The organism is Pseudomonas sp. CH61, from assembly GCF_059429415.1.
On the sequence record NZ_CM182098.1, the window covers coordinates 4759446 to 4988909 of the forward strand.

The 229464-nt window shown below is 59.6% G+C and carries 212 protein-coding genes and 4 tRNA genes (2 of these 216 running past the window's edge); 104 read left to right on the plus strand and 112 right to left on the minus strand.

Features of this window, described 5'->3' with window-relative positions; translation table 11 throughout:
- From AC5SEM_RS21270 to AC5SEM_RS21285, 4 genes are all read left to right on the plus strand, one after another.
- On the plus strand, positions 1–12 hold the 3' end of the coding sequence (locus AC5SEM_RS21270; RefSeq protein ID WP_077574573.1) for an oxygenase MpaB family protein. The gene continues 861 nt to the left of window position 1, outside the view; only the last 12 of its 873 coding nucleotides appear in the window; its start codon lies beyond the left edge, outside the window; it ends in the stop codon at positions 10–12.
- Between the two features lie 83 nt (positions 13–95).
- Positions 96–1112 carry a class I SAM-dependent rRNA methyltransferase gene (locus tag AC5SEM_RS21275; RefSeq protein ID WP_495471208.1) on the plus strand — a complete coding sequence of 339 codons (1017 nt, stop codon included), beginning with the start codon at positions 96–98 and terminating at the stop codon, positions 1110–1112.
- A gap of 220 nt (positions 1113–1332) precedes the next feature.
- Positions 1333–4281, plus strand: coding sequence for a DUF748 domain-containing protein (locus AC5SEM_RS21280; protein ID WP_495471209.1), 2949 nt, complete (start codon positions 1333–1335; stop codon positions 4279–4281).
- Positions 4281–4577, plus strand: coding sequence for a DUF2845 domain-containing protein (locus AC5SEM_RS21285; protein ID WP_495471210.1), 297 nt, complete (start codon positions 4281–4283; stop codon positions 4575–4577). Before AC5SEM_RS21280 ends, AC5SEM_RS21285 begins: the two co-directional genes overlap by 1 nt.
- Positions 4578–4848: 271 nt before the next feature.
- Here the strand turns inward: AC5SEM_RS21285 and AC5SEM_RS21290 are convergent, their stop codons facing one another.
- Positions 4849–5205: a BON domain-containing protein gene (locus tag AC5SEM_RS21290; protein ID WP_077574577.1), complete on the minus strand. Its 357-nt coding sequence runs from the start codon at positions 5203–5205 to the stop codon at positions 4849–4851.
- Between the two features lie 296 nt (positions 5206–5501).
- A complete protein-coding gene (locus tag AC5SEM_RS21295; protein ID WP_212621027.1) occupies positions 5502–5939 on the minus strand; it encodes a pilin in 438 nt (145 codons plus the stop codon).
- 225 nt (positions 5940–6164) lie between these two features.
- On the opposite strand from AC5SEM_RS21295, the gene pilB reads away from it, so the two are divergent.
- The 5 genes from pilB to yacG are packed head-to-tail and all read left to right on the plus strand — an operon-like array spanning position 6165 to position 10776.
- Entirely contained in the window at positions 6165–7865 is a 1701-nt protein-coding gene (pilB, locus tag AC5SEM_RS21300; protein WP_495471211.1) for a type IV-A pilus assembly ATPase PilB, read from the plus strand.
- A gap of 2 nt (positions 7866–7867) precedes the next feature.
- Entirely contained in the window at positions 7868–9085 is a 1218-nt protein-coding gene (locus tag AC5SEM_RS21305; RefSeq protein ID WP_495471212.1) for a type II secretion system F family protein, read from the plus strand.
- 1 nt (position 9086) lies between these two features.
- Complete coding sequence (locus AC5SEM_RS21310) at positions 9087–9959, plus strand: prepilin peptidase (protein ID WP_495471213.1); 873 nt, start codon at positions 9087–9089, stop codon at positions 9957–9959.
- Positions 9956–10579 (plus strand): dephospho-CoA kinase, encoded by a 624-nt coding sequence (gene coaE, locus AC5SEM_RS21315; RefSeq protein ID WP_495471214.1) that lies wholly within the window; start codon positions 9956–9958, stop codon positions 10577–10579. The genes AC5SEM_RS21310 and coaE overlap by 4 nt, the downstream gene beginning before the upstream one ends.
- Entirely contained in the window at positions 10576–10776 is a 201-nt protein-coding gene (gene yacG, locus AC5SEM_RS21320) for a DNA gyrase inhibitor YacG (protein ID WP_116029790.1), read from the plus strand. The genes coaE and yacG overlap by 4 nt, the downstream gene beginning before the upstream one ends.
- Positions 10777–10782: 6 nt before the next feature.
- Here the strand turns inward: yacG and AC5SEM_RS21325 are convergent, their stop codons facing one another.
- Both AC5SEM_RS21325 and AC5SEM_RS21330 read right to left on the minus strand, forming a co-directional pair.
- Complete coding sequence (locus AC5SEM_RS21325; RefSeq protein ID WP_007909901.1) at positions 10783–10998, minus strand: hypothetical protein; 216 nt, start codon at positions 10996–10998, stop codon at positions 10783–10785.
- A 65-nt stretch (positions 10999–11063) separates the two neighbouring features.
- Entirely contained in the window at positions 11064–11753 is a 690-nt protein-coding gene (locus tag AC5SEM_RS21330) for an energy-coupling factor ABC transporter permease (protein ID WP_368969195.1), read from the minus strand.
- A gap of 179 nt (positions 11754–11932) precedes the next feature.
- Here AC5SEM_RS21330 and AC5SEM_RS21335 point away from each other — a divergent pair, with 179 nt between their 5' ends.
- The 5 genes from AC5SEM_RS21335 (at position 11933) to AC5SEM_RS21355 (ending at position 15367) form a co-directional block, all read left to right on the plus strand.
- Positions 11933–12559 (plus strand): DUF1780 domain-containing protein, encoded by a 627-nt coding sequence (locus AC5SEM_RS21335; RefSeq protein WP_007909887.1) that lies wholly within the window; start codon positions 11933–11935, stop codon positions 12557–12559.
- Positions 12556–13083 (plus strand): MOSC domain-containing protein, encoded by a 528-nt coding sequence (locus AC5SEM_RS21340; RefSeq protein WP_495471215.1) that lies wholly within the window; start codon positions 12556–12558, stop codon positions 13081–13083. The genes AC5SEM_RS21335 and AC5SEM_RS21340 overlap by 4 nt, the downstream gene beginning before the upstream one ends.
- A 51-nt stretch (positions 13084–13134) precedes the next feature.
- Complete coding sequence (locus AC5SEM_RS21345; RefSeq protein ID WP_007909875.1) at positions 13135–13308, plus strand: DUF3094 domain-containing protein; 174 nt, start codon at positions 13135–13137, stop codon at positions 13306–13308.
- A 63-nt stretch (positions 13309–13371) separates the two neighbouring features.
- Entirely contained in the window at positions 13372–14670 is a 1299-nt protein-coding gene (locus AC5SEM_RS21350; RefSeq protein WP_016986237.1) for an NAD(P)/FAD-dependent oxidoreductase, read from the plus strand.
- A 289-nt stretch (positions 14671–14959) separates the two neighbouring features.
- Entirely contained in the window at positions 14960–15367 is a 408-nt protein-coding gene (locus AC5SEM_RS21355; RefSeq protein WP_016986236.1) for an HvfA family oxazolone/thioamide-modified RiPP metallophore, read from the plus strand.
- Between the two features lie 64 nt (positions 15368–15431).
- Here AC5SEM_RS21355 and AC5SEM_RS21360 read toward each other — a convergent pair whose 3' ends face one another.
- The 8 genes from AC5SEM_RS21360 to rluD form a co-directional block, all read right to left on the minus strand.
- Entirely contained in the window at positions 15432–17057 is a 1626-nt protein-coding gene (locus AC5SEM_RS21360) for a methyl-accepting chemotaxis protein (RefSeq protein WP_495471216.1), read from the minus strand.
- A gap of 164 nt (positions 17058–17221) precedes the next feature.
- Positions 17222–17298, minus strand: a tRNA-Pro gene (locus AC5SEM_RS21365).
- Positions 17299–17395: 97 nt separating this feature from the next.
- Positions 17396–17471, minus strand: a tRNA-Lys gene (locus AC5SEM_RS21370).
- A gap of 5 nt (positions 17472–17476) precedes the next feature.
- Positions 17477–17553 (minus strand) — tRNA-Pro (locus tag AC5SEM_RS21375).
- Between the two features lie 9 nt (positions 17554–17562).
- Positions 17563–17638, minus strand: a tRNA-Asn gene (locus AC5SEM_RS21380).
- 297 nt (positions 17639–17935) lie between these two features.
- On the minus strand, positions 17936–20500 hold the full coding sequence (gene clpB / locus AC5SEM_RS21385) for an ATP-dependent chaperone ClpB (protein ID WP_016986222.1): 2565 nt from the start codon (positions 20498–20500) through the stop codon (positions 17936–17938).
- 130 nt (positions 20501–20630) lie between these two features.
- On the minus strand, positions 20631–21353 hold the full coding sequence (gene pgeF / locus AC5SEM_RS21390) for a peptidoglycan editing factor PgeF (protein WP_495471217.1): 723 nt from the start codon (positions 21351–21353) through the stop codon (positions 20631–20633).
- A complete protein-coding gene (rluD, locus tag AC5SEM_RS21395; RefSeq protein WP_034153865.1) occupies positions 21350–22312 on the minus strand; it encodes a 23S rRNA pseudouridine(1911/1915/1917) synthase RluD in 963 nt (320 codons plus the stop codon). The genes pgeF and rluD overlap by 4 nt, the downstream gene beginning before the upstream one ends.
- 151 nt (positions 22313–22463) lie before the next feature.
- Between rluD and AC5SEM_RS21400 the strand changes: the two genes are divergently transcribed.
- From AC5SEM_RS21400 to AC5SEM_RS21415, 4 genes are all read left to right on the plus strand, one after another.
- Positions 22464–23480, plus strand: coding sequence for an outer membrane protein assembly factor BamD (locus tag AC5SEM_RS21400; RefSeq protein WP_077574589.1), 1017 nt, complete (start codon positions 22464–22466; stop codon positions 23478–23480).
- Between the two features lie 126 nt (positions 23481–23606).
- The gene (locus AC5SEM_RS21405) at positions 23607–23849 is read left to right on the plus strand and encodes a PP0621 family protein (protein ID WP_077574590.1); all 243 of its coding nucleotides are present in this window, start codon (positions 23607–23609) and stop codon (positions 23847–23849) included.
- On the plus strand, positions 23839–25428 hold the full coding sequence (locus tag AC5SEM_RS21410) for a sensor histidine kinase (RefSeq protein WP_495473494.1): 1590 nt from the start codon (positions 23839–23841) through the stop codon (positions 25426–25428). Before AC5SEM_RS21405 ends, AC5SEM_RS21410 begins: the two co-directional genes overlap by 11 nt.
- The gene (locus AC5SEM_RS21415; RefSeq protein WP_495471218.1) at positions 25425–26771 is read left to right on the plus strand and encodes a sigma-54-dependent transcriptional regulator; all 1347 of its coding nucleotides are present in this window, start codon (positions 25425–25427) and stop codon (positions 26769–26771) included. Before AC5SEM_RS21410 ends, AC5SEM_RS21415 begins: the two co-directional genes overlap by 4 nt.
- 115 nt (positions 26772–26886) lie before the next feature.
- On the opposite strand, the gene thiO is transcribed toward AC5SEM_RS21415, so the two are convergent.
- From thiO to AC5SEM_RS21450, 7 genes are read right to left on the minus strand one after another with little or no spacing between them, the layout of a single operon-like run.
- Positions 26887–27987 (minus strand): glycine oxidase ThiO, encoded by a 1101-nt coding sequence (thiO, locus tag AC5SEM_RS21420; RefSeq protein ID WP_116029797.1) that lies wholly within the window; start codon positions 27985–27987, stop codon positions 26887–26889.
- A gap of 57 nt (positions 27988–28044) precedes the next feature.
- Complete coding sequence (locus tag AC5SEM_RS21425; RefSeq protein WP_495471219.1) at positions 28045–28446, minus strand: type IV pilin protein; 402 nt, start codon at positions 28444–28446, stop codon at positions 28045–28047.
- A 15-nt stretch (positions 28447–28461) separates the two neighbouring features.
- Complete coding sequence (locus AC5SEM_RS21430) at positions 28462–31551, minus strand: pilus assembly protein (RefSeq protein WP_495471220.1); 3090 nt, start codon at positions 31549–31551, stop codon at positions 28462–28464.
- Positions 31538–32017, minus strand: coding sequence for a pilus assembly PilX family protein (locus AC5SEM_RS21435; protein WP_077574595.1), 480 nt, complete (start codon positions 32015–32017; stop codon positions 31538–31540). The genes AC5SEM_RS21430 and AC5SEM_RS21435 overlap by 14 nt, the downstream gene beginning before the upstream one ends.
- Positions 32018–32028: 11 nt before the next feature.
- Complete coding sequence (locus AC5SEM_RS21440) at positions 32029–32742, minus strand: PilW family protein (RefSeq protein WP_077574596.1); 714 nt, start codon at positions 32740–32742, stop codon at positions 32029–32031.
- On the minus strand, positions 32739–33188 hold the full coding sequence (gene pilV, locus AC5SEM_RS21445) for a type IV pilus modification protein PilV (RefSeq protein ID WP_495471221.1): 450 nt from the start codon (positions 33186–33188) through the stop codon (positions 32739–32741). The genes AC5SEM_RS21440 and pilV overlap by 4 nt, the downstream gene beginning before the upstream one ends.
- The gene (locus AC5SEM_RS21450) at positions 33185–33658 is read right to left on the minus strand and encodes a GspH/FimT family pseudopilin (RefSeq protein ID WP_077574598.1); all 474 of its coding nucleotides are present in this window, start codon (positions 33656–33658) and stop codon (positions 33185–33187) included. The genes pilV and AC5SEM_RS21450 overlap by 4 nt, the downstream gene beginning before the upstream one ends.
- Before the next feature lie 130 nt (positions 33659–33788).
- On the opposite strand from AC5SEM_RS21450, the gene AC5SEM_RS21455 reads away from it, so the two are divergent.
- Complete coding sequence (locus AC5SEM_RS21455; RefSeq protein WP_495471222.1) at positions 33789–34343, plus strand: GspH/FimT family pseudopilin; 555 nt, start codon at positions 33789–33791, stop codon at positions 34341–34343.
- Here AC5SEM_RS21455 and ispH read toward each other — a convergent pair.
- The 6 genes from ispH to murJ form a co-directional block, all read right to left on the minus strand.
- A complete protein-coding gene (gene ispH / locus AC5SEM_RS21460) occupies positions 34315–35259 on the minus strand; it encodes a 4-hydroxy-3-methylbut-2-enyl diphosphate reductase (RefSeq protein WP_007909838.1) in 945 nt (314 codons plus the stop codon). The two genes, AC5SEM_RS21455 and ispH, sit on opposite strands and share 29 nt — an antisense overlap.
- A gap of 160 nt (positions 35260–35419) precedes the next feature.
- On the minus strand, positions 35420–35857 hold the full coding sequence (gene fkpB, locus AC5SEM_RS21465; protein WP_172828167.1) for an FKBP-type peptidyl-prolyl cis-trans isomerase: 438 nt from the start codon (positions 35855–35857) through the stop codon (positions 35420–35422).
- A gap of 7 nt (positions 35858–35864) precedes the next feature.
- Complete coding sequence (lspA, locus tag AC5SEM_RS21470; protein WP_007963824.1) at positions 35865–36377, minus strand: signal peptidase II; 513 nt, start codon at positions 36375–36377, stop codon at positions 35865–35867.
- Entirely contained in the window at positions 36370–39201 is a 2832-nt protein-coding gene (gene ileS, locus AC5SEM_RS21475) for an isoleucine--tRNA ligase (protein WP_116029802.1), read from the minus strand. The genes lspA and ileS overlap by 8 nt, the downstream gene beginning before the upstream one ends.
- A 13-nt stretch (positions 39202–39214) precedes the next feature.
- Positions 39215–40153, minus strand: a complete 939-nt coding sequence (gene ribF / locus AC5SEM_RS21480; RefSeq protein WP_008078544.1) for a bifunctional riboflavin kinase/FAD synthetase — start codon at positions 40151–40153, stop codon at positions 39215–39217.
- A gap of 129 nt (positions 40154–40282) precedes the next feature.
- Positions 40283–41821, minus strand: coding sequence for a murein biosynthesis integral membrane protein MurJ (murJ, locus tag AC5SEM_RS21485; RefSeq protein ID WP_495471223.1), 1539 nt, complete (start codon positions 41819–41821; stop codon positions 40283–40285).
- Between the two features lie 252 nt (positions 41822–42073).
- On the opposite strand from murJ, the gene rpsT reads away from it, so the two are divergent.
- Positions 42074–42346 (plus strand): 30S ribosomal protein S20, encoded by a 273-nt coding sequence (rpsT, locus tag AC5SEM_RS21490; RefSeq protein ID WP_003228351.1) that lies wholly within the window; start codon positions 42074–42076, stop codon positions 42344–42346.
- Between the two features lie 183 nt (positions 42347–42529).
- Here the strand turns inward: rpsT and AC5SEM_RS21495 are convergent, their stop codons facing one another.
- From AC5SEM_RS21495 to rplU, 5 genes are all read right to left on the minus strand, one after another.
- Positions 42530–42997: a CreA family protein gene (locus AC5SEM_RS21495; RefSeq protein ID WP_007909822.1), complete on the minus strand. Its 468-nt coding sequence runs from the start codon at positions 42995–42997 to the stop codon at positions 42530–42532.
- A 10-nt stretch (positions 42998–43007) separates the two neighbouring features.
- Entirely contained in the window at positions 43008–44126 is a 1119-nt protein-coding gene (gene proB, locus AC5SEM_RS21500; protein WP_026000682.1) for a glutamate 5-kinase, read from the minus strand.
- Positions 44127–44249: 123 nt separating this feature from the next.
- Complete coding sequence (cgtA, locus tag AC5SEM_RS21505; protein WP_495471224.1) at positions 44250–45473, minus strand: Obg family GTPase CgtA; 1224 nt, start codon at positions 45471–45473, stop codon at positions 44250–44252.
- Positions 45474–45666: 193 nt separating this feature from the next.
- Positions 45667–45924, minus strand: a complete 258-nt coding sequence (gene rpmA, locus AC5SEM_RS21510) for a 50S ribosomal protein L27 (protein WP_003176049.1) — start codon at positions 45922–45924, stop codon at positions 45667–45669.
- A 34-nt stretch (positions 45925–45958) separates the two neighbouring features.
- Positions 45959–46273, minus strand: coding sequence for a 50S ribosomal protein L21 (gene rplU, locus AC5SEM_RS21515; RefSeq protein ID WP_003176051.1), 315 nt, complete (start codon positions 46271–46273; stop codon positions 45959–45961).
- A 239-nt stretch (positions 46274–46512) separates the two neighbouring features.
- Here rplU and AC5SEM_RS21520 point away from each other — a divergent pair, with 239 nt between their 5' ends.
- The 3 genes from AC5SEM_RS21520 (at position 46513) to AC5SEM_RS21530 (ending at position 48468) form a co-directional block, all read left to right on the plus strand.
- Entirely contained in the window at positions 46513–47481 is a 969-nt protein-coding gene (locus AC5SEM_RS21520; protein WP_007909817.1) for a polyprenyl synthetase family protein, read from the plus strand.
- Positions 47482–47663: 182 nt separating this feature from the next.
- Positions 47664–48005 (plus strand): zinc ribbon domain-containing protein YjdM, encoded by a 342-nt coding sequence (locus AC5SEM_RS21525; protein WP_016986200.1) that lies wholly within the window; start codon positions 47664–47666, stop codon positions 48003–48005.
- Positions 48006–48210: 205 nt separating this feature from the next.
- Positions 48211–48468: a PA4570 family protein gene (locus AC5SEM_RS21530; RefSeq protein WP_034153845.1), complete on the plus strand. Its 258-nt coding sequence runs from the start codon at positions 48211–48213 to the stop codon at positions 48466–48468.
- Positions 48469–48600: 132 nt separating this feature from the next.
- On the opposite strand, the gene bamJ is transcribed toward AC5SEM_RS21530, so the two are convergent.
- The 3 genes from bamJ to AC5SEM_RS21545 all read right to left on the minus strand — a co-directional run bounded on the left by bamJ (position 48601) and on the right by AC5SEM_RS21545 (position 50270).
- Complete coding sequence (gene bamJ, locus AC5SEM_RS21535) at positions 48601–49218, minus strand: BamJ family beta-barrel-assembly machinery protein (RefSeq protein WP_008078561.1); 618 nt, start codon at positions 49216–49218, stop codon at positions 48601–48603.
- Positions 49219–49340: 122 nt separating this feature from the next.
- Positions 49341–49646, minus strand: coding sequence for a DUF6482 family protein (locus AC5SEM_RS21540; RefSeq protein WP_495471225.1), 306 nt, complete (start codon positions 49644–49646; stop codon positions 49341–49343).
- Between the two features lie 135 nt (positions 49647–49781).
- A complete protein-coding gene (locus AC5SEM_RS21545; protein ID WP_007909801.1) occupies positions 49782–50270 on the minus strand; it encodes a TIGR00645 family protein in 489 nt (162 codons plus the stop codon).
- 160 nt (positions 50271–50430) lie between these two features.
- Here AC5SEM_RS21545 and AC5SEM_RS21550 point away from each other — a divergent pair, with 160 nt between their 5' ends.
- Complete coding sequence (locus AC5SEM_RS21550; protein ID WP_495471226.1) at positions 50431–52260, plus strand: hypothetical protein; 1830 nt, start codon at positions 50431–50433, stop codon at positions 52258–52260.
- A gap of 36 nt (positions 52261–52296) precedes the next feature.
- On the opposite strand, the gene AC5SEM_RS21555 is transcribed toward AC5SEM_RS21550, so the two are convergent.
- Both AC5SEM_RS21555 and AC5SEM_RS21560 read right to left on the minus strand, forming a co-directional pair.
- On the minus strand, positions 52297–52611 hold the full coding sequence (locus AC5SEM_RS21555; RefSeq protein WP_007909799.1) for a PA4575 family protein: 315 nt from the start codon (positions 52609–52611) through the stop codon (positions 52297–52299).
- 310 nt (positions 52612–52921) lie between these two features.
- Positions 52922–55360 carry a Lon protease family protein gene (locus AC5SEM_RS21560; protein WP_123593208.1) on the minus strand — a complete coding sequence of 813 codons (2439 nt, stop codon included), beginning with the start codon at positions 55358–55360 and terminating at the stop codon, positions 52922–52924.
- Positions 55361–55660: 300 nt separating this feature from the next.
- On the opposite strand from AC5SEM_RS21560, the gene AC5SEM_RS21565 reads away from it, so the two are divergent.
- The 4 genes from AC5SEM_RS21565 to AC5SEM_RS21580 all read left to right on the plus strand — a co-directional run bounded on the left by AC5SEM_RS21565 (position 55661) and on the right by AC5SEM_RS21580 (position 59231).
- On the plus strand, positions 55661–56149 hold the full coding sequence (locus AC5SEM_RS21565; protein WP_007909797.1) for a DUF3015 domain-containing protein: 489 nt from the start codon (positions 55661–55663) through the stop codon (positions 56147–56149).
- Positions 56150–56243: 94 nt separating this feature from the next.
- Positions 56244–58097 (plus strand): Lnb N-terminal periplasmic domain-containing protein, encoded by a 1854-nt coding sequence (locus AC5SEM_RS21570; protein WP_495471227.1) that lies wholly within the window; start codon positions 56244–56246, stop codon positions 58095–58097.
- Positions 58098–58309: 212 nt separating this feature from the next.
- Positions 58310–58666: a hypothetical protein gene (locus AC5SEM_RS21575; protein ID WP_034153839.1), complete on the plus strand. Its 357-nt coding sequence runs from the start codon at positions 58310–58312 to the stop codon at positions 58664–58666.
- Positions 58667–58736: 70 nt separating this feature from the next.
- On the plus strand, positions 58737–59231 hold the full coding sequence (locus AC5SEM_RS21580; protein ID WP_495471228.1) for a GreA/GreB family elongation factor: 495 nt from the start codon (positions 58737–58739) through the stop codon (positions 59229–59231).
- Here AC5SEM_RS21580 and gdhA read toward each other — a convergent pair.
- Together gdhA and ettA are read right to left on the minus strand one after the other, a co-directional pair.
- Complete coding sequence (gdhA, locus tag AC5SEM_RS21585) at positions 59228–60565, minus strand: NADP-specific glutamate dehydrogenase (RefSeq protein WP_495471229.1); 1338 nt, start codon at positions 60563–60565, stop codon at positions 59228–59230. The two genes, AC5SEM_RS21580 and gdhA, sit on opposite strands and share 4 nt — an antisense overlap.
- Positions 60566–60916: 351 nt before the next feature.
- On the minus strand, positions 60917–62581 hold the full coding sequence (gene ettA, locus AC5SEM_RS21590; protein ID WP_077574610.1) for an energy-dependent translational throttle protein EttA: 1665 nt from the start codon (positions 62579–62581) through the stop codon (positions 60917–60919).
- A gap of 285 nt (positions 62582–62866) precedes the next feature.
- Here ettA and morA point away from each other — a divergent pair, with 285 nt between their 5' ends.
- The 5 genes from morA to AC5SEM_RS21615 all read left to right on the plus strand — a co-directional run bounded on the left by morA (position 62867) and on the right by AC5SEM_RS21615 (position 71315).
- On the plus strand, positions 62867–66715 hold the full coding sequence (gene morA / locus AC5SEM_RS21595) for a cyclic di-GMP receptor MorA (protein WP_495471230.1): 3849 nt from the start codon (positions 62867–62869) through the stop codon (positions 66713–66715).
- A 240-nt stretch (positions 66716–66955) separates the two neighbouring features.
- Entirely contained in the window at positions 66956–68209 is a 1254-nt protein-coding gene (gene glyA / locus AC5SEM_RS21600; protein WP_077574612.1) for a serine hydroxymethyltransferase, read from the plus strand.
- A gap of 275 nt (positions 68210–68484) precedes the next feature.
- Positions 68485–69798 carry a C4-dicarboxylate transporter DctA gene (locus AC5SEM_RS21605; RefSeq protein ID WP_495471231.1) on the plus strand — a complete coding sequence of 438 codons (1314 nt, stop codon included), beginning with the start codon at positions 68485–68487 and terminating at the stop codon, positions 69796–69798.
- An 82-nt stretch (positions 69799–69880) separates the two neighbouring features.
- Complete coding sequence (locus AC5SEM_RS21610) at positions 69881–70585, plus strand: FadR/GntR family transcriptional regulator (protein WP_495471232.1); 705 nt, start codon at positions 69881–69883, stop codon at positions 70583–70585.
- Positions 70586–70604: 19 nt separating this feature from the next.
- A complete protein-coding gene (locus tag AC5SEM_RS21615; protein ID WP_495471233.1) occupies positions 70605–71315 on the plus strand; it encodes a GntR family transcriptional regulator in 711 nt (236 codons plus the stop codon).
- Positions 71316–71413: 98 nt separating this feature from the next.
- Here the strand turns inward: AC5SEM_RS21615 and yjiA are convergent, their stop codons facing one another.
- The 3 genes from yjiA to AC5SEM_RS21630 form a co-directional block, all read right to left on the minus strand.
- The gene (gene yjiA / locus AC5SEM_RS21620) at positions 71414–72385 is read right to left on the minus strand and encodes a GTPase (RefSeq protein ID WP_331692452.1); all 972 of its coding nucleotides are present in this window, start codon (positions 72383–72385) and stop codon (positions 71414–71416) included.
- A 163-nt stretch (positions 72386–72548) separates the two neighbouring features.
- Complete coding sequence (locus AC5SEM_RS21625; RefSeq protein WP_003228401.1) at positions 72549–72746, minus strand: YbdD/YjiX family protein; 198 nt, start codon at positions 72744–72746, stop codon at positions 72549–72551.
- 15 nt (positions 72747–72761) lie between these two features.
- Positions 72762–74828 (minus strand): carbon starvation CstA family protein, encoded by a 2067-nt coding sequence (locus AC5SEM_RS21630; RefSeq protein WP_007909776.1) that lies wholly within the window; start codon positions 74826–74828, stop codon positions 72762–72764.
- Between the two features lie 159 nt (positions 74829–74987).
- Between AC5SEM_RS21630 and AC5SEM_RS21635 the strand changes: the two genes are divergently transcribed.
- Complete coding sequence (locus tag AC5SEM_RS21635) at positions 74988–75356, plus strand: PilZ domain-containing protein (protein ID WP_495471234.1); 369 nt, start codon at positions 74988–74990, stop codon at positions 75354–75356.
- Positions 75357–75476: 120 nt separating this feature from the next.
- On the opposite strand, the gene radA is transcribed toward AC5SEM_RS21635, so the two are convergent.
- From radA to katB, 3 genes are read right to left on the minus strand one after another with little or no spacing between them, the layout of a single operon-like run.
- A complete protein-coding gene (radA, locus tag AC5SEM_RS21640; protein WP_007909773.1) occupies positions 75477–76844 on the minus strand; it encodes a DNA repair protein RadA in 1368 nt (455 codons plus the stop codon).
- 45 nt (positions 76845–76889) lie between these two features.
- The gene (locus AC5SEM_RS21645) at positions 76890–77435 is read right to left on the minus strand and encodes an ankyrin repeat domain-containing protein (RefSeq protein WP_495471235.1); all 546 of its coding nucleotides are present in this window, start codon (positions 77433–77435) and stop codon (positions 76890–76892) included.
- Positions 77436–77494: 59 nt separating this feature from the next.
- Positions 77495–79036, minus strand: coding sequence for a catalase KatB (gene katB, locus AC5SEM_RS21650; RefSeq protein ID WP_495471236.1), 1542 nt, complete (start codon positions 79034–79036; stop codon positions 77495–77497).
- 286 nt (positions 79037–79322) lie between these two features.
- Between katB and mscL the strand changes: the two genes are divergently transcribed.
- Entirely contained in the window at positions 79323–79736 is a 414-nt protein-coding gene (gene mscL / locus AC5SEM_RS21655) for a large-conductance mechanosensitive channel protein MscL (RefSeq protein ID WP_038361758.1), read from the plus strand.
- Positions 79737–79780: 44 nt separating this feature from the next.
- On the opposite strand, the gene AC5SEM_RS21660 is transcribed toward mscL, so the two are convergent.
- Complete coding sequence (locus AC5SEM_RS21660) at positions 79781–80557, minus strand: ferredoxin--NADP reductase (RefSeq protein ID WP_495471237.1); 777 nt, start codon at positions 80555–80557, stop codon at positions 79781–79783.
- Between the two features lie 281 nt (positions 80558–80838).
- On the opposite strand from AC5SEM_RS21660, the gene AC5SEM_RS21665 reads away from it, so the two are divergent.
- On the plus strand, positions 80839–81552 hold the full coding sequence (locus tag AC5SEM_RS21665) for an autoinducer binding domain-containing protein (protein ID WP_177412561.1): 714 nt from the start codon (positions 80839–80841) through the stop codon (positions 81550–81552).
- A 177-nt stretch (positions 81553–81729) separates the two neighbouring features.
- Positions 81730–82854: a methyltransferase gene (locus AC5SEM_RS21670; protein ID WP_495471238.1), complete on the plus strand. Its 1125-nt coding sequence runs from the start codon at positions 81730–81732 to the stop codon at positions 82852–82854.
- A 71-nt stretch (positions 82855–82925) separates the two neighbouring features.
- Here the strand turns inward: AC5SEM_RS21670 and AC5SEM_RS21675 are convergent, their stop codons facing one another.
- The 3 genes from AC5SEM_RS21675 to AC5SEM_RS21685 form a co-directional block, all read right to left on the minus strand.
- Entirely contained in the window at positions 82926–83093 is a 168-nt protein-coding gene (locus AC5SEM_RS21675; protein ID WP_008084615.1) for a DUF2474 domain-containing protein, read from the minus strand.
- A 77-nt stretch (positions 83094–83170) separates the two neighbouring features.
- Positions 83171–84178 carry a cytochrome d ubiquinol oxidase subunit II gene (gene cydB / locus AC5SEM_RS21680; RefSeq protein WP_007909749.1) on the minus strand — a complete coding sequence of 336 codons (1008 nt, stop codon included), beginning with the start codon at positions 84176–84178 and terminating at the stop codon, positions 83171–83173.
- Between the two features lie 3 nt (positions 84179–84181).
- Positions 84182–85627 carry a cytochrome ubiquinol oxidase subunit I gene (locus AC5SEM_RS21685; protein ID WP_495471239.1) on the minus strand — a complete coding sequence of 482 codons (1446 nt, stop codon included), beginning with the start codon at positions 85625–85627 and terminating at the stop codon, positions 84182–84184.
- 392 nt (positions 85628–86019) lie between these two features.
- Between AC5SEM_RS21685 and AC5SEM_RS21690 the strand changes: the two genes are divergently transcribed.
- The 3 genes from AC5SEM_RS21690 to AC5SEM_RS21700 all read left to right on the plus strand — a co-directional run bounded on the left by AC5SEM_RS21690 (position 86020) and on the right by AC5SEM_RS21700 (position 87923).
- Complete coding sequence (locus tag AC5SEM_RS21690; RefSeq protein WP_495471240.1) at positions 86020–87258, plus strand: MFS transporter; 1239 nt, start codon at positions 86020–86022, stop codon at positions 87256–87258.
- 84 nt (positions 87259–87342) lie between these two features.
- Positions 87343–87621, plus strand: coding sequence for a type II toxin-antitoxin system RelE/ParE family toxin (locus AC5SEM_RS21695; RefSeq protein WP_371043363.1), 279 nt, complete (start codon positions 87343–87345; stop codon positions 87619–87621).
- 14 nt (positions 87622–87635) lie between these two features.
- Complete coding sequence (locus AC5SEM_RS21700) at positions 87636–87923, plus strand: HigA family addiction module antitoxin (RefSeq protein ID WP_095048728.1); 288 nt, start codon at positions 87636–87638, stop codon at positions 87921–87923.
- Positions 87924–87935: 12 nt separating this feature from the next.
- Here the strand turns inward: AC5SEM_RS21700 and AC5SEM_RS21705 are convergent, their stop codons facing one another.
- Positions 87936–88481: a DJ-1 family glyoxalase III gene (locus AC5SEM_RS21705; RefSeq protein ID WP_116029817.1), complete on the minus strand. Its 546-nt coding sequence runs from the start codon at positions 88479–88481 to the stop codon at positions 87936–87938.
- Positions 88482–88547: 66 nt separating this feature from the next.
- Complete coding sequence (locus tag AC5SEM_RS21710) at positions 88548–88997, minus strand: DUF4879 domain-containing protein (protein WP_077574626.1); 450 nt, start codon at positions 88995–88997, stop codon at positions 88548–88550.
- A 222-nt stretch (positions 88998–89219) separates the two neighbouring features.
- On the opposite strand from AC5SEM_RS21710, the gene AC5SEM_RS21715 reads away from it, so the two are divergent.
- Together AC5SEM_RS21715 and trmA are read left to right on the plus strand one after the other, a co-directional pair.
- The gene (locus AC5SEM_RS21715) at positions 89220–90515 is read left to right on the plus strand and encodes an NCS2 family permease (protein WP_077574627.1); all 1296 of its coding nucleotides are present in this window, start codon (positions 89220–89222) and stop codon (positions 90513–90515) included.
- Positions 90512–91591 (plus strand): tRNA (uridine(54)-C5)-methyltransferase TrmA, encoded by a 1080-nt coding sequence (gene trmA / locus AC5SEM_RS21720; RefSeq protein WP_077574628.1) that lies wholly within the window; start codon positions 90512–90514, stop codon positions 91589–91591. Before AC5SEM_RS21715 ends, trmA begins: the two co-directional genes overlap by 4 nt.
- A gap of 58 nt (positions 91592–91649) precedes the next feature.
- On the opposite strand, the gene AC5SEM_RS21725 is transcribed toward trmA, so the two are convergent.
- Complete coding sequence (locus AC5SEM_RS21725) at positions 91650–92093, minus strand: DUF2442 domain-containing protein (protein WP_064392336.1); 444 nt, start codon at positions 92091–92093, stop codon at positions 91650–91652.
- Entirely contained in the window at positions 92090–92518 is a 429-nt protein-coding gene (locus tag AC5SEM_RS21730; protein ID WP_064392335.1) for a hypothetical protein, read from the minus strand. The genes AC5SEM_RS21725 and AC5SEM_RS21730 overlap by 4 nt, the downstream gene beginning before the upstream one ends.
- A gap of 315 nt (positions 92519–92833) precedes the next feature.
- Between AC5SEM_RS21730 and aroQ the strand changes: the two genes are divergently transcribed.
- Positions 92834–93274, plus strand: coding sequence for a type II 3-dehydroquinate dehydratase (gene aroQ / locus AC5SEM_RS21735; RefSeq protein WP_008084592.1), 441 nt, complete (start codon positions 92834–92836; stop codon positions 93272–93274).
- Positions 93275–93279: 5 nt separating this feature from the next.
- Positions 93280–94134, plus strand: a complete 855-nt coding sequence (locus AC5SEM_RS21740) for a shikimate dehydrogenase (RefSeq protein ID WP_123593189.1) — start codon at positions 93280–93282, stop codon at positions 94132–94134.
- 104 nt (positions 94135–94238) lie between these two features.
- Here AC5SEM_RS21740 and AC5SEM_RS21745 read toward each other — a convergent pair whose 3' ends face one another.
- Positions 94239–94916, minus strand: coding sequence for a TetR/AcrR family transcriptional regulator (locus tag AC5SEM_RS21745; RefSeq protein ID WP_016986169.1), 678 nt, complete (start codon positions 94914–94916; stop codon positions 94239–94241).
- Between the two features lie 101 nt (positions 94917–95017).
- Complete coding sequence (gene quiC, locus AC5SEM_RS21750; protein WP_495471241.1) at positions 95018–96919, minus strand: 3-dehydroshikimate dehydratase QuiC; 1902 nt, start codon at positions 96917–96919, stop codon at positions 95018–95020.
- Between the two features lie 357 nt (positions 96920–97276).
- Here quiC and AC5SEM_RS21755 point away from each other — a divergent pair, with 357 nt between their 5' ends.
- Positions 97277–98614: an MFS transporter gene (locus tag AC5SEM_RS21755; protein WP_495471242.1), complete on the plus strand. Its 1338-nt coding sequence runs from the start codon at positions 97277–97279 to the stop codon at positions 98612–98614.
- 128 nt (positions 98615–98742) lie between these two features.
- Here AC5SEM_RS21755 and AC5SEM_RS21760 read toward each other — a convergent pair whose 3' ends face one another.
- From AC5SEM_RS21760 to AC5SEM_RS21775, 4 genes are all read right to left on the minus strand, one after another.
- Complete coding sequence (locus AC5SEM_RS21760) at positions 98743–99621, minus strand: DMT family transporter (protein ID WP_038361795.1); 879 nt, start codon at positions 99619–99621, stop codon at positions 98743–98745.
- Positions 99622–99737: 116 nt separating this feature from the next.
- A complete protein-coding gene (locus tag AC5SEM_RS21765; protein WP_495471243.1) occupies positions 99738–100553 on the minus strand; it encodes a sugar phosphate isomerase/epimerase family protein in 816 nt (271 codons plus the stop codon).
- Positions 100554–100555: 2 nt separating this feature from the next.
- The gene (locus AC5SEM_RS21770) at positions 100556–101617 is read right to left on the minus strand and encodes a Gfo/Idh/MocA family protein (RefSeq protein ID WP_495471244.1); all 1062 of its coding nucleotides are present in this window, start codon (positions 101615–101617) and stop codon (positions 100556–100558) included.
- 244 nt (positions 101618–101861) lie between these two features.
- Positions 101862–102638 carry an IclR family transcriptional regulator gene (locus tag AC5SEM_RS21775; protein WP_495471245.1) on the minus strand — a complete coding sequence of 259 codons (777 nt, stop codon included), beginning with the start codon at positions 102636–102638 and terminating at the stop codon, positions 101862–101864.
- 178 nt (positions 102639–102816) lie between these two features.
- On the opposite strand from AC5SEM_RS21775, the gene AC5SEM_RS21780 reads away from it, so the two are divergent.
- The 5 genes from AC5SEM_RS21780 to AC5SEM_RS21800 all read left to right on the plus strand — a co-directional run bounded on the left by AC5SEM_RS21780 (position 102817) and on the right by AC5SEM_RS21800 (position 108372).
- Positions 102817–104556, plus strand: coding sequence for an FAD-dependent oxidoreductase (locus AC5SEM_RS21780; RefSeq protein WP_495471246.1), 1740 nt, complete (start codon positions 102817–102819; stop codon positions 104554–104556).
- Positions 104540–105373, plus strand: a complete 834-nt coding sequence (locus AC5SEM_RS21785; protein ID WP_495471247.1) for an aldo/keto reductase — start codon at positions 104540–104542, stop codon at positions 105371–105373. Before AC5SEM_RS21780 ends, AC5SEM_RS21785 begins: the two co-directional genes overlap by 17 nt.
- Positions 105374–105512: 139 nt before the next feature.
- Positions 105513–106385, plus strand: coding sequence for a KPN_02809 family neutral zinc metallopeptidase (ypfJ, locus tag AC5SEM_RS21790; protein ID WP_137216676.1), 873 nt, complete (start codon positions 105513–105515; stop codon positions 106383–106385).
- Positions 106386–106533: 148 nt separating this feature from the next.
- Positions 106534–107421 (plus strand): KPN_02809 family neutral zinc metallopeptidase, encoded by an 888-nt coding sequence (gene ypfJ, locus AC5SEM_RS21795; RefSeq protein ID WP_495471248.1) that lies wholly within the window; start codon positions 106534–106536, stop codon positions 107419–107421.
- A complete protein-coding gene (locus AC5SEM_RS21800) occupies positions 107422–108372 on the plus strand; it encodes an alpha/beta fold hydrolase (RefSeq protein WP_495471249.1) in 951 nt (316 codons plus the stop codon). It begins immediately after the preceding gene.
- Between the two features lie 115 nt (positions 108373–108487).
- On the opposite strand, the gene AC5SEM_RS21805 is transcribed toward AC5SEM_RS21800, so the two are convergent.
- From AC5SEM_RS21805 to AC5SEM_RS21815, 3 genes are all read right to left on the minus strand, one after another.
- Positions 108488–109081: an HAD family hydrolase gene (locus AC5SEM_RS21805; protein WP_495471250.1), complete on the minus strand. Its 594-nt coding sequence runs from the start codon at positions 109079–109081 to the stop codon at positions 108488–108490.
- Complete coding sequence (gene tesB / locus AC5SEM_RS21810; RefSeq protein ID WP_495471251.1) at positions 109078–109947, minus strand: acyl-CoA thioesterase II; 870 nt, start codon at positions 109945–109947, stop codon at positions 109078–109080. The genes AC5SEM_RS21805 and tesB overlap by 4 nt, the downstream gene beginning before the upstream one ends.
- 111 nt (positions 109948–110058) lie before the next feature.
- Positions 110059–110628, minus strand: coding sequence for a GNAT family N-acetyltransferase (locus AC5SEM_RS21815; protein WP_077574640.1), 570 nt, complete (start codon positions 110626–110628; stop codon positions 110059–110061).
- Between the two features lie 82 nt (positions 110629–110710).
- Here AC5SEM_RS21815 and AC5SEM_RS21820 point away from each other — a divergent pair, with 82 nt between their 5' ends.
- Positions 110711–111631 carry a histone deacetylase family protein gene (locus AC5SEM_RS21820; protein WP_495471252.1) on the plus strand — a complete coding sequence of 307 codons (921 nt, stop codon included), beginning with the start codon at positions 110711–110713 and terminating at the stop codon, positions 111629–111631.
- 279 nt (positions 111632–111910) lie between these two features.
- Entirely contained in the window at positions 111911–113158 is a 1248-nt protein-coding gene (locus tag AC5SEM_RS21825; protein ID WP_495471253.1) for a TIGR03862 family flavoprotein, read from the plus strand.
- A gap of 411 nt (positions 113159–113569) precedes the next feature.
- Here the strand turns inward: AC5SEM_RS21825 and rhlE1 are convergent, their stop codons facing one another.
- Both rhlE1 and yedA read right to left on the minus strand, forming a co-directional pair.
- Positions 113570–114907 carry an RNA helicase RhlE1 gene (gene rhlE1 / locus AC5SEM_RS21830; protein WP_371043379.1) on the minus strand — a complete coding sequence of 446 codons (1338 nt, stop codon included), beginning with the start codon at positions 114905–114907 and terminating at the stop codon, positions 113570–113572.
- A gap of 52 nt (positions 114908–114959) precedes the next feature.
- Entirely contained in the window at positions 114960–115895 is a 936-nt protein-coding gene (gene yedA / locus AC5SEM_RS21835; protein ID WP_495471254.1) for a drug/metabolite exporter YedA, read from the minus strand.
- A gap of 161 nt (positions 115896–116056) precedes the next feature.
- Here yedA and AC5SEM_RS21840 point away from each other — a divergent pair, with 161 nt between their 5' ends.
- Positions 116057–116509 carry an Lrp/AsnC family transcriptional regulator gene (locus tag AC5SEM_RS21840; RefSeq protein ID WP_038361832.1) on the plus strand — a complete coding sequence of 151 codons (453 nt, stop codon included), beginning with the start codon at positions 116057–116059 and terminating at the stop codon, positions 116507–116509.
- 134 nt (positions 116510–116643) lie between these two features.
- Here the strand turns inward: AC5SEM_RS21840 and AC5SEM_RS21845 are convergent, their stop codons facing one another.
- The 3 genes from AC5SEM_RS21845 to AC5SEM_RS21855 all read right to left on the minus strand — a co-directional run bounded on the left by AC5SEM_RS21845 (position 116644) and on the right by AC5SEM_RS21855 (position 118664).
- On the minus strand, positions 116644–117249 hold the full coding sequence (locus AC5SEM_RS21845) for a 3'-5' exonuclease (RefSeq protein ID WP_034153798.1): 606 nt from the start codon (positions 117247–117249) through the stop codon (positions 116644–116646).
- A 41-nt stretch (positions 117250–117290) separates the two neighbouring features.
- Positions 117291–117770, minus strand: a complete 480-nt coding sequence (locus tag AC5SEM_RS21850) for a LabA-like NYN domain-containing protein (RefSeq protein WP_007949802.1) — start codon at positions 117768–117770, stop codon at positions 117291–117293.
- A gap of 138 nt (positions 117771–117908) precedes the next feature.
- Positions 117909–118664 (minus strand): DUF2076 domain-containing protein, encoded by a 756-nt coding sequence (locus AC5SEM_RS21855; protein WP_495473495.1) that lies wholly within the window; start codon positions 118662–118664, stop codon positions 117909–117911.
- Positions 118665–118842: 178 nt separating this feature from the next.
- On the opposite strand from AC5SEM_RS21855, the gene AC5SEM_RS21860 reads away from it, so the two are divergent.
- Together AC5SEM_RS21860 and AC5SEM_RS21865 are read left to right on the plus strand one after the other, a co-directional pair.
- Positions 118843–119517 (plus strand): YciC family protein, encoded by a 675-nt coding sequence (locus AC5SEM_RS21860; protein WP_223026649.1) that lies wholly within the window; start codon positions 118843–118845, stop codon positions 119515–119517.
- Between the two features lie 75 nt (positions 119518–119592).
- Positions 119593–120672: an endonuclease/exonuclease/phosphatase family protein gene (locus AC5SEM_RS21865; RefSeq protein WP_495471255.1), complete on the plus strand. Its 1080-nt coding sequence runs from the start codon at positions 119593–119595 to the stop codon at positions 120670–120672.
- Positions 120673–120859: 187 nt separating this feature from the next.
- On the opposite strand, the gene hrpB is transcribed toward AC5SEM_RS21865, so the two are convergent.
- Complete coding sequence (gene hrpB / locus AC5SEM_RS21870; protein ID WP_495471256.1) at positions 120860–123379, minus strand: ATP-dependent helicase HrpB; 2520 nt, start codon at positions 123377–123379, stop codon at positions 120860–120862.
- Between the two features lie 364 nt (positions 123380–123743).
- On the opposite strand from hrpB, the gene pmcY reads away from it, so the two are divergent.
- Positions 123744–124163 (plus strand): periplasmic Zn2+ metallochaperone PmcY, encoded by a 420-nt coding sequence (pmcY, locus tag AC5SEM_RS21875; RefSeq protein ID WP_016986146.1) that lies wholly within the window; start codon positions 123744–123746, stop codon positions 124161–124163.
- 12 nt (positions 124164–124175) lie between these two features.
- A complete protein-coding gene (locus tag AC5SEM_RS21880; protein WP_077574648.1) occupies positions 124176–125084 on the plus strand; it encodes a cation diffusion facilitator family transporter in 909 nt (302 codons plus the stop codon).
- On the opposite strand, the gene AC5SEM_RS21885 is transcribed toward AC5SEM_RS21880, so the two are convergent.
- Entirely contained in the window at positions 125078–126151 is a 1074-nt protein-coding gene (locus AC5SEM_RS21885) for a DUF6515 family protein (RefSeq protein ID WP_495471257.1), read from the minus strand. The genes AC5SEM_RS21880 and AC5SEM_RS21885 overlap by 7 nt on opposite strands.
- Positions 126152–126603: 452 nt before the next feature.
- Between AC5SEM_RS21885 and AC5SEM_RS21890 the strand changes: the two genes are divergently transcribed.
- The gene (locus AC5SEM_RS21890) at positions 126604–127083 is read left to right on the plus strand and encodes an Lrp/AsnC family transcriptional regulator (RefSeq protein WP_008081091.1); all 480 of its coding nucleotides are present in this window, start codon (positions 126604–126606) and stop codon (positions 127081–127083) included.
- 430 nt (positions 127084–127513) lie between these two features.
- Positions 127514–127723 (plus strand): DUF2788 domain-containing protein, encoded by a 210-nt coding sequence (locus AC5SEM_RS21895; RefSeq protein ID WP_007909655.1) that lies wholly within the window; start codon positions 127514–127516, stop codon positions 127721–127723.
- On the opposite strand, the gene AC5SEM_RS21900 is transcribed toward AC5SEM_RS21895, so the two are convergent.
- From AC5SEM_RS21900 to AC5SEM_RS21915, 4 genes are all read right to left on the minus strand, one after another.
- Positions 127718–128353 (minus strand): pseudouridine synthase, encoded by a 636-nt coding sequence (locus AC5SEM_RS21900; protein WP_077574650.1) that lies wholly within the window; start codon positions 128351–128353, stop codon positions 127718–127720. The two genes, AC5SEM_RS21895 and AC5SEM_RS21900, sit on opposite strands and share 6 nt — an antisense overlap.
- A gap of 70 nt (positions 128354–128423) precedes the next feature.
- On the minus strand, positions 128424–129923 hold the full coding sequence (gene amn, locus AC5SEM_RS21905) for an AMP nucleosidase (RefSeq protein WP_162130776.1): 1500 nt from the start codon (positions 129921–129923) through the stop codon (positions 128424–128426).
- 180 nt (positions 129924–130103) lie between these two features.
- The gene (locus AC5SEM_RS21910) at positions 130104–131753 is read right to left on the minus strand and encodes an acyl-CoA dehydrogenase family protein (protein ID WP_495471258.1); all 1650 of its coding nucleotides are present in this window, start codon (positions 131751–131753) and stop codon (positions 130104–130106) included.
- 96 nt (positions 131754–131849) lie between these two features.
- Positions 131850–134204, minus strand: a complete 2355-nt coding sequence (locus tag AC5SEM_RS21915) for a 7TM diverse intracellular signaling domain-containing protein (protein WP_495471259.1) — start codon at positions 134202–134204, stop codon at positions 131850–131852.
- A gap of 303 nt (positions 134205–134507) precedes the next feature.
- Between AC5SEM_RS21915 and AC5SEM_RS21920 the strand changes: the two genes are divergently transcribed.
- The 4 genes from AC5SEM_RS21920 to AC5SEM_RS21935 all read left to right on the plus strand — a co-directional run bounded on the left by AC5SEM_RS21920 (position 134508) and on the right by AC5SEM_RS21935 (position 138026).
- Positions 134508–135305 (plus strand): hydroxymethylpyrimidine/phosphomethylpyrimidine kinase, encoded by a 798-nt coding sequence (locus AC5SEM_RS21920; protein ID WP_007909650.1) that lies wholly within the window; start codon positions 134508–134510, stop codon positions 135303–135305.
- Positions 135306–135323: 18 nt separating this feature from the next.
- On the plus strand, positions 135324–135947 hold the full coding sequence (thiE, locus tag AC5SEM_RS21925; RefSeq protein WP_495471260.1) for a thiamine phosphate synthase: 624 nt from the start codon (positions 135324–135326) through the stop codon (positions 135945–135947).
- 15 nt (positions 135948–135962) lie between these two features.
- Positions 135963–137246 carry a glutamate-1-semialdehyde 2,1-aminomutase gene (hemL, locus tag AC5SEM_RS21930; protein WP_077574654.1) on the plus strand — a complete coding sequence of 428 codons (1284 nt, stop codon included), beginning with the start codon at positions 135963–135965 and terminating at the stop codon, positions 137244–137246.
- Positions 137247–137471: 225 nt separating this feature from the next.
- The gene (locus tag AC5SEM_RS21935) at positions 137472–138026 is read left to right on the plus strand and encodes a tetratricopeptide repeat protein (protein WP_003228518.1); all 555 of its coding nucleotides are present in this window, start codon (positions 137472–137474) and stop codon (positions 138024–138026) included.
- A 126-nt stretch (positions 138027–138152) separates the two neighbouring features.
- On the opposite strand, the gene AC5SEM_RS21940 is transcribed toward AC5SEM_RS21935, so the two are convergent.
- A complete protein-coding gene (locus AC5SEM_RS21940) occupies positions 138153–138482 on the minus strand; it encodes a DUF1820 family protein (RefSeq protein WP_003185742.1) in 330 nt (109 codons plus the stop codon).
- A gap of 133 nt (positions 138483–138615) precedes the next feature.
- Here AC5SEM_RS21940 and miaB point away from each other — a divergent pair, with 133 nt between their 5' ends.
- From miaB to lnt, 5 genes are all read left to right on the plus strand, one after another.
- On the plus strand, positions 138616–139944 hold the full coding sequence (miaB, locus tag AC5SEM_RS21945) for a tRNA (N6-isopentenyl adenosine(37)-C2)-methylthiotransferase MiaB (RefSeq protein WP_137216658.1): 1329 nt from the start codon (positions 138616–138618) through the stop codon (positions 139942–139944).
- A 194-nt stretch (positions 139945–140138) separates the two neighbouring features.
- Positions 140139–141137, plus strand: coding sequence for a PhoH family protein (locus AC5SEM_RS21950; RefSeq protein ID WP_038361873.1), 999 nt, complete (start codon positions 140139–140141; stop codon positions 141135–141137).
- Entirely contained in the window at positions 141130–141624 is a 495-nt protein-coding gene (gene ybeY, locus AC5SEM_RS21955) for an rRNA maturation RNase YbeY (protein WP_495471261.1), read from the plus strand. Before AC5SEM_RS21950 ends, ybeY begins: the two co-directional genes overlap by 8 nt.
- 5 nt (positions 141625–141629) lie before the next feature.
- Complete coding sequence (locus tag AC5SEM_RS21960) at positions 141630–142469, plus strand: CorC family transporter (RefSeq protein ID WP_007909641.1); 840 nt, start codon at positions 141630–141632, stop codon at positions 142467–142469.
- Between the two features lie 14 nt (positions 142470–142483).
- Positions 142484–144007, plus strand: coding sequence for an apolipoprotein N-acyltransferase (gene lnt / locus AC5SEM_RS21965; RefSeq protein ID WP_495471262.1), 1524 nt, complete (start codon positions 142484–142486; stop codon positions 144005–144007).
- A gap of 123 nt (positions 144008–144130) precedes the next feature.
- Here the strand turns inward: lnt and AC5SEM_RS21970 are convergent, their stop codons facing one another.
- Positions 144131–144898 (minus strand): YdcF family protein, encoded by a 768-nt coding sequence (locus AC5SEM_RS21970; RefSeq protein ID WP_095048766.1) that lies wholly within the window; start codon positions 144896–144898, stop codon positions 144131–144133.
- 104 nt (positions 144899–145002) lie between these two features.
- The gene (locus AC5SEM_RS21975) at positions 145003–145326 is read right to left on the minus strand and encodes a hypothetical protein (protein ID WP_077574659.1); all 324 of its coding nucleotides are present in this window, start codon (positions 145324–145326) and stop codon (positions 145003–145005) included.
- A 255-nt stretch (positions 145327–145581) separates the two neighbouring features.
- Between AC5SEM_RS21975 and leuS the strand changes: the two genes are divergently transcribed.
- The 5 genes from leuS to AC5SEM_RS22000 all read left to right on the plus strand — a co-directional run bounded on the left by leuS (position 145582) and on the right by AC5SEM_RS22000 (position 151689).
- Entirely contained in the window at positions 145582–148188 is a 2607-nt protein-coding gene (gene leuS / locus AC5SEM_RS21980) for a leucine--tRNA ligase (protein WP_116029850.1), read from the plus strand.
- An 87-nt stretch (positions 148189–148275) separates the two neighbouring features.
- Complete coding sequence (locus AC5SEM_RS21985) at positions 148276–148881, plus strand: LPS-assembly lipoprotein LptE (RefSeq protein ID WP_495471263.1); 606 nt, start codon at positions 148276–148278, stop codon at positions 148879–148881.
- 39 nt (positions 148882–148920) lie between these two features.
- Positions 148921–149958: a DNA polymerase III subunit delta gene (holA, locus tag AC5SEM_RS21990; protein ID WP_495471264.1), complete on the plus strand. Its 1038-nt coding sequence runs from the start codon at positions 148921–148923 to the stop codon at positions 149956–149958.
- Between the two features lie 183 nt (positions 149959–150141).
- On the plus strand, positions 150142–150306 hold the full coding sequence (arfA, locus tag AC5SEM_RS21995; protein ID WP_016986126.1) for an alternative ribosome rescue factor ArfA: 165 nt from the start codon (positions 150142–150144) through the stop codon (positions 150304–150306).
- A 60-nt stretch (positions 150307–150366) separates the two neighbouring features.
- A complete protein-coding gene (locus AC5SEM_RS22000) occupies positions 150367–151689 on the plus strand; it encodes a lytic murein transglycosylase (protein ID WP_495471265.1) in 1323 nt (440 codons plus the stop codon).
- 116 nt (positions 151690–151805) lie between these two features.
- Here the strand turns inward: AC5SEM_RS22000 and AC5SEM_RS22005 are convergent, their stop codons facing one another.
- The 13 genes from AC5SEM_RS22005 to AC5SEM_RS22065 form a co-directional block, all read right to left on the minus strand.
- Positions 151806–152756: a S66 peptidase family protein gene (locus AC5SEM_RS22005; RefSeq protein WP_495471266.1), complete on the minus strand. Its 951-nt coding sequence runs from the start codon at positions 152754–152756 to the stop codon at positions 151806–151808.
- Between the two features lie 173 nt (positions 152757–152929).
- Positions 152930–153928: a lipoyl synthase gene (gene lipA, locus AC5SEM_RS22010; RefSeq protein WP_161986515.1), complete on the minus strand. Its 999-nt coding sequence runs from the start codon at positions 153926–153928 to the stop codon at positions 152930–152932.
- 25 nt (positions 153929–153953) lie between these two features.
- Positions 153954–154601 (minus strand): lipoyl(octanoyl) transferase LipB, encoded by a 648-nt coding sequence (gene lipB / locus AC5SEM_RS22015; RefSeq protein ID WP_008087909.1) that lies wholly within the window; start codon positions 154599–154601, stop codon positions 153954–153956.
- Positions 154601–154876, minus strand: a complete 276-nt coding sequence (locus AC5SEM_RS22020; RefSeq protein WP_077574665.1) for a DUF493 domain-containing protein — start codon at positions 154874–154876, stop codon at positions 154601–154603. Before AC5SEM_RS22020 ends, lipB begins: the two co-directional genes overlap by 1 nt.
- Before the next feature lie 85 nt (positions 154877–154961).
- Positions 154962–156119: a D-alanyl-D-alanine carboxypeptidase family protein gene (locus AC5SEM_RS22025; protein ID WP_038361911.1), complete on the minus strand. Its 1158-nt coding sequence runs from the start codon at positions 156117–156119 to the stop codon at positions 154962–154964.
- A gap of 185 nt (positions 156120–156304) precedes the next feature.
- Positions 156305–157315, minus strand: a complete 1011-nt coding sequence (locus AC5SEM_RS22030) for a septal ring lytic transglycosylase RlpA family protein (RefSeq protein ID WP_007909599.1) — start codon at positions 157313–157315, stop codon at positions 156305–156307.
- Complete coding sequence (gene mltB, locus AC5SEM_RS22035) at positions 157315–158325, minus strand: lytic murein transglycosylase B (protein ID WP_495471267.1); 1011 nt, start codon at positions 158323–158325, stop codon at positions 157315–157317. The genes AC5SEM_RS22030 and mltB overlap by 1 nt, the downstream gene beginning before the upstream one ends.
- 17 nt (positions 158326–158342) lie before the next feature.
- Positions 158343–159446, minus strand: a complete 1104-nt coding sequence (rodA, locus tag AC5SEM_RS22040; protein WP_049802149.1) for a rod shape-determining protein RodA — start codon at positions 159444–159446, stop codon at positions 158343–158345.
- A 31-nt stretch (positions 159447–159477) separates the two neighbouring features.
- Positions 159478–161373, minus strand: a complete 1896-nt coding sequence (gene mrdA / locus AC5SEM_RS22045; protein ID WP_077574667.1) for a penicillin-binding protein 2 — start codon at positions 161371–161373, stop codon at positions 159478–159480.
- Positions 161374–161383: 10 nt separating this feature from the next.
- Positions 161384–161851, minus strand: coding sequence for a 23S rRNA (pseudouridine(1915)-N(3))-methyltransferase RlmH (rlmH, locus tag AC5SEM_RS22050; RefSeq protein ID WP_003185785.1), 468 nt, complete (start codon positions 161849–161851; stop codon positions 161384–161386).
- Positions 161852–161860: 9 nt separating this feature from the next.
- Positions 161861–162355 (minus strand): ribosome silencing factor, encoded by a 495-nt coding sequence (gene rsfS, locus AC5SEM_RS22055; RefSeq protein ID WP_016986117.1) that lies wholly within the window; start codon positions 162353–162355, stop codon positions 161861–161863.
- Between the two features lie 72 nt (positions 162356–162427).
- On the minus strand, positions 162428–163150 hold the full coding sequence (nadD, locus tag AC5SEM_RS22060) for a nicotinate-nucleotide adenylyltransferase (RefSeq protein ID WP_495471268.1): 723 nt from the start codon (positions 163148–163150) through the stop codon (positions 162428–162430).
- Positions 163119–164390: a glutamate-5-semialdehyde dehydrogenase gene (locus AC5SEM_RS22065; RefSeq protein ID WP_495471269.1), complete on the minus strand. Its 1272-nt coding sequence runs from the start codon at positions 164388–164390 to the stop codon at positions 163119–163121. Before AC5SEM_RS22065 ends, nadD begins: the two co-directional genes overlap by 32 nt.
- Positions 164391–164567: 177 nt before the next feature.
- Between AC5SEM_RS22065 and AC5SEM_RS22070 the strand changes: the two genes are divergently transcribed.
- From AC5SEM_RS22070 to AC5SEM_RS22095, 6 genes are all read left to right on the plus strand, one after another.
- Positions 164568–165263, plus strand: a complete 696-nt coding sequence (locus AC5SEM_RS22070; RefSeq protein ID WP_137216649.1) for a DNA-3-methyladenine glycosylase — start codon at positions 164568–164570, stop codon at positions 165261–165263.
- 67 nt (positions 165264–165330) lie between these two features.
- The gene (locus tag AC5SEM_RS22075) at positions 165331–166647 is read left to right on the plus strand and encodes a bifunctional DedA family/phosphatase PAP2 family protein (RefSeq protein WP_495471270.1); all 1317 of its coding nucleotides are present in this window, start codon (positions 165331–165333) and stop codon (positions 166645–166647) included.
- Positions 166648–166974: 327 nt separating this feature from the next.
- Positions 166975–169041, plus strand: a complete 2067-nt coding sequence (locus AC5SEM_RS22080; protein ID WP_495471271.1) for a hypothetical protein — start codon at positions 166975–166977, stop codon at positions 169039–169041.
- Between the two features lie 52 nt (positions 169042–169093).
- On the plus strand, positions 169094–172573 hold the full coding sequence (locus AC5SEM_RS22085) for a calcium-binding protein (protein ID WP_495471272.1): 3480 nt from the start codon (positions 169094–169096) through the stop codon (positions 172571–172573).
- A 308-nt stretch (positions 172574–172881) separates the two neighbouring features.
- Entirely contained in the window at positions 172882–174486 is a 1605-nt protein-coding gene (locus AC5SEM_RS22090) for a hypothetical protein (RefSeq protein WP_495471273.1), read from the plus strand.
- 49 nt (positions 174487–174535) lie between these two features.
- Entirely contained in the window at positions 174536–176512 is a 1977-nt protein-coding gene (locus tag AC5SEM_RS22095) for a hypothetical protein (protein ID WP_495471274.1), read from the plus strand.
- Positions 176513–176691: 179 nt separating this feature from the next.
- Here the strand turns inward: AC5SEM_RS22095 and AC5SEM_RS22100 are convergent, their stop codons facing one another.
- Genes AC5SEM_RS22100 through AC5SEM_RS22110 form a run of 3 tightly spaced genes read right to left on the minus strand, consistent with a single transcriptional unit; the run spans position 176692 to position 178371 of the window.
- On the minus strand, positions 176692–177282 hold the full coding sequence (locus AC5SEM_RS22100) for an LON peptidase substrate-binding domain-containing protein (protein ID WP_495471275.1): 591 nt from the start codon (positions 177280–177282) through the stop codon (positions 176692–176694).
- Between the two features lie 10 nt (positions 177283–177292).
- A complete protein-coding gene (locus tag AC5SEM_RS22105; RefSeq protein ID WP_077574679.1) occupies positions 177293–178009 on the minus strand; it encodes an LrgB family protein in 717 nt (238 codons plus the stop codon).
- Positions 178009–178371 carry a CidA/LrgA family protein gene (locus tag AC5SEM_RS22110; RefSeq protein ID WP_102899886.1) on the minus strand — a complete coding sequence of 121 codons (363 nt, stop codon included), beginning with the start codon at positions 178369–178371 and terminating at the stop codon, positions 178009–178011. Before AC5SEM_RS22110 ends, AC5SEM_RS22105 begins: the two co-directional genes overlap by 1 nt.
- A 181-nt stretch (positions 178372–178552) precedes the next feature.
- Here AC5SEM_RS22110 and AC5SEM_RS22115 point away from each other — a divergent pair, with 181 nt between their 5' ends.
- From AC5SEM_RS22115 to AC5SEM_RS22125, 3 genes are all read left to right on the plus strand, one after another.
- The gene (locus AC5SEM_RS22115) at positions 178553–179008 is read left to right on the plus strand and encodes a MaoC family dehydratase (protein WP_034153755.1); all 456 of its coding nucleotides are present in this window, start codon (positions 178553–178555) and stop codon (positions 179006–179008) included.
- Positions 179009–179120: 112 nt separating this feature from the next.
- The gene (locus AC5SEM_RS22120) at positions 179121–180848 is read left to right on the plus strand and encodes a C13 family peptidase (protein ID WP_495471276.1); all 1728 of its coding nucleotides are present in this window, start codon (positions 179121–179123) and stop codon (positions 180846–180848) included.
- A 27-nt stretch (positions 180849–180875) separates the two neighbouring features.
- Positions 180876–181517, plus strand: a complete 642-nt coding sequence (locus AC5SEM_RS22125; RefSeq protein WP_034153753.1) for an oxidoreductase — start codon at positions 180876–180878, stop codon at positions 181515–181517.
- 107 nt (positions 181518–181624) lie between these two features.
- Here AC5SEM_RS22125 and AC5SEM_RS22130 read toward each other — a convergent pair whose 3' ends face one another.
- From AC5SEM_RS22130 to mpl, 3 genes are read right to left on the minus strand one after another with little or no spacing between them, the layout of a single operon-like run.
- Positions 181625–181909: a YceK/YidQ family lipoprotein gene (locus AC5SEM_RS22130; RefSeq protein ID WP_077574682.1), complete on the minus strand. Its 285-nt coding sequence runs from the start codon at positions 181907–181909 to the stop codon at positions 181625–181627.
- On the minus strand, positions 181902–182549 hold the full coding sequence (ubiX, locus tag AC5SEM_RS22135; protein ID WP_007909567.1) for a flavin prenyltransferase UbiX: 648 nt from the start codon (positions 182547–182549) through the stop codon (positions 181902–181904). Before ubiX ends, AC5SEM_RS22130 begins: the two co-directional genes overlap by 8 nt.
- The gene (mpl, locus tag AC5SEM_RS22140; protein ID WP_077574683.1) at positions 182546–183895 is read right to left on the minus strand and encodes a UDP-N-acetylmuramate:L-alanyl-gamma-D-glutamyl-meso-diaminopimelate ligase; all 1350 of its coding nucleotides are present in this window, start codon (positions 183893–183895) and stop codon (positions 182546–182548) included. Before mpl ends, ubiX begins: the two co-directional genes overlap by 4 nt.
- Positions 183896–184326: 431 nt before the next feature.
- Between mpl and AC5SEM_RS22145 the strand changes: the two genes are divergently transcribed.
- Positions 184327–185469, plus strand: coding sequence for an IS481 family transposase (locus AC5SEM_RS22145; protein WP_495471001.1), 1143 nt, complete (start codon positions 184327–184329; stop codon positions 185467–185469).
- A 77-nt stretch (positions 185470–185546) separates the two neighbouring features.
- On the opposite strand, the gene AC5SEM_RS22150 is transcribed toward AC5SEM_RS22145, so the two are convergent.
- Positions 185547–187460 carry a sigma-54-dependent Fis family transcriptional regulator gene (locus tag AC5SEM_RS22150; RefSeq protein ID WP_495471277.1) on the minus strand — a complete coding sequence of 638 codons (1914 nt, stop codon included), beginning with the start codon at positions 187458–187460 and terminating at the stop codon, positions 185547–185549.
- Positions 187461–187761: 301 nt separating this feature from the next.
- Here AC5SEM_RS22150 and exaC point away from each other — a divergent pair, with 301 nt between their 5' ends.
- The 16 genes from exaC (at position 187762) to AC5SEM_RS22230 (ending at position 203739) form a co-directional block, all read left to right on the plus strand.
- Entirely contained in the window at positions 187762–189282 is a 1521-nt protein-coding gene (gene exaC / locus AC5SEM_RS22155; protein ID WP_034153748.1) for an acetaldehyde dehydrogenase ExaC, read from the plus strand.
- Positions 189283–189590: 308 nt separating this feature from the next.
- The gene (gene eat / locus AC5SEM_RS22160; protein WP_116029869.1) at positions 189591–190961 is read left to right on the plus strand and encodes an ethanolamine permease; all 1371 of its coding nucleotides are present in this window, start codon (positions 189591–189593) and stop codon (positions 190959–190961) included.
- Between the two features lie 190 nt (positions 190962–191151).
- On the plus strand, positions 191152–192546 hold the full coding sequence (locus AC5SEM_RS22165) for an ethanolamine ammonia-lyase subunit EutB (protein WP_495471278.1): 1395 nt from the start codon (positions 191152–191154) through the stop codon (positions 192544–192546).
- Positions 192543–193376: an ethanolamine ammonia-lyase subunit EutC gene (gene eutC / locus AC5SEM_RS22170; protein WP_495471279.1), complete on the plus strand. Its 834-nt coding sequence runs from the start codon at positions 192543–192545 to the stop codon at positions 193374–193376. Before AC5SEM_RS22165 ends, eutC begins: the two co-directional genes overlap by 4 nt.
- 115 nt (positions 193377–193491) lie before the next feature.
- A complete protein-coding gene (locus AC5SEM_RS22175) occupies positions 193492–193953 on the plus strand; it encodes a GNAT family N-acetyltransferase (protein ID WP_007910890.1) in 462 nt (153 codons plus the stop codon).
- 229 nt (positions 193954–194182) lie between these two features.
- Positions 194183–194833 (plus strand): DedA family protein, encoded by a 651-nt coding sequence (locus AC5SEM_RS22180; RefSeq protein ID WP_007910892.1) that lies wholly within the window; start codon positions 194183–194185, stop codon positions 194831–194833.
- A 4-nt stretch (positions 194834–194837) separates the two neighbouring features.
- Positions 194838–195650 (plus strand): M90 family metallopeptidase, encoded by an 813-nt coding sequence (locus AC5SEM_RS22185; RefSeq protein ID WP_495471280.1) that lies wholly within the window; start codon positions 194838–194840, stop codon positions 195648–195650.
- Positions 195651–195762: 112 nt separating this feature from the next.
- Positions 195763–196290: an inorganic diphosphatase gene (ppa, locus tag AC5SEM_RS22190; RefSeq protein ID WP_003205933.1), complete on the plus strand. Its 528-nt coding sequence runs from the start codon at positions 195763–195765 to the stop codon at positions 196288–196290.
- A 223-nt stretch (positions 196291–196513) separates the two neighbouring features.
- Entirely contained in the window at positions 196514–197260 is a 747-nt protein-coding gene (locus tag AC5SEM_RS22195) for a S24 family peptidase (protein ID WP_077574688.1), read from the plus strand.
- Positions 197261–197763: 503 nt separating this feature from the next.
- Positions 197764–198684, plus strand: a complete 921-nt coding sequence (locus tag AC5SEM_RS22200; RefSeq protein WP_495471281.1) for a restriction endonuclease — start codon at positions 197764–197766, stop codon at positions 198682–198684.
- 186 nt (positions 198685–198870) lie between these two features.
- Positions 198871–199452 carry a DarT ssDNA thymidine ADP-ribosyltransferase family protein gene (locus AC5SEM_RS22205; protein WP_495471282.1) on the plus strand — a complete coding sequence of 194 codons (582 nt, stop codon included), beginning with the start codon at positions 198871–198873 and terminating at the stop codon, positions 199450–199452.
- Positions 199449–200093 (plus strand): type II toxin-antitoxin system toxin DNA ADP-ribosyl transferase DarT, encoded by a 645-nt coding sequence (gene darT / locus AC5SEM_RS22210; RefSeq protein WP_495471283.1) that lies wholly within the window; start codon positions 199449–199451, stop codon positions 200091–200093. The genes AC5SEM_RS22205 and darT overlap by 4 nt, the downstream gene beginning before the upstream one ends.
- Positions 200090–201175, plus strand: a complete 1086-nt coding sequence (gene darG, locus AC5SEM_RS22215) for a type II toxin-antitoxin system antitoxin DNA ADP-ribosyl glycohydrolase DarG (RefSeq protein WP_495471284.1) — start codon at positions 200090–200092, stop codon at positions 201173–201175. The genes darT and darG overlap by 4 nt, the downstream gene beginning before the upstream one ends.
- A 206-nt stretch (positions 201176–201381) precedes the next feature.
- On the plus strand, positions 201382–202557 hold the full coding sequence (locus AC5SEM_RS22220; RefSeq protein WP_495471285.1) for a GGDEF domain-containing protein: 1176 nt from the start codon (positions 201382–201384) through the stop codon (positions 202555–202557).
- 127 nt (positions 202558–202684) lie between these two features.
- Positions 202685–203242, plus strand: coding sequence for a hypothetical protein (locus AC5SEM_RS22225; RefSeq protein WP_495471286.1), 558 nt, complete (start codon positions 202685–202687; stop codon positions 203240–203242).
- 62 nt (positions 203243–203304) lie between these two features.
- Positions 203305–203739 (plus strand): hypothetical protein, encoded by a 435-nt coding sequence (locus AC5SEM_RS22230; protein WP_495471287.1) that lies wholly within the window; start codon positions 203305–203307, stop codon positions 203737–203739.
- A gap of 23 nt (positions 203740–203762) precedes the next feature.
- On the opposite strand, the gene AC5SEM_RS22235 is transcribed toward AC5SEM_RS22230, so the two are convergent.
- Genes AC5SEM_RS22235 through AC5SEM_RS22260 form a run of 6 tightly spaced genes read right to left on the minus strand, consistent with a single transcriptional unit; the run spans position 203763 to position 213958 of the window.
- Complete coding sequence (locus tag AC5SEM_RS22235) at positions 203763–204575, minus strand: YfaP family protein (RefSeq protein ID WP_495471288.1); 813 nt, start codon at positions 204573–204575, stop codon at positions 203763–203765.
- Between the two features lie 3 nt (positions 204576–204578).
- Positions 204579–206198, minus strand: a complete 1620-nt coding sequence (locus tag AC5SEM_RS22240) for a DUF2300 domain-containing protein (protein ID WP_495471289.1) — start codon at positions 206196–206198, stop codon at positions 204579–204581.
- Between the two features lies 1 nt (position 206199).
- The gene (locus AC5SEM_RS22245; RefSeq protein ID WP_495471290.1) at positions 206200–210774 is read right to left on the minus strand and encodes an alpha-2-macroglobulin family protein; all 4575 of its coding nucleotides are present in this window, start codon (positions 210772–210774) and stop codon (positions 206200–206202) included.
- The gene (locus AC5SEM_RS22250) at positions 210771–211409 is read right to left on the minus strand and encodes a DUF1175 domain-containing protein (protein ID WP_077574696.1); all 639 of its coding nucleotides are present in this window, start codon (positions 211407–211409) and stop codon (positions 210771–210773) included. Before AC5SEM_RS22250 ends, AC5SEM_RS22245 begins: the two co-directional genes overlap by 4 nt.
- Positions 211406–213118: a DUF2138 domain-containing protein gene (locus tag AC5SEM_RS22255; RefSeq protein ID WP_123593149.1), complete on the minus strand. Its 1713-nt coding sequence runs from the start codon at positions 213116–213118 to the stop codon at positions 211406–211408. The genes AC5SEM_RS22250 and AC5SEM_RS22255 overlap by 4 nt, the downstream gene beginning before the upstream one ends.
- Positions 213119–213166: 48 nt before the next feature.
- Positions 213167–213958 (minus strand): YfaP family protein, encoded by a 792-nt coding sequence (locus AC5SEM_RS22260; protein ID WP_095048805.1) that lies wholly within the window; start codon positions 213956–213958, stop codon positions 213167–213169.
- A gap of 277 nt (positions 213959–214235) precedes the next feature.
- On the opposite strand from AC5SEM_RS22260, the gene AC5SEM_RS22265 reads away from it, so the two are divergent.
- The 5 genes from AC5SEM_RS22265 to AC5SEM_RS22285 all read left to right on the plus strand — a co-directional run bounded on the left by AC5SEM_RS22265 (position 214236) and on the right by AC5SEM_RS22285 (position 220634).
- A complete protein-coding gene (locus AC5SEM_RS22265; RefSeq protein ID WP_495471291.1) occupies positions 214236–215381 on the plus strand; it encodes a Fic family protein in 1146 nt (381 codons plus the stop codon).
- A gap of 113 nt (positions 215382–215494) precedes the next feature.
- Entirely contained in the window at positions 215495–215737 is a 243-nt protein-coding gene (locus AC5SEM_RS22270) for an exodeoxyribonuclease VII small subunit (protein ID WP_003228627.1), read from the plus strand.
- The gene (gene ispA / locus AC5SEM_RS22275) at positions 215734–216621 is read left to right on the plus strand and encodes a (2E,6E)-farnesyl diphosphate synthase (RefSeq protein ID WP_116029881.1); all 888 of its coding nucleotides are present in this window, start codon (positions 215734–215736) and stop codon (positions 216619–216621) included. Before AC5SEM_RS22270 ends, ispA begins: the two co-directional genes overlap by 4 nt.
- Before the next feature lie 91 nt (positions 216622–216712).
- Positions 216713–218611, plus strand: a complete 1899-nt coding sequence (gene dxs, locus AC5SEM_RS22280) for a 1-deoxy-D-xylulose-5-phosphate synthase (protein WP_371042583.1) — start codon at positions 216713–216715, stop codon at positions 218609–218611.
- Between the two features lie 139 nt (positions 218612–218750).
- Positions 218751–220634, plus strand: coding sequence for a TonB-dependent receptor domain-containing protein (locus AC5SEM_RS22285; protein ID WP_495471292.1), 1884 nt, complete (start codon positions 218751–218753; stop codon positions 220632–220634).
- A gap of 137 nt (positions 220635–220771) precedes the next feature.
- Here the strand turns inward: AC5SEM_RS22285 and AC5SEM_RS22290 are convergent, their stop codons facing one another.
- The 12 genes from AC5SEM_RS22290 to nrdR form a co-directional block, all read right to left on the minus strand.
- Positions 220772–221572, minus strand: coding sequence for a cobalamin-binding protein (locus AC5SEM_RS22290; protein WP_495471293.1), 801 nt, complete (start codon positions 221570–221572; stop codon positions 220772–220774).
- Positions 221572–221991, minus strand: coding sequence for an MFS transporter (locus AC5SEM_RS22295; protein WP_116029885.1), 420 nt, complete (start codon positions 221989–221991; stop codon positions 221572–221574). Before AC5SEM_RS22295 ends, AC5SEM_RS22290 begins: the two co-directional genes overlap by 1 nt.
- Positions 221988–222605, minus strand: coding sequence for a GTP cyclohydrolase II (gene ribA, locus AC5SEM_RS22300; RefSeq protein ID WP_016984117.1), 618 nt, complete (start codon positions 222603–222605; stop codon positions 221988–221990). Before ribA ends, AC5SEM_RS22295 begins: the two co-directional genes overlap by 4 nt.
- 245 nt (positions 222606–222850) lie before the next feature.
- Positions 222851–223588, minus strand: a complete 738-nt coding sequence (locus AC5SEM_RS22305) for a substrate-binding periplasmic protein (protein ID WP_077574705.1) — start codon at positions 223586–223588, stop codon at positions 222851–222853.
- 35 nt (positions 223589–223623) lie between these two features.
- Positions 223624–224127, minus strand: a complete 504-nt coding sequence (locus AC5SEM_RS22310) for a phosphatidylglycerophosphatase A family protein (protein WP_007910933.1) — start codon at positions 224125–224127, stop codon at positions 223624–223626.
- Positions 224124–225089 carry a thiamine-phosphate kinase gene (gene thiL / locus AC5SEM_RS22315; RefSeq protein WP_495471294.1) on the minus strand — a complete coding sequence of 322 codons (966 nt, stop codon included), beginning with the start codon at positions 225087–225089 and terminating at the stop codon, positions 224124–224126. The genes AC5SEM_RS22310 and thiL overlap by 4 nt, the downstream gene beginning before the upstream one ends.
- Before the next feature lie 18 nt (positions 225090–225107).
- Positions 225108–225608, minus strand: a complete 501-nt coding sequence (gene nusB, locus AC5SEM_RS22320) for a transcription antitermination factor NusB (protein ID WP_123593139.1) — start codon at positions 225606–225608, stop codon at positions 225108–225110.
- On the minus strand, positions 225605–226081 hold the full coding sequence (gene ribH / locus AC5SEM_RS22325) for a 6,7-dimethyl-8-ribityllumazine synthase (RefSeq protein WP_003228649.1): 477 nt from the start codon (positions 226079–226081) through the stop codon (positions 225605–225607). The genes nusB and ribH overlap by 4 nt, the downstream gene beginning before the upstream one ends.
- A gap of 91 nt (positions 226082–226172) precedes the next feature.
- A complete protein-coding gene (ribBA, locus tag AC5SEM_RS22330; RefSeq protein ID WP_034153727.1) occupies positions 226173–227264 on the minus strand; it encodes a bifunctional 3,4-dihydroxy-2-butanone-4-phosphate synthase/GTP cyclohydrolase II in 1092 nt (363 codons plus the stop codon).
- 16 nt (positions 227265–227280) lie between these two features.
- Entirely contained in the window at positions 227281–227943 is a 663-nt protein-coding gene (locus AC5SEM_RS22335; protein WP_495471295.1) for a riboflavin synthase, read from the minus strand.
- A gap of 47 nt (positions 227944–227990) precedes the next feature.
- Positions 227991–229124 (minus strand): bifunctional diaminohydroxyphosphoribosylaminopyrimidine deaminase/5-amino-6-(5-phosphoribosylamino)uracil reductase RibD, encoded by a 1134-nt coding sequence (ribD, locus tag AC5SEM_RS22340; RefSeq protein ID WP_495471296.1) that lies wholly within the window; start codon positions 229122–229124, stop codon positions 227991–227993.
- Positions 229121–229464: the 3' portion of a transcriptional regulator NrdR gene (nrdR, locus tag AC5SEM_RS22345; protein WP_007910946.1), read on the minus strand. 121 nt of this gene lie beyond the right edge of the window; only the last 344 of its 465 coding nucleotides appear in the window; its start codon lies off the right edge, out of view; it ends in the stop codon at positions 229121–229123. Before nrdR ends, ribD begins: the two co-directional genes overlap by 4 nt.

Sequence of the window (229464 nt, forward strand, 5' to 3'; positions counted from 1 at the left end):
TTGCTGACCTAAAGCCTGCTCGCGAAGGGTGCAACTCGATTGCCCGCCAAGCTGCTAAACTCCCGCGCCCCCATTCTCTCCAGCAAGGCGCCCGCATGTCTTCCTTGAACCAGGCGCTGCGCGCCGCCCTCGATCAACGCCAGGATCTGCTGGCCGAGCTGCACCGCCAGGGCACCGATTGCTATCGGCTGTTCCACGGCAGCCAGGAAGGCGCTGGCGGCCTGACCATCGACCGCTACGGCCCGCAACTGCTGGTGCAAAGCTTCCACCAGACGCTGGAGCGGGAAGACCTGCTGCAACTGCACGCCATGGTTAATCAGAGCCTGGGGATGGAAACCTTGCTGGTTTACAACGACCGTTCCCGTGGCAACTCGCGCATCGACCGGGAAGACAGCGTCTACAAAGCTGAAGACGCGGCACTGGCCGATCTGGTCGGCCACGAATGGGGCCTCAACTACCGGGTGCGCGGACGCCATGCTGGACAGGATCCGCTGCTGTTCCTCGACCTGCGCAACACCCGTGGCTGGGTCAAGGATCACGCCCAAGGCAAATCCGTGCTCAACCTATTCGCCTACACCTGCGGCGTTGGCCTCAGTGCGGCCGCAGGTGGCGCGCGCGAAGTGTGCAACCTGGATTTCGCCGAGGGTAATCTGGCGGTCGGTCGCGAAAACGGTCTGCTCAATCCGCAGTTGCCCGAGATGCAGTTCATTCAGTCCGATTACTTTCCGGCGATCCGGCAACTCGCCGGTCTGCCGATCAGTCAGCGCCGTGGACAGAAACTGCCGAGCTACCAGCGCCTCGATCAGCGCCAATATGATCTGGTCCTGCTCGACCCGCCCGCCTGGGCCAAGAGCGCATTCGGCACCGTCGACCTGCTGCGCGACTATCAGAGCCTGCTCAAACCGGCCCTGCTCACCACTGCCGACAACGGCGTGCTGATCTGCTGCAACAACCTGGCGAAAGTCAGCATGGACGACTGGCGCGAGCAGGTCCTGCGCTGCGCCGAAAAGGCCGGGCGGCCTGTGCGCGAGTGGAGCGTGATGACCCCAGGCGCCGACTTCCCGTCCATGGACCAGCAACCGCCGCTGAAAACCCTGATCCTGCAGCTCTGAATCGCTCGCACGGCTGACAACTGTCCAATGTGGGAGCGAGCCTGCTCGCGAAAGCGGTGTATCAGCCAACAGATAGAGTGACTGATAGAATGCCTTCGCGAGCAGGCTCGCTCCCACATGGAAAGCGTTCCTACAGAAGAATCTGAACAATCCTGCTCCATGCGAGGTACTTCGGAACCAGAATCGCGTGCCATACTCCAAGGCACTCCGATTCAGACAGATGAAGCCGCACATGCCCAAAGGATTGATTCGCGCAATTGGCGCCTTGTTGACTGCTCTGGCCCTCTACAGCCTGCTGGGGTTTCTGATTTTGCCGGGCATCGCCCTGCGTGTGGCCAATCAACAACTGGCCAATTACGCGACAGTGCCTGCGCATATCCAGCGTATCGAGCTCAACCCGTTCAGCCTTGAAGTCACCCTGTGGGGGCTGGTCATTGGCGAGCCGGGCAAGGAGCAGATCGGTTTCGATCGCCTGTACGCCGACCTGCAAATCGACAGCCTGTGGACCAAAGCCCTGCATCTGGCCAACATCGAGCTGGACAAGCCGAAAACCGAAATCCTTTTCGCCAAAGACGGCAAACTCAACCTGCTCGGCCTGTTCAATGTGCCGGCCAGTGAGCCGACACCAGCCGATCCGAACGCCAAGCCCTTCCCGCTGCGCATCGACAACATCAAACTGGCCGGCGGCGTCGTGCACTTTGAAGACGTGCGCCCGAGCGAGCCCATCGAGTTTCTCTACGATGACCTCAGCTTCGAACTGAAAAACCTCAGCACCCTGCCCGAAGACAGCGCCGACATGACCCTGGTCGCCATCGGCCCCGCTGGCGGCCGGATCGACTGGAGTGGCAATTTCAGCCTGATCCCGTTCACCTCCGAAGGCACTCTGAAAGTCACCGACGGCAAGATGAAAGCCTTCTGGCCCTACGTGCGAGACTCAGTGCCGCTGGTCCTCGAAGACGGTGTGATCAGCCTCAGCAGCGAATACAAACTCAATCTGTCGAAAGAAACCGAACTGCAGTTGAACAACGTGGCGGTGAGCATCGCGCCGTTCGCCATCAAGGCTCCGGACGGGCGGCCACTGGCGAAACTCGAACGTCTCGACGTCAGCGAAACCTCGGTGGACCTGGCCAAGCAGCAAGTGGTGGTCGGCAAGATCCGCAGCAACAAACTGGAAACCTGGGCGGCGCTCGAAGCCGACGGCCAACTGGACTGGCAGAAACTGTTCGCCAGCCAACCGTCAAAACCGGCCGCCAAAGCCGCCGCAGAACCGGCCAATACACCGGCCGCTGCCGACTCACCGAAAACACCGCCCGCGCCGAGCAAACCATGGCAGGTGCTGCTCAAAGACGTGCAATTACGTAACTACACCGTGCATCTGGCCGACCGCTCGGCCCAACCGGCCGTTGCCCTGGATATCACCCCGCTGAACGTCGACCTGCAGGATTTCGACAGCCTCAACGGTTCGCCCTTCAAGCTCAAGCTCGACAGCGGCGTGGGCAAGCAAGGCAAGATCACCGCAGACGGCACGGTCAATCTCGCCCCGGTCAATGCCCAGCTCAACGTGAAAACCCAGGACATCGACCTGCGTGTCGCGCAGTCCTACATCAACCCGTTCATTCGCCTGGAACTGCGCAGCGGCATGCTCGCCAGTGACCTGAAGGTCAATCTCAAGAGCACCGAACCGCTTGCGCTCAGCGTGACCGGACGGGCGCAGATCGATCAACTGCACACCCTCGACACCCTGAAAACCCGCGACTTCCTCAAGTGGCAGCAAGTGGTGGTCGAGGGCCTGAATTATCAACATGGCGACAGTCTGTCGATCGACAAGGTCAACCTGTTTCAGCCGTATGTGCGGTTCATGATCAACGACGATCGCACCACCAACATCGACGACCTGCTGATCCCGCAACCGGCCGACAGTGGCGCGAAAACCACGGCAGCCAAACCGGCCAGCAACGAAAAACCGCTGGGCATTCACATCGGTGGCATCGCCATCAATGATGGCTCGGCCAACTTCGCCGACTTCAGCCTGACGCCGAACTTCGCCACCGCGGTGCAGCAACTCAACGGCCAGATCGGCACCATCGACAGCCGTCAGGCGAAACCGGCCAGCGTCGATATCAAAGGCAAGGTCGACCGCTATGCGCCGGTGACCATCAAGGGCGCGGTCAATCCGTTCGATCCGATGGCCAGCCTCGACATTGCCACCAGTTTCAAACGCGTCGAACTGACCACGCTGACGCCCTACTCCGGCAAATTCGCCGGCTACCGTATCCGCAAGGGTCGACTCAACCTTGACCTGCATTACCTGATCACCAAGGGCCAGCTCAAAGCCGAAAACAAAGTGGTGGTCGAGCAATTGCAGCTCGGCGAGAAGGTCGACAGCCCGGATGCCGTGAGCCTGCCGCTGAAACTGGCGATTGCCCTGCTCAAGGACGTCGACGGCAAGATCTCCATCGAGTTGCCGGTGACCGGTGATTTGAACAACCCGCAATTCAGCGTAATGCCGATTGTCTGGCAGACCCTGCGCAACCTGATCGTCAAAGCCGCTGCCGCGCCATTCAAGATGATTGGCGGCCTGATCAGTGGTGGCAGTTCGCAAGACCTTGGCACCGTGTCGTTTGCTCCGGGTTCAAGCGAGTTGAGCAAGGATGCCGAAGCGGCGCTGATCAAACTGTCTCAGGCACTGAAGGAGCGTCCGGCACTGCGTCTGGAGATCGAAGGCACGGCCGCCAAAAGCAGTGACGGCCCGTTGCTCGCCGAGCAGCGTCTGGAACGTGAATACCAGTACAACTACTACAAGATGCTCCAGCGTCGTGGCGATAAAGTCCCGGCTCAGGCGTCGCTGCTGCAAGTGCCAGAGGGCGAGAAAGGTCCACTGCTCGAAGGCATCTACCGTACCCGTCTGAAGACCCAGCCTCCGGCGGAATGGAAGGATCTGGGCAAGGAAGAACGCACAGCGAAGATGCGCGAAGGCGTGATCCAGTTCTGGAGTGGCAGCGATGTGTTGCTGCGTCAGTTGGGTCAGGATCGTGCCAGCAGCATCAAGGATTATCTGGTCGATAAAGGCCAACTGGCGGACGACCGCGTGTACTTCATCGACGCCAATCTCGGTGAAGCCGAGAGCGATGGCCGCGTGGTCACGCAAATGCACCTGGATGCCGAGTGATGAAACTGCAGTGGCTGGCCTTGCTCGCAATGACGTTCGCGGCCAGTCACGCCTCGGCGTCCGATACGCTGCGCTGCGGCAGCCAGTTGATCAGCCTTGGCGACCGCTCCAGCGAAGTCCTGCAAAAGTGCGGTGAGCCGGTCAGCCGCGATGTGCTCGGTTACAAGCGCAGCGCCGATCGCCGCGAGGAGTTTCAGGTCGAGGAATGGACCTACGGCCCGAGCAACGGCATGTATCAATACTTGCGCTTCGAAGGCAATCGCCTGCGGCAGATCAACAGCAAGCGCGGTAACTAAACCAACACCGATTCCCCCTGTAGGAGTGAGCCTGCTCGCGATAGCGGTCTGTCAGCTAATCAAATTGCTGACTGACACACCGCTATCGCGAGCAGGCTCACTCCTACATTTGTTTTGTGTTGCCCCTGAAATAGAACAGGCCCCGACACAAGTGGCGGGGCCTGTAATGGTCACATCCGTGTGACCGTTCGCATGAACTCTAAAGTTGCGGCAGACGTATTGCTCGGCCCGTCTGTCGCGTCTTCTCCCGGTCCAGGCGAGAAGTCATGCCTTACTCGGCTTTCAGGCCGTCAGCGGAGACCGCTTTAACGCCTTTGATTTTCTTGGTGATGTTCACTGCGGTGGTTTTCTGAGCCTCGGTCACTGCAACAGTGGAGGACAGGGAAACCACGCCTTTGTTGGTTTCTACTTTGATGTCGGTGCCCGGAATGCCTTTTTCGGTGACCAGATCGCTTTTGACTTTGGTGGTGATCCAAGTGTCGGAAGTAGCTTCTTTCGCCTTGGTGACTTCACCGGCAGCCAGAGTCATTGGAGCCTGGGTAGCCTGAGTGGATTGTGCGAATGCACCGGAAGCCATGGTCAGGGTCAGCGCGGTAGCAGCAGCGGCAGTGATAGCGAACTTCTTCATACGAGTAACTCCTGTTTTTCTGGAAAGTCTGCTGGTTGTCTTGTCAGCAGGGTTACCAAGGTAGTTGCGAACGCTGTGCCAACTTTTACAACTGGTTAATTTCATTAAAAAACAATGACTTATGAAAATCGCTGATTTTCGGATTCATGCAAAATGCATGACTTGAGCAATATTCACATGCAAGTTGCGGCTTTTTGGAAAGTTCATAAGCTGCTGAAATTATTGAGACTTTTATTTTCACCGCATGAAGAAAAATGCCCTGCGTGGCAGGGCATTTGGTCATCACACGCTAGCAATCACGTACCGCTGGCGGTACAGCCTTTTGGCGAATAATCCGGGTGAACAGTAGTGGCACAGGTCCACAAACCAGAGGTATTACCGGTAGCAGCACCCGCACGAGTGAGCGTGATGGTTTTGCCCAGTACGGGTCCCGGAGCATTGAGCAGTGTGCAGCTGATGCTGCCCGCCCCCGTCGCCGCTGTACCTGTAACCGCCACCGTACAGTTGGAGGTGGTGGTTGTACCGCCGTTCACAGCGGCTATATCCGGAGCGGTACCTTGGTTGATGGTGTCCTCGAACGGCACTTTCATCGCACTGATCTCCGCCAGCCCCGCCGTCACCTTCGACCGCGCCTGATACTTGGAATACTGTGGCAGGGCGATGGTCGCCAGAATCCCGATGATCGCCACCACGATCAGCAGCTCGATCAGAGTAAAACCTTGTTGTTTTTTCATAGACACGCTCCATGCATGAGTCGAAATCTCATGATCTGCAAGGGACGCAGCATAGGCCATGCCAACGCCTCCAAGCCCCGCCCGTTGGCCGCGAACCCTCTACAACGCTATTTCCTACAACGCGCAACCGCACTATCTGACACTTTTTGTCACCTGCACCCGCCGTGTTTGGCGCTGTCACTTGACTAGGCTATAAGTCATGAACTGCAAGTGTGCGGAATCCCCATGAATGACATCGCTCTGAGCGGTCTGGCCAAGCAATTGGTGCAGGCCGAACTGCTGACAGAAAAGAGTGCCCAGCAAGCCTGGCAACAGGCCCAGCGTAATCGTTTGTCGCTGGTCAGCTATCTGGTGCAGAACAAACTGATAAAAAGCTGGCAGGTGGCCGAGGTCGCCAGCGAGCATTTCGGCATGGCGTTCCTCGATCTCAATTGCCTTGACAAGGAAACCCAGCCCAAAGGCCTGGTCAGCGAAAAACTCGTACGCCAGCACCATGCCCTGCCTTTGTGGCGACGCGGCAACAAACTGTTCGTGGGGATTTCTGACCCGAGCAATCATCAAGCGATCAACGACATTCAGTTCAGCACCGGACTGAGCACCGAAGCCATTCTGGTCGAGGACGACAAGCTCAGCGATGCCATCGAGAAGTTCTTCGACACCCACACCAGTGGCCTGGAGGACATGGCCGATGTCGATCTCGACGGGGTCGATGTCGAGTCCATCGACGACAACAAGCAAGACGCTATCGGCGGACTCGATGCCGACGATGCGCCGGTGGTGCGTTTCGTTCACAAGATGCTGCTCGACGCGATCAAAAGCGGCTCATCCGACTTGCACTTCGAACCTTACGAGAAGAACTACCGGGTACGGGTGCGCACCGACGGCATCCTGCGCGAGGTGGCCAAGCCACCGATTCAACTGGCCGGGCGCATCGCCGCACGCCTGAAAGTCATGGCCAGCCTCGATATTTCGGAACGGCGCAAACCGCAGGACGGGCGGATCAAGATGCGCCTGTCGAAAAGCAAGTCGATCGATTTTCGGGTCAACACCCTGCCGACGTTGTGGGGCGAAAAAGTGGTGATCCGAATTCTCGACCCGTCCAGCGCGCAGATCGGCATTGACGCGCTCGGCTACGAGCCGGTGCAGAAAGACCTGTACATGGCCGCGCTCAAGCAGCCACAAGGGATGATTCTGGTCACCGGCCCCACCGGTTCGGGTAAAACCGTGTCGCTCTACACCGGCCTGAATATCCTCAACACCGTCGACATCAACATCTCCACCGCCGAAGACCCGGTGGAAATCAACATGGAAGGCATCAACCAGGTCAACGTCAATCCCAAGCAAGGGCTCGACTTTGCCCAAGCACTGCGCTCGTTTCTACGCCAGGACCCGGACGTGATCATGGTCGGCGAGATCCGCGACCTGGAAACCGCCGAGATCGCGATCAAGGCTGCGCAGACCGGTCACCTGGTGCTCTCGACCCTGCACACCAACAGTGCCGCGGAAACCCTGACGCGCCTGCACAACATGGGCATTCCCGGCTTCAACATTGCCACCTCGGTCAGCCTGATCATCGCTCAGCGTCTGGCGCGCAAGCTCTGCAGCCACTGCAAGAAAGCCATCGAGATCCCGCGTGAAACCTTGATCAAAGAAGGCTTCCCCGAGGAACGCATCGGCCATTTCACGATCTACGAGCCGGTCGGTTGCGATCACTGCAACGGCGGTTACAAGGGACGCGTGGGGATTTATGAAGTGGTGAAAAACACACCGGAGCTGCAACGCTTGATCATGGCCGAAGGCAACTCGCTGGAAATCGACAGCCAAATGCGCCGCGACGGCTTCGACGACCTGCGCACCTCCGGGCTGCACAAGGCCATGCAAGGCATCACCAGCCTTGAAGAAATCAACCGGGTCACCAAGGACTGAACATGGCGGTCAAGGCAGCGAAAATCAGTATTTATGCCTGGGAAGGTACGGACAGGAAAGGCAGTAAAGTCACCGGTGAACTAAGTGGACAGAACCCTGCACTGATCAAGGCACAACTGCGTAAACAGGGGATCAATCCCGGCAAGGTGCGCAAGAAGTCCGCCTCGTTGCTGAGCTTTGGCAAACGCATCAAGGCTCAGGACATCGCTCTGTTCACCCGGCAGATGGCGACCATGATGAAGGCCGGCGTGCCGCTGCTGCAGTCGTTCGACATCATTGGCGAAGGCTTTGAAAACCCGGCCATGCGCAAGCTGGTGGACGAGGTCAAACAGGAGGTCGCGGCCGGTAACAGCTTCGCCACAGCCCTGCGCAAGAAGCCGCAGTATTTCGACGAGCTGTATTGCAATCTGGTCGACGCCGGCGAACAGTCCGGCGCGCTGGACACCTTGCTCGAACGTGTCGCGACTTATAAGGAAAAAAGCGAACGGCTCAAGGCCAAGATCAAGAAAGCCATGACTTACCCCTCCGCCGTGGTGCTGGTGGCGGCAGTCGTGACCGGGATCCTGCTGGTGAAAGTGGTGCCGCAGTTTCAGTCGGTTTTTTCCGGTTTCGGCGCTGAGCTGCCGGCCTTCACCCTGATGATCATCAGCCTCTCGGAATTCATGCAGCAATGGTGGTGGGCGATGCTCGGCGCGCTGGTCGCGGCGATTTTCGGCACCCGTCACGCACTGAAAACCTCCCAGGCGCTACGTGATCGCAAAGACACCGGGCTGTTGAAACTGCCCTTGGTCGGCACGCTGATGTACAAGTCAGCGGTAGCCCGCTTCGCTCGAACCCTGTCGACCACGTTTGCTGCCGGTGTGCCATTGGTGGAAGCGCTCGACTCGGTGGCCGGCGCTACCGGCAACGTGGTGTTCAAGCGTGCCGTGCTGCGCATTCGCCAGGACGTCTCGACCGGCATGCAGCTGAATTTTTCGATGCGCAGCACCGGGGTCTTTCCCAACATGGCCGTGCAGATGACCGCGATCGGCGAAGAGTCCGGCGCGCTGGACGAGATGCTCGACAAGGTCGCGGGGTTTTACGAAGAGGAAGTGGATAACATGGTCGACAACCTCACCAGCCTCATGGAGCCGTTCATCATGGTCGTGCTGGGGGTGATCGTCGGCGGGCTGGTGGTGGCCATGTACCTGCCGATCTTCCAACTCGGCTCAGCGATCTGACATGCCTATCGACGAACTGTTTGCCGTGTATCCGCGGGCCTTTGTTTTCACTGCCCTGCTGCTGGGTCTGGTGGTCGGCAGCTTTCTCAACGTGCTGATCTGGCGTCTGCCGAAAATGCTCGAACGCGATTGGCGCCAGCAGGCCCAAGACGTGCTCGGATTGCCCGGCGAAACGCCACTGCCTACCTACAACCTGATGCTGCCGCACTCCGAATGCCCACATTGTGCCCATCGGATTCGCCCGTGGGAGAACGTTCCCCTGCTCAGTTATCTGTGGCTGCGCGGGCGTTGTTCCGCGTGTGCTGCGCCCATCAGCAAACGTTATCCGCTGACCGAGCTGGCCTGTGGGTTGCTCTCGGCCTTCATCGCCTGGCATTTCGGTTTCGGTTGGCCGGCGTGCCTGCTGATCTTTCTCACCTGGGGTTTGCTGGCGATGAGCCTGATCGACACCGCGCATCAGTTGCTGCCCGATGTGCTGGTGCTGCCGTTGTTGTGGCTGGGGTTGATCGTCAACAGCTTCGGCCTGTTCGTGCCGTTGCACGATGCGCTGTGGGGCGCGGTGGCCGGTTACCTGGCGCTGTGGTCAGTGTTCTGGCTGTTCAAATTGCTGACCGGCAAGGACGGCATCGGTCACGGTGATTTCAAACTGTTGGCGCTGCTCGGCGCCTGGGGCGGCTGGCAGATTCTGCCGCTGACCATTCTGCTGTCATCACTGGTCGGCGCCATTATCGGGGTGATTTTGCTGCGCCTGCGCGAGCAGAAAAGCTCGACGCCAATCCCCTTCGGCCCTTATCTGGCAATTGCCGGCTGGATTGCCTTGCTCTGGGGTGGTCAAATAACCGACTTCTATTGGCAGTTTGTCGGTTTGAAATGAATACCCCTGTGGAAAAACCCTGGATTCTCGGCCTCACCGGCGGCATCGGCAGCGGCAAAAGCGCGGCGGCCCAGCACTTCATTGATCTGGGTGTCCACGTGGTGGATGCCGATCACGCGGCGCGCTGGGTGGTAGAGCCGGGGCGCCCGGCGCTGGCGCAGATTGCCGAACATTTCGGCACTGGTGTTTTGCAGGCCGATGGCACACTGGATCGCGCGGCCCTGCGCAAACTGATTTTCGAAGTGCCGGAGCAACGCCGCTGGCTCGAAGCCCTGCTGCATCCGTTGATCGCCGAGGAAATCGCCCATCATCTGGCGCTGGCAAAATCGCCTTACGCGATTCTGGTGTCGCCGCTGTTGATCGAATCCGGGCAATACGCAATGACCCAGCGCATCCTGGTGATCGACGCCCCGCAACAACTGCAGATCGAACGCACCTTGCAGCGTGACCAGACCAGCGAGCAGCAGGTTCAGGCGATCCTCAAGGCTCAGTCGAGCCGCGAAGACCGTGTGAGCCGTGCCGACGACGTGGTGGTCAATGACCGCGACCTCGCCTGGTTGCACAGCGAAGTCGAGCGCCTGCATCACTTTTACCTGACTTTATCCGGAGGCCAAGCATGAGCCAGATCCCCACCGTTGAATGCCCGACCTGCGGCGCCCCCGTGGAATTCACCCCCGAAAACAAGTTTCGGCCGTTCTGCTCCGATCGCTGCAAACTGATCGACCTCGGCGCCTGGGCATCGGAAGAACACAAGATTCCGCTCGCACCGGACGCCGAAGATGAACTGTTTTCCGGCGATTTCGATCCACGCCACTGATCCCGATCAGGGCCGCATAAAGCCGTAGTCCTGATCGTCGTCGAGGTTTTCCGCGAGAAAACGCAATTCGTCGGCCAGGTCTTCGGCGTTGCGTACGGCCTTGCTCTGCTGCACCACCGCACTGAGCAAGGCGCGCAAACTCAACCCCGGGTCAAAGCCCACCTCCTGCGCCATGTCCAGACTCTGCCGGGTTTCCTGCCTTGCCCACTCGTAAACGCTCATGCCGCTGCTCCTGAAGGGATTTGCGCGAGCATGAAATTTCCCGCGCGTGGCGGATTTGATATGAATCAAGACTTGGGGTCGTCGTCCTTCCACGGCGCCGAAAGGTAGCGCGTGCGATTGAACGTCTCCAGCCATTCCGGGCTGAATACCACCAGCGCACTGATGATCATGCCGTTGATGAACGCCTCGGGAAACAGCAGCAGCCACAGATAACCGACGAAATCTTCCAGCCACTCCGGCATGGCAAAGAGACCGTCGTACCACAGCAGGGTGAGGCTCAGGATCAGGCACAACAACGCTGAAAGCGCGGCGGCAAAAAAACCCGAGCAGAAGATATAAACAAACGGATTACGTGGCTGTGCGCGCTCGACGAGGATCGCCACGCATTCGGTGATCAACACCGGTAACAGAATCAGCAGCGAACCATTGACCCCGATGGCCAGCAGATCCTGTCGGCCCAGTAGTACCAGACCGATCTGCGCGACCAGCCCACCGACAATCGCCAGCGGCCAGTCCAGCAGCAATGTCACCGCGGTCATGCCGATGAAGTGATAAGACACGCCCGTGTCGAAATCCCTGCGCACCAGCCACAACAGAAACAAGGCGAACACGGTGCCAAACAACAGATGCTGACGGCGGCTGTCACTGAACAACTCGACCCACGGCGCACGCACAATCGCCCAGAGCAGCACTGGCACATAAATCAGCCAGCCGAGCGTCAGGCTCGCGGTGGAAAGCAGTTCAGCTCCAATCATTCCCTCACCCTCCATCGACATTCAGCTGTAGGAGCTGCCGAAGGCTGCGATCTTTTGATTTTTTATTTAACAGCAAGATCAAAAGATCGCAGCCTTCGGCAGCTCCTACAAGGGCAAGGTGAACGGACGGTTCAAGCAAAGCTTTCTGCTTGTCGCATTTGAACGCTAAGCTTGGGCCTATGGATGACTCAGATTATTTACGCCTGCTGACCATCGCGGCCGAGCAGGCCAACGCCTTTCTGTCCAATGCCCGCAAATGGGAGCGTGAGCGTTGGGTTTGCCAGCGCCTGCTGCAAGGCCTGAACATTCCCTACCGCGCCGACGAATTCGCACCAGCCGGCGAGCCGCCGGACGTGCTGTTTCGCGATGCCAATTTCGAGGTGTTCTTCGTTCTCGACGAGGGGCGTCGGCTCAACGACGAATGGCGCGATGAATTGCAGCGCCGACGCAGCGCCTTTTCCCTCAGCCAACTGGTGCGCCGCGAAGCCAAGCCGAAACGCATTCCTGCCAATGAATTCCTGCTGCGACTGGCGCCGACCTTGCGCAAGAAGGCGCACAACTACAAAGAACGTGGCATGGATCTGGGCGAACTGGACATCATCGCCTTCGCCAGCCTTAAACGTGAAGTACTGGACTTGAACAGCCATTTTCCGCCACCTACCGAATATCTGCGTCAGGGTTGGCGCTCGCTTTCTCTGGTCGGCCCGACCTTCGCCCGTGTGCTGTTCGCCCATCCGGACGCACCGGACTTTCTGCGTAGCAACCTCGGTCGCAGCATTGTTTTTGATGTGGGAATCAGCCTGTGACACCACTTCAGCAATTGATCGCCGATGTGCCGCAGAGTGGGCGTGTACGCTGGATCGGCGTGCGCCCCGAGTCGCGCGGGCCGATGATCGAACTCGATGCCGTGGAGGCGCGCCTGGAAGCAGGACTGACCGGCGATCACGCCCGCCCCGGTGTGCGTAACGCGCGGCAGGTGACGCTGATTCAGTGGGAACATCTGCCGGTGATCAACGCCTTGATGGGGCGCCCCGATGATCAACCTGTCAGGCCTGAAGATCTGCGGCGTAATCTCGTTATCAGCGGTATCAATTTGTTTAGCCTCAAGGGTCGGCGCTTTCGCATCGGTCAGGCAATATTCGAAACCACGGGCTGGTGTCAGCCCTGCGCACGGCTGCAGAACAACCTCGGCCCCGGCACCTTTCAAGCGGTGCGCGGGCATGGCGGAATTACCGCGCGGGTGTTACAAAGCGGGATCATTCGCCTTGAAGATAGCGTGAGCGTCGAACCGGTTCCGGACAGCGGCTATGCTGCGTTCAACCCCGGATAAAAACCGCTGTAGCTTCTGCCCATTCAGCAACGTCTACCTGACGAGGCAAATATGACCAGCCGCCTGAACCCCGAAGACCAGAAACATGTCGAAGAGTACCTGCAACTGTCCCAACACCGAGTCGAGCGCCGGCCTTTCCGGCCGTGGATGCTCCTGGTGCTGGTGCTGGCAGTGACCATTGGCCTGGGCCTGTTGAGCCGATTTATCAGTTACCTGACGCTATGAGCTGCCTCGCGCTCGCTTGGGTAACCGCACCGATTTCCTTTAAAAACCTTGCGAGTTATCCCTATGTCCCATCGTATTGTTATTGTCGGCGGCGGCGCCGGCGGTCTGGAGTTGGCTACCCGTCTGGGTAAGACTCTGGGCAAGCGCGGCACGGCCAGCGTGATGCTGGTCGACGCCAACCTGACACACATCTGGAAGCCGCTGTTGCACGAAGTGGCCGCCGGATCGCTGAACTCTTCCGAAGACGAACTCAACTATGTTGCCCAGGCGAAATGGAACCACTTCGAGTTCCAGCTGGGGCGCATGAGCGGGCTCGATCGCGCGCAGAAGAAAATCCAGCTGGCGGCGACCTACGACGAAAACGGCGTAGAACTGGTGCCTGCACGTGAAGTGCAATACGACTCGCTGGTGATCAGCGTCGGCAGCACCACCAATGATTTCGGCACTCAGGGCGCGGCGCAGCACTGCCTGTTCCTCGACACGCGCAAACAGGCCGAGCGTTTCCACCAGCAACTGTTGAATCACTATCTGCGTGCGCACGCCGGGCAAACCGATGTGGTCGAGCAGATCAGCGTCGCGATCGTCGGCGCTGGCGCCACGGGTGTTGAACTGGCGGCAGAATTGCACAACGCCGCCCATGAACTGGCGGCCTACGGTCTGGACCGGATCAAACCGGAAAACATGCACATCACCCTGATCGAAGCCGGCCCACGGGTGTTGCCAGCCCTGCCGGAGCGCATCAGCGGGCCAGTGCACAAGACCCTGGAAAAGCTCGGGGTCAATGTGATGACCAATGCGTCAGTCAGCGAAGTGACCGCCGACAGCCTGATCACCGCCGACGGCAACGAGATCAAGGCCAGCCTGAAAGTCTGGGCTGCCGGTATTCGCGCACCGGGTTTCCTCAAGGACATCGACGGCCTGGAAACCAACCGCATCAATCAACTGCAAGTGTTGCCGACCCTGCAAACCACGCGCGATGAAAACATCTTCGCCTTCGGCGATTGCGCCGCGTGCCCGCAACCGGGCACCGATCGCAACGTGCCGCCACGGGCGCAAGCCGCTCACCAACAGGCGTCGCTGCTGGCCAAATCGCTGAAATTGCGCATCGAAGGCAAGACGCTGCCGGAGTACAAGTACACCGACTACGGCTCGCTGATCTCGCTGTCGCGTTTTTCGGCTGTGGGTAACTTGATGGGCAACCTGACCGGCAGCGTGATGCTCGAAGGCTGGCTGGCGCGGATGTTTTACGTGTCGCTGTATCGCATGCACCAGATGGCGCTGTACGGGCCGTTCCGCACGGCGATGCTGATGCTGGGCAGCAAGATTGGCCGAGGCACCGAGCCGCGTCTGAAATTGCATTAAAAAACCTGTGGGAGCGAGCCTGCTCGCGAATGCGTTCTGTCATTCAATGTTAATGCGACTGACCCGACGCTTTCGCGAGCAGGCTCGCTCCCACAATGTTTTGTGTTGATCGAAAGATCTGTTTCTTACTGTATCCCCGCCCCGCTTTTCCCTCCTTCGCTTACAAACTCCCCTGCTGCGCGACACAGTCGCGATACACCGCCACCGCTTAATGGCCACACCCGAGCAACACCTGCTCAGGCAAGCGTCCTTAATGTGTGGTTGCGCAGTGCAGCCCAGGAGAATGTAAATGTCCCGTACTTCGACCCTCGGTAAAAAATCCATTGGCCTGATCGGCGCCGCGCTGGCGGGCGGCCTGATGCTGTCCGGTTCGGTGTTTGCCGCTCAACCACTGGCGCAGGGGTACATGGTCGCCTCGGCAGAAACCTCGGTGAAAGCGCCGGAAGGCAAATGCGGTGAAGGTAAATGTGGCGATGCTTCGATGGCCAAGACTGATAGCGATGGTGACGGCAAGGTTTCCCGCGCCGAATTTCTGAAAGTCGCGCCGAAGTCCGACTTCGACAAGATCGACACCAACCATGACGGTTTCATCGACGAGCAGGAGGCCTACAACAACGTGAAGGCCAACTTTGAAGCCAACGGCAAGAAGATGCCAAAAGGCTTGTTCGAGCACCTGAAAGATCAAGACGGCGCTTGATCGGCAGTAAAAAAACAAGCCGCGCTTCTCCTGAGAGAAACGCGGCTTTTTCATGCCTGCGGTTTTACAACTGGAAGCGCCGCACCATACCCTGCAAGGCGTTGGCCAGTTGCGACAGCTCATGGCTGGAGGCGCTGGTCTGGTTAGCGCCAGCGGCAGAACGTACCGACAAATCACGAATGTTCACCAGGTTACGATCCACTTCCCGCGCGACTTGCGCTTGTTCTTCCGCAGCGCTGGCAATGACCAGATTGCGCTCATGGATCTCATGCACCGACGCGGTAATGGTTTGCAGTGCCTCACCGGCACGCTCAGCCAACGCCAGCGTGGTGGTCGCCCGCGCGGTACTGGCCTGCATCGAATCCAGCGCCAGGCTCGAACCGCTGCGCATGCCCTGGACCATCTGCTCGATCTCCTGCGTCGATTGCTGCGTACGATAAGCCAAAGCCCTTACTTCATCGGCCACTACGGCAAACCCTCGCCCGCTCTCGCCGGCGCGAGCCGCTTCGATTGCTGCGTTGAGCGCCAGCAGGTTGGTCTGCTCGGCAATCGCCCGAATCACGTCCAGCACTTTGCCAATGTCTTGCGACTGGTTGGCCAGTGAGTGCACCAACTCACCGGTCTGTTGCACATCGCTGGCCAGGGCATTGATGGCGGTGGCGGTCTCACTGACGCGCACTTGGCCCAAGTGTGCCGACTCGCTGGACTGGCGAGTCGCGTCAGACGTCGACACCGCATTGCGTGCGACCTCTTCCACTGCGGCCGTCATCTGGTTGACTGCAGTCGCAGCTTGTTCAATTTCGTTGTTCTGCTGCTGCAGCCCCTGTGTGCTGTCGAGTGTCACCGCATTGAGTTCATCGGCAGCGGTCGCCAGTTGTGTGGCCGAACCGCTGATGCCTTGCAGCGTCTCACGCAGGTTCTGCTGCATGGTCGCCAAGGCTTTAAGCAAACGACTGACTTCATCGTTGCCATGGGTTTCGATCGGTCGGGTCAGATCACCCTGCGCGACACTTTCTGCTGCACTCACGGCGCTGCTCAGCGGGCGAACGATACTGCGCGTGAGCATCATCGCCAGTGCTACGGTGGCCAGCGCGGCCAAGGCAATGAACAAGCTGACAATCGTGCGCGAGTTTTCGTAGTGCGCAGCGGACTTCTGACTTTCAGCCGCGACCTGTTTGGCGAACAGGTCCGCCAGGTCGTTGAGTTGCTTTCCGGAGCCATCGACGACGGTTTTCATGTCGACCAGCAACAATTTGGTCAGCTCATCACGCTTGCCTTGCTCGGCGAGGGCGAAGGATTGGGCGATGCCACTGCGATACGCGGCGAAGGTCTTTTTGAACTGGTCGTATAGCTGCTGGCCTTCCGGGGTGTTGACCAGTTTGTCGTAAGCGGCGATTTTCTCGCTCAGCTCCTTGTCGCGGGTGTCCATCTGGCTGCGGTAGGTGGCGATATTGTTCGTGTCCTGATCCAGCGCCATGCGCAACGAGATGGTGCGGATACGCAGCATGATCTCGCGAATCTCGTCGCCGCCACGAATACTCGGCAGCCACTGGTTTTCTACCGCGACCTCGCTGTCGCGAATACTCGACATCTGCCCGAGCGCAAACACGCCGAGCAAAGCCACCAACACCGCGATCAGGGCGAACCCCAGGGCCGCCCGGGGAGCAATATTCAACTGACGAAGCAACATGAGGAACGCCCTTATTCTTGTATTGGCCAGATTCAAGGGGCGAAGCCATGGCAGTCCCCTCGTGTTAGCGGGCTATCGGCAGGTTGTATGATGACTTGAAGGGGAAATGAGTTTTTGTCGGACAAAAAAAATCCCCGTATCTTTCGATACGAGGATTTTTAGTATGGTCGGGGTAAGGGGATTCGAACTCCTGACATCCTGCTCCCAAAGCAGGCGCGCTACCGGACTGCGCTATACCCCGGTAAAAAAAAGGCGACCTTTCAAAGATCGCCTTCTTCGATCAGCGCTTTTGGCCTCTGATCTTAAGATTCGATCCCAGCGTTAACTGGTTTCAAAAATGGTGGGTCGTGTGGGATTCGAACCTACGACCAATTGGTTAAAAGCCAACTGCTCTACCAACTGAGCTAACGACCCAAAAATGGTCGGGGTAAGGGGATTCGAACTCCTGACATCCTGCTCCCAAAGCAGGCGCGCTACCGGACTGCGCTATACCCCGGCTTGAAATTGGCTCCGTGACCAGGACTCGAACCTGGGACCCAATGATTAACAGTCATTTGCTCTACCGACTGAGCTATCACGGAACTACATATTTCAATTTACAACGGTGAAACTTGTTGCATCCAGTCACTCGTTCGCATCGCTGCGTTCGTGTGTCTGAGGCGCGCTATTCTACAACCTAGAACACCTCTGTCAACCCCCTAAATTGCTTTCAAGTTAATGATTTGCAACTTATTTCAGATTTCAGCTCAGTGAGCTGAGACCGTCTTGGCGACTGACTGCGGGGCGCACTTTACAAGCCTTTTCCTTTGAGTTCAACAGCCTAACGAAAAAAAAGGCCCTACGATGTAGGGCCTCCCAATTTTCATTGGCACTTGGACTCAGTTGAAAACGATTTCGTCGTTCTCGACAGCGCCGGTTGCCGTGTCGCCTGGCATGAAGTGCCCCGAAAGGATCAACTGCGCCAACGGGTTTTCGATCCAGCGCTGAATCGCCCGTTTCAAAGGACGTGCGCCATACACCGGGTCGTAACCAACGGCGATCAACTTGTCCATCGCCTCCGGGCTGAGTTCCAGCTTCAGCTCGCGCTCGGCCAGACGACTGCGCAGACGGCCCAACTGGATCTCGGTAATGCCCGCGATCTGATCCCGTGCCAAAGGCTCGAAGATCACCACTTCGTCGACCCGGTTGATGAACTCCGGACGGAAGTGCGACGTCAGCGCATCCATCACCGCAGCACGCTGTGCCTCACGATCACCGACCAGCTCCTGAATCTGCACAGAGCCGAGGTTCGAGGTCATGACGATCACGGTATTGCGGAAATCCACCGTGCGGCCATGGCTGTCGGTCAGGCGACCATCCTCAAGCACTTGCAGCAAGATGTTGAACACATCCGGGTGCGCCTTCTCGACTTCGTCCAGCAGGATCACCGAGTACGGCTTGCGACGCACAGCCTCGGTCAGGTAACCGCCCTCTTCGTAACCGACGTATCCCGGTGGCGCACCGATCAGACGCGCCACGGAATGTTTCTCCATGAACTCGGACATGTCGATCCGCACCATCGCCTCTTCAGTATCAAAGAGGAATTCGGCCAACGCCTTGCACAGCTCGGTTTTACCGACACCGGTAGGACCGAGGAACATGAACGAGCCGCTTGGACGATTCGGGTCAGACAACCCGGCTCGCGAACGCCGTACTGCGTTAGCGACGGCGACCACCGCTTCTTCCTGACCGATCACCCGTTTGTGCAACAGGCTTTCCATCTTCATCAGCTTGTCGCGCTCGCCTTCGAGCATTTTCGACACCGGAATGCCGGTCCACTTCGATACGACTTCGGCGATCTCTTCTTCAGTCACCTTGCTACGCAGCAGCTGGTTTTCGCTCTTGCCGTGCTGATCGACCATTTGCAGGCTGCGCTCCAGATCCGGGATCACCCCGTACTGCAATTCAGCCATGCGATTGAGGTCGCCTTTACGGCGCGCGGCTTCCAGTTCCTGACGCGACTGCTCGATCTTCTGCTGAATCTGTGCAGAACCCTGCACCTCGGCTTTTTCCGAGTTCCAGATTTCTTCCAGATCCGAGTACTCACGTTCGAGACGGACGATTTCTTCCTGGAGTTTTTCCAGACGTTTCATCGCCGCTTCATCGCTTTCTTTCTTCAGCGCCTGAGATTCCACCTTCAACTGAATCAGGCGACGTTCCAGACGATCAAGCACTTCCGGCTTGGAGTCGATCTCCATGCGGATGCGGCTGGCAGCCTCGTCGATCAGGTCGATGGCCTTGTCCGGTAACTGCCGGTCAGTGATGTAGCGATGGCTGAGCTTGGCCGCGGCGATGATCGCGCCGTCGGTGATCGCCACCTTGTGGTGAACCTCGTAGCGCTCTTTGAGGCCACGCAGGATGGCAATGGTGTCTTCTTCGCTCGGCTCATCCACCAGGACTTTCTGGAAGCGTCGCTCGAGCGCCGCGTCCTTCTCTATATATTGGCGGTACTCGTTGAGCGTGGTCGCGCCAACGCAGTGCAACTCGCCGCGCGCCAGTGCTGGCTTGAGCATGTTGCCGGCATCCATCGAGCCTTCGCCTTTACCGGCGCCGACCATGGTGTGCAGTTCGTCGATGAACAGAATGATCTGCCCTTCCTGCTTCGACAGCTCATTGAGCAGCGATTTCAGGCGCTCTTCGAACTCACCGCGATACTTGGCACCGGCAATCAGCGCGCCCATGTCCAGCGAGAGCAGACGCTTGCCTTTGAGGCCGTCCGGCACTTCGCCGTTGATGATGCGCTGGGCCAGACCTTCGGCGATGGCGGTTTTACCCACGCCAGGTTCGCCGATCAGCACCGGGTTGTTCTTGGTGCGGCGTTGCAGAACCTGAATGGTGCGACGAATTTCGTCATCACGACCGATCACCGGATCGAGCTTGCCGTCTTCGGCGCGCTTGGTCAGGTCGACGGTGTATTTATCCAGCGCCTGGCGCGACTCTTCGTGGTTGGCGTCATTTACCGCTTCGCCGCCACGCAGATTGTTGATCGCGTTTTCCAGGGCTTTCTTGCTTACGCCCTGGCCGAGCAGCAATTTGCCGAGCTTGCTGTTCTCGTCCATCGCCGCGAGTAGCACCAGTTCGCTGGAGATGAACTGGTCGCCCTTCTGCTGGGCCAGACGATCGGCTTGGTTAAGCAGGCGCGCCAGATCCTGCGACATGTTGACGTCGCCGGTCGGGTTCTGGATTTTCGGTAATTGGTCGAGCTCCTTGGTCAGCTCTTTGCGCAAGCTGTTGACGTCGAAGCCCACCTGCATCAGCAGAGGTTTGATCGAACCACCCTGCTGTTCGAGCATGGCTTGCATCAAGTGCGCCGGCTCAATCGCCGGATGATCGTGGCCGACTGCCAACGACTGGGCGTCGGACAAGGCCAACTGTAATTTGCTGGTTAAACGGTCTATTCGCATAAGTCACCTTCCTTTTGAGCAGGCCGGACCTAAAAACCATCCTGAATAAAGAAACCTGCCAGATACCCCTATAGATGCGGTCGATTCTGGGAGATTCAAGCGTCAGAGAGTTGATTCAGGTCAGGCAAGTCTAGCGGGTAAGCCAGATAAGAGAGGCAAAGCGACCGGTGCGCGAAGCACGGCGATAGGAGAAGAAGCGCGGATCGGTCACGGTGCAGAAACCGCCGCCATAAACCGCTGTGACACCACGTTCAGCCAGACGCAGGCGCGCCAGCATATAGATGTCCGCCATGAACTTGCCGGCATTGATGCTTGGTACAAAGGCTTCGGCTGCTTCCGGCAGTTGATTGATGAAGACTTCCCGCACTTCCGGGCCGACTTCAAAGGCTTGCGGACCGATGGCCGGGCCAAGCCAGACCAGCACTTCTGCGGCCGGAACATCAAGACTGTCGAGAGTTGCCTCAAGCACGCCCGCCGCCAGACCACGCCAACCGGCATGGGCGGCCGCGACACGCGTGCCGGCACGATCGCAGAACAATGCCGGCAGGCAATCCGCCGTCATCGCCGTGCAGGCAATTCCGGGCGTTGCCGTCCAGCTGGCATCAGCGGTCGCAACAATGCCCGGATCAGCATGAGCCACGGTAATCCCGTGTACTTGCTGCAACCAGGCAGGCTGTATAGAGAAGTGTTCGGTCAGGCGCCGACGGTTCTCGGCAACAGCCTCAGGACGATCATCGACATGATCGCCCAGATTGAGGCTGTCGAACGGCGCCTCGCTGACACCGCCCTCGCGGGTGGTGACGCAGGCTTTGACGCTGGCCGGCGCGGGCCAGTCCGGCGTCAGCCAGTTCATCCGATGAAGGCCTCGCGATCCTGCTTGAGCAAGGTCAGCAGCCAGACGAAATCTTCCGGCAGCGGCGATTCCCAGCTCATGCGCTCACCGGTCGTCGGATGATCCAGCTCCAGGAAGCGCGCGTGCAGTGCCTGACGCGGGAAGTGCTTGAGGGACTCGACCATCGTCGGGTTCGCGGCTGGCGGAATGCGGAAACGACCGCCGTACGCTGGATCGCCGACCAACGGGAAGTTGATGTGCGACATGTGTACGCGGATCTGGTGAGTACGACCGGTTTCCAGTTTCACCCGTACGTGGGTGTGCGAGCGGAAGCGCTCCAGCACGCGGTAGTGGCTGACGGCAGGCTTGCCGCCTTCCATCACCGCCATGCGCTGGCGCTGCTGGCCGTGGCGACCGATCGGGGCGTTGATCTTGCCCCCGGCGGTCACGACACCGATCACGATGCACTCATAGATGCGGCTGACGCTACGACTCTGCAACTGAGTAACCAGTTTGGTCTGCGCCTGAATGGTCTTGGCCACCACCATCAGACCGGTGGTGTCCTTGTCCAGACGATGCACAATGCCGGCGCGCGGGACATTGATGATGTCCGGCACGTGGTGCAGCAAGGCGTTGAGCAGGGTGCCATCGGCGTGACCGGCAGCCGGGTGCACCACCAGGCCCGCAGGCTTGTTGATCACCAGAATGTCGTCGTCTTCATAGACGATGTCGAGTTCGATGTCCTGGGCGATCCACTCGCCCTGGGCTTCCTGCTCGGCGGTCAGCTCAAGGATGGCACCGCCGTGCACGATGTCGCGCGGGCGGATGACCGCCCCGTCCACAGTCAGGCGACCTTCTTTGATCCAGGCGGAAAGGCGCGAGCGAGAGTGCTCAGCGAAGAGTTGGGCAGCGACTTGATCGAGGCGTTGGCCGCCCAATTCGGACGGCACCTCTGCGCGAAGTTCAATTTTATCGGACATGCTCTGACTGTGCGTCGGCACAGCTTTTGGTTTCGGCTGCGCGCTTGTGGTTAAATACGGCGTCTTTTGCCCCGAGGCTTTTCAACGGGGCGCTCATCATAACAGGACGGCCCCGCCCAAGACAGCGGCCGTCATAGGGACGCAAGCCGCCATGCAAGTGAAACACCTGCTGCTGATCGCCATCCTCGCATTGACCGCTGCTTGCTCATCGAAGGAAGTCGTAGACGAAAACCTCAGCGAAGCCGAGCTGTATCAGCAGGCTCAGACTGACCTGGACAACAACAGCTACACCAGCGCCACAGCCAAGCTGAAGGCTCTGGAGTCGCGTTATCCGTTCGGTCGCTACGCCGATCAGGCGCAGCTGGAGCTGATCTACGCCAACTATAAGAACGCCGAGCCGGAAGCTGCAAAGTCTGCCGCCGAGCGTTTCATTCGTTTGCATCCGCAGCACCCGAACGTGGATTACGCGTACTACCTCAAAGGTCTGACCTCGTTCGACCAGGACGTCGGACTGCTGGCGCGCTTCCTGCCGCTGGACATGACCAAGCGTGACCCGGGCGCCGCGCGCGACTCGTACAACGAGTTCGCCCAGCTGACCAGCCGCTACCCGAACAGCCGCTACGCGCCGGACGCCAAGCAGCGCATGATCTACCTGCGCAACCTGCTGGCGGCCTACGAAATTCACGTGGCCGACTACTACCTGACCCGTCAGGCTTATGTAGCCGCAGCCAACCGTGGTCGTTACGTCGTAGAAAACTTCCAGGAAACCCCATCGGTCGGTGACGGCCTGGCGGTGATGACTGAAGCCTACCAGCGTCTGCACCTGGACGAATTGGCCAACACCAGCCTGGAAACCCTGAAGCTCAACTACCCGAACCACCCAAGCCTGCAGGACGGTCAGTTCGTGCCACGGGTTGCCGAAGCCGACAACCGCTCGTTCCTGAGCAAGGCGACTTTGGGCCTGATCGAGTCGCGTCCACCGCTGCCGCCGGGCGAAACCCGCGCCAACCAGGACGTGCAGAAGCAGTTCCAGGACGCGAAAGACGCGATCCCGAACGAGCTCAAGCCTAAAGACGAAAACGGTGACGTGATCGAAGAGCCAGAGCCTGAGTCGAGCAACACCGACCGCTCGTGGTTCAGCTACATGACTTTCGGCGTGTTCGACTGATCACACCGGATGTACAGAAAAGGGAGATCTGCGGATCTCCCTTTTTTATTGCCGCGCATTAATAGGCTGTGCGCTTGTCGGGAGCTTGGCTAAACTGGCGGATCATCAGTCGGAAAGCCGCTCATCATGCTTCGTTTATTGTTCTGGATCGTCGTGATTTTCGCCGCGATATGGTTGTGGCGTAAATTCAAGGCGCCCGCCGCGTCCAATCAATCCCATCGCGCCCCGCGCGAGCAGGACGCGCCACCGATGGTGCGCTGCGCCCATTGCGGCGTGCATCTGCCGCGCGACCGCGCGCTAAGCGTGCAACAACAGTGGTATTGCAGCCAGGCTCACCTTGAGCAAGGCCCGGGTACCAGTGATCGCTGAGGCCACCAGCGCCGACAGCAAACAGGCGCAGCGCCTGCTGCGCCTTTATCATCTCTACCGTTTAAGTGTCGGCATCACTCTGGTGCTGCTGATCTCCAGCAACATGGACAACCGCCTGCTGACGTCGGCCAACGATGAATTGCTGCGCGGCGGCAGTTGGCTGTACCTGATTCTCAACATTCTGTTGGTGGTATTCCTCGAGAACACCCGACGGCCGGCGCAACTGTTCAGTCTGGCCCTCGTTGATGTCCTGCTTTTATGCGTTCTGTTCTTTGCGGCGGGCGGCGTCGGCAGTGCGCTGGGCAATCTGCTGATTGTCTCGGTGGCGATCAGCAACACTTTGCTACGGCGACGCATCGGCCTGTTGATCGCCGCCATCGGTGCGCTGGGCATCGTCGGTTCGAGTTTCCTGCTGGGTTTCAACCACCCCCTCAGCGCCAATGAATACCTGCAAGCCGGCACTCTCGGCGCCCTGTGTTTTGCCGCATCGTTGCTGGTGCAGGGGTTGATTCGGCGCCTCGAAGTCAGCGAAACACTGGCCGAGCAACGCGCCAGCGAAGTGGTCAGCCTCGAAGCCCTCAATGCGCTGATCCTGCAACGCATGCGTACCGGCATTCTGGTGCTCGACGAGGAGCGTCGGGTGCAACTGGCCAACCACAGCGCGCAAACCCTGCTCGCGCAATCGCATCTTCAGGGACATCCGATCGATAACTATTCGCCGGCGCTGGTTGATCGCCTGCAACTGTGGATGAACAACCCGACCCTGCGCCCGCAGAGCCTGAAAGTCCCCGGTAATGGCCTGGAACTGCAACCGAGCTTCATCGCCCTCGAACAAAGCCCCAACCAGCAAACCCTGGTATTTCTCGAAGACCTGGCGCAGATCGCGCAACAAGCCCAGCAATTGAAACTTGCCGCACTTGGGCGCTTGACCGCCGGTATCTCCCACGAGATCCGCAATCCGCTGGGTGCCATCAGTCACGCCGCGCAGCTATTGGCTGAATCCGAGGAACTCGACAGCGCCGATCGGCGTCTGACGCAGATTATTCAAGACCACTCCCAGCGCATGAACCGAGTCATCGAAAACGTCCTGCAACTGTCCCGCCGCCAGCAGAGCGCGCCACAACGGCTGGATCTCAAGCCGTGGCTGGAAAACTTCGTCGCCGAAAGCCGCGAACAAGCCAGCGAGCGCCAGCAGATTCATCTGCGAATCAATTCGGGGGATTTCACCACGCTGATGGACCCCAACCAGCTCACGCAAATTCTCGATAATCTGTTACGCAACGGCTGGCGCCACAGCGCCCTGCTGCATGATCAAGCCGAAGTCTGGCTGGCCCTGTTCAGCGATCCCGACAGCCAATTGGCGGTGCTCGAAGTGCAGGACAACGGCCCCGGCGTACCAGCCGATGAACAGACACATCTATTCGAACCGTTCTTCACCACCAGCAGCCAAGGCACCGGCCTTGGGCTTTATCTGTCCCGTGAGCTGTGCGAAAGCAACCAAGCGCGCCTAGACTTTCAATCACGCCAAGGCGGCGGCTGCTTTCGCATCACCTTTGCTCACGGACGGAAACAAAGTTGAACACGAGCCCACGGCAAAAAATCCTCATCGTCGACGACGAACCGGATATCCGCGAACTCCTGGAAATCACCCTGGGACGGATGAAACTCGACACCTACAGCGCGCGCAATCTGGCTGAAGCCCAGGCGCTGTTGAACCGCGAGAACTTCGACCTGTGCCTGACCGACATGCGGTTGCCCGACGGCACGGGGCTGGAGCTGGTGCAGCATATTCAACACCGTTATCCACAACTGCCGGTGGCGATGATCACCGCCTATGGCAGTCTGGAAACCGCGATCAACGCCTTGAAAGCCGGGGCTTTCGACTTCCTGACCAAACCGGTCGACCTCACCCGCTTGCGCGAACTGGTCGGCACCGCCCTGCGCATGCCGGCGGCAGGCGGCAGCTTTACATCGATTGATCGACGCTTGCTGGGCGACTCGCCGCCGATGCGCAGTCTGCGCAAGCAAATCGACAAACTCGCCCGCAGCCAGGCACCGGTCTACATCAGCGGCGAATCGGGCAGCGGCAAGGAACTGGTCGCACGGCTGATTCATGAACAAGGTCCACGCGCCAGCCAACCCTTTGTGCCGGTCAACTGCGGAGCGATCCCGTCGGAGCTGATGGAAAGCGAGTTTTTCGGTCATCGCAAAGGCAGTTTCACTGGCGCGCTCGCAGACAAGCCCGGGCTGTTTCAGGCGGCCAATGGCGGCACGCTGTTTCTCGATGAAGTGGCGGACTTGCCGTTGTCGATGCAAGTCAAACTGCTGCGGGCGATTCAGGAAAAAGCCGTACGCAGTGTCGGTGGCCAGCAAGAGAACGTGGTGGATGTGCGGATTCTCTGCGCCACGCACAAGGATCTTGATGCAGAGGTCGCGACCGAACGCTTTCGTCAGGACCTTTATTACCGCTTGAACGTGATTGAACTGCGCGTGCCGTCACTGCGCGAAAGGCGTGATGACATTGAAGTGCTGGCGGCCAATATGCTCAAGCGTCTGGCCAAGGACACCGGCCAACCGCCAGCACGACTACATCCGCAGGCGCTGGAAGCATTGAAGAACTACCGGTTTCCGGGAAATGTTCGGGAGTTGGAGAACGTTCTCGAACGGGCGCACACCTTGTGTGAAAACCGTACGATTGAGGCCGAAGACTTGCGCCTGAGTGACGGCAATTGCGCGGCGGAGGGCGGGATTGCCGATCTGACGCAGATCGATAATCTGGAGGATTATCTGGAGAACGTTGAGCGGAAGCTGATCTTGCAGGCGCTGGAGGAGACACGCTGGAATCGCACGGCGGCGGCGCAGCGGTTGAGCCTTTCGTTCAGGTCGATGCGGTACAGGCTGAAAAAATTAGGCCTGGATTGAGGGCCCCTTCGCGAGCAGGCTCGCTCCCACATTGGATTGTGTGACCGACAAAGATCAACTGTGGGAGCGAGCCTGCTCGCGAAAGCGATCTACCAAGCTACAGAGAAATACCTGACTAAATACGGCCTTCCGGCGCATACGGCGCCGGATCAATAATCGGCGCCCTTCCCAGCATCACATCGGCAAACAACTGACACGACGCCGGCGCCAGCACCAGCCCATTACGGTAATGCCCGCAGTTCAGCCACAACCCGTCAAACCCCGGCACCCGGCCAATGTACGGAATGCCCTCCGGCGAACCTGGACGCAACCCGGCCCAATGTCCCACCACTTCGGCATCGGCCAACGCCGGTAGCAATTCAACCGCCGAAGCCTTGAGACTTTCCAGCGCCACATCGGTCGGCGTCTTGTCGTAACCCTCGTGCTCCAGTGTACTGCCTATCAGGATATGCCCGTCGCGACGCGGGATCGCATAACGCCCCTTGGCCAGCACCATGCTCGGCAGGAAATCCGCCGCACACTTGTAGAGAATCATCTGGCCTTTGACTGGCTCGACCGGCAGTGTCAGATCCAGCGTCTTGAGCAGATCGCCGCTCCACGCCCCCGCAGTCAATACGACCTGATCGCCCTTGATCACACCCTTCGACGTCTCGACGCCAACAACCTGCTCACCCTCGCGGACAAACCCGCTGACTGCGCATTGTTCGTGAATGGTTACGTTCGGCAATGCCAGCAGTGCCGCTTTCAGTGATTTCACCAGACGCGGATTGCGTACGTTGGCGACATCCGCCATGTAGATCGCCCGCGAGAAGCCGCCACCGAGCACCGGTACCGCATCATGCGCCGCCGAGATATCCACAGCCCGCAACGGGCGATTTTCCCGCTTGGCCCAGGCCAGCGCTTCGGCTTCATCGTCCAGGTCCAGCCAGTACAGGCCCGTGGTGTGCACTTCAGGATCAACGCCAGTGTCGGCAAACAGACGCGCGCCGAGCTGTGGATAAAAATCCTGCGACCAGTGCGCCAGTGCGGTGACTGCCGGGCTATAGCGCCACGGATACAGCGGCGAAACGATACCGCCGCCCGCCCAGGACGATTCCTGGCCGAGGTTCGAGCGATCGAGCAGCACCACGCTGCGTACTTCGGAGGCGAGGTTGTAGGCGGTCAGCAGGCCAATCACCCCGCCACCGACAATCACCACTTGCTGTTGCCTGGTCATGTTTGTTCCAACCGTAAAAAAGACAGTGGGCGCAAAAGGCACCCGAAAGAAAGCGCCTCAGCGGCCCCAGCAATCCTTGGTGGTCAGCCCGGTGGTCGCGTTGTTCATGCTGCGGACACCAGTGTTGGTCAGGGTAAAATCCCCGCACTTGTCGGTGGCCATTGACGTACCCGTTTTGCGGGTAGCGGTCAGCAGGAAAGTCTGGTCAGCGATGGTCGGGGTGATGGTGTAGAAATCATTGCCCGTGCTCAGACCGGTGATGCCGGTATAGACATTGTTCTTGGTGTAGAAGCGTTCGAGGCTCTGTGCCTGCTCGGAGAGCAGCGACACCACTTCAGCGCGGCGGCCCTTTTTCAGGTACTCGGTATAGCTCGGTGCGGCGATGGTGATGACGATCCCGATGATCGCAATCACGATCATGATTTCGATCAGGGTAAAGCCTCGGTTGAATCTGCGCATGCCTCAAACTCTCACTTACTGTATTTGTCGCCACATGATACGACGGCTGCCGCCACCGCCCTTTTCCACCAAGGTAGTGATGTTACCGCTGGAATCGTTAAAAATTTTGCGTGTTGCGCCGTTGACGATGGCGTTCAAGGTCGGAATGCCACCGGTAAATATCACACCACTGGAAATCGTGTCGCTGCTGTCAACCACTCCATCCCCGTTGGTATCGAACACCGCATAGTTGAGCATCTTACCGCTGAACGCATCGAGCTCGGCCACTTTGCCGGTTCCGAAACTGGAACAGGGATCGGTGGTATCGACGCTGGCGGTGGTGAAGACGATTCGCCCAAGCACCAGACTGGCCTGATTGATCACGCGCTCACCGATCAGCGCGTTGTTATACACCAAGGGCAAGTACCAGCCCTTCTCTCCCGGATAGGTCGTGTCGTTCTGCGTCGTTGTCACAAACTGCCCGGTACTGCCGGAGAACACGCCAGTCACCGCCTGCGCCTGCAAACTGCCAACAGTGATGTTCCCTGAGCTGCCATCGGCATCCCACACCGAATAGAACGCCTGCAAATCCTTGTTGGTCTTGTCAGCCGTCTCGTTGAATTTACCGGTACCGACGAAAATCTGTTTGCCGCCAAGCGAGTTGTCCGCCAGCAGCGGTTGCGCGGTGATCGGTTGAGTCGCCCCACCCGCCGTCGTGAACAGCGGCTTGCCGGAAAATGCCACGCCCCAGCTATCCGTCGATGTCGCGCTCAGATCGAATTTCCACAGGCGCCCTTTCAAGTCGCCGCCATAAGCGGCCTGCACCACGTTCGAAGAATTGACCTTGAGTTTTACCGACGACAAGCCATTGGTGGTTTCGGTGCTGTCGATGACGATTTTCTTGATCAGCGAACCATCACGTACGTCCAGCACATACAACGCCGCCACGCCGGAGTTGCTGCCGTAACCGTTGGCAATGAAAGCCGCCCAGCGACCATCGGCCAAGCGTGCCACTTCCGGGCGTGCGTAGGCATAACCCAGATCATTGAAAGCGTTGGCGGTGCTTGCAGTCGCCGGCGCACTGACCTCCCACAACGCACGCAAAACGTTACCCGCCGAAGCGTCGAACAGTTGCAGCGCGTAGAACGTCTTGCCTCCGGCACCGGTTCCGCCTATGGCCAGGGTTTTCCATGCGCTATTGAGCTGGGCGTCATACACGCCGACCTGGCCGTCGACCATAAACTTGTGGCTGACACCGTTGATGTAGTTCGGATCGGCAATCAGCCGCAGCGACGGCAATACGCTGGACGGCATGTAGGCGTAGCGTCGAGTGCCGTTGGCCGAGTTGATGACGTTGACGAAACCGTCGTTGGCGTTCACCACCAGACTGGCACTCATGTTTGCCGCTTTGGTGGTCAGGTAAGCGGTGTACGTGGTGTCGCCCGACAGATCGGAGGCTGTCTTGTCCGTCGGTGAGGCCAGCACCAACGGCGAGTTGATGATGTCGCCGAGCAGCACGCTACGCACTTTGAGCCCGGTCTTGTTGGTGCCTTTGCTCCACTCCAGCAGATCACTGCCGGAGATGCCGGTGGGCAGGCCTTGGCTGAGTGTCGTCTGCTGGGGCGCGGAGAAATTACCGTAGGCCAGCGCAACGGCGGTGTTGCTTGTAGTGTTCCACGACTGATAGGTCGGTGCGGTCGCACTCGGTACGATAGTGGTGTCAGTGGTCCAGAGCACCGCAGAGGTATTCACCGCTCCGGATGCATTGAAGCCGAAGGACTTGATCGTGCCGCGCCAATCCTTGGGGTCGTAACTGGTCTGAAAGTAACTGGTGCCGCTCGCCAGTGTGGTGCCGCTGGTGACACCACTACCGCCGGAACCGGCCTTGGAAGTGATATCACTTAGGGCCGACGACAACGCGGCGTTGAGCCCGGTGCTGTCAGTCGCCTGGTAATACCGGCCCTGTCCGTAACTGGCCGCGTCCGACAGCATGTCATTGTCGGCGGTGAAGCCCACGGTATAGGTGTTCATATTCTGCTTGGGAAAATCCACCGCGTTCCAACTCTTGCCCGCCGCGTCGGTACCGGTCGAGCGCATGTCGATATCGAAGGCGAACTTGGCGATGTCATCCAGATACAACGTATCCCCTTCTTTGTCGCCGAAGAGGTTGTTACCGTCATTGCTGACACCGTCCCAGTTCGGTAACCGGCTGCCGCCCAATGGGTCGTTGCTCGGAAAGGTTCGGTCGAAGGTCGGCAAGCCATCGGTTATCACCACGCCATAATTTTTCTGGCAGCGGTACTGGATCGGACTGGTGTAGGTCGCGGGCGTGCTGTTGTAGTACGGCGCCATGCCGCGCATGTAGCGGGTGATTTCATAGTAGGTTTCTGCCAACGGCGTGTTGGCCACGGCACTCAAACCATTGATCGATGAGATCAGCGCGTTGTAGTTGGTGTCTGCCTGCGCCTGCGTGACGCTTCCGGACACCGGCGCCAAGTCGCTGATCGAGCGGGCGATATAACCGCCATTACCAGAGTCGTTGTTGGTGACCGGGTTGAAAGTCGACAGGCCAATACGCAAAGTGCGATTGCTGGTGACCAGCGCCGTCGACACGTTACGCGCGACGTTGATTCGGTAGTCGTTGGGAATCGCCCCTGTGGTGAAATCGCGCGTGCCATTGTTGATGGCCAGACTGACGACGTAGGAAATGTAATCGCCTGTATATCGCGTGTTGCCGCCACCCACAGGGTCCGGCAGTTTCAGACACAGTGGCGCGACACTGTTGTTGTAAAACGCGTACGCGCCTCCCGAACACCCGGAGGTCGGAAGGCTTGATAAAAACACAGGATCGCCAGTGATCGTTGGCGCGTTCAGAGGGGTGCATAACCCGAGAAACGCGTTGCACTGCCGCGCCGGCGTGCGATCAGCCGTCGGGTCGAATCCAGCCGCATAAATGATGCTGTTCATACTCCCCGAATCGTCGATCAGCAGCATGACGTTGGGTGGTACCGCCGCCGCACTCAACAGCGGTGAATCGGAAGGCGTAAATGCGTAGGCCGGCGACGCCAGATACAAGGTCAACAACAGGCCGAGCAACAGCGATCCACACCGCTCAATACTTCGCATAGACACTCTCCACCACACTGCGCGAAGTGCCGGCGATTCCAACGGCGGTGACCCTGTACAACGTCGCCGAAGTGTTACTCGGCACGTTCACTGCCGTGAGCGTGGTGCCGATATTCTGCACACCATAGAAACCATTACCGGAAGCGATCCACGTCACACCCGAAGTTGAATTCAGCCCCGCCGCACTGACCACCGATGATTCCGCCGGCGGTGCGCATTGCGTCGTGCCGCTGCACACCGCCAAGGTGTAGGTATCAAGCTGAACCGCACTCTCCCCCACCCGCAACGCCGCCTCGGCCGTTTGAAACGACTGATTACGCAAACTCACGCTGCCGGCCATTTTTTCCTGCAGGTTGGCGCTTTGCATCGACGACAGACCAATCAACGTCAGCAACAACAGAAACACCAGACTGACCAGCAACGCCATGCCGCGTTGCGTTTGCCGGTCATGAAGAGAAATCCGCATCGCCACGGTCCTCACTGCAAGCGGTTGCGCAAAGCGGCAACCACGTTGAAGGTTTGCGTGGCGACCCGGCTGTTGGGGTCGGTGAGGGTCAGGCTCAGGCGCACACTGCGAATGCGCGCCGGGTCGCTGGGGTTGGCGCTGTAGGTCGAGGCCGCCACATCTGTCGCCGAACTGGCCAGACCAAACGTCACGTTAAAGGCACTGACGTTGTTCACCAACACCTGCTGGGTCGGCGTGCCGCTGCCGGTGCCCATGAGAATCTGGTTGTTGCTGAAGCTGTAGATCAGACGCCGGATCGGGAAGGCGATCTGCCCGCTCGCCGCCGCTCGCAACCCGGTATACGCCGTGGCGCTGTTGCGGCAATCGGAAACCACTGTCCAGGTCGGCGTGCCGCCACCGCTGCCGATATCGGCGGTGACCAGTGTCAGTTTCAGGTTGGCGTTGTCCCAGTTGATCGGCGCTATCTGCGACGCATTGAAATCCCCCGCCGAACTGGAGTCCGTAATGGTGCCGAGACATCCGAACATCCCGACCATGCGAATTTCCTGAATCATTTTGCTCAGCACAAAACGCGCGTCTTCCTGCATCGCCGCGGCGCTGTTCTGGCTGACGTAGGTGTTTTTCGCCGCGATGAAAATCTGCACAACCCCCAGCACGATGATCAAGCCCAGTGCGAGGGCAATCAGCAGCTCGATCAGGCCGAAACCACGCTGATGGCGCGTCATGGTGTCGCCACCGGGTCGACGGCAGTGCGGCTGGTCAGGACAAAACTGCGCTGAGCGCTGGCGGTGTTGGCTGCCCGCGCGTCACTCCAGTTGATGGTGATGGTGTAGACCCGCTGATTGAGGGTGATGCTGCCAGTCGCGGTCGGTCCACCGAAGTTGATGATGTTGGTGGTGAAGTCGTAGAGGTCCTGATCGCGAGCAACGCTCAGATTGCCCGAGGTCGGCGGTGTAACCGTGTAGTCGGCGCCGGAGTTGGCGCGGATGCGGTCCATCATGTCGTAGGCGATGAAACTGGCCTGGCTGGTCATCCGTGAACTGTCGGTGTACTTAAGCGCATTCAGTTGCACGGCCGCCGCCCCCAGCAGCCCGACCGTCAGAATCAGCAACGCGACCAGTACCTCGATCAGCGTCATGCCCTGCTGTGCGTGTTCACTCCCTGCCCTCATCCGCAAGTTCCACCCAATTGAATTCGTCCGTTCAAACACACGTTCAGCGTCCTGCTTTGCGTTCCCAACGTGTAACTGATGGTCACCGCCGTCGACGGCGCTGCCAGACCACCAAGATTGTTGAAATCCAGTGCAGTCACTCCTGAGGGTAGCGTCAGAGTCGCGCCGCTGCTCATCGCGGGAACAACCCGCAACACATTGGCCGGATTGCCAGTACTGTCGTAGACCGACAACTCACCGGTCCAGACGCTGCCACCAGCGGTCGGGCGCAGGCGCAGGGTAGTGCCACGGTCGATGGCCTCGAGCCTGGCGTAATTGATTGCCCGTTGCAGGTCGCCCATCTCGGTATCGGCCTTGCTGCCCTGTACCGAACGGGTGAACGCCGGCACCGCCAGAGTGATCAGAACCACGAAAATCGCGACCGCGACCAACAACTCGATCAGCGTGAAACCTTTTGTACGAAGATCCATCAATGCCCTCCGTTGCCGTCGGCTATACCTGCTTCTACACGCTAGAACATTCAACCGGCCCGCGTCGGTTGATTTACCCTGCCCGGCGCACGGAGCGCGCCGTTCATCACACTCCATGGAGGGAGTTTTCATGCCGCAACAGGGTTTCAGCCTGATCGAACTGCTTATGGGACTGGCGATTGGCGCAATTGTTCTGCTGTTGGTCAGTCCGGCGTTTGCCACGCTCAGAGAATCGAACCATCGGGATCAGGCAGCGCAATCCTTGCTCGATGGCCTGCGCAACGCTCGCACCCAGGCCATCACGCGCAATCAGAGCGTGGTGATTCATGGCATCAACGGCGACTGGAGTCAGGGCTGGCGGATCATTCTGGATATCAGCGGCAAGGGGTCGAAAGACAACAGCAATCCGCTGCTGCAAGAAAGTGTGAGCGACACACAGGTGCCAATTGTCGGCAATTGGTCAGTAAGTCGTTACGTACGCTTCAGCAGTCTGGGGCAACCGCTGATGCCCGGGCGGGCGTTTCAGGCAGGGACATTACATGTCTGCTCGGCTCGCGAGCCGGTCAGCCAGCGCCAGATAGTGCTGGCGGCGACCGGTCGCGTGCGCCTGAGCAGTCAAGAGACTGAGCAGGCGCTGTGTCAAAAAACCGAAAACGTCAGATCGAACGTACGCGCAGCTCTTTAGGCATCGAGAACGTGATGTTCTCTTCACGCCCGGCCAGTTCATCGGCACCGGTGGCGCCCCAGGCCTGCAATTGCTGAATCACGCCACGCACCAGCACTTCCGGCGCGGAGGCACCGGCGGTAATGCCGATACGCTCAACGCCATCGAACCAGCTCTTTTGCAGGTCTTCGGCGCCGTCGATCAGGTAGGCCGGCGTGGCCATGCGCTCGGCGAGCTCACGCAGACGGTTGGAGTTGGAGCTGTTCGGGCTGCCGACTACCAGCACGACGTCACACTCGTCGGCCAATTGCTTGACCGCGTCCTGGCGGTTTTGCGTGGCGTAGCAGATGTCGTCCTTGCGCGGACCACCGATGGCCGGGAAGCGCGTGCGCAAGGCATCGATGACGCGACTGGTGTCGTCCATCGACAGCGTGGTCTGGGTAACGAAAGCCAGTTTGTCCGGGTTATGCACCTGCAATTCGGCGACGTCTTTCTCGTCTTCAACGAGGTAGATCGCACCGCCATTGCTGCCGTCGTACTGGCCCATGGTGCCTTCGACTTCCGGGTGACCGGCATGGCCGATCAGGATGCACTCACGACCGTCGCGGCTGTATTTCGCCACTTCGATGTGCACCTTGGTCACCAGCGGGCAGGTGGCATCGAACACCTTCAGGCCACGGCCGGCGGCTTCGGTGCGCACGGCTTGAGAGACGCCGTGGGCACTGAAGATCACGATGACGTCGTCCGGCACCTGATCCAGCTCTTCGACGAAGATCGCTCCGCGGCTGCGCAGGTCTTCAACGACGAACTTGTTGTGCACCACTTCATGGCGCACGTAGATCGGCGGCCCGAAGACTTCCAGGGCACGGTTGACGATTTCGATCGCCCGGTCCACGCCGGCGCAGAAGCCACGGGGGTTGGCGAGTTTGATTTGCATGCTGTGCCTCGTGTCTTGCGCGCAAGAAATAGCGAAAACGATTGAAAACATTGTGGGAGCGAGCCTGCTCGCGAAAGCGGTGTGTCAGACAACATCTATGTTGAATGTCAGTCAGCATTCGCGAGCAGGCTCGCTCCCACATTTGACTCCATAGAGTCAGTTAGATCGCTTTGACGTTGATGATCTCGACGTCAAAGGTCAGCGTCTTGCCTGCCAGCGGATGGTTGAAGTCGATGGTCACTTGCGTGTCGTCGAACTCTTTCACCACACCCGGCAGCTCAGTATTGGCCGCATCGTTGAAGATAACCAGCAAACCCGGCGACAACTCCATGTCGACGAACTGCGAACGCGGGATGATCTGCACGTTCTGCGGGTTCGGCTGGCCGAAAGCGTTTTCCGGCTCGACGGTCAGCGTACGCTTGTCGCCGGCCTTGAAACCGAACAGCGCCGCTTCAAAACCCGGCAGCAGATTGCCGTCGCCGACCTTGAAGGTCGCCGGGGCTTTATCGAACGTGCTGTCGACGGTGTCGCCGTTCTCCAGGCGCAATGCAAAGTGCAAAGTGACTTCCGTGTTCTGGCCGATGCGTTGCTCAGCCAATACCTGTTCAGTCATGAACGGCTTCTCCGGTCTTTTTACTTTTGAACATATCCAGTGCCAGCATCACCGCGCCAACGGTAATAGCGCTGTCGGCGAAGTTAAACGCCGGGAAGTACCAGCGGTTCTGCCAGTGCACCAGAATGAAATCGATCACATGGCCCAAGGCAATGCGGTCATACAGATTGCCCAGCGCGCCGCCCAGCACCAGCGCCAGAGCGACGGCCAGCCAGGTGTCATTGCGGCCCAGGCGCTTGAGCCAGACCACCAGCACCGCACTGACCACAATCGCGATCAGGGCGAACAGCCAGCGCTGCCAGCCGGAGCTGTCAGCCAAAAAGCTGAAGGCAGCGCCGGTGTTATAAGCCAGGGTCCAGCTGAAGTAATCGGGAATGATCACGATCTGCTGGAACATTTCGAGCTTGCCTTCGAAGTAGAACTTGCTGGCCTGGTCGATGACCAGCACCAGCAAACTCAACCACAGCCAGCTCAACCGTCCAAAACGGCCAACGGCATTAGGCATAGTGACGAACCTCGCCAGCGCCGCTGATGTTGTCGACGCAACGACCGCAGATTTCCGGATGCTCCGGGTTCACGCCAACGTCTTCACGGCAGTGCCAGCAACGGGCGCACTTCGGGAAGGCCGATTTGACGATCTTCAGCTTCAGGCCGCTGACTTCAGTCACTACCGCATCGGCTGGAGCCTGGACGAACGGCGCAACACTGGCAGTCGAGGTGATCAATACAAAGCGCAGTTCGTTGCTCAGCTTGGCCAGGTCGGCGCTCAGGGCGTCTTCGGCGTACAGCGTCACTTCGGCTTGCAGGTTGCCACCGACGGCTTTCGCTGCGCGCTGGATTTCCATTTCTTTGTTGACCGCTACTTTGACCGCCATGACGCGTTCCCAGTAGTCGCGGCCCAGTTCAACGTCGGCTGGAAGTTCGGTCAGACCTTCGTACCAGGTGTTGAGCATCACCGATTCGTTACGCTCGCCCGGCAGGTATTCCCACAGCTCATCGGCAGTGAAGGCGAGGATCGGCGCGATCCAGCGCACCAGCGCTTCGGAGATGTGGAACAGCGCGGTTTGCGCCGAACGGCGGGCCTTGCTGTTGGCGCCAGTGGTGTACTGACGGTCCTTGATGATGTCGAGGTAGAAACCGCCCAGCTCCTGCACGCAGAAGTTGTGGATCTTCGAGTAGACGTTCCAGAAACGGTATTCGCCGTAGTGCTCTTGCAGCTCGCGCTGCAGCAGCAGAGTGCGGTCGACCGCCCAACGATCCAGCGCGAGCATTTCTTCCGCCGGCAGGATATCGGTGGCCGGGTTGAAACCGCTCAGGTTCGAAAGCAGGAAGCGCGCGGTGTTACGGATACGACGATAGGCGTCCGCACTGCGTTGCAGGATCTGATCGGAAACCGCCATTTCACCGGAGTAGTCGGTCGATGCAACCCACAGACGCATGATGTCGGCGCCCAGGGTGTCGTTGACTTTCTGCGGCGCAATCACGTTGCCCAGCGACTTGGACATCTTGCGCCCGGCTTCGTCGACGGTGAAACCGTGGGTCAGCAGTTCGCGGTATGGCGCGTGGTTGTCGATGGCGCAACCGGTCAGCAGCGACGAGTGGAACCAGCCACGGTGCTGGTCGGAACCTTCCAGGTACAGATCGGCACGCGGGCCGCTCTCGTGACCCATCGGGTGCGAACCGCGCAGGACGTGCCAGTGCGTGGTGCCCGAATCGAACCAGACGTCGAGGGTGTCGCTGATCTTGTCGTACAGCGGCGCTTCGTCACCGAGCAGTTCGGCGGCGTCCATCTTGAACCAGGCTTCGATGCCTTCGACTTCAACGCGCTTGGCGACTTCTTCCATCAGCTCAACGGTGCGTGGGTGCAGCTCGCCGCTTTCCTTGTTGAGGAAGAACGGGATCGGCACGCCCCAGTTGCGCTGACGCGAGATGCACCAGTCCGGACGGTTGGCGATCATCGAGTGCAGACGCGCCTGGCCCCAGGCCGGGACGAACTTGGTGTCTTCGATGGCTTTGAGCGAGCGCACACGCAGGGTGTCGCCGCTGGTTGGCTCTTTGTCCATGCCAATGAACCACTGCGCGGTGGCGCGGTAGATCAGCGGGGTCTTGTGACGCCAGCAGTGCATGTAGCTGTGTTCGATGACGGTGGTGTGCAGCAGCGCACCGACTTCGGTCAGCTTGTCGACGATGGCCGGGTTGGCCTTCCAGATGAACTGGCCGCCGAAGAATTCCAGCGACGGCGCGTAAACGCCGTTGCTCTGCACCGGGTTGAGGATGTCGTCGTTGACCATGCCGTATTTCTTGCAGGTCACGAAGTCGTCCACGCCGTAGGCCGGAGCGGAGTGAACCACACCGGTGCCAGCGCCCAGTTCGACGTAGTCAGCCAGGTACACCGGCGACAGACGGTCGTAGAACGGGTGACGGAAGTTGATCAGCTCGAGTTCTTTACCAGTGGTGGTGGCGATGACCGAACCTTCCAGGCTGTAGCGCGCCAGGCAGGCTTCGACCAGCTCTTCAGCCAGCACCAGCAGCTTGTCGCCGACATCAACCAGCGCGTAGTTGAATTCCGGGTGGACGTTCAGCGCCTGGTTGGCCGGGATGGTCCACGGGGTGGTGGTCCAGATCACGATCGAGGCAGGTTTGCCCAGCGACGGCAGGCCGAATGCGGCAGCCAGTTGGGCTTCGTCAGCGATCGGGAAAGCAACGTCGATGGTCGAGGACTTTTTGGTCTCGTACTCGACTTCCGCTTCAGCCAGGGCCGAACCGCAGTCGAAGCACCAGTTCACAGGCTTCAAGCCCTTGAACACGAAACCGCCCTTGACGATTTCAGCGAGCGCGCGGATTTCACCGGCCTCGTTCTTGAAATCCATGGTCTTGTACGGGTTGGCCCAATCGCCCAGCACGCCGAGACGGATGAATTCGGACTTCTGGCCTTCGATCTGCTCGGTGGCGTAGGCACGGCACAGCTCGCGAGTCTTGTCCGCGCCCAGATTTTTGCCGTGGGTCACTTCAACCTTGTGCTCGATCGGCAGGCCGTGGCAGTCCCAACCCGGAACGTACGGCGCGTCGAAACCCGACAGGGTCTTCGAGCGGATGATCATGTCCTTGAGAATCTTGTTCAGTGCGTGACCGATGTGGATCGTGCCGTTGGCATACGGAGGGCCGTCATGCAGAACGAACTTCGGACGATCCTTGCCAATCTCGCGCAACTTTCCGTACAGGCCAATACTGTCCCAGCGCTGCAGGATCTGCGGTTCGCGCTGTGGCAGGCCGGCCTTCATTGGGAAGGCGGTGTCCGGAAGGTTAAGCGTGGCTTTATAGTCGGTCATTTAAGGCTCTTCATTAGCGATGGGCGCTAGGTGCGGCTAGTGCACGGGCGGTGGCGACATCCGCATTGATCGCCGTTTTCAATGCCTCCAGGGAGGCGAAGCGCTGCTCTTCACGCAGCTTTTGGTGGAAAACCACCGTCAAACGCCGGTCATACAGATCGCCGGCAAAATCTAGAAGATGGACTTCAAGGTGGGCCTTGCCATCACCTTGTACCGTGGGCCGCACGCCGATATTGGCGACGCCGGGCCAGGTTTTGCCGTCGATATCGACATCCACCAGATACACCCCGGTGAACGGCACGCGACGACGCTTGAGTTGAATGTTGGCAGTGGGCGTACCCAGTTGCCGGGCCAGTTTCTGGCCATGCAGCACGCGACCGGCAATCCGGTACGGGCGACCGAGCAAACGTTCGGCCAGAGCAAAATCGGCGGCGGCCAACGCGTTGCGCACTTGCGTGCTGCTGACGCGAATCCCGTCCAGCTCGACGGTTTGTGCAGCTTCAACAGTGAAACCGTGCATCTGCCCGGCCTGCAGCAGGAAGTCGAAATCGCCGAGGCGGTCGCAACCGAAGCGGAAATCGTCACCGACCTCCAGATGCTGCACGCCGAGGCCATCAACGAGGATGGTGTCGACGAACTCACTGGCGCTGAGTTTGCTCAGACGCTGGTTGAAGGCCAGGCACAACACCCGGTCAACGCCTTCGGCGGCCAGCAATTGCAGCTTGTCGCGCAACCGTGCCAGACGCGCTGGCGCAGTCTCAGGGGCAAAGAATTCCCGTGGCTGCGGCTCGAAAATCACCACGCAGCTGGGTACGCCCAACTCGAGCGCACGCTCACGCAGTCGGGCCAGGATAGCCTGGTGACCACGGTGAACACCGTCAAAGTTGCCAATAGTGGCGACGCAGCCCCGATGCTGGGGGCGCAAGTTGTGGAGGCCTCGAACCAGCTGCATAACGCGCTTCTTGCTCATAAAGTGGTCGATTATAACCACACCCGACGGCCGACGACAGGCAACACCGTAACGCAAAGTGAACGAGCCGACAAAACTGCCGGCCCGCGCCTGTTTATAAAGGGTAAAACCTCAGCTCAAGGCCTTCCGATTGAAGTCACGCAAGCGGAAACCGAGCAGTAGCAACATACCGAAATAGGACACCACACCCGCCGCGACCAATGCGCCCAGACGCAGGAAGCGCTCAAGCATGTGCCCTTGATCCCACGCTGGCATGAAGTGCATGCCCAGCAACAACACTGCCGACATCACGGCCACGGCGACAACCAGTTTGAAACCGAACCTGGCCCAGCCCGGCTGCGGCTGATACATCTGTTGTTTGCGCAGTTGATAGAACAGCAACCCAGCGTTGAGACAGGCACCGGCACTGATCGCCAGGGCTAGACCGGCGTGAGCCAGAGGGCCAATCAGCACCAGGTTGAACAACTGAGTGACCACAAGGGTGAAGATTGCGATTTTCACCGGGGTACGGATGTTCTGTTGCGCATAGAAGCCCGGCGCCAACACTTTGATCACGATTATCCCGAGCAGACCGACAGAATAAGCAATCAGTGCGCGCTGGGTCATTTCGGCGTCGAAGCCACTGAATTGACCGTACTGGAACAGCGAAACAGTCAGTGGCTCAGCGAGAATTCCCAGCGCCAGCGAACACGGCAGCACCAGCACAAAGCACAGACGCAGACCCCAATCGAGAATCCGCGAGTATTCGTGGCGATCCTTGCTGGCGTAGGTTTTGGCCAGCGTCGGCAGCAGAATCGTACCCAACGCCACACCCAGTACACCCGAAGGCAATTCCATCAGGCGATCGGCGTAATACATCCACGACACCGAGCCCGCGACCAGAAACGAGGCGAAGATGGTGTTGATGATCAGCGAAATCTGGCTGACCGAGACGCCGAGAATCGCCGGCAGCATCTGTTTCATCACGCGCCAGACGCCGGTGTCGCGCAGGTTCAGGCGCGGCAGCACCAGCATGCCGATCTTTTTCAGGTGCGGCAGCTGATAGAGCAATTGCGCCAGACCGCCGACCAATACTGCCCAACCTAGCGCCATTACCGGCGGATCGAAATACGGCGTGAGGAACAGAGAGAACACGATCATGCTGACGTTGAGCAAGGTCGGCACAAAGGCCGGCACCGAGAAACGGTTCCAGGTATTGAGAATCGCGCCCGCCAGTGAGGACAGGGAGATCAGCAATATATAGGGGAACGTCACCCGCAACAGATCGGAGGTGAGCTGGAATTTTTCCGGCGTGTCGGTAAAACCCGGGGCCGTGGCCCAGATCACCCAAGGCGCGGCGATTATGCCCAGCGCCGTCACTACCGCCAACACCAGCGTCAGCAGACCCGACACATAGGCAATAAAGGTTCGGGTCGCCTCTTCACCCTGCTGGCTTTTGTATTCGGCCAGAATCGGCACGAATGCCTGCGAGAAAGCGCCCTCGGCAAAGATCCGCCGCAACAGATTGGGCAATTTAAAGGCAATAAAGAAGGCATCCGTCGCCATCCCGGCGCCGAATGTACGGGCAATCAGCGTGTCACGAACAAAGCCCAGAATCCGGGAAAGCATCGTGATAGAGCTGACGGCGGCCAACGATTTGAGCAGATTCATTGAGGGAATTTGTGCCTGTCGATAAACAGCAGGCGAACAAAGCGCCTACTTGTGCGATACTCCGCGCCGCAGCAGCACAGAGCCAAAGCTCGCGAGTTTACAGGTCAAGCGCCGGAAATAAATATCCCGCCTCTTTATACCTACCACTTAGCGGAACGTTTCAAGTGCCCTTGACAAGACTTCTCTTCATCGGCATGATTCGCGGCCTATTTTGTTTGCTATTTCCTAAAAAGTCTTTCGAGGAGCTCGACGGTGGCCAACTCACCTTCCGCCAAAAAACGTGCAAAACAGGCTGAGAAGCGTCGCAGCCACAACGCCAGCCTGCGTTCCATGGTTCGCACCTACATCAAGAATGTAGTTAAAGCCATTGACGCAAAAGACGCTGAAAAAGCTCAAGCTGCATACGTTCTGGCTGTGCCAGTTATCGACCGTATGGCCGATAAAGGCATCATCCACAAGAACAAGGCTGCTCGTCATAAGAGCCGTCTGAATGGCCACGTCAAAGCGCTGAAAGAAGCTGCTTAATCGACGTAGTCATTAAAAAAACCGACCTTAGGGTCGGTTTTTTTATGCCTGAAATCTGGTGAATCCAGCGCAAAAAAATGTAGGAGTGAGCCTGCTCGCGATGGCGTTGTATCAGTCGATGCATATATTGACTGATACAACGCCATCGCGAGCAGGCTCACTCCTACAGTTGGATTTGCGGTGTTATTGCTGGACCGGCACCCACGGCAGAATCGGGATGGCGGTCACGGCATTCTGCGGACTGCCTTCGATCAAGCGATCGCTGTAGACCAGATACACCAGCGTATTGCGCTTTTTGTCCAGGAATCGCACCACCTGCATGGTCTTGAACACCAGCGAAGTGCGCTCCTTGAACACCTCATCCCCATCCTTCAGATCACCCTTGAACTTGATCGGCCCCACCTGACGGCAGGCGATCGAAGCTTCGGCGCGATCTTCAGCCAGACCCAGACCACCCTTCACACCGCCAGTCTTGGCGCGCGACAGGTAGCAGGTAACCCCCTCGACTTTCGGATCGTCGAAAGCCTCGACCACAATGCGGTCGTTAGGGCCGACAAACTTGAACACCGTCGACACTTGACCGATTTCCTCGGCCGAGGCCAGCAATGGCATCGCCATCAGCAAGCCCAACAATCCTTTCGCTAAACGCATCGAGTTTTCCTTAAACCAGAATCAGGTTGTCACGGTGAACCAGTTCCGGCTCCGCCATGTAACCGAGCAAACCGACAATCGCATCCGACGACTGACCGATGATTTTTTGTGCTTCCAGCGCACTGTAGTTGGCCAGGCCTCGAGCAATCTCACGACCATCCGGCGCCACACAGACGACCATCTCGCCGCGACGGAAACTGCCCTGCACCAACTTCACACCGACGGGCAGCAGGCTTTTGTTGCCCTTCGACAACGCCGACACCGCCCCCTCGTCCAGCACCAAGGTGCCGCGAGTTTGCAGATGACCCGCCAGCCATTGTTTGCGTGCCGCGAGCATGCCGCGCTCAGGCGACAGCAACGTGCCGATGCGCTCACCCGCCTTCAGGCGATCGAGCACGCGCTCAAGACGCCCACCGACGATAATAGTGTGCGCGCCGGAACGCGCCGCCAGTCGAGCCGCACGCAACTTGGTCTGCATGCCGCCACGACCCAGCGCACCACCCGTGCCGCCCGCCACCGCATCGAGACTCGGATCATCAGCGCGCGCCTCGTAAATCAGCTGCGCGTCAGGGTTGTTGCGCGGATCGGCGTCGAACATGCCGTCGCGATCGGTAAGGATCACCAGCAGATCCGCTTCGACCAGATTCGCCACCAGCGCCGCCAGCGTGTCGTTGTCGCCGAAACGGATTTCGTCGGTGACCACGGTGTCGTTTTCATTGATCACCGGGATGACTTTCAGCTCGACCAATGCGCGCAGGGTGCTACGGGCGTTCAGGTAACGCTTGCGGTCGGACAGGTCGTCGTGCGTCAGGAGAATCTGTGCAGTGTGCCGGCCATGCTCAGCGAAGCTCGACTCCCACGCCTGCACCAGACCCATCTGACCAATTGCAGCGGCCGCTTGGAGCTCGTGCATCGCACTGGGTCGCGCGGTCCAGCCCAAACGACTCATGCCGGCCGCCACTGCCCCGGAGGACACCAGCACCAACTCGACGCCAGCCTCATGCAAGGCCACCATCTGCTCGACCCAGACACTCATTGCCGCGCGATCCAGCCCCTTGCCATCAGCTGTCAGCAAAGCGCTGCCGATCTTCACGACCCAACGCTGCGCACCTGTCACCTTGCTCCGCATCATCTTCAACCTTAGCTTGAGGGCAACGCGACCCAGCGCCGCCCATGACGTTATTTGTGACTTGCGATTTCCAGATACTAAAACGCCGCTCGATTGAGCGGCGCTTAAGTTTACTGCAACGAATCAGTCACGCACGTAAATGATTTCCGGACCGTCTTCGTCATCTACATCTTCTTCATCCCAATCATCGTCACCGATGTCATGGACCGACTTCACGCCGCTGCGACGCAGGGCACGCTTGTCATCCAGCGCCTGCAGTTGCGCGCGGGCTTCGTCTTCGATGCGCTGATCGAGATCGGCCAGCTCTTCCTTGTAAGCCGGGTCATTGGCCAGGCGATCAGCACGGTCTTCCATGTAACGCATGATGTCGTGGCACAGACGCTCGGTACCGATCTTGGCGATGGCCGAGATCACGTAAACCGGACCGATCCACTCAAGGCGATCAACGATTTCCTTGACGCGCTCATCGTGCTCTTCTTCAAGGATCTGGTCGCACTTGTTCAGCACCAGCCAGCGATCACGCTCAGCCAGGGACGGGCTGAACTTGATCAGTTCGTTGACGATCACTTCAGCGGCATCCGGTGCGCTGCTGTCATCCAGCGGCGCCATGTCGACGAGGTGCAGCAACAGACGCGTACGCGCCAAGTGCTTGAGGAAGCGAATACCCAGACCGGCACCGTCGGAAGCGCCTTCGATCAAACCCGGAATGTCGGCAATGACGAAGCTCTTCCAGCGATCGACGCTGACCACACCGAGGTTCGGCACCAGCGTGGTGAACGGGTAATCGGCAACTTTCGGCTTGGCCGCCGAAACGGAGCGGATAAAGGTACTTTTACCGGCGTTCGGCAAGCCCAGCAGACCGACGTCGGCCAGTACTTTCATTTCCAGTTTCAGGTCGCGCTGCTCACCCGGCTTGCCCGGCGTGGTCTGACGCGGCGCACGGTTGGTACTGGATTTGAAACGGGTGTTACCCAGACCGTGCCAGCCGCCCTGCACTACCATCAACTTCTGGCCAGCCTTGGTCAGGTCGCCGATGACTTCCTGAGTAGCGGAGTCGATCACCGTGGTGCCGACCGGCACGCGCAGGATCAGGTCTTCACCTTTTTTACCGGTGCAGTCGGTGCTGCCGCCGTTGGAGCCACGCTCGGCATCGAAGTGCCGGGTGTAACGGTAGTCGACCAGGGTGTTGAGGTTTTCGTCAGCCATCATGTAGATGGAACCGCCGTCACCGCCATCACCGCCGTTCGGGCCACCGTTTTCGATGAATTTTTCCCGACGGAAACTCATGGCGCCATTGCCGCCGTCACCAGCCTTTACGCGAATCGATACTTCATCAACAAACTTCATAACCAACGCCTCTCGCCATACGGACGAGCCGAAAAACAATCAAGACATAAGACTCTTGCAAAAATGAGCGCAGCGACCCCAAAACACGACCTGCATCGCACGCCGACAGCCCATACAAACAGTTTTGCAAGAGACTCACCCCACAAACGAAAAAGCCCCGTCGCGAGACAGGGCTTTTCCAGCGATCGCGCAATTAAGCTGCGACAACGCTCACGTAACGGCGGTTGAACGCGCCTTTTACTTCAAACTTGATCACGCCTTCGATTTTCGCGAAGAGGGTGTGATCCTTACCCATGCCAACGCCGTAGCCAGCGTGGAATTGGGTGCCGCGCTGACGCACGATGATGTTGCCCGGAATGATTTTCTGGCCGCCATACATCTTAACGCCAAGGCGTTTGGCTTCTGAGTCGCGACCGTTACGGGTACTACCACCAGCTTTTTTGTGTGCCATGAGTCAATTCTCCTAGTGAGGAATTAGGCTGAAATTAAGCCTGAATACCGGTGATTTTGATCTCGGTGTACCACTGGCGGTGGCCCATACGCTTCATGTGATGCTTACGGCGACGGAACTTGATGATGCGGACTTTATCGTGACGACCTTGGGAGATCACTTCAGCCACCACGGTAGCGCCAGCAACAACTGGAGCGCCGATATTCACGTCGTCGCCATTGGCAACCAACAGAACGCGATCAAAGGTAACGGATTCGCCGGTAGCGATTTCCAGTTTTTCGATCTTCAGGTATTCACCTGGGGCGACTTTGTACTGCTTGCCGCCAGTAACGATTACTGCATAAGACATGGTATTTCTCCGATAATCCTGCTCACCCAGCTCTTTATAGGAAGAGGTATTGGCTGGCATGGCTGCATAAGGCTGGAAGGCCCGTTGCAATTGCGTAAGGCAGGTGCTGCCCAGGAAGTTCAGGGTGCGCGATTGTACGCAAGGCGCGGCAGGCTTGCAAGTAGCCGTCTATCGCGCCTTGACAGGTCCGGATGGGGGTCCTAGCATGCCGCGCAACCCTTCTGGAGCGACTCTCGCTGATGCAACCCCAAGCTTTCTACCGCGCGGTGGCGGACGATTTTAGCGCCGTCGACGGCATCATCAAGAAGCAGCTGACTTCCCGAGTACCGCTGGTATCGAAAATCGGCGATTACATTACCTCGGCCGGCGGCAAACGTCTGCGTCCTTTATTAGTGTTGCTGTGTGGCAAGGCCCTGGGTCGCGAAGGCGACGACATGCGTCTGCTGGCCGCCACCATCGAATTCCTGCACACCGCCACTCTGCTGCATGACGACGTGGTCGACATGTCCGGCATGCGCCGTGGCCGCTCGACCGCCAACGCCATGTGGGGCAACGCTCCGAGCGTGCTGGTCGGCGACTTCCTGTATTCGCGCTCGTTCGAAATGATGGTCGAACTGGGCTCGATGCCGGTGATGAAGATCCTCTCCCAGGCCACGCGCATCATCGCCGAAGGCGAAGTGTTGCAGTTGTCCAAGGTGCGCGACGCCAGCACCACCGAAGAAACCTACATGGAAGTCATCCGCGGCAAAACCGCGATGCTCTTCGAAGCCTCGACCCACAGTGCCGCCGCACTGGCCGGCGCTACCGCCGAACAGAGCGAAGCCCTGCGTACCTTCGGTGATCACCTGGGTGTTGCGTTCCAGTTGGTCGACGACCTGCTCGACTACAAGGGCGACGCCGAGACCTTGGGCAAGAACGTCGGTGACGATCTGGCCGAAGGCAAGCCGACCCTGCCGCTGATCTACACCATGCGCGAAGGCACACCGGAACAGGCTGCACTGGTGCGTCAGGCGATCCAGAAAGGCGGGATCGAAGACCTGGAAAGCATCCGTATTGCCGTAGAAGCTTCCGGCTCGCTGGAGTACACCGCGCAACTGGCCCGTGATTACGTGGCCCGTGCGATCAAGTGCCTTGAGGCGCTGCCGGCCAGTGAATATCGCGATGCGCTGGTGGAACTGAGCGAGTTTGCTGTCGCGCGTACGCACTGATTCTGCCCACTGTGGGAGCGAGCCTGCTCGCGAAAGCATTCTGCCAGTCGATACCAATGCTGACTGACAAAACGCCTTCGCGAGCAAGCTCGCTCCCACAGTTGTTTCTGCGCTATGCCCTCCCTCGCGTAAAACCCTATACAATGTGCGACTTTTAGCGATCCACACCCCAAGGAGCCTTAGTGAGCACGTTGCCACCCTGCCCGAAATGCAATTCCGAATACACCTACGAAGACGGTACCCAACTGGTGTGCCCGGAGTGCGCCCACGAGTGGTCCGCCAGTGGCGAAGCCGAAGTGGCGTCCGATGATGCCGTGAAGAAAGATTCGGTCGGCAACGTCCTGCAGGACGGCGACACCATCACCGTGATCAAGGATCTGAAGGTCAAGGGCACCTCGCTGGTGGTCAAGGTCGGCACCAAGGTCAAGAACATCCGTCTATGCGATGGCGACCACGACATCGACTGCAAGATCGACGGTATCGGCCCGATGAAACTCAAATCCGAATTCGTCAGAAAGGTCTGATTCCGCTGTCATCCATCCCGCGCCTGCCGTGGGATGGAGCTTCGCCCTCCCCGCTCCGCCCCAGCAAAACCAAGCAATAGCCAAACGCCAGCCGTTTTGACCTTACGCAATCTTTACCCGGAAAATTTCACAATCCGCCAATAGATGCTTGCTATTTGACGAATAAGAATTATTCTCATTGAAACCCTTCAAGGAGATGAGAACCATGACTTATTTGATCGACGCGTGGCTGGATCGCCCACACCCTTACCTCAGAATCCTCCATCGGGAAACCGGTGAAGTCTGTGCGGTGCTTGAAGAAGAAGCTCTGCATGAACTGCAGGATCAAGGGGATCTGGACGTCAGCAGCCTCAATTCCAGCGAGCCGCTGGTGCTCAAGGAGCTGGTGCGCAATCTGTTCCTGTTCTGCTATGCCCGGGCGTTGCGCCCGACCAGTGAGCTGCATCACAAGATAGAACTATGAAACGCGGAAAAAACTGTAGGAGTGAGCCTGCTCGCGATGGCGGTGTATCAGGCAACGAATTCGTCGACTGAAGAGACGCCATCGCGAGCAGGCTCACTCCTACATTAGCCCGCCATCAAGGCAGGCCCGGTCTTACAGAACGTCCAGCAGCTCGACGTCGAATACCAGAACGCTGTGCGGCGGGATGCTGCCAACGCCTTGAGCGCCGTAAGCCAGTTCGCTCGGCACGTACAGACGCCATTTGCTGCCGGCATTCATCAGTTGCAGGGCTTCGGTCCAGCCAGCGATCACGCCGCCAACCGGGAACTCTGCAGGCTGGCCGCGCTCGTAGGAGCTGTCGAACACAGTGCCGTCGATCAGGGTGCCGTGGTAGTGAGTACGCACTTGATCTTCACGGGTCGGCTTGGCGCCTTCGCCCTGAGTCAGCACTTCGAATTGCAGGCCGGAAGCCAGGGTGGTGATGCCATCACGCTTGGCGTTTTCAGCCAGGAAGGCCAGGCCTTCGCCAGCAGCGGCTTCAGCTTTGGCAGCCGCTTCGGCTTGCATGATTTCGCGGATCACCTTGAAGCTGGCGGACATTTCTTCCTGGCCAACACGGCTTTCCTTACCGGCGAACGCGTCGGTCAGGCCAGCCAGGATGGCGTCCAGGCTAACGCCCGGTGGCGGGTTGTCGCGCAGCTGGTCACCCAGCTGACGGCCGATGCCGTAGCTGACGCGGGTTTCGTCGGTGGACAGATTTACTTCGGACATGACACTGCTCCGCTGTGCGGACGGCCACAGGACTTGCCGTGCGTGCACAGCGCGTCCCGGCGCGCCCGGAACCAAAAGGGCGAGCAGACTAGCACAGATGCTCCGGCGATGGCGCGCAACGCCTACAGGGCTGAACGCCACGCGAGCGGCACTTTCAGGCTTTCCTCGCCACTGGCGCCCAGGCCACACATTTCATCGTGTACCGAGGTGTGCACGAGATTGAACGGCAGTACCGGAAAGGCATGCAGCAATTCCCGCGCATGCTCCACCGAACGCAGCGTCAGCATATCGCCCTTGGGATCTCTCAGTGGATACGCCGCCCCGTGCATCCGCGCTTCGAGCAGATAAATCCCGCCTTCCATGGAAATCAGATTCAGCTCATCAACCTTCTTGGCGATGGCAAACGCATTCAGCTCTTGCAGGTTCATGAACGCACCTCACACAGTGGCGAATCAGGACCTCTACAGGGATATGCCCGCACGCACCAAAGCACAAGCCACAAACGACACCGCCCGTCTGTTTCGCAACAGACGGGCGGTGTTTTAGCAGCGATCAACGGTTGATCAGTGCTTGGTGACCTTGTCCAAGTAACCCATGGCGAACGCCGAAACGACGAAGGTCATGTGGATGATCACGTACCACATCAAGTGCTCGGGATCGACGTTCTTGGCGTCCATGAAGATGCGCAGCAGGTGGATCGAGGAGATCGCCACGATCGAAGCGGCGACTTTCATCTTCAGCGACGAAGAGTCCATGGTGCCGAGCCAGCTGAGTTTTTCCTTGCCTTCATCGATGTTCAGTTCAGAGACGAAGTTCTCGTAGCCGGAAATCATCACCATGACCAGCAGGCCGCCGACCAGCGCCATATCGATCAGCGACAGCAGCACCAGAATCAGTTCCGACTCGGCCATTGAGAAGACATTGGGCAGGATGTGAAAAACTTCCTGGAAAAATTTCAGTGCCAGCGCCAACAGCCCAAGAGACAGCCCGATATAGATCGGCGCCAGCAGCCAGCGCGAGGCGTACATTGCATTTTCGATAAAGCGTTCCATTGAATCTCACACAGGGGGGCTGGAAATGGCGGCGAGTATACCAGCCCCCTGTGACAGCCAGAAACTGCCGGAAAATCCGCCACCTGCGCGTATGTGTGATTTTTTTCTGCTAGTGTCCAAGCCATTGACAGCCCAGTGACTGCAGACAGGACGTGTGGAAATGGATGTGCGATTGCCGATAACGACCGCCGGAATATGCCTTGCTCTGTTGATCAGCGGTTGCTCGCCCGGCGACGAGAAACACGCCGCCAGCCTTGAAGAAAAAACCGCAAAGTTCGAACAGTCACTGGACGCCATCACCGATCCAAAACTCAAGGACGCCATCACCGAACTCGGCGGCTCACTGCTACTGCTCGAACGTGCGCAGATCAAACTCGACGACAATCCACCGCGCACCGAGTACGGCGAAGACGCCCTCGCCGTGCTCAAGCACTACCCCGCCCCGCAGACGCTGGTCGACACTTTTATCAATGGACTGTTCGTGCTGCACAAGGACGCCAGCTCCGATTACCTCACCGACCTGCAACCGGTGTTCCCGTTCAACCTGAACATTCCCGGCGGTTTCCTGTTCCCCCATGGCGTGGAATGGCAGTCGGTGACGTTGAGCAACAAACGCGTGATCGCTTATCAGCCGGAATGGTCGGAAACCGATCCGGGCATTCAGCTCAGCCCTTCCAGTTCCAATGTCACCAACCCCGATGACCTGACCGTGACCTACCCGTTCATTGACGGGCTGGATGTGGACAAGAAGACCCTGCCGCAACCGGTCAGCCTGCAAGGCCAGATCGAAGTCATCGCGCCGCGCCGCCTGTACAGCTTCGACCTGACGCAAAAGGACGTCGGCCAGACCCGCAGCAACGACAACCTCAGCGTCAAACTGCTGAAGCTCGAAAACAACTATGCCGAAGTCGAATTCAGCAACAACTTGCCACTGGCTGCGGAAGTCGCCGATGCCCAGCTCAATCCGCTGATCGTCCAGGCCCGCGATAAAACCGGGCAATATCTGGTGCGCGCCGGCTCGATCAATGAAAGCCCGGAGCAAGTGGCCTTCTACCAGAAACAACTGGCGTACCTGCAACAGCAGAAAGGCTGGAGCGATACGCTGGAAAAACAGCTCACCCAGGAACAGCAGGATTTCGAGCAGAAACACCCGCGTCGCTACAACAAGGTGTATTTCAATGGCCCGATCGAAACGCTGGAAGTCAGCGTGCTCGACTTCTCCTCGGCGACGGTGACGCGTAAACCGCTGGATCTGCCGATTCGCACGTTCAATCAGCACACCACGGAGAAAACCATCCAGCCGCTGGATCCGTCGGTGACGGTTTACGACGACCTGGCGGTCAACTGGCTCAAGGGTGCGAGCCTCACCGAAGAACAACTGAAGGCCGGGATTCGCATCCATCAATCCGTGGAAGAACCGAGCGCCGCGCGCATCGAGTTCTCTCATCGCCGTACCTTCAACGATGAATTGCTTGGCGATGACTTCAGTCCGGGTGTCAGCCCTGTAACGTTTTTCACCGAAAAGCGCAGCGGCAAGCTCGATGAACCGATCGAACTGCCGCCCGAGGCGTATCAAGTCGATCCGCTGCGCGCGACGATTACTTATGATCTGAATCTGTTCCCGGAAACCCCGGCGATTGCCGTCGGCTCGATGCCGCTGTTTCTCGCCACGGTGGCCAAACAGACGTACGACGCCAAGTCCCTGCCCAAAGGCCTGGAGATCAAGAACAACCAACTGGTGGTGGACCTGAAACTGTTCCCGCCCAACGAGTGGCGCTTCTTCGTCAAGGACGACAGCGGCAACTATCTCAAACAGATTCTCTCAGTCAGCCACGATGCGAGCGCAGAAGGCCCGGCGTTGTTTGGCGTGCATTACTTTTATGGCCGCCCGACCCACGTGGAAACCTATCAGCGAACTGACCTCGCCACTGTGCAATACGGCTTTGAGGTCAAACTCGACAAGGCGCAGGTGCCTGAGACTGCGCCTTGAAGGGCAAGATCAAAAGATCGCAGCCTGCGACAGCTCCTACAGGGCGCGGCCACGGCCACCATTGATCTGCCGCAGTTGAGCTTGCAGGTGCAGGCTCCAGATCTGCGGATCGTCGGCCAGTTCGTAGCCATGCAAGGTCAGACTTTCGACAATGGTGTCGAGTATCGATTCGGCGGCGACCGGCCCATGAAACGGGCCCTGGGCCTTGATGGCGGAAGGTTGTTCACCGGCCATGCCGGCGGCGAAGAGCAGCGTCCACATGCCGTTATCGCCGGCCAACGGCTTGATGGCGCATTCGATACGGGTCACCAGACCCAGGCACTGACGGGTGAGACAGAGGTTGCGCGACATGGCGGCGACCCTCGGTGAAGCCGGTATTCAGCCCCCACGGGAGGACTGGCTCGATCCAGTGATACTGTCGATATCCTTGAGCTGAGAATAGAAGAAAAGTCCGCTGCGCAAGCCGAATGGAACCAGAAGGCGCCGAATGGTCATAGTGTGAATATTGGCGTCAGAGTTGTGGCGAATTCCCTGAAGATCAACACAAAACAAATGTAGGAGTGAGCCTGCTCGCGATAGCGGTGTGCCAGGCAACTTTTTCGCTGACTGACACTCCGCTATCGCGAGCAGGCTCACTCCTACAGTTTGACCGCGTTTAGGCTCAGGCCGGTTTTGCTTCGGCTAATGCCTCTTGGGCCAACTCCTTCTCGGCTTCCTTGAGGTCTTCTTCACTGATCATCTCGGCGATGTCGCGCAAGCGCTCGACCACCCGTGCGTTGATGCTGCCTTCGGGGAATTCGCCATCGGCATTCGGCTCACCGGCCGGCTCGCCCACTAGCAGACTTAGCGCCTCGTCAGCCTGACGCACCGCGTATACATGGAACTGCCCGGCACGCACCGCCGCCAGCACTTTCTCATCGAGCATCAGCGTGGCAACGTTGGCCTGGGGAATGATCGCGCCCTGCTCGCCGGTCAAGCCGCGTGCTTCACAGAGACGGAAGAAGCCTTCGATCTTCTCGTTGACCCCGCCGACCGCCTGCACTTCGCCAAACTGGTTGATCGAACCGGTAATCGCGAAGCACTGCTTCAACGGTGTTTTCGACAGCGCCGAAATCAGCGTGCACGCCTCGCCCAGCGACGCACTGTCGCCATCAACGTAACCGTAGGATTGCTCCAGGGCGATGCTCGCGGAAATCGCCAGCGGGAATTCCTGAGCGTAACGGCTGCCCAGATACCCGGTGAGGATCATCACGCCTTTGGAGTGAATCGGCTGCCCAAGGTTGACCTCACGTTCGATGTCGACGATGCCGCTGCCACCCGGATACACCGTGGCGGAAATCCGCGCCGGCACACCGAACGCCGAGTCGCCGACTTCAAGCACGGTCAGACCGTTGCACTTACCGACCGCCGCGCCATCGGTGTCGATCAGGATGATCCCGGCGAGCATATCGTCGAGAATCCGCGCCGAGACACGCCCGGTGCGCGTGGCTTTGGCTTTCAGCGCACGTTCGATGTGCCCGGCATCGGTCATTTCATCGCCGGCCAGGTGACGGATGAAATCCGCTTCGCTGACCAACTGGAACAGATCGCCAATTCGCGCCGACAAACGCCCTTGGTGTTCGGCCAGTCGTGCGCTGTAAGTCGCCAGACGCGCTACTGCGTCGGCAGTCAGCGGCGCCATGCCTTCTTCCGAAGTCCGTGTTTTCAACAGCTGGGCGAACTGCTCCAGGCTCTCGTCGACCATCGGGATGTCTTCGTCGAAATCCACGAGGACGCGGAACATCTCCTGGAAGTCCGGATCGAGGTCTTGCAGCGTGTAATACAGCGACCGCGCACCGATGATGATGACTTTGACCTGCAACGGAATGTGCTGCGGGTTGAGGGTCACGGTGGCGAAACGGCCCATCTCGCCCAGCGGCGATTCCATTTTCAGTTTGCGCGATTGCAGGGCGCGTTTCAGCGCGTCCCACACGAACGGCTCGCTGAGCATTTTTTCCGCTTCAAGAATCAGGAAACCGCCGTTGGCACGGTGCAAGGCACCCGGACGCAACTGGCGATAGGTGGTGTAAAGCGCGCCCTGATCGGTGGTGTATTCGATGCGGCCGAAGAGGTTTTCGTAAGTCGGGTGCGGTTCGAACACCACCGGCGCACCACCGCTGATTGGATGGCCGACCACCAGGCTTGGCGCGTATTGCTCTTCCAGCAATTTGCGCGCGACGGCGTCGGTCTTGCTGTCATCGACCAGTTGCTCGACCACGGTTTTCAGCAGGTAAACCTGCATCGCTTGCAGATAACCGCAGACCGCAGCGTTCTCGGCGTACTTCTCCGACAACGGCGACAGCAACGGCTGCAAGGCCAGGGTGATGGTTTCTTCGTTGAGCGAACGCAGTTGATTGTTCGACTCACGCTTCCACTGCGGCAGGCTGGCGAGTTCTTCGTTCAGGCGCTCTTCGAGGCCGGAAATGTCATCGTGGAAACGCTCACGATCGGCTTCCGGCAACTGGGCGAATTCGGCCTCGTCCAGCGCTTTGCCATCGAGCATCGGCGTGAAGGCGATGTTGCTGGCGTCGCGGTACAGGGCGACGTCTTTTTCCAGGGCCAGACGCTCGATGATGTCGAGAGCCTTGTCATAGCGCTGGTTGAAGGCGCGGTCGATGGCGCTTTTCTTCTGCTGGTAGGACGGGTGCTCGAAGACTGCCGGAAACGTCGCCAGCAGGTTGTCGATCAAACCGTTGATGTCACCGATGAAAGCGCCAGCAGTGCCCGAAGGCAGTTCCAGGGCGCGCGGTTCGCGTGGCTCGTCGAAATTGTTGACGTAGACCCAGTCCGCCGGGGTCTGCAGGCGTTTGCCTTCGGCCTTCAGGTAGCGTTTGACGAACGAGAAACGGCCGGTGCCGGGCTCGCCCATGACAAAGACGTTGTAACCGGGGCGTGGCATGGCCACACCGAACTGCAAGGCTTCGACCGCGCGTTCCTGGCCGAGCACACCGCGAAAGGGCTCCAGATCATTGGTGGTAGTGAAGCTGAACTGTTCAGCGGAAAACGGACGGGTCAGCGCTTCGGGCGCGAGACGCAAGCTGGCAGCAACAGGATCAGGCATCGGGCTTCCTTAACAATCAGGCGGGGCAGATAGCGGCATTCTGGCGCTGCCCGTGCCCCACTGGCAAGGCGCGCCACACCACAAAGCATAGACAACCGGCCAAGCCTGCGGCCCGCCCCCGGAAACCGGGGTTTATTCCAAATATTTTGCAAAAAACCACGGAACCCCTGGAACGTGCCTAAACTCCAAACTGCGCGGCTGGAACTAATACCGGCCCACTGGCTTCGTTTGGGTCTGTCTTGTACAGAGCTTGGGGGCCAGAACCCTGTCCATTGGTATGCACACAAAGAGAAAAAAGCTATGAAACGGATTCTTCTCGGTACTCTCTTCACCGCTGTATCCATCAACGCAATGGCGCAAGCTCCAGGCGGCCCGGATTGCGGTTGGGGCAACATGCTGTTCGAAGGTCAGCGTGGCACCCCGGCGCACTTCCTCGCTTCCACCACCAACGGCACTTCCGGCAACGCCACCTTCGGCATGACGTCCGGCACCAACGGTTGCTCGACCAACGCATCGCTGACCTACGGCGGCAAATCCTGGTTTGCCATGAATGGCATGATGAACGAGCTGTCCGAAGACATGGCCAAAGGCAACGGCGAAGCGCTGACGACTTATGCCGTGGTACTGGGCGTGGCGCCGGAAGATCGTGCGCACTTCGCTGCTGTGACTCACGAGCACTTCCAGCAGATCTTCAGCAAGGCTGACGTGACCGCTGAAGACGTGCATACCAACACCCTGGCCGTACTGAAATCGGATCCTCGTCTGGCCAAGTACGCAACTCAGGCTTAAGCTCGACCCCACCCGCTTCCTTCGGGAAGCGGGTTTTATTTTTTCGGCCCGCCCTCCTTGGGTCTTTATTTCTTTCCTGTTCAAGTTGCCGACTATGCTCAAACGCCTTGCCTGGCTGGCGCTCTGTGTCTGCGCCCCGCTGTCCGCCGCGCCACATATCGACCCTCAACGTTTGCAGCAACTGGCCAACGACCGCTTCTGGATTTCCCTCGGTCACTACGAAACCGCCAAGCTTGGTGGCTGGCGCAGCTATGTCAGCGACAAGAAATTCTTTCTCGCGCCCGATGGCAACGAACATCCCGATCGTGAACTGGCGGCCACCGTGCAAGCGCTGTACGCCCCGGCCAGTCTCGGCGAGCAACATGCGCAATGCGTTTATCCAGCGCGCACTCGCTGGCTGAAAGCGCAACTCAATCTCAGCGATCTGCCGACACCGGCATGCGCCGAGTACAAGAAATGGTTCAAGGATGTCTCGCCGCACAGCGCGGTGATGATCTTCCCGGCGGCGTACTTGAACAGTCCGTCATCGATGTTCGGCCACACCCTGCTGCGCATCGACCAGGCCGACGTGCAGGCCGACAAAACGTCGCTGCTGAGTTACGCGATCAACTTCGGCGCCTACATCGAAGGCTCGGACAACAGCATTCTCTACGCTTGGAAAGGTTTGATGGGCGGTTATCCGGGATTGTTCGCGCTGGTGCCGTATCAGGAAAAACTCTCGGAATACCGCAGTCTGGAAAACCGCGACCTGTGGGAGTACCGACTGAATCTGACCCAGGAAGAAACCGCGCGCATGGTCGAGCATGTGTGGGAGCTGAAGCAGATCCAGTTCGACTATTTCTTCTTCGATGAAAACTGCTCGTATCGTCTGCTTGAGTTGCTGCAGGTGGCGCGGCCGAGTCTGCGCCTGACCGAACAATTCCCGCTGACCGCGATTCCCACCGACACCGTCAAAGCGGTGAAAGAAGCCGGGCTGGTGGAAAGCATTGAATATCGTCCGTCCCGTGAGCGTGAATTGCTTAGCCGTGCCGAGCCGCTCAGCGGTGAAGAACAGGATTGGGTGCTGAAAGTCAGCGCCGATCAGCAGCAGTTGCAGGATCCGGCGTTCAAAGCCCTGCCCCGTGACCGTCAAGCGTTGATCATCGACGCTGCATATCGTCTTGAACGCTACCGCGCCAACGGCCAGGAACGTGATCCGCAACGGGCGCAGCGCAGTTTTGAATTGCTGCGGGCGATCAACAAGAACCCGGCGCCTGAGTTGGACATTCCGCAGCCAGGCTTGCCGGAAGACGGCCACGAATCGCGTACCTGGCAGGCCGGTCTTGGCACCCGTGGTGATCGTGCGTTCGGCGAGTACGGCTTGCGCATGGCCTATCACGATCTCAACGATAATGCCGAAAGCTTCCCGCTCGGCGCGCAGATTGAAATCCTGCAGATGAAGCTGCGTCAGTACGAGGGCAATCACTGGCAGTTCCAGCAACTGGATCTGGCGACGATTCGCTCGCTGACACCGCGTAACGAGCTATTGCAGCCGCTGTCGTGGCAAGTCACTGGCGGTCTTGAGCGCGTACCGGGCAAGCATGATGACGAAACGCTGGTCAGCCATGTGAATGGTGGCGGTGGCGGCACCTGGGCGCTGGGTGATGATGTGCTGGGTTTTGCCCTCGGCACGGTGCGGGTTGAACACAACAATGACTTCGCCGAATTCGTCTCCCCAGCCGGCGGTTTCAATACCGGCGTGTTGTGGAAAAACCCGTTGGGGAATATGAGCCTGGAGGCCAAGGGCGATTACTTTTTCAATGGCGAAGTACGCCGCAGCCTGAGTTTGAATCAGCAGTGGGAGTTGTCGCGCAACCTCGGTTTGCGCCTGAGTGCGCAGCGTGAGTTCAGCCACCTTGCCACCCCGGAGACTGAAGTCATGCTCGAAGTGAAGTGGTATCACTATTGATCCCGAGCCTGGCCCCTGTAGGAGTGAGCCTGCTCGCGATAGCAATTCATCAGTCACTGTTGCGGTGACTGATACACCGCTATCGCGAGCAGGCTCACTCCTACAGGGGATTTGTGGTGTTCAACGAATTACTCACATGCCTTTCACCAACGCCCGACGAATCCCCTTCTAGACTTTCCCCATAAGCCGGACAACCGGCGCGGGAGAGTGCGATGTGGCGGTGTGCGGGTTTGTTGGGTGTTGTGTTGTTGCTGGGCGGTTGCCAGACCACCCATGAAGACTTGATCGCCAAGGGTTACCCACCGGCCTTCGCCGACGGCTTCGATGACGGCTGCATCAGCGGTCGTCAGGCCGCCGGTTCGATCAGCGGCGAATTCCGTAAAAACGTGCCGCGCTATCTCAAGGACAAGCAATACGCCGAAGGCTGGACCGACGGCTTTCGCCAATGTCAGGCGATGCTGGAAAACAAGGATCGCGAACAGTATCGCAACGAGCACTGGGACGAACGCGAACGCGCCTGGCAGCAGCAGAAAGATCAGGACGCCGGGCGGGCTTATCGCTCGCCATAGGTCGCTCCCAGACATCCAGTGAAACCAAATGCCTGCGAGCATGGCCCAAACCTCATACGAGGAGGACACCATGAGTCGCGCATTCGTCAACGAAGACAACGCCGCCGCGCAAGCCGATCAGCCGGTCGAACGGCAGGTCAGCGCGCAGCCCAATTACGTCACCGCGCAGGGCCTGGTGCAGTTGCAGGCGAAAGTCGCCGAGCTGCAAACCCTGCATGCCGAACAATCAGCCAGAGGTGAGCAGGCCGACAAGCAACGGCTGGCGGATCTGCAACGTGATTTGCGTTATTTCAATCAGCGCCTGAGCAGCGCACAAGTCGCGGTTGCCGCGACGTCCACCGCCAAAGTGCAGATCGGCAGTTGGGTGACCTACGCCGATGAGCACGACACCGAAAGCCGCGTGCAACTGGTCGGCGAAGATCAGGCCGATGCGAGCAAGGGCCTGATCAATTGGGGTTCACCGCTGGGCCGGGCGCTGCTTGGCGCCCGACTCAACGACGAGGTGCTGTGGCAGCGCCCCGCCGGCGATCAAGTGATTGAAGTGATCCGAATCGAACCGGCTTAAACCACGCCCTGCGCGAGCATTGCGTCGGCGACTTTGACGAAGCCGGCGATGTTCGCGCCTTTGACGTAGTTGATCCGGCCGTTCTCTTCGCCGTAATGCACGCAAGCGTGATGGATCGACTGCATGATCGCGTGCAGCTTGCTGTCGACCTCACCCGCCGTCCACAGCAGACGCATGGCGTTCTGCGACATCTCCAGACCGCTCACCGCCACGCCGCCGGCGTTGGACGCCTTGCCCGGGGCAAACAGAATGCCGGCCTCGATAAAGATATCCACAGCCTCCAGCGTGGTCGGCATGTTCGCGCCCTCGGCCACGCACACGCAGCCATTGCGCAGCAGCGTGCGGGCAGATTCGGCATCGAGTTCGTTCTGCGTGGCGCACGGCAGCGCGATGTCGCACGGCAAAGACCACGGCAACTGAGCGGCGCGGAATTCCAGACCGAATGCTGCGGCCAATTCGCTGATGCGTCCGCGTTTGACGTTTTTCAGTTCCAACAGCGCCAGCCACTGCTCTTCGCTGAGCCCGGCTTCGCAGTACAGCGTGCCCTCGGAGTCGGACAAGGAAATCACCTTGCCGCCGAGATCCATGACTTTGCGCGCGGCGTATTGCGCCACGTTGCCGGAACCGGAGATCGCCACACACTTGCCTTCAACGGTCTGCTCGCGGCGCTTGAGCATTTCTTCCGCGAAGTACACGCAGCCGAAACCGGTGGCTTCCGGACGAATCAGGCTGCCGCCGTAGGTCATGCCTTTACCGGTCAAAACGCTGGTGAACTGGTTGCTCAGGCGTTTGTACTGGCCGAAGAGGAAACCGATCTCGCGCGCACCAACGCCGATATCACCGGCCGGCACGTCAACGTCGGCGCCGATGTGGCGGTACAACTCGCTCATGAAGGCCTGGCAGAACCGCATGACTTCAGCGTCGCTCTTGCCCTTCGGATCGAAGTCCGAGCCGCCCTTGCCGCCGCCCATGGGTAGCGAGGTCAGGGAGTTTTTGAAGGTCTGTTCGAAGGCGAGGAATTTCAGCACACCCAAGTTCACCGACGGATGGAAGCGCAAGCCGCCCTTGTAAGGGCCGATGGCGCTGTTCATCTGGATGCGGAAACCGCGATTGACCTGGACCTTGCCCTGATCGTCGACCCATGACACGCGGAACACCACGGCACGCTCCGGTTCGCAGATGCGCTCCAGAATCCCCGAGGTCAGGTAATGCGGATTGGCCTCTAGAAACGGCCACAGACTGCGCAAGACTTCTTCGACGGCCTGGTGGAATTCGGGTTGATCCGGGTCGCGTTTTTTCAGGTGGGCGAGGAAGGATTCGACGGATTCGATCATGGGAAAAGTCTCGGCAAATTTATTGTCGTTGGAGGAGATTGGGCCGGACTGTAACAAACGAAATGCGCACAGGAACAGAGCAAAATGTCGCAGTTATGAAATTAAATGGTGCACAGGATATAAATCAGGCGATTTTTTGAGCTTGTTTTGCACCTGAATGGGGAGTCTGGTTTCAAGAAATGCACCACCAGTTATACAGCTATCGCGAGCAGGCTCACTCCTACAGGGGGGACGCATTTCAAATGTAGGAGTGAGCCTGCTCGCGATGGCCGCACCTCGGTCCCGCTGACAAAAACCAGGCAAAAAAAACGGAGCCCGAAGGCTCCGCTTTTTTATGCAACCAACCCGATATCAGGCCAGTTTCTTGTGACGTACCCGGTGTGGCTGGGCAGCCGCTTCGCCGAGGCGTTTCTTGCGATCCGCTTCGTACTCGGTGTAGTTACCTTCGAAGAAGATCGCTTGCGAGTCGTCTTCGTACGCCAGGATGTGCGTCGCCACACGGTCAAGGAACCACCGATCGTGAGAGATCACAATGGCGGCGCCCGGGAAGTCCAGCAGGGCTTCTTCCAGGGAACGCAGGGTTTCAACGTCGAGGTCGTTGGACGGTTCGTCGAGCAGCAGGACGTTACCGCCCTCCTTCAGGGTCAGCGCCAGGTGCAAACGACCGCGCTCACCACCGGACAGGTCCTTGACGAACTTCTGCTGATCGCCGCCCTTGAAGTTGAAGCGACCGACGTAGGTACGCGACGGGATCTCGTAGTTGCCGATGCGAATCTGGTCGGAACCATCGGAGATTTGCTGGAACACAGTCTTGCTGCCATCCAGGTCATCGCGGCTCTGGTCGACGCAGGCCAGCTGCACGGTTTCGCCGACTTCGATGCTGCCCGAATCCGGTGTTTCCTTGCCCATCAGCATGCGGAACAGGGTCGATTTACCGGCACCGTTACCGCCGATCACGCCGACAATGGCGCCTTTCGGCATCGCGAACGACAGGTTGTCGATCAGCACACGATCGCCGTAGCCCTTGGTGACGTTCTTGAATTCGATGACCTTGTCGCCCAGGCGTGGACCAGCCGGGATGTAGATCTCGTTGGTTTCGCTGCGCTTCTGGAATTCCTGCGATTGCATTTCTTCGAAGCGTTGCAGACGAGCCTTGGATTTCGACTGGCGGGCTTTCGCGCCTTTGCGCACCCACTCCAGTTCTTCCTTCATGGCTTTTTCGTGGGCCGACTGCTGCTTGGATTCGGCGGCCAGACGATCGGACTTGGCTTCGAGCCAACCCGAGTAGTTGCCTTCGTACGGGATGCCCGCGCCGCGGTCGAGTTCCAGAATCCAGCCAGCGACGTTGTCGAGGAAGTAACGGTCGTGCGTGATCGCTACCACGGTGCCCGGGAAGTCGTGCAGGAAGTGCTCCAGCCACGCCACGGAGTCGGCGTCCAAGTGGTTGGTTGGTTCGTCGAGCAGCAGCATGTCCGGGGCGGACAGCAGCAGACGGCACAGGGCCACACGACGTTTTTCACCACCAGAGAGGAATTCGACCTTGGCGTCCCAGGCCGGCAGACGCAGTGCGTCGGCGGCGACTTCCAGTTGACGATCGAGGTTGTGACCGTCGCTGGCTTGCAGGATCGCTTCGAGCTTGGCTTGCTCGGCTGCCAGTTTGTCGAAGTCGGCGTCTTCTTCAGCGTAAGCCGCGTAGACCTCGTCCAGGCGAGCCTGGGCGTTCTTGATCACGCTGACCGCTTCCTCGACCACTTCACGCACGGTCTTGGTCGGATCAAGTTGTGGCTCTTGCGGCAGATAACCGATGTTCAGCTCCGGCATCGGACGGGCTTCGCCCTCGAACTCGGTGTCGACGCCGGCCATGATTTTCAGCAGCGTGGACTTACCCGAACCGTTGAGGCCGAGTACGCCGATCTTGGCGCCGGGGAAGAAGGACAGCGAAATGTTTTTGAGAATTTCCCGCTTCGGCGGAACAACTTTGCCCAGCCGATGCATGGTGAAGACGTATTGAGCCATGGAGAACCTTGGGTCAGTGACAGATGAATGATTGCAGCGCAGGCGATGCCCGGCCAGACCATGCGCGTCGTTCACTTGATGGTTATCAATGCGTGCGCGCTGAAAAAGTCTGAGTCTAGGAGCTGGAACGCTCCCGCGTAACCGGCAAAGCTACCTGATTGATGAAAGGCAGTCCAGCCGCGCGGGGCTGGCACTTCGCCACGACTCAAGGCATGCTAGCCGCCCTTTGGGCGTCCGGCTTATAGTGCACGTCGCGCCAGTCCAGCCAAACCGCAGGATTACAGCTTGTCCAATGTCACTCCGCCAGCTTCTGTGAGCAGCACCCCACCGGCGCCCGGCTCGTCCCTGCGCGGTACATTAAAGGGTGCGCTGGCGACACTCGTGCTTTTGTTGCTCGCGTTGCTGTTCTGGCAACTGCTCGACCAATTGCGCGAAACCCAGAAAAACCAGCGTCAATACACCATCGATTACACCGCCGACCTCGCCTCGCAGGTCAGCCTGAACATGGCGCTGAACGCGCAAATCGCCCTCAATCTGCTACCGATCGTCGAACAACCGCAATCACCCGACGAACAGCAGGCGTTGCTGCGCAAGCTCCAGCAATCCTTGCCTGACCTGCGCAGCCTGGCCCTGCTCACCCCTTCCGGCAAGATCATCAGCGACAGTGCCGACAACAGCCACGACGCCGATTACCTGAGCGAACTGGTGCGCCGCAGCCGTGCACAGGCGCATTACTTCAGCAACGCCGATGACGGTTCTGTGGTGCATCTGTTGCTACATCAGGCCAGCGGCAGCACGCGCGGTTATTGGGCGTTACGCCTGACCCCGACCTTCTTCGACTCGCTGACCAAACAGGGCGAAACCGGCATCCGCCCGTTGTGGCTGGTAGAAAACCGCGTCAATCATCAGATCATCAGCCGCGACGAAGCGCAGCCTTCGGCCAGGCCCGGCGTTTTGAGTCCGGAAGACATGGCCAACACCGTGCTGACCGTGCCGCTAAGCAGCAGCGACTGGCAGTTGCGTGGCCTGTTCGACCGTCAGCGCGTGCTCGAAGAACTGCTGCCGGCGTTTATCGGCAAGTGCCTGTTGGGTCTGGCGTTCTCGCTGCTGCCGGTGATTGCGCTGTTGAACATGCGCCGCCGCCAGCGCCAGTTGCACGAAGGTCGTCGACGCTATCAGGACATTTTCGAAGGCACCGGCGTGGCCCTCTGTGTGCTTGATCTATCCGGTTTGAAGCAGGTCTTCGACAAGGCGCAGATCCAGACCAGCGACCAGCTCAAGGCCTGGCTCGACCAACCGCAGCAACGCCAGCAACTGCTGCAGGAACTGCGCGTCACCGAGGTCAATCAGGTCGCGTTGCAACTGCTTAACGTCAATTCCTGCGAGCACGCCTGGCAACTGTTGATCGACGGCCATCCACACCGCCAGTGCGCGATCGGCAATCAAGTGCTTGACGCCGTCCTGCAGCAACAAAAGCAGCTGGAACTGGAAATCAAACTGCCGGACATCAATGGCCGCGACCAACACCTGTGGATGGTGTTGCGCCTGCCGACCGAGCAGCACGACTACAAAGCGGTGATCCTCAGCATCAACGACATCACCAGTCGCAAGCTGATCGAACTGTCGCTGCTCGAGCGCGAAGGCTTCTGGTCGGACGTGGTGCGCACCGTGCCGGATCATCTGTACGTGCAGGACGTGATCAGCCAGCGGATGATTTTCAGCAACCACCACCTCGGCCAGACCCTCGGCTACAACCGCACCGAACTGCACCAGATGGGCGAGTATTTCTGGGAAATCCTCCTGCACCCGGAAGACGCCGACTATTACCATCGTTCGCGCCAGTTGCAGCGTCACGCCGGTTACAGTCAGTTGCTGCAATGTCAGTTGCGCTTCCGCCATCGCGACGGCAAGTGGCGGCGTTTCGATATTCGCGAACAGGCGCTGGCCCGCGACAAACACGATCAGGTCACGCGGATCATCGGCGTGGCCAAGGACATCACCGAACAGATCGAGGCCAGCGAATCCCTGCGTGACAGCGAGCAGCGCTACCGCATGCTCGCTGAAAGCATCAGCGACGTGATTTTCTCCACCGACAGCAAACTCTCGCTGAACTACGTCAGCCCGTCGGTGCAGGCTGTGCTGGGTTATGACGCCGAGTGGATTTTCCAGAACGGCTGGCAATCGACCATCGCCAACCCGCAGCAACTGAGCGGCATCTACACGCTGATGGATCGGGTCAGCAAGGCGCTGGACAAACCCGAGCAACTGGCGGTGTTGCGCAATCAGGTGCAGACGCAAATGTTCCTGTTCGACTGCCTGCGCGCCGATGGCCGCAAGATCCCGATCGAGCTGCGTCTGGTGCTGGTATGGGACGAACATGGCGCGTTTGAAGGCGTACTCGGTGTCGGTCGCGACATCAGTCAGCAACGCCGCGCCGAGAAAGACCTGCGCATGGCCGCCACGGTTTTCGAGCACTCGACCTCGGCGATCCTGATCACCGACCCGGCCGGCTACATCGTGCAAGCCAACGAAGCCTTCAGCCGCGTCAGCGGTTACGCCGTGAGCGAAGTGCTCGACCAGTTGCCGAACATGCTCACCGTTGATGAGCAGCAGGACGCACACCTGCGTTACGTGATCAAGCAATTGCACGAGCACAACACGTGGGAAGGCGAAGTCTGGATGAAGCGCCGCAACGGCGAGCATTACCCGGCGTGGGTCGGCATCACCGCGGTGCTCGACGACGAGGGTGATCTGGCCAGTTACGTGTGCTTCTTCAGCGACATCAGCGAGCGCAAGGCCAGCGAGCAACGGATTCACCGCCTCGCCTACTACGACGCCCTGACACACCTGCCGAACCGCACGCTGTTCCAGGATCGTCTGCACACTGCGCTGCAATCGGCCGAACGGCAGAAGTCGTGGGTGGTGCTGATGTTCCTCGACCTCGACCGTTTCAAACCGATCAACGACTCCCTCGGCCACGCCGCCGGCGACCGCATGTTGAAAGACATGGCCACGCGCCTGCTGGCCTGCGTCGATGATGACGACACCGTGGCGCGCATGGGCGGTGACGAATTCACGCTGCTGCTGCAACACCGCTCCAGCCGCGAAATGGCGTTGAACCGGGCGATTCATGTCGCCGAACAGATTCTCGGCAGCCTCGTCCGACCGTTCGTGCTTGAAGGTCGCGAGTTCTTCGTCACCGCGAGTATCGGCATCGCCCTGAGTCCGCAGGACGGCAACGAACTCAGCCAGTTGATGAAGAACGCCGACACCGCGATGTACCACGCCAAGGAACGCGGCAAGAACAACTTCCAGTTCTATCAGGCCGACATGAACGCCAGTGCGCTGGAGCGTCTGGAGCTGGAAAGCGACTTGCGCCATGCCTTGGAACAGAACGAATTCGTCCTGTATTACCAGCCGCAGTTCAGTGGCGACGGCAAGCGTCTGACCGGTGCCGAAGCGCTGTTGCGCTGGCGTCATCCACGCCGTGGACTGGTGCCGCCGGGGGATTTCATCCCGGTGCTGGAAGAGCTCGGGCTGGTAGTGGACGTGGGCGACTGGGTGATCAGCGAGGCGTGCCGTCAGTTGAAGACCTGGCACCAGAACCGCGTGCGTGTACCGAAGGTCTCGGTGAACATCTCCGCACGGCAGTTCTCCGACGGCCAGCTCGGCACACGTATCGCGACGATCCTGCGCGAAACCGGCCTGCCGCCGGCGTGCCTGGAGCTGGAACTGACCGAAAGTATCCTGATGCGTGAAGTCAGCGAAGCGATGCAGATTCTTGCCGGGCTGAAAAACCTTGGCCTGAGCATCGCGGTCGATGACTTCGGCACCGGTTACTCATCGCTGAACTACCTCAAACAATTCCCGATCGACGTGCTGAAGATCGACCGCACGTTTGTCGACGGTCTGCCGTCGGGTGAGCAGGATGCGCAGATCGCCCGGGCGATCATCGCCATGGCGCACAGCCTGAATCTGGCGGTGATCGCCGAGGGTGTGGAAACCCATGAGCAGTTGGACTTCTTGCGCGAACATGGTTGCGATGAGGTTCAGGGCTATCTGTTCGGGCGGCCGATGCCGGCGGGGCGGTTCGAGGCGCAGTTCAGTAATGACGCGCTGTTCATGTTCGACTGAAGTCCTACGGCGCGGCATTCGCGAGCAGGCTCGCTCCCACAAGGGATTGATGTCGGTCAGGAAATCGCAAGAGCACCCCGGTTACTGTGGGAGCGAGCCTGCTCGCGAAGAGGCCTTCAAAAGCACCGCACATCTGTCATGAACGCCACTTGTCTGCGACATGATGTCGTTTCATATGCCTTCCAAAACCCATTGGGTTAGAATGCCCCCCTTTTCTGCCCCCGATCCTTGAGGACCGCCATGTTCAGCCGTGATTTGACTATTGCCAAGTACGACGCCGACCTTTTTGCCGCCATGGAGCAAGAAGCTCAGCGCCAGGAAGAACACATTGAGCTGATCGCTTCGGAAAACTACACCAGCCCAGCGGTGATGGAAGCTCAAGGCTCGGTCCTGACCAACAAGTACGCCGAAGGTTACCCGGGCAAGCGTTACTACGGTGGTTGCGAGTACGTCGACATCGTTGAACAACTGGCCATCGACCGCGCCAAAGAGCTGTTCGGCGCCGATTACGCCAACGTTCAGCCGCACGCCGGCTCGCAAGCCAACGCCGCTGTTTACCTGGCCCTGCTGCAAGGTGGCGACACCATTCTGGGCATGAGCCTGGCCCACGGTGGTCACCTGACTCACGGCGCCAGCGTTTCCTCCTCCGGCAAACTGTACAACGCTGTGCAGTACGGCATCGACGCCAACGGCCTGATCGACTACGACGAAGTCGAGCGTCTGGCGGTTGAGCACAAGCCGAAAATGATCGTCGCCGGTTTCTCTGCCTACTCGCAGATTCTCGACTTCCCGCGCTTCCGCGCCATCGCTGACAAAGTCGGTGCTTACCTGTTCGTCGACATGGCTCACGTCGCCGGTCTGGTTGCCGCGGGTGTTTACCCGAACCCGGTACCTTTCGCTGACGTCGTGACCACCACCACGCACAAGACCCTGCGCGGTCCACGTGGCGGCCTGATCCTGGCGCGCGCCAACGCCGACATCGAGAAAAAGCTGAACTCCGCGGTATTCCCGGGCGCCCAAGGTGGCCCGCTGGAGCACGTGATTGCTGCCAAGGCGATCTGCTTCAAGGAAGCGCTGCAGCCTGAGTTCAAGGCCTACCAGGAACAAGTGGTGCTGAACGCCCAAGCCATGGCCGAAGTGTTCATCGAGCGCGGTTTCGACGTAGTTTCCGGTGGTACCAAGAACCACCTGTTCCTGCTGTCGCTGATCAAGCAGGACATCTCCGGTAAAGACGCTGACGCAGCTCTGGGCAAAGCGTTCATCACCGTGAACAAGAACTCCGTGCCAAACGACCCACGCTCGCCGTTCGTCACTTCCGGCCTGCGCTTCGGTACTCCGGCTGTGACCACTCGTGGCTTCAAGGTTGCAGAGTGCAAAGAGCTGGCCGGCTGGATCTGCGACATCCTGGCTGACCTGAACAACGAAGCGGTGATCGACGCCGTTCGTGAGAAAGTCAAAGCTATCTGCAAGAAACTGCCGGTGTACGGCGCTTGATGCGACGGTAAACCCGCAGCATGAAAAACCGGCCAAGTGATTGGCCGGTTTTTTTTCGCCTGAATTTTTTCAAACGCCTGAACCGCTCAAGAATGGGACTCACCGCACAACTGGTCAGACCGGTCATGCCAATTCATCAATTTTCACTTGCGATGTCTAAAAAACAGCGCCTAGACTGCACCCGCACTGGACATACCGGTAAGACCACAATAATTAAGTCCTGAATCTGATGCGCCCCGCGCACGGCAGCCAGGACACCGACCAGGATTCCTCCCATGCTCAGATGGTGCTCGCGTTCAATCTTCCTCCAAGTGGTTCTCGGACTGATGCTCGGCATCGTCTGCGGGCTGACCCTTCCTGAATATTCGGCCCAGCTCAAACCTCTCGGCGACGGCTTCATCAAACTGATCAAGATGCTCATCGGCCTCATCGTGTTCTGCGTAGTGGTCAGCGGCATCAGCGGCGCGGGCGATCTGAAGAAGGTCGGGCGCATCGGCCTGAAATCGGTGATCTACTTCGAAGTGTTGACCACCATCGCCCTGATCATCGGCCTGGTCTTCGCCTTCAGCACCGGTATTGGCAGCGGCGCGAATATTCATCTGGAGCAGCTGTCGACCGCCGACATGGGCGATCTCGCCGAACGCAGCCAGCACATGCACACCACCACGCAGTTCCTCATGGACCTGATCCCGACCTCGGTAATAGGTGCCTTTGCCGACAACAACATTCTGCAAGTGCTGCTGTTTTCAGTGCTGTTCGGCAGCGCCTTGAATCTGGTCGGCGAAGCGGCCTCCGGGATCTCCCGACTGATCAACGAACTGAGCCATGTGATCTTCCGGATCATGGGCATGATCGTGCGTCTGGCGCCGATCGGCGTGTTCGGCGCGATTGCCTTCACCACCAGCAAATATGGCCTGGATTCGCTGCAGCATCTGGGCAGTCTGGTCGGTTTGTTCTACCTGACCTGCATCGCTTTCGTCAGCGTGATTCTCGGTCTGGTGATGCGCGCCTCCGGCCTGCGCATGTGGCCGCTGTTGAAGTATCTGCGTGAAGAACTGCTGATCGTCATGGGCACCGCCTCGTCCGACGCTGTGCTGCCGCAAATCATGCGCAAACTCGAACACCTCGGCATAGGCAGCTCGACCGTAGGGCTGGTGATTCCGACCGGGTACTCGTTCAACCTCGACGGTTTTTCGATCTACCTGACCCTGGCCATCGTGTTCATCGCCAACGCCACCGGCACGCCATTGGCGATGACTGACTTGCTGACGATTCTGCTGGTGTCGCTGATCACTTCCAAAGGCGCTCACGGTATTCCCGGTTCAGCGCTGGTGATTTTGGCGGCCACGCTGACAGCGATTCCGGCGATCCCGGTGGTCGGTCTGGTGCTGGTGTTGGCGGTGGACTGGTTCATGGGCATCGGCCGCGCACTGACCAACCTGATCGGCAACTGCGTCGCCACGGTTGCGATCGCCCGTTGGGAAAAAGACATCGACGTCCAACGCGCCAACAAAGTACTCAGCGGTCAGCAGGGCTACACCTTTCAGCCGCGTAAACCAGCAACTCCGGCGCACCAGCAGGAGTTCTGATTTAAACCCTGGAGGCGCTGCCGCAATCTGCGATCTTTGATCCTGATTTGCGGCGCCCCGACAGGCACATGGAGCAAGACAAGTGATTACCACATCAACCGTCGTCAACTCAGTCGTAGAAAAACTGCGCGCCGCATTGGCCCGTGGTCAGTGGCGCTCCGGCGACATGCTGCCGGGCCAGCGCGAACTGGCCGAACAACTGGGCATCAGCCGCCCGAGCCTGCGCGAAGCGGTGATCGTCCTGGAAACCCTGGGTCTGGTGCGCTCGATGCCGGGCAAAGGCGTGGTCGTGCTCGACGCGCAAATCGGCGACAGCCAGAGCCACGACAGCGCAGTCGCCGGCGCCAGCCTGGAAGACGTGCTGCAACTGCGTTACACCCTGGAGCCGTTCATTGTCGGTCTGGTGGCGCAGTCGATCAGCAGCAAGGAAGTCGGCCAGTTGCGCCTGACCCTGATGGACATGCGCGAAGCCCTCGAGGCTGGTGACAGCGAAGCCGGGGTCAGCGCTTACATCGCCTTCCACGAAGAGCTGTTCACCCTGACCTCGAATCCGATCTTCCAGAGCGTGGTGCAGCAAACCAGCAACGCCCTCAAGCAGAGCGCCGAGGTGCTGCGCAATTCGCCGGAGCATCTGGCCGAGCGGCTGGAAGAAAACGAAGCGGTGGTCCGCGCGATCCGCAGCAAGAACAGCGCCCAGGCCAGCGCCGAAATGCGTCGGCACATTTTGCGCGAAGGTCAGCGCATGGGGATTGAGCTGAACATTCCGGATGACAACTTGAGTCGCTGATTTCTATTGGAGACAGGCCATGAACAGTTTCGCTTCACCGTCGCAAACCCACCCGACCACTGCGCCCCTGCCCTTCTCCCGCGTAAGAGTGCCAGCGGAGGATCTGTACCCGCGACTGTTCGACGCGATTCTCGAGCAGCGCATCGATCCGGCCAGCCGTTTCACCGAAGACAGTTTGAAGGAGATGTTCTGCGCCAGTCGTGCCGATGTGCGGCGGGTACTGACGCAGTTGTCGCTTGAGCAGGTCATTGTGCTGCGCGCCAATCATCGGCCGCGTGTGGCAGCACCTGATCGGGAGCAGACGCGGCAGGCTCTGCATGCGCGGCGACTGGCCGAAAACACCTTGGTACGTCTGGCCTGCCAGCGCCCGCAAACATCAGGCTTGAAACGGCTGCGCGGGTTGATCGAGCGCGAGCGTCAGGCGGTCGAGCAGGATCGGCGCGGGACGGCGATTCGCTTGTCGGGGGAGTTTCATCTGCACTTGGCGCAGATGGCGGGGAATGCACCGTTGGCGCATTTTCTCGGCAGTTTGGTGCCGCTGACGTCATTGGCGATTGCGCGAAGTAAGGGTTCTACGCACAGTTGTTGCGCTTGGCAGGAGCATTTGGCGTTGATTGAAGCGGTGGAAAATCGGGATGCTTCCAAGGCCGGGATGCTGATGAATCAGCATCTGGATCATCTTGAGCAGACCCTGCTGGGTTCAGACCTTGAGCATTGTGTTGCAGGTTAGATTGCTATCGCGAGCAGGCTCACTCCTACATTTGAAACGCGTTCTACTGTAGGAGTGAGCCTGCTCGCGATGGCGTCATCATTGACACTACAAACCCATCAGGCAGAAGCCACCCTGGCAAACCCCGCCCGAATCTTCTCTTCCGGCAACTCATCAGCAATAAACACAATCACACTCTCCCGCGCCTCACCCTCGGCCCACTCGGTGTCCCAGTCGAAACCATAGAGTTTCAGCACGCCCTGAAACACCAAACGCCGATCCTCACCGGCAATGTTCAGCACGCCCTTGTACCGCAGCAATTGTTTGCCGTGCTCTTCCAGCAGTTCATTCATGAACTCGCTGAGCTGATCGATATCCAGCGGCTGATCGGTGCGCAATACCAGACTGGAAATACGATCAATCGACGGCGCCTTGCTCACCGGGCGCAAGCTCAAACCACCGCCGAGATCAGCGTTGAGGTTGAAGCCGCGCACATCGAGCAATTCACCCAGATCGATGTTGCCGTGATCAACCACACGGACTGGCGCGCGACGGTTGATCCGCGTCAGGCGTTCGCTCAACGCGTTGAAAGTCGCCTCGTCCACCAAGTCGGTCTTGCTCACCAGCAGGCGATCGGCAAAACCGATCTGCGCCTGAGCGATGGTCTGGGTCAGGTGCACGTCCGCGTGCGCGGCATCGACCAAGGTGATGATGCCATCGAGCAGATAACGCTCGCGCAATTCCTCATCGATGAAAAAGGTCTGCGCCACGGGTGCTGGATCGGCCAGGCCGGTGCACTCGATGACCAGACGATCGAACGCAATCTCACCGCTGTCCAGCCGTTCAAGCAGCAAGTACAGCGCCTTGGTCAGGTCGGTGTGAATGGTGCAGCAGACGCAGCCGTTGGCCAGGGTCATGACTTGCACCGGCTCATCACCCAGTAACTGAGTGTCGATGCCGGCGTCGCTGAATTCGTTTTCGATCACGGCGATTTTCAGGCCGTGCTCGGCTTTCAGAATATGGCGCAGCAAGGTGGTCTTGCCGGCGCCGAGAAAACCGCTGAGTACCGTTACAGGTATGGGAGAAGACAAAACAGATCCCCTTCACAAAATGAATGAACAACACAAAAACAAATGTGGGAGCGAGCCTGCTCGCGAAAGCGGTGTGTCAGTCAAATCATTCATCAACTGACACTCCGTATTCGCGAGCAGGCTCGCTCCCACAGGGGGACTACCTCAACCTTGCGCTGTCAGCTCAACAGCACTTCGGCCCACCCTTGCCACCGTAACGGGCTTCCTGACGTTCGCGAAAGAACATCTCGTAGCTCATCACCGGTTTGTCCGGGTGCTTGGTTTGCATATGCTCGACGTAGGTGTCGTAGTCGGGCATGCCGACCATCAGGCGCGCGGCCTGACCGAGGTATTTACCGAGGCGACTCAGGTCATTGAACATGCTGCAATCCTCTGGTTACGCATCCGGCAGAGCCTGGAATGGCGATTCTTTATCCGTGCGCTCTTTTTTGCCCCAGGCGGCGATGCCGACCTTGAGCGCATAGAACAGGATGCTGAAGACCACGAACAGGAACAGCGCGGTGAGCGTTGCGTTGGTGTAAGCGTTGAAGATCACGTGCTGCATCTGCTCGACGCTTTTTGCCGGGGCCAGCACCTGACCATTGGCCAGCGCATCGCTGTACTTCTTGGCCAGCGACAGGAAGCCGATCGCCGGGTTGGCATCGAACAGTTTGATGAAGCCCGCGGTCGTGGTGCAGATCAGTAGCCAAGTGGCTGGCAGCAGCGTGACCCAGATGTAGCGCTGGCGCTTCATTTTGATCAGGACCACGGTGCCGAGCATCAGCGCAATACCGGCCAGCATCTGGTTAGAGATACCGAACAGTGGCCACAAGGTGTTGATGCCGCCCAGTGGATCGATCACGCCTTGGTAGAGCAACCAGCCCCACATCGCCACACAACCAGCGGTGGCGATCAGGTTGGCCGTCCACGATTCGGTACGCTTCAGCGCTGGCACGAAAGAGCCGAGCAGATCCTGCAGCATGAAACGTCCGGCACGGGTACCGGCGTCGACAGCGGTGAGGATGAACAGCGCTTCGAACAGGATCGCGAAGTGGTACCAGAACGCCATGGTGTTTTCACCCGGCAGGACACTGTGCAGGATCTGCGCGATACCGACCGCCAGGGTCGGCGCACCGCCGGCACGGGCCAGGATGGTGGTTTCACCAATGTCATGCGCCACGGCTTGCAGCGCTTCCGGCGTGATCGCGAAGCCCCAGCTGGAAACCACTTGCGCAACCGAAGCGACATCACTGCCGACCACGGCGGCCGGGCTGTTCATGGCGAAGTACACGCCAGGCTCGATCACCGAAGCAGCAACCATGGCCATGATCGCCACGAACGACTCCATCAGCATGCCGCCGTAACCGATGTAACGGGCGTTGGTTTCGTTATCCAGCAGCTTCGGCGTGGTGCCCGAAGAAATCAGCGCGTGGAAACCGGAAACCGCACCGCAAGCGATGGTGATGAACAGGAATGGGAACAGACCGCCCTTCCACACCGGACCGGTGCCGTCGACGAACTGGGTCAGCGCCGGCATTTTCAGCTCGGGCATGGTGATCAGAATACCGATCGCCAGAGCGACGATGGTGCCGATCTTGAGGAACGTCGACAGATAGTCACGCGGTGCCAGAATCAGCCACACCGGCAGCGAGGCCGCGACGAAACCGTAACCGACCAGCATCCAGGTAATCTGCACGCCGGTGAAGGTGAACGCCTTGGCCCACACCGGATCAGCGGCAATCTGCCCGCCCAGCCAGATCGAACCGAGCAGCAGCAACACGCCGACCACGGAGATTTCGCCAATACGACCCGGGCGGATGTAGCGCATGTAAATGCCCATGAACATCGCGATCGGGATGGTCGCCATCACGGTGAAGATGCCCCACGGGCTTTCGGCCAGCGCTTTAACCACGATCAATGCCAGCACCGCGAGGATGATGATCATGATCAGGAAGCAGCCGAACAGTGCGATGGTGCCGGGAATGCGGCCCATTTCTTCACGCACCATGTCGCCCAAGGAACGGCCATTGCGCCGGGTCGACATGAACAGAACCATGAAGTCCTGCACCGCGCCCGCCAGCACCACACCGGCAATCAGCCACAGCGTGCCGGGCAAGTAGCCCATCTGCGCCGCCAATACCGGGCCGACCAGAGGCCCCGCGCCAGCGATGGCAGCGAAGTGGTGACCGAAAAGAATGTGTTTGTTGGTCGGCACATAGTCCAGACCATCGTTGTTGAGCACGGCGGGGGTGGCCCGACGTGGATCAAGTTGCATCACATTGTTAGCGATGAACAGGCTGTAGTAACGGTACGCAACCAGATAAATGGCCACTGCTGCGACCACGATCCACAAGGCGTTGATCGCCTCGCCGCGGCGCAATGCCACTACGCCCAGGGCGCACGCTCCTACGATTGCCAGCACTAGCCAGGGTAAGTGGCGTAGCAGGCTATTATTATTTTTCATTTTATTATTCCAGCCAGGGTGGACAAGAAAGACAGCCACCCCGAGTTTAGCGCTTACGGCGCCAAAGGCCATACCCCGACGTTGGTCTAGACGCTTTAGCGATTGGCTGGCGCCCGCATTCGCGGTCTATAGTCAGCGAACCTTCATGAGGATTGCGCCATGAGCGAGCACCCAGCCAACCGTCGTCGCTTCAAACGTATTGCGTTCGATGCCAGAACCGAGCTGAGTCAGGGGCAGTTTATCTGGCCGGTGAAGCTGATTGATCTGTCGCTCAAGGGGCTGCTGATCGAACGGCCTGAGCCGTGGCTGGGGGATGCGGAGAAGGATTTTTTCGTCGACATTCACCTGAGCGATGACGTCGATATCGAGATGGATGTGCATCTGGCCCACGAAGAAAATGGCCAGCTGGGCTTTGTCTGCCGACATATCAGCCTGGAATCGATCCAGCGCTTGAGACGGGTGATCGAGCTGAACCTGGCTGATCCGCAAGAACTTGAGCGCGAACTGGGCGCCCTGATCGAAATCTAGAATCCACCACAGATCAAATGTAGGAGTGAGCCTGCTCGCGATAGCGATTTGTCATTCAACATTTGCGTTGACTGGTTCACCGCTATCGCGAGCAGGCTCACTCCTACAGGGGTCGGTGGTTTATTCGAAGAGGGCGTCGAGGGCCTGTTCGAGGCGGGTCACGGCGATGATCTGCAAACCCGGCGGGGATTCTTTCGGCGCATTGCCCTTCGGCACGATCGCCCGTTTGAAGCCATGCTTCGCCGCTTCCTTCAATCGCTCCTGCCCGCTCGGCACCGGACGCACCTCACCGGACAGCCCCACTTCACCAAATACCAACAGATCATGCGGCAACGGCCGATTGCGCAGACTCGACATGACAGCCGCCATCAGCGCCAGGTCAGACGCCGTCTCCAGCACCTTCACCCCGCCCACCACGTTGAGGAACACGTCCTGATCATGGGTCGGGATGCCGCCATGACGATGCAAAACCGCGAGCAACATCGCCAAACGGTTCTGATCAAGCCCCAATGTCACCCGACGCGGGTTGGCCAGATGACTGTCATCCACCAGCGCCTGCACTTCTACCAGCATCGGTCGAGTGCCCTCCCACGTCGCCATGACCACACTGCCCGGGACTTCTTCCTGCGCACGAGTAAGAAAAATCGCCGACGGGTTGGAGACTTCTTTCAAACCCTTGTCAGTCATGCCGAACACGCCCAATTCGTTGACCGCACCAAAACGGTTTTTCACCGCGCGCAGCAAACGCAAACGCCCATCGGACTCACCTTCGAAATACAGCACAGTGTCGACCATGTGCTCCAAGACGCGAGGACCGGCCAGCGCGCCCTCCTTGGTGACGTGGCCGACGAGGAAAATCGCCGTGCCGCTCTGCTTGGCATACCGCACCAGCAACGCCGCGCTTTCACGTACCTGGGAAACACCGCCGGGTGCCGACTGCAGTTGTTCGGTGAAGATCGTCTGGATCGAGTCGATCACCATCACCTTGGGCTTTTCCTGACGGGCCGTGGCGATGATGGTTTCGATGCAGGTTTCAGTCATCACCCGCAGTTGATCCTGGGGCAAACCGAGACGCCGGGCGCGCATGGCCACTTGCTGCTGGGATTCTTCGCCGGTGACATAGAGGGCCGGCATGCTTTTGGCGAGGTTGCACAGGGTCTGCAACAGGATCGTCGATTTGCCGATGCCAGGATCACCGCCGATCAACACCACCGAGCCGTCGACCAGACCGCCACCGAGAACCCGGTCCAGTTCACCAGACGCAGTGGAGAAGCGCGGTATCTCTTCGATGCTGACTTCGGCCAGGGTCTTGATCTGCGCCTGTTGCCCGGCCCAACCGGTGCGTCCGGTCGGTGCCGTGGCACCGCCGCTTTCGATCATGGTCTCGGTCAGGGTGTTCCAGGCACCGCACTCACCGCACTGCCCGGCCCACTTGGGAAAGGTTGCGCCGCACTCGGTGCAGCCGTACATGCGCTTGGCCTTGGCCATCAGAACCCCCGACAAAAACCGTGATGATAACGCACGGGCCGTCGATCAGCGCGGCGCAGCATTGCGGATTTCGCCGCTGGCCAGACGCGCGGCGCTATTGCCCAACGGATCTTCGGCATTCAGGTCAGCGCCCTTGGCCTTCAGTGCATCGAGCAGTTCCAGACGCTTGAACAACCCGGCGTACATGGCCGCAGTCTGTCCGGCGCCGTTGCGCTGATCGGGGCTGCAATCGGTGGCCATCAGGCGCCGGGCGATCTGTAATTCACCTTTGAAAATCGCCCCCATCAGCGCTGTGTTGCCGCGTTGATCTTGTGCACAGGCATCGGCGCCGGCCGCGAGTAACCGCTCCACCGCCGGCGCTTGACCGTGATAAGCCGCCAGAATCAGCGCGGTGTAGCCTTTGCTGTCGCGGGTATCGAGGGAATAGCCGGACTCGATAAAGGTGTCGAGCATCGGTACATCACCGCGCCGGGCCGCGTCGAAGTAGTAGTCCTGCAGTTGGGCCTTGATCGCTTCGGGACTCTGCTCGACCGGTGCCGCCCACGCCGCGAACGACAGGCAACCGGCCAACAGTAAAAGACAGATTCGCATCAGCAGTCTCCTTGAACGGAACGGGGCCTGACTCAGGCCCCGCGTGCGCTACGTCGGTATCAGTCGGCCAGTTTGGCTGCCAACGCCTTGACCCGGCTCAGGTCCCCCTTGGCCACTTTGGTCACACCGGTCCCGTATTCCGGGTCGGCCTTATAAAGGAAGGACAGGATGATGTGCTTGCTCTCGACATCGGTGGTCGCCAGCGAGCCGCCGAAGCTGTCGATCAGGTCCTGACGCTCCTGCGGGCTGAACGAGCGATACAGATCGCCGGCCTGCTTGAAGTTCTGCTCACGCTGGATTTTCGCCTGCTGAGTGCTGCCCGACAGCGCCGACTGGCTGTAACGCGCGCTCTGGGTCTCCTCACGCGGTTGCAGTCGGCTCGGCTGATAGTTCACTCCAGTGTTACTGGCACCGAAGTTCATTGCACCGTCCTGATTGCCATTGTTCACGGTAACTTTCGGCGCATTGATCGGCAATTGCAGCGCATTGGCACCCAGGCGATACATTTGCGTATCGGCATAAGAGAACACTCGACCTTGCAACAAACGGTCTTCGGAAGGCTCGATACCCGGAACAATATTCGCTGGCGCCATGGCCACTTGTTCGGTTTCCTGGAAGACATTCGCCGGATTACGGTTCAACACCATTTGTCCAACTTTTCGTTCAGGAATACCTGGCCAGATCTTGGTGGCGTCTAATGGATCAAAATCAAACTTGGACAAGTCTTGTGGTTTCAGCACTTGAATGTACAAGTCCCATTTCGGAAAATTGCCTTTATTGATGTTACTCACCAGATCATTGGTCATGTGACTGTAGTCTTGACCCTGAACATTGGCGACTTGTTTTGGCGTCAGGTTATTAATTCCCTGCAGGCTCTTCCAGTGAAACTTTACATAGTTAACTTCGCCTTTGGCGTTGATCAACTTGTACGCATGTACGCCGTTGCCGTCCATTTCTCGATAACTGGCGGGAGTGCCCGAGTTCGAATACAACTCGGTCAGCGTACGAGTAGCTTCTGGAACATGGGAGAAGAAGTCGAATCGACGCGAGTCGTCATCGAGGTTAGTCCGTGGGTCCGGTTTAAACGCGTGCACCATGTCGGGAAACTTGATTGCGTCGCGAATGAAAAAGGTCGGGAAATTGTTGCCGACCAGATCCCAGTTACCGTCAGCCGTGTAGAACTTGGTGGCGAAACCTCGTGGATCGCGCAGGGTTTCCGGCGAGTGATTACCGTGCACCACGGCAGAGAAGCGCACAAATACAGGGGTGCTCTGGCCGGCGGCAAACACCTTGGCCTTGCTCAGGTCGCTGAGGTCGTTGGTCACCGTGAAGGTGCCATGGGCACCGGTGCCGCGTGCGTGAACCACGCGCTCGGGGATGCGCTCGCGATCGAAGCGTTGCAGCTTCTGAATCAGTTGCACGTCCTGCAGCAGCACCGGGCCGTTGGCGCCGGCGGTCTGCGAGTTCTGATTGTCGCCGACGGCGGCGCCGTTATCGCGGGTCAGCGGAGCGGCGTTGACGGAGAAGGTCAACAGGCTGGCGGTGAGTACACCGAGGGTGCGGCGACGGGGAAAAGCCCCCAGTCCAAGTGCGGAATTCATATCAGGATCCTCTGGTTGTTTTGGGGCGCATCCAGATGCGCCAACCCAAGGCTAGAGGCCTGCGACGTCGAACATAAATAGAAAGAACGCAACGCCATGATTGAGAAAATTGGCTTTCCGATCAGCGAGTTACCGTATATTTCGCGCGCGATTGATGGCACTTTGCAAACTAATCGTCGATTGATGTGTCGATAAAAACGGGCATTGTAAGAAGGTGTTTCGCGCAGGACGCGTTTTGCTGATTTACACTGCGTACACCAAACTCATCTGTAACAAGGAAATAACTATGGGCGTGCTAAGTGAGTTCAAGGCCTTCGCGGTCAAAGGCAATGTGGTCGACATGGCCGTCGGTATCATCATCGGGGCCGCGTTCGGCAAGATTGTTTCGTCGTTTGTCGGTGACGTCATCATGCCGCCAATCGGCCTGCTGATCGGTGGGGTGGACTTCAGTGATCTGGCCATCACGCTCAAGGCCGCCGATGGCGCTGCACCTGCGGTGGTAATGGCCTACGGCAAGTTCCTGCAGACCATTCTGGACTTCGTGATCGTCGCTTTCGCGATCTTCATGGGCGTCAAAGCCATCAACCGCCTCAAGCGCGAAGAAGCCGTGGCCCCTACGCTGCCACCGGTTCCGACCAAGGAAGAAGAGTTGCTGGGCGAGATCCGCGACTTGCTCAAGGCCCAGAACACCCGGCCCTGAACCTTGCACGATAGAAACAACGGCGCCTTCGAGGCGCCGTTTGTTTACCAGTAGTTTTCCACCGCCACCTGGCCAGGCCGGCGGGTGAGGCTGAGGCTCATGTGGCGTTTTTTCAGCAACGCGCGCGTGTCATCGATCATCTGCGGATTGCCGCACAGCATGACACGCGAGTGCTCAGCCGACAGTTCCACGCCCGCTGCGTGCTCCAGCTCACCATTTTCGATCAAGGTGGTGATGCGCCCGTGGAGAGCACCTGGATGTGTTTCACGCGTCACCGTCGCGATGAACTGCAATTTGTGGGCATGTTCGCTGAGATAGTCGCGCTGCCTGAGTCCGGCAATCAAATCCTGATAGGCCAGCTCCCGCGCCTCGCGCACGCTGTACACCAGAATGATGCGCTCGAATTTTTCCCAGACTTCGAAGTCCTGCAGAATCGACAGAAACGGCGCCACCCCGGTGCCTGTGGATAACAACCATAGATCGCGCCCGTCGACGAAGCGATCAAGGGTCAGGTAGCCGAACGCCTGGCGATCCACCAGCAGTTTGTCGCCGACCTGCAGCCGACTCAGCTCACTGGTGAACTCCCCGCCCGGCACCACAATGGAAAAGAATTCGAGATAGTCGTCAAACGGCGACGACACCATCGAATAAGCCCGCCAGACAATGCTGCCGTCAGCTTTGACCACACCCAGCCGAGCGAACTGCCCGGCGCGGAAACGAAAACCGGCATCCCGGCTGGTGCGCAAGGTAAACAGGCTCGGGGTCAGGGGTTGGACATCGAGTAACGTCTGTGTGGTGTATTGCTTTGCGCTGGCGGTCATGGGGTACTCCATTGAACGATTGCCGTCAGTGTCGCGCAAATTAACTGGTCTAAACACCGATAATTGGTAATGGCATTCGAACACTTAATCAATCCGGCAGTATTTATCAGATGACAATATAAATATAAACATCGTCAACCCTAAGAACGCTTTATGGATATTTCGCTATCCGCAATCTCGAAAAAATTTAAAGCCCATTGTAAGAAACATCCTACACTTCGTTGCGTGCCGGATCCTTTGGATCCATTCGGCGCCCCCGCAACGTCTATGGAGTGTTCAAGATGGAAACGTGGAAGGAGTCACAGTTAAAAAGACTGACTTTTGCCAAAGGAGTAGAGACTGCTTATCCGATATTGTTGCAATTCGCGGAAAATCTCGGCTTCAACTTTTGCGCGATTTCGGTTGTTTCACTTCATCGCGACATACCGCTTAAACCCTTGCAAATCAATAACTACCCTGACGAATGGAATTCACAATACGAGAAAAACAACTACAGTAAAGTTGACCCACTGATAGCACACTGCAATCATTCAATGACGCCTATTGTCTGGTGCGAATCGGTATTCGCAGATACCCCCCCGTTCTGGCAAGGATTACAACAGTACGGTCTGCAACATGGCTGGTCACAGGCGTTCCATCATGAGCCAAGTGGCTTGTGCAGCATCATCAGCCTGGCGCGCAGGCACTGCGCGATCAGTCCTCTGGAGCTGTATGAACATTTTGGTTATATGTTCTACGCCACCAGTCACTTGAGTGAACTATTTGCCCGGACGCTGCCGCGAGAGTCTCTCAAACCTCGCCAGCCACACCTGTCGCCACGAGAACTTGAGGTTCTGCAATTATCTGCTGCCGGCAAAACGGCCTATGAAATCTCGAAGATTCTCAACCTGAGCGAGCGCACCGTGAATTATCACGTGCAAAACCTCATCGTGAAGCTCGGGGCCTGCAACAAGATGTCCGCTGTTACCAAGGCCACCAAAGCCGGCATCATCTAGTCGATCGGTCGTGCCTCCTTTACAAAACGTGCGGGTAATAACAAAGAAAAAAACGTACCATTTGTGGCCCTACTGAGTGATGACGCGAACATTCTGCGTTGCCTTACACTCGGTCGGTTCCGCCGCACACTGTCAGAACTGCGGAACACCCTGTTGATTACCCTGAGTCCCCGCCCCATGCCTTTGCTTGATACGCCCTTCGCCCAACTCGATCTGATCCGCCAGCCAGAACAGCAGAACGAACCGCTGCAAGCCTTCGATGCCGCCGACGAATACCTGCTCAACCATTTGGCTGCGCAGCAACCGACGGCCGACACGCGCGTATTGGTGCTCAACGACAGCTTTGGTGCGCTGGCGGCCAGCCTGCTCGGCAAGGTCAAGGTCAGCAGCAGCGGCGACTCGTTTCTGGGGTTTCAGGGGCTGGAAAAAAACCTGCTGCGCAATGGCCAGGCGTTCGACGCCATTCGCGGGATCCCCGCCAGCGAGCCATTGGTCGGACCGTTCGACCGGGTACTGATCCGTGTGCCGAAAACCCTCGCGCTGCTGGAAGAACAACTGATCCGCTTGCAAGGGCAACTCGCGCCCGGCGCCGAAGTGATCGCAGCGGCGATGGTCAAACACCTGCCACGCGCTGCCGGTGATCTGCTTGAGCGCTACATCGGCCCCGTGCAAGCCTCACTGGCGGTGAAGAAGGCGCGGCTGTTGATCGCTACGCCAGAAGCAAAAGCCCCGGTCGTCTCGCCCTACCCTTCGCGGTATCGCCTCGACGAGCCGTCGATCGAATTGCTTAACCACGCCAACGTGTTCTGCCGCGAAGGCCTGGACATCGGCACACGCGCCTTCCTCCCGCATCTGCCGAAAAACCTGGGCAATGCCCGAGTCGCCGATCTGGGCTGTGGCAATGGTGTTCTGGCCATCGCGAGTGCGCTGCAAAACCCCGATGCGCATTACACGCTGGTCGACGAGTCGTTCATGGCGGTGCAATCGGCTGCCGAGAACTGGCGCGCAGCGCTGGGCGATCGCGAGGTGATTGTGCGTGCCGGCGATGGTCTGGCCGTGCAGGAACCACAATCACTGGACGTGGTGCTGTGCAATCCGCCGTTCCATCAGCAGCAAGTGATCGGTGACTTTCTGGCCTGGCGCATGTTCCAGCAGGCACGTGAAGCGCTGGTGGTGGGTGGCGCGCTGTACATTGTCGGCAACCGCCATCTGGGTTACCACAGCAAACTGGCGCGGCTGTTCCGCGGCGTCGAACAAGTGGCCGCCACACCGAAATTCGTGATTCTCAAGGCCCGCAAGTAATCCCGAGGCAAAAAAAACCCTCCGTGAGGAGGGTTGCAAAGCCGTACCCGAAGGCGCCGGGACGGGATGATTCAGTGTGTAGTCAGGCCTGCGGCATTCATGAACATGCGCATCAGGCTGGCGACGATGAACAGCGCGCCGACACTGCCGACCCAGATCAGGGCCAACCAGCCGAGCCGCTGCCACAGCGGTTTTTTTTCGGCTTGTTCAATGTCGTGCAGGGAATGTTTTCCAGTCATTTTCTTCAAACCTCTTCAAGATTGATGGCGCCATCGCCGACGCCATCGCGAGCAGGCTCGCTCCCACAGGTTTTTGCTTAGTGATAGCCGTCTTCGTGGGTGACCTTGCCGCGGAACACGTAGTAGCTCCAGAAGGTGTAACCCAGGATGAACGGGATGATGAACAGCGTGCCTACCAGCATGAAACCCTGACTTTGCGGCGGTGCGGCGGCGTCCCAGATCGAGATCGACGGCGGCACGATGTTCGGCCACAGGCTGATACCGAGGCCGCTATAGCCGAGGAAGATCAGCACCAAGGTCAGCAGGAACGGCATGTAGTTGGCATTGCGCGCCACCGCGCGGATCAGACCGTACATGGTCACCAGCACCAGAATTGGCACCGGCATGAACCAGAACAGGTTCGGCATGCTGAACCAGCGGGTGGCAATATCCGGATGAGCCAGCGGCGTCCAGATACTGACAATACCGATCACGGCCAGCAGTACGAAAGCCAATGGCCGTGCCAGGTCATGCATCTGTTCCTGCAGCTTGCCTTCGGTTTTCATGATCAGCCAGGTGCAGCCGAGCAAGGCATAGGCCACCACCAGCGCGGCGCCGCAGAACATTGTGAACGGCGTCAGCCAGTCCAGTGATCCACCGGCGAACTGCCGATTGACCACCGGCAAGCCATCGATGAATGCGCCCAGCGCCACACCCTGGAAGAACGTCGCCGCGACCGAGCCGCCGATGAACGCCTTGTCCCACAGGTGGCGCTTGTCATCCTTGGCCTTGAAGCGGAACTCGAACGCTACGCCACGAAAGATCAAGCCGATCAGCATGAAGATCAGCGGCAGGTACAGCGCCGACAACACTACCGAATAGGCCAGCGGGAACGCGCCGAACAACGCCGCACCGCCCAATACCAGCCAGGTTTCGTTGCCGTCCCAGACCGGGGCCACAGTGTTCATCATCACGTCGCGGTCGACTTTGCCCGGGATGAACGGGAAGAGAATCCCGATGCCCAGGTCGAAGCCGTCCATGACCACGTACATCATGATGCCGAAGATGATGATCACGGCCCAGATCAGCGGAAGATCAATACCCATGGCTCAAATCTCCTTGGTCAGGCTGGGGGTGTCGTCGTGATCGGCATCGGCCGAATCGTCGGCGGCGGACAACGGACGCGCCGGTGTGCGCGGTTTGCCTGGACCACCCTGCGGCGTTTCGGCACCCTCGCTGATCTTCGGCCCTTTGCGCACCAGACGCATCATGTAACCGAGACCTGCGCCGAACAGCGCGAAGTACACCACCACAAACATGATCAGGGTGATGCTCATCTGCATGAAGCTGTGGTTCGAAGAGGCGTCCGCCGTGCGCATCAGTCCGTAAACCACCCACGGCTGGCGGCCGATTTCGGTGGTGAACCAGCCAGCGAGAATCGCGATCAAACCGGACGGCCCCATCCACAACGCCAGATAGAGGAACGGCCGTGAGGTGTAGAGCGTGTCGCGCTTACGCAGCCACAGGCTCCACAAACCAGTGAAGATCATCAGGAAACCAAGGCCGACCATGACCCGGAACGACCAGAACACAATGGTCGAATTCGGTCGGTCTTCCGGCGGAAACTCCTTGAGCGCCGGCACCTGTTTGTCCAGCGAGTGCGTGAGGATCAGGCTGCCGAGATACGGGATCTCCACGGCGAATTTGGTTTTCTCTTCTTTCATGTCCGGCCAGCCGAACAGAATCAGCGGCGTGGCTTCGTCGCCTTTGTTTTCCCAGTGACCTTCGATCGCGGCGATTTTTGCCGGCTGATGCTTGAGCGTATTCAGACCATGGAAGTCGCCGATGACCGCCTGGATCGGCGCGACAATCAGCGCCATCCACATCGCCATCGACAGCATCGTGCGGATCGCCGGATTGTCCTTGCCGCGCAGCAAGTGCCAGGCCGCCGAGGAGCCGACGAAGAATGCCGTGGCGACAAACGCAGCCGTTGCCATGTGCATCAGGCGATAGGGGAACGATGGGTTGAAGATGATCGCCAGCCAGTCGGTAGGAATTACCTGACCGTTGATGATTTCAAAGCCCTGCGGGGTCTGCATCCAGCTGTTGGAGGCGAGAATCCAGAAGGTCGAAATCAGCGTGCCGATTGCCACCATGACGGTGGAAAAGAAGTGCAGCCCGCGCCCGACCTTGTTCCAGCCGAACAACATCACCCCAAGGAAACCGGCCTCGAGAAAGAATGCCGTGAGCACTTCATAGGTCAGCAATGGTCCGGTGACGGCGCCGGCGAAGTCCGAGAAGCGGCTCCAGTTGGTGCCGAACTGATAGGCCATGACCAGCCCCGAGACCACGCCCATGCCGAAGTTGACGGCGAAGATCTTCGACCAGAAATGGTAGAGGTCACGATAGGTGTCGTTACGGGTTTTCAGCCACAGGCCTTCGAGTACCGCGAGGTAACTCGCCAGGCCAATGGTGATGGCCGGGAACAGTATGTGGAACGAGATGGTGAACGCGAACTGAATTCGGGCGAGATCCAGTGCCTCTAAACCGAACATATGGCTTCCTCTGTCAGGTAATACCGGCTGCGGACCCGGAGGCCTGCACCCACTGCCCCCACGGATATGGAGTGCGGCGAATTCTGATTCGTTCTTTTTAAACAACCATCGCAACGCAGGGAGTCTGGCCAACTGGCCACCGGATCAATTCCTTGTGGGTCTTGATCTGGATCAAGCAACGTTGAAAGAGTAGTCCCATTTTTGCCGATGAACTGCGTGGTCGTTTGCCGCGTGACAAGTTGCCTCATTGCAGCCGCGATGCTCTGCCAGACATTTCCTGCGGCAAGCTTGAGGAAATCGATGTCTGGCTAACTAAATTTTTTGCCATAGCAACTTCCTGTTACAGACTGGTGATAACCTCGGCATTCCCCTCGAGCCAGACCTGCCTTCAGATGCCCAGCCAAGAGCCCCTGCTGTTACGTCATCACCGCCCGTTTCTCGCTTTCTGGTTCGCGCGGATCTTTACCGCCAGCGGTTTCCAGATGCTCACCGTGGCGATTGGCTGGAACCTCTACCAATTGACCGGCAACGTCCTCGATCTGGGTCTGGTCGGGCTGGTCGAATTCGCGCCGCGCGTGCTGTTTATGCTGCACACCGGGCATGTCGCCGACCGTTATGACCGGCGCAAAGTCGCGGCGATCTGCCAGTCGTTACAGGCGTTGATCGCTCTGGCACTGGCCATCGGCAGCGCCACCGACCACGTGACCCGCGAGATGATCTTCATCCTCGCCTTCCTGCTCGGCGCGGCGCGCTCGTTCGAGATGCCGACCACACAGGCGTTGCTGCCAAGTATTGTGCCCAGCGCGCTATTCCCTCGGGCCGTAGCGGCGGCGCAGTCGGCGCAACAGTCAGCAACGATCGTCGCCCCGGCGCTGGGTGGTTTGCTTTACGCATTTGGCAGCGTCTGGGTCTATGGCCCGACCGTGCTGCTCTACGTCATTGCCTGCACGCTGATGCTCAACCTGCCCGCGCGGCAAACGCCGTTGAACAAAGGCAAAGCCACGCTGGATTCATTGCTGGCGGGGATTCGCTTCATTCGCAGCCGCCCGGACATTCTCGGAGCGATTTCGCTGGATCTGTTTGCGGTGTTGCTCGGCGGCGCCACGGCGCTGCTGCCGGTATTTGCCAAAGACATTCTGCTGACCGGGCCGTGGGGCCTCGGCCTGCTGCGTTCGGCGCCGGCAGTCGGCGCACTGGGCATGTCGCTGTTCCTCGCGCGGTTTGCCGTGGAGCGCAATGTCGGCCGGGTGATGTTCACCGCGGTCGGGGTGTTTGGCGTCGCGACCATTGCCTTTGGCCTGTCGACCTCATTCTGGTTCTCCTTGGCGGTGCTGGTGGTGCTCGGCGCGGCGGACATGATCAGCATGGTCATCCGCGCGTCTTTCGTGCAGTTGGAAACCCCGGACGAAATGCGCGGCCGGGTCAGCGCGGCGAACGGGTTGTTTATCGGTGCTTCGAATCAGTTGGGCGAATTCGAATCCGGCGTCACCGCCCACTGGTTCGGCACGGTGCCGGCGGTGGTCATGGGCGGAATCGGCACGCTGGTGGTGACCGGGACGTGGATCAAGTTGTTCCCGACGCTGGCGAACCGGGACCGGATGCATGTGCCGGTGGAAGAGGTGAAGGTCTGACAACCTCCAAAACACAAAATAACTGAAAAGGTGCGGTACATAGTTACCGCACCGAGTGTAATGTATCGCCTTACACTCGAGCCCATGATCAAATCCTTTCAGCACAAAGGCCTTCGAGGCTTCTATGAAACAGGTTCGACTCGCGGGATTCGTGCCGACCACGCAAAACGGCTGTCGCGCATACTGCAGTTCATGGATCGCGCTACGATTCCCGCAGATCTGGACCTTCCGGGTTGGCGCCTGCATCGATTGAAAGGTGAACTGACGGAGTACTGGTCGCTGAGCGTTTCAGGCAACTGGCGAGTGATCTTTCGTTTTGTCGGTTCGGATATCGAACTGGTCGATTATCTGGACTACCACTGACAGGAGGCAGGCTCATGCCCATGCACAACCCGCCACACCCCGGCGAAACACTGCTGATGGATGTTTTGCCCGAGCTTGGCATCAGCGTGACCGAATTGGCCCGACACTTGGGCTTCGCGCGCCCACATCTTTCCCGTGTATTACACGGACATGCGCCAATCAGTCCGGATCTGGCTGTGCGTCTTGAGCGTGCCGGCATTGGCAAGGCGCGTGTGTGGCTAGGCGTACAAACCGACTACGATCTGTGGCAAGCGGAGCATCGGGAGCAACCGGTTATCGAACTGATCGCTGTCCACGCCTGACACCTCCAGCCACTACAACTCCCCCGCCACTTTCACCCGCAAGGCCTTGCCGCCGATTTGCTCGACCAGCGTCAAGGCAAACTCCAGCGCAGCGCTGGAGCCTTGCGCGGTGACGCAGTTGCCATCGACCAGCACCGGTTGATCAACAAACGTACAGCCCGAGAGTTGATGACTGGCACTGGGCAGGCAGGTCATGCGTCGTTGACGCAGCACACCGAAGCTTTGCAGGGCGACGGCCGGGGATTCGGCGATGGCGGCGAACAGGCGTCCGGCGCTGGCCTGATCCTTGAGCAACTGTTGCAGCGGTTGATGCGCCGCCAGGTGCTGTGCGCCGACGGCGCCGCCGGGCAGGACGATCAGGTCGAAGGTTTGCGCCAGCACATCGACCAGCATGCCGTCGGCGGTCAGGCGCGTGCCACGCGCGCAAGTCAGCATGCGTCGTCCTTCAATACTGGCGGCGACCACTTCGATGCCGGCGCGGCGCAGCACGTCGATCAGGGTCACACTTTGCAGATCATCGATGCCCTCGGCGAGGGTAATCAGGGCTCTAAAGGTCATGGGCGCTATCCGCTGGGTGATACGTGAAGCGTAGTCAGCTTCACCCGGATCGCGCTGCAACAGCCGTTACTTGATGTAAATCTGGGTCGACATTGTATTGCGTGGCGCGTTGATCGAGGTGTTGCTGAAGGTGAAAGTGCCTTCCTGCTTGCCCGCCAGATCGAAGGTATAAAGAGAACCGACGGTTTTGTTGCCGGGAGTGCATTCGGTGAGGTTGCCGTTATCAAAGGCACACACCGGGGCTCGGGTGCCGTTCACTTCAAAACCGTCCAGTGCGACCTGGGGCTGGCTCTTGCCGTAGCCGACTTCGAGCACGTAAACCTTGATATTCGGTCCGCTGTGATTGCACTGGGTTTGCGTCTGCCCATCGCCGATGTCTTCAAGGCCGCAGGCAGGCGATTGCACCTTGATCACCTTCACTTGCGTCAACGGCGGTGCCGATGCCGCCCAGGCCGTCGACATCCCGGCCATCAGTGCGGCAATCAAACCCAAAACCTTTATCCAGCAACTGCTCATGCGCTTCCCGCCCCGAAAAAATCAGCGCGCAGTATGGCGCAGTTGGCTTCAAGGCAAAACTTCGCCGACGATCGACACCAACAACCGCCATATTCCTCACGCTGCTGGTATGATGCGCGGCTTTTTCCGGCCCACCACAATTTTTCAGGCGCTAGCGACGGTCTGTGCTTTGCTGTTGAGGTCGATACATTCACGGCGCCACGCGCGCCACGGGGAGCAGACATGCTGGAAAGGCTGTTTCAACTCAAGGCACACAACACCAACGTGCGCACCGAGATTCTGGCGGGCATCACGACTTTCTTGGCCATGGCCTACATTCTGTTCGTCAACCCGAGCATTCTCGGTGAGACCGGCATGGACAAGGGTGCGGTGTTTGTCGCCACCTGTCTGGCCGCCGCGATCGGTTCGACGATCATGGGCCTGATCGCCAATTACCCGATTGCCCTCGCTCCGGGCATGGGCCTGAACGCCTTCTTCACCTACACCGTGGTCTTGCACATGGGCCACACCTGGCAAGTGGCGCTGGGCGCGGTATTCATCTCGGCGGTGTGCTTCTTTCTGCTGTCGATCTTCCGCATCCGTGAATGGATCATCAACAGCATCCCGCTGCCACTGCGCTCGGCCATTGCCGCCGGTATCGGCCTGTTCCTGGCACTGATCGCCCTGCACAACGCTGGCATCGTGGTCAGCAACCCGGCGACCATGGTCGGCCTCGGTGACCTGAAACAACCGGCACCGATCCTCGCCACCCTCGGTTTCGCCCTGATCGTTGCCCTCGAAGCGCTGAAAGTGCGCGGTGCGGTACTGATCGGCATTCTGGCCGTGACCATCACTTCCATCGCGATGGGCTTCACCCCGTTCAACGGCGTAACCTCGATGCCACCTTCGCTGGCGCCGACCTTTATGCAGCTGGACATCAAAGGCGCACTGGACATCGGTCTGGTCAGCGTGATTTTCGCCTTCCTGTTCGTCGACCTTTTTGACAACTCCGGCACCCTGATCGGCGTTGCCAAGCGTGCCGGCCTGATGGGCAAGGACGGCCACATGCCGAAAATGGGCCGCGCACTGATCGCCGACAGCACCGCGGCCATGGCCGGTTCGTTGCTGGGTACGTCGACCACCACCAGTTACATCGAATCTGCTGCCGGCGTGAGTGCGGGCGGGCGTACCGGTTTGACCGCCATCGTCGTGGCGATTCTGTTCCTGCTGGCACTGTTCTTCTCGCCACTGGCGGCCAGCGTTCCGGCCTTCGCCACTGCACCAGCGCTGCTGTTCGTCGCCGTGTTGATGACGTCGGGCCTGGCGGAAATAGACTGGGACGACATCACTGTCGCCGCGCCGGTCGTGGTGACCGCGCTGGCCATGCCGTTCACTTACTCGATTGCCAACGGCATCGCGTTCGGCTTCATCGCCTGGACCGTGATCAAGTTGCTGTCCGGCCGCGCTCGTGAGCTGAACCCGGCGCTGGTGATTCTGTCGATTCTGTTTGTGATCAAGTTGGGTTGGTTCAACGCATGACTTTCGATTCCCAGGCTTACGCCGAGCAACTTGAAGCCAAGGTCACGCGTTTGCGTGACCTGCTGGCGCCGTTCGATGCCCCCGAGCCGACCGTTTTCGACTCGCCGCTACAGAACTTCCGTCTGCGCGCCGAATTCCGCCTGTGGCGCGAGGGCGGCGATCGGCATTACGCGATGTTCGCTCAAGACGACAAGCGCACACCGATCCTCATTGAAGAGTTCCCGATTGCCAGCCTGCGCATCAACCAGTTGATGCCGCAGTTGAAGGCCGCGTGGCAAGCCAGCTCGGCGCTGAGCCACAAGCTGTTTCAGGTGGAATTTCTGACCACGCTGTCCGGCGATGCGATGATCACCCTGTGCTATCACCGTCCGCTGGACGAACACTGGCACGCGGCAGCCACCAAGCTATCTGCGGATCTCGGCGTCAGCATCATCGGTCGCTCGAAGGGCAAACGCGAAGTGCTTGGCCTCGATTACGTGGTCGAGAAACTCGAAGTCGGCGGTCGCACCTTCAGCTATCGCCAGCCGGAAGGCGCGTTCACCCAGCCAAACGGCACGGTGAACCAGAAGATGCTGAACTGGGCGTACGAGGCATTGGGCGATCGCAGCGACGATCTGCTCGAGCTGTACTGCGGCAACGGCAACTTCACCCTGCCGCTCGCTACCCGCGTGCGCAAAGTGCTGGCCACCGAAATCAGCAAGACCTCGGTCAACGCTGCATTGAGCAACCTCAGCGAAAACGCTGTGGATAACGTCACTCTGGTGCGTTTGTCTGCCGAAGAACTGACCGAAGCGCTCAACGAAGTGCGCCCGTTCCGTCGCCTGCAAGGCATCGACCTGAAGAGCTATGAGTTCGGCAGCGTCTTCGTCGACCCGCCGCGCGCCGGCATGGACCCGGACACCTGCGAGCTGACCCGGCGTTTCGACAACATCCTGTACATCTCCTGCAACCCGGAAACCCTGGCGGCCAACATCGCCCAGTTGCACGACACGCACCGCATTACGAAATGCGCGTTGTTCGACCAGTTCCCGTGGACGCATCACATGGAATCGGGTGTGTTGCTGACCCGGCGCTAAGTGCAGAGGCCGGATACGAAAAAGCCGTCGTGATTGACGGCTTTTTTGTGCGCGTTCACTAAGCGGGATCGACCTTACGCGGACGCCCGCCCTTTTTGCCATTCGCCCGCGCGGCTGCAGACTTTGCCGCGCTGCTCTGGCGGCCGTTGCGCGAAGCAACGGCAGAAGCGGCCATGGCTAATAGTGATGGGCTCGCCGAAATCATCCCGGAAATGGAAACGTCGAGGTCTTTACCCTCGTGACAAAGCGCAGTACCCGCGAAGCCGACTGTCAGGTTTTCATAATCCTCTGCATTGAATCCGTCGAACTCTGGATAACGATCCACCGGTAGCAACACACCGCTGCCGTCTTCAAAACGGATGATCAGGGATGGTTTCTCAAAGGTTACGGAGACAGCCTGCAAGCTATTCGTTCGGCGTGCTTGCCCTTGCTGGATGGCGACGTCGATCATCTCCTCCGTGAGGGGACGACGTGCGGATGGCTTAGCTTTGATGACTTTCATAAATCGATTTCCACTCCTTCCAATGCGTCTATCAATGTCAGAAGAGTTTTGCCCTCGTCTGGCAGATAACGCGCCGATCCCACTCTGTATGTCGTGTCAGTGACGAGTTTCATCCCCAACACTTCGTTTGAATGGCTGTCCCACAATTGATTGTCGAGACAGACAGTTTGCAATTTCGACCACCAGATCCCGCGTGCTCGTCGCAGATGAGCAGGCTGCTCAAGGGATCGACACAAGCCTTCCAGCACGGCCAAGGGTGGTCGACGAGAAAGCGGCACGACGTCCCAAAGCTCAATATCGTTGTGCCAGAAACTGAACTGTAATCGGGCACTCCAACTGCCCGCATTCACGTGAACGTGTGGTGGGCAATGTTCATCTCGCAGCATGATGACAATCGACAATCCTTTGTAGCTGCACACCTTCATGCTAACCCATCCGTTAGGTTAAAAAGTTTCAGGATTCGAGATTCCTTTCAAATCCGACGACTGGTGATCAAGCACGTGACGTTTCACCGCTTTTGAGGCTAGCGTCGGAACGGGTCATGAGTCGGTCAATCTCCGGTAAAAAACGTAAGCAAAGCTGTCGTCATATCTCGATCAATATTGCTTCTGTGCGATCACCGAACATAAAAAGCCACGTCCATTTTTGATCAATTGACCATGGTAACCATCTAGTACATTTTATCTCCACAGGCTGAAACCCTCGGCCAAAGCCAAAAACAATAAGTGGAGTTACCCCTCATGCCCCCTATCGTTCTGGTGCTCAACGGCCCGAACCTGAACCTGCTTGGCACTCGCGAGCCGGCGACTTACGGTCACGAAACCCTGGCGGACATCTCGGCTCTGTGCGGTCGTGCGGCTGAAGAATTCGGCCTGGCCGTGGAGTTTCGCCAGACCAACCACGAAGGCGAACTGCTCGACTGGATTCACGCCGCCCGTGGCCGTTGCGCCGGAATCGTGATCAACCCGGCGGCGTGGACGCACACTTCGGTGGCGATTCGCGATGCGCTGGTAGCCAGTGAATTGCCGGTGATCGAAGTGCACCTGTCCAATGTCCACGCCCGCGAACCATTTCGTCATCACTCGTTTGTCTCGGCGATTGCCACAGCGGTAATGGCCGGGTTTGGCAGTCATGGCTATCGCCTGGCGTTGGAACATTTCAGCCAGCGGTTGAAGGGGTAACGCGCATGTCTCGCTCAAACGTAATACTCGCCGGGCTGATCGGCGCCGGCATTCAGGCCTCGCGCACTCCCGCGCTGCATGAGCACGAAGGTGATGCCCAAGGCCTGCGCTACCTCTATCGATTGATCGATCTCGATCAACTGAAAATGGACAACACCGCCCTGCCCGACCTGCTGCTGGCGGCCGAGCGGATGAACTACACCGGGCTTAACATTACCTTCCCGTGCAAGCAGGCGATCATCCCGCTGCTCGATGAACTGTCGCCGGAAGCCAAAGGCATCGGCGCGGTGAACACGGTGGTACTGAAGGACGGCAAGCGTGTCGGTCACAACACCGACTGCCTCGGTTTCGCTGAGGGTTTTCGCCGTGGCCTGAAGGACGCTGCCCGTGAGCGAGTAGTCCAGATGGGTGCCGGCGGCGCGGGTGCAGCAGTGGCCCACGCCCTGTTGAGCGAAGGCGTACAGCAACTGAGTATTTTCGACGTCGACCGTGAGCGCGCCGAAAGCCTGGCGAACAATCTCAATGAGCATTTCGGCTTTGGCCGCGCGGTGGCCGGGCATGATCTGCCGAGCACGCTGAATGAAGCGGACGGGCTGGTGAATACCACGCCGATGGGCATGGCCAAACTGCCGGGCATGCCGGTGCCGGTCGAACTGTTGCGCAAGGAATTGTGGGTGGCGGAGATTGTGTACTTCCCGCTGGAAACCGAACTCCTGCGCAATGCCCGCGCGCTGGGTTGCCGGACGCTGGATGGCGGCAATATGGCGGTGTTTCAGGCGGTGAAGGCGTTTGAGTTGTTCAGTGGCGTGGTGCCGGATGCGCAGCGGATGCTGGCGCATTTTCAAAGCATGAATGGCTAAAAACCTGTGGGAGCGAGCCTGCTCGCGAAGGCGTACCTTCAGTCAACCTATTTACTGACTGACACACCGCTTTCGCGAGCAGGCTTGCTCCCACAGGGACGGTGTCAGGCTTGCAGGTAGCGCAACACCGATTCGCAGATCATCTCGCGATGCCGCTGCTTGATGCTTTCATCCGGCAGATCGATCTGAAAAATCTCGCCAAATGTGTGCCGGTTCGACACGCGATAGAAGCAGAACGAACTGATCAACAAATGCACATCCAGCGCATCCAGACCCGCGCGGAACACACCCTCTTCAGCACCCCGACGCAGAATCTCGCCGAGTGAATCAAGAATGGTGTTGTTCATCGCCTTGATCGCATCGGAACGCTTCACGTATTCAGCGTTGTGGATGTTTTCGATGCTGACGATGCGCACGAAATCGACGTTGCGGTCGTGGTGATCGAAAGTGAACTCAACCAGTCGCCGAATCGCCTCCACCGGCGCCAATTCGGCCAGGTGCAGACGGTTTTCGGTGCTGCGGATGTCGCCGTAAAGCTTTTCCAGCACCTCGACGTACAACTGCTCCTTACTGCCGAAGTAGTAATAGATCATGCGTTTGGAGGTGTGGATGCGCTCGGCGATCGCGTCGACGCGGGCACCGGACAAGCCTTGCTGGACGAACTCGACGATCGCCTCCTGCAGGATGTTCTCGCGGGTCTTTTCCGGGTTGTTCTTGCGACTCTTGCGCGGCTCTACAGCGGACACTTCAGGAGCTGCGGAAAGTTCTGTATTCATCGTCATTGCGGGCTCACGGCCATCACTGCACAGGCGGCGATTATGGGCCGCGCAGCACAGTGAAGGAAGCCGCGCGGCCCGTGTTTAATCCCGCGTTTACGAATTTCCTACAACTTCGCCTGGCGCACCGCGCCACTGCGTGATTTGGCCATCGCCGCCAGACGCACCGCGACGTTCGCCGCGCCGTAACCGGCATAGCCATTCTTGCGCTGGATGATCTCGAAGAAGAAACGCCCTTCGAACGGCTCGGTGTAGACGTGGAACAGCTCGCCGCCCTGCGCGTCACGGTCGTAAAGGACGTTGTAATACGCCAGCTCGCTGAGGAACTCATCATCGAAATCGAAGCGCGCGGCGAGGTCGTCGTAATAGTTCAGCGGGATATCCAGCAACGGCACACCGGCCTCTTTGGCGCGACTGACTTCGGCGAAGATGTCATCACAATCGAAGGCGATGTGATGCACACCGGAGCCGCGATAACTCGACAGCGCGTGGGAGATGGCGGTGTTGCGGTTCTCGGAGATGTTCAACGGCAAGCGGATCGAACTGTCGCGGCTGCGCAGTGCGCGGCTCTTCACCAGACCGTAAGGGTCCGGCAGTACCACTTCATCGTCCGCTTCGAAATCCAGCAGGCTCTTATAGAACAGCACCCAACTGTCGAGGCTGTCGGCCGGCAGCGCCATGGCCATGTGGTCGATGCGCTTGAGACCGCCGCGTGCCGGCGCATCTGCCAGCAGATTGAAATCGGTGCCGTAGACATCAGCCTGTTCATCCACCAGATAAATCAGGCTGCCGTCCGGCGCGCGCACCGCCGCCAGTTCCAGTTCGTTGGGGCCGACCAGTCCACGATAGGGCTGACCTTTGTAAGCGACGGCGCGGGCCAAGGCACTGGCGCTGTCCTTGACTCGCACGGCGGTGGCGCACAGCGACGGGCCGTGAGCCTCGAAAAAGCTGTGAGCAAACGAATACGGTTCGGAGTTGAGGATCAGGTTGATATCGCCCTGACGCAGCAAGCTCACGCTCTTGGAACGATGCTGCCCGGCCTTGACGAACCCGAGGCGCTCCAGCCAGTTCGACAGCTTGGCGCCGAGGCTTTCATCGACGGCGAACTCAAGAAACTCGATGCCGTTGTACTCACTGGCCTTCGGTGTTTCGAAAAGGATTTCGCGATTGGCCACAGGTTTGGTTTCCTGCTCCAGACGCTGGCGGGTCTTCTCTTCCAGATACAGCAGCGAGCGCAAACCGTCGGCGGCATTGGCCCGTGGTGGCGCGGCGCGGAAGCCGTCGTTGAAGATTTCCAGCGACAGCGGCCCGGTGTAACCGCTCTGGATAATCGGCGCGAGGAACCCCGGCAAATCGAACTCGCCCTGCCCAGGGAAGCAGCGGAAATGCCGGCTCCACTCCAGCACATCCATCTGCAGAATCGGCGCGTCGGCCATCTGCACAAAGAAGATCTTGTCGCCGGGAATATCGGCGATGGCGCTTGGATCACCCTTCAGCGACAAGGTGTGAAAGCTGTCGAGCAACACACCGAGGCTTGGGTGATCGGCCTGACGCACGATGTCCCAGACCTGTTGATAAGTATTCACGTGACGGCCCCACGCCAGCGCCTCATAACCAATGCGCAAGCCGCGCGCACCGGCACGCTCGGCCAGCACGCGCAGGTCATCGACTAGAATTTGTTGATCGCCGACGCTGTCGGCCGAGGCATTGCTGCAGACCAGCACCAGATCGGTGCCCAGTTCCTGCATCAGGTCGAACTTGCGTTCGGCCCGCTCCAGATTGCGCGCCAGGCGATCGCGGCGGCAGCCTTCGAAATCGCGGAACGGCTGAAACAGCGTGATGGCGATGCCGAGATCGGCGCACATCTGTTTAATTTCCCGCGGACTGCCGTCGTAGTACAGGAGGTCGTTTTCAAAAATCTCCACCCCGTCGAACCCGGCGGCGGCAATGGCTTCGAGTTTTTCCGGCAGGGTGCCGCTCAAGGAAACGGTGGCAATGGAACGCTGCATGTTTCAACTCCCGGACTGCGCCGCTTTATCTTTACTGTAGGAGCTGCCGAAGGCTGCGATCGTTTGATCTTTATTCGTGAAAACAGAATCAAAAGATCGCAGCCTGCGGCAGCTCCTACATGGGATGGTTTTTATAGTAGGGAAATTATTGGCTGCATCGATCGCGGCAGCAATTTAAAGTGTACTACCCGGTTAGTTTTGCGTGCGATTATCGAACACAATGGCGGTTTGGCGAATTGACGATTTTTCGTCCACTGCCCAACATCGACCGCACATTGAGTCCGGATCTGAACCACCGGTCGCAGCGTGCAAAGTAAAAAGCACACCAAATAACAAATCCAAAAACGGGTGGAACACATGATTCCTTCACAGACTTCCCGCATCGCTCCGGCCATGAGCACTGCCACGGGTGGCATTGGCGACAAGATCCGCGGCGCCATGGCCGTCGGCAAGACCCGTTGGGGCATGCTGGCGCTGGTGTTTTTCGCCACGACCCTGAACTACATCGACCGCGCCGCCCTCGGCGTCATGCAGCCAATCCTTGCCAAGGAAATGAGCTGGACGGCGATGGATTACGCCAACATCAACTTCTGGTTTCAGGTCGGCTACGCGATCGGTTTCGTCCTGCAGGGACGCTTGATCGACCGGGTCGGCGTCAAACGCGTGTTCTTCTGCGCCGTACTGCTCTGGAGCCTGGCCACTGGTGCCCACGGCCTGGCGACTTCGGCTGTTGGTTTCATGGTCTGCCGGTTCATCCTCGGTCTGACTGAAGCGGCGAACTACCCGGCCTGCGTGAAAACCACGCGCCTGTGGTTCCCGGCCGGCGAACGTGCGGTTGCCACCGGCATCTTCAACGCCGGCACCAACGTCGGTGCGATGTTCACGCCAATGCTGCTGCCACTGGTCCTGCACGTCTGGGGCTGGCAAGCGGCGTTCCTGTGCATGTCGGCACTGGGCGGCATCTGGCTGTTGTTCTGGGGTTTGAAGTACTTCAACCCGGAAGATCACCCGAGTGTTAAGCAGTCCGAGCTGGACTACATCCAGCAAGAAGTCGAACCGGAACAGGCCCGCGTACCGTTCTCGAAGATTCTGCGGATGCGCGGTACCTGGGCCTTCGCCCTCGCCTACTCGCTGACCGCGCCGGTGTTCTGGTTCTACCTGTATTGGCTGCCGCCGTTTCTCAATCAGCAATACAACCTGGGCATCAACGTCACCCAGATGGGCATTCCGCTGATCATCATCTACGTCACGGCTGACTTCGGTAGCGTCGGCGGCGGGATTCTGTCTTCGTTCCTGATCGGTCGCGGCATGAACTCGATCAAGGCGCGGCTGCTGTCGATGTTCCTGTTTGCCTGCTGCATCATCGGTGTGGTCATGGCGGCCGGTTCAGCCAATCTGTGGGTGGCGGTGGCGGCGATTTCCCTGGCGATCGGCGCGCATCAGGCCTGGACGGCGAACATCTGGAGCCTGGTGATGGACTACACGCCCAAGCACATGATGAGCACGGTGTTTGGTTTCGGCGGCATGTGCGCGGCGATTGGCGGGATGTTCATGACCCAGATCGTCGGCCACATCCTCACCGTCACCAACAACAACTACACCGTGTTGTTCACGCTGATTCCGGCGATGTACTTCATTGCGCTGACCTGGATGTACTTCATGGCACCGCGCAAGATTCCTACCCTCACCGAATAACCTGCCTACACAACGCTACCTGTAGGAGTGAGCCTGCTCGCGATGGCGGTGTGTCAGTCAATAACTTCATCGACTGACACACCGCCATCGCGAGCAGGCTCACTCCTACAAGGTTTTGCGTAACCTACTCAGCGGCGGCTCTGCTGCCACGCTGCCGCCAGTCCGCTGCAACAGATCACCGCAATGCCGATCACCGTCAACAGACTCGGCGTGTGATTGAACAGCAGCCAACCCAACAACCCCGCAAACACGATCTGGCAATAACCGAACGGCGCCAGCAGCGCCGGTGCGGCATGGCGGAACGCCTGGGTCAGAAACAGATGCGCAGTCATCCCGCAACTGCCCAGCGCCAGCATCAGCCCGGCGTGGGTCAGCGTCGGCACCTGCCAGAAGAACGGCACCAGCGCACTCATCACCAGCGTGTTGCACAACCCGGCGAAGAAGTTGCTGGTGGTCGGGCTATCGACTTCAGCAAGCTTGCGCGTGAGCAATTGATAGAAGCAGAAAAACAGCGCCGAACAGAACGGCAGCAACACCGCCGGTGTGAACAACTCACCGCCGGGATGGACGATGATCAGCACACCGATAAAGCCGCAGATCACCGCGATCCATTGTCCGCGTGTCACTCGTTCCTTGAGCAGTGGCACTGATAATGCCGTCACCAAAACCGGCGCGAGAAAGTTGACTGCGGTGGCCTCCGCCAACGGGATGTACAGCAGCGCCGTGGTGAAAAACAGGCTGGTGCCGAGCAGGCAAAGTGCTCGGGTCAACTGCCACAAAGGCTTCTTGGTCCGCAGGACGCGCAACCCGGATTGCGGCAGAAAAATCCCCGCCATCAGCAGTGTGTGCACCAGATAACGTGCCCAGACCACCATCACGATCGGATAGAAACCGGACAGGTATTTCGACAACGCGTCGTGACTGGAAAACAGGAAGGTTGCCACGACAATCAGCAAGATCCCCTTGAAGGGTTGGTTGACTCCGGAGAGCGGGGTGCTGACGGTCATTGGATTTCCTTGTGTTGCCAAAAAGATCAAAAACCTTCGCAGGAAAGTCTCGCCGCCACAGGAACAACACGGTCACTGTGGCAGCGGGCTTGCCCACGATAGGTGCGCAGCACCGCTTAAAGCCGCGCCAATAATTCCCGGGTTCTGTCGATCGCCATCTGCGCTCGCTCTAATCCGCTTACGCCCTGCTCGAGCAGTTTCACCGTGGGAATTTCCAGACTCAGTGGAATATTAGTCGGCAGCGCTTTCAACAACCCGAGCAGATCGCAATCGCCCTCGCCGGGAAACCGCCGCTCGTTGCGCGCCTGACGCAAGATCTCGGCCATGTCTGACGGTCTCGGCCCCGCCACATCACATAATTGTGCATAGCGCAGCCTCGACGGCGACACTGTTTGCAGATCCTCAAGCCGTGAAGCCGAACGATCAAAGTGGAATGCATCAACCAGCACCGCAGCGTTTTCCCGATCAGCGTTTTCGACAATTCGCAGCGCTTGTTCGAAGTTGCGCGCATCGGTCCAGGGCATGAACTCCAGATGCGGGTGCAACCCGTAAGGCTTGGCCAGATCGCAAAGCGCCGAAAAGTTATCGGTAAGCCGCGGCTCGTCAGGATCGTTACCGGCGACGAGTAATTCCGTGGCGCCAAATTCCGCGCCCACTGTCAGAAGTTTCTCGAAATCGGCGACGACGGTCTGCGGTTTCAAACGCAGGATTTCCACGTCGAGCACACGGATGCCGGTATCGCGCAGGCGCTGCAAAGTCTGACGGCGCAATTCAGCATCAGCGACCAACGGGAAATGATGCTCCTCGGGCGTCGCCGGCTCCAGACGCACGCCGACATGACTGTAACCGGCGCGCGCGGCCACTTCGACCATTTGCGGCGGCGACAACTCCAGTACCGTAAGGCTGGCCAAGGAGAGGATTCTTTCGCTCATGTTCAAGCCTCGATCAATGCAGGGGCGCAGGCACGGCCGGTAGCGGCAGCCTCGCGAATGGCTTCAATCAGCGCAAGGGTGCGGGCGGCATCGGCAGCGCTGACCTGCGGCTCGACTTCACGCCGCGCCACACGTACGAAATGCTGTAACTGCAAGCGTAAAGCGTCGTCACCGCTGTAGGACTCTTCGACCATCAACAAGGGTTCATGCCAACCGGCGTCGACCTGATCAGCGGCGTAATGCCAACGCTTGAGTTGCGGAATGCTCAAAGCGCCAGCGGTCCCGGCCAGCAGATAACAGGGCTGATCGGCCTGGCGCGGATACACCGGGTTCTCACCGGAACCCAGCTCCCAACTCCACGGCGCCGCCACTGCATCGGACCCGCTCAGGGTTCCCAAGGTGCCACCTTCGAATTGCAGCAACACCGCCGCGCTGTCTTGATTGGCGAAACCGCGTACGGCGTTGTCGGTAATCGCTTGCACCGAGCGCACTTCACCGCACAGATGCCGTAGCAGATCGAGGTCGTGAATCAGATTGGTCAGCAACATCCCGGCGCCCGGTTCGCGGCGCCACGGGATCTCGAAGTAACTGTCGGGTTTGCGCAACTGGAACAGTGCGGTCACCGTGGTCAGCCGCCCGAGCGCCCCGCGCTGCACTAATTCATGAGCGCGAACGATCAGCGGATTGTGGCGCCGATGATGGCCGACCAGCACCGGCACCCCGCTGCGTTTGACCGCTGCCACCAGTTCGCGCACTTCATCCAGATGCACGCCTACCGGTTTTTCCAGCAACACCGGCACACCCGCCGCCAGGCAATCGAGCGCTGTGCTGACGTGTTGATTATTCGGATTGGCGACGATGACCGCGTCTGGCCGGATGAGCTCAAGCATCTGACGATGATCGGCGAAATGCCTGACGCCCCATTCAGCCGCAAGCGCTGCGGCTTGCGGCCCGGGATCAGCCACTGCGCACAGCGTCGCTTCGCTGAGGGTTTGCAGATGCCGATAATGTTGCTGGCCCATATTGCCGGCGCCGATCAGGGCGATTCGAAGGGGCGAATTCAAGGTGCGGTCCTTTTGTGATTGTTCTCGGAATAACACTCCGCAAACAATTTAGAACCGTGTTCCAGAATCAAACACCCATCCATCCTGAAACCGTGCGAACACCGCACAACTTCGTGGACAACAAAAAATCCCCTGTAGAAGTGAGCCTGCTCGCGATCACGGTGTGTCAGCCAACATTAATGCCAACTGATACACCGCGATCGCGAGCAGGCTCACTCCTACAAGGGCACTGTGTGAATTCGGATTAGATAAACAGCTCTGAGGCCAGGCTTGCCGCAGATAACTCTTCGGTGAATGTCAGCAACAACGGCGCCAGTTCATGCAAGCGCGCCCCCGGCATCCGCGCACTGGGCCCGGCGATACTGAGCACGCCGATCACCCGCCCATCCGTTGGATGCCTCACCACCGCCGCAATCGCCGAAGTCCCCACTGCCGAACTCTCTTCGACACAGGCATAGCCCTGTTCACGGGCCAGGCGCAGCCGTTCCAGCAACTCGATATTGGAGCGCGGCGCATTCGGCCCGATCCCCACCGGCACCTCCGCCGCCTGCCGCTCGACCAGTGACAACGCCTCGGCGTCACTCATGCACGCCAGCCACGCATGCCCGGACGCGGTGTAGAACAGCGGCGCATCGCGGCCCATGTCCGGGTCGTAACGCAGACCCGTGCGCGCGCCCTGTGCCTTGGCAATCCAGGTCTGGCGCTCGCCATCGATCACGCCCAAACGCACCAGTTCACCGGTTTCCTGCGCCAGTCGGTCGAGTACCGGCTGGACGATGTCGGCACCGCTGCTCGACAAGTATTGAAAGCCCATCGCCACCAGTTTGGTCGACAAGTGATAACGCAAGGTTTCCGGATTCTGCCGCACGTAGCCCAAACGGATCAGCTCGGCGAGCAGACGGTGTGTCGCGCTTTTTGGAATATCCAGTTGCTCGGCCAGCGTCTGCATCGGCAGCCCGCGCGAATCACTGGTAAGGCTTTCCAGCACGCTGAAAACCCGTTCGATTTGACTGCCGGCCATGGGGATATCCAAAGGAAATTTTGCCGATTCTAGAAGACATCCGCGGTAAAGCGAAATCTGGAACCGTCTGTTCGATAAACGCCCGCTTTGTTGAATCAAGGCTTGTCGATCGACTTCCGCACTGGGTATTTTCTGGAATCAAATTCCAAAAATAATTAACCGCTGGAGCGTTGCTTTCATGTCTGCCGAACTCCCTGATATCGACTGCGACGTATTGGTCGTCGGTTCTGGCGCCGCCGGGTTGTCGGCCGCCGTCACCGCCGCGTGGCATGGCTTGAAAGTCATCGTCGTCGAAAAGGATCCGGTGTTCGGTGGCGCCACCGCATGGTCGGGTGGCTGGGCGTGGGTGCCGTGCAATCCGCTGGCCCGTCGGGCCGGCATCGTCGAAGACATCGAACAACCGCGCACCTATTTGCGCCATGAACTGGGCGAGCACTTTGACCCGGCGATGATCGACGCCTTCCTTGAAGCGGGGCCGCGCATGGTCGCGTTTTTCGAGCAGCACACCGCCCTGCAATTTGCTGACGGCAACGCCATTGCCGACATTCATGGCGACACGCCAGGGGCCGGCACCGGTGGTCGCTCGGTTATCGCAGCGCCTTACGACGGACGCAAAGTCGGACGCTTGCTCAGGCGCCTTCGTACCACCCTGCGCGAAACGTCCTTCATGGGCATGCCGATCATGGCCGGGGCGGATCTGTCAGCATTCCTCAATCTGACGCGGTCGCTGAAAGCGGCATGGCATGTGACCTGGCGCTTTACTCGACACCTGTTCGACCTCGCCGTGCATGGCCGGGCGATGCAACTGGTCAACGGCGTGGCGCTGGTGGCAAGGCTGGCGAAGTCCGCCGAAGACCTTGGCGTTCTGCTCTGGGAATCGGCGCCTGTGACGGAACTGCTGCGTGATGGCTCGCGCGTCTCGGGGGCTGTGGTCAACACAGGCAAAGGCCCGATCCGCATTCATGCACGCAAAGCCGTGGTGCTCGCCGCTGGTGGTTTTGCCAATGACATCGAGCGGCGCAAAGCCCTGTTTCCGCGCACGCCGACCGGTCACGAGCATTGGGCGCTACCACCGCTGGCCGTCAACGGCGATGGTTTGCGCCTGGGCGAAAGCGTCGGTGCACGGGTCAATACCGATGTAGCTTCGCCCGTCGCGTGGGCGCCGGTATCGCAAGTGCCACATTCCGACGGCAGCACCGGCCACTTCCCACACATCATCGAGCGCGGCAAACCCGGGATCATCGGCGTGCTGCGCAACGGCCAGCGTTTCGTCAACGAAGCCAACGGTTATTACGACTACGTCAGCGCCATGGTCGCTGCTGCGCCGGAAGGTGAAGAAGTCGCCTCGTGGCTGATCTGCACGCGCGCCTTTCAACGGCGTTATGGACTGGGCATATCGCGGCCGTTTCCGCTGCCAGTGTCAGAATTTATCCGCAGCGGCTATCTGAAAACCGGTAACACCGTCGAAGAATTGGCCCTCGCCTGCGGCATCGACCCGAGCGGCTTGCGCCAGACTGTGGATAACTACAATCGCCATGCCCGTCACGGCGAAGACCCGCTGTTCGGTCGCGGCGCAACACCCTACAACCGCAAACAGGGTGATCCGGCGAACCTTCCCAACCCCTGCGTTGCCCCAATAGACAGCGGCCCGTTTTATGCCGTGAAAGTCCAACCCGGATGCTTCGGCACCTTCGCCGGACTCAAGGTCAACCGCCACGCGCAAGTGCTGGACGCCCACCAACAGCCCATCGCCGGCCTCTACGCAGCCGGTGGCGACATGGCCAGCATCATGGGCGGCCACTACCCGGCGGGCGGTATCAACATCGGCCCCGCGCTGACTTTCGGTTACATCGCCGCCCGGCACATTGCCGGCATGACTGCTTTCGAACAGGAGATCGACCATGCAGCACATCGTTAATGCCCAAGGTTTGAACATGCCGAAACTCGGCCTCGGTACCTGGCCAATGCTCGGCGACGAATGCACTCGCGCCGTGGAGCAAGCACTGGAACTGGGTTATCGACACATCGACACGGCAGCGGCCTACAACAACGAAGACGCGGTCGGACAAGCACTGGCGAATACCCCGACACCGCGCGAGCAGATTCACGTCACCACCAAGGTCTGGTGGGATCAGCTGCAACCCGACGCGATGCGCCATTCCATGGACCGCAGCCTTACCGCTTTGCGCAGCGACTACGTCGACCTGTTCATGATCCACTGGCCGACCACCGACTGGGATTTGCCAAGCACCCTCGCCACGTTGGCCTCGTTCAAGGAGCAAGGCCTGGCGCGCAACATCGGCGTAGCGAATTTTCCGCTGCCGTTGCTGCGCAAAGTCGTCGAGGAATACGGCATCGGTCTGTCAGCGATTCAGGTCGAGTACCACGTCCTGCTCGGCCAAAACGCCCTGCTCGACTACGCCCGGCAACACGATATGACGCTGACGGCCTACACCCCGCTGGCGCGTAACAAGGTGTCGGACATCCCGCAGATCCAACAGATCGCCGAAAAACATAACGTGTTACCAACGCAAGTCGCACTCAAGTGGCTGCTCGAGCAGGCCAGCGTCGCAGCGATTCCCAAGGCCAGCAGTCGGGCCAATCAACTGGCCAACCTACAGGCGTTGAATGTCGACCTGGACCCGGCAGACCGGGCGCTTATCGCCGGTTTGTCGAAACGCGAACGCCAGGTCAATCCGGCGTTTGCCCCCGTGTGGGACGAATTCGATAACTGACGAGGAAAATGGTCGACTTCTCTCATTTCCGGGCAAACGTCTTACGTGTTCTTACAGATCTGTCCTGCACGCTTTTTCCGCTGCGGTTATTCATAGGGCCGGCGATAAACGCCCAATCAACCTATGAGAGAAATCGATCATGTTATGGAACAAGGCAAAACGCAGCGAAAACGTAAACGACCAACGAAAGGACAAGGATGTCCGTAGCCCGACAGGGAAAATCCTTGCCGCCGGCCTGGTTGCCTCCGTGCTGGGCGTTTCGGCGACATTTTGGGCCGACATTGAAAAAGCATTCGGCCCGGAAGCCGCAGTGATCGCCAAGGTACAAACGGAGGCGGCCATCCAGCTCCAGCTTCAGATCCATGATGACCCGCATCGCGTCTTCGTCGAGTCCATCCTGGGAAGCAGCGAAGAAGTCTGGACTGAACTGTTTGCGCAACTGGGCAAACAGTATCAGCCGCCAGCACTGGTTCTGTTTGATGAAAAAGTCGCGACGGGCTGCGGGCCACAGCGCCCGAATGAAATGGGCTTGTTTTACTGCCCTGAGGACAAAACGATCTACATCAATCTCGAAACACTGGGAGAAGTGGCCGTCCAGTCCTCAACCGTCAGCGACTTTGCTCAGGCCTATGCGATCATTCACGAGGTCGGGCACCATATTCAGAACGAAACCGGGGTGCTCACACGCCTTGAGCAAGCCCAGGCGCAGGGTCAAAAATATCCCGGAGCGGACGGGCTGAGTGTTCGTCTGGAGTTGCAAGCCGATTGTCTGGCAGGCGTCTGGGCGCGGCACGCGCAAGAGCGCTTCAAATGGCTGGAACCCGGAGACATTGATGAAGCGCTGACGGCCGCGTCCATGGCCGGTGATGACTACTTGATGCGCAAGGCGAATAGCACCGTCAACCCGAAGGAGTTCGCTCACGGCACCTCCGAGCAACGCATCAAATGGTTCAATACCGGTTTCAATGACGCTGAGGGCGACTGCAGGACCTTTGACGGCGCGCAGTTATAGTCCGTGACAACAGCGTGAATCAATGCCACACCAGTGATCGAACTGTCAGTCCAATCCCAATGTCTGACGACCGGACTGGCGCCACTCTCGCACAGCAGCAACACTCATCACCACGTTACTCTCCACCGGATAAGAAGAGGATTCCCACATGCTATGGAAAAAAGGCCGACGCAGTGACAACGTCGTCGATGCCCGTGGTGATGATGCCGGCGGCGGTGGCGGCATGCGCTTCGGCGGTGGCAAAGGTCTGAGCCTGGGCGCGATTCTGCTGATCGTCGGGATTGGCTGGATCACCGGGCAAGACCCGTTGCAGATTCTCGGTCAGCTCGCCGGGCAATCAGGCCAGCAAGCCGCGCCCACCTCACAAACCCGTCAGGCGCCGCCGGCCAACGATGAGCAAGCCGAATTCGTCCGCTCGATCCTCGGCGATACCGAAGATACCTGGGGCTCGATTTTCCAACAGGCTGGTCGCCAATATAAGGACCCGACCCTGGTGCTGTTCAGCAATCGGGTCAATTCCGCCTGCGGTCTGGCCACCTCGGCCACCGGCCCTTTCTATTGCCCCGCCGACCAGAAGGTCTATCTGGACATGGCGTTCTTCCAGGAAATGTCGCAACGCTTCAAAGCCGCCGGAGACTTCGCTCAGGCCTACGTGATCGCGCATGAAGTCGGACACCATGTGCAGACGCTTCTTGGCGTCTCGGCGAAAATTCAGACAGCCCGCCAGCAAGGCCGGCAGATGGAAGGCGACGGCGGTTTGCTGGTGCGTCAGGAACTGCAGGCCGACTGCCTCGCTGGCGTCTGGGCCTACAGTGCGCAGAAGCGTTTGAACTGGCTGGAACCGGGCGACATCGAAGAAGCCTTGAACGCGGCCAACGCCATCGGTGATGATCGTCTGCAGCAACAGGGTCAGGGCCGTGTGGTGCCGGACTCGTTTACCCACGGTACGTCGGCGCAAAGGGTGCGCTGGTTCAAAACCGGATTCGCGCAGGGCCAGGTCGGCCAGTGCGACACCTTCGCGGCGAAAAACCTGTAAATGCATAAATGGCTATTGGCGTTACTGATCGTTGGCAGCACCGCGCAAGCTGCCGGTGTCGATGCGATCAGCCCCGGTCGTTTGCAACTCAAGGCCGGGGAAATGGCGGTGGGCATCGGCCCCGCACCGGAGAAAATCGAGCGCGTGCTGATCGTCATTCATGGCCGCTTGCGCAACGCCGAGACCTACCGCAAAAGCGCCGAGAGTGCGGCCGAACTGGCAGGACAAAGTGCTCACACCCTGGTGATTGCGCCGCAGTTTCTCAATGAAAGCGATGTGGCCTTATATTCGCTGCCGCCGACACTGCTGCGCTGGCAAGGCAACGAGTGGATGGGCGGCGGTTTATCCACAGGGCCGAACCCGTTGAGTTCCTACGCCGCGCTCGATGAGATCGTCGGACGGATCAGCGATCGCAAACAGTTTCCGGACGTGAAGCAGATCGTGATCTTCGGCCACTCTGGCGGCGGCCAGGTGGTGCAGCGCTATGCCCTGCTCGCCAAGGACCAGCCGGCGCTGAAAGCCAACGGTATTCGCTTGCGCTATGTCGTGGCCAATCCGTCTTCTTATGCCTACTTCAATGAACAACGGCCGGTGGCGTTCGATCACGCCAAATGCGCGGGTTTCAATCGCTGGAAGTACGGTCTGTCAGACATGCCGGTCTATGCCGGTGGGCAAACGCCGTTGCAGCTTGAGAGCAGTTACATCAAACGCGAGGTGATTTATCTGCTTGGGCAGCAGGACACCGACCCCAAGCATCCGGCGCTGGACAAGGGTTGTGAAGCCGAGGCGCAGGGTGCGTATCGCCTGGAGCGTGGGAAGTTGTACTTCGGCTATTTGCTGCGTCGGCACCCGGAAGGGGTGAATCAGCGGTTGGTGGAAGTGCCCGGGGTTGGGCATAACGGCGATGGGATGCTGACCTCGCCGGAGGGGCAAAAGGCGTTGTTCGAATAAGTTTTGTGCTGATTGATCTGACGCCATCGCGAGCAGGCTCACTCCTACAGGGGAACGCATTCCAATTGTAGGAGTGAGCCTGCTCGCGATGAGGCCCGCTAAAGCACCCAAGATTTCAGGCCAGCAGCATCCGCCGCAACTCGACACAATCCTTCGCATGCCAATCGGTCAACTCGGGCCACGGGTTATCCGGCAAATTCACCAACACCGTCCGCGCCCCCGCCGCCCGCCCGCAATCCAGATCAAAGCGGTAATCACCGACCATCACCATCTCGCTCGCCGGTACTTCCCAAGCGTCTGCCAGCTTCAGCAAACCACCCGGATGCGGCTTCGGCGGTGCTTCATCGCGGCCCAGCACATCGTCCACCGCGAAACAGTCGGCCAGGCCGATCGCCTCCAGCGTCACATGCGCCAGCTCCCGCGCATTGCGGGTCAAGATGCCGAGGCGATAACCGCGCGCATGCAGATCACGCACCAACTCCACCGCACCGGTCGCCGGGGTCGAACCCAGCGCCAGATCGCGCTCGTGCTCCAGCAACCAAGCATGTTTCGCCGCTGCCTCATCCGCCGGCAGCGCCGCAAGATGAGTGAGGATGTCGTCCTCCGGCGGAATCGCCAGCGCCACGCGAATCGCCGCAAAATCATGCACGGCGACGGTCAGCGTGCCGTCCATGTCGAACACCCAGTGCTTCACCTCTTTCAGGCTCATGCCCAATCCTTGCGATGGCGGATCAAGCCTTCCTGCGTCACCGAAGCGACCAGTTGCCCGGCGCGGTTGTATACGCTGCCACGGGAGAAACCACGGGAATTGCCGGCCCACGGGCTGTCCATCGCGTAGAGCAACCAGTCATCGGCGCGCAGATCGTTGTGGAACCACAGCGCGTGATCAAGGCTGGCGACCTGCATATCTTTCTGCCACACCGATTTGCCGTGGGGCAGCATCGAGGTCGTCAGCAAACCGAAGTCCGAGGCGTATGCCAGCAGGTATTTGTGCAGCGCCGGGATGTCGGCCAATGCGCCGTCGGCGCGGAACCACACGTATTTCACCGGATCGGCCGGTTGCGGGTTGTACGGGTCTTTTTCGGTGACCGGGCGCACTTCGATCGGTTTCGGGCACAGCAGCTTTTCACGCATGTGCTCGGGGATCAGGTGTGCGCGTTGCTGGGTCAATTCCAGCTCCGACGGCAGGTTTTCCGGGCCGACCACCTGGGGCATCTGGCTCTGGTGTTCAAACCCTGCCTCGTCGTATTGAAACGATGCGCTGCAGGTGAAGATCGGATGGCCCTTCTGGATCGCCGTCACCCGGCGGGTACTGAAGCTGCCGCCATCGCGCACGCGATCAACCGAATAAACCACCGGCAACTTGGCATCGCCCGGACGCAGGAAGTAGCCGTGCATCGAATGCACATGGCGCGCCTCTTCAACCGTCTGACTGGCCGCCGACAGCGACTGGCCGAGTACCTGACCACCAAACAACTGACGAAAACCCAGATCCTGGCTACGGCCACGGAACAGGTTTTCTTCGATCGGTTCCAGGGTCAGCAAGTCGACCAGATCTTCCAACACTTGGCTCATTCAGACTCTCCTCACACAAAGCACTATGCCGCGCAGTCTTGGCTGCGGCGGCCGATTCAGATTCTGGCGCGGGCCAATGATATGGCGGCCATTGTAAACGTCCGTGTCGGCTTATCCATGCAAGGTTTGCAGCCATTGTTCCCGGGTGATGCGGTACAGCACATGCCGGCGTAACGGATGATCGACGGCAAGCTTGGGATGATCGAAATCATCTTGCGGGGCGTGATGCATGCCAATCGCCTGCATGACTTTCTCCGACGGCAGATTGGATTGCGCAGTGAAGGAGACGATTTCCTTCAAGGCCAATCGATCAAAGCCGCAACGCAGAGCAGTCCACGCCGCCTCACTGGCGTAGCCAAGGCCCCAATGCTCCTTGGCCAGGCGCCAGCCGATTTCCACTGCCGGAGTGAACGGCGCATCGAAACCGACCACGCCGAGCCCGGTGAAACCGATGAATTCACCGCTGTCCTTGCGCTCCAGCGCCCACAGGCCAAAACCGTGCTCAGCAAAATGCCCGCGAATCCGACCGATCAGCGACGCGCTTTCCAGACGGCTCAACGCTGCCGGAAAATAGCGCATCACCTGAGGATCGGCGCACATCGCGGCAAATGCCGGCAAATCCTCGTCCTGCCACTGACGCATCAGCAAGCGCGCGCTTTCGAGTTCCAGTATCGGCTCCATCGTGCCCCTCCGTTTCCATGCCGCAAGTCTACATCGCTGGTAGGATCCTTCACTCTTTCCTACGTTCCTACATGAAACCGCCATGCCACTGCCGCTGATCTACCACGAAGACTACAGCCCCGAGTTTCCGGCGGATCACCGCTTCCCGATGGACAAGTTTCGTTTGCTGCGCGATCACCTGGTCGGCAGCGGTCTGACCCGCGATGCCGACCTGCTGCGCCCGGAGATCTGCCCCAACGACATCCTCGCCCTCGCCCATGACCGTGCGTATATCGAACGCTACATGAGCGGCGAGTTGTCCCGCGAAGACCAGCGGCGTCTTGGCCTGCCATGGAACGAAGCCTTGGCGCGGCGCACGGTGCGCGCGGTCGGCGGATCGATTCTGGCGGCGGAAAAAGCCTTGGAACACGGCTTGGCCTGCCACTTGGCCGGCGGCACTCACCATGCGCATTACGACTATCCGGCAGGATTCTGCATCTTCAATGACCTGGCGATCATCAGCCATTACCTGCTGCAAAGCGGTCGGGTCAATCGCGTGTTGATCTTCGATTGCGATGTGCATCAGGGCGACGGCACCGCGCGGATCCTGCATGACACGCCGGAGGCGATTACCGTTTCCCTGCACTGCGAGAAGAATTTTCCTGCACGCAAAGCGCAAAGTGACTGGGACATTCCACTGCCAAAAGGCATGGGCGATGCTGATTATTTGAAAGTGGTCGACGATACGCTCAACTACTTGCTGCCGCTGTACCAACCGGATCTGGTGCTGTACGACGCCGGTGTCGATGTGCACAAGGACGATGCCCTCGGCTATCTGCAACTGACCGACGAAGGCGTCTCCGCCCGCGATGAAAGCGTGATGCGCCATTGCCTGGGCCGCGACATTCCGGTGATGGGCGTGATCGGCGGCGGCTACAGCAAGGACCGCCACGCCCTCGCCCGCCGCCACGGCATCCTCCATCACAGCGCGCAGCGGGTCTGGCGTTCACACGGTTGTCATTGAGTTGTGCTGCGTTACCCACAATGGCTGTGGAACTGCCTGTGGATAACCTGAGTGAAAGGGACTACAGGCCATACCGCTTATGGCCTGCAGCGCACTGATCATTTTTCAACCAACATTCTGAGCCAACACAAATCCTGTAGGAGTGAGCCTGCTCGCGATAGCGTCAGCACCTTCAACATTAACTTGGCTGACACACCGCTATCGCGAGCAGGCTCACTCCTACAAAGGAACTCGGCTGTTAGAATGCGCGCCTTATCCCGCCATACCGCAGCGCACGCCATGACCCAGAATTCCGCCTCCTCCCCCGCTCACGTCGCCATCATCGGCGGTGGCCCCGCCGGCCTGATGGCCGCTGAAGTGCTGAGCCAGGCCGGAATCCGCGTTGATCTGTACGACGGCATGCCCTCGGTGGGCCGCAAATTCCTGCTGGCCGGTGTCGGCGGCATGAACATCACCCACTCTGAAGCCTACCCGGCGTTCCTTTCGCGCTACGCCGAACGCGCACCGCAGATCGCACCGTTGCTGCGCAGCTTCGACGCCGATGCGTTGTGCCAATGGATTCATGATCTGGGCATCGAAACCTTTATCGGCAGCTCCGGCCGCGTATTCCCCACCGACATGAAAGCCGCCCCCCTGCTGCGCGCCTGGCTCAAACGCTTGCGTGATAGCGGCGTAGTTATCCACACCCGCCATCGCTGGCTCGGCTGGGATGAACACGGCGCGCTGCGCATCGACAGCCCGGAAGGTGAAATAACCGTCAAACCCGACGCCAGCCTGCTCGCCCTCGGCGGTGGCAGCTGGGCGCGCCTCGGTTCCGACGGTGCGTGGATGTTGCCGCTGGAGCAACACGGTGTAGGACTGGCGCCGTTGCAGCCGAGTAATTGTGGCTTTGAAGTGCAGGCCTGGAGCGAATTGATGGTCAGCAAGTTCGCCGGCGCGCCGCTGAAAAACATCGCCATCGGTTTGAACGACGACGTTCCGCGTTTGGGCGAATGCGTGATTACCGCGAGCGGGATTGAGGGCAGTCTGATTTATGCACTGTCGGCGCCGATTCGTGAGGCAATCAATCAACATGGCGCGGCGGTTATTCACATTGATCTGTTGCCCGGCCGACCTGTGGATAAAGTGCAGGCGACGTTGAGCAAGCCACGTGGCTCGCGGTCGATGGCCAAGCATCTGCACAGTCAGGTCGGGATTGATGGGGTGAAAGCGGCGTTGTTGCGTGAACTGACTGATGCAGCAACTTTCTCCGACCCAGCGCTATTGGCCCGGGCGATCAAGGCACTGCCGCTGACGTTAGTGAAAACGCGGCCATTGGACGAGGCGATCAGCAGCGCTGGGGGCGTGACGTTCGAGGCGATGGATGAGCGCTTGATGCTCAAGGCGTTGCCGGGGGTGTTCTGCGCGGGCGAGATGCTTGACTGGGAAGCGCCGACGGGCGGCTATTTGCTGACGGGATGTTTTGCCAGTGGGCGGGCGGCGGGGTTAGGGATTATGCAGTGGCTCAAGTCCGAGGCGTCTGCCTGAACCCTCACCCCAGCCCTCTCCCAGAGGGAGAGGGGGCCGACCGAGGTGTCTGACGTCATCCATCGACCTGAAAAACCGAGTCGATTATGGATTTGGTCAATCGACCGAGGTGTCTGGCGAAAGCTCTGTAGATTATGGATTCACAACACAAAAATCAGGTCGGCGTATTTCGCGCCCCCTCAATCAGCCCCCTCTGCCTCGGGGAGAGGGGGCTGATCGAGGTGTCTGGCGCCATACATCGACCTGAAACACCGAGTCGATTATGGATTTGGTCAGACGACCTAGGTGTCAGGCGAAAGCTTTTTCGATTATGGATTCACAGCCATAGGATCAGGTCGGCGTACTTCGCGAGCATCCCCCAATCAGTCCCCTCTCCCTCCGGGAGAGGGTTAGGGTGAGGGGCTTTTGACCTTAAGGCTTACGCTTACGCGGCCCGGTATTGAACACCGGCACCTTACGCACAGGCTTGATCGATGGCTCCGGCGCCTGGGTCTCGCCGCTGTCGACCCACTTGCCCAGATTGCGCTTGCCACCACCACCCGAAGCTTTCGGCTTCTTCGGTTTTTTCGGCTTCTTGATCACCTGACCGCTGGCATCGGTGTCCGGCACGCGGTGTTCCGGTTCGAAATCCGGCTCGTTCTGACGCTTCAAGGTCTGCCGCGTCAGCATCTCGATCGCCGACAACATGTTCACTTCATCCGCGCATACCAGCGAGATCGCCTCACCCGTCGCGCCTGCACGGCCAGTACGACCGATACGATGAATGTAATCCTCGGCCACGATCGGCAGATCGAAGTTGATCACCAACGGCAGATCTTCAATATCCAGGCCCCGCGCCGCAACGTCAGTCGCGACCAGAATCTGCACTTCACTCAATTTGAAACGATCCAGCGCACGCTGACGTGTCGCCTGCGGTTTATCACCATGGATACCGTCAGCATTCACACCCAGGCCCTGAAGTTTTTCCACCAGCGCATCGACGCCGTTACGGGTCTTGGCGAACACCAGCACCTGCTTCCACTTGTTCTTGCGCATCAGGTGCACGAACAGTTCAGCCTTGCGCTTCTTGTCCACCGTGACGATCCACTGCTTGACGGTGTTGGCCGCAACGTTGCGCGGGCTGACTTCGACGGTCAGCGGATCTTTGAGCATCTGCCCGGCCAGCAGGCGAATATCATCGGAGAACGTCGCGGAGAACAGCAGGGTCTGGCGCTTTTTCGGCAACATGCGGTAAATGTTCGCCAGTTCTTCGGAGAAGCCCAGGTCGAGCATACGATCGGCTTCATCCAGCACCAGAGTCTGCAACTGATCGAGTTTCAGCGCGTTCTGGCGGAACAGGTCGATCAGGCGACCTGGCGTGGCGACCAGCACATCGACGCCGCCGCGCAGCTTCATCATTTGCGGGTTGATGCTGACACCGCCGTAAACCGCATAAGTGCGCAGTGGCAGGTTTTCGGCGTACTGGCGCACAGACTCATGAACCTGCTCGGCCAGCTCGCGGGTCGGCACCAGAATCAGCGCACGCGCCGAGTTGGCAGCGACTTTCGGCCCTTCCATGGCCAGCAACTGCAACAGTGGCAAGGCGAAACCGGCGGTTTTGCCGGTACCGGTCTGGGCCGCTGCCATCAGGTCACGACCGGCCAGTACGGCCGGAATGGCTTGCGCCTGAACCGGCGTCGGGGTCTGGTAGCCGAGCGTCTCGAGAGAGCGCAGCAAGGGTTCGATCAGGCCAAGGGTGGCGAAAGTCATGGGAGTACCGTAGGAAAAAATGACGCGGGCATGCAATGCCGCGCAGTTTACCCTAATTCGTACGTTGTTCTGCGGGAACGGCTGTCGGCGCCACGACTGGCGGCTGTGCCGGACGACGCCACTGCGGCAAGCCAATCAACACCACGGCGCTGATGATCACCAGCATCGCCAGCGCTTCTTCGATGCCGATGGTCTCGCCGACAAACACAATCCCCAGCAACACCGCGACTGCCGGGTTGACGTAGGCATAACTGGTCGCCGCCGCCGGACGCACGTGCTTGAGCAGGTACATGTAGGAATTGAAGGCGATGATCGAGCCGAAAAAGATCAGGTACGCCAGCGCCAGCCAGCCTTCAACTGGCGGCATTGCTTGCAGACGCTCGCCACTGACAGCGCTACCAATCAGCAGCACCACACCGCCAACGAGCATTTCCACCGCACTGGCCATCGCGCCCTGCGGCAACGGCAAATGTCTGCTCCACACCGAACCGAACGCCCAGGTCGCCGCCGCAAAAATCAGCAGCGCCGCGCCCAGCGGGCTCGATTGCAGGTTGGAGCCCATGTTGAGCATGGCAATACCAACAATCCCCAACGCCACCCCGGCCCACTCCAGCCGAGTGTTACGCGCGCCCCAGAAATATCCACAGAGCAAAGTAAACAACGGCACCGTCGCCACCGCCAATGCCGCCACACCCGAAGCCACGCCCGTGTGCTCGGCCACACTCACCGCGCCGTTACCGAAACTGAGCAGCAAAATCCCGATGATCCCCGCCGCTTTCCACTGCGCCCAGGTCGGCGCCGGAGCCCCGCGCCAGCGCAGGAAGGCGTACATCAGGCTGCCGGCGATCACGAAGCGCACACCGCCGAGCATCAGCGGCGGCCAGTACTCAACGCCGATGCGGATCACCAGATAGGTCGATCCCCAAATCACATACAGCGCAAAAAACGCGGCGATCAGCGGCAAGGAAAAACGGCGCACGGCAGACATGGGCAGCTCGACAGTCAGATTCGGGGACTGCTTATTCTAGAAAGGCCAGAGAGCAAAAATAAGTTACAAAACCTGTTTATCAGGGCAGTACACTTTTGAAATCACGGAGATCGGCGGTATAAGCCGAGATTTCGAAAGTCAGACATTTTCAGGAGTCGATCTTGGACAAATACGACCGCATGCTGCTCAGCGCCCTGCTCGAAAACGGCCGTGCGTCCTACGCCGACCTCGCGCGCAAAGTGAACCTCTCCGCCCCGGCCGTTGCCGAGCGCGTGGCCAAGCTCGAGGCATCCGGGGTAATCACAGGGTATGAGGCAAAAATCGACCTGTCGAAAATCGGCCTGCCGATCCAGTGCATGATCGAATTGCGCCTGCACCAGAATGGCAGTCAGAAGGTCTACGACGAACTGGTGAAAATCCCGCAACTGACCGAGTGCTTCCGAGTGACAGGCGACCCGTGCGTGATGATGAAGGCCGCGGTGGGATCGATGACGGAGCTGGAGGAGTTGATCAATCGGGTGGCGAAGTTTGGTTTCAGCAAGACCTCGATTGTGCTGTCGAGTGCCATCGAAAAGCGCGTGCCGCTCGGCCACATCGAAAGCAACGGCAAATAGTCCGGATCACCACAAATCCAATGTAGGAGTGAGCCTGCTCGCGATAGCGGAGTATCAGTCGAAACAAATATTGACTGACACACCGCTATCGCGAGCAGGCTCACTCCTACAGGGGTTGTGTGCTGGATTGGGGATCAGCGATAGCGCTGCAGGTGTTCGCTGACTTTCGCGGCCGGGACTTTCTGCAACTTGCACAGCAGGTCATGCGATAGCTCGCTGACGCCGTGCTTGTGCCGCAGCTCATCCGCCAGATGCGCCATCAGATTCGCCGCCATCTCGGCATCGGCCATGGCCCGGTGAGCCTGGCCGGTGTGCGGCAGGCGCGCGAAGGTGGTGAGGGTGCCGAGTTTGTGATTCGGCGCGGCGGGCATCAGTCGGCGAGCCAAAAGTAGAGAGCAGGCAAAGTTCTGCAACCGCGTACGCTTGATCCGCCCCAGTTCAAAGTCCCAGAACTTCTGGTCAAACGAGGCGTTGTGCGCCACGAGCGGCGTGCAGCCGACAAACTCGTTGACCTCGTTCATCACCTGCTCTGCCGACGGTGCAGTGCGCAGCATGGCGTTGCTGATGCCGGTCAGTTGTTCGATGAACGCGGGGACGCGGACGCCAGCGTTCATCAGGCTCTGGTAACGCTCGACGATGCGGCCGTTTTCCAGCATGACCACGGCGATTTCCGTGGCGCGACAGCTGCTGTTAGGCGAGAGGCCAGTGGTTTCAAAGTCGATGACTGCAATGCGTTCCAAACCGGGTTCAACTCCGTACAAATCAATTCTTCAGTAACAGCTCAATTCTTCAACAACAGCGCGCCTTCGATCGGCACATAACGGCTGGCGGCGCGGATCAGCGAGTTGGCGGTCAGGCCGGGCACGCCGTAGGCGACCGCTTGCACGCCGTGCTTGCTGATGATGCGTTCGAGCAGCATGTCGAAATCGCCGTCACCGGAAGCCAGGACGATTTCGTCGACGTGGTCGGCGGCGTCCATGATGTCGAGGGTGATGCCGACGTCCCAGTCGCCCTTGGCCGAGCCGTCGCTGCGCTGGATGTAGGGTTTGAGTTTCACGGTGAAACCGAGGTTGCGCAGGATCTGCTGAAACTGCTGCTGCTTGCTGTCGCCACGGTCGATGGCGTAGGCGTAGGCCTCGACGATCTGCCCGTCCTTGCTGATGTCGGCCCACAATGCGGCGTAGTTGAAGTGACAACCATAGGCCTGACGCACGGTGTAGTAGAGGTTCTGCACGTCGGCGAACACTGCGATTTTTTTCACCGGAGTTCCTGTGGGCGCGCAAGCGCACGAAGCGGGATCAGGCGCCAGGCCCGAAAAAGGCGCTCAGTATGCCAGCCATCAGAAGGGTTCCGCGAATAATCGGCCCGAAGCCCCAAGGGGCTCCGGACGAATGGTGAGTCAGACGAAGGAATCGTCGTCATCAAAGAAGGAAGAATTGTCGTTGCCGTAGTCGGTGTCGGTGAACCCGCTCTGGTCATTGCCAGAGAAGCCGTTATCGGCCACACGCTGGTCATCGCCCCAACCGTTATTGCTCTGATCGGCGACCTGCGCCGGCTCTTCCTTGATCACTTCAACGATTTCTTCCGGCTGTTGATTGTGATGAAAGAGGCTGCTGATGCCTTGCGCCAGCATCACGCCACCGGCCACACCGGCCGCGGTTTTCAGGGCGCCGCCGAGAAAGCTGCTGCCCGCCCCTGGAGCGGCTTGTTGCGCATAGTTAGGCGGTGCTGCACCGAAGTTCTGTTGTGGTGCCGGGGCCGCGTAATTCTGCTGCGGCGCCGGTTCACGCCAGCCGCCAGTCGAGGCTGGGGCGCTCTGGGTCGGCGCCGGACGTGGGCTGCCACCAAAAATGCTCGACAGGAAACCGCCACCACCGCTCGGCGCCGGTGCGGCACTCTGCGCCTTGGCCGCTTGCAACTCGGCCTGCAACTGCTGGACCTGTTGAGTCAGTTGCTTGTTCTGCTCGTCGAGGCTCTTGAGCGCCGCCTCTTGCACCAGAATCGCCTGGGTCATGAAATAACCTGCCGCTGGCTGGCGGGTCAGGTGTTCCTTGATCCGCGCCTCAGCCTGGGCGTCGCGCGGGGCTGCCTCCGTTTCGGCCTGTTGCAGCCGGGAAAACAGTCCATCGATCAGGGTTTGCTCTTCGCTGTTCATGGCGACCTCGTAGATTGCCGGGGATAACATTGCCCTCGTCCACGTTGGCCGAGGTGCTCTCCTGTAATGGAGACGGTGACAAAACGTTTCAATGACCTTTACCGAATGTTTACGTTTGTGTCGCGCCAGCCATCATCGGTTAAAGTGAGCCACTGTTTTCCACCTGCGATACCGACTGATGAATGCCCTCGAAGTACTGCGTGACTCTCTGTATTTTTTCAAACGCCATTTGGGCAGCATCGTGCGGTTGTGCCTGCCGTTGGTGATTTTCGAAGCGTTCCTGCAACAAATTGTCGATCACGCCAGCGGACCGGAAAACATCTCGGCGATCAGTATTGTCGTCGGTCTGCTGGTGTATCCGCTGTACACCGCGGCGCTGATCCTCTTTCTCGATGCCCGCAGCCGTGGCGAGGCGCCGCGCAACCGTGATCTGCTGGCGATGGCTGCCACTCTGTGGCCACGCTTCGCCCTGCTCACGGCGCTGAACACCTTGCTGATTCTGTTGGGCCTGTCGCTGTACTTCCTGCCGGGCCTGATGCTGATGGTGATGCTCGCGTTCGGCGAATACCTGCTGGTGCTGCGCGGCATGGGCCCCTTGCAGGCCATGAAAGAAAGCCTGCGCCTGACCCGTGGGCATTTCTGGCGAATCCTGTTGTGCATTCTCTGCGTGATGACGCCGCTGTGGTTGCTCAAGGGCGCGACGCTGGCGGTGTACCCGGAGCCGCAGAACCCGGTGATCGCCATACTGATCGACAGCGCTCACAGCTTCCTGCAACTGTTCACCAGTGTGGTGTTGTTCCGCCTGTTCATGCTGATCAGCGAATTGCCTGACAAACGTGACAGAGTGGTCTGACAGCACTGCGCTTGGGCTTCGAGACGGCCGTCAGGTATGCTCGGGGCCACTTTCTGTAACGCTATAAGCCGAGCCATGACCCGTCTACTGCGCTACACCCTGTTACTTGCCGTGCTCGCCCTCGTCCTGATCGGCGCGCTCATGTTCAGCCTGACCTGGCGCCCCGATGCCCGCGAAACCCTGCCGGTCAGTTGCTCGGGGACGCCACCGACGCTGGTGCCGGGCCAGGCGCTGAAAGTCATGACCTGGAACGTGCAGTACCTCGCTGGCAAGCGTTACGTGTTCTGGAATGATCTGGCCCAGGGCAACGATGAAGCGCCGACCCAGGAAGACATGGCCTTCAGCCTCGATGAGGTGGCGCGGGTGATCCGAGATGAGCAGCCTGATGTGGTGCTGTTGCAGGAACTGGATGACGGCGCCAAGGCCAGCGACTACCAGGATCAGCTGAAGTTATTGCAGGAACGCGTTGCCGACCTGTATCCGTGCAGCGCCAGCGCGTTTGACTGGAAAGCCGAATTCGTCCCCGACGCTCATGTTTTCGGCAGTGTCGGGCGACAACTGGCGACCCTGAGCCGCTACCGCATCGAACACGCCGAGCGCCTGCAACTGCCGGTCGCCTCAGCCAACTTTATCAGCCGTCAATTCCAGCCAAAAGATGCGCTGCTCGCGACCAAACTGCCGCTGAGCGATGGCGGGCAACTGACCGTTTTCAATACCCATCTGGAGCGTGCCAGGCAACCCGACGACACCTTGCAGGCGCAAGTGAGCGCCGTGGCCAAAGTGCTCGACAAGTACGAAAGTCAGGGCCTGCCGTGGTTGATCGGTGGCGACTTCAATCTGTTACCGCTCGGCCAGTATCGCCGTTTGTCTGCCGAACAGCGCACGCCCTACTCCGCCGACAGCGAACTGCATCTGCTGTGGGACAAGTACCCAATGATCCCGACCAACAATGAGGCCAGCGGTATCGACCGTGCGCAGTGGCTGACCCACTACCCCAACGACCCCGGTCTGAATGGCCCGGATCGCACGGTCGACTATCTGTTCTATAGCCCGCGGATCAAACGGGTTGAAGCGCTGGTTCGGCAGGACGATACCTTGCGCATTTCCGATCACCTGCCGGTGATTGCGCGGTTCCTGCTCCCCGCCACTCCGTAGTTCACAACTTCGGCACACCACCGATCACTGTGGGAGCGAGCCTGCTCGCGAAAGCGCTGTATCAGGCAACGAATGCGTCGACTGAAACGACGCCTTCGCGAGCAGGCTCGCTCCCACAGTAGATTGATGTCGTAGCGTTATTCTGTGGCCGACTTCAATTTTGTAGGCGCTGCCGATCTCTTGATCTTCAGGTCCCGCGCGGTTTTGCCCGTGCGGTCGCCTCGGCCACCAACGGATCATCCGGCCAATAGTGCTTCGGATAACGCCCCTTCAAATCCTTCTTCACCTCGGCATAGGTGCTGCGCCAGAAGTTCGCCAGATCCTGCGTCACCTGCACCGGTCGCCGCGCTGGCGATAGCAGATGCAATTTGACCACTTGCCGCCCACCGGCAATGCGCGGCGTATCGGCCAGCCCGAACAATTCCTGCAAACGCACCGCGAGAATTGGTGGAAACTCGCTGTAGTCCAAACGAATCGATGAACCCGACGGCACGCTCAAATGATGCGGCGCCAGCTCATCGAGCTTTTGCGGCAACGGCCATGGCAGCAGGTTTCGCACGATGCTCGACAGATCCAGATTGGCAAAATGACTGAGCCGCGAGACCTTGCCCAGATAGGGCATCAGCCAATCTTCGAGGGTGTTCAGCAACGTCGCGTCGCTGACATCCGGCCACTGACTGTCATCCTGATTGTTCAATTCCAACTGCCGTAACAGCGCCACCCGCGCCTGCCACTGACGCAGCTCCGGCGTCCATGGCAGCAGCTCCAGACCTTTGCGCCGCACCAGATTGACCAGCGCCTGACTGCGCGCATTTTCGTCGAGACCGGTCAGCGGCTCGCGGCTGAGAATCAGCTCGCCGACCTTGCGTTGACGCTCGGCGCGCAGCACGCCTTCGCGCTCATCCCAATCCAGTTGATCGACGTTGCGCACCTGTTCGGCCAGCACCGAATCGAACAGCGCCGGATCGAAATCCGCTGCCAGATAAATCCGTTCTTCGCGCTGGCCCTGGCGGCTGCCAAGATCAGCGATGACGATCCACGGCTCTTTCATCAGGCTGTCGGCCTCGGCGAACAATGCCGCACGACCGTTGGCCAGACGATATTCAGCGCCACCGGCACGCCGCTGTTGCGCGACGCGATCCGGATAGGCCAGCGCCAGCAAGGCACCGAGCCAGCGCGGATGATCAGGATCGCTGACCGGCTCGCTGGCCTTGCCGCGCAGGTAACCGCGATATTGCCGGGCGAGTTGCTTAGCCCGTTGTACGCCGCCCTGCGCACCTCGGGCGGCACGTTCTTCACCCGAGAGCAGCACCAGACGACTGTGCAGATCCGCCCCGGCTCCACGCAAGATATCGCGCTCACCAAGCAATGCGGCGACGTCGCAGGCCATGTTCGCCAGACCCAACGCCTGACCGCGCAGGAGCAAATGGCCGATGCGCGGATGCGCAGGCAACTCGGCCATGACCTGACCATGAGTCGTCAGAGACTCGCCTTCCAGCGCGCCAAGTCGCTGCAACAAGTCCTGCGCCTGGGCATAAGCCGCCGCTGGGGGGACATCGAGCCAGACCAGTTCGCCCGGCGTCACGCCCCAACGACCCAGTTGCAGCGCGAGGCTGGCGAGATCCGCAGAGAGAATTTCCGCACTGCCATAAGCGGCGAGCTGTTCGTGCTGATCCTGCGACCACAAGCGATAACAAACACCCGGCTCCAGTCGCCCTGCCCGGCCCGCACGCTGAGTAGCGCTGGCCTTGGAAATCCGCTGAGTATCGAGACGCGTCATGCCACTGCCCGGATCGAAACGCGGCACCCGCGCCAGCCCGGCATCGATCACCACGCGCACGCCGTTGATGGTCAGACTGGTCTCGGCGATGTTGGTCGCCAGCACCACTTTGCGCTGACCGGCCGGCGCCGGATCAATTGCAGCACGCTGGGCATTGAGATCGAGTTCACCGTGCAACGGGCAGAGCAACACATCGCTGCGCTCACCAATGGCGTCGGCCAATTGTTGATGGACGCGACGGATTTCCGCCTGCCCCGGCAGAAACACCAACAGACTGCCGGTTTCGTCATGCAGTGCTTCAAGCACGGTTTGCGTGACGCGTTGATCAATGTATTCGCCGGGCTGAAACGGCCGGCCCCAGCGCATCGTCACCGGATACATGCGCCCTTCGCTGCGCAGGATCGGCGCATCATCGAGCAACCCGGCCAGACGCTCGCCTTCGAGCGTGGCCGACATCAGCAAAATCTTCAGCGGCTGTTCAGCTCGGAACAGCTCGCGACCGTTCAGACTCAAGGCCAGCGCCAGATCGGCATCGAGGCTGCGTTCGTGGAATTCGTCGAAGATCAACAAGCCGACGCCTTCCAGCGCCGGGTCGTCCTGCAAGCGCCGGGTGAGAATGCCTTCGGTGACCACTTCGATGCGTGTGTTGGGGCCGACCTTGCTGTCGAGACGAATGCGATAACCAACGGTTTCCCCGACCTTCTCGCCCAACTCGCTGGCCAATCTTTCTGCGGCTGCACGCGCGGCGAGACGGCGCGGTTCAAGCATCAGAATGGTCTGCCCGGCCAGCCACGCTTCATTGAGCAAGGCCAACGGCACGCGGGTGGTTTTACCGGCGCCGGGCGGTGCTTCGAGCACGGCTTCGTGGCGCGTCGCCAAGGCTTCACGCAGGGCGGGTAAAACTTCATCGATTGGCAAAGAATTCATGCTGGCTCCCCAGGGCGTGCCCACAGTAAATTGCGAGTCGCGTTAAAGCTGTGAGCGTGCCAGGCAAGGCGCGGGACGCAGGTAAGGGTCGTTTCCTTGCCAAGTCCCGCAACGCAGCATGGCGCGCTCACAGCTTTAGCCCGGAGGGCCGAACCCCGATAGGATTCATTAGCCTTCACGCGGTGTCGATCTGGAGAAAACAACTTCAATCCTCAACGTATTTCGGTAGGGGTGAGACGAGGCCGCAATTTACTGTGGGCACGCCCTGCCAGCCGCGAGTATAACGGCGAACTGCTTGGCGTTCGTCAGGGTCTTAACTTCACAAGACGAAGCTTCGTTATCAGATGACTCAGGAGATTTTCCCATGCGCTTACCTTTTCGCCTGATCGGCGGTGTACTGGTCGCCACCCTGCTCACGCAAATCACCGCGTGCGGTTCGATTTTCTACCCGGACCGGCGCGGTCAGATCGACGGCAAGATCGACCCGGCGATTGCAGTACTCGACGCCGTAGGCCTGCTCTTCTACATAATCCCCGGCCTGATCGCGTTCGCCGTCGACTTCGCCACCGGCGCGATCTACTTCGAACCCGGCCACACCGCGCAGATCGACCCTGCCAAGCTCAAACAAGCCATCGGCCCGGACGGTCAGGTCGATAATCACAAGCTGCAGGCTATTCTCGAAAGCGAGTTGGGCAGAGATTTCCCACTGGATGATCCGCGCCTGATTCAACACAAGGGCAGCACTCAACAATTGGCGATGTTCGGCCTGCAACCCGCCGCTTAAAAAGGACGTTCAATGACATCCAGCCCCGAACACGCCCGCCTGCTACGGCTGGCGACCCGCGCCTCGGTGGCGGTCGCGTGCACGCTGATCGTCGCCAAAGCCATCGCCTGGTGGCTGAGCGGTTCGGTGAGCATGCTCGCCGGCCTCACCGACTCGGCGCTGGATGGCGTCACTTCGATGCTCAATCTGCTGGCGGTGCATTACGCGCTGCGCCCGGCCGATGACGATCACCGTTATGGCCACGGCAAGGCGGAATCGCTGGCGGGCATGGCGCAGGCCTTGTTCATTGGCGGCAGTGCGGTATTGATCGCGTTTCAGGCGTTCGAACGGTTGAAGACGCCAGAGCCGATCGGCGCACCGTGGCTGAGCATCGGTGTGATTGTGTTTTCGTTGCTGCTGACGGCGGCGCTGCTGGTGTTGCAGCATCGGGTGATCAAGCAGACCGGCTCCAACGCCGTGCGCGCGGACTCGCTGCACTATCGCTCGGACATGCTGCTCAACGGCAGCATTCTGCTTGCGCTGATCCTCGCCGGGTTTGGTTTTGAGCAACTGGATGCGTGGTTCGGTCTGGGCATTGCTGCGTACATTTTGTGGAGCGCAATCCAGATCGCCCGGGAAAGTTTTTCGGTGCTGATGGATGAAGAGCTGCCGATGAATGTCAGTCAGCACATGCTCGAACTGGCCTGCAGTGTGCCGGGCGTGTTGGGCGCGCATGACTTGCGCACGCGGATCTCCGGCAACCACTGGTTCGTGCAGTTGCACCTGGAATTGCCGGGGGAGTTGACCTTGTCAGTGGCGCACGGCATCAGCGATCAAGCCGCCGATGCCATTCACAAAGCCTACCCGCGAGCCGAAGTGCTGGTGCACGCCGACCCGCAGGAAGTGGTCAAGTCAGAACGGGCGCAAACCCGGCTTCAGTAACTGACCTGATAACCGCGACTGCTCAGGCAATTGCCCTGAGCCTGTCGATAGGCCTGAACCACTTCGGGCGCGGGTTGATAGGTCGCGGTGCGCGGGTCAAAACCGCTTTGCTGCACAGCGTACTGGTAGCACTGATAACCGTCCTGCTGCACCTGCTCCGGCGACTGACCGTTGGCTGGATACGCTTCGACCTCATAGCCTTGGGATTGCGGCTGCTGCTGTTGCTGCACCGGCGGCTCGACCACCACGTAATCTTGCGTCGCTTCCTGATACGCGTAGTAGGAACCGGCGGCGAGGAACAGCAGCGAACCACCGATCCACACTTCACGGGCGTAATCGGGCAGATACTGAATGCGGATCCCGCGCGGCGGTTGCACGACGATGTAGCGCGGGCCTTGTGGGCGATACCAGTAACCGCCGGAAAAGAAGTAATCCTGCCCGCGATACGGCACGCGGTAATCGCGATCCGGGAAACGGTCGATCACATGCCCCGGCCGATATTGCGGACCCGGGCCCCAACCGTTGCCGTGTCCGTCGGGACGTCCCGGCCAGCGATTGTCGTTGGGCCGGTTGCCGGTCTGCCATTGCTGGTTGTGGTAACCGTTCTGCGGACGCTCGTCGCGGTAGTAACCCTGACGCGGCTCCTGGGTCTGACGCACAGTGTCGGGCCGCGACTGGATCGGCAGGCTATTGGCCGGCAGTTGCGGTGGCGGTGGTGGCTGGCGCACCGGGTTGGGATTGTAGGCCGGGCGGTTCTGGTCGTGGTTTTGCCACTGGCCATTGTTGTTGTGCTGCTGGCCGTTGTGCTCGAACTGGCGGCTGTTGTCGCCACGAATGATCTCGTTGTTCTGCGGACGCGGCTGATTCTGTTGCGGCTGATTCTGCGATGGATTGCTCTGCGGGCGCGGCTGATTGTTGCCGCCATGGCCCTGATTGTTGCCCTGATGATCCTGGCCGTGGCCGCCGCCATCCGGGCCGCGATTCTGCGGCTCGTCGGCAAGCGCTTGCACACTGACACTCACACACAGCAAACCAACACCGGCCAGACGCCAGATGCGCGACTTCATGCTTTTTCTCACTGCGGGGCCTGCAAATGTAAGAGGACTTGTCACTAAGACCGGGAATACACACACCGGGTTCTGCAACAGGTTATCAGTCGCGCAACTTATTTATTGAGCGCTAGGGCATGAAATCGCAGGCAAGAAAAAAGGGAGACCCGTCGGCCTCCCTTCTAGAGAACTTCGTCCTGGCTCGACGCTTTTGACGTCGGCTCACCTCACGCCGTCTTCTGGACAGTGTGCAGCTCGGGGGCCGGCACAACCCCGGTGAGGGTGGCGGCCGCGGCAGGCCGGATAGGGCGGGCCGCGTGGACTGTGTTACCGAGCAGTGATTCTGGTGATAAGAATAGGCCTGAGGCGGCGACATAGGATTGCGAAGATTGCTGAAATAAACACCACTTGCGCAATTTTTAACCCTGGATAGATAATCTGCCGCAATAGTTACAACCAAGGACAGATTGATGAGCAAACTCGACCGTTACGACCTGAGCATTTTGGCGGAATTGCAGCGCGACGCCCGCATCTCCAACCAGGAATTGGCCGAGCGCATCGGTCTGTCGCCCTCCCCGTGCTCGCGCCGGGTCAAGCAGTTGGAAGACGACGGCTACATTTCGCGTCAGGTGGCGTTGCTCGATCGCAAGATGCTTGGGCTGAGCCTGACGGCGTATGTGCTGATCGGCATGGACCGGCACACGCCGGAGCGCTTCGAAAACTTCGAGGCGGCGATTCGTACGTTGCCGCAGGTGCTGGAGTGCAGTCTGGTGACGGGGGTGGATGCGGATTACCAGTTGAAGGTGGTGGTGCCGGATATGGATCACTATCAGAAGCTGTTGCTTGGGCACCTCACCCGGATTGAGGGCGTGACCAGCGTTCGTTCAAGCTTCGTACTGAATCAGGTGCTCAACAGCACTGAACTGCCCTTGACCCACCTGCGCAACTGATCAAAGGCACCCTCACCCCAGCCCTCTCCCGGAGGGAGAGGGGGCCGACCGTGAGATGCTGAAGAAGTACGCCGACCTGAACGTTCTGCTGTGAATCCATAATCGACTCGATTTTTCAGGTCGATGTATGGCGCCAGACACCCCGGTCAGTCCCCTCTCCTCACGGAGGGAGAGGGGGCCGACCGTGAGATGCTGAAGAAGTACGCTGACCTGAGCGTTCTGCTGTGCATCCATAATCGACTCGATCTTTCAGGTCGATGTATGGCGCCAGACACCCCGGTCAGTCCCCTCTCCCTCTGGGCGGTCCGACGTTTCGGGAGGGCTAGGGTGAGGGCAACAGTTCCGGATCAGACCCAGATCAATGCCACCCCACAAACCTTGGCGTATACTCGCCGCGCCCTTTTAGCCGCATGCGCGCCGGAGAAATCCAATGGATCCAGCATTATTAGAAGAGTGGATGATGACCGGCCTGGTCAGCATCCTGATCATTTTCATGGGTTTCATCGTCTGGGATCTGGCGAAGAAGTCCAAGGCCGGGCGCTTTGGCTCGTTCATTCTGTTCTTCGTGCTGGGCCTGGGCGTGGCCGCGTTCATCATCAAGAGTGTGGTGATCGGCCTGATCGAATCCGGCGCGTTATAAGCGCGCCGGCACTTCCTTCCACTGGCCTTGATCGAGCCCTTCGATCGTCCAGTCACCAATCCTGACCCGCACCAGCCGCAACGTCGGCAGACCGACCGCCGCGGTCATGCGCCGCACCTGACGGTTGCGCCCCTCGCGAATCACCAGCTCCAGCCACGAAGTCGGTATGGTCGCGCGAAAGCGCACCGGCGGATTGCGCGGCCACAACTCAGGCTCATCCAGTTGCCGCGCCTCGGCAGGCAAGGTCATACCGTCATTCAACTCGACGCCATCACGCAAGCGCTGCAACTGCTCAGCGGTCGGCACGCCCTCGACCTGCACCCAATAGGTCTTCGCCAATTTGTGTTTCGGATCGGCGATACGCGCCTGCAACTGCCCGTCGTTGGTCAGCAGCAACAAGCCTTCGCTGTCGCGATCAAGGCGTCCGGCCGGATAAATGCCGGGCACATCGATGAAATCCTTGAGCGTCGCCCGCCCTTCACCGTCGCTGAATTGCGTCAGCACATCGAACGGTTTATTGAACAGGATCAGTTTCGGCTCGGCCGGTGGTGCCTTGGCAACACGACGCGGGGAAGCAGACTGAGGCTTCGCGCCAGGACGGCGGGAAGGTGGACGTGGAGGACGGGACATGGCGAAAAGAACATCTAACGGTCAGGGCTGCCAATGCTAGTAGCCTGACCGTTAAATGACCATCAACAAATCAGCGGAACGGCGGTTCGTCGAAGCTGCGCAGTTTGCGCGAGTGCAGCGAGTTGAGCTCGGTGCGCAGCAGATCCACCGCTTCGATGCCGATTTTCAAGTGTTGGCTGACTGCGCGTTCATAGAAGGCGTTGGCCGAACCCGGCAGTTTGATTTCACTGTGCAGCGGTTTGTCCGAAACGCACAGCAACGTGCCGTACGGCACCCGCAGGCGATAACCCTGCGCGGCAATCGTGCCGCTTTCCATGTCCACCGCCACAGCGCGGGACAGGTTGATCAACGGCCGTTCCTGCGCCCAACGCAATTCCCAGTTACGGTCGTCGTAGGTCAGCACGGTGCCGGTGCGCAGGCGTTTTTTCAGATCGTCGCCCTTTTCGCCGGTGACATTCGCCGCCGCCTGCTGCAACGCCATTTGCACTTCGGCCAGGGCCGGGATTGGAATGTTCGGCGGCACCACGCGGTCGAGAATGCCGTCGCGACGCATATAAGCGTGAGCCAGCACATAGTCGCCGATGGTCTGCGACTGACGCAGGCCACCGCAGTGGCCGATCATCAGCCAGCAATGCGGACGCAGCACCGCCAAGTGGTCGGTGATGTTCTTGGCGTTGGACGGGCCGACACCGATGTTGACCAGCGTCACGCCATGGCCATCGTTGGCGATCAGGTGATAGGCCGGCATCTGGTAACGGTGCCAGACCACACCGGCGGCAATCGCCGAAGCTTCGCCGTGATCCATGCTCTTTTCGATGATCACGTTGCCCGGCAGAACCATGCGCACGAAACGCGGATCGCTGCGCAACTGTTCCAGACCATGAACGATGAACTGGTCGACGTAGCGGTGATAGTTGGTCAGCAGAATCCACGGCTGCACATGACGCCAGTCGCTGCCGGTGTAATGCACCAGACGCCGCAGCGAGAAATCCACACGCGCGGCGTCGAACAAGGCCAGCGGCAGCGGATCGGTGTTTTCCCAGTCGTAGAGACCGTCGGCGATGCCATCGGTGGCCGCGGACAGATCGGTACTCGGGAACACCCGCGCCAGCACCGCAGCGGTGACGCCGGAGCCGGCCAGTTCATCACCCTGCTCGACCACGTACGGATACGGAATGTTCTGCTGGCTGACGCCGACTTCCACGGTCACCGTGAAGTCGTGCATCAACGGCACCAGTTGTTCGAGCAGGTATTTGCGGAATGCCGCCGGGTGGGTGACGGTGACGCTGTAAGTGCCCGGCAATTGCACCTTGGCGTAAGCGCGGGTGGTCTGCGGGACTTCGCCCTGGCAGTGATAGGTCAGACGCAGTTCGGGATAACGAAACAGAGCACGCTGCGCAGCGTCGGGTTCGACGCGATCCTTGAGGTAACGCTTGAGCGCCGAGTTCAGCGCAGTGGTGGCCCGCTCATGCAGCTCGGCCAGACGATCCACGGCTTGTTCGGCGGTTTGAACAACAATAAACGCTTCGGTCACGATCAGCTTCCTGTGTTCTGACTTGCAGAGCTTCATCTTGCCTGCATCGTGGCGTCACGGGAACAGTGGCATGTTGGCAACCGCACAATATGTCAGGCAGACCCGATCCCTGTAGGAGTGAGCCTGCTCGCGATAGCGGTCTATCCGTCGACATTTGCATTGACTGATACACCGCTATCGCGAGCAGGCTCACTCCTACAGGGGATGTGTGGTGGGTCAGAGAATCTGTGGGGTTGAGCGGGCGACGAGGGCTTCGACGTCCAGCCCACGCGGCAAGGCGCCGTAGACGCGGCCGCCGGCGCTCAATCGGCTGGCAATGAAGGCATCGCTGACGGCTGAATTCCCCGCCTCCAACAGAAGCTTGGCCTGCAAACCAAGCGCAATATCTTCAGTCAATTGCCGCGCCCGATACTGAATGTCGCTCGTATCCTTGAACTGCGCCTGCAACTGCTGAATATGCGCAGCCAGTCGCTTGTCGCCATGCCCGTCGCCCAACTCGCTGAACAACACATCCAGCACGCCCGGCTCTTTCGACAAGGCCCGCAGCACGTCCAGACACTGCACATTCCCCGAGCCTTCCCACGTCGAGTTCACCGGCGCCTCGCGGTACAGACGCGGCAGAATACTGTCCTCGACATAACCGGCGCCGCCCATGCACTCGGCGGCTTCATTGATCATCCCCGGCGCGCGCTTGCAGATCCAATACTTGCCCACCGCTGTCACCAAGCGCGCAAATTGCGCTTCATGGCGATCATCCAGATGATCCAGCGCCTTGCCCATGCGCAGGCTGAGCGCCAGAGCGGCTTCGCTTTCCAGCGCCAGATCGGCCAGCACGTTTTGCATCAATGGCTGTTCGCTGAGCAGTTTGCCGCCGACCTTGCGATGCGCGCAGTGGTGGCTGGCCTGGGTCAGCGCCTGGCGCATCAACGAACTGGAACCGACCATGCAATCGAATCGGGTCATCGCCACCATCTCGATGATGGTTGGCACGCCGCGCCCTTCCTCACCGACCATCCACGCCAGCGCGCCACGAAACTCCACTTCACTGGAGGCGTTGGACTGGTTGCCGAGTTTGTTTTTCAGGCGCTGGATATAGAACTGATTACGCGTGTCGTCCGGGCGATGGCGTGGCAGCAGGAAGCAGCTCAAGCCCTTGTCGGTCTGCGCCAGCGTCAGGAAGGCATCGCACATCGGCGCCGAGCAGAACCACTTGTGCCCGACCAGCTCATAAGCCTGACCCGGACCACTGGCGCCGACCGGATACGCCTTGGTGGTGTTGGCGCGCACGTCGGTGCCGCCCTGTTTCTCGGTCATGGCCATGCCGATGGTCACGCCGGCCTTGTGCGCCATGCCAACGTTGCGCGGGTCGTATTCAGTAGAGAGGACTTTCGGCAGCCATTGCTCAGCGATGTTCGGCTGCAAGCGCAGGGCCGGCACGCTGGCAAAGGTCATGGTCAACGGGCAACCGCTGCCGGCCTCGGCTTGGCTGTGCAGATAAGTCATCGAGGCGCGAGCGACGTGGGCCCCATCCTGTGGATGCGCCCACGGCAGCGAAGTCAGGCCGTGCTCGATCGCCGTGCGCATCAGCTCGTGATAGGCCGGGTGAAATTCCACCAGATCAATGCGATGACCATAGCGGTCATGGCTGGCAAACACAGGTTTGTTCTGATTGGCGAGGAACCCGGCTTCCATCAACGGCCCGCCGGCGAGCGCGCCGTAGGCATCGATCCGCGACTCGGCCCAACCAGCGCCAAAGCGCCGCGACCACTCCTGCAACGGCAGGTCGATGCGGTACAGGTTGGTGCCGTCCAGCGACGGTGGCTGGTTGGTGACTTCGTGGGTTTCGGCGAACTGATGCAGGTTCATGACGGGCTCCTTTGGGCAACCAAGGAACTCAGTTAAGCACCGCACCGCGACCGGTCAAAGTGTCATATCAGCCGAATTTGCGGCGCTTTTACCCTGTCAGCAGCACAGCACCCGACGCTCCAGAGCCGACTGCAAATCTTCGAATTTAACCGGTTTATTCAAGTAATCGACCGGCGCCCCCGTGGCGCAAAGCTCTCGGTCAGCGGTTAGCGCCAGCATGAATACCGGCAAGTTCGCGCAGCCCGGCAACGCATGAATCCGGCAGCACAATGACGCGCCGTCGTGAGCCGGCAACTGGCAATCGATCAGCACCGCATCGAAGGCTTCTCGCTGCAGGCAGTCCAATGCCGCCGCACCGTTATCGGCGGTACGCACGCGGAAGCCGAGCTTGAGCAACATGCCACGCATCACCAGTTGGTTGACGCTGTTGTCGTCCACCAGCAACACCGTGCAGTCCTGCGGTGCGCGCACGCAATCGTGTGAAGGAATCGGCGTCGATGCTGCCTCAACCACCGGCAACTCAAACTCGACATCCAGCTGGAAACGGCTGCCACGCCCGGGCTCCGAGCGATGAGTGAGCTTGCCGCCGAGCAACTCGACCAATTGTCGGCAGATCGCCAGACCGACGCCCAGCCCGCCGTATTCGCGGGTCATCGAACCGTCGAGCTGGAAGAAACGCTGGTACATCGTCGCTTCGCCCAGATCAGTGAACCCGATGCCGGTGTCGATCACCGCAAATGACAGCGCCAGACGATTGCCCGTCGACGGTTTGCCCGTCACGCGCAACGCCAACCCACCGACACGGGTGAACTTGATCGCATTGTCGAGCAGGCATTCCAGGCATTGCGCGAGTTTGGCGCTGTCGCCGTGCAAGCGATCCGGCAGGGTCGGCAGCACCTCGACTTTGAAGTCCAGCGACTTGCTCGCCGCGTTGCCATCGAACTGCACGCGCAACGCTTCAACTACTGCGCGCAGACTGAAGCTGCCCGGCGCAGCCTTGAGCTTGCCGGCCTGCAATTCGGTGAGGGTGAGGATGCCGTTGACCATGCGCATCATGTCCCGCGCGGAACCGGCGGCGGTCTGCTGATATTGCTCAAGCTCCGGATCCAGATCGACGGTCTGCATCAGTTCCAGCGAACCGATCACGCCGTTCATTGGCGTGCGCAGTTCGTGGGTCAGGGTCGCCAAGAACTCATCTTTGAGCTTATTGCTATGGGCCAGTTGCTGGTTGAGCACTTCGAGTTTCTGCCCGGCGTCGTACAGGGTCTGCGCCTGTTGCTCACGCATCGCGTTGATGCGGTCGGCCAGTGCCAGCGACAGCAATGCCACTTCGATGGCCGAGCCGATCTGGCTGGCGTACATGGTCAGGAACACGTTCGGCAGCAAGCCCAACACCATCAGGGTGTTGACGACGCCGCCGAGCAAAAACGCCGACCAGGCGATGATGAAATAGCGCGCTACGCGCAAGCCGCGCCACCAGGCCAGAATCCCGGCGGCAAAAATCACCACAGTGAAGGTCAGCGCCAGCGTCGTTGCAAGGCGCAGGGCCAGGGCGTAACTGGTCATCAGCGACAAACCGATGACCAATGCTCCGAAGGCAATCAGCCCGATCAACAAGCGGTCGAGCCAGCGACTGTGGGTTTTGGTCTGCAGGAAGCTGCGGGCGAACTGGCTGCCGAACAACCCGGCGCAACCGATGAAGAATGGCGTCGCGGCGTTGGCCCACCACGGATTGTCCGGCCAGAAATATTCGACCGCCGCACCGTTCACCGACAACTGATAAAGGCCAAACGAAGCGATATAGAAGATGTAGTAGAGATAGCTGGTGTCACGCACGCTGAGGAAGATGAACAGGTTGTAGACCACCATCCCTAACAGCACGCCATAAATGATGCCGAGCACATACAGGCGCACTGGCTGGTCTTCGAGGTACGCCGTGCTTGACCATAACGTCACCGGCGCCTGAATCGAGCCTTCGCTGGCCAGTCGCAGATATACGGTTTGCGTTTGATCCGGCTTGAATGAAAGGTCGAACAGATAGTTGTTCTGGCGAATCTCGCGGCTGGCGAACGGCAAGGCATCGCCGGTTTGCCGGACGAGGCGGTAGTCGCCAGCGGCATCGGGCATGTACAGGTCGAGATGGTCGAGCGGTGGATACGCCAGTTCCAGCAGCCAGGTGCGCTGGGCGGCGGGATTGCTCGGACGATAATGCAGGTCGATCTTCAGCCAGAACGCCGAACGTGAATAACCGGCATTGAGCGTGGCTTTATCGTGGGGTTTGAAATTGCCGGCGGCAGCTTGCGCACGAACATCGGCAATGCTCGCCAGACCACTCGGGTCTTCGAACACTTGCAGCGACCGGCCCAGAGGGAGGCTCTGGGTAAATTCGTCGAATTCGACGGCGCTCGCCATAAGGGGCAAGCAGAACAGCAACATCAGCAGATAGCGCATTGAAGCCCCAGCGTGGCTCGTCCGGTTGTGTCAGGAAGCCCCCCATTCCCTTTGAGTAGACGTAAAACCGGTATTACCTGTTATTGGTTTGGATCCAGACTAGCATAGCCGTTGATGGCCATTGAGCACCATTGAAATTTTTCCTACAAAGGCTCTAGAACGGGCGTTCCAGAGCAAAGCAGCGAGCTAGAGCTGTTGAGTTGGTCAGCTTGTGACAGAGCGGTCGGATTCTCCTGCCAGGTTATCGGCCCGGGACAACGGCACTGAACCCGAAAATCAGCTTTGGTGGTAAGCTCGCGCACCATGAATATCTACAGCTCCCGCCCCGTTGTCCTCTGTCTCTCCGGCCACGACCCAAGTGGTGGCGCCGGCTTGCAGGCAGATATCGAAGCTCTGCTCGCGCAGGGTTGCCACGCGGCTCCGGCCGTCACCGCCCTGACCGTGCAAGACACCGTCAACGTCACTGACTTCCGCGTCCTCGACCGTGAGTGGGTACTGGCTCAAGCCAATGCCGTGCTCAACGATTCCGAAGTCGCTGCGGTCAAACTGGGCATGCTCGGTTCGCTGGAAATGGTCGACACCGTTGTCGAACTGCTTTCGGCGCACCCGCACTTGCCAGTGGTCTGCGACCCGGTGCTGCGCGCCGGCGGCGGCGGACGTCTGGGCAAGGACGAGGTCGGCTATGCGATGCGTGAGCGTCTGCTGCCGCTATCGATCATTGCCACCCCCAACCTTCCTGAAGCGCGCATCCTCGCCGAACTGCCCGAAGGCACCGCCGACGAGTGCGCTGAAAAACTCCTGCCGTTCGTCAAAAACCTGCTGATCACCGGCGGTCACGGCGACGAAACTGAAATCCACAACCGCGTGTACAGCCGCGACGGTCTGCGTGAAACCTTTATCTGCCAGCGTCTGCCGGGCAGCTATCACGGTTCCGGTTGCACGTTGGCCAGTGCTTTGGCCGGTCGCCTGGCGCAGGGCGAACACCTCGCCAGCGCCGTGCGCAGTGCACTGGATTACACCTGGCGCACCCTGCGCGATGCCGAACAACTGGGCAAAGGCCAGTTCGTTCCGCGTCGCCTGCCGCTGGATTTCTGCTCGTAACGTCGTGAGGTCTGCCCGATGAAACTACGTGGCCTGTATGCCATTACCGACAGCCAATTGCTGGCGGGCAAGTTTCTGTCTTACGTGGAGGCGGCGCTGGAAGGCGGCGTCACCCTGCTGCAATACCGCGACAAAAGCAGTGACGAGGCCCGCCGTTTACGCGAGGCCGAAGCGCTACGTGATCTGTGCGAGCGCTACAAGACGCAACTGATCATCAACGATGACGCTGAGCTGGCGGCGCGCCTCAACGTCGGCGTGCACCTCGGTCAGACCGATGGCCCGCTGTCGCCGACCCGCGCCCTGCTCGGTTCCAAAGCGATCATCGGTTCGACCTGCCACGCGCAAATCGCGCTGGCCGAACAAGCGGCCAAAGAAGGCGCGAGCTATGTCGCCTTCGGCCGCTTCTTCAATTCCAACACCAAACCCGGCGCGCCGACCTGCAGCCTCGATCTGCTCAACGAGGCCAAACGCACGCTGCACCTGCCCGTCTGCGCGATTGGCGGCATCACCCTCGACAACGCTGCACCGCTAGTGGCCCATGGCGTCGACCTGCTCGCCGTGGTCCACGGTCTGTTTGGTGCCGAGAGCAGCGCCGAAGTGACCCGCCGCGCCCGCGCGTTCAATGAATTACTGAAAGTCTGATTTGAGAGCCCGATCATGTCTCGTTCCGAAACCCTGTTTGCCAATGCCCAGAAACACATTCCCGGTGGCGTGAACTCGCCCGTTCGTGCGTTCAAGAGCGTTGGCGGCACGCCGTTGTTCTTCAAACACGCCGAAGGCGCTTACGTAACCGACGAAGACGATAAGCGTTATGTCGATTACGTCGGTTCGTGGGGTCCGATGATCCTCGGCCACAGCCACCCGGACGTGCTCGATGCGGTGCGTAATCAGCTGCAACACGGCTTGTCGTACGGCGCGCCGACCGCGATGGAAACCGAGATGGCCGATCTGGTCTGCTCGCTGGTGCCATCGATGGACATGGTGCGCATGGTCAGCTCCGGCACCGAAGCGACGATGAGCGCGATCCGTCTGGCCCGTGGTTACACCGGTCGCGACAGCATTATCAAGTTCGAAGGCTGCTACCACGGTCATTCCGACAGCCTGCTGGTCAAGGCCGGTTCCGGCGCACTGACCCAAGGCGTGCCGAGCTCGGCCGGTGTGCCGGCGGCATTCGCCAAACACACCCTGACCCTGCCGTTCAACGACATCGACGCGGTGGAAAAGATGCTCGCTGAAGTTGGCGAAGAAGTGGCGTGCATCATCGTCGAGCCGGTGGCCGGCAACATGAACTGCGTACCACCGGCGCCGGGTTTCCTCGAAGGCTTGCGTTCGCTGTGCGACAAACATGGTGTGGTACTGATTTTCGACGAAGTGATGACCGGTTTCCGCGTTGCCCTCGGTGGTGCTCAAGCGTACTACGGGGTCAATCCTGACCTGACCACCTTCGGCAAGATCATCGGCGGCGGCATGCCGGTTGGCTGCTTCGGCGGCAAGCGTGAAATCATGCAGCGCATCGCGCCGCTGGGCCCGGTGTATCAGGCCGGTACGCTGTCGGGTAACCCACTGGCGATGGCCGCTGGTTTGACCACGCTGCGTCTGATCAGCCGTCCGGGCTTCCACGCTGAGCTGACCGACTACACCACGCGTCTGCTCGACGGTCTGCAACAACGCGCCGATGCTGCTGGCATTCCGTTCGTGACCACCCAGGCTGGCGGCATGTTCGGCCTGTACTTCAGCGGCGCCGATGACATCGTCACCTTTGAAGACGTGATGGCCAGCGACGCTGCGTTGTTCGGGCGCTTCTTCCACCTGATGCTGGAAGGTGGCGTGTACCTCGCACCGAGCGCTTTCGAAGCTGGTTTCACCTCGATCGCTCACGGCGAAGCCGAGTTGCAACTGACGCTGGACGCTGCCGAGCGTGCCTTCGCTGCACTGAAGTAATCGCCGTACCGCTGACGTTGGCTATCGCCAGCGTCAGCATTCACCTACATCCGCGCTGTTTTTCCGATGCCCCTGCTAAAAATCTCCCCTAAAGTGGGCGATATATTCCCCGCGCAGCAGAAAAACGAGTAAAGACTTTGTAAGGTTGGCCCTGCTTATTTCATAATGCGCGCTTATTGGATCCCTCGATGGGTCCGCGTGCCCTTCAGAGGTAAGTCGATTCCCATGAACCGCACCGGCCGCACCCTTGCCTTGGGCTGCCTGTTGCTCCTTCAGCCCCTGCTCGCGCATGCACAAGCAGGCGGCAACTCGTTGTTGATCCCGGCGATGGGTCGTTGCACCCTCAATACTCAGCCGCAAGACGTCACGCAGGCACTGGCCGCCTGCCAGAAAGCGGCGGACGAAGGGGATGCGCAAGCGCAATACGAGTTGGGTGAGTTCTACTACGACGGCAAGAATGCGCCGCGCGACCTCAATCAAGCTCTGAGCTATTTCGAAAAAGCCTCGTTGCAAGGCCACGCTCAGGCTCAGTTCAAGCTCGGCACGATGTTCTTCCACGGTGAAGGCGTGCAGGCCAACAACATTCAGGCGTATATCGTGCTGAAGATGGCCGCGGTCAACGGCGCTGAAGATGCGCTGGACACGGCCGACGAAGTTTCCGAAAAAATGTCCCGCGAAGACCTCGAAACCGCGACCCAGGTGCTTGGGCAAATTTTCCGTAAATACCTGATGGAACTGCAGAGCGCCGATGGGCGTACGCCTTTCTCACCGCTTCCCTGATTTCTCTATAGACTTTTCTGGCCTCTTCGCGAGCAGGCTCGCTCCCACATTGGAATGCATTCCCCTGTGGGAGCGACGGTGCGACGATTCGACCTGCTCGCGAATGAGGCGACTCGGTGTTACGGCTTACTTCTCAGGCATCGGCATCGGGAACGGCATCACATTGCCGACCGCGCCACGGGCTTCGCTGATTTTCGGGGTGCCCAGACGTTCCACTTCGTCGATGCGCACGATCGAATGCATCGGCACAAAGCTGCGCACCACGCCTTCAAACTGCGCCTTGAGCTTTTCTTCGCTCGGGTCGACGACCACTTGCGTGCGCTCGCCAAAGACGAACTCTTCCACTTCCAGAAAGCCCCACAGATCACTTTGATAGATCTGCTTGGCGTACATTTCGAACACCTGGCCCTGGTTGAGGAAAATCACCTTATAGATTGGAGCTTCGCGTTTGGTCATGGCGGGGGGATAACATCGGGGATAAAAATGAGGGCGCAAACTATAGCATAGCCTCCGGACGCACAGCGGTAGGAACCTGCGGGCTTGTTCCCTATAATGCCGGGTTCTTTGAATCAGGTGACGACACTAATCCATGGCCAAGAAGCTTTACATCGAAACCCACGGTTGCCAGATGAACGAGTACGACAGCTCGCGCATGGTCGATCTGCTGGGTGAACATCAGGCCCTGGAAGTCACCGCCCGTGCGGAAGACGCCGACGTGATTCTGCTCAACACTTGCTCGATCCGCGAGCGCGCCCAGGATCGCGTGTATTCGCAACTCGGCCGCTGGCGCGAACTGAAACTGGCCAACCCCGACATGGTCATCGCCGTCGGCGGTTGCGTGGCCAGCCAGGAAGGCGCGGCGATCCGCGATCGCGCGCCGTACGTCGATGTGGTCTTTGGCCCGCAGACCCTGCACCGCCTGCCGGAAATGATCGACGCCGCGCGCATCACCAAGTTACCGCAGGTCGACGTCTCGTTCCCGGAAATCGAAAAATTCGACCATTTGCCCGAGCCGCGCATCGATGGCCCGAGCGCTTATGTGTCGGTGATGGAAGGCTGCAGCAAATACTGCACGTTCTGCGTCGTGCCTTATACCCGCGGTGAAGAAGTCAGCCGGCCGTTCGATGACGTGATCGCCGAAGTCATCCACCTCGCCGAAAACGGCGTGCGTGAAGTGACCCTGCTGGGGCAGAACGTCAATGGCTATCGCGGCACCACCCATGATGGTCGTCTGGCCGATCTGGCCGAGCTGATCCGCGTTGTCGCCGCGATCGATGGCATTGACCGCATTCGCTACACCACTTCGCACCCGCTGGAATTCTCCGACAGCCTGATCCAGGCCCACGCCGATGTGCCGGAACTGGTCAAGCACCTGCACTTGCCGGTGCAATCGGGCTCCGACCGGATTCTCGCGGCGATGAAGCGCAATCACACCGCGCTGGAGTACAAATCCAAACTGCGCAAACTGCGCGCCGCGGTGCCGGGAATCTGCATCAGTTCGGACTTCATCGTCGGCTTCCCTGGCGAGACCGAGAAAGATTTCGAACAGACCATGAAGCTGATTGCCGACGTCGGTTTCGACTTTTCTTATTCCTTCGTCTATAGCCAGCGCCCGGGCACCCCGGCTGCCGATCTGGCCGACGACACCCCGGAAGAGCTGAAGAAGGAGCGCCTGAACGCGCTGCAACATCGCTTGAACCAGCAAGGTTTCGAGATCAGCCGACAAATGGTCGGCTCGACCCAACGGATTCTGGTGACCGATTATTCGAAGAAAGACCCGGGCGAGCTGCAAGGGCGCACCGAGAATAATCGTATCGTCAACTTCCGCTGCGACAATCCAACCCTGATCGGTCAGTTCGCCGACGTGCATATCGATGCGGCGCAGCCGCACTCGCTGCGAGGCTCGCTGATCCAATAATCAACACAGGGCACTGTGGGAGCGAGCCTGCTCGCGAAGGCGGCGACACATTCAACAACAATGTGTCTGACACACCGCTTTCGCGAGCAGGCTCGCTCCCACAGGAACAGCGATGATTTAAGAGCTTTCGCACCCAGGCCTCTGGCGTTATCCTTGATTTCATCTTAATTGCCCCAGGGCGGCTAAATACGACCTTGAACGCACCCATAGAACCACATCGTTTTATCCTCGAGCCCTTTGAGGCTCGCCGCTTCGCCAATCTGTGCGGGCAATTCGACGAGCATTTGCGCTTGATCGAACAGCGCCTGACCATCGAGATCCGCAACCGCGGAAACCAGTTCGAGCTGATCGGCGACCCCAAACACACCACGTCTGCGGAAAATCTGATTCGTCGCCTGTACCGGGAAACCAAAGGTTCAGAGCTGTCGCCAGATACGGTGCACCTGTTCCTGCAGGAATCGGCCGTGGTCGAGCTGGACAATCACGCCCCCGCCGAAGCCTCCGTCGCCCTGCGCACCAAGAAAGGCATGATTCGCCCACGTGGCTTGAATCAGTTGCGCTACGTGAAGGAAATCCTCGGCAACGACATCAACTTCGGCATTGGCCCGGCCGGTACCGGCAAGACCTATCTGGCCGTGGCGTGCGCTGTCGATGCACTCGAGCGCGAGCAGATCCGGCGCATCCTGCTGGTGCGTCCGGCGGTTGAAGCGGGTGAAAAACTCGGCTTCCTGCCCGGCGACCTGTCGCAGAAGATCGACCCATACCTGCGCCCGCTCTACGACGCACTCTACGAAATGCTCGGCTTCGAATACGTGGCCAAGCTGATCGAGCGTCAGGTGATCGAAGTTGCGCCGCTGGCCTACATGCGTGGCCGTACGCTGAACAACAGCTTCATCATTCTCGATGAAAGCCAGAACACCACCGTCGAACAGATGAAGATGTTCCTGACCCGGATCGGCTTCGGTTCCACCGCTGTCATCACCGGTGACATTACCCAGGTCGACCTGCCGAAAGGCACCAAGTCGGGTCTGCACCATGTGATCGAAGTGCTCAAAGACGTGCCGGGCATCAGCTTCACCCACTTCCAGCCCAAAGACGTCGTGCGCCATCCTTTGGTACAGCGGATCGTCGAAGCCTACGAGCGCTTCGAAAACCGTGACGAAGCCCCCAAGGACACCTCGCGAAATGCTTGAGCTAGACCTGCAAATCGCGACTGAAGCGAGCGCCCCGAGTGAAGCCGATTTCCGCCTGTGGTGCGAACTGGCCCTGCGCCAGCGCACCGCCGACTCGGAAATGACCATTCGTCTGGTCGACGAGGAAGAAGGCCGCGAGCTCAATCACACCTGGCGCCACAAGGATTACGCGACCAACGTCCTGTCGTTCCCGGCTGAAGTGCCCGACGAGTTTCTCGACATCCCATTGCTCGGCGATCTGGTGATCTGCGTGGTCGTGGTCGAACGCGAAGCCGCCGAACAAGGCAAGGAACTAAAGGCCCACTGGGCACATCTGGTCATTCACGGCTGCTTGCATCTGCTTGGTTACGACCATATAGATGACGAAGAAGCCGAAGAAATGGAAGCACTGGAACGCGAGTTGCTTGCCGAATTGGGCTATCCCGATCCGTACGCGGACGACGAACCCGAAACATCCCCTATCGTTACAACAAAGGATTCAGAGTAATCGCTATGAGCGAAGATCGATCGAGCAACGGGCAGAAGTCATGGCTGGGTAAACTGACCCAGGCTTTTGCCCACGAGCCGAAGAACCGTCAGGAGCTCCTCGAGCTGCTGCGTGATGCACATCAGAACAAACTCCTGGACAGCGAAGCGCTGGCCATCGTCGAAGGCGCCATTCAGGTGGCTGACCTGCAAGTACGCGACATCATGGTGCCGCGTTCGCAGATGATCAGCATCAAGGCGACCCAGACACCCCGTGAATTCCTCCCGGCCGTGGTCGATTCGGCCCACTCGCGCTATCCGGTGATCGGCGAAAGCCATGACGACGTGATGGGCGTGCTGCTGGCCAAGGATCTGCTACCGCTGATCCTCAAGGAAAACGGCGACAGCTTCAACATCAAGGATCTGCTGCGCCCGGCCACCTTCGTGCCGGAGTCCAAGCGCCTGAACGTGTTGCTGCGTGAATTCCGCGCCAACCACAACCACATGGCCATCGTCATCGACGAATACGGCGGTGTGGCCGGCCTGGTAACGATTGAAGACGTGCTGGAACAGATCGTTGGCGACATCGAAGACGAGCACGACGTCGAGGAAGATAGCTACATCAAGCCGCTGCCTAGCGGTGACTTCCTGATCAAGGCCCTGACGCCGATCGAGAACTTCAACGAGTTCTTCGACAGCGAATTCTCTGATGACGAGTTCGACACCGTCGGTGGTCTGGTGATGAGTGCTTTCGGGCACTTGCCAAAACGCAACGAAATCACTGAAATCGGCGCCTATCGTTTCCGCATCCTGAACGCCGACAGCCGTCGGATTCATTTGCTGCGACTGACGCCAATTGCTCGTTAATTCTAAGGACTGAAATGCGCTGGACAACCCGCCCCGGCTGGCCCGGTAACCTGCTGGCCGTGGCGGCCGGTGCAATCACCACCTTCGCTCTGGCACCGTTCAACATCTGGCCGCTGGCTTTGCTCGCGGTCGGCTTGTTCTATGCCGGTCTGCGCGAACTGAGCCCGCGTCAGGCGCTGGGCCGCGGCTGGTGCTTCGGTTTCGGCCTGTTCGGCGCCGGTACCAGCTGGATCTATTACAGCATCCACCATTTCGGCGGTGCTTCGGTGCTGCTGGCCGGGTTCTTGATGCTGTTGTTCACGGCGGCGATTGCCTGGTTCTTCGCCCTGCCCGCCTGGATTTGGGCGCGTTGGTTGCGCCGTAATGAAGCGCCGCTGGCCGATGCCCTCGCGTTTGCTGCGCTGTGGGTCGCTCAGGAAATGTTTCGCGGCTGGTTCCTGACTGGTTTCCCGTGGTTGTACTCGGGTTACAGCCAGCTCGACGGCCCGCTGGCCGGGCTCGCGCCGGTCGGCGGCATGTGGTTGGTCTCGTTCACTCTGGCGCTGACCGCAGCGCTGGTCTACAACGCTCCACGGTTGCTGCAGACCGGGCGCAAAGGTTTTGCGGTGGCGGGTTTGGTACTGCTGATCGGGCCGTGGATCGTCGGTATTACGCTTAAGGGTTACGCCTGGACCAGTCCGTCGGGCGCGCCGTTGAGCGTTGCTGCGATTCAGGGCAACGTCGCGCAAAGCATGAAATGGGATCCGGCCGAGCTCAACGCGCAGTTGGCGTTGTACCGCGATCTGAGCTTCCGATCGAAACCGGTGGATCTGCTGATCTGGCCGGAAACCGCTGTGCCGGTGCTCAAGGAATCTGCCGAAGGCTACCTGAGCATGATGGGTAACTTCGCCGCCGAGCGAAAATCCGCCCTGATTACCGGCGTGCCGATTCGCGAAATGGTTCGTCACGAAAAACGCTTCTTCAACGGCATCACCGTGGTCGGCGAAGGCGATGGCACTTACCTTAAGCAGAAACTGGTGCCGTTCGGCGAGTACGTGCCATTGCAGGACGTCCTGCGTGGCTTGATCGCGTTCTTCGATTTGCCGATGTCCGACTTCGCCCGAGGCCCGGCTGATCAGGCGCTGCTGCAAGCCAAGGGTTATCAGATTGCGCCGTTCATCTGCTACGAAGTGGTGTACCCGGACTTCGCTGCCGGACTTTCGGCACGCAGTGATTTGCTGCTGACGATCAGTAACGACACGTGGTTCGGCACCTCGATTGGCCCGCTGCAACATTTGCAGATGGCGCAAATGCGTGCCCTGGAAGCCGGGCGCTGGATGATCCGCGCAACCAACAACGGCGTGACCGGGTTGATCAACCCGTTCGGGCAGATCACCGAGCAGATTCCGCAGTTCGAACAAGGGATTTTGTACGGTGAAGTGGTGCCGATGCACAACCTGACGCCCTACCTGCAATGGCGCTCGTGGCCGTTGATCATCGTGTGCTTGCTGTTGTTTGGCTGGGCACTGATGGCCAGCCGGATGTCGAAAACCCTTTAAAGTCCCCCGACAATGATCATTCCCACGCTCCGCGTGGGAATGCCGCCGGGGACGCTCCGCGTTCCGCTTCGGATGTGGCGCAGAGCGCCACGGGATGCATTCCCACGCAGAGCGTGGGAACGATCAGTCAGCCCGGTAAAACAGTGAATACCCCACCTGCCCCACCGCTTCATTGAGCAACTGCCCGCTCTGCCAGATCGATTTGAACTCCGGCAGCCAGCCACCAAACGGTCTTGCGTTATCGGTACCGAGAAAACCGACCGGCGCCGGCACCACTTCAAACCCTGCTTGCTGAAAACTCCACACCGAGCGCGGCATATGCCAGGCCTGCGTCACCACGACCACACGTTTGATCCCCTGCGGCAACAAGATATCGGCGGTAAATTTGGCGTTTTCCCACGTGGTACGGCTTTCACCTTCCTGCCAACGCACCGTCACGCCAAAATCGTCGCGCAATGAATCCGCCATCAATTTCGCCTCAGTCGGCGGCGTACCGTAATGCAAGCCACCCGTGGTCAGAATCGGCAAACCGGATGCCTTCGCCAGCCGCGCCGCATAACGCTGACGCTCGAGCCCCACGCCAGTCGGCTGATCCTCACCCCACGCCAGATCACCGCGCTCTCGCCCGGAACCCAGCACCACAATAGCGTCAGCCCGTTGCGCCAACGTTGCCCACTCTTCGCGGGCCAGCGGTGGCTCGCGCTCCAGCGCTTTTGCGCCCCACTGCACGACCACCGGCAGGCTCATCAGCCACATTCCGCCAAAGCCAATGGCAAAGCACAATCCAGCCAGGCGCGGCCGAGAGCGGCGCAGCCACCACGCAGCCAGCAACAGCAGCAAGAGAATGCCGGGCGGCAATAAAAGTTGTTTGATGAAATAACGAAAAGGCATCGAGCATCTCCAGAGATGCCCGAAGCCTAAGAGTGTTAATAAAGCGTTACAACCAATAGGTGGGATCCTGTTGAAAAAGATCCGGTTCTTGACCTGCCATGCGCTTACTTGGCCTGCACAGAGCGAACCTTGACGGTGTCTCTGCCGGGCGCCTTGTCCTTGAGCCAGATGACCTTGGCCGAATGTGCTGCATCGAGCTGCTTCACTGCCTGTGACAAGCATCCGTGCGTTTCACGTTCACTGCGATCCAGATAGGCCTTGACCAGTTTGAACTCGGCGGGGCTCAAGCCACGCAATTCCAGTTCCAGGGGGCGCTCGTCGCGCAGCCGGTCAGCGGTTTTTACTGCGTCCAGGGCCATACCCAGACGGTCGATCAATCTTTCGTACAACTCGGGTTTAGTCACGTTTTTTTGCCGTTGCTCCACCATCCCTCACCTCATTGAAGATAAGACTCACTCCCCAGTTAGAGCTTAGCTTCGCTGCACAAACCGGCTGCACGCCGCGACCAACGGCCCTCGCCACGAATTTGCCGGGACAAACAGCTGTAATCAGGGTTTCCCTAGGCCAAGCACGGTCATGTATGCTACGGCGCTTCCTGTAATTCCACTTCCAGCTCGTCCGGGCCAACCCCGGAACCTGCGTTGAAGAGGATTAGGCCACCCCTATCCAGTACAAAAGTAGCCATGCACGAACAATATCAGCCCCGTGAAATAGAAGCCGCCGCCCAATCGTTCTGGGACGAGCAAAAGTCCTTTGAAGTCAGTGAACAGCCAGGCAAGGAAACCTACTACTGCCTGTCGATGTTCCCTTACCCCAGCGGCAAGCTACACATGGGGCACGTGCGCAACTACACCATCGGCGACGTGATCTCCCGCTACCAGCGCATGCTCGGCAAGAACGTTCTGCAACCGATGGGTTGGGACGCGTTCGGCATGCCGGCGGAAAACGCCGCGATGAAGAACAACGTCGCGCCGGCCAAGTGGACCTACGAAAACATCGCCTACATGAAAACCCAGCTGCGCAGCCTGGGTCTGGCGGTCGACTGGTCGCGCGAAGTGACTACCTGCAAACCGGATTACTACCGCTGGGAACAATGGCTGTTCACTCGCCTGTTCGAAAAAGGTGTCATCTACCGTAAAAACGGCACCGTGAACTGGGACCCGATCGACCAGACCGTTCTGGCTAACGAACAGGTGATCGACGGTCGCGGCTGGCGTTCCGGCGCGCTGATCGAAAAGCGCGAAATCCCGATGTACTACTTCAAGATCACCGCCTACGCGGATGAGCTGCTGGAGAGCCTCGACGAGCTGACGGGCTGGCCTGAACAGGTCAAGACCATGCAGCGTAACTGGATCGGCAAATCCCGCGGCATGGAAGTGCAGTTCCCGTACAACGTCGACTCGATCGGCGAAGCCGGCACCCTGAAAGTCTTCACTACCCGTCCGGACACCCTGATGGGCGCGACCTATGTCGCCGTGGCTGCCGAGCACCCGTTGGCCACCCTGGCCGCGAAAAACAACGCCGAGCTGCAAGCGTTCATCGCTGAATGCAAGGGCGGCAGCGTTGCTGAAGCCGACGTCGCCACGCAAGAGAAAAAAGGCCTGCCGACCGGCCTGTTCGTCGAGCACCCGCTGACCGGTGAGAAACTGCCTGTCTGGGTCGCCAACTACGTGCTGATGCACTACGGCGACGGCGCTGTAATGGCCGTACCGGCGCACGACGAGCGTGATTTCGAATTCGCCCACAAGTACAACCTGCCGGTTAAATCCGTGGTGCGTACCAGCTCCGGCGACAGCAACCCGGCGCCGTGGCAAGACGCCTACGGCGAGCACGGCACGCTGATCAACTCCGGCGAATTCGACGGTCTCGACTTCGCTGGCGCATTCGACGCCATGGAAGTGGCCCTGATCAAGAAAGAACTGGGCGCCTCGCGTACTCAGTTCCGCCTGCGCGACTGGGGCATCAGCCGTCAGCGCTACTGGGGCTGCCCGATCCCGATCATCCACTGCGACACTTGCGGTGACGTGCCGGTGCCGGAAGATCAATTGCCTGTGGTCCTGCCGGAAGACGTGGTGCCGGACGGCGCCGGTTCGCCGCTGGCGCGCATGCCTGAATTTTACGAATGCAGCTGCCCGAAATGCGGCCAGCCTGCCAAGCGTGAAACCGACACCATGGACACCTTCGTCGAGTCGTCGTGGTACTACGCCCGCTACGCCTCGCCGCACTTTGAAGGTGGCCTGGTGGAAAAATCCGCAGCCGATCACTGGCTGCCGGTCGATCAGTACATCGGTGGTATCGAACACGCGATTCTTCACCTGCTCTACGCGCGCTTCTTCCACAAACTGATGCGTGACGAAGGCCTGGTCAGCTCCAACGAGCCGTTCAAGAACCTGCTGACCCAAGGCATGGTGATCGCCGAGACTTACTACCGTCGCGAAGCCAACGGTGCTTACACCTGGTTCAACCCGGCGGACGTAGAACTCGAGCGTGACAGCAAAGCCAAGGTCATCAGCGCCAAACTGATTGCCGACGGTCTGCCGGTGGAAATCGGTGGCACCGAGAAAATGGCCAAGTCGAAAAACAACGGCGTCGACCCACAGTCGATGATCGATCAGTTCGGCGCCGACACCTGCCGCCTGTTCATGATGTTCGCTTCGCCACCTGACATGAGCGCAGAGTGGTCCGACTCCGGCGTCGAAGGTTCGCACCGCTTCCTCAAACGCGTCTGGCGCTTGGCGCAAGCCCACGTTACTCAGGGACTGCCGGGCAAACTGGACATCGCCAGCCTGAACGACGAGCAGAAAGCCGTGCGCCGCGCGATCCATCTGGCCATCAAACAGGCCAGCCATGACGTCGGCCAGAACCACAAATTCAACACCGCCATCGCCCAGGTGATGACGCTGATGAACGTACTGGAAAAAGCCGCACAAGCTACCGAGCAGGATCGTGCGCTGATTCACGAAGGTCTGGAAGCCGTGACACTGTTGCTGGCGCCAATCACCCCGCACATCAGCCACGAACTGTGGAACAAGCTGGGTCACGCTGACGCAGTCATCGACGCTGGCTGGCCGGCTGTGGACGAAAGTGCGCTGGTTCAGGACAGCCTGACGCTGGTCATTCAGGTCAACGGCAAGCTGCGTGGCCAGATCGAAATGCCGGCCAGCGCGACTCGCGAAGAAGTCGAAGCCGCCGCACGTGCCAACGAAAACGTCCTGCGTTTCGTCGATGGCCTGACTATTCGTAAAGTGATCGTAGTGCCCGGGAAACTGGTCAATATCGTCGCCAGCTAATTGGATTGTGCGTCAGGCTCGCCTGACGCCGGATAAAACCTTTCGGGCCGCACGGTCGGCCCACCTGGTTTCAAGGGGAGCAACACAATGATCAAACGCAATCTGCTGGTGATGGGCCTCGCCGTTCTCTTGAGCGCCTGCGGTTTCCAGCTGCGCGGCACCGGCACCAACGAACTGACGATCAAGGAGCTTGATCTGAGCGCCCGTAATGCCTACGGCGAGACGGTCACGCAACTGCGTCAGGTACTGGAGTCGAGCGGCGTCAAGGTTTACAGCGGCGCGCCGTACAAATTGTTCCTGGCTGACGAGCAGGAAAGCCAGCGCATCCTCAGCTACGCAGGTGCCGGTCGTACCGGTGAGTATCAGGTCACCACCGTCCTGAGCTACGACATCCGTGGCGAAAAAAACCTTTCTCTGCTGAGCGACAAGCTTGAAGTACAGAAAGTGTTTATCCACGACGGCAACAACCTCGTCGGCTCCGACCAGGAAGCCAGCGACGCCCGTCGCGATATCCGTCGCGAGCTGGTTCAACGCATGATGCTGCGCCTGCAACAGCTGACCCCAGTTCAACTGGAGCAATTGCAGCAAGCTGCGAACAACCGCGCCAAGGCAGAAGCCGACGCGTTGGAAGCGGCGCAGAAAGCTGAAGCGGAAACTCCGCGTCAGTCGCCGCTCGAAATCCCGCAGCAGTAAGACGTTCGGGGCGCTCAGGCGCCCCGTTCGACCTTTCTTATGAAGCTCGCTCCCGCCCAACTCGGTAAACACCTGCAAGGTACTTTGGCGCCTGTCTACATCATCAGCGGCGATGACCCGCTGCTGTGTCAGGAAGCCGCCGACGCCATCCGCAGTGCTGCGCGCCAGCAAGGTTTTGATGAACGCCAGGTCTTCGCCGCCGACGCCAATTTCGATTGGGGCACGTTGTTGCAGGCCGGCGCCAGCATGTCGTTGTTCTCGGAAAAACGCCTGCTGGAACTACGCCTGCCTTCGGGCAAGCCCGGTGACAAAGGCGCCGCTGCATTCATCGAATATTGCTCGCGTCCCGCCGAAGACACGGTGCTGCTGATCAGCCTGCCCAAGATGGATGGCAGCGCGCAGAAAACCAAGTGGGGCAAGGCGCTGGTCGAAGGTCAGCAAACCCAGTTCATCCAGATATGGCCGGTGGATGCCAATCAGTTGCCTAGCTGGATTCGTCAGCGCTTGTCGCAGGCCGGTTTGTCGGCCAGCCAAGACGCGGTCGAATTGATTGCTGCGCGTGTCGAGGGCAACCTGCTCGCCGCCGCGCAGGAAATCGAAAAGCTCAAGTTGATGGCCGAAGGTGGCCAGATCACCGTCGAAACCGTGCAGGCCGCTGTGGCCGACAGTGCGCGGTTTGACGTGTTCGGCCTGACCGATGCCGTGCTCAACGGCGAGCCGGCCCACGCACTGCGCATGCTTGAAGGGCTGCGCGGCGAAGGCGTCGAACCACCGGTGATTCTCTGGGCGCTTGCTCGCGAGCTACGTCAGCTGGCCAATATCTCGTTGCAATACAGTCAGGGCACGCCGCTGGACAAGTGTTTCAGCCAAGCGAAACCGCCGGTCTGGGACAAGCGCAAACCGTTGATGAGCAAAGCCCTGCAACGCTACTCGGCGCAACGCTGGGCGCAGTTGCTGCTCGAAGCACAGCGCATCGACGCGCAGATCAAAGGCCAGGCGGCCGGTTCGCCGTGGATGAGCCTGAGTCGCTTGGCATTGTTGATGTCCGGCCAGCGTCTGACACTCCCCGCCGAATAACCTGTTCTACCGCATAACGGCCATTCGCGAGCAGGCTCGCTCCCACATTGAAATGCATTCCAGATGTGGCGGCGAGCCTGCTCGCGAAAGCGCCAGAACATTCCTACACAACAGGGACTGGACAGACGCCCGACATCGGCAGATTATTTCCCCCGCAAAACCCACTCAATCGAGAGAACCCTCATGAGCAAAAAGCCATCGAAACATGGCCCCAACAAGGCCAAATCCATCGTCGCCCAGCCCCTGTTCCGCAGTCGCCAGGAACGACCAACCAAGGGTAAAGGCAGCTACCGCCGCGAAGCCTTCCAGTCTGACAGCTGGGAGGCTTCTTACTTTCTGGCCGCTTGAAGCGCAGTACCCCCCGGTCATGTTAAGGTCTGCACCTGATTCGTTTTCCTGGAACTGTGCATGCCCCTAAGTCTTTCCCGTCGTTGGCCTGTTCGCCAATTGATCGCTGCCTCCAGCTTCATTCTGCTTGTCGCCTGCGCGGAAAAACCGACCGCCGCCGATGCGCAACCCCTTCAAGCCGCGCCTGTCGCCACGGCCCCAGCGATTATCCCGCCGGTAGTGCCGTCCGCCGACCCTCTTGATCTCCAGCCGACCCAAACCTTTGCCGAATGGCAGGCAGGCTTTCGCAAAGATGCACTGGCCGCCGGGATTAGCCCAGAGCTGTTCGATCGCGCCTTTGCCAATGTCAGCTTCGACGCCAGTGTGATTCGGGCCGACCGCAGCCAACCAGAGTTCTCGCGCCCGGTGTGGGAATACCTCGACGGTGCACTGTCGCCGCTGCGCGTGCGCAAAGGTCAGGCGCTGATCAGCCAGTACACCGACATTCTGCAAAGCATCGAACAGCGTTATGGCGTTGATCGTCAGGCGCTGGTGTCGGTGTGGGGCATGGAAAGCAACTTCGGTCAGTTCCAGGGCAGCAAGTCGGTGATCAACTCGCTGGCCACCCTTGCCTACGAAGGCCGTCGCCCGGGCTTCGCTCACGCACAGCTGATCGCCGCCCTGCAGATCCTGCAACAGGGCGATATCACGCCGGAGAAGATGCTCGGCTCGTGGGCCGGCGCCATGGGTCAGACCCAGTTCATTCCGACCACCTACAACACCCATGCTGTGGACTTTGACGGCGATGGCCGCCGCGATATCTGGGGCAGCCCTGCTGACGCACTGGCCTCGACCGCGCATTACCTGCAAAGCTCCGGCTGGCAGCGTGGCCAGCCGTGGGGGTTTGAAGTGCAGCTGCCGAGCAGCTTCAACTACACCCTGGCTGATGGCGCGACTCGCAAGAGTGTCGCCGAATGGCGTCAGTTGGGCGTGACTCTGCCGAATGGCGGTCAGGTGCCAGCAGGCTCTGAACAGCTGTCTGCCGCCCTGCTGCTGCCGGCTGGTTATCGTGGGCCGGCGTTCCTGATCCTCGACAACTTCCGCGCGATTCTCAAGTACAACAACTCCTCGTCGTATGCGCTGGCAGTGAGCCTGTTGTCCGAGCGTTTCAGCGGTGGCGGCTTGATCAACGGCAGTTGGCCGAAAGATGACCTGCCGCTGAGCCGCACCGAGCGTATCGAATTGCAGACCCTGTTGAGCGCGCGCAATTACGATGCCGGCACCGCGGACGGGATTATCGGCGCCAATACGCGTAAAGCGATTCGCAGTGCCCAGCAGTCATTTGGCTGGCCGGCGGATGGTTATCCGACGCATAAACTGCTGGAAAGCCTGCGTCCCCAATAGAACGAATGCCGTATGGCTGATATCGCTTTCGCGAGCAGGCTCGCTCCCACATTGAAATGCATTGCAAATGTGGGAGCGAGCCTGCTCGCGAAGACTGACTATCAGGCAATAAACCTTCAGGCCTTGATCACCACATCCTGCTCCAGCATCAATTCCTGCTTCCCGGCATCCAGTCGCACCAGTGCGCCCAGCGGCAGCATCAGGTTCGGATCGCAATGCCCGCTGCGCCAGCCAGACAAAACCGGAATTCGTAAAGGCTCGAAGGTCTGCTTGAGCAAGCGGTTCAGCGCTGCGACATCCACGCCGGCAATATCCCCGACCAACACCCCGCGCAACTTGGCCAACTTGCCGGCCAGACGCATCTGGGTCAGCAAGCGATCAATGCGATACAGCGGCTCGTTGATGTCTTCGATCAGCAGAATCACCCCCTCGACATCGATTTCGTAAGGCGTACCCAACGTCGAAGCGATCATCGCCAGATTACCGCCGAGCAAGCGTCCGTGCGCGATGCCAGGTTCGACGGTAGTCAACGGATAAGCCACCGGATGGCTCAGCACACTCCCCGCCTTCAATTGCCCGCGCAGCATGGCGAAGAACGAAATCACCGTCGGTGGCTCCTTGTCACCCAACAGGTCGGCATTGAGCAGCGGACCGTGAAAAGTCACGAATCCTGCGTATCGACTGATGGCCAGGTGCAGCGCGGTGATATCGCTGTAGCCAACGAAGGGCTTGGCGTTGCGGCTCAGCAGGTCGTAGTCGATGCGGTCGAGCAATCGCGGCGTGCCGTAGCCACCGCGCAGGCAAATGATCGCATCGACCTCGGGATCAGCGAACGCCGCGTGCAGGTCACGCAGGCGCACATCGTCACTGCCGGCCAGATAGCCGTCCTTTTCATAGACACCGGGAAACACCTTCAGCCCATAGCCACGGGCGCGCATCCATTGCACCGCCTTGTCGGTGTCCAGAGTACCGGGACCGGCAGGTGCAATAACGCCGATCAGTCCCTCTGAAGGCAGTGCGGGCACGGCTCTGTGCGGACAAAGTGTGTGGGTCGGTCGAACGGTCATCCTTGGATCTCCCTGTGAAGTCATGCACACACAGTAGTCAGGAACGGCGGCAAACAGAAGGGGGTCAGCCACGCCGTGGATTGAAGGAAAAATCAGCAGCGAAGGTAATCCGGGCAAAAAAATGCCCGCCGGGCGTTGAAGCCTCGGCGGGCACTTTTTCATTCGGCGCGGGATCAGGAACCCAGCAGCTCAGCCTTGACCAGCTTCGCTTGCTCGTCGGCGTGGTAAGAAGAACGCACCAGCGGGCCCGAGGCAACGTTTTTGAAGCCCATCTTGTAACCTTCTTCGGCGAACCAGGCGAAGGTGTCCGGGTGCACAAAACGCTGCACCGGCAAGTGGCTGCGCGACGGCTGCAGATACTGACCGAGGGTCAGCATGTCGATGTCGTGTTCGCGCATGCGCTTCATGACTTCGATGACTTCTTCGTCGGTCTCGCCCAGACCCAGCATCAGGCCGGATTTGGTCGGAATGTGCGGCATCATCTGCTTGAAGCGTTGCAGCAGGGTCAGCGACCACTGGTAATCCGAGCCCGGACGCGCAGCCTTGTACAGGCGTGGCACGGTTTCCAGGTTGTGGTTGAACACATCCGGCGGCTCGGCCGCGGTGATTTCCAGCGCGACGTCCATGCGACCACGGTAGTCCGGAACCAGAGTTTCCAGCTGCACGTTCGGCGACAGTTTGCGGATTTCGCGGATGCAGTCGGCAAAGTGCTGGGCACCGCCGTCGCGCAGGTCGTCGCGGTCAACCGAAGTGATCACCACGTACTTGAGCTTGAGGTCGGCAATGGCGATGGCCAGGCTTTCCGGCTCATTGACGTCCAGTGGCTTCGGTCGGCCGTGACCAACGTCGCAGAACGGGCAGCGACGGGTGCAGATGTCGCCCATGATCATGAACGTCGCGGTGCCACCGGAGAAGCACTCGCCGAGGTTCGGGCAGGACGCTTCTTCGCAGACGCTGTGCAGCTTGTGCTTGCGCAGCAGGCTCTTGATACGGTCGACTTCCGGCGAAACCGGGATGCGTACACGAATCCAGTCAGGTTTCTTCGGCAGTTCGGTAGTCGGAATGATCTTTACCGGAATGCGTGCAACCTTCTCGGCGCCGCGCAGCTTGACGCCGGCTTCTACCTTGGGACGCGGGGCCGGGCGCTCGGTCACGTCGAGCGTCGGGATCATGGTTTGCACTGCATCAGTAGTCATATCAGTCGATTCCGCCCGTCAGGGTCGTCTGCTCAGCATAGTCGAGGTGTTTGACGAGCTGCGCACGCAGCCGGGCACTTACCTCGGCAAATTCAATCGATCCTGCGTGGTCGCTCAGCTGGGTCATCGCCAGCCCGGCATAGCCGCAGGGATTAATCCGTCGAAACGGTTCCAGGTTCATATCCACGTTCAGGGCCAGGCCATGAAAGGAACAACCGTGGCGAATCCGCAAACCCAGAGAAGCGATTTTCGCTCCATCGACATAGACGCCGGGAGCATCTGGCTTGGCTGCAGCGGTTACGCCGTAGCTGGCCAGCAGTTCAATCAGGCAAAGCTCCATGCGGCTGACCAGATCACGCACGCCGAAACCCAGCTTGCGTACATCCAGCAACAGATAGGCCACCAACTGGCCGGGACCATGATAAGTCACCTGCCCACCGCGATCGACCTGCACTACCGGGATATCACCCGGCAGCAACAGATGTTCGGCTTTGCCGGCCTGGCCCTGAGTGAACACCGGCGGGTGTTCGACGAGCCAGATTTCGTCGGCGGCATCGCTGCCGCGTTCGTTGGTAAAGCGTTGCATGGCATGCCAGACCGGCTCGTAAGCCATCTGGCCGAGCTCACGAAAGCCCAGCGTGCCCGGCATCACAGCACCATGTGCACGAAGCCGGTCGCCCGCAGTTCGCTGTTGATGTTGTACAGCTGATCCTGATCGGTCGCGACGATGTGCAACTGAATCGTGGTGTATTTGCCGTTGGTGCTTTGACGCTCGTCGATGCGCTCATCGTTGATGGTCGCGTGTTTCAGGACGATCTCGATGATCTTGTCCTTGTTGCCAACACCCGTATCGCTGATCACCTTAATCGGATAATCAGTCTGCGGGAATTCGATCTTTGGCGCCTTTACTTCGGTATCGGTCATGGCGTAACGGCCTCTTGAGCGCAAGCCGTGATAACGCGCATGGCCCCGCACCGGATCGGGGCGGGGCCATGCAGGTCAACACAAATCAGTTGAACAAGCCGTAGAAGAATAGACGGATGCTATCCCACATGCGGCGGAAGATACCACCCTCCTCGACGCCATCCAGAGCGATCAGGTCAGCGCTGTGCACGACCTTGTCTTCCAGTTTGACTTCGACTTTACCGATCACGTCGCCCTTGGCGATTGGCGCGGTCAGCTGCGGGTTCATGGTCATGCTCGCAGCAAGCTTCTTCAGCTGGCCTTTTGGCAGGGTCATGGTCAGGTCTTCAGCCAGGCCGGCCTTGACTTGATTGGTGGTGCCTTTCCACACCGGAGCCTGAGCCAGTTCGGTGCCCTTCTGATAGAAGGTCTGGGTTTCGAAGAAGCGGAAGCCGTAGGTCAGCAGCTTCTGGGTTTCAGCGGCGCGCGCCACTTCGCTGTTGGTGCCGAACACCACGGCGATCAGACGCTGACCATCACGTACTGCCGAAGACACCATGCAGTAGCCGGCTTCGTCGGTGTGACCGGTTTTCAGACCGTCAACGGTCTTGTCGCGCCACAGCAGCAGGTTGCGGTTAGGCTGCTTGATGCCGTTCCAGAAGAACTCTTTCTGCGAGTAGATCGCATAGTGAGCCGGGTCTTCGTGGATGATTGCGCGAGCCAGAATCGCCATGTCGTGAGCCGACGAGTAGTGCTCAGGATTTGGCAGACCGGTCGGGTTCATGAAGTGGGAGTTGGTCATGCCCAGATCGGTGACAGTCTTGTTCATCAGATCGGCGAACGCATCTTCGCTACCGGCGATGTGCTCGGACAGCGCCACGCTGGCGTCGTTGCCGGACTGGATGATGATGCCGTGCAGCAGGTCGCTGACAGTCACCTGCGAGCCGACTTTGATGAACATCCGCGAGCCGCCGGTGCGCCAGGCGTTTTCGCTGACGGTCACCGGATCGTTTTCACCGATCTGGCCACGACGGATTTCCAGGGTCGCGATGTACGCGGTCATCAGCTTGGTCAGGCTGGCCGGTGGCAGACGCTGGTCGCCATTGTTCTCGACCAGCACGTTGCCGCTGCTGGCATCCATCAGAACGTAGGCTTTGGCGGCCAGTTGCGGTGGCGACGGCATCATCTCGGCCGCGAAGGCGGCTGGCGAGAGGAGCAGCGGGACTAGCAGACACAGGCGTTTGGCAAAGGTGGTGATGTTCATCCGTCTCTCGAAATCGCTAATGGAAACTGTCCTTGCGGACAAAATTTAATCAGATGACTTTCTAACGAGCCATCGCGTGTTCAGTTGCTCACTCCAGTCACCCTTGCCGGGCTTTTGTTCTTCGACGAGCCAACAACCTGATTCACCCCCCAATCGCTGGCGAATCGTCAATCAAGTTCTACGTATTACTCGGTGACCACACTTGGCGAACCAAGGTTGGCCAGGCGCACACTGTTCTGCACCTGGGCAATTTCACCCGGCGAGCCGATCGGCCCCAGGCGAACCCGGTGCAGGGTCTGCTGATTGCGCACGATCGAGCTGATGAACACCGGAGCGCTCACCATCCCGCTGAGCTTCGACCTCAGGAGTTCTGCAGCGTCCGGGTTGGCGAACGCGCCCACCTGCAGATACTGGCCAGTTGCTGTTGCAGAAGCGTTTTTTTTTGCACTCATCGGCACAGGGACGGTGTCGGAGGCATGTTGCTGCGGCGGTGGCGTCCATTGCTCGACGGTGCCGGCCGACGCCGTGATCACCGGAGCGCTGTTCTGCGCGACCTGCGGCTCGTTGAGCATCAACGGTGCCGGACGGCCCTTGGCTGCCCAGTATTGCTGCGGATCGATGCCTTCAACCTTGACGCGCGCGGTGCCGGTTTCGGCGTAGCCGAGTTTTTTCGCGGCGGCGTAGGACAAGTCGATGATGCGATCGGAATAGAACGGCCCACGGTCGTTGACACGCAGGATCACCGTGCGGTTGTTGTCCAGGTTGGTCACCCGAACGTAACTTGGCAGTGGCAATGTCTTGTGGGCGGCACTCATGCCGTACAGGTCGTAGACCTCGCCGTTGGCGGTGTTCTGACCGTGAAACTTGGTGCCGTACCAGGACGCTGTGCCGGAAGCGACGTAAGTCTTGGATTCCTGCAACGGGAAATAGGTTTTGCCCAGTACGGTGTACGGGTTGGCCTTGTAAGGACCAGTGTGCAGGGTCGGCGTGGCATCGGGGATGCGCGAAACATCGACATCCCACCACGGCGCGCCGTCTTTGTGCGCGCGGTTGATGTCCAGACCCGGCTGCGCTCGCACAGCGGTATTGGAGGTTTTCGGCGTCGGCGAACGGCTGGTCGTGCAACTGGCGACCAATACCGCCAACGCAGCGAATGCCACCAGCTTCAGGGGTTTATTGTTAGGCAATGCCCGCATTACTTGACGCCCCGTGCTTGTACCAGCTGTTCAGACAGTTGATGTACGGCCATGGCGTACATCACGCTGCGGTTATAACGCGTGATCGCGTAGAAATTCTTCAGGCCCATCCAGTATTCAGGGCCGTTCTCGCCTTCGAGGCGAAATGCAGTAACCGGCATATCATCGCGCAGCGCATCATGACTTGACCAGCCCAGCGCCCGCAACTCTCCAACGGTTTTCGTCGGCTCGATGCCGGTGGTCAGGCCTTCATCGACCTGCTCGCCACGGACATCGGCGCGGCTGACCACCGGCTCACCGGCGACCCAGCCGTGACGCTTGAAATAACTGGCGACGCTGCCGATCGCATCATCCGGGTTGTTCCAGATGTTGATATGGCCGTCGCCGTCGAAGTCCACCGCATACGCGCGAAAGCTGCTCGGCATGAACTGCGGCAGGCCCATGGCCCCGGCGTAAGAGCCTTTGAGGGTCAGTGGGTCGACCTGTTCTTCGCGCGCCAGCAGCAGGAACTCACGCAGTTCCTTGCGGAAAAATTCGGCACGGGGAGGATAGTCGAAACCGAGCGTCGACAAGGCATCGATCACCCGGTAATTACCGGTATTACGTCCGAAAAAGGTTTCAACACCGATGATCGACACGATGACTTGTGCCGGTACGCCGTATTCCTGCTCGGCACGGGCCAGTGTCGCCTCGTGCTGACGCCAGAAATCCACACCACGGGCGATACGCGCGTCGGTGATGAACATCGGGCGATATTCTTTCCACTGCTTGACGCGCTCGGCAGGTCTGGAAATGGCGTCGAGAATCGCCTGTTTGCGCTGAGCCTCGCGGAACACCGCCATCAATTGCTCACCGGCAAAACCGTAGTCGCGGGTCATTTCACCGACGAACTCGGCCACCTGAGGCGAGCCTTCGTATTCGCCGGCCAGCGCTTCCTGGACGCTACCCAGAAGGCCCATCAGGCCTACCAGCGGCGCGCATCGAGTCGCCCAGCCACGCATTACTTGCATTGAACTCTTCACCTTATTCAAACCTGTGCGATCCACTTGCGATGGGTATGGATCGACATCAAAACCCCAAACGCTGACAGCAGCGTCACCAGCGAAGTTCCGCCGTAGCTAATGAACGGCAACGGCACCCCTACGACCGGCAACAGGCCACTGACCATACCGATGTTGACGAAAACGTAAACAAAAAACGTCATGGTCAACGCACCGGCGAGCAATTTGCCGAATAGCGTTTGTGCCTGAGCGGTGATCACCAGCCCCCGGCCAATCAACAATAGATAGATCAGCAGCAGCGCGCAGATGCCCACCAGGCCGAATTCTTCGCCGAGCACGGCAATGATGAAGTCGGTGTGGCTTTCCGGCAGGAAGTCCAGGTGTGACTGGGTGCCGAGCAGCCAGCCCTTGCCGAACACGCCGCCGGAACCGATCGCGGCTTTCGACTGAATGATGTTCCAGCCGGTACCGAGCGGATCGCTTTCCGGGTCGAGGAAGGTCAGGATTCGCTGCTTCTGGTAGTCGTGCATGATGAAAAACCACATCGCCACCGACACCGGAATCGCGGCGGCCAGCACGCTGAGAATCCAGCGCCAGCGCAGCCCGCCCATGAACAAGACGAACGCACCACCGGCGAGAATCAGCAGCGAAGTGCCCAAATCGGGCTGGCGCACGATCAGCGCGAACGGCACGCCGATCAGCATCAGGCTGATGCCGACATGCTTGAGTTGCGGCGGCAACGTACGCTTGGACAGATACCAGGCAATGGTCGCCGGCATCAGGATCTTCATGAATTCCGAGGGCTGAAAGCGGATTACGCCGGGGATGTTGATCCAGCGCGTCGCGCCCATGGCGTTGTGGCCCATGATGTCCACCACCAACAGCAGCACCACGCCGATCACATAGCCGAGCGGCACCCAGCGCGCCATGAAACGCGGCTCGAACTGGGCGATGATGATCATCGACACCAGGCCGATACCGAACGAAGTGGCCTGTTTGGCCAACAGATCCCAGCTCTTGCCGCTCGCCGAATACAGCACGAACAGGCTGCCGGCAGCGAGAATCAGCAGCAGGATCAGCAACGGGCCATCGATATGCAGTCGTTGCAGCAACGTCGCGCGGCGACGCATCACATCCTCACTGGAGAGCATGCGATCAAAGTTATTCATCACGGGCCGTAGCCTCCGCACTGATTGGGCTGGCGTATTCGGCCTTCAAACGTCCGTCCTGATCGAGCAGCCAAGCGTCCATGACCTGACGCACCACGGGCGCGGCGACGCCGGAACCGGACTCACCGTTCTCGACCATCACCGAAACAACAATTTTCGGGTCATCGGCCGGGGCAAAGCCAACGAACAAGGCGTGGTCGCGGTGGCGCTCCTGAACCTTGGAGCGGTCGTACTTCTCACCCTGCTTGATTGCCACGACCTGAGCCGTACCGGACTTGCCGGCGATGCGGTATTGCGCGCCGATAGCGGCTTTACGCGCAGTACCGCGCGCACCGTGCATCACCTGCTGCATGCCGTGGTTGACCTTGTTCCAGTCGGACGGATCGCGCAGGACAATGTCCGGCATCGGATTCTCGTCAACCGGTTTCACCCCTTCGAGGGATTTGGCCAGGTGCGGACGATTCCAGATGCCTTTGTTGGCGACCAGCGCGGTGGCCTGGGCCAGTTGCAGCGGCGTTGATTGCATGTAGCCCTGGCCGATCCCGAGGATCAGGGTTTCGCCCGGGAACCACGCCTGCTTACGCGTCGCCCGTTTCCATTCGCGGGACGGCATCAGGCCGGGGGATTCTTCGAACATGTCCAGCGAGACCTTCTGGCCGATGCCGAACTTGTTCATATAAGTCGACAATCGATCAATGCCGAGCTTGTGCGCCAGGTCGTAGAAGTAGGTGTCGTTGGAACGCATGATCGCCGTGTCGAGGTCGACGAAGCCGTCACCGGTGCGGTTCCAGTTACGGTATTTGTGATCGTAGTTGGGCAGCATGTAGTAGCCCGGGTCGAACACCCGGCTCGAAGCCGTGACTACTCCAGAATCGAGACCGGCAATCGCCACCGCAGGCTTGATCGTCGAACCCGGCGGATACAGACCGCGCAATACGCGGTTGAACAATGGCCGGTCGATCGAATCACGCAACTCGGCATACGCCTTGAAGCTGATCCCGGTGACGAACAGGTTCGGGTCGAAGCTCGGCTGGCTGACCATCGCCAACACTTCGCCGGTCTTCGGGTCCAGCGCAACCACCGCACCACGGCGCCCGCCCAATGCCGCCTCGGCGGCTTCCTGCAATTTGATGTCCAGACTGAGGACGATGTCCTTGCCGGGAATCGGATCGGTGCGCTTGAGCACACGCAGCACGCGGCCACGGGCGTTGGTCTCGACTTCTTCGTAACCGACCTGACCGTGCAATTCCGGCTCGTAGAAACGCTCGATGCCGGTTTTGCCGATGTGGTGGGTGCCGCTGTAGTTGACCGGATCGAGGCTCTTCAGCTCTTTCTCGTTGATCCGCCCCATATAGCCCACCGAGTGCGCGAAATGCGCGCCCTGCGGATAGTGACGAACCAGTTGCGCAACCACTTCCACGCCCGGCAGGCGGAACTGGTTCACCGCGATGCGGGCGATCTGCTCTTCGCTCAGCTCGAACAGGATCGGCACTGGCTCGAACGGCCGGCGCCCCTGACGCATGCGTTTCTCGAAGATCACCCGGTCCTCGGGCGTCAGCTCCAGCACTTCGACGATGACGTCGAGCACTTGCTGCCAGTCGCCGGAGCGCTCACGAGTCATGCTCAGGCTGAAGCTTGGACGGTTATCCGCCACCACCACGCCGTTGCGGTCGAAAATCAGCCCACGGGTCGGCGGAATCGGCTGCACGTGGACACGGTTGTTTTCCGACAGCGTCGAGTGGTACTCGTACTGGATCACCTGCAAGTAATACAGCCGCGCGATCAACACGCCGATCAGCAGCATGATCGCAATGGCCCCGAACACGACGCGGCTACGCACCAGGCGTGCGTCCTTTTCGTGGTCCTTGATGCGGATCGGCTGAGACATGAGGGCTGGATTACTTGTGGTAAGGGTGACCGGACAGCACGGTCCAGGCACGATACAACTGTTCGCCGATCAGGATCCGCACCAGTGGGTGCGGCAACGTCAGCGGCGACAACGACCAGCGCTGATCGGCACGGGCACAGACTTCCGGCGCCAGCCCCTCCGGGCCACCAACCATGAAGTTGACCGTGCGCGAATCCAGCCGCCAGCGATCGAGTTCGACCGCCAGCTGCTCGGTGCTCCAGGGCTTGCCGTGGACTTCCAGCGTGACGATCCGCTCGTTCGGCCCGACCTTGGCCAGCATGGCTTCGCCTTCCTGACGGATGAATCGGGCCACGTCGGCATTCTTGCCACGGGTATTGAGCGGTATTTCCACCAGTTCCAGCGCCAGCTCGGACGGAAGACGCTTGGCATATTCATGCCAGCCTTCTTCCACCCACTTGGGCATGCGTGAACCGACGGCGATCAGGCGCAGTCGCACAGCAATCCCTTACAGCTGGTCTTTGTTGAGCTTGGTGAAGTGCTCGTGGGTGTTTTCCGGGCTGTGGTGCTTGGCGTCGGCCGCACGGCTCTGCTCGGCACCGGCCCACAGGCGCTCCAGGTCATAGAACTGACGTGCCGAGGCGGTCATCATGTGCACGATCACCAGGTCCAGGTCGAGCAGCACCCAGTCGCTGTCGCCCTTGCCTTCTTCGCCCAGCGGCTTGGCGCCCTGCTTTTTGACTTCTTCGCGAACCTTGTCGAGCATCGCGTTGATCTGGCGGTTGGAGGTACCGGTGGCGATGATCATGTAGTCAGTGATGCTCTGCTTGTCGCGAACATCAATGATCTGGATGTCTTGTGCCTTGACGTCTTCCAGCGCAGCTACAGCCAGCTTGACCAGCTCGTCGCCCTTCAGCGGCTCATTGGTGTTGACCGGTTCTGGCAGCGGGGCGCTCTTGAATGTGCCTTTGCGCTTTACTTTGGTTTGGTCTTTGTCAGTCATATAAAACTCGTTTTGCTCATATATTCGGCGGCTTGGCGATACGGTGATTCGTATCAGTGAAGCACGCCTTGTTCAGTTCGACGCACGGTACAGACCGTGCGCATCGATGTAGGCCAGGACCGCGTCGGGCACCAGGAAACGTACCGACTTACCGCTGGCCAGCAGTTGACGGATCTGGGTGGCGGAAACCGCGAGCGGTGTCTGCCAGACGAATGCAATCTGTCCGCTAGGCCCCTTCAGGGCCAGCGGGTCGCTCACCGAACGCGCTGCCAGCAGGTTGCGCAAGGCATCCGGCGGTTCGCTGTCGGCGTCCGGGCGCTGTAGCACCAGGATGTGGCAATGCTGGAGCAACTCTTCCCAGCGGTGCCAAGTGGGCAGGCCGCAAAATGCGTCCCAGCCCAAAAGCAGAAAAACCTGGGTCTCGGCGGGCATTTCAGCGCGTATCGACTCCAGGGTATCAATGGTCCAGGACGGCTTGTCCCGCTGCAATTCGCGGGCGTCCACCACCAGCGGCGGCAATCCGGCCACCGCACACTCGACCATCGCCAAGCGATCCTGCGCCGACACCTGCGGCGTACCGCGATGGGGCGGCCGCGCATTCGGCATCAGGCGCAATTCATCGAGCGCCAGCGCTTCGGCGACTTCCAGCCCACCGCGCAAATGGCCGATGTGCACCGGGTCGAACGTGCCGCCCAGCACGCCAATGCGACGGGGACGCGACTCGCTGCCGGCTTGCGGCGCTGTCAGGTCGAGGTCGGTCAAGTCAGACCGTCGCCTGGCCGCGCAACTGGCCATCACCGACCACGATGTACTTCTCGCAAGTCAGTCCTTCGAGACCCACCGGGCCGCGGGCGTGCAGCTTATCAGTAGAAATGCCGATCTCGGCACCCAATCCGTATTCAAATCCATCGGCGAAGCAGGTCGGGGTGTTGATCATCACCGACGCCGAGTCGACTTCCGCCACAAAGCGCCGGGTGTCAGCGAGGTTTTCGCTGACGATCGAGTCGGTGTGATGGGAGCCGTAATGGTTGATGTGTTCGATGGCCTGATCCAGACCGTCGACCACACGGATCGACAGGATCGGCGCCAGATATTCGGTGTTCCAGTCGTCTTCGCTGGCGGCAACGGCGTCGATGATCGCCCGGGTGCGCTCGCAGCCACGCAGTTCGACGCCTTTTTCGCGGAACTGGGCGGCCATCGACGGCAGGAAATCTTGCGCAACCGTTTGATCGACCAGCAGCGTCTCCATCGCACCGCAGATGCCATAACGATAAGTCTTGGCATTGAAGGCGATGCGCTGGGCTTTCGCCAGATCGGCGTGGGCACTGACGTAGACGTGGCAGATACCGTCCAGATGCTTGATCACCGGCACCCGCGCATCGCGACTGATGCGTTCGATCAGGCCTCGGCCACCACGCGGCACGATCACATCGACGTACTCAGGCATGCTGATCATCGCACCAACAGCGGCACGGTCAGTGGTTTCGACCACTTGCACCACAGCGGCAGGCAATTCGGCCTCGGCCAGACCGCGCTGAATGCACGCGGCAATCGCCCGGTTGGAATGAATCGCTTCGGAGCCACCGCGCAGGATGGTCGCGTTGCCGGACTTCAGGCACAGGCTGGCGGCATCGATGGTCACGTTGGGACGGGATTCGTAGATGATCCCGATCACGCCCAGTGGCACGCGCATTTTGCCGACCTGAATCCCCGACGGACGGAAGCTCATGTCACGGATCGCACCGACCGGGTCCGGCAGTGCCGCGACCTGACGCAAACCGACGATCATGCCGTCGATGCGCGCCGGGGTCAGTTGCAGACGTTCCAGCAATGCCGGTTCCAGACCATTGGCGCGACCGGCAGCCAGATCCTGCTCATTGGCGGCGGCAAGCTCGGCGCGCGCGGCGTCCAAGGCATTGGCAGCAGCCTGCAAGGCGCGGTTTTTCTGCGCGGTGCTGGCACGGCCAATGACCCGGGAGGCTTCGCGGGCGGCGCGACCCAATCGGGTCATGTAGTCAAGAACGGACTCAGTCATGGTCTGCTGGGGTCTTGGCAAAGAGGAAAGCGGCAGATTATAGCTGTCGCGTCCCGGGACTAACAGCGGTGACGGGCGGATGGTCAAAATGAACGCAGATTCACCGGCGTTCAGGCCCAATTAAGCCGTGCGTTGTTATCATCACGACCTCCTGAGTCTGGATAATCGTTGCCTGCCATGTCCAACCTGACCGCTCGCCACCGCGCCGAACGCCTGCCGCTGGGGCTGCCGGACGCCTTTTTCGACCGCGATGCGCAAGTGCTGGCGCAGGATCTGCTCGGCAAAGTCATTCGCCACCGGGTTGGGGATCTGTGGCTGAGCGCGCGAATCATCGAAACCGAAGCCTATTACTGCGCGGAAAAAGGCAGTCACGCGTCCCTCGGCTACACAGAAAAGCGTAAGGCTTTGTTTCTGGATGGCGGGCACATCTATATGTACTACGCCCGTGGCGGTGATTCGCTGAACTTCAGCGCACAAGGTCCGGGCAATGCGGTGTTGATCAAATCCGCTTATCCGTGGGTCGATGAAGTCAGCGGGCCGGCGAGCCTGGCGCAGATGCTGCTGAACAACCCTGATGCTCAGGGACGTGCGCGCCCCTCGCAAAAGCTTTGCGCCGGGCAGACCCTGCTGTGCAAGGCGCTGGGGCTGAAAGTACCAGTGTGGGATGCCAAACGTTTCGATCATCAAGTCCTTCTGGTAGAAGACACCGGGCCTGCGCCCTCGCACATCATTCAGACCACCCGCCTGGGTATCCCCCATGGCCGGGACGAACACTTGATGTACCGTTTCGTCGATGCGACTTACGCGCAATGGTGCACGCGGAACCCGCTGCGACGCGGCCAGGTCGAAGGCCGGGATTATTTTCTGCTGTAAACACACGCCACTGCGGGCTGCCGACGGCTGCGCCTGCCGGGTTAATCAATGATTGGAGTTTTTCTGTATGGGCCCATGGCTCGATAGCGTGACCGGATGGCTGGCGGCCAATCCACAATGGCTGGCTGCTGCGGTGTTCATTGTGGCTATGGTGGAATGCCTGGCGATTGCCGGTTTGATCGTACCGGGCACCGTGCTGCTGTTTGCCATCGCCGTGCTGGCCGGCAGCGGCGCACTGTCGCTTAGCGAAACCCTGCTGCTGGGCTTCCTAGGCGGGATTCTCGGTGATTTGATCTCGTATTTCCTCGGTCGCCACTTCCACCAGAACATCCGGCGCCTGCCGGGCTTGCGCCATCACCCGGAGTGGATGGCCGGCGCAGAAGGCTACTTCCAGCGCTACGGCATTGCCAGCCTGTTGGTCGGACGTTTTATAGGACCGTTGCGGCCGATGCTGCCCATGGTCGCCGGCATGTGCGACATGCCCTTCCCGCGTTTCGCCGCTGTCAGCCTGTTGGCCGCCGCCGGCTGGAGCCTGGCCTATCTGCTGCCGGGCTGGGCCACCGGCGCGGCCTTCCGCCTGCCATTGCCTGAAGGGTTCTGGCTGCAAGCCGGGATTGTCGCCGGCAGTATTGCGGCAATGGTCGGCCTCAGTGTGAACAGCAGTTTGCGTCGTCACCGCCGCGCAACGATCTGGATCAGCAGCATGAGCCTGTTGATTCTGATCGGTCTGTTCATCGGCTATCCGTATTTGACAGCGCTTGATCAAGGCGTGATGACCCTGGTGCAGGAACATCGCCAGCCGGTTCTGGACGAAGTTGCCGTCACGCTGACGCTGATCGGCGAGTTCCGCAACATGTTGATGTTCAGCGCGCTGCTCGTTGCCCTGCTGTTGCTGTGCCGACAATGGCGCCATGCGCTGTTCGCAGTGGGTACGCTGCTGGTCACCGCGCTGGCCAATACCGCGACCAAGTACTTCTTTGCCCGGGTGCGTCCGGAAGTACTGACCGATCCACTGACGACTTTCAGCATGCCCAGTGGTCACGCGTCGGGCTCCTTTGCGCTGTTCCTGACGCTTGCGGTGCTGGCCGGTCGTGGTCAGCCGCCGCGCATGCGCCTGACGTGGCTGCTGATCGGCTGCATGCCTGCCCTGGCCATCGCGCTGTCACGGGTCTATCTCGGAGCGCATTGGCCGACCGATGTATTGGCCGGTGCAATGCTGGCCTGTTGCGTCTGCGCCGCCGTTCTGTGGCTGAGCCAGCGGTCGACGCCACTCAATCCTATGCCATTCAAAGTGTGGTGGTTGATCTTGCCGGCCATGGTGGCGATGTTCGCCTTCTTTGTTCTTCGACACTTGCCACATACATTGCTGCGCTATGCCTACTAATTAACATTTAACAAGACCTATTATTTTGGCGCTGCTCCTTTAGGAAACTTCCGACGAGAGCAGCGCTATTAACTCACTCCAACCTTCCCCTCTCCGGTAACTTTTCTTTAGTAACCAAACGACAACTTCCCGCAAAAAAACCAAACAAAATCCAAGTTACACATTTAACAAACAACCAGACACTAATGACTTCCACGCGTCTGAAAAGCGGTTAGATTGACTCGACCAATTCACCCCCCAACTTAAATATTGATCATTACAACTTCCTCGAAAAACAAGTTTTACAAATATTGAGGGTTCTAAGGATCAATTGATTTCGAGTGAGTCATGAGTCCGAAAATACCGCGCAAACCGCCTCTTTCCGCAGTGCAACAACCCGAGCAGGCCAACCCTGCAACCTCACGCCCCGACACACCGCTGGCGACCGGTACACAGACTGGCTATCGACTGCCCGGTTTTCCCGATTACGCAAACCCGATGCCTGACACTGGCGCCCGCCCCGTGACAGATTTGCCCCGGACGCCCGCCGTGGTCATCCACGAAATGCCGACCACAAGCCAAACCCTCCCCGTCCACGATGGCTCCGCAGCCAAGTACTGGCTGAACGACGATTTTCTGCGCGGCATGAAGCCGGCGGACAGCGACGGTTTTCGCTGGATCGTCGGGCGAAGATTTGTCGACGTCGAATACCAAGGCAACCTGCACACCACCCATGTCGGCTTCGATGAGTCCGGCCTCTTTCGCAGCAAACTGCTGACCGAACGCCAACCTTCCGGCCCACGCCTTTACAAGAATGATGGCCGGCCAACCTGGCGCCTGAGCGAGCAGGCCAGCGAAATAACGGCCGTGGGCAATGAGCGACCGCCGACACCCGGCACATCGCAGAAACGCCCGGCTGCCGTCGCCAGCGAGCCAGAAGCCAAGCACCCTCGCGCTGCGAGCACGCCGACCTTCATTGATCTGCGCCTCTACGCACACTCGTCACGTTCGCCGGATGCCCAGGGTTATTACGTGTTCACGCCGATTCGCAAGACCGACGCCGCTGACACCCGGTTTGCTTTCAAGGATCGATTCGGCAACTGGATCGAAGTCGATCCACCGGTGGCAGGCTTTGGGGCACAACCCACGCATCTGAAGCATTGGACCGATCACGAGATATGGCAGTTGTACGGCATTCAGGGTGAGGATATCCGACGGTTCCGCGCCGAAGCGCAAACTCACGGCAGGGCACCGCAATGGGCAGAGTCCGTCACGACGGATAATCCGGCCAACGACCTGGCGCGTGACGCTTTGCGCTGGCTGCATCCGGGCATGACGTTGAAGCAGCGCGAGGCCTTGCTGCAATCCTACAATTTGCTGCCCAGCCAATTGACGCGTCTGCGGCAAGACCTGAAGGCTGGACACACAATCCCGCAATGGGCTCAGGTGCATAAACGTCTGACTGAAGAGGTCAGCAATCCCCGGCGCCTGGAGAAGTGGAGCCAGGAGGCCGTCAATGAGCTCAACCTCAAACGCGATGCCCGCCATGACTGGTACAGCCCCGAAACCAGCCTGACCCTGGAAGTGCGCGAAGCACTGCTGAAGAAACTCGGCTATCTGCGCAACAAGAACAATTGCCTGTACCGCACCGACGTCCCGGCACTGTTCCGTGGCGATGAGCGCACACCGTTCGAGCTTGCCAATGACGGCTTCATGCTGCCGCGCTATCACCATGAACCCGGCGCCACCACACACAAGCCAATGAGCGCCACTTTCAGCCTCAACGAAGGGCAGATGTACGCTCGCAATCCTTCCGCCGAATACTTGCTTTACAACAGCCAGACTCACAAGTACCCGGGACGCACTGCCGACGACAGCGGCTCGGAAAGTGATAGCAGTGACTCGCACAGCAGCACCTCCTCCGACTGGTCTGAACCGGACAGTCCGATCCATTGGGATCACGACCGTCACTACGAACCAACCCGGACACGGCAGGCAGAAATGTTTCTGTATGCGCTCGACACCCGCCATCTGGAAGTGGTCCCCCATGAAGAAAACATGAGTTTCAACTCGGCAGCCCGCGACACAAAACCGACGTGGTTTCCGTCCGACGACTTTGAAGGGCTGATCTCGGTGACTCGCAGCGGTCTGGATAGCGATCGTATCTGGCTGATCAACTCTGCGTTGACCAAAGCAGTACAGATCGATCACATCAAGGAACAGGCCGGCGCAAGCGCCGAGCGCATCGAAGCGGCCACCCATGCCGGCCACCGCAACAAATTCGAATACGACCAATTGATCGATAAAGCCGAGACCGCCGGCAAACCCGTGCTCAGGCTCTCCGGCAACGGCGACGAATTCGCCGATGACATCCGCTGGCCTGAACCGGAAAAAACACTGACTCAAGACGCGTGACACACCGGTACGGACACCGGCGCGCAAACCTCATCATTAAAGGATTAATGACATGTCAAAAATGATTAGCCCGCCCCTGCAAATGGCCAACTTCAGTCCCGTTCAGGTCACGCCCATCAACGCTTCGGCCAATCCCCATGCGCCCCAGGCCGGGATACTCAACAGCGCAATCACGCCCGATGATGCAGATGCTGCCTGGCGGCGCACGCTAAAATCCCTCGACAAGCATTTCGGCCCGTTGCGCATCGGTGAAGTGATGACCAGCCGTGTCGAACTGCAGGCCATGGGTGCGACAGTCCACGGCGAGGCCATCAGTCCGGCGAATGCCGGCATGCAGCGCGCGGATCAAGGCTTTATCGACGGGCTCAACTTCGACGCAGACAAGGTGCAGGCGCGGGTGAAATCGGCGGACATCGCCGACAGCGGCGTCGCGGCCATGCTGTTCTATGAAATCGCCTGCAAACGTTCCGTCGATGCCGCACCGCTGTTCGTCGCCGACACCGCCATTGACCCCGGCAGCGCAATGGATCGCCTGAATCAGTTGGGCAAGGCCGCGCAGAAACTCGACATTCACCGGGTCGACGCGCTGGAAAACGCGCCGGGCTGGATCAGCAAAAACAAAAGCTATCTGCTCAGCGGCGCTGGCGTGGGCATGCAGGCATTCGGCATCTACAGCGGTTACAAGGCCATGATCGATGCGATCAAGGCTGGCGACACACTAGAGGCGATTTTTCAGGGCGGCTCCATCGCCGCCGAATTCGGCTCGTTGATCATCGAGCGGGGACTGACCAAAACCGGTGAGGCGATGCTGAGAAACGGCGGCACCGCGCTGAAGTATTTCCCGCTGACGTCGATGGGCAAATACATGAGCCGGGGGGCCGGGATGTTCGCCAGCGCAATCACCCTGCCCTTCGACATCGCCGACGCTATCAAATCATTCAATGCCGCCGCCGCAGCACAGGGCAAAGAAGCACAGGATCACTATGTCAGCGGCGGCTTGAGCGTAGCGGGTGCGAGCTTGAGCCTGGTACTGGGTGTCGCCGCACTGGCCGGTTTTGGCAGTATTGCCGGCCCTGTCGGTCTGGTCGCCGCCGGGTTGCTCATCGCAGCCTCGATCATCTACCAGGCAGCCCGGGTGGTGGACGACATCGATGACTACATTGAACTGACCTTTGAAGAACGCATGCGCTCAGGCTGGTTCGCCTTTACCCGCCAGGAACTGGACAAAGAGGTCATGGATCGCTTCAAGCTCTCCAAGGGGTTTCATGATTACCAGAAGCAGCTCGACGTGTCGGCCAGGGACATGCTCGAGGGCGCGTACAAGCACTCCATCGAACACGTGATCAACGGCGCTTTCCAGGTTGAGCTCAAGCCCGTGGAACTCTGGCGCTACCAGTGGGATGAAAGCGCCGGCGAACAACCGTTCAAGCTCGACAGTCAGGCCGCCATTGTCGAGGGCGACGACGAGATCGATGCCGGCAACGGACTGCCCGTCAATCTCAAGGGCAAAGTATCGGGCAGCGCCGGCGACGACAAAGGCGTTTTCTGGCGCCTGGGCAGCGGCAATGACCGGGTCATCGGCGTAAAGAACAAAGCCAATCTGTTCAGCTATCGCGACGATCACAAAGCGCTGACCGGTGGCGACAAAAACGATGCGTTTTATCAGGACGTCACCGAAAAGGAATTGAACCGCCTCCGCAAACCACCCCATCTCAATGTGCTCGATGGCGGTGCCGGTTCCGACACGCTGGCCTTTGAAGGCAGCCGGCCGCTCAGCGATACCCGCCACATCGGCCACGACATCGATCTGCACAGCGGCAGAGTCGCTTTGCGGCGCCTTGATCCGACTGTCGATGCTGTCGACGTCGCGCAACTCACCTCGATCGAGAACGTCTCGACCCTGCGCAAAGGCACCAGCCGCGTCACCGGCAACGACGCGGCCAATCGCATTGCGGCCAACGGCTACGATCGCATCAGCGCGGGCGCGGGCGATGATACGATCGCTATCTACGGGCTGGACTGTCGGGTCGAGGGCGGTACTGGCGCGGACCGCTACTACATCGCCAGCAGCAATGCGCGAACGACCCTCGTCGAGGATGGCGAACAGTCGAGCCTGATCGAATTCGGCTGGCCGGCAGACATCATTCAGCGCTGGCAGATCGTCGGCACATCGCTGGTGGTCAGCTCCCTGCGCGGCAAGGATGGCAACGATCCCGAGCATGTGCTGACGATCGAAAATGTCTACCAGTGGATCGATGGCAAACGCCAACTGAAGAACGATCAGTTCACCTTCAAGACCGCGGATGGCTATGAGCTGCGGGCCCAGCTACCCAAGGAGCCGGGGGATGCACCGACTCTGTCTGTCGAGCCCGCCGTCACCGTCATTGGCCAACCGGCACCGGCTGTACATATCATCAATGGTGGCACTGTCGAAATCGCGGAAGACGGTATGAAGCGGCATTTCGTGTCGCGCACTGATCGTCCGGTGGAGTTTGTCGCCCGGCGCGATACACCCGAAACATCCCGCTCGGTTTTTCTCGCGTTCAACAACGCCGACATTGTCGATGTACTGCTCACTTATGAAGTGCAAGTGCGCAAAGGCGTCTCCGGCAACACTCACTTGTACTACCGCGACATCAACCTGTCCGTCCTGCTGCCATCGAAAGTGCTGACCTTCAAAGGCATCGTTCAGCCCATCCCGGCGGCCACAGGTTACAGCGGCAGAAACAGCCTGAAAGTCACCACGCCCCGTCTGGTGCAAGACGTGGTGTTGATCATGCAGGACGGTATTTCCTACCGGCTTCAAGTTCCCGAACTGGACTATGAAGACGATGTAAAGAATCCCGGAATTCGCGTTCTCAGCACCCGCAGTTTTCTCCAGCGACGCAATGGCAGCTATCGCTTTGTCCGACCGTTGGCGAGCGTAAAACCCGTGCTGACCGCACACCCCAGCCGGATCACCATTGAAGCGCGATCCCACACCGGCATTTATGTACTCGAAGGCCAGAGTTCGTCTTATGACGTACTGCTGGCAAGCAATTCGATCATTCGTATTTCGACGCCTGGCGCCGCGGCAAAAACCGCCGATGCCTCGGCCTGGAACCTCTACACCCGGACGTTGAAAGAACGGGTAGCACGCGCAGATATAAAACTCGAAGGCAACCGCTTGTACATCGCCAGCGTGACCGTCGAACTGCCGGATATCGACGACGATGCCCCGGTGGAGTCAGTCAGCGTAGTGACTTCAGCGGGCAACGTTTATGAGATTTCCCTGCTGTTTGAAGTGCTCCAACTGTACGTCGTCGATGCGCGTGGGTATGCCAGTGTCGAAGCCCTGGTGGCCGACATCGATGCACATCATCAACGCCACGAACTGGCGGCGAAAGTTCATGTCACCCACATCGGTTTCGCCCCCGGGAAATCCGGCACGGTGTTTTACAGCAGCGTAAGAAAGTACTGGGGCCTGGACAGTGATCCCCTTGCGCGAATCAAACCGGAAGATCTTCAGATCCTGCCGCCCGCGCAAACCTGAGTTCCGAGCAACCAAAAAACCGTACGCGGGCGTGAGCAGAGGCCCACACCGGCGCCTATCCAGTTCAGCCAACGGAAGGCTGACTTATCCACAGGGAGTGACTGCCAATGCGACAAAAACCCGGCCCACGCTCAAAGTCCCCACCCGTCGACCGAGCGGCCAGTTCTTCACCGCCGCTAAACCGCTCGACCGACACCCCGACTCTGCAAACACCCAGCAGTGTTTTTTCGCCCGACGAGCCCTCCTCGCCAAAACGACCGCGCCAGGATGAGCCGGGTACGTCCCGGTCAGTCTCCCGGGCAATCGAAGTGAGTGTTTCACCGGCCACCCGCGCCGACACGGGATTCTTTGCGGCGGGTTCACTTGAGGATTACGCGCATCCGTTTTTTGGCGACATGCCGGCACCGAATGCGGCCGGCATCCGCAGTTATCTGGGCAAAGACTGGGTTGACGTGCAGCTTGCGGGCACAGAGGGTCTGCATCACGTGTGTGTTCAATACGATGCGGACCTCAAGGCCTACCGGGTCATTTCGTTCAGACGTCTGGCGCCCGGCCCGCCGGTTTATCGCAGAGCCCAGGACAATCTCTGGAGCCTGGCAAAAAGCCCAATGCCGCCAGCGGCGAAGCTCGCGCACTGGACTGATCAGGACATCCAGCAGATGTACATTCTGCAAGACACGCAGTTGGCGGACTTCCGTGAGCAGGCAGAGAAAAACGGCCAACCACCGCAGTGGGCCCTGCGGGTGCAGAACACCGAGGACTACAGGCACGTCGCCGACTCCTTGAAGTGGCGGCATCCACAGCTCACGCTCGAGCAGCGCCTGCAATTACAGCGCAGCTATAACCTGAGCAAAGTCCAACTGCGCCAGCTTCGAGAAGAGCTCGGTCATGGGCCGATACCGCAGTGGGCCGAACAACATAAACGCCAGACACTCGACGCCAGCAATGAACAGCGTTTCAAACTGATCGGCGAGGAGCTGGACAACTATGTTCAAGACTTGCGATCCCAAGGGTTGGCCCTCAATCATCACTGGCCCGCCACCCGCTATAGCGACAGTTTTTTAGCTGACTACGCGGCCCATCTCGGCTACCTGCGCAGTAAACACAACATGTTGTACCGCACCGACATCCCGGCGATGTTCCGCGGCGAAACACGACTACCGTTCGAATTGGCCAGGGACGGGCGAATGATGTACCGCAAAGGCAATCCCACGGGCACCACCAACAAACGCGCGTTGAGTGCAACCTTCGGGCTGCATGACGCCACTGCCTACGCGGCGACCCGGGGCGGCTTCTATCACGAGCTGCATTACAACTCGCAGGCCAATCTTTTTCCCGGGGTGAATCCGCAGCGTTCGCAAGCACGTACCGGCGAGTCCTCCGATTCGGGCAGCAGTTCAGTCTCGGACGGTAAACGGACCGGCGACGAGGTCGACTCTGACAGCTCGTTCGTTTTCGATGATTCGAAAGGTTATGAATCCACGCGACGTCAGCAAACGACATCCTTTGTGTACGCCATTGATACCCGAGGCATGGAAGTGGTGCCGGGAGCGGAAAACAAGGCGTTCAACCCCGGCAACGGCAAGTTCCTCTTCGACGACATGGAGGGTCATATCTCCACGCCTACACGCGGCATCAGTGCAGAGCGCATCTGGCTGGTGCATTCCGACCTGACCCGCGCCGCCCGGGTCAAGGATGTGCTGCAGCAAGCAGGTGACCGTGTCACGGCAATCGAACAGGCGACCTGGGCGGGAACCGACAACCGCGTCGCTGGTTACTTTGGCAGCAACGCCTATGACAGCCTGATCGACGACATCGCCCGTTCAGGCGGCGTGATACTGGATCTGCCCAAAGGCGACAAGACGTTCGCCGATGATGTCGTCTGGCCGGTCCCCGAGCACGACCGGCCTTGAACCCAATTCAGCCAACGGATGGCTGACTCAACCACATGGAGTGACTTTTATGCGCCAGAAACCCGGGCCGCTGCGCCCATCCCCCTCAGTTGAAACACCGGGAACATCGACATCCCGTCCTGCGCCCTACGATCGGCCAGCCGACCTCGATTCGCGTTTGCCCGGCCGCGTCAGAACGGATGCCTCGAACGAGTTGCCGGGCATTGATTCCGATAGCTCTCCTGGCCGCAACACGAGAACGGAGCCCGCCATAACAATCACGCAGATGCTCGAGACGCAGGCGCCCCGGCAGCCTGCAACGACATCACCTCTGGAGCCCTATTTGCAAAGCGTTGACCAGACACTGGGCCACGATGCCGACGGGCTGAAGAGCTACAAGGGACGACAGTTCGCAGACATCGCCAATGAGGACGGATCAGCCGCCGGGCTGACGGTGATGGTGGCGTTTCACGACTTGATCAAGACACACCGGGCGAAATTGCCCAGTGAGCGGGTTCCCTCCGGCCCGCCGCTTTATCGAGTGGCCGGCAGCAATCTCTGGAGTTTGCACAAGCCCGTCGAGTACTACCCTCCTGAGCGCTACACCCTAAATGACAGGGGTAACTCTTACTCTCGTCCTTTGCCAGATGCCCAAGGCTATTACACGGTCAACGAATGGGCCGACCTACCGTATCAAGGACGGGTGGTCACACGCACAAATGTCGGCTTCGCCCTGCTTGGTGAACATGGCAGGCTGGTTAAAGTTGACCCGAATGAATCTCGCGGAGATGGCTCCGTACCGGCAAAACTTGCGCACTGGACCGATGGCGAAATATGGGACGTATACAGCATCCATGGTGCAGAAGTTGTGGCGTTTCGTGCCGAAGCCCAAGCCAGTGGCAGACCGCCGGAATGGGCAACACGTGCAGATAATGACAATCACCAGAAATTCCTCATGGATTCCATGAAGTGGTCCCACCCGCAGAAAACTCGAAGTGAGTGTGCTGAACTCTTGCGCAGCTACAACTTGAGCAACGCTCAGCAAAAACGCTTGCGACCGGACATGGAAAACGGCTTTCCCGAATGGGCAGAACAGCACAAACAACTCACTCAAAACACGTTGGACGACAAGCGGTTTGAGCTGATTGCGCAAGAGCTGGGCCCTTTCAGTCTCAGACTCAGAGAAGAAGGCGAAAAACATACCTATGACTTGCCTCCCGTTGAACAACGCTACGAAGAAAGCTTCCTGAAAAGCTACCTGGAACATGCAGGCTATAAACGCAACAAGCATGACTACCTGTACCGAACGGACATCCCGGCCATGTTTCGCGCCGACTTGCGCACGCCTTTTGAGCTGGCACGGGACGAGCGGTTGATCAAGCTGAGGGGCAACCCTTCCGACTCCACGACCAAATCGGCTTTCAGCGTGACATTTAGTGCGGGCAATGGTTTGACTTACATGGGCTTTGATTACTACTCCAACCCTCGGCATTACAACAGCCAGGCCAACCGTTATCCGGGGCATTTTTCTGACAGTGATTCGTCGAGCGGAAATCGACACAGTTCAGCAGCGGAGTCTGATACATCGTTTGAAATGGATGACTCCCGCGACTATCCATTGCTGCGGCGCAACCAGACACTTGGCTTCCTGTATGTCATCGACACCCGCGGCATTGAAGTAGTCCCGCGAGTGGAAAACATCTATCTGAACGACAGGGATTTTGACGGCGACAGACTGGAAGGCCGGATATCAATGCCAACGCGAGGCATCAGTGCAGAAAGGATCTGGCTGGTGAGTTCGGACCTGAGCAAGGCCGCCAGAGTCGAGGATATTTTGCGGCAGGCCGGTGACGACGCCGAGGCGATAGAGAAAGCCACGTGGGCGGGTACCGACGGGAACGATGTCTACTGGCATGGCAGCACTGCTTATGACGGTTTGATCAATCAAATAGCCGGCTCCGGCGGTGTTGTCCTGCTATTGCCCAAGGGCAAAAACACGTACTCCAACGACGTGATCTGGCCAGTGGCCGAACATTACCGAGCCTGAAAAAAGGCGCCATTCATCTCACTAATGAACGGCGCCTTTTATTGAACAGTCGTGGCTTTACCTGGACAACTTGATCACGAATGTCGCCGGTTTGTCATTGAAGGCGTAGTGTCCGAAATCAAGACAAAGACAACAGCAAGACAATGCTGGCAACGCCGGCCAGTCAATTCAAAGTACAACTAGGCAAACAACTCGCCTTGCAGCTCATCGAGCAACGCCTGAATCGCATCCAGCCGCTGTTGTGGATCGTCGAGTTGCAGCAGGTTGATCTTGTCTTCTTCGGCGAATGGCAGCAGATAGGCCAACTGATTGGCCAGCGATTGCTGACCGAGCGCCTCGGTGCCCATGTTCAGCGCTTCCACCATCGGGTGCTCGGCCAAGGCCTTGAGCAGCGCCACCAGATCAGCGTCTTCGTCCTGTAGCGGTTGCTCGGGCTCGTCATCCAGCCACTCGACATCGGCGAGGATCAACTGATCGCGCTGCACCTCGGTACGCAACACATTGAACCGGCGTCCGCCCTGCACGCGAATCCCCAACAAACCATTGTCCTGCTGCTGGAAATCAGTAATCCGCGCTTCGCAGCCGACCAGCGCGAAACCCTCAGGCGCGACGCCGACTTCGTGGCCGTCAAGGATGCACACCACGCCGAAACCGCCGCCCTGTTTCATGCAGCGGCCGATCATGTCGAGGTAACGCGCCTCGAAGATCTGCAAGTCGAGGTTGCAGCCGGGAAACAGCACTGTGTTCAACGGAAAAAGCGGCAGACTCATAGACATTTCCTTACACCACCATCGACACCGCCAGCGGCAGGAACACCGCCGTGGCCACGCCCATCAGACTCATCGCCAGCGCCGCGAAGGCGCCGCACTCATCGTTTTCCTGCATGGCCACCGCCGTGCCGACCGCATGCGCGGTCATGCCCAGCGCCATGCCTCGCGCTTCGGGACTGTGCACGCCGAGGCGAGTCAGCAGCGCCGGGCCGAAGATCGCGCCGATCACCCCGGTGATCAGCACGAACACAGCGGCCAGCGCCGCAACGCCGCCAATCTGTTCGGCCACCAGCATGGCAATCGGCGAGGTCACCGACTTCGGCGCCATGGTCATCAGAATCATGTGCTCGGCACCGAACCACCAGCCCAGCAACACGCCCATGCCCGTTGCCACCACCCCGCCTATCACCAGCGTAGTAAAAATCGGCCAGAACAATTGCCGAATACGTCGCAGGTTGAGGTACAGCGGCACCGCCAGTGCCACGGTGGCCGGGCCGAGCAGAATGCTCAGGATCTCGGTGCTCTTGCGGTACTCGGCGTAAGTCAGGCCGCAGCCAACCAGCACACCGATGACCAACAGCATGGAGACCAGCACCGGTTGCAGAAAGATCCAGCGGGTTTTCTCGAACGCCGCCAGCACCAGTTGATAGGCACCGAGGGTGATGCCGATACCGAACAACGGATGATGAATCACCGAAGCCCAGGCGCCTTGCCAGTCGAAAAGCATCAGGACTCCTCCGACGCAGGCGCGTGACGCTTGACCAGGCGCTGCATCAGCACGCCGGCAAAGGCCATCGACAGGATCAGCGACAGCACCAGTGCGCCGACAATCGCCCAGAAATCCGCAGCAATGTCGCTCGCATAAACCATCACGCCCACGGCCGGCGGCACCAGCAGCAGCGGCAGATAACGCAGCAGGCTGCCGGCCGCGAGATTCAGCGGCTCGCCGACTTCACCGCGAATGATCAGAAAGACCAGCAACAGCAGCAGGCCGATGATCGGCCCCGGCAGTACCGGCAACAGCAAATGATTGAGCGCCGTACCGAGCAATTGGAACAGCACCAGCATGGTCAGGCCACGTAGCAACATCAGACATCTCCCCCCACAAGTCGCCCGCATTATAAGCACGCCTGCGCTATGGATCGGCATTCGCCAAAAGCATGGTCGGTTGACCGGAGCAAATCGCCATGATGATCTACAGTGGTTCGCAGGGAGGTCAAATCCCCCCACCTTAAAAACTATAAAACCGATGAACCCAAGGAGAGTCTCAATGCCCTATGTTCCAGTTGCAGAGCTCAAAGATTATGTCGGCAAGGAACTCGGACGTTCCGAATGGCTCACCATCGATCAGGAACGCATCAATCTGTTCGCCGAAGCCACCGGTGATTATCAGTTCATTCACGTCGACCCGGTCAAAGCCGCGCAAACACCTTTCGGCAGCACCATTGCCCACGGTTTCCTGTCGTTGTCGCTGATCCCGAAATTGATGGAAGACATCCTCGTGCTGCCGCAAGGCGTGAAGATGGTCGTCAACTACGGCCTGGACAGCGTGCGTTTCATCCAGCCAGTGAAGGTCAATTCCAAGGTCCGGCTCAAGGTCGATCTGGGCGAAGTGACTGAGAAAAAACCGGGCCAGTGGCTGCTCAAAGCCACCGCGACGCTGGAGATAGAAGGCTCGGACAAACCGGCCTATATCGCCGAACCGCTGTCGCTCTGCTTCGTCTGATGGTTCTGGATGCGAAGCAGCGCACGCTGTTTCGCGTCAACACTGGTTTTACCGGCTGCATTAGTTCACATAGCTGCGGCATACTCGGTCGCCTAATTGCCCGGATCCCGCTATGCGCTCACTTGCACGTCTTGCACCCCTTGCCTTGACCCTGATGCTCACCGCTTGCGGCGACGGCGAATCGCTGTTGCCGCCAGATGCGCGCCTGCCCGATGGCGGACGCTATCGCGGTGAACTGGTCGATGGCTTGCTGCAAGGTCAGGGCCGCGTCGACTACCCCAACGGCAGTTGGTATGCCGGGCAGTTCGACAAGGGCCAGTGGCATGGTCAGGGCGAATGGCATGGCAGCAATGGCGAGATCTATCGCGGCCAGTTCCAGCAAGGCCTGTTCGACGGTCAGGGCAGCCTGACCACCAACGCCAGCAGCTACACCGGCGGCTTCAAGCAGGGCCGCCGCGAAGGCGAAGGCACGCTGAAAGAAAACGCCATGACCTACCGTGGCGAATTCAAGGCTGATCAGTATTCCGGGCTCGGTCGTCTGGAGATGGACGACGGCAGCTCCTATCAAGGCCAGTTCGCCCACGGCAAACCGAACGGCGAAGGCCAGCGCGGCGACGCCAGCGGTAATTCATTCACCGGGCATTTCGTCAACGGTCAGCTGGAAGGCAGCGGTACGTTCAACAGCGCTGACGGCGATATCTACGTCGGCGGCTTCAAGAACAATCAGCTGCACGGCAAAGGTCGTTACGAAAACGCCGACGGCGATGTCTGGCTCGGCCAGTTCAAGGAAGGCGCGCTGACCGGCAAGGGCGAGTTGATCGGTGCCGACGGCAGCCATTACGTCGGCGCGTTCAGCGACTGGCGCTTCAGCGGTCAGGGCCGTTTGAACCTGCCTGATGGCAGCTTCTACATCGGCGGCTTCGACAATGACAGCTACGCCGGACGCGGCACCCTGGTGCTGACCGATGGCAGCGTCATGAGCGGCACCTGGATCAACGGCCAGCGCGTGCGCGACGCCGACGGCAAGTTACTGCCCGACACCCTCGAACTCGGTTTGCTCGCTCAGGGTCGTCTGCTCGAAGACGCATTGGCCGCCATCCCGGCGTCGACCCCGGCGGTCGAGCTGTACACCCTGACTCTCGGTGGCGACGGCAAGCAAAGCGTGTTCCTGCGCGAGTCCGACTACGTCGCCAATATGCTCAACACGCGCTTCGGCGCCTATGGCCAGATCCGTCTGGTCAACCACCGCGACCACCTCGGCGACCGGCCGATGGCCACGCGCGAAAACCTGCGCCGCGCCGCGCAAACCCTCGCTGAACGCAGCGGCCCGGAAGACTTGCTGTTCATCTACCTGACCAGCCACGGCACCGCCGAGCATGAGCTGGTGCTCGACCAACCGCGCATGGAACTGGCCGACCTGCCCGCCGACGAACTCGCCGCCGTGCTGGCGCCGCTGAAAAATCGCGACAAGATCATCGTGATTTCCTCGTGCTACTCCGGCGGCTTTATCCCAGCGTTGAAAGACGAGCGCACGCTGATCATGACCGCCTCGCGTGCGGATCGGGTGTCCTTCGGCTGCTCGGAAGAAGCCAACTTCACCTATTTCGGCGACGCACTGTTCGCCCAAGCGTTGAACCAGACCGATGATCTGGAGCAAGCCTTCAAACTGGCCAAGGCCACCGTCGCCGAGCGTGAACTGGCGGACAATTTCGAAGCCTCGGAGCCGCAGATCTGGGCACCGAAAACCGTGCTGTCGCACTGGCAACTGCTGCGCAAACAGCAAGCAAGAAAAGCTTTGCAAAGTGCTGCATTGAACGACGGAGCGATAAAGAGCAACTAAGCTGAACAGTATCAAGGGAGAGACACTATGTACTTGACGCCTCAGCACGTATTGCTTGCCGGAGCCACCGGTTTGACCGGTGAACATCTACTCGACCGTTTGCTCAACGAGCCAACGATTTCTCGCGTGCTCGCCCCTTCGCGTCGACCCTTGGCAGAACATCCACACCTGGAAAACCCGGTCGGTGATCCGCAGGCGTTTCTGCCGCAGCTCAGCGGCCGCGTCGATATCGCCTATTGCTGCCTCGGCACGACCATCAAACAGGCGGGTTCCGAAGCGGCGTTCCGCGCGGTGGATCTGGACATGGTCGTGGCGTTTGCCAAGCGCGCGCGGGAGATGGGCGCGCGGCACCTGATTGTGATCAGCGCGATTGGCGCCGATCCGAAATCATCGGTTTTCTACAATCGGGTCAAAGGCGAAATGGAGCAGGCCTTGCGTGCGCAGGACTGGCCGCAACTGACCATTTGCCGGCCGTCACTGTTGTTGGGCGAACGCACGGAGCCACGCTTGGCCGAACAGCTGGCCGGGCCGTTGTCGAAACTGATTCCGGGTAAATACCGTGGCATCGAAGCGTGCCAATTGGCGCGGGCGATGTGGCGGTTGGCGCTGGAAGAGCAGGATGGTGTGCGGGTGATCGAATCGGATGAACTGCGCAAGCTAGGCAAATAATCTATAGCGCCTGGAAGAAAGCTTTCGCGAGCAGGCTCGCTCCCACATTGGCACCGCGTCCCTCTGTGGGAGCGAGCCTGCTCGCGAATGGAGTGCGCAGCGCTCCCCTACAATCCGCCAGTCGCCTGAAAACCCACACCTATCACCGTCAGCAATGACAACGGCAACAACAGCGTATCGAGCAAGGCACTCGCCGGCAGATCCACCCCCGGATAGCTCGGCGCCTCAGCCCCGAACCGGTCCATCGCGCAGCACCCGCCATTCAAAGCATACAAATCCAGCCGCGTTCCGGAATACACCACCGGCGCACCCGGCTTGGCCGCATCCAGCGTGCGCGCCGTCGCACACCCGGTCAGCAACAACGCCAGCCCGACCGCCAGCAGCTTATTCATCGCTGCTCAGATGATGCTCACCCCAACGCGGCAGCATGTCCTGGGGAATGCCGAGCAGATTGAGAATCCGCGCCACGACGAAATCGATCAGGTCGTCAATGGTCTGCGGCTGGTGATAGAAACCCGGCGAGGCCGGCAGAATGGTCACGCCCATGTTCGACAGCTTGAGCATGTGCTCCAGATGAATACTCGAATACGGCGCCTCGCGCGGCACCAGAATCAACTGGCGACGCTCTTTCAATGTCACATCAGCCGCGCGTTCGATCAGGTTGTTGCACGCGCCCGTGGCAATTGCCGACAGCGTGCCCGTTGAGCACGGCACCACGACCATTGCCGCCGGAGCGCCCGACCCCGAAGCTACCGGCGACATCCAGTCTTCCTTGCCGTACACGCGGATCTGCCCGGCGGCAGCCCCGGTGTATTCGGTCAGGAAGGCCTGCATCATCTGTGGCTTCGGCGGCAGCGTCACATCGGTCTCGGTGGCCATCACCAGTTGTGCGGCCTTGGAGATCAGGAAGTGCACTTCGCGGTCTTCACGCACCAGGCAATCGAGCAGACGTAGACCGTATTGCGCGCCGGACGCGCCGGTCATTGCCAGCGTGATGCGTTCGGGGCCATTGCTCTCAAAACGAGTGTTCATTGCAGCGCCTCGGCGAGTTTGCCGTGCAGGCCGCCGAAGCCGCCGTTGCTCATGATCACCACGTGCGTGCCTGGCTGCGCCTGGCTCTTCACGCGTTCGATGATGCCTTCCAGCGAGTCGCTGACAATCGACGGCACTTTGCACAGCGCGGCGGTGCCGGCGAGGTCCCAGCCGAGGTTGGCCGGGGCGTACCAGATCACCTGATCGGCATCGACCACACTGTCCGGCAAACCGTCACGGTGCGCGCCGAGTTTCATCGAGTTGGAGCGCGGCTCGATGATCGCGATCAGTGGTGCGTCGCCGATGCGCTTGCGCAAGCCGTCGAGGGTGGTGGCAATCGCAGTCGGGTGGTGGGCGAAGTCGTCATAGATGGTAATGCCGCGTACTTCAGCGACCTTCTCCATGCGGCGTTTGACGTTCTTGAACGCGCTCAGGCCAGCGATACCCATCGACGGCACCACGCCCACATGACGCGCAGCCGCCAAGGCAGCCAAGGCGTTGGCGACGTTGTGCTGACCGGTCAGCTCCCACTCGACGGTGCCTTGCGACACGCCTTCGAACATTACTTCGAAGGCCGAACCGTCTTCGCTGAGCAATTTGACCTGCCACTGACCGCCAGCACCGGTGGTTTGCACCGGGGTCCAGCAGCCCATCTCGATCACACGCTGCAAGGCCGGCTCGGTGGTCGGGTGAATGACCAGGCCTTCACTCGGAATAGTCCGCACCAAGTGGTGGAATTGCCGCTCGATCGCCGGCAGATCCGGGAAGATGTCGGCATGATCGAACTCAAGGTTATTGAGGATCGCGGTGCGCGGACGGTAGTGAACGAATTTCGAGCGTTTGTCGAAGAAGGCGCTGTCGTATTCGTCGGCCTCGATCACGAAGAACGGTGTACCGCCCAAACGCGCCGATACCGAGAAGTTCTGCGGCACACCGCCGATCAGGAAACCCGGGCTCATGCCAGCGTGTTCCAGGACCCAGGCGAGCATGCTGCTGGTGGTGGTTTTGCCGTGCGTACCGGCAACCGCCAGCACCCAGCGACCTTGCAGCACGTGATCAGCCAGCCACTGCGGGCCGGAGACGTACGGCAGGCCTTTGTTCAGGACATATTCCACTGCCGGATTGCCGCGGGACATGGCGTTGCCGATCACCACCAGATCCGGCGCCGGATCGAGCTGCGCCGGGTCATAGCCCTGCGTCAGCTGAATGCCTTGGGCTTCCAGCTGTGTGCTCATCGGTGGATAGACGTTGGCGTCGGAACCGGTCACGTGATGGCCCAGCTCTTTGGCCAACACCGCCATCGAGCCCATGAAAGTCCCGCAGATACCCAGAATATGAATGTGCATAGTCGACCTCGTAAAACATGGCCGCAGGTTAGCGTAGGGAGGGGGAAATCGCACTCTTTAGGTGAGGGGCGGGGTGGGTGGGCCGTAACATCTCGACTCGACTGCAGACTGCGGCCCTCACCCCAGCCCTCTCCCAGAGGGAGAGGGAGCCGATCTGCGTCGTTTTCAAATCCTGAGTTCGGCTCGATATTTCAGGTCGGCGTAAACTGGCAGAACACCGCGGTCGGTCCTCCGGGAGAGGGAGCCGGTCTCGGTCGCTTTCAAATCCTGAGTTCAGCTCTATATTTCAGGTCGGCGTAGATCAGTAGAGCGAATCGGTCAGTCCCCTCTCCCTCTGGGAGTGTATGTACCGGACACATGGTGGACAGGTGTTCGGAGACATGGTGGACACATTTTAATAGACACATTGCTCATCGCGAAGGAGATGGCCTGTGTCTTGGGAAGAGGTGTCCACCGTGCAGCTTCGTACAGAATTCGTGCTTTTGGCTCGGCAAGAAGGGGTCAATGTTCGGCAGCTTTGCCGCCGATTCAACATCAGCCCAAGCACTGCCTACAAATGGCTCAGCAGGTTTGAAACCTCAGGTGCAGAGGGATTGATCAATCAGTCTCGAAGACCAAAGACATCACCCAAACGCTGCGCTGACGAGGTTGAGCAGCAGATACTGACCGTGAGTCAGGAGTACGCAGTTTGGGGCGCTCGTAAGCTCAAGCGCGTGCTGGAAGACAGCGGCGCAGTGATGCCTTCGGTCAGCACCGTGCATGCGGTTTTACAGCGTCATTCGCGCGTTGATCCAAAGACTGCTGAGATTAAACCGTTTATCCGGTTCGAGCATGAAGCGCCCAATGATCTTTGGCAGATGGACTTCAAGGGCCATATCAGCCTGAACCACGGACGTTGCCATCCGCTGACGATACTGGACGATCACTCGCGGTTCTCACTGTGCATCGCCGCGTGTGCCAATGAGCAGCGCCAAACCGTCCAGGAGCAACTAATGCGGGCCTTTCGGCTCTACGGTCTGCCTCTGCGCATGACGATGGACAACGGTTCGCCATGGGGTGACCAAACCGGCGTTTATACCGCGCTGGAGGTCTGGCTGATGAGCCAGGGCATCAAGGTCGGCCACTCCCGACCTTATCATCCGCAAACCCAGGGAAAGCTAGAGCGCTTCCACCGCAGCCTGAAAAGGGAAGTTCTGCAAGGCCAGCTCTTCATCGATCTGGACGACGCACAACGGGCGTTTGATATCTGGCGTGATATTTACAACCAGAAGCGCCCGCATCAAGCACTGGACATGCAGGTTCCTGCGACTCGATACAGCAGCAGCCCACGGGAATATCAGGAACAACCGGCAGCGCCAGAATACGACGATGGGGATGTGGTCAGGAAGGTTCAGGTGAAGGGCGAGATCTACTGGGGTAACCGTGAATACACCGTCGGAAAGGCGTTTTACGGGAGGTCAGTGGCTATCCGGGAGACGACGGAGGACGGCATCCACGATGTCTACTGGAGTAGACATCGTATCGCCCGAATCGACTTGAACTTGCAGATCGTAACGGCAGGTAAGAAGATCTAAAACCGTCCACCATGTCTCCGAACATGTGTCCACCATGTGTCCGGTACATACAGGGAGAGGGCTAGGGTGAGGGCTTTCTAACTGGCTCGCCGCTCAATCCCATGCTTACGCAGCTTTCTATAAAGGGTATTGCGGCTAACCCCAAGCTGCTCAGCCGTATGCGTCATATGCCACCGCGTCTGCTCCAGAGTTTTAAGCAGGGCAATCCGCTCGGCGTCTGCCAGTGGGTGTTCGCCAGACTCGGCTGACGGAAGGACTGGACGCCCCTGCCGAATCATCACCGGCAAATCCTCCACCCCGATCCGCCCCTCATCACACAACGCCGCCAGCGTGCGCAGCACATTGCGTAACTGCCGCACATTGCCCGGCCAATTGAACGCCAGCAACGCCTCACGCGCCGGCTCGTCGATCACTATCGTTTCACCGCCCGCCTCCTCGGCCAGCAGAAAATCCAGCAACTGCGATTTATCACTGCGCGCGCGTAATGCCGGCAACCCCACTTCCAGCCCATTGAGCCGGTAATACAAATCCTCGCGAAAGCTGCCATCCGCTACCCGCTCCAGCAGATTGCGGTGGGTGGCACTGATGATCCGCACGTTGACCGACTCCGGCTCACCGCCGATCGGCACCACTTGGCGATCCTCCAACACGCGCAACAGACGAGTCTGCAAGGCCAGCGGCATATCGCCGATTTCATCGAGGAACAACGTGCCGCCATCGGCCTGCTGCAACTTGCCGCGCATGCCATCCTTGCGTGCGCCGGTGAAACTGCCGCCGCGATAGCCGAACAGTTCGCTCTCGATCAGACTTTCCGGAATCGCCGCGCAGTTGAGCGCAACGAAGGCTTTGTTCGAACGCTGGCTGGCCTGATGCACAGCCTTGGCGAAGGCCTCCTTGCCGGAGCCGGTTTCGCCGTTGATCAACAACGGCACATCACGTTCGAAAACGCGTAAGGCTTTGCGGAAGTCGGCCTGCAACGCCTCGTCACCGAGGCAGATGCCCGACAGGCGCGGCGCCTCAGCGACCACCGGTGTCGATACCCTCGGTACAGGTTTACGCGATTCCCCGCGCAACACCGCAAACAAATGCCTCCCGTCACGAGTGCGCAGCGGCCAACTGGCACTGGCATTGGCACTCGCGCGGCCAAGCAATTCATCCAGCGAACAGTCGAAAAACGCCTCCACCGGTTTCCCCAGCAAGCCGCCACGAATATGCCCGAGCAAATTCAGTGCACTCTGGTTGACCGCGCTGATCCGCCCTTCGCCGTCAAACGCCAGCAGCCCTTCGCTGAACAGCCCGACGGACTCGGCCTGCAGATGAAAGCGCAGCAACCATTGATTATCGAAACAGCGCAGGAAGTAGCAACTCTCGATCATCTTCGCCGAGAGGTTGACCAGCGCCATGGTGTGGAACTGGCTTTGCCGCGAGACGTCATGGCGCGCCGAAGAGACGTCGAGCACCGCCAGCAGTTCGCCATGCGGGTCGAATACCGGGCTCGCCGAACAGGTCAGGCCGGTGTGGCGACCGCGAAAGTGTTCATCCTGATGAATGGTCAGCGCCTGACGTTCGACCAGGCAGGTGCCGATGCCGTTGGTGCCTTCGCAGGCTTCGCTCCAGTCCGCACCGAGCCAGAGGCCGGCGCGCTCGAAGATCTTGCGTTCGGCGGGCGCGGTGACGCAGTTGAGGATCACCCCGCGCGCATCGGTCAGCAGCACCGCGTGGCCGGCGCCGGAGAGTTGTTGATGCAGGCTGCTCATTTCATTGCCGGCGATCTGTAGAACCTGCTGCAGACGTTCGCGGCTTTCCAGTACCCTGCCGTGTTCGAGCACAGTCGGCGCCATGCTCAGCGCCGGGTCGAGGTGGTAGTCCTCCAGACAGCGCAGCCACGAACGGGCAATCGACGGATCGGCACCGGGCCCGTGCAGGTGCGGTTTGCCCTGGGTAGCAGTGAGAACCTGTTGGGCATGGCGACTCAAATGGTTGTCGTGCATTTCTTATTGTTCTCCCCGAGGCTCGACGGCCCAATGCTGAGGTGACGCCCAGCATCCCCCAGCCACCGACGCATTGCAATGCTGGCGAGACTGCCCGGTCACTAGCTGTGCCAAAAGCGGTACAAACTGTCACCCCATCTGTACCGAAACCGTCACAGGCAAAATCCGCTCGTCCGACAAAAACCAGCCAAGCCCTTGATTTACCTGCCCTGCACGGCAGTGGCCCGACCTTTGCTCTACGCTTATAGCAAGCGCACTTGCGCGTTTCTCTAATAAGTACAAAGCCAAGGAGAACATCATCATGCGTTACGCTCACCCCGGTACTGAAGGCGCCAAAGTCTCGTTCAAAGCCAAGTACGGTAACTACATCGGCGGCGAGTTCGTCGCGCCTGTCAAAGGTCAGTACTTCACCAATACCTCGCCAGTGAATGGCCAGCCGATTGCCGAATTCCCCCGCTCCACTGCCGAAGACATCGACAAGGCACTGGACGCCGCCCACGCCGCTGCCGACGCGTGGGGCGCGACCTCCGTGCAGGCGCGCTCGCTGATCCTGCTGAAAATCGCCGACCGCATCGAAGCCAACCTTGAACTGCTGGCGATCACCGAAACCTGGGACAACGGCAAAGCCATCCGCGAAACCCTCAACGCCGACATCCCGCTGGCCGCCGACCATTTCCGCTACTTCGCTGGCTGCCTGCGCGCCCAGGAAGGCAGCGCTGCCGAAATCGACGGCAACACCGTGGCCTATCACATCCATGAACCGCTGGGCGTGGTCGGCCAGATCATCCCGTGGAACTTTCCGATCCTGATGGCCGCGTGGAAACTCGCTCCGGCGCTGGCGGCGGGCAACTGCGTGGTGCTCAAGCCTGCCGAGCAGACCCCGCTGGGCATTACCGTGTTGCTGGAACTGATCGGTGATTTGCTGCCGCCAGGCGTGCTGAACATTGTCCAGGGCTATGGCAAAGAAGCCGGCGAAGCGCTGGCCACCAGCAAACGCATCGCCAAGATCGCCTTCACCGGCTCGACCCCGGTCGGCTCGCACATCATGAAATGCGCGGCCGAGAACATCATTCCGTCGACCGTGGAACTGGGCGGCAAATCGCCGAACATCTTCTTCGAAGACATCATGCAGGCCGAGCCGACCTTCATTGAAAAAGCCGCTGAAGGTCTGGTGCTGGCGTTCTTCAACCAGGGCGAAGTCTGCACCTGCCCATCCCGTGCGCTGGTGCAGGAATCGATCTACGACGAGTTCATGGCCGTCGTCATGAAGAAAGTCCTGCAAATCAAACGTGGTGATCCGCTGGACACCGACACCATGGTCGGCGCGCAGGCGTCCGAGCAGCAATTCGACAAAATCCTTTCGTACCTGGAAATTGCCAAGGGCGAAGGCGCCGAGCTGCTGACCGGTGGCAAGGTGGAAAAACTCGAGGGCAATCTGTCGACCGGTTATTACATCCAGCCGACCCTGCTCAAGGGCACCAACAAGATGCGCGTGTTCCAGGAAGAAATCTTTGGCCCGGTGGTGAGCATCACCACGTTCAAGGACGAAGCCGAAGCACTGGCCATTGCCAACGACACCGAGTTCGGCCTCGGCGCCGGCCTGTGGACCCGCGACATCAACCGCGCCTACCGCATGGGCCGCGCGATCAAGGCTGGCCGTGTGTGGACCAACTGCTACCACCTGTACCCGGCGCATGCCGCGTTTGGCGGGTACAAGAAGTCTGGCGTGGGCCGTGAGACGCACAAGATGATGCTAGATCACTATCAGCAGACGAAAAACCTGCTGGTGAGCTACGACATCAATCCGTTGGGCTTCTTCTAAAACCTTCGGGCGACTCAGATATTTCTGTGTCGCCCGCTCAACCGCTTTCGCGAGCAGGCTCGCTCCCACAAGGGAGTTGTGCCGCACCACATACACAGGCTCGCCACAAATCCACTGTGGGAGCGAGCCTGCTCGCGAAGGCGTCCTGTCTGACACACCATCAATGGCCTGGCCGCTCTGGCACGGCCCTTGCGTACCCGTCATTCAGGTTTTGCGTGAAAACTGCCGCTGCGTGAACAGCATCCATCCACCTCAACCGCGCCACCCGAAAGTCCAACAGATCGAACAATAAAAACCAGAGAGGACTTATGACTTCCACCACACAGCTCAAACCCACACTCGGCACCTTGCACCTGTGGGGCATTGCCGTCGGCCTGGTGATTTCCGGCGAATACTTCGGCTGGAGTTACGGCTGGGGCACCGCCGGCACCCTCGGTTTTCTGGTCACGGCGCTGATGGTCGCGACCATGTACACCTGCTTCATCTTCAGCTTCACGGAATTGACCACCGCCATCCCACACGCTGGCGGGCCGTTTGCCTACAGCCGTCGGGCGTTCGGCGAAAAAGGCGGATTGATCGCCGGCATCGCCACGCTGATCGAGTTCGTCTTTGCGCCACCAGCGATTGCCATGGCCATCGGTGCCTATCTGAATGTGCAATACCCGGAGCTTGATCCGAAGATTGCCGCCGTCGGTGCCTATTTCGTGTTCATGACCCTGAACATCCTTGGTGTCAGCATCGCCGCGACTTTCGAACTGGTGGTCACCGTGCTCGCCGTTGCCGAGTTGCTGGTATTCATGGGCGTGGTTGCCCCGGGCTTCAGCTTCAGCAATTTCGTGCTCAACGGCTGGTCGGGCGCCAACGAATTCACCCTCGGTTCGATTCCGGGGATCTTCGCGGCGATACCGTTTGCGATCTGGTTCTTTCTCGCCATCGAGGGTGCCGCCATGGCCGCCGAAGAGGCGAAAGACCCGAAACGCACGATTCCCAAGGCCTACGTCAGCGGCATTCTGACCCTGGTGTTCCTCGCTATCGGCGTAATGGTCATGGCCGGCGGCGTCGGCGACTGGCGTCAGCTGTCGAACATCAACGATCCGCTGCCGCAAGCAATGAAAGCCGTGGTTGGCAACAACTCGACGTGGATGCACATGCTGGTGTGGATCGGTCTGTTCGGGCTGGTGGCGAGCTTCCACGGGATCATTCTCGGCTACTCGCGTCAGTTCTTCGCCCTCGCCCGTGCCGGTTACTTGCCTAAAGGACTGGCCAAGCTGTCGCGTTTCCAGACCCCGCACCGGGCGATTCTGGCTGGTGGCGTGATCGGTATTGCGGCGATTTACAGCGACGGCCTGGTCAATCTGCAAGGCATGACCCTGACGGCGGCGATGATCACCATGTCGGTGTTCGGCGCGATCGTGATGTACATCATCAGCATGCTCAGCCTGTTCAGACTGCGTAAGACCGAGCCGAACCTGGAGCGCACCTTCCGTGCGCCGGGCTATCCGGTGGTGCCGGCGATTGCGCTGTTTCTGGCGCTGGTGTGTCTGGTGGCGATGGCGTGGTTCAACACGCTGATCGGCTGTGTGTTCCTTGGTTTCATGGCCGCCGGTTACCTGTATTTCCAGCTGACCGCCAAGCAACGCGCCGAAGCGCCGGCAGACGCTATGCTCGAAGGTATCTAGCTGCACCGGCACCGGGCCTTTCGCCCGGTGCCCGCTATATAGAAGTGCATGAAGATCCAATGTGGGAGCGAGCCTGCTCGCGAAAGCGGAGTATCAGTCGACAACTGTTTTGAATGTCGGTCCGCTTTCGCGAGCAGGCTCGCTCCCACAGGGAACTGAGTTATCCACAGAATCAGGAGGACACCGCCCCATGGCCGCATTCGCCCATTCCGTCGGCGCCCAGACCTATCGCTTCGACAGCCTCAAGGACGTCATGGCCAAAGCCAGCCCGGCGCGTTCCGGGGACTTTCTCGCAGGCGTCGCCGCCCTAAACGACGGCGAACGCGTGGCCGCGCAAATGGCGCTGGCCGACATTCCGCTCACGCATTTCCTGCAAGAAGCGCTGATTCCCTATGAGGCCGATGAAGTCACCCGGCTGATCATCGACACCCACGACAAACAAGCCTTTGCCGTGGTCAGCCACCTCACCGTCGGCGGTTTCCGCGACTGGTTACTCAGCGACGCCGCCGATGAAACCAGCCTGCGCAATCTCGCCCCCGGCCTGACGCCGGAAATGGTCGCCGCCGTGTCGAAAATCATGCGCGTGCAGGATCTGGTGCTGGTGGCGCAAAAGATCCGTGTCGTGACGAAATTTCGCGGCACCCTTGGCCTGCCCGGACGCCTGTCGACACGCCTGCAACCCAATCATCCAACCGACGAGCCGTCCGGCATCGCCGCGAGCATTCTCGACGGCCTGCTCTACGGTAATGGCGACGCGATGATCGGCATCAACCCGGCCACCGACAGCCTCGCTTCGATCTGCGCAATGCTGGAAATGCTCGACGCGATCATTCAGCGCTACGACATCCCGACTCAGGCCTGCGTGCTGACCCACGTCACCACCTCCATCGAGGCAATCAACCGTGGCGTGCCGCTGGACCTGGTGTTCCAGTCGATTGCCGGCACCGAAGCGGCCAACGCCAGCTTCGGCATCAACCTGAATATCTTGCAGGAAGGCTATGACGCCGGTCTGAGCCTGAATCGCGGCACTCTTGGGCAAAATCTAATGTATTTCGAAACCGGCCAGGGCAGCGCTCTGTCGGCCAACGCTCATCACGGTGTCGATCAACAAACCTGCGAGACCCGGGCCTACGCCGTAGCACGGCATTTCAAACCGTTTTTGGTGAACACGGTCGTAGGATTTATCGGCCCGGAGTACCTGTACAACGGCAAACAGATCATCCGCGCCGGCCTCGAAGATCACTTCTGCGGCAAGCTGCTCGGCGTGCCGATGGGCTGCGATATCTGCTACACCAACCACGCCGAAGCCGATCAGGACGACATGGACACCCTGCTGACGTTGCTCGGTGTCGCCGGGATCAACTTCATCATGGGCATCCCCGGCTCCGACGACATCATGCTCAATTACCAGACCACGTCGTTCCATGACGCGCTCTATGCCAGGCAGACCCTGGGCCTGAAACCGGCGCCGGAGTTCGAGCAGTGGCTGGCCAACATGGGCATCTTCACCCAAGCGGATGGCAAGGTTCGCTTCGGTAACAACTTGCCGCCGGCCTTCCGCCAAGCGCTGGCGCAACTGGGATGAGTCACATGGAAAAACCACCCATCGACCCGCAGAACCCTTGGCTGCAACTGCGTCGCCTGACCCCTGCACGGATCGCCCTCGGCCGCACCGGCACCAGCCTGCCGACCAACGCGCAGCTGGACTTCCAGTTTGCCCACGCGCAGGCACGTGATGCCGTGCACTTGCCGTTCGATCACGCCGGGCTCAGCGCGCAACTCGGTGAGCACGGGCGCGAAAGCCTGCTGCTGCACAGTGCCGCCGTAGACCGAAACAGCTATCTGCAACGTCCGGATCTGGGGCGCAAGCTCAGCGATGAATCAGCGCAGGCCTTGCGCGAATACGCTGCGGCGCATCCCGGCGGTGTCGATCTGGCAATTGTCGTGGCCGACGGCCTGTCGGCACTGGCGGTGCATCGGCATACCTTGCCGTTTCTCACGCGCTTGGAAGAACAGATGAGCGCCGACGGCTGGTCGATGGCGCCCGTTGTCCTGGTGGAACAGGGCCGCGTCGCGGTCGGTGATGAAATCGGCCAATTGCTCGGCGCGAAAATGCTGGTGATGCTGATTGGCGAACGTCCGGGACTCAGTTCACCGGACAGTCTCGGTTTATATTTCACCTACAATCCAAAGATCGGCCTGACCGATGCCTATCGCAATTGCATCTCCAATGTGCGGCTCGAAGGTTTGAGCTACGGCATGGCGGCGCACCGCTTGCTCTATCTGATGCGCGAAGCCTGTCGGCGGCAGTTGTCGGGGGTCAACCTGAAGGACGAAGCACAGGTTCAAACGCTGGAATCGGACGCTGGTGTAGATATGAAAGGCAATTTCCTACTCGATCCGCCCACAACCTGAACCGTTTCCGCATTGCGTTTCTGCGACGGTTTCAGGCAGGATCGATGCACGGCCGCACGGGTTTCCCATCGCCGTCAGAGCAGTTGAAGACAGCCACTTGAAGACGAGACCTATCATGCGGATTATTCAAGCGACCCTCGAACATCTGGATTTGTTGACTCCGTTGTTCGTCAAATATCGCGAGTTCTACGGTTCCCTGCCTTACCCGGATTCCTCCCGCGCCTTCCTCGAAAAACGCCTGCGCCGCAAGGAATCGGTGATCTATCTGGCGCTGGCCGATGATGATGACAAGAAACTGATGGGCTTCTGCCAGCTCTACCCGAGCTTCTCCTCGTTGTCGCTCAAGCGTGTGTGGATCCTCAACGACATCTATGTCGCTGAAGATGCGCGCCGCCAACTGGTCGCCGACAACCTGATCCGCACCGCGAAGAAAATGGCCAAGGAAACCCAGGCCGTGCGCATGCGCGTCTCCACCAGCAGCAATAACGAAGTGGCGCAGAAAACCTATGAGTCCATCGGGTTCAAGGAAGACACCGAGTTCAAGAACTACGTGCTGCCGATCAGCGAAGAACTCTGACTGCAAATGCAACGTGTGATGAGGGAGCCCGCTCCCTCAGGCACCCCGAATGCTTCCTGACAATTGTTCACACCTCGACATCCCTCGCTACAAAACCAACGCGCTTTTCATCCTTCAGACCGTATAATCCCGATCTTTCCGGCTTGTAAGAAAAACTACACCCCGCTGTAGGCTTACACGAAGTCATCCGCACAGGCCTGCCGAGTCGGGCCGTCAAACAGGTGCCCCCATGGATTTCAACCCGCTCGACCTTATCCTGCATCTCGATGTGTACCTCGATTTGCTGGTGAACAACTATGGGCCATGGATCTACGCCATCCTGTTTCTGGTGATTTTCTGTGAAACCGGTCTGGTGGTGATGCCATTCCTCCCGGGTGACTCGTTGCTGTTCATTGCCGGCGCCGTTGCGGCTGGTGGTGGCATGGACCCGGTGCTGTTGGGCGGCTTGCTGATGCTCGCGGCGATCCTGGGCGACAGCACCAACTACGTGATCGGACGAACGGCCGGAGAAAAACTGTTCAGCAACCCGAACTCGAAAATCTTCCGTCGCGATTACCTGCAAAAAACCCACGATTTCTATGACAAACACGGCGGCAAGACCGTAACGCTGGCGCGCTTCCTGCCGATCATCCGTACCTTCGCGCCGTTCGTCGCCGGTGTGGCGAAGATGCCATACCCGCGCTTCTTCGGTTTCAGCGTGCTGGGCACCATCCTCTGGGTCGGCGGTCTGGTCACGCTGGGCTACTTCTTCGGCAACGTACCGTTCATCAAGAAAAACCTGTCGTTGCTGGTGGTGGCAATCATTCTGTTGTCGCTGGTGCCGATGATCCTCGGTGTGGTTCGCAGCCGTTTCGGCGGCACCAAAGCGCAATCGCACTAAGCCGATGTGGTCGCTGAGCGCCTGGCGTCGTCAGCGTATTCTGGCGAAGCACCCGATTGCTGACGACATGTGGCAACGGGTGCGCCATCACCTGAGCTTTCTTGACGGCATCAGTGCAGCCGAAGACCAGTGGCTGCGCGAAGCCTGCGTACTGTTCCTCGAAGACAAACACCTGAGCGCCCTGCCCGGCGTCGAACTGCATCAGGAACAACGCCTGCTGCTCGCCGCCCAGGCACAATTGCCCCTGCTCAACCTGGGCGATCTGAACTGGTATCAGGGTTTCCACGAAATCGTGCTCTACCCCGACGACTTTCTCAGCCCGCAACGTCATCGTGACGCCAGCGGTGTCGAGCATGAGTGGGACGGCGAACACAGCGGCGAAGCGTGGCAGCAGGGGCCGATCATCCTCGCCTGGCCCGGCGTCATGGCCAGTGGTGGCTGGGAAGGCTACAACCTGGTGATCCACGAACTGGCGCACAAACTCGACATGCTCAACGGCGACGCCAATGGCCTGCCACCGCTGCATGCCGACATGCGCGTCAGCGACTGGGCAATCGTTATGCAAAAGGCTTACGACGATCTCAACCGCCAGCTCGACCATGACCCGGACGCCGAAACTGCCATCGATCCCTACGCCGCCGAGAACCCGGCGGAGTTCTTTGCGGTCACCAGCGAATATTTCTTCAGCGCCCCGGATCTGCTGCATGAGGCCTATCCACAGGTGTATGCGCAGTTGCAGCTTTTCTACCGCCAGGACCCGTTGAGCCGGTTGCGGCAACTTCAGGCCTCAGACCCGGTCTATCAGGCGCACGACTAAGCTCTGCACGACTTTCGGTACATGGCGTCGACGGCAGAATATGCCTATAATCGCCGCCACTTTTTGGTCAATCCGGCCAAGTGTTTTTGGTCAACTACGGGGGCAACGCCCAATGAGCTACAGCAAGATTCCGGCTGGCAAAGACCTGCCGAACGACATCTACGTCGCGATCGAGATCCCGGCCAACCACGCGCCGATCAAATACGAAATCGACAAAGACAGCGATTGCCTGTTCGTTGACCGTTTCATGGCCACCCCAATGTTCTACCCGGCCAACTACGGTTACATCCCGAACACCCTGGCTGACGACGGTGATCCCCTCGACGTGCTGGTTGTGACCCCTTACCCGGTTGCGCCAGGCTCGGTGATCCGCGCCCGCCCAGTCGGCATCCTGAACATGACCGACGACGGCGGCGGCGATGCCAAAGTCATCGCAGTGCCACACGACAAGCTGTCCCAGCTGTACGTCGATGTGAAGGAATACACCGACCTGCCGCCACTGCTGATCCAGCAGATCGAGCACTTCTTCGCGAACTACAAAGATCTCGAAAAAGGCAAATGGGTCAAGATCGAAGGCTGGGCCGGTGCAGACGCCGCTCGCGAAGCGATCACCAAGTCGGTTGCCGCCTACAAAGGCTAAGCACCTGCGCTATGCGTGAGGCTTGAAGAAAACCCCGGTTGATCCGGGGTTTTTTGTGCTCGGGAAAAGCTGTCTTAAACAGAGTGTTTATCGAGGACTACAGAAAAGTTTTAGCCTGTGTAATTTCCCACAAGAACGTCTTACATCCCGTCGCAAAATTCAGCCCGTTTTTGAACGTCCGGTTTATTCAAACCGCTCTGGCACGGCCGTAGACTCCGTGTTTATGAGAAAGAACACTAGCGGTCCAAGATTCAAGGCACTCCTGGAAGCTGCGAACATCTCGACGACGGGTTTCGCAAAGTTCTGGGGCACGGAAGCCCAAAATGTCCACAACTGGTACACCCGGGGCGTCCCGGCGTATCGCATGGAAGAAGTCTCACGCCTGCTGTCCGTCAACAGCGAATGGCTGAAAACCGGCCAAGGCACAAAAGAGCTGCCAAGCCTGACTCCGCCGGCCAGCAACGGCGACAGCTTTGACGCCCACGATCCACAGGGCGCCTACCGATTCATCCATCCCAATGACATCGAGCTGGCCTTCTTCAAAGAAACACCACAGACCAACGGCTCCGACAAAACCCACGTCATTCAGGACCCGGACCTGTCCATCCGCCTGCTGCGTGCACAGGTTGATCAACTGGAGATCCGCCCTGCCGATGCCATCTGCGCGCACATGATCGGCAACAGCATGGCCGAACGCATCGAGGACGGTTCCGTTGTCGCCATCGATCGCGGCCTGACCCAAGTCGTCGACGGCGAGATCTACGCTATCGAACACGACGGCATGCTGCGCATCAAATACCTGCACCGCATGCCCGGCAACGGCCTGCGCCTGCGCAGCCACAACAGCGCCGAATACCCGGACGAAGTGTTCCGCCCGGCGCAGATCGAGGAGCAACGCATACATATATTGGGCTGGGTATTCTGGTGGTCGACGGTGAGCAAGCGGCGGCCGGTGGTGCCGTTTCTCTGACTTGATGCAGTTCTTCGAGTCTGCACTGAACCCTGTGGGAGCGAGCCTGCTCGCGAAGAGGCCCGGACAATCGGTACAAATCGCGGATTTCTAGCGTAGAAGTCGCTCTAAACCGCACTTCAGGCTGGGAATCCCAAGCAAAACTCAGTATCCTGCGCCCCACATTTGCGCATCGACCCGCCCCGCGGCTCAGACAGCGCCCGACGCGGCAGACCAACGTCTGACCAAGTCCCACAGCCGGACGCAGATCCGGATGTACGTTTTGAAGGCTGGCGCGGTTTACCAAAAATAGACCAAGCCAGTCCCCGAGAAGCCGGCCACAAGCCGGCTTTTTAATGCCTGTGAGAAAGTGAACCAGCCAGATATTCGACATATGTGCGAACCGAGACATAGCGACTTACGTTTTCACGCAAACAGTGCTTACTCTCCAAGGCATCCTCAGCGAGCGTTAATTTATACTCGCCCGCCGGTTAGTTAAAAACCTTCAGCAAAGGGATGCGCCTATGTCCGTTCCAACCTACGATCAGTTCATCGAGCCGATCCTTCGTTTTCTCGCCACAAAACCCGAGGGTGCGATTGCTCGGGACGCTCACGAAGCGGCAGCAAAAACACTGCAACTGACCGAAGCACAGCGCGAAGAATTGATCGCCAGTGGTCAGGCTACCTACAAAAACCGTTCAGGTTGGGCGCACGATCGACTCAAACGTGCCGGTCTTTCCAGCAGTGCCAAACGCGGGTACTGGAAATTGACCGATGCAGGCGCTCAGTACACCAAGGAGCATGCATTTCCACTGTCGGCCAAGGACGTGGAGCATTTGGCAATCGGCTACATGAATGTGAAGCTGAAGGTCGCGCCTGATGCTGAACCACTAGACGACCAACCAAACATTGAGCCAGACCTGACCTCCGCCACCGAAAGCCCTGACGACCGACTGGAGCGAGCGCTAAAGGAATTGCGCGATGCCACGGCGGCGGACCTTTTGGACAACTTGCTGCAAGTTAGCCCCAACCGTTTCGAAGTGATCGTGCTGGATGTGCTTCATCGACTGGGGTATGGCGCCAGTCGCAATGATCTGCAACGTGTCGGCGGTTCCGGTGATGCGGGTATCGACGGCATTATCTCGCTCGATAAATTGGGGCTGGAGAAGGTTTATGTTCAGGCCAAACGCTGGCAAAACACGGTTGGCCGGCCTGAACTGCAGGCGTTCTACGGAGCACTCGCCGGGCAAAAAGCCAAGCGCGGCGTATTCATCACCACGTCTGGCTTTACCGCGCACGCTGTTGACTTCGCTAAATCGGTGGATGGCATTGTGTTGGTAGACGGAACGCGACTGGTGCATCTGATGATGGATCATGAGGTTGGCGTGACATCGCGCTTGTTGCGGTTGCCGACGCTGGATCGCGATTACTTTGATGATGAATAAGGTTGAAGTTGCTGCTGTTCGACCCTTCTAGCTAAGTCTCCACACTGGGCTTGTGGTCAAAAGTAGTAGCACACTAGAATCATAGCCACTGTTCTACCAACCCCCACGGATCGAGGGTTACATCAGCACGGGGCGAGGCTGGGACTGAATCCAGTTTAGGTTGATGTGCAGGTCAAGGAGACCACTATGTCGGATGTCAGAAACATCAGGGAACAGAAGCTTCTCTACCATCTCACTTCGGTTGAAAATCTGGATGGCATTTTCAAGGAGGGTCTTAAGCCACGCGCGAGTCTTTCCGGATTCACAGACGTAGCCGATGCTGAAATTTTAAAAAAGCGCCAACTTCAACAACTCGACAACTACGTTCCTTTCCATTGGTTTGCTGGAAACCCTTTTGAAGGGGCCGTCCAACGCCGCGAGCCGAAAGCCCAGTTCGTACTGATCTCGGTGTACAGGTCAACGGCCAAGCAAAACGGTTGGAAAATCGTCCCCCGCCACCCTTTGGCTGGCGACTCTATTCAGTTACTCGATTATGAGCAGGGATTTGAGGCGATCGAGTGGGACGTCATGAGTAGTCGCGAATACCAAGACCCACATTGCAAGAGCATCTGCATGGCGGAATGCCTAGCGCCCGGAATTGTTAAAACCGCTGAGTTCTTCAAAATCTTCACACCGAATGAAGAAGTAGATGCGCTTTGCTTGGCAAAGATGCAGGCGGCCGGTGTTAAGGTGCTCACGGGCGTGAACCAGAGAATGTTTTATCAATGAACTACACCAACCTGAATCCAGAGAAGGCTCTGATTTGGCGTATCGTCCATCGCGATAACCTGCCCTGGATTCTGGATAACGGTCTGCATTGCGCGAACTCGGAAGTACAGGCACCTCAGTACGTGAACATCGGCAACGTCGACTTGATCGACAAACGCCGTTCCCGCCAGGTGCCTATCGCACCCGAAGGCGTGCTGGCCGACTACGTGCCCTTCTACTTCACGCCCTTCTCGGTGATGATGCAGAACATTCATTCTGGCTGGAGCGTTCAGCAGCGCACCAACGACGAGATCGTCATTCTCGTTTCCAGCCTTTATCGCGTTGTAGAGCTGGGGCTACCGTTTGTCTTCACAAACGCACATGCCTACCCAGATTGGACAGACTATTACAGCGACCTGACGGATCTCGACCAGATCGATTGGTCTATCCTTCAACGGCGCGACTTCAAGCGCGATCCTGATGACCCTCGCAAAATGGAGCGTTATCAGGCTGAGGCGCTGATTCACCACCACTTACCGATTACGGGACTACTGGGCATCATGTGCCACACCGATGCAATGAAAGTACGCATAGAAGCAGACGTTGCCGCTAGAGGCCTGACGCTGCCAGTCCATGCGCGCCCCAAATGGTATTTCCAATGATCAGATTCACCCAAGGCAACCTGCTGGAAGCCAAAACCGAAGCCCTCGTCAACACGGTGAACACCGTGGGTGTGATGGGTAAAGGTATCGCGTTGATGTTCAAAGAACGCTTTGCGCAGAATTACCGTCTGTATGCAGCCGCGTGCAAGGCCGGTGAAGTAGAAACCGGCAAAATGCACGTGACGGCCACCGATGAACTCGATGGCCCGCGCTGGATCGTGAACTTCCCTACCAAACGTCATTGGCGCTCTCCGTCGCAAATGGCGTGGATTACCGAGGGTTTGCATGATCTGCGTCGTTTCTTGATAGAAAACGATGTGAAGTCTGTCTCTGTCCCGCCGCTAGGTGCTGGTAACGGTGGGCTGAAGTGGCCTGAAGTGCGTGAGCAAATTGTTGAGGTACTGGACGATCTGGACGTGGATGTATTGGTGTTCGAACCCTCCAATCAGTATCTGAATGTCGCTAAACGCAACGGAGTTGAGCAACTCACTCCGGCACGGGCGCTGATTGCAGAGCTGGTGCGACGTTATTGGGTTCTGGGGATGGAATGCAGCCTGCTCGAGATTCAGAAGCTGGCGTGGTTTCTTGAGCGTGCAATCGAAAAACTTCCTGGTACTGAGAACCCGCTGAATCTTAAATTCGTCGCCCATAAATTCGGACCGTACGCTAATCGATTGGAACATCTGCTCAACAATCTGGATGGCAGCTATCTGCATTGCGACAAGCGCATCAGTGATGCGGGAATCACCGATGTGATTTGGTTTGACCAGGATCGCAAAGCCTTTTTGCAGACCTACCTCAAGACTGAAGCCAAGGAATACTCCCAAGCGTTAGAACGCACGGCTGAGTTGATTGATGGCTTTGAATCACCTTTTGGCATGGAGTTGCTCGCGACTGTCGACTGGTTGCTGATTCAGGACGGCGTTGCGCCAACCGTTCCAGCTTTACGCGAAGCGCTGCTGAAGTGGGATGGTGGTTCCAGCGCTGCAGTGCGAAAAAACAAGCTATTTGACGATCAAGCTCTGGGGATCGCAATTGAGCGCCTTACTTCCAGCAGTTTCAGTCCCAACATAGCGGCCTGACGCCGGAGCGAAACAGGGCAATTGCTGCTGCACAATTGCCCCGCTGCCTGTCGCAATGGCTTAGGCAATCCTCAGGTCAATGCGCCAACACTTGCAAAACCCAACCCCCACAGTGCTAAATCCCGCCTTGTAACCACCCCTCTGTTTTTACCCGCATCCCCGACCCCGGCCGGATTCCGGTATTGAGCCTCACGGGAATCCATGGAATGGCCCTGCATATCCCGACCCTGCTGGTCGTTTCGGTCTTCGTCTTCTTTTTGATGGGGCTTTTGACGCTGCACGCCTGGTATCGCGAAACCCGCGAGCCGCCACTGGCGTACCTCGGCAGCATGATGCTGCTTGGCGCCTTGGGCGTGGTATTGGTCAGTTGGCGTGATCGAGGGGTCGACTTCATTCCCATTGTGTTCGGCAATGTTGTTCTATTGCTCAGTGCGGCGCTGAACTGGACGGCCATGCGCACGCTGGTCGGGCGCAGGCCGTCAGTGTCCGGCATTCTGGCTGGGGCGCTCGCCTGGCTGACCTTGTGCCTGATTCCCGCCTTCTACGAGTCGATGCCAAATCGGGTTTTGATCTACTCCTTGCTGGCATTCGGTTACGGCGTGATGACAACGCTAGAACTCTGGCGCAGCAGAAACACCCTGAACGTCGCGTTTATGCCGGCGCTGGTGCTGACCGTTCTGCACACGGTGTTCTACGCCGTTCGCAGTGCGACCGATGAAGGGCTGCCGGTGACAAAGGCGCTGCTGGGCAGTGGCGAGGGCGTGCCGTTTTTCTCGTTCATGCTGTTCGAGTCGATGCTGTATGTCATCGGCATTGCCTACATCACCCTGGCGATGGTCAAGGAACGTGCAGAGCTCAAGCTCAAAGCGGCGGCGTTCAGCGATCCGCTGACGGGCATTGGCAATCGTCGCGCGTTCATGATGAACGCCGGCCAGTTGCTTGCCGACAGTCAGCAACACGCGGAACCAGCGGCGTTATTGCTTTGTGATCTGGATAACTTCAAGCGTCTGAACGACACCTATGGCCATCCCGTTGGGGATCAGGCGTTGATCGCGTTCGGCCGGATCGTGGTCGAGAGCCTGCGCAAGGAAGATGTTTGCGGACGGATCGGCGGTGAGGAGTTTGCTTGCCTTCTCAGCGACTGCGACGAGCAGACTGCACTGGAGATTGCCGAGCGAATCCGCCGTTCCTTCTCGCAATTGTCGATTGTTGAGCCGGGTTTGCTCAGCGTCAGCATCGGCGTAGTAACCACCCGTGAATCCGGCTACGACTTGTCACGCCTGCTCTCGGAAGCGGATCAGGCGTTGTACGGCGCCAAGGATCAGGGGCGCAATCGTGTACAGACGTTGCGTTCGCTGTACCTGAGCCTTACCGATAATTAGTGCCCAGCCACCGACCATTTCAATAAGCCATTAGCACATCCGCCCTAATTGCCCCAGCCGGCACCCGCCACTAAATTTCCATTCTGTTTTTGTGCACTACAAAAGCGCCAAGGAATGGAGCAGCACCATGTCATCGTTTTTCAAACTGAGTAAATCCCTCGCTCTACTGACTGCCCTCTTGACTGCTACTTCAGTGTCAGCGGAAGAGCCGAACCCCGTCGGCGACTGGTGGATCATTTACGGCAACGGCGTCCCGCACAAGAACATCATGTATGTCGCCGACAGCACATCAGTGGTGCCGTCGACGCGTACCAAGGGCGCGCAAATGCTGGCGGTGACGCTGGTGTATGAAGAGCCGGGCAAGCCGATGATTGATGCCTATAACCTGGAAGTTCAGTGCAAGACAAACAAGCTGCGGTTTGTGAATGGCCAGTCGGTGGATCGAATTGCCTACCTGCTGCGGCACCTGAAAGTGAACGAGCAATGGCAGCAGCCGAAGGAGTTCTGGGTGCAGCGTGCCCTCGCTTTCGTTTGCTCCCCAGAGAAAAAAGACATGATCGCGGTGGGCAAGATGGAGCACTTGCAGATGATTCAGGGCATGCAGCAAATGTTCTTCAAACTGGCACCTATTCAGGAAAAAAGCCAGATGATGGACAACCTCGATTCGATACTGGGCAACAAGTAACAGCCTGACCTCTTAACGCTGCAGCGCGCTATTTCGTCTCGCACATGACACCGGGAGTCATGATGAATCAATGGACTAAGACGCTACTGACGCTGCTGATAACAGCCACAGTATCAATGGTGAATGGCTGCCACCTGATTGCGCAGTCGCGCTGGGAAGGACGGGATGTTCAGGAAGCACTCGATCTGTTCGGCAAACCTGACTCGATGAAAAAACAGACCGGTACCAACGGCGAAAATCTGGCCGTCCTGACCTGGTTCAAATCCTCCAGCTGGACAACTACTGAAGCGGCCGGTACTTCCATGAATAACACCGGCAACGGCATGGTGTACACCGAGTACTACGAGACGGTCGGGCATAGCTCTGACTGCAAACTGGAAGCCACCGTCAATAAAGCCAAAAAGATCGTACTGTTTCGGATCGAGGACGGAAAGATCATTCATGGCAAATGCATCAACGTTCCGTTCGTACCCGGTTACATTCCGCCCGGCTTCTAGTGCAACCCTGAGCAGGTACCTGCTCAGGGATAACTGAATGACTTCACCAGCGTCAGCTCTCCCACCGCGCGCATCGGGATCAGAAACGTCTCCATCTTCTCGCTCGGCGTACCCTCTTCGGTAATCACCGTCACCTGCGCGGTGGTCAGCGCCTGCACCGCTTCATCGCCGCCCTCGTCATCCCCACGATAGCCACCGCCGTAATAATTCACGTACACCAGATACTGGCCCTTGATCGGCGCCGGCATGGCGAAGATTTCCGGGCCATAGCCGGTGGTGACGTCGACGTCGAGCGCGGCGCCGTTGGCGGCGCTGCGGTTGCCGTACCAAATGTGCGCGCCGTCGGGGGTGACGAGGTGCAGGTCGAGGTCGGTGCCGTCGCTGTCCCATGCCAGCAGTACGCGCAGCTTGGCCGGGGTGGCGCCGCCGCTGGTGTTGAGGAATTGTGTGCGGTGGCGTTGCTGGCCGTCAGGGCTGCGCACTTCGACGCTGTTGCTGCCGTTGGGGAACGAGAACGGACGGTCAAAGCGGCCGCTGTCGTCGATTTTCAGCGGCATGCTCACGCCGTTGACGATCAGCCGTCCGGGTTCGTTGCCCTTCTGCGTAGCTTTGATCTCGCCGCTGATGCGCGCGGTATTGGCCTGGCCGACCGGGGTGTTGACCGATGAGGCCGGGTAGTTGACGGTCTGGCGGAAGCTTTCGCCCTCACCTTCGGGTGCGCCACTGCGCCAGCCGCCGACCGGAGTGTCGAGTTTGACGCTGTCGGCAGCAATGACCGGCGAGAGCGCGGTCAACGTGCAGAGCAGCAGCAAGACCTGTGGATAACGGAGTGTCATGGTCTATTCCAGCAAAAGGTGACGGGCGAGCCCTTCGATGTAGGTTTCATCCTGGCCGTTGGGATGTGCTTCAAAGGCAAGGTGCAGATATTCGTGGGTCAGGTCGAGGCGATCCTGCAGGGTCAGCACGCCGCGCACGTAGATGCGTTGGCGTTCGCGGTCGACGAAAGGACGGCCGAAGGCGAGTTTGCACACGGCGAAGGTGCTGACTTCGTTGTAGCCGGTTTCGCTTTCCAGCGTCGGGCGCCAGCCGCGTCGCTGTTTCTGCAGCCAGTCTTGTGCGGCGGGCAGCGCTTCGCAGGAAGCGACCGGGTTGTCCCAACGGCTGAGGCTGGCGCGCGGATAGGCGTGCAGCAGAATCGCGTCATAGCGCTGGCCGGCATTGGCCTGCTCGACTGCTTGTTGCCAGGCAAGTTTGTCCGGACCGGGTTGATTTGAGTGATAGGTGACGGTGCTGCCGGCCAGTACCAGGTCTGCCGTCCAGGCGGCGATGTTGCGGGATTCAGCCGAAGCTGGTCGTGGTGCGACGCGCTGGCGATTGCTGCTGTCGTCGATGCTCAGGCAGTCGCCGTTGCGCGTGGCGTTTTGCAGCAGATAAGTTCGGATTGCCACGGCCAGGGCTTTGGCTGCTTCGGCGGGTTCAGGTTTGGCTTCGCGCTCCAGCACCCGGGCGACGTACTCTTCGCGATCAAGCCTTGCGACGAGTTTGTCGTTGAGCAGAAACAGTTCGCCGTCGCTGTGGATATCCAGCGCGTTGCCGTTGGCGAATTCGACGCGGTAGTCGCCTTGCAACGGGCCGGATGTCGCGAGGCGATCACCCGCTAAAACCTTCGAAACTGGATACTTCGAAAACAGGCTGACTTCGACACAACGCCCCGCCTCCGAGGGCCAGGCTGCCGGCAACACGGTCGCCAATGCTTGGCCGTAATGCCGCAAGACCATCTGACTGGTGCCTCGCCCACCCGCCCAGACCGGCGAGCCATCAGCCGTCCAGCCAGCAAACCCGCCCTGCCGCGATTGCGGGTCCTGATCACCGAGCCAGCTCCAGGTTTTCACCCGCAGGCGCCCGCCCAGTTCGCCGACGACATTGCCATCCGCCGCATTCAGCACTACATCGAGCAGCACTCGACGCGCCTGATCCTGCGCCGGCAAAGTCGCCAGGACCTTCAGCAGCTCAACCACGGAAACCCGTTGAGCCGGCTGCACCGACGGCAAATCCAGCAACCACGACGGCGCCTGCCGCGCCTGCCAATAGGTACGCCAATCCGCCGCCGAAATCCCTAACCGCGCAGGCTCGAAATACAACCCGCAGGATTTCACCAACGCCTGATCACGCTCGATCCTGCCACCCGCCGAGCAGCAATAAACCTCCTCCTTCGACTGCCCGCGACATTCATACGCCGGCTCCCGCGCGCCGGTGTCCACCAGCCATGCGTAGACAAACAACTTCCACAGACTGCCCAGCGGCGTATCCAGCGATGACGGCAACGGTTCACGCTTGATCAGTTGCGTCTGACTCAACGACAACAACTCGCCCTTGTAGGCCACGCGCAACGGCTCGTCCTGCGCCGTCGCCAGCGCAGGCATCACACACATCAACAGCCACAGCAGCGGCCGAGTCATGTCAGTTAACCGTGACCTGACCGAGGGCGGCTTTCGCTTCCTGGGCCTGATGTTGCGGTGCGTAAACCTGCTTGAAACGCACTGGCGGCAGATTGAACTGGCCCTTCTGCGAGAAGCGCACCAGATGACGCAGGCGCAATTCGCCGCTCAGCGCATCGACCGGGACCGCGTAGGCCAACTGACCCGGTTCGAAACGCGCCTTCTCCAGCGCAGTCGGTTCGGTGCCGTCCTTGCCCTGCAACTTGATGCCCCAAGTGGTGCGCTCGACATCGGCGCCCGGTGGCAGCGGCACTTCGAGCATGCCGTAGCGCAGCGGTTTCGCGGCTTTGCTGGTGAGGATCACTTCGTCCAGATACAGACTGTCGCTGGACAGCGGCTTGGTGCCGACCGGCTCCAGTTTGAAGGTGAACGCTTCATCTCCCGGCACCAGTCGCGACAGGCGTCGGGTGATAGTCACGGCCATTGGATCGACTGGCGGTTGCTGAGTCTGGAAGCTCAGCGCCGCGCGCAATGGACGCTCTTGCGTGCCGGACACTGTCAGCACGCTCGGCACCGGCGTGGCGCCTTGCCAAGTCCAGTACATCTCACCAGTTGCACCGTAGTTTTTCTTCCAGCCTTCACCCGGCGTCAAGGCGATGGTCGGCGAAGCCTGGGCGATGCTGCGTTGCAACCAGGTCAGTGCCAGCGCACGTTCGAGGGTCGATTGCTGCGGCAATAGCCGTTGCAGCAACGCTTGCGCACGCGCCTGATCGAACGGTTGCAGTGACAGGTTCAACGCTTCGGCAAATGGCTGCGAGCTGACCGACAGACGCTGTTGCGCAGCGCCCACCTGACGATTGAACGCGTCCGGCAAGGCGACTTTCGACTGTGTGGCCAAAGAGGCGGTCAACACCCGTGCCGCTGCCAGACCGAGCGCCGAATCCGGATCGCTCATCACCAGACTGTCTTCGCCGTCGTCCATCAGCGTTTCGGCGTTGCCTTCCCCGGCCTTGGCCAAATCGTCCATCAAGCCGCTGAGCAGCGTGTTCACCGGCAGATGCATCTGCTTGGCAAACGACAGAATCAACGCTCGCTGCAGCAACGGCGTGTTCGGCGCTTGCTTGGCGTACACCTCCAGCACCCGCTGCCAATGCTCCGGCGGCAAGGTCAGCTCCAGCACCTGGCTGGCGTTGAAGTCGGCGTAATAAGCGTAAGCGGTGAGAAATGCATCCGGCTCACCGTCGTAACCCCACCAGGTGAAGCTCGCCGATGGCCCGGCCATTTGTACCAGACGCAGGCGGCTGTTCTGCATGATCAGGCGCAAGCGATCACGGATCTGCGGATTCGACGCCAGCGACGGATAGGCGATGCTCAGCGGCAGCAAACGACTGGCGGTCTGCTCGACGCCGCCGTACGGATAGCTGAGCAGATCATCGAGTGCCGAGCGGAACAACGCTTGCGGACGGTCATCCAGACGCAGGCGAATATCGGTGGCATCGGTCGGCAGACTCAGCGCAGTGTCACCACTGGCGACATCAAGGCTTTGCGTCTGCGTCACTTGCCAGCCATCACCGGTCGCACTCAGGCGCACAGCGAGGGAATCGGCGGTCTTGCCGTCCTGCACCAGCTCCGCCGTCCACTCGCTGGAAGCCAATGTGAACGCCGGCAGCGGCAGGTAGTTGATGCCGTTGCTCAGGGTCACCGGCAGGCGTTGTTCGGCGCCCGCGTAATGGGTGACCAGTTCAGCCTTGACCGGTTTCTCGGCCTGACTGAACGCGAACACTCCGAGTTGCGGCTGATCACCTTTGCGGAATTTGCTCGGGCCGCTCCACTTCAGGTACAGCGGTTTTTCCGAACGCACGAACTGTTTCTTTTGCCCGACCTGACCGTCATCGGCGATGGCGCGGGCGGTAATGCGCCAGCGGGTCAGCGAGTCCGGCATCTTGAAAGTGAAGCGGGTTTTGCCGTCGGCACCGGTCAACAACTCCGGCTGCCACGCAGCGGTATCGACGTCTTCACGACGCGGCCGCTCCAGCACTTTCACCCCGCGCTCGCTGCGGTTGGCTTTGCCTGGTGCGCCCGGGCTGCCCGGCAACGCGACGTCGTAACTGATGAACGACAGGCTGGCACTGGTGCGCACGTTGTTGCGGCGCGGGTGATAGAAGAACTGGTCGATGGTCGGCGCGACTTCCGGTTGCAGCGCATAAACCATTTCGTCGACGACGCTGACGGTCAGATGCGCCGGAACCGCTTTGCCGGCGAACTGCGTGGTCAGGTCCACCGTGACGGTATCGCCTGGCAGGTACACCGTTTTATCCGTGCTGATCGCCACGTCGATTTGCGGCGCGACCACTTTGATCCCGGCGTTCTGGAAGCTGTACTGACCGCCCTTGGTGTAGAGCACCGAGAACGTCAGGTTCGGTGCGAAGTTGTCTTTTACCGGGATGCGCGCGCGGTATTGGGTGTCGCTGAGTTTTTCCAGTTTCAGCCAGTCGCCGCCCTTGGCCAGCAGCGCCGTGGCTTCGACCTTGTCGCGCTCCAGCGACAGCAACGCATCGCTGACCGGTTCAGGGAACGTAATCAGCGCAAGCGCTTCATCACCGGCCTTGTACTCAGGCTTGTCGAGGACGATTTCCACGGTGCCCGGCACTGCTTTGACGCCGTCGCCAGTGACCGAATGGCCAGTGGCACCGAGTACGCGACCGTGTTGATCTTTCAACGTCAGGTTGTAGGTGCCTGGACGTTCGAAAGCGAGGCTGAAGCCTTTATCCGTCGCCGCAAGTTTGCCTTCGCCAGTGCTCTGGTCTTCCAGACGCACCCAGCCATACGTACTAGGCGTCACCGCTTTGCTTTGTTCAGTGCCGCCCTCGTTGGCGTAGCTGAACGCAACCTTGTCGCCGACCGCGCTGAAGCGTTGCGGTGCACTCAGACGGAAGCTTGCCGCGCCACGGTCGATAAGGATTTCCTTGGTTGTCTTGACCCGATACGCCGCGCCATCGCTGGCGAACACGGTGAGCATGTAGCGGCTCGGTTTGTCGGCGGCAGGCAGGTCGAGGGTTGCATTGCCTTTGCTGTCGGTGGTCAGTTCGGTGCTGGTCAGTTCCACCGGGAATTGCCCGAGGTATTGCAGCTCGTTGTCGACCATCGACAGTTGCTGGGCACGCAGACTCAGGGTCAGTTTGGCGTTGGCCACCGGTTTGCCGTCCGGGTAGAGCAGCACCAGACTGCCTTTGACCGGCTCGCCGGTGCGGTAATCCTGCTTGGCCAGGTTCAGCGAAATTTCAAAATGCGGTTTGATGTACTCGGCTACACGGAAGGCGCTGCTGTAGGCCTGATCCTTGTAGTTGAACCGAATCTCGTAGCCGCCCGCCACCGCGTTGTCCGGCAACTGGAAACGGCCCTGAGTGCCGGCCTTCGAATCGAGTTTCAAATCAAGGCGCTGCAACTCCGTGCCCGTTGCATCCAGCACGCTGACGTTGACATCAGCCGCCCCCGGCAACACCGAATCACGCGCATTCTTGAACTCGCGACCGACGATCTTCAGCGATACCCAATCACCCGGGCGATACAGCGGCCGGTCGGTGAAGGCATAGAGTTTGGTGTCGTAGATTTCGCTGTCGTAATAGAAGTTTTCCGAGACGAATACACCGCCCTCTTCGTCCTCACCGATGACGAAGGAACGCTCCGGACTGACGTGTTTCAGGCGCAGCAAGCCATCGGCATCGGTCGCACCGCTGCTCATCACGCCGAGGCCATCCGTCCACAGCACATTGACCTTCGGTACCGAACTGCCTTCGTGTTTACGCGCGGCCCAGACCAGCAATTCGTCGCCGGCAATCTTGCTCACCGCCACCGTGTTGGAAACGAACACCATGGTGGTCGCGCGGTACTTACCGATCAGCGCTTCGACCAGATACAGACCGGGTTTCAGATTGCCCAGCGGGATATAAACGTTGCCCGGCGCGACGCTGACGAAGTCGCTGGAAGACCCGGCCAGATTGACCCCGGCCGGTGGCTGAATCGGCTTGGCCTGCCACAGCGGATAACGGAACTGGCTGACCACCGGCAGACCCGGGATCAGCGCAAATTGCGGTTGCGCGTCGTACGGTGTGGGTGCGGCGATGGCGTTGCCCATCTTCAGTTCCGGCACTTCCTCGGTGACCTGTTTGCGCGATTCATAGGAGAACGCACGCTGCATCACCCGACGGGATTTGCGGTACCAGTTGTCCCACAGATACGCGAGGGTGTTGGACAGGCCTTCGCCCTTGAACTGGCCGTCACTGACCACGCGGTGCAGGTTCTTCTGACGCTTGAGGAAATCCAGCGGCTTGTCGATGCGGTATACGCGGATGTCGGCGCCGCCGTACGGTTCCATGCGGAAACGACGATAGTCACGACCCGGTGCTTCGAGGCGCACCATTGCCTGTTCATCAGCAGCAAAACTGCTGTCGGCCAGCAGGAAAAAGCTCTCACCGGACACCGGCGTATAGCCGCTCGGCTCAACCGAATCTTCGGCGCTGACGGTAGCCATTGGCAGCAACAGCGCCAGCAGCAAAGGAATTCGCGAGCAGATACGCAACATGCGGGCACCGGTCATTGGGAGAGAAAGTTCAGTCGATAGACGCCGATGAAGTTGGGGTTGGCTGCGTCGGGTATCCATCGGGTGTCCTTCCATGTCATGAGTTGCTGCAGGCTTGCCGAACGCATGCCGTTGTCAGTGGGGGTGGTGGTGCCGGTGTGATAGGCGATGTAGCGGCCCATCCAGATCATCAGGTGCTGGTCGTCGCCCTGATCGAAAAACATCAAATCACCGGGCCGTGCCTGCGAGACGTCGCGGCTGACCAGATGGCTGTTGAACTGAATCAGTTTGATCGCGTTGACGTACGGCCCGACCTTGCCGCCGCCCTGCTGCCATTGCTGGGCGAGCTTGCGTTGCTCATCGCTGAGCGACAGCTCTGGCGGCAGGTAGCGATTGGACAAACCATTGCTGCGCAGCCATTTGTCGTCGTGTACTTTCAGCGCTTCGTTGGCGGCGAAACGCACCAGCCCGGCACAGTCCTGCTGATACCAGCGCGGGCTCGGGCCCTGGCTCAGTTGCTCTTGGGCAATGCGCACGAACCAGGCGCGAAACACCTGGGATTGCGCCGGGTCCAGAGCTGGCGTTTCAACGGCTCGGGCCCCCGCACTCAATAGCAGCGCGAGCAGGCCGAGGCTGCGGATCAGTGCCGTCACAGCGCTTTCCACTCCAGCGGCAACCACTGCCAGTGGCCATCCGGCTCGCTGCCTTCAGGCAAAGTCAGGGCATATTTGCCATAGCCGCCGAGGGTGCGCAGTTTCGGAATCAGGTAGGTTTGTGCAGCGTTATAGAACACCGGCTCCATGTCCTGTGGCAGGCTGTCGAGGGTTTCCTGCTGCATCAGTTGCGCCATCGAATCCGGGCCGAAATAGATCGGCATCAGCACATCTTTGGGCAGCACGTCAGCCATTGGCGGGAAGCGTTTGTCGAGGGTGCCGAGGGCTTTGTCGACGAGTTTGTCGTCGAGGGAAAACAGCAGCGTCGAACCGTGGCGAGCGAGGCTGACTTTCATGAACGCCTTGCCGCTGATTGCGTCCGGGTTCTCGGCAGTCTTCGCCGCATACGGGCCGAAGTTGGAGCTGACCTGGCGCTGCCAGACGTGGCTCTGGCCTTCCTGCTTCTCGACCACCGGGAAGACGTTTTCGTCGACATTAGCCTCGAACGCACCAACCATCGAACCGAACAGCTTGCCGAGGTCGCCATCAAGCTTGCTGCTGTCCTCGTCTTTCAGACTGGCCACCAGCAACGGTGTGTACAAACGCGAATCGGCGTACCAGCACAGGCCTGCCGCGCCAGCCACATGTTCGGTGAGGGTCTGCGCTACCGCTTCTTCAGCGCCGAGTTTAACCAACAGCGGTTTCTGCGGTTCGGCAGCCACCGGCAAAGTCACGCAGGCACTGGCACCCAGCGGCATGGCTTGCCAGACCGGTTTGAAATCGAAGTCGGGCTGGTTTTCCAGCTCGTCCATGGCCAGGTAGCTGTGCCAGCCCTTGTCGTCCATGTCGAAGCGCAGCCCGGCGAAGTTCGGGATGAAGCGCTGATAACCCATGGCGAGAACACTGGAATTGACCGACAGACGCTGCTTGGTCTCCGGGGTTTTCGCTGGCAGGCCGAACGCTTCAGGGAAGAGTTTTTCGCCATTGAGCAGCGCCGCCAGCGCTTGTGGCGAAACGTGCCCCGACTCTTCGGAGACGCCACTTTCCGGGTCGTAATACTTGGCCGGGTTGGACAGCACCACCAACTTGTCACCATGGGAGGCGAACAACAGCGCTTTGCTGGCGTTATAGGTCAGTTGATACAGCGGCACAGTGTCGCCGCCGACCTTGAGTTCGCCCATCTGACTGAGCTGCGTGTCATCCAGCGCGACTTTCGCCAAGGGCTCGAGCAGCTTCGCCAGCCCGCCGCGATCCATCACCAGCAGGAAATCCTTCAACCGCCCATCCGCGCCACGCCACAACGCGACGTCGGCCGGTTGATCGAAAAGCTGTTCGATCAAGCTGTCCTGCAGTTTCAGGTCATGCTCGTAAATGATCCGGCGCAGACTGCCGATCAAACCGAGGCGATCAGCATGGGTCTCGTAATAGAAGACGAAATCTTCGGTGAGCGTGGCCTTGAGGAACGGCACGGTCAGCAAGTCTTTGGGCAACTGGCTCAGCGAGCGGGTTTCCAGCAACGCATCCGGGCGGCTGAGGCCAAGCTTGTCACTGGCCAATTCCGCCGGCGGTGCCTTGGGCTTGAGCAGCAGCCAGCCAAAACCACCCGCCACGCCGGCCACCAGGCACAACCCGGCCAGAAGCAAAGGCCAGCGCCGCGAAGGTTTGGCCGCTGGCGTGTCGGCAGCCGGAGTAACAGTGTTATCGCTCATCTTCTCGCTCATTTCCCAAAGCTCAGGATTTCATCCGTGGCGGAATGCTTAATAGTTGAAAGTCTTGACCAGCAGCAGATCACCGATCGCCCGCAGGGGCACGATGAACGTTTCGCGTTTTTCGTCGACGGTGTTTTCGTTGAGCACCAGCGTGATTTGCGAGGTGATGACCTCGTTCTGGTTGCTGGTCTCCTCGAAGTTATAGCCGCCGTTGCCGAAGTTGCCCCAATAGTTGACGTAAACCAGATAGGTGCCATGCAGCGGCGCGGTCATGGTGAACATTTCCGGGCCCGGGCCATCGACGCCATCAGGGTCCAGACCACCGCCATTGCTCAGCGCCGGTTGTGCCCAGAACGCATGCTGACCGTCGGGCGTGACAATGTGCAGATCCAGCTCGGCTTTCGGATCGTCCCATCCCAAGACAAGACGAATTCGCGCCGGCGTGCGCAAATTGTTTGCTTCATAAAATTGCACGCGCTTGAGCGACTGGCCTTCGGCGCTGATCACTTCGACGCTGTTGGAGCCCGCGCCGAACGCGTACGGCCGGGCGAAACGGCCCTGGTCGTCGGTGTACAGATTCAGTGGATTGCCATTCACGGCGAGACTGTGCGGCGGGCGCATATGGCCGATGGCCTTGAGCTGGCCCTGGATCATCGTGCGATTGCGCTGGATGCCGCGATCGATCGGCGGCGTCGGGTAGGCGACTTGCGGGTTTTCCGTGCGGTCGAGCAAGCCGTGATAGCGCCAGCCGCCCACCGGCTCCGACAGCTCGGCCGTCGGCGCCGCCAGCAGTGCGGGCGCGCAGGCCAGGCCGATCAGCAGCCAAAGAAATGAACGCATGTGATGCCTCCTGCCATGCCTGAACGAAACCTTGCACCCGATCCTCGGTACTTCACAGCGGTGAAACTGCGTTTCGTCTGAAAGACCCGTGACTATGGGGTCGTAGAAGGCGCGAAGATTAGCCATTTGGCAGTTTTTTAACAATCGGATACATGTGCTATTGCTGTAGAAATCCAGCCAATCCAGTGGACGGTGAGCCGAATAGGCGTCATATTCGGCTCACAAAATGAGCCGAATAGCTTTTCTATTCGGCTCACGGACTCAAGGCAGGCAACGAATGGCAACTCACTGGATCTGGCAGCAGCCCGACTGGCCCGACTTCAACTGGCAGGCAGAACGCTTGACACCGTTGTTGCGCGAGTGTGTGCAGGCGCAAGGTCAGTTGATGGGTATGTCCGGTTCAGTAGGCGACTCTTTGGGGGCTCAGACCGAACTGGATGCCCTTTTGCAGAATATCGTGACGTCTTCGGCCATCGAAGGTGAGCAACTGAATGTTGGGTCCGTACGGTCGTCGCTGGCGCGACGATTGGGCCTGGAGTTGATCGACGGCGATAAAGTCAGTCAACGCAGTGAAGGTCTGGCGCAGCTAATGCTGGATGCCACCCGTCGATTTACCGAACCGTTGACGCTGGAACGCCTGCTGGAATGGCACCAGTGGCTGTTTCCTGATCAAGAGGCTGACCTTACTGCGCGCTCAATGCATGTGGGCGCGCTACGCGGTGACGAGCCAATGCAGGTGGTTTCGGGTCGCATTGATCGCCCGACCGTTCATTTCGAAGCACCACCACGCCAAGGTCTTGAACAGCAGCTCGATCAATTTCTCCAATGGTTCGAGGCCAGCGAGCATCAGACAGCACTGGACCCGATGCTTCGCGCGGGCATCGCCCACTTCTGGTTTGTTACCTTGCATCCGTTCGATGATGGCAACGGTCGCCTGACCCGCACCATCACGGATCTGGCGCTGGCACAGGGCGAAGCGCAAGCCATCCGTTTCTACGCCATGTCGGCGAGCATTCTGGATGATCGTGCCGGCTACTATCGGATTCTGGAATCGAGCCAGAAAGCCACGCTGGATATCACTGAGTGGCTCACATGGTTCCTGCAAACCTTGCTACGCAGTCTGCAACAAGCCATCACCCGGATTGAAAGCGTGCTGGGCAAAACGCGTTTCTGGCAGGCACACCGCGAGTCCGAACTTTCGGCGGAGCAGGTCAAGGTACTCAATCGCCTGCTCGACGGCGGCGAGCGGGGCTTTGAGCACGGTATCAGCGCCGGTCAATATCAAGCGGTGGCGAAAGTGTCGAAGGCCACGGCGACCCGACATCTTGCGCAGTTGCTTGAGAAAGGTTGCCTGCAACGCTTGCCGGGGGGCGGTCGGAGCACGCGCTACCAGATCAATTATCCGGACAGAGCAGCCCGTTAAACCCAACCGTCACAGAGTCATGTTTTGCCCTTGAGAGCCGGCCCGCCCATTTGCCCATAAACCCCCTATCTGCTAGTGTCGCGCCGGTTTAACGTCAACCGGAAATCGCCGCCATGGCCCGCAAAAAAGCTGCACTGGATTTCGAACAGTCCCTCGCCGACCTGCAAACACTGGTCGAACGTCTGGAGAACGGTGAATTGTCGCTGGAAGACTCGCTGACCGCTTTCGAGCAGGGCATCGGTCTGACCCGTGATTGCCAGGCAGCGCTGGCGCAGGCCGAGCAGAAGGTGCAAGTGCTGCTGGAGCGCGATGGCGAACTCGCCGAGGAACCCTTCGACGCGGAACAGCCAGAATGATTGCCGCGTACACGGCGAGCAGTCAGACCCGGGTTAACGCAGCGCTGGAAACCCTGTTCAATGCGCCGTTGCCAGAGTTGGCGCGGCTTTACGAAGCCATGCGCTACAGCGTGATGAACGGCGGCAAACGCGTGCGTCCGCTGCTGGCCTACGCCGCGTGCGAGGCGCTCGGTGGCAAAGCTGAGCAAGCCAACGGCGCGGCTTGCGCGGTCGAGCTGATCCACGCTTATTCGCTGGTTCACGATGATTTGCCGGCGATGGACGACGACGATCTGCGTCGCGGCCAGCCGACCACTCACAAGAAATTCGATGAAGCCTGCGCGATTCTCGCCGGTGACGGTTTGCAGAGCCTGGCCTTCAGCGCCCTGCTCGAACCGCGCCTGAGCGACTGCAGCAGCGACATTCGCCTGCAAATGGTCACTGCGCTGGCTAACGCCGCAGGCCCGGCAGGCATGGTCGGCGGTCAAGCCATCGACCTCGGCTCGGTCGGCCTCAAACTCGATCAGAAAGCCCTCGAACAGATGCACCGGCACAAGACCGGCGCGCTGATCGAAGTCAGCGTCAAACTCGGCGCCCTGGCCAGCGGCCGTGCCGAGCCGGATGAACTGCGCGCCCTGCAGACTTATGCACAGGCTATCGGCCTCGCTTTCCAAGTGCAGGACGACATCCTCGACGTCGAAAGCGATACCGAAACACTCGGTAAACGCCAGGGTGCCGATATCGCCCGCGACAAGCCGACCTACCCGGCGCTGCTCGGTCTCGACGCTGCCAAGGCTTACGCGCTGGAACTGCGCGATCAGGCCCTGCACGCCCTGCGACCGTTTGACGCGGCAGCCGAGCCGTTGCGCGAGCTGGCCCGGTATATCGTCGAGCGGCGCAACTGACGGCGTATCCGCCAAAAAAGACCAACGCGTGGGCAGGGGGCGATGCATCAGGTAAACTGCCGCATCTTCTATACCTATAACGATTCGCCTGATGCCCACGACGTTTCATGAGATTCCCCGCAAGCGCCCGACCACGCCCCTGCTCGACCGCGCGAATACGCCGGACGGCCTGCGCCGGTTAGGCGAAGCCGAGCTGGAAACCCTGGCCGATGAGTTGCGCCTGGAATTGCTCTACACGGTCGGTCAGACCGGTGGGCATTTCGGTGCCGGCCTGGGCGTGATCGAGCTGACCATCGCGTTGCATTACGTCTTTGACACGCCAGACGACCGTCTGCTGTGGGACGTCGGTCATCAGGCGTATCCGCACAAGATCCTCACCGGTCGCCGCGAGCGCATGGGCACCCTGCGTCAGAAGGACGGCATCGCTGCCTTCCCGCGCCGCGCCGAGAGCGAGTACGACACCTTTGGCGTCGGCCACTCCAGCACCTCGATCAGCGCTGCACTGGGTATGGCGATTGCCGCCCGCCTGCAGAACAGTGATCGCAAGGCGATTGCCGTGATCGGCGACGGTGCGTTGACCGCCGGCATGGCTTTCGAAGCGCTGAACCATGCGCCGGAAGTCAACGCCAACATGCTGGTGATCCTCAACGACAACGACATGTCGATCTCGCGCAATGTCGGCGGTCTGTCGAATTATCTGGCGAAAATCCTTTCCAGCCGCACCTACGCGAGCATGCGAGAGGGCAGCAAAAAAGTGCTGTCGCGTCTGCCCGGCGCTTGGGAAATCGCCCGTCGAACCGAAGAATACGCCAAGGGCATGCTGGTCCCCGGCACCCTGTTTGAGGAGCTGGGCTGGAATTACATCGGCCCGATCGACGGCCACGACCTGCCCACGCTGATCGCCACGCTGCGCAACATGCGCGATCTGAAAGGCCCGCAGTTCCTGCACATCGTCACCAAGAAAGGCAAAGGCTTCGCCCCGGCGGAAGTTGACCCGATTGGTTACCACGCCATTACCAAGCTCGAACCACTGGACGCTCCAGCCGCCGCACCGAAGCAGGCCAGCGGGCCGAAATACTCGGCGGTGTTCGGCGAATGGCTGTGCGACATGGCGGCGGCTGATCCACGTCTGGTCGGGATTACCCCGGCGATGAAGGAAGGCTCGGATCTGGTGGCGTTCAGCGAACGCTTCCCGCTGCGCTACTTCGACGTGGCGATTGCCGAGCAGCACGCGGTGACATTCGCTGCCGGCATGGCCTGCGAAGGCGCGAAACCGGTGGTGGCGATCTACTCGACATTCCTCCAGCGCGGTTACGACCAACTGGTGCATGACGTCGCGGTGCAGAACCTCGACGTACTGTTCGCTATCGACCGCGCCGGTCTGGTCGGCGAAGACGGCCCAACCCACGCCGGTAGCTTCGATCTGTCGTACCTGCGCTGCATCCCGGGCATGGTCATCATGACCCCGAGCGATGAAAACGAGCTGCGCAAGATGCTCACCACCGGCCACCTGTACAACGGCCCGGCGGCGGTGCGTTACCCGCGCGGTAGCGGCCCGAATGCGGCCATTGAGAAAGATCTTGAGCCGATTGAAATCGGTAAAGGCATCGTCCGTCGTCAGGGCAGCAAAGTGGCTTTGCTGGTGTTCGGCGTGCAACTGGCCGAGGCGCTGAAAGTCGCCGAGAAACTGGATGCCACCGTGGTCGACATGCGCTTCGTCAAACCACTGGATGAAGATCTGGTACGCGAGATTGCCGGCAGCCACGAGTTGCTGGTGACCATCGAAGAGAACGCGATCATGGGCGGCGCCGGTGGTGCAGTCAGCGAGTTCCTCGCGCGCGAGAACATTCTCAAGTCGATGCTGCATCTGGGCTTGCCGGATATCTACGTCGAGCACGCCAAGCCTGCACAGATGCTGGCCGAGTGCGGGCTGGATGAGGCCGGGATCGAAGCGTCGATTCGTCAGCGTCTGGCCTTACTCGACAAATAAACGCAATACCCTTGTGGGAGCGAGCCTGCTCGCGAATGCGGACTGTCAGTCAAATCAGGGCTGACTGATACAGCGCATTCGCGAGCAGGCTCGCTCCCACATTTGATTTGTGTACACCTGAAACACCAGTGGACTGTCCATGAACCTCTCGCGCCTCGCCCTGCCCTTTCTTCTGCTGCCATCCACCAACGCTTTTGCCGATACCTTCGAGCGTGATCAGGCACTGAAACTGCCGGACATGCTGATCTCAGCCAACCGCCAGGTCGAAGCCCGCAACGACAGCAGCGCCGCCAACACGGTATTCACTCGCGAAGACATCGACCGTCTGCAACCGAGCGACGTGCCGGACCTGCTGCGGCGCGTCCCCGGCGTGCAAGTGGCGCAGGCCGGCGGGCGCGGCAGCCTGCCGGGGATCTACATTCGCGGCACGCAGTCGGCGCAGAGTCTGGTTTTGGTCGATGGCCAGCGCATCGGCAGTTCAACGTCCGGCGACAGCAACCTGCAGCATCTGAATATCGAACAGATCGAGCGGGTGGAAGTACTGCGCGGTTCGCGTTCGGTGATTTACGGCAGCGATGCGATTGGCGGGGTGATTCAGATCTTCACCCGACGCGGCACTGAGCAGGGTTTGCAGCCCCGGATGCACGTCGGTTTCGGCAGCAACCAGACTTGGCAGCGCAGCCTCGGCTTGTCCGGGGGCGATGAGAAAACCCGCTTCAACCTCGGCGCCAGCCTGGATGAGACTGCCGGGATTGATCGCACCCATGAGTCGTATCCAAGCGATGGCGATCACGACGCCTACCGCAATAAATCCGTCAGCCTGAGCCTCAGCCTTGCACTGAGCGATGACATCGAAATCGGCACCAATCTGCTCGATAACCGTGGTAAGGGCGAGTTCGACAACCCGTTCGGTAGATATGACTTCGCGACGGATCAGTCCTACCAGCAGCAGCCCTACAGCGATTTCAACGTCAGCAGCGTCAGCAGTTACGTCGATGCCCGGGTCAACGACCTCTGGAAAACCCGCGTCGAGTTCGGCCATACCGAAAACCGCGAGAAAACCCTCGACAAGCTCAGCGACGAACGCACGGTGTTCAACACCTACCGCGATTCGCTGAACTGGCAAAACGACCTGACCCTGGATGCCCGCAACAGCCTGATCCTCGGCGGCGACTGGTACGAAGACCGGGTCAACAGCAGCACCGCATTCGACGAAGACAGCCGCTGGAACCGCGCCGCGTTCATTCAGCATCGATATCAGGCCGACAGTTTCTCCACGGAGCTGGGGCTGCGCCATGACGATAACCAGCAATTCGGTAGCCAGAACACCTGGAGCGGCACGTTCACCCTGCCGCTGAACCCGGACAACGATCTGTTGCTGAGCTACAGCGAAGGCTTCCGCGCGCCGACCTTCAACGACCTGTACTACCCGGACTTCAGCAACCCGGATCTGAAACCGGAAACCTCGAAAAGCTACGAGCTGCAATGGCGCAGTCAGTTGACCGATAGCAGTCGCCTGGAAGCGTCGATTTACCGTACCGACCTCAAAGACGCGATCATCTTCGGCAGCAACTCACGTCCAGAGAACGTGGCTTCAGCACGCATCAACGGTTTCGAAGCAGCGCTGAAGCAGGAGTTGTTCGGCTGGCAGAGCAATCTTGGCGTAGCGATCATCGATCCGCGTGATCGGGATACCGGGCACACCTTGGCCCGGCGTGCGCGGCGGACGTTGAGCTGGGATCTGGATCGACAGTTTGATCAAGTCAGCCTCGGCGCCAGTTGGCAGGCGGTCAGCAGCAGTTATGACGATAAGGACAATACGCAGGCGCTGGGCGGCTATGCGCTGTTCGGCTTGCGCAGCAGTTGGGCACTGAATCGCGAGATCAAGCTGGATCTGAAGGTCGATAACGTTTTCGACAAGGGCTACAGCCGGGCGAACTACAGCTATGACGGCAGCCAGTATGGCTATCGCGAAGAAGGTCGAGTGTGGATGTTTGGCGTCACCTGGACGCCAGAGCTTTGATCTGAGCTTTGCAGTGCTTTGGCTGCCCTCTTCGCGAGCAGGCTCGCTCCCACAGTAGATTGAGCACAACCACCATTTTGTGCCCGCCAGAGAACCAATGTGGGAGCGAGCCTGCTCGCGAAGAAGTCACCACGGTTTCAGTGGTCCGGCGCGATCAATTGGCAGAGCTTGGCGGTGGCGCTGATCATCTGGCCGCTTGGGCGTTCGAGGCCTTTGTCGGTGACCAACAGTAATTTCCCCTGTTTCACCGCTGCCACCTGCGGCCACGCCTTCCAAGCATCAAGTTGCGCCTGATCCCCCGCCAGAATCACTTCAGGATCACGCTGCAAAACCGCCTCAATACTCACCTGCGGCGCCGGTAGACTCAGGTCAGCGAACACATTGCGCGCCCCGCACACTTCCAGCGCATCGCTGATGATCTGCCCGCCACCGACGGTGTACAGCGGCTTGTCCCAAACCTGATAGAAGACCCGCAACGGCACATCGCGGCGATAGCGCTGGCGCAGCTCAACGAGTTGTTTGCGAAACTCCGCCGCCCGCTTCACCCCACGCTCCGGCCGCCCCAACTGCGCAGCAATGGCTTCTATCTGGGTGGTGAGTTGTTCGAGCGAATGCGGTTCGGCGACAAAGGTCGGGATACCCAGACGTTTCAATTGATCACGTTGCGCCGGGCCGACACTCCCGGGCCACAGCAACAACAAATCAGGCTGGAGGCTCAGCAGCTGTTCCATATCGAGTTGGCCATAGCGACCGACTGACGGAACGTTGGCAATCGCCGCCGGTCGCTCACCGGCATCCAGCACACCGACCAACAGATCAGCCGAATCCAGTTCAACGACGATTTCAGAAAGGGACGGCGCGAGGCTGACCACCCGCAGTTGCGCCAGCGCAGGACCACTGACGGCCAGCAGCAGAACCGCCAGCCAGAGACGGCGCATCAGCCGAGTTGACGCGGGATACGGTAGAGATAAAACAGTACCGCCGTGGACAACGCCAGCAGCATCAACGGTACGGCTTCAAGACCGACAAACACCGCCAGTGCGCCAATCCACGCCGGCAAGGCTGCCGCGAGAAAAGCCGCACGACGACGGGCTGCGAGGGCAATCCACGCGGCCGGTTCAGCAGGGGTATCGAGGGCTTTTTGCGTAGCGATCAGCGCATGTTTGTAGCGACCGAAAAACTTCAGACTGACAAACATCGACGCGACGCCGGCAATGAAAAACGGCATCGCCAGTACCGGCAGAATCCCCTCGCCCTGACCGAACAGAGCGTTGAGGACAAACAACGGCACCAGCGCCAGCGCCAGGTATTTCCACCAATCAACCGACAACCGGCGCCGCACCTGCCCCCGTGTCACGCGCGATCAACCTCGCCCTGATGCTCGTTGCCCATCATGTGGTCGAGCTTGCTGGCCTTGGTCGCCAGGTAGAGTTTGTTGTGCGGGTTGTGGCCGGTGTGCAGCGGCACGCGCTCGGCGACGGTGATGCCCATGTCGGTCAAGGCTTTGACCTTGCGCGGGTTGTTGGTCATCAGACGCAGGGATTTCACACCCAAGTGCTCCAGCATCGGCAGGCACATGGCGTAGTCGCGCTGGTCGGCGGCAAAGCCCAGACGTTCGTTGGCTTCTACGGTGTCGGCGCCGCCGTCCTGCAGCTCATAGGCGCGGATCTTGTTCAGCAGACCGATGCCGCGACCTTCCTGACGCAGGTAGAGCAACACGCCTCGGCCTTCGCGGGCGATGGCTTTCAGCGCGCCTTCCAGTTGCGAGCCACAGTCGCAACGCTGGCTGAACAAGGCATCGCCGGTCAGGCATTCGGAGTGCAAACGGCCGAGTACCGGGGCACCGTCGGCAATTTCACCCAGGCTCAGCACGACGTGCTCGCGGCCGGTGGCTTCATCGAGAAAACCGTGCATGGTGAATTGCGCAAAAGGCGTTGGCAGCTTGGAAGCGGCGACAAAGACGACAGGCACCGGTGTGCTCCTGATCTAAAGAGTCTGAAAATTCGCAGGCCGGCATTGTAACAGCAGGTTCCTGCACACGCTTAGGCTGAATTATCGGGCATAACGATCAAAAAGTTTGATAACTGCCTCATGGACGCCGCGGCTCCCTTGTAGGAGTGAGCCTGCTCGCGATAGCGGTGTGTCAGCTAAATCAATGTCTGAGTTAGACCGCTATCGCGAGCAGGCTCACTCCTACAGGGGATTTGTGCAGACCTTCAGTTCGGGTTGAAGGGATACGGCTGCTTCCACTTCTCGAAGATCGGCTTCAACTCGCCGCTCTTCACCAACTGCTCCATACGCTGGTCATACAGCGCCATCAGCGCCCGCGCCTGTGGAGTGTCGGCAAACCCGAGAAACAGCGGCAGCTCGGCCAGGTGTGAATAGCGATACTGCGCTGGATCGGCTGCGGTTTTCACCACGGCTTCAATCTCGGTCAGCGCATCGATGTAGTAATCCGCCCGCCCCTGCTTGAGCATCGACAGAATCCCGGTACGGCGTTCGATCTGGTTGTAACGCTTGATGTTCGGCAGGTAGTTCTCGTAACGATAACCGCGCACCCAGGCCAGCCGATATTTGCCCAGCGTCGCCTGGGTGGGCGAAGGATTGCTCGCCAGACCCAACGCGTAGATGTGGTCGGAATCGAAGTTCCAGTGCGGATATAGCACCTGCTCGGCTTCATCGCGGTAGGAGCCGACCAGCGCATCGACTTCCTTCAACTGCACGAGCCCGATGGAGCGGGTGTACGGCACGCTGCGGATCTCGACCTTCACACCGACCGGTTCAAAGACCTTGCGCAGCACATCCCAAGCGAGTCCGTGGCCGTCAGCGGCGGTGTAGTCTTCCCAGTCTTCGCTGGCCAGATGAATCACCGCCGGCGCATGCGCAGCTTCCTGAGCACTGACGACAGTGCTCAACAAGGTCAACATCAGCAGCGCCAGCCAGCGTCGAACCATCCCTAGTGTCCTCACTTAACCCTGTACGGCGCGTATCAGGCGAAAATCCATACCAGCCCCTGCATCGCCAGCCAGGCAAACACGCCGGCCAGCACGTCGTCGAGCATGATGCCGACGCCGCCATGCACATGCCGGTCGATCCAGCGGATCGGCCATGGCTTGAGAATGTCGAAGAAACGGAACACCAGAAAACCCGCGAGCAACCAGTACCAGCCTTCCGGTACCAGCCAGAGGGTGATCCACATGCCGACCATTTCGTCCCAGACGATGCCTTCGTGGTCGTGTACCCGCAGATCGTCGGCGACTTTGCCGCACAGCCAGAAGCCGAACAGCATGGTGATCCCGAGCATCAGCCAGTAACCCCAGTCGGGCAGCATCTGCCACAGCGGGATGAAGGGTAGCGCAACTAACGAACCCCACGTGCCCGGGGCTTTCGGCAGGGTGCCGGAACCAAAACCGAACGCGAGGAAATGCCAGGGATTGCGCCAGACCGACGGCGGAACGAATTCGGCCGGAACCTGTTTCGGGTGATCTGTCACGGTGTCTCCTGAAAATGTTGATAGCCCCGGATTTGCGGGGTGATGTCGTGCCCTTCGCGGTCCAGCAAGACCACGCCCTGCCCTTCGGCTACGCGACCGATCACATGGATCGGCCAGCCATTGGCCAGCAGCGGCGGCAACTCGACGGACGGTAGAGTGAACGCCAGCACGTAATCATCGCCACCGCTCAGCGCCGCACGCTCGGCGCCGCGCTGACCGAGAAACGCTACTAATGCATCCGACAGTGGCACGCGCTCGCGTTCAATCTCAAGTCGCACCTTCGACGCCAGCGCGATATGGCCGCAGTCGGCGAGCAGGCCGTCGGAGATATCCAGCGCCGCTGTGGCTTTGCCACGCAGGGCCTGGCCAAGCGCAAGTTGCGGTTGTGGCGACCAGTAATGATCGAGCAGCGGTTGAGCGATATCCGCCTCGGCGTCACGCTGCCCCAGCACCAGCGGCAAAGCGCCGGCCGCATTGCCCAGTTCGCCACCGACACAGAGCAAGTCGCCCGGTTGCGCACCGCTACGGGTCAATGCCTGACCCGCAGGTACGCGGCCAAACACGGTTACCGTCAGGCTCAACGGCCCGCGCGTGGTATCGCCACCCACCAGCGCGACGCCACAGCTCTGCGCCATACGGTTCAAACCGCGGGCATAGGCTTGCAGCCAATCGGCGGTCACCGTCGGTACAGTCAGGGCAAGGGTAAAGGCAACGGGCGTGGCGCCCATGGCGGCCAGATCGCTGACCGCGACGGCCAGCGAACGCTGACCGAGCAGAAACGGATCGCAGGGGTCGGCGAAATGCACACCGGCCACCAGCGTATCGGTAGAGATCGCCAACTGTTCCCCGCGGGGAACAGCGAGCAAGGCGCAGTCATCGCCGATCCCCAGAGCAACGCCTTCGCCGCCCTGCGCACAAGGCGCGGCGGCGAAGAAATTGCGGATCAGCTCAAACTCGCCCATTGAAGTATCAAGCGCGTTTCAGCGCTTGAACGCCTTCACTTCAGCTTCACGCAGGCGCGGGGCCAGCTTGTCGAGCACGCCGTTGACGAACTTGTGGCCGTCGGTGGAACCGTAGACTTTCGCCAGTTCGATCCCTTCGTTGATCACAACGCGATACGGCACGTCGACACGCTTGAGCAGTTCCCAGGTCGACAGGCGCAGTACGCACAGTTCAACCGGGTCCAGCTCTTCGATGGTCAGGTCCAGGCACGGCGCCAACGCAGTGTCGATCTCGGTCAGACTGGCCGGAACACCGTGCAGGATGTCGTGGAAGTAGCTGGCATCGGCGAAGGTGAAATCGTTATCGACGCGGAACTGCGCTTCGATTTCGTTCAGCGAAGTACTGGCCATGTGGCGCTGGTACAACGCTTGCGTCGCCAGCTGACGGGCAGCGCGGCGCTTTTCACTTTTCGAAGGCTTGCCGGCGTCCGCTGGACGCGGTTCGCGCGGGTTGAAACGATCGCTTTCGTCGCTAATCACTTGGCCTCCAACTGTGCCAGCAGGCTGACCATTTCCAGAGCGGACAGGGCAGCTTCGGCACCTTTGTTACCGGCTTTGGTGCCGGAACGTTCGATGGCTTGCTCGATGGAATCAACGGTCAGGACGCCGAAAGCGACCGGTACGCCGAACTCCATGGACACCTGGGCCAGACCCTTGGTGCATTCGCCCGCCACGTATTCGAAGTGCGGAGTACCGCCACGAATGACCGCGCCGAGGGCGATGATGGCTGCGAACTCACCTTTCTGGGCGACTTTCTGCGCTACCAGCGGGATTTCGAAGGCGCCAGGTGCGCGGATGATGGTGATGTCGCTTTCGCTCACGCCGTGGCGAACCAGGGCATCAACTGCACCGCTGACCAGGCTTTCAACCACGAAGCTGTTGAAACGGCCCACTACCAAAGCGTAGCGGCCTTTAGGGGCGATGAAGGTACCTTCGATGGTCTTCAGGGTCATTCGTCAGTTCTCTTAAAGAGCCGGGACGCGTCTGCTACGCGTCCCTCAGTGATTTATTTGCCGCGAATTCGGGTCCGGAAACAACCGGTCATTATTCGGAGGGCACGTATTCTACAACTTCCAGATCGAAACCGGATATCGCATTAAATTTCATTGGCGCAGACATCAGGCGCATTTTGCGCACACCGAGGTCACGCAGGATCTGCGAACCGGCACCGACAATGCTGTAAGTCGTCGGTTTTTTCGGCGCGGCCTGATCACCGGTTTCACGGATATGCGCCAGCAACACGTCGCCATCGAGCGGGTGACCGAGCAACAGCACCACACCGCTGCCCGCCTCGGCAACCGCCGCCATGGCGGCGCGCAGGCTCCAGCGGCCTGGCTGTTTGACCATCAACAGGTCGCGCAGCGGGTCCATGTTGTGCACGCGAACCAGCGTTGGTTCTTCGGCGCAAACAGTGCCCAACGTGAGGGCCATGTGCACGTCGCCTTCCACGGAATCACGATAGGTCACCAGGTTGAATTGGCCCAGTTCGCTGTCCAGTGGCTGCTCGGCAATCCGCTGAACGGTACGTTCGTGGATCATCCGGTAGTGAATCAGGTCGGCGATGGTGCCGATCTTGATGTTGTGTTCAGCCGCGAAAGCTTCCAGCTCAGCGCGCCGGGACATGGTGCCGTCGTCGTTCATCACTTCGCAGATCACACCGCTCGGTTCGAAACCGGCCATGCGCGCGAGGTCGCAAGCCGCTTCAGTGTGGCCGGCGCGAGCGAGGGTGCCGCCGGCCTGGGCCATCAGCGGGAAAATATGGCCCGGGCTGACGATGTCTTCAGCCTTGGCGTCTTTGGCGGCAGCCGCTTGCACGGTGCGCGCACGGTCGGCGGCGGAAATGCCAGTGGTTACGCCTTCGGCGGCTTCGATCGAGACGGTGAACTTGGTGCCGAAACCGGAACCGTTGCGCGGCGCCATCAGCGGCAGCTTCAACAGTTCGCAGCGCTCGCGGCTCATCGGCATGCAGATCAGACCACGGGCGTGCTTGGCCATGAAGTTGATGTGCTCGGCCTGGCAGCATTCGGCGGCCATGATCAAGTCGCCTTCGTTCTCGCGGTCTTCGTCATCCATGAGGATGACCATCTTGCCTTGGCGGATGTCTTCAACCAGTTCTTCGATGCTATTGAGCGCCACAAGGCACCCCCTTCAGTCAGGATTTGAGGTAGCCGTTGGCGGCCAGAAAGCTTTCAGTAATACCGCCAGCACTTGGCTCTGCAGCCTTGTCACCGAGGAGCAGGCGCTCCAGATAGCGCGCCAGCAAGTCAACTTCCAGATTCACCCGGCGACCTGGCTTGTACGACGCCATGATGGTTTCACTCAGAGTGTGCGGAATGATCGTCAGCATGAACTCGGCGCCATCGACTTCGTTCACGGTCAGGCTGGTGCCGTCGACAGTGATCGAGCCTTTGTGGGCGATGTACTTGGCCAGGTCTTTCGGCGCGCGGATGCGAAATTCCACGGCGCGAGCATTGTCACTGCGCGAGACGATTTCGCCGACGCCGTCGACGTGACCGCTGACCAGGTGCCCGCCGAGACGGGTGGTCGGGGTCAGGGCTTTTTCCAGATTGACCGGGCTGCCGCTTTTCAGGTCATTCATGGCAGTGCAGTCGAGGGTTTCACGGCTGACGTCGGCGGCAAAGCCGTCGCCCGGCAGCTCTACCGCCGTCAGGCAAACGCCGTTGACTGCGATGCTGTCGCCGAGTTTGACGTCGCTCAGGTCGAGCTTGCCGGTGGCGACGTGGACCCGCACATCACCGCCCTTTGGGGTCAGTGCGCGGATACTGCCGATGGATTCGATGATGCCGGTAAACATGGGGTTCTCCTTGAGAACTAAGCCAGCGTAATAACGATGGCCGGGAATTATACGCTCGGCGAAAGAACAGGTATGGCAGTGACTCGCCAGTCATCGCCCACCGCGCGAATTTCAGTGATTTTCAGCTCCGGCGCATCCTTCATATAAGCCAGCGGCCAGTCCAGCAGTGGACGCGCCGTGGAGCCGAGGAACTTGCCGGCGATGAAGATCACGAACTCGTCGACCAGACCGAGCTGAGCAAAAGCACCGGCCAGACGCGGGCCGGCTTCGACCAGCACCTCGTTGACGCCACGGTTAGCCAGTTCAATCAGCAATTGATGCAGATCGACCTGACCGTCATCACCCGGCACGATCAGGCATTCAGGGCCGTGAGCGTATTGCTCTTCGATCGCGACGCAGGTGGCGACCAGCGCCGGGCCGGCCTTGAAGAACGGCGCATCCAGCGGCACCCGCAGGCGGCCGTCGATCAGCACGCGCAGTGGTGGACGGCTCATGGCCAGCGCGGTTTGCTCGCTGTCCAGGCCGAGTTCGTCAGCGCGAACAGTCAAGCGCGCACCGTCGGCCAGAACGGTATCGGCACCGGTCAGCACCACGGCGGCCTGAGCGCGCAAACGCTGGACGGCCGAACGTGCGGCCGGGCCGGTGATCCATTGGCTCTCGCCGCTTTCCATCGCCGTACGACCGTCGAGGCTCATGGCCAACTTGACCCGCACGAACGGCAAGCCGTGTTCCATGCGTTTCAGAAAGCCTTGATTGAGCTTGCGCGCTTCAGCTTCGAGCACACCGCTTTCGGTGGCGATGCCGGCATCGGCCAGGCGCTGCAAACCACGCCCGGCGACTTGCGGATTCGGGTCGCGCATAGCGGCCACTACCCGACTCACCCCGGCATTCACCAGCGCATCGGCGCACGGAGGCGTACGACCATGGTGACTGCAAGGTTCGAGGGTCACATAAGCAGTGGCACCCCGTGCCAGCTCACCGGCGGCGCGCAGGGCGTGGACTTCAGCGTGCGGTTCGCCGGCGCGTTCGTGCCAGCCTTCGCCGACAATCTGCCCGTCGCGCACCACCACACAGCCCACCCGAGGATTGGGATGGGTGGTGTAGTGACCTTTGCGCGCCAGCTCCAGCGCACGCGCCATGAAGTGGGCGTCGAGGATAGCCTGCTCGGCGACGGTGGTCATTCTTTCACCGGTTCGCGGGCGAGGCGGTCGATTTCTTCGCGGAACTCGTTGAGGTCCTGGAAGCGCTTGTACACCGAGGCGAAACGGATGTAGGCGACTTCATCAAGCTTTTGCAATTCGGCCATGACCAGTTCGCCGACCACGAGGGATTTGACCTCGCGCTCGCCGGTGGCGCGCAGCTTGTGCTTGATGTGAACCAGAGAGGATTCGAGGCGCTCGACGCTCACCGGACGCTTCTCCAGGGCGCGTTGCATGCCGGCGCGGAGTTTTTCTTCGTCGAACGGTTGGCGGCTGCCGTCGGTTTTGATCAGGCGCGGCAACACCAGTTCGGCCGTCTCGA

What these genes read in the sequence shown, in the direction of transcription:
- AC5SEM_RS21275 (WP_495471208.1), top strand. Translation starts at nt 96, where the DNA reads ATGTCTTCCTTGAACCAGGCGCTGCGCGCCGCCCTCGATCAACGCCAG.
- AC5SEM_RS21280 (WP_495471209.1), top strand. Translation starts at nt 1,333, where the DNA reads ATGAAGCCGCACATGCCCAAAGGATTGATTCGCGCAATTGGCGCCTTG.
- AC5SEM_RS21285 (WP_495471210.1), top strand. Translation starts at nt 4,281, where the DNA reads ATGAAACTGCAGTGGCTGGCCTTGCTCGCAATGACGTTCGCGGCCAGT.
- AC5SEM_RS21290 (WP_077574577.1), bottom strand. Translation starts at nt 5,205, where the DNA reads ATGAAGAAGTTCGCTATCACTGCCGCTGCTGCTACCGCGCTGACCCTG.
- AC5SEM_RS21295 (WP_212621027.1), bottom strand. Translation starts at nt 5,939, where the DNA reads ATGAAAAAACAACAAGGTTTTACTCTGATCGAGCTGCTGATCGTGGTG.
- pilB (WP_495471211.1), top strand. Translation starts at nt 6,165, where the DNA reads ATGAATGACATCGCTCTGAGCGGTCTGGCCAAGCAATTGGTGCAGGCC.
- AC5SEM_RS21305 (WP_495471212.1), top strand. Translation starts at nt 7,868, where the DNA reads ATGGCGGTCAAGGCAGCGAAAATCAGTATTTATGCCTGGGAAGGTACG.
- AC5SEM_RS21310 (WP_495471213.1), top strand. Translation starts at nt 9,087, where the DNA reads ATGCCTATCGACGAACTGTTTGCCGTGTATCCGCGGGCCTTTGTTTTC.
- coaE (WP_495471214.1), top strand. Translation starts at nt 9,956, where the DNA reads ATGAATACCCCTGTGGAAAAACCCTGGATTCTCGGCCTCACCGGCGGC.
- yacG (WP_116029790.1), top strand. Translation starts at nt 10,576, where the DNA reads ATGAGCCAGATCCCCACCGTTGAATGCCCGACCTGCGGCGCCCCCGTG.
- AC5SEM_RS21325 (WP_007909901.1), bottom strand. Translation starts at nt 10,998, where the DNA reads ATGAGCGTTTACGAGTGGGCAAGGCAGGAAACCCGGCAGAGTCTGGAC.
- AC5SEM_RS21330 (WP_368969195.1), bottom strand. Translation starts at nt 11,753, where the DNA reads ATGATTGGAGCTGAACTGCTTTCCACCGCGAGCCTGACGCTCGGCTGG.
- AC5SEM_RS21335 (WP_007909887.1), top strand. Translation starts at nt 11,933, where the DNA reads ATGGATGACTCAGATTATTTACGCCTGCTGACCATCGCGGCCGAGCAG.
- AC5SEM_RS21345 (WP_007909875.1), top strand. Translation starts at nt 13,135, where the DNA reads ATGACCAGCCGCCTGAACCCCGAAGACCAGAAACATGTCGAAGAGTAC.
- AC5SEM_RS21350 (WP_016986237.1), top strand. Translation starts at nt 13,372, where the DNA reads ATGTCCCATCGTATTGTTATTGTCGGCGGCGGCGCCGGCGGTCTGGAG.
- AC5SEM_RS21355 (WP_016986236.1), top strand. Translation starts at nt 14,960, where the DNA reads ATGTCCCGTACTTCGACCCTCGGTAAAAAATCCATTGGCCTGATCGGC.
- AC5SEM_RS21360 (WP_495471216.1), bottom strand. Translation starts at nt 17,057, where the DNA reads ATGTTGCTTCGTCAGTTGAATATTGCTCCCCGGGCGGCCCTGGGGTTC.
- clpB (WP_016986222.1), bottom strand. Translation starts at nt 20,500, where the DNA reads ATGCGAATAGACCGTTTAACCAGCAAATTACAGTTGGCCTTGTCCGAC.
- pgeF (WP_495471217.1), bottom strand. Translation starts at nt 21,353, where the DNA reads ATGAACTGGCTGACGCCGGACTGGCCCGCGCCGGCCAGCGTCAAAGCC.
- rluD (WP_034153865.1), bottom strand. Translation starts at nt 22,312, where the DNA reads ATGTCCGATAAAATTGAACTTCGCGCAGAGGTGCCGTCCGAATTGGGC.
- AC5SEM_RS21400 (WP_077574589.1), top strand. Translation starts at nt 22,464, where the DNA reads ATGCAAGTGAAACACCTGCTGCTGATCGCCATCCTCGCATTGACCGCT.
- AC5SEM_RS21405 (WP_077574590.1), top strand. Translation starts at nt 23,607, where the DNA reads ATGCTTCGTTTATTGTTCTGGATCGTCGTGATTTTCGCCGCGATATGG.
- thiO (WP_116029797.1), bottom strand. Translation starts at nt 27,987, where the DNA reads ATGACCAGGCAACAGCAAGTGGTGATTGTCGGTGGCGGGGTGATTGGC.
- AC5SEM_RS21425 (WP_495471219.1), bottom strand. Translation starts at nt 28,446, where the DNA reads ATGCGCAGATTCAACCGAGGCTTTACCCTGATCGAAATCATGATCGTG.
- AC5SEM_RS21430 (WP_495471220.1), bottom strand. Translation starts at nt 31,551, where the DNA reads ATGCGAAGTATTGAGCGGTGTGGATCGCTGTTGCTCGGCCTGTTGTTG.
- AC5SEM_RS21435 (WP_077574595.1), bottom strand. Translation starts at nt 32,017, where the DNA reads ATGCGGATTTCTCTTCATGACCGGCAAACGCAACGCGGCATGGCGTTG.
- AC5SEM_RS21440 (WP_077574596.1), bottom strand. Translation starts at nt 32,742, where the DNA reads ATGACGCGCCATCAGCGTGGTTTCGGCCTGATCGAGCTGCTGATTGCC.
- pilV (WP_495471221.1), bottom strand. Translation starts at nt 33,188, where the DNA reads ATGAGGGCAGGGAGTGAACACGCACAGCAGGGCATGACGCTGATCGAG.
- AC5SEM_RS21450 (WP_077574598.1), bottom strand. Translation starts at nt 33,658, where the DNA reads ATGGATCTTCGTACAAAAGGTTTCACGCTGATCGAGTTGTTGGTCGCG.
- AC5SEM_RS21455 (WP_495471222.1), top strand. Translation starts at nt 33,789, where the DNA reads ATGCCGCAACAGGGTTTCAGCCTGATCGAACTGCTTATGGGACTGGCG.
- ispH (WP_007909838.1), bottom strand. Translation starts at nt 35,259, where the DNA reads ATGCAAATCAAACTCGCCAACCCCCGTGGCTTCTGCGCCGGCGTGGAC.
- lspA (WP_007963824.1), bottom strand. Translation starts at nt 36,377, where the DNA reads ATGCCTAATGCCGTTGGCCGTTTTGGACGGTTGAGCTGGCTGTGGTTG.
- ileS (WP_116029802.1), bottom strand. Translation starts at nt 39,201, where the DNA reads ATGACCGACTATAAAGCCACGCTTAACCTTCCGGACACCGCCTTCCCA.
- ribF (WP_008078544.1), bottom strand. Translation starts at nt 40,153, where the DNA reads ATGCAGCTGGTTCGAGGCCTCCACAACTTGCGCCCCCAGCATCGGGGC.
- murJ (WP_495471223.1), bottom strand. Translation starts at nt 41,821, where the DNA reads ATGAATCTGCTCAAATCGTTGGCCGCCGTCAGCTCTATCACGATGCTT.
- AC5SEM_RS21495 (WP_007909822.1), bottom strand. Translation starts at nt 42,997, where the DNA reads ATGCGTTTAGCGAAAGGATTGTTGGGCTTGCTGATGGCGATGCCATTG.
- proB (WP_026000682.1), bottom strand. Translation starts at nt 44,126, where the DNA reads ATGCGGAGCAAGGTGACAGGTGCGCAGCGTTGGGTCGTGAAGATCGGC.
- cgtA (WP_495471224.1), bottom strand. Translation starts at nt 45,473, where the DNA reads ATGAAGTTTGTTGATGAAGTATCGATTCGCGTAAAGGCTGGTGACGGC.
- rpmA (WP_003176049.1), bottom strand. Translation starts at nt 45,924, where the DNA reads ATGGCACACAAAAAAGCTGGTGGTAGTACCCGTAACGGTCGCGACTCA.
- rplU (WP_003176051.1), bottom strand. Translation starts at nt 46,273, where the DNA reads ATGTCTTATGCAGTAATCGTTACTGGCGGCAAGCAGTACAAAGTCGCC.
- AC5SEM_RS21520 (WP_007909817.1), top strand. Translation starts at nt 46,513, where the DNA reads ATGCAACCCCAAGCTTTCTACCGCGCGGTGGCGGACGATTTTAGCGCC.
- AC5SEM_RS21530 (WP_034153845.1), top strand. Translation starts at nt 48,211, where the DNA reads ATGACTTATTTGATCGACGCGTGGCTGGATCGCCCACACCCTTACCTC.
- bamJ (WP_008078561.1), bottom strand. Translation starts at nt 49,218, where the DNA reads ATGTCCGAAGTAAATCTGTCCACCGACGAAACCCGCGTCAGCTACGGC.
- AC5SEM_RS21540 (WP_495471225.1), bottom strand. Translation starts at nt 49,646, where the DNA reads ATGAACCTGCAAGAGCTGAATGCGTTTGCCATCGCCAAGAAGGTTGAT.
- AC5SEM_RS21545 (WP_007909801.1), bottom strand. Translation starts at nt 50,270, where the DNA reads ATGGAACGCTTTATCGAAAATGCAATGTACGCCTCGCGCTGGCTGCTG.
- AC5SEM_RS21550 (WP_495471226.1), top strand. Translation starts at nt 50,431, where the DNA reads ATGGATGTGCGATTGCCGATAACGACCGCCGGAATATGCCTTGCTCTG.
- AC5SEM_RS21555 (WP_007909799.1), bottom strand. Translation starts at nt 52,611, where the DNA reads ATGTCGCGCAACCTCTGTCTCACCCGTCAGTGCCTGGGTCTGGTGACC.
- AC5SEM_RS21560 (WP_123593208.1), bottom strand. Translation starts at nt 55,360, where the DNA reads ATGCCTGATCCTGTTGCTGCCAGCTTGCGTCTCGCGCCCGAAGCGCTG.
- AC5SEM_RS21565 (WP_007909797.1), top strand. Translation starts at nt 55,661, where the DNA reads ATGAAACGGATTCTTCTCGGTACTCTCTTCACCGCTGTATCCATCAAC.
- AC5SEM_RS21570 (WP_495471227.1), top strand. Translation starts at nt 56,244, where the DNA reads ATGCTCAAACGCCTTGCCTGGCTGGCGCTCTGTGTCTGCGCCCCGCTG.
- AC5SEM_RS21575 (WP_034153839.1), top strand. Translation starts at nt 58,310, where the DNA reads ATGTGGCGGTGTGCGGGTTTGTTGGGTGTTGTGTTGTTGCTGGGCGGT.
- AC5SEM_RS21580 (WP_495471228.1), top strand. Translation starts at nt 58,737, where the DNA reads ATGAGTCGCGCATTCGTCAACGAAGACAACGCCGCCGCGCAAGCCGAT.
- gdhA (WP_495471229.1), bottom strand. Translation starts at nt 60,565, where the DNA reads ATGATCGAATCCGTCGAATCCTTCCTCGCCCACCTGAAAAAACGCGAC.
- ettA (WP_077574610.1), bottom strand. Translation starts at nt 62,581, where the DNA reads ATGGCTCAATACGTCTTCACCATGCATCGGCTGGGCAAAGTTGTTCCG.
- glyA (WP_077574612.1), top strand. Translation starts at nt 66,956, where the DNA reads ATGTTCAGCCGTGATTTGACTATTGCCAAGTACGACGCCGACCTTTTT.
- AC5SEM_RS21605 (WP_495471231.1), top strand. Translation starts at nt 68,485, where the DNA reads ATGCTCAGATGGTGCTCGCGTTCAATCTTCCTCCAAGTGGTTCTCGGA.
- AC5SEM_RS21615 (WP_495471233.1), top strand. Translation starts at nt 70,605, where the DNA reads ATGAACAGTTTCGCTTCACCGTCGCAAACCCACCCGACCACTGCGCCC.
- AC5SEM_RS21625 (WP_003228401.1), bottom strand. Translation starts at nt 72,746, where the DNA reads ATGTTCAATGACCTGAGTCGCCTCGGTAAATACCTCGGTCAGGCCGCG.
- AC5SEM_RS21630 (WP_007909776.1), bottom strand. Translation starts at nt 74,828, where the DNA reads ATGAAAAATAATAATAGCCTGCTACGCCACTTACCCTGGCTAGTGCTG.
- AC5SEM_RS21635 (WP_495471234.1), top strand. Translation starts at nt 74,988, where the DNA reads ATGAGCGAGCACCCAGCCAACCGTCGTCGCTTCAAACGTATTGCGTTC.
- radA (WP_007909773.1), bottom strand. Translation starts at nt 76,844, where the DNA reads ATGGCCAAGGCCAAGCGCATGTACGGCTGCACCGAGTGCGGCGCAACC.
- AC5SEM_RS21645 (WP_495471235.1), bottom strand. Translation starts at nt 77,435, where the DNA reads ATGCGAATCTGTCTTTTACTGTTGGCCGGTTGCCTGTCGTTCGCGGCG.
- katB (WP_495471236.1), bottom strand. Translation starts at nt 79,036, where the DNA reads ATGAATTCCGCACTTGGACTGGGGGCTTTTCCCCGTCGCCGCACCCTC.
- mscL (WP_038361758.1), top strand. Translation starts at nt 79,323, where the DNA reads ATGGGCGTGCTAAGTGAGTTCAAGGCCTTCGCGGTCAAAGGCAATGTG.
- AC5SEM_RS21660 (WP_495471237.1), bottom strand. Translation starts at nt 80,557, where the DNA reads ATGACCGCCAGCGCAAAGCAATACACCACACAGACGTTACTCGATGTC.
- AC5SEM_RS21665 (WP_177412561.1), top strand. Translation starts at nt 80,839, where the DNA reads ATGGAAACGTGGAAGGAGTCACAGTTAAAAAGACTGACTTTTGCCAAA.
- AC5SEM_RS21670 (WP_495471238.1), top strand. Translation starts at nt 81,730, where the DNA reads ATGCCTTTGCTTGATACGCCCTTCGCCCAACTCGATCTGATCCGCCAG.
- AC5SEM_RS21675 (WP_008084615.1), bottom strand. Translation starts at nt 83,093, where the DNA reads ATGACTGGAAAACATTCCCTGCACGACATTGAACAAGCCGAAAAAAAA.
- cydB (WP_007909749.1), bottom strand. Translation starts at nt 84,178, where the DNA reads ATGGGTATTGATCTTCCGCTGATCTGGGCCGTGATCATCATCTTCGGC.
- AC5SEM_RS21685 (WP_495471239.1), bottom strand. Translation starts at nt 85,627, where the DNA reads ATGTTCGGTTTAGAGGCACTGGATCTCGCCCGAATTCAGTTCGCGTTC.
- AC5SEM_RS21690 (WP_495471240.1), top strand. Translation starts at nt 86,020, where the DNA reads ATGCCCAGCCAAGAGCCCCTGCTGTTACGTCATCACCGCCCGTTTCTC.
- AC5SEM_RS21695 (WP_371043363.1), top strand. Translation starts at nt 87,343, where the DNA reads ATGATCAAATCCTTTCAGCACAAAGGCCTTCGAGGCTTCTATGAAACA.
- AC5SEM_RS21700 (WP_095048728.1), top strand. Translation starts at nt 87,636, where the DNA reads ATGCCCATGCACAACCCGCCACACCCCGGCGAAACACTGCTGATGGAT.
- AC5SEM_RS21705 (WP_116029817.1), bottom strand. Translation starts at nt 88,481, where the DNA reads ATGACCTTTAGAGCCCTGATTACCCTCGCCGAGGGCATCGATGATCTG.
- AC5SEM_RS21710 (WP_077574626.1), bottom strand. Translation starts at nt 88,997, where the DNA reads ATGAGCAGTTGCTGGATAAAGGTTTTGGGTTTGATTGCCGCACTGATG.
- AC5SEM_RS21715 (WP_077574627.1), top strand. Translation starts at nt 89,220, where the DNA reads ATGCTGGAAAGGCTGTTTCAACTCAAGGCACACAACACCAACGTGCGC.
- trmA (WP_077574628.1), top strand. Translation starts at nt 90,512, where the DNA reads ATGACTTTCGATTCCCAGGCTTACGCCGAGCAACTTGAAGCCAAGGTC.
- AC5SEM_RS21725 (WP_064392336.1), bottom strand. Translation starts at nt 92,093, where the DNA reads ATGAAAGTCATCAAAGCTAAGCCATCCGCACGTCGTCCCCTCACGGAG.
- AC5SEM_RS21730 (WP_064392335.1), bottom strand. Translation starts at nt 92,518, where the DNA reads ATGAAGGTGTGCAGCTACAAAGGATTGTCGATTGTCATCATGCTGCGA.
- aroQ (WP_008084592.1), top strand. Translation starts at nt 92,834, where the DNA reads ATGCCCCCTATCGTTCTGGTGCTCAACGGCCCGAACCTGAACCTGCTT.
- AC5SEM_RS21740 (WP_123593189.1), top strand. Translation starts at nt 93,280, where the DNA reads ATGTCTCGCTCAAACGTAATACTCGCCGGGCTGATCGGCGCCGGCATT.
- AC5SEM_RS21745 (WP_016986169.1), bottom strand. Translation starts at nt 94,916, where the DNA reads ATGACGATGAATACAGAACTTTCCGCAGCTCCTGAAGTGTCCGCTGTA.
- quiC (WP_495471241.1), bottom strand. Translation starts at nt 96,919, where the DNA reads ATGCAGCGTTCCATTGCCACCGTTTCCTTGAGCGGCACCCTGCCGGAA.
- AC5SEM_RS21755 (WP_495471242.1), top strand. Translation starts at nt 97,277, where the DNA reads ATGATTCCTTCACAGACTTCCCGCATCGCTCCGGCCATGAGCACTGCC.
- AC5SEM_RS21760 (WP_038361795.1), bottom strand. Translation starts at nt 99,621, where the DNA reads ATGACCGTCAGCACCCCGCTCTCCGGAGTCAACCAACCCTTCAAGGGG.
- AC5SEM_RS21765 (WP_495471243.1), bottom strand. Translation starts at nt 100,553, where the DNA reads ATGAGCGAAAGAATCCTCTCCTTGGCCAGCCTTACGGTACTGGAGTTG.
- AC5SEM_RS21775 (WP_495471245.1), bottom strand. Translation starts at nt 102,638, where the DNA reads ATGGCCGGCAGTCAAATCGAACGGGTTTTCAGCGTGCTGGAAAGCCTT.
- AC5SEM_RS21780 (WP_495471246.1), top strand. Translation starts at nt 102,817, where the DNA reads ATGTCTGCCGAACTCCCTGATATCGACTGCGACGTATTGGTCGTCGGT.
- AC5SEM_RS21785 (WP_495471247.1), top strand. Translation starts at nt 104,540, where the DNA reads ATGCAGCACATCGTTAATGCCCAAGGTTTGAACATGCCGAAACTCGGC.
- ypfJ (WP_137216676.1), top strand. Translation starts at nt 105,513, where the DNA reads ATGTTATGGAACAAGGCAAAACGCAGCGAAAACGTAAACGACCAACGA.
- ypfJ (WP_495471248.1), top strand. Translation starts at nt 106,534, where the DNA reads ATGCTATGGAAAAAAGGCCGACGCAGTGACAACGTCGTCGATGCCCGT.
- AC5SEM_RS21800 (WP_495471249.1), top strand. Translation starts at nt 107,422, where the DNA reads ATGCATAAATGGCTATTGGCGTTACTGATCGTTGGCAGCACCGCGCAA.
- AC5SEM_RS21805 (WP_495471250.1), bottom strand. Translation starts at nt 109,081, where the DNA reads ATGAGCCTGAAAGAGGTGAAGCACTGGGTGTTCGACATGGACGGCACG.
- tesB (WP_495471251.1), bottom strand. Translation starts at nt 109,947, where the DNA reads ATGAGCCAAGTGTTGGAAGATCTGGTCGACTTGCTGACCCTGGAACCG.
- AC5SEM_RS21815 (WP_077574640.1), bottom strand. Translation starts at nt 110,628, where the DNA reads ATGGAGCCGATACTGGAACTCGAAAGCGCGCGCTTGCTGATGCGTCAG.
- AC5SEM_RS21820 (WP_495471252.1), top strand. Translation starts at nt 110,711, where the DNA reads ATGCCACTGCCGCTGATCTACCACGAAGACTACAGCCCCGAGTTTCCG.
- AC5SEM_RS21825 (WP_495471253.1), top strand. Translation starts at nt 111,911, where the DNA reads ATGACCCAGAATTCCGCCTCCTCCCCCGCTCACGTCGCCATCATCGGC.
- rhlE1 (WP_371043379.1), bottom strand. Translation starts at nt 114,907, where the DNA reads ATGACTTTCGCCACCCTTGGCCTGATCGAACCCTTGCTGCGCTCTCTC.
- yedA (WP_495471254.1), bottom strand. Translation starts at nt 115,895, where the DNA reads ATGTCTGCCGTGCGCCGTTTTTCCTTGCCGCTGATCGCCGCGTTTTTT.
- AC5SEM_RS21855 (WP_495473495.1), bottom strand. Translation starts at nt 118,664, where the DNA reads ATGAACAGCGAAGAGCAAACCCTGATCGATGGACTGTTTTCCCGGCTG.
- AC5SEM_RS21860 (WP_223026649.1), top strand. Translation starts at nt 118,843, where the DNA reads ATGAATGCCCTCGAAGTACTGCGTGACTCTCTGTATTTTTTCAAACGC.
- AC5SEM_RS21865 (WP_495471255.1), top strand. Translation starts at nt 119,593, where the DNA reads ATGACCCGTCTACTGCGCTACACCCTGTTACTTGCCGTGCTCGCCCTC.
- hrpB (WP_495471256.1), bottom strand. Translation starts at nt 123,379, where the DNA reads ATGAATTCTTTGCCAATCGATGAAGTTTTACCCGCCCTGCGTGAAGCC.
- pmcY (WP_016986146.1), top strand. Translation starts at nt 123,744, where the DNA reads ATGCGCTTACCTTTTCGCCTGATCGGCGGTGTACTGGTCGCCACCCTG.
- AC5SEM_RS21880 (WP_077574648.1), top strand. Translation starts at nt 124,176, where the DNA reads ATGACATCCAGCCCCGAACACGCCCGCCTGCTACGGCTGGCGACCCGC.
- AC5SEM_RS21885 (WP_495471257.1), bottom strand. Translation starts at nt 126,151, where the DNA reads ATGAAGTCGCGCATCTGGCGTCTGGCCGGTGTTGGTTTGCTGTGTGTG.
- AC5SEM_RS21890 (WP_008081091.1), top strand. Translation starts at nt 126,604, where the DNA reads ATGAGCAAACTCGACCGTTACGACCTGAGCATTTTGGCGGAATTGCAG.
- AC5SEM_RS21895 (WP_007909655.1), top strand. Translation starts at nt 127,514, where the DNA reads ATGGATCCAGCATTATTAGAAGAGTGGATGATGACCGGCCTGGTCAGC.
- AC5SEM_RS21900 (WP_077574650.1), bottom strand. Translation starts at nt 128,353, where the DNA reads ATGTCCCGTCCTCCACGTCCACCTTCCCGCCGTCCTGGCGCGAAGCCT.
- amn (WP_162130776.1), bottom strand. Translation starts at nt 129,923, where the DNA reads ATGAAGCTCTGCAAGTCAGAACACAGGAAGCTGATCGTGACCGAAGCG.
- AC5SEM_RS21910 (WP_495471258.1), bottom strand. Translation starts at nt 131,753, where the DNA reads ATGAACCTGCATCAGTTCGCCGAAACCCACGAAGTCACCAACCAGCCA.
- AC5SEM_RS21915 (WP_495471259.1), bottom strand. Translation starts at nt 134,204, where the DNA reads ATGCGCTATCTGCTGATGTTGCTGTTCTGCTTGCCCCTTATGGCGAGC.
- AC5SEM_RS21920 (WP_007909650.1), top strand. Translation starts at nt 134,508, where the DNA reads ATGAATATCTACAGCTCCCGCCCCGTTGTCCTCTGTCTCTCCGGCCAC.
- thiE (WP_495471260.1), top strand. Translation starts at nt 135,324, where the DNA reads ATGAAACTACGTGGCCTGTATGCCATTACCGACAGCCAATTGCTGGCG.
- hemL (WP_077574654.1), top strand. Translation starts at nt 135,963, where the DNA reads ATGTCTCGTTCCGAAACCCTGTTTGCCAATGCCCAGAAACACATTCCC.
- AC5SEM_RS21935 (WP_003228518.1), top strand. Translation starts at nt 137,472, where the DNA reads ATGAACCGCACCGGCCGCACCCTTGCCTTGGGCTGCCTGTTGCTCCTT.
- AC5SEM_RS21940 (WP_003185742.1), bottom strand. Translation starts at nt 138,482, where the DNA reads ATGACCAAACGCGAAGCTCCAATCTATAAGGTGATTTTCCTCAACCAG.
- miaB (WP_137216658.1), top strand. Translation starts at nt 138,616, where the DNA reads ATGGCCAAGAAGCTTTACATCGAAACCCACGGTTGCCAGATGAACGAG.
- ybeY (WP_495471261.1), top strand. Translation starts at nt 141,130, where the DNA reads ATGCTTGAGCTAGACCTGCAAATCGCGACTGAAGCGAGCGCCCCGAGT.
- AC5SEM_RS21960 (WP_007909641.1), top strand. Translation starts at nt 141,630, where the DNA reads ATGAGCGAAGATCGATCGAGCAACGGGCAGAAGTCATGGCTGGGTAAA.
- lnt (WP_495471262.1), top strand. Translation starts at nt 142,484, where the DNA reads ATGCGCTGGACAACCCGCCCCGGCTGGCCCGGTAACCTGCTGGCCGTG.
- AC5SEM_RS21970 (WP_095048766.1), bottom strand. Translation starts at nt 144,898, where the DNA reads ATGCCTTTTCGTTATTTCATCAAACAACTTTTATTGCCGCCCGGCATT.
- AC5SEM_RS21975 (WP_077574659.1), bottom strand. Translation starts at nt 145,326, where the DNA reads ATGGTGGAGCAACGGCAAAAAAACGTGACTAAACCCGAGTTGTACGAA.
- leuS (WP_116029850.1), top strand. Translation starts at nt 145,582, where the DNA reads ATGCACGAACAATATCAGCCCCGTGAAATAGAAGCCGCCGCCCAATCG.
- AC5SEM_RS21985 (WP_495471263.1), top strand. Translation starts at nt 148,276, where the DNA reads ATGATCAAACGCAATCTGCTGGTGATGGGCCTCGCCGTTCTCTTGAGC.
- holA (WP_495471264.1), top strand. Translation starts at nt 148,921, where the DNA reads ATGAAGCTCGCTCCCGCCCAACTCGGTAAACACCTGCAAGGTACTTTG.
- arfA (WP_016986126.1), top strand. Translation starts at nt 150,142, where the DNA reads ATGAGCAAAAAGCCATCGAAACATGGCCCCAACAAGGCCAAATCCATC.
- AC5SEM_RS22000 (WP_495471265.1), top strand. Translation starts at nt 150,367, where the DNA reads ATGCCCCTAAGTCTTTCCCGTCGTTGGCCTGTTCGCCAATTGATCGCT.
- AC5SEM_RS22005 (WP_495471266.1), bottom strand. Translation starts at nt 152,756, where the DNA reads ATGACCGTTCGACCGACCCACACACTTTGTCCGCACAGAGCCGTGCCC.
- lipA (WP_161986515.1), bottom strand. Translation starts at nt 153,928, where the DNA reads ATGATCCCGACGCTCGACGTGACCGAGCGCCCGGCCCCGCGTCCCAAG.
- lipB (WP_008087909.1), bottom strand. Translation starts at nt 154,601, where the DNA reads ATGCCGGGCACGCTGGGCTTTCGTGAGCTCGGCCAGATGGCTTACGAG.
- AC5SEM_RS22020 (WP_077574665.1), bottom strand. Translation starts at nt 154,876, where the DNA reads ATGACCGATACCGAAGTAAAGGCGCCAAAGATCGAATTCCCGCAGACT.
- AC5SEM_RS22025 (WP_038361911.1), bottom strand. Translation starts at nt 156,119, where the DNA reads ATGAACATCACCACCTTTGCCAAACGCCTGTGTCTGCTAGTCCCGCTG.
- AC5SEM_RS22030 (WP_007909599.1), bottom strand. Translation starts at nt 157,315, where the DNA reads ATGCGGGCATTGCCTAACAATAAACCCCTGAAGCTGGTGGCATTCGCT.
- mltB (WP_495471267.1), bottom strand. Translation starts at nt 158,325, where the DNA reads ATGCAAGTAATGCGTGGCTGGGCGACTCGATGCGCGCCGCTGGTAGGC.
- rodA (WP_049802149.1), bottom strand. Translation starts at nt 159,446, where the DNA reads ATGCGTCGCCGCGCGACGTTGCTGCAACGACTGCATATCGATGGCCCG.
- mrdA (WP_077574667.1), bottom strand. Translation starts at nt 161,373, where the DNA reads ATGTCTCAGCCGATCCGCATCAAGGACCACGAAAAGGACGCACGCCTG.
- rsfS (WP_016986117.1), bottom strand. Translation starts at nt 162,355, where the DNA reads ATGACTGACAAAGACCAAACCAAAGTAAAGCGCAAAGGCACATTCAAG.
- nadD (WP_495471268.1), bottom strand. Translation starts at nt 163,150, where the DNA reads ATGGCCAGTTGCGCGGCCAGGCGACGGTCTGACTTGACCGACCTCGAC.
- AC5SEM_RS22065 (WP_495471269.1), bottom strand. Translation starts at nt 164,390, where the DNA reads ATGACTGAGTCCGTTCTTGACTACATGACCCGATTGGGTCGCGCCGCC.
- AC5SEM_RS22070 (WP_137216649.1), top strand. Translation starts at nt 164,568, where the DNA reads ATGTCCAACCTGACCGCTCGCCACCGCGCCGAACGCCTGCCGCTGGGG.
- AC5SEM_RS22075 (WP_495471270.1), top strand. Translation starts at nt 165,331, where the DNA reads ATGGGCCCATGGCTCGATAGCGTGACCGGATGGCTGGCGGCCAATCCA.
- AC5SEM_RS22080 (WP_495471271.1), top strand. Translation starts at nt 166,975, where the DNA reads ATGAGTCCGAAAATACCGCGCAAACCGCCTCTTTCCGCAGTGCAACAA.
- AC5SEM_RS22085 (WP_495471272.1), top strand. Translation starts at nt 169,094, where the DNA reads ATGTCAAAAATGATTAGCCCGCCCCTGCAAATGGCCAACTTCAGTCCC.
- AC5SEM_RS22095 (WP_495471274.1), top strand. Translation starts at nt 174,536, where the DNA reads ATGCGCCAGAAACCCGGGCCGCTGCGCCCATCCCCCTCAGTTGAAACA.
- AC5SEM_RS22100 (WP_495471275.1), bottom strand. Translation starts at nt 177,282, where the DNA reads ATGAGTCTGCCGCTTTTTCCGTTGAACACAGTGCTGTTTCCCGGCTGC.
- AC5SEM_RS22105 (WP_077574679.1), bottom strand. Translation starts at nt 178,009, where the DNA reads ATGCTTTTCGACTGGCAAGGCGCCTGGGCTTCGGTGATTCATCATCCG.
- AC5SEM_RS22110 (WP_102899886.1), bottom strand. Translation starts at nt 178,371, where the DNA reads ATGTTGCTACGTGGCCTGACCATGCTGGTGCTGTTCCAATTGCTCGGT.
- AC5SEM_RS22115 (WP_034153755.1), top strand. Translation starts at nt 178,553, where the DNA reads ATGCCCTATGTTCCAGTTGCAGAGCTCAAAGATTATGTCGGCAAGGAA.
- AC5SEM_RS22120 (WP_495471276.1), top strand. Translation starts at nt 179,121, where the DNA reads ATGCGCTCACTTGCACGTCTTGCACCCCTTGCCTTGACCCTGATGCTC.
- AC5SEM_RS22125 (WP_034153753.1), top strand. Translation starts at nt 180,876, where the DNA reads ATGTACTTGACGCCTCAGCACGTATTGCTTGCCGGAGCCACCGGTTTG.
- AC5SEM_RS22130 (WP_077574682.1), bottom strand. Translation starts at nt 181,909, where the DNA reads ATGAATAAGCTGCTGGCGGTCGGGCTGGCGTTGTTGCTGACCGGGTGT.
- ubiX (WP_007909567.1), bottom strand. Translation starts at nt 182,549, where the DNA reads ATGAACACTCGTTTTGAGAGCAATGGCCCCGAACGCATCACGCTGGCA.
- mpl (WP_077574683.1), bottom strand. Translation starts at nt 183,895, where the DNA reads ATGCACATTCATATTCTGGGTATCTGCGGGACTTTCATGGGCTCGATG.
- AC5SEM_RS22150 (WP_495471277.1), bottom strand. Translation starts at nt 187,460, where the DNA reads ATGCACGACAACCATTTGAGTCGCCATGCCCAACAGGTTCTCACTGCT.
- exaC (WP_034153748.1), top strand. Translation starts at nt 187,762, where the DNA reads ATGCGTTACGCTCACCCCGGTACTGAAGGCGCCAAAGTCTCGTTCAAA.
- eat (WP_116029869.1), top strand. Translation starts at nt 189,591, where the DNA reads ATGACTTCCACCACACAGCTCAAACCCACACTCGGCACCTTGCACCTG.
- AC5SEM_RS22165 (WP_495471278.1), top strand. Translation starts at nt 191,152, where the DNA reads ATGGCCGCATTCGCCCATTCCGTCGGCGCCCAGACCTATCGCTTCGAC.
- eutC (WP_495471279.1), top strand. Translation starts at nt 192,543, where the DNA reads ATGAGTCACATGGAAAAACCACCCATCGACCCGCAGAACCCTTGGCTG.
- AC5SEM_RS22175 (WP_007910890.1), top strand. Translation starts at nt 193,492, where the DNA reads ATGCGGATTATTCAAGCGACCCTCGAACATCTGGATTTGTTGACTCCG.
- AC5SEM_RS22180 (WP_007910892.1), top strand. Translation starts at nt 194,183, where the DNA reads ATGGATTTCAACCCGCTCGACCTTATCCTGCATCTCGATGTGTACCTC.
- AC5SEM_RS22185 (WP_495471280.1), top strand. Translation starts at nt 194,838, where the DNA reads ATGTGGTCGCTGAGCGCCTGGCGTCGTCAGCGTATTCTGGCGAAGCAC.
- ppa (WP_003205933.1), top strand. Translation starts at nt 195,763, where the DNA reads ATGAGCTACAGCAAGATTCCGGCTGGCAAAGACCTGCCGAACGACATC.
- AC5SEM_RS22195 (WP_077574688.1), top strand. Translation starts at nt 196,514, where the DNA reads ATGAGAAAGAACACTAGCGGTCCAAGATTCAAGGCACTCCTGGAAGCT.
- AC5SEM_RS22200 (WP_495471281.1), top strand. Translation starts at nt 197,764, where the DNA reads ATGTCCGTTCCAACCTACGATCAGTTCATCGAGCCGATCCTTCGTTTT.
- AC5SEM_RS22205 (WP_495471282.1), top strand. Translation starts at nt 198,871, where the DNA reads ATGTCGGATGTCAGAAACATCAGGGAACAGAAGCTTCTCTACCATCTC.
- darT (WP_495471283.1), top strand. Translation starts at nt 199,449, where the DNA reads ATGAACTACACCAACCTGAATCCAGAGAAGGCTCTGATTTGGCGTATC.
- darG (WP_495471284.1), top strand. Translation starts at nt 200,090, where the DNA reads ATGATCAGATTCACCCAAGGCAACCTGCTGGAAGCCAAAACCGAAGCC.
- AC5SEM_RS22220 (WP_495471285.1), top strand. Translation starts at nt 201,382, where the DNA reads ATGGCCCTGCATATCCCGACCCTGCTGGTCGTTTCGGTCTTCGTCTTC.
- AC5SEM_RS22225 (WP_495471286.1), top strand. Translation starts at nt 202,685, where the DNA reads ATGTCATCGTTTTTCAAACTGAGTAAATCCCTCGCTCTACTGACTGCC.
- AC5SEM_RS22230 (WP_495471287.1), top strand. Translation starts at nt 203,305, where the DNA reads ATGAATCAATGGACTAAGACGCTACTGACGCTGCTGATAACAGCCACA.
- AC5SEM_RS22235 (WP_495471288.1), bottom strand. Translation starts at nt 204,575, where the DNA reads ATGACACTCCGTTATCCACAGGTCTTGCTGCTGCTCTGCACGTTGACC.
- AC5SEM_RS22240 (WP_495471289.1), bottom strand. Translation starts at nt 206,198, where the DNA reads ATGACTCGGCCGCTGCTGTGGCTGTTGATGTGTGTGATGCCTGCGCTG.
- AC5SEM_RS22245 (WP_495471290.1), bottom strand. Translation starts at nt 210,774, where the DNA reads ATGACCGGTGCCCGCATGTTGCGTATCTGCTCGCGAATTCCTTTGCTG.
- AC5SEM_RS22255 (WP_123593149.1), bottom strand. Translation starts at nt 213,118, where the DNA reads ATGAGCGATAACACTGTTACTCCGGCTGCCGACACGCCAGCGGCCAAA.
- AC5SEM_RS22260 (WP_095048805.1), bottom strand. Translation starts at nt 213,958, where the DNA reads ATGCGTTCATTTCTTTGGCTGCTGATCGGCCTGGCCTGCGCGCCCGCA.
- AC5SEM_RS22265 (WP_495471291.1), top strand. Translation starts at nt 214,236, where the DNA reads ATGGCAACTCACTGGATCTGGCAGCAGCCCGACTGGCCCGACTTCAAC.
- AC5SEM_RS22270 (WP_003228627.1), top strand. Translation starts at nt 215,495, where the DNA reads ATGGCCCGCAAAAAAGCTGCACTGGATTTCGAACAGTCCCTCGCCGAC.
- ispA (WP_116029881.1), top strand. Translation starts at nt 215,734, where the DNA reads ATGATTGCCGCGTACACGGCGAGCAGTCAGACCCGGGTTAACGCAGCG.
- dxs (WP_371042583.1), top strand. Translation starts at nt 216,713, where the DNA reads ATGCCCACGACGTTTCATGAGATTCCCCGCAAGCGCCCGACCACGCCC.
- AC5SEM_RS22285 (WP_495471292.1), top strand. Translation starts at nt 218,751, where the DNA reads ATGAACCTCTCGCGCCTCGCCCTGCCCTTTCTTCTGCTGCCATCCACC.
- AC5SEM_RS22290 (WP_495471293.1), bottom strand. Translation starts at nt 221,572, where the DNA reads ATGCGCCGTCTCTGGCTGGCGGTTCTGCTGCTGGCCGTCAGTGGTCCT.
- AC5SEM_RS22305 (WP_077574705.1), bottom strand. Translation starts at nt 223,588, where the DNA reads ATGGTTCGACGCTGGCTGGCGCTGCTGATGTTGACCTTGTTGAGCACT.
- thiL (WP_495471294.1), bottom strand. Translation starts at nt 225,089, where the DNA reads ATGGGCGAGTTTGAGCTGATCCGCAATTTCTTCGCCGCCGCGCCTTGT.
- ribH (WP_003228649.1), bottom strand. Translation starts at nt 226,081, where the DNA reads ATGACCCTGAAGACCATCGAAGGTACCTTCATCGCCCCTAAAGGCCGC.
- AC5SEM_RS22335 (WP_495471295.1), bottom strand. Translation starts at nt 227,943, where the DNA reads ATGTTTACCGGCATCATCGAATCCATCGGCAGTATCCGCGCACTGACC.
- ribD (WP_495471296.1), bottom strand. Translation starts at nt 229,124, where the DNA reads ATGACCACCGTCGCCGAGCAGGCTATCCTCGACGCCCACTTCATGGCG.